Below are 230,686 nucleotides of genomic sequence, written 5' to 3'. Positions count from 1 at the left end.
TGGTAGCATGGCTGAATAGTTATTGAAGTCACCTCAAGGAAGAACATGCGTTATTTCCCAATGTTTTTAGATGTAGAAAATAAGCCGATCTTAGTGGTAGGTGGGGGTGAGGTTGCTTGCCGAAAAGTCGATAGCTTGTTAAGAGCTGGGGCGGATGTCACGTTAGTGTCCCCAAAGGTAGAGCCTTACTTAAAGCAGCTTGTCGATGATAATAAATTACATTGGATTCAAAATTTTTACTCTTCACAACTTATCTCGAAAAACTACTTACAAGTGTGGGCAACAACAGACAACCCAAACCTAAATCATCAAGTATATAATGATGCAAAAAAAATGGGTATTCTTGTCAATGTGGTCGATGACTTACCCTATTGTGACTTCATCACTCCTTCAATGATAAATCGCGGAAGAATCCAAATTGCGATCTCAAGTGGGGGCGCATCACCTGTTTTAGTGAGAAATATTAGAGAAAAACTCGAAACCGTCTTGCCTCAGAATATTGGTTTGATCGCAGACTTTGGTGCATCAAAACGCAATTCGATTAAAGAGTCCTTTCCTACGGTTGATGAACGCCGCAAATTCTGGGAACGCTTTTTGGCATCCAGTTTTATCAACCAAGTGACGGATAGGGAGCAACTTGAATCGTATTATCAACAGTCGCTGACGGAGCAAGTTGATAATGAAGGTCAGGTAACTTGGATTGAATTTGAGCAAGACGTTGAGTTATTACCTATGAAGGCCCTCCGTTTGATGCAAGAAGCTGAGTTAGTGCTTTCACCGAGCGATTGTCCGTTTGAATTTGTTGACCTATGCCGCCGAGACGCAGAAAGAGAAGGTTATGCTGACAGTGGAGAGCTGTCGACCAAGCTTGAGCAAGCGAGGGCCGAGAAATTGCGAGTGTGTGTCTTTATTCCACCAGCGAGTGTTGAGTTCAATTTACTGGCCGGCAAAGACCTTAAACTGTCTGTTGCCAAAGTGCTCAGTTGAGTTGATAGATTTTAGTTGAAGTGAGCGCTTTCTAGTTGTTTGAAATCGGCTAGAGACGCTGAATAAGAATGACCCGATAAATAAAAAGCCACTTCCCAAAGAAGTGGCTTTTTGCTATTTCGAACACGACATTGTGCTGATGAATGAGCAACCCAAATAAGCGGTCGCTCAAACTCAAAAATTAATCACGGAAGTTGTCAAACTGGAAAGGTTGACCAAGTTCACCGCTGCGAACTAGAGCCATAACAGCTTGTAGGTCATCACGCTTCTTACCGGTTACACGAACTTTGTCGCCTTGGATAGAAGCTTGAACTTTAACTTTGTTGTCTTTGATTAGCTTAACGATTTTCTTAGCGACATCCGTTTCGATGCCTTGCTTAAAGATAACCGTTTGGTGCCAAGTGCGACCTGTTTGGTCTGCCGCTTTCGCTTCCATCGCGTTAGGATCAACATTACGCTTTGTTAGGTTGCTACGAAGGATATCGCGCATTTGCTTCAGTTGAAAATCGTCTTGAGCAGTCAATTTTACTGATTCATCTTTGTAATCAAAGCTTGCTTCAACGCCGCGAAAATCGAAACGAGTCGACAGTTCACGGTTTGCGTTGTCTACCGCGTTACGCAGTTCTACTGCTTCTACTTCAGAGATAATGTCAAATGATGGCATTGTGTTATTTCCTTAAGCTAAGTTTCTATCTTTAATTGCTGTTGCAAGCATATCTAGCATTGTTGCAGTATCTTCCCAGCTTAGGCATGGGTCAGTAATAGACTTGCCGTATTCTAGGTTGTTGATATCTGTCATTGGCTGGTTGCCTTCAACAATGAAGCTTTCTGCCATGATGCCTGCAATTTGATTCTTGTTAGATTTGATTTGCTCACAAATGTCTTGTGCAACTTCTAACTGTTTACGGTGTTGTTTCTGACAGTTAGCGTGGCTAAAGTCTACAACCAAACGTTGAGGTAGATCGAATTCAGCCAGTTGCTTACATGCGTTATCTACAGATTCAGCATCAAAGTTAGGGCCTTTATCACCACCACGTAGAATTACGTGACCGTATGGGTTGCCAGAAGTACGGTAAACCGTCATACGGCCGTTCTTATCTGGAGAGTAGAAGTAGTGTGATGCATGCGCAGCACGAATCGCATCAATAGCAATTTTGATGTTGCCGTTAGTTGCGTTCTTGAAACCAACTGGGCAAGACAGTGCAGAAGCCATTTCACGGTGAATCTGAGATTCAGTCGTACGAGCGCCAATTGCGCCCCAAGTGATAAGGTCTGCGATGTACTGACCGGTGATCATATCAAGGAATTCAGTCGCGGTAGCTAGGCCAAGCTTGTTGATATCTAGTAGAAGCTTACGAGCTTTGTTCAAGCCTGTTTCAAGTGCATATGACCCATCAAGGTTAGGATCGGTAATCAAACCCTTCCAACCTACAACAGTACGAGGTTTCTCGAAGTAGGTTCTCATTACAACGAACAGTTCACCTTTGTACTGGTCTTGAATCTGACTTAGACGCTCAGCGTAATCAAGTGCCGCTTCTGTATCGTGAACAGAGCAAGGGCCTACGATAACTAATAGGCGGTTATCACGACCCGTTAGAATATCTTCGATTTGGCGGCGAGAATTTTTAATGCGCTCAGCAACGTCGTCAGTAATAGGATGTGCATTGCCTAGTTCGGCAGGAGTTGGCATAGGACCCAGAGCTTGGGTTCTCAACTCATCAGTTTTTAATGGCATGTGATGGCTTTTTTATTCTATTGCGAAGTGGTTAAGATAACGGAATTGAACAGAGGAATAAACTCTCTTAAGTCAAAGTTATCTCTGTTATTGCTAATATTCTTATTTTTATCAGCAGGCCAGCGCCAAATAAGGGATTTTCACTTGTATTAACAGGCAGCTATCGGTATTTTCGTTTGAACACAACATAAAAATGCTGGAGCAGCAATGACTCAAGAAAATCAAAGCACTTTGCACCCAGAACTAGTCTTAGGTGATGTGCTGCCTTCTTACAACGATAATAATAATTCTAACCACTTATACGTTTCATTATCTGAATTGGTTATGGATCGTATCTTCTATCACCCAAGTATTGAAAGTCATTTAGATACACTGACTGATATCGAAAAAACCTCTTTAGATGCGATCCTTGGCGATAAAACAGTCGATGAGCATTTTGTTTCGACCTTAGTGATTGCCATCCAAGCTGCCGTTCAGCCAAATCATACCTCTGTTCGTATCGCGTTAAGTAATGCTGACAGCTATGGCTTCCGTTCACTACTTGGTGGTAGCTGTGAAGCCGAAGAGATAAACCCGGCACTAGGTGTTCGAGGGGTTGCTCGTTATGCAACATCAGAGTACAGCAAAGCATTCGCTTTAGAGTGTCAGGTAATTAAAGCGTTGCGAGAGCAGGGTATTAACGTTGAAGTGGTTGTACCGTATGTACGAGCATTAAGCGATGCCGCTAAGATTATTGATTTGCTTGCAGAGCAAGGCTTACCGCGAGGCCTTAATGGTTTGAAAGTACTGTTCTCGTGCGATGTGCCGTCTGCAGTGCTACTGAGCGAAAGATTGCTGCATTACTTTGATGGTGTTGTAGTGAACGTTGATAGCTTAGCGTCTTTCACTTTAGGCGTGGACAAGCACAATGAAGCTCAGCAACACGCTTTTGATCCACAAAACGAGGCAGTTATTACCTTGTTGAGTATGATTGTTAAAGCAACGCTGAACGCGAAGAAGCCCATCCTGCTTGTGACTCAAGGCTTGGTGGACTACCCGCGTCTACAAGGCTTCATCGCTGATCTTGACGGTGTAGAGACAGTCGTTACTGCATAGACCAGCTTATTGTCTAAATAAATCAACTTGCTGTATGAGTTTATTTAAAGCAATAAAGCTTTGAGAATGAAAGAGATATCATTATGCGATGACATCTCTTTTTTGTAACATTTTTTTGACATCTCTAGCGCTAATCGATTAACTGGTCTGATGACTTATTTGACTAGGTAACTCGAATGTTGACCCCTCTACAAAAAGCAAATTTCTACTTGAGCATGTTTGGCTTTTTCAAAGTGCCTCTGATCTGGCTATGCCGACCAAAGCTGCTCGCGCTGGATAATCATCATGTTGAAGTGAAAATTCCTCTCAAAAGACGAACTAAGAACCACCTCAATAGCATGTACTTTGGTGTGTTAGCTGTAGGTGCTGATGTGGCGGGAGGCTTTCTTGCAATGAGTAAATCCCAGCAGCAAGGCGAAAAGATCTCGCTGGCATTCAAAGAGGTGACAGGTAACTTCTTGAAGCGCCCGGAAGGTGACGTACACTTCACTTGTAACGATGGTGAGCTGATCAACACTATGCTGGCTGAAACTATGTCTACTGGCGAGCGTGTGAATCAACCCGTGACCATAATCGCGACTTGTCCGTCTTTGCATGGCGACGAACCAATGGCGGAGTTCACGCTGACGCTTTCGATTAAGAAAGTTCCTTCTAGAAAATAGCTCGGAAGTATAAGGTTGGGCGGAATCTGAAGATCATAATTCAACAGAAGGCAATCGTTGAATGAGTGGAAGGGCGGTATGTGAATCTAGTATCCACATACCGTAACAACGCTATGACTCTTGAGTGATTTGCTCGATATCAACGATCTTTGAACGGTTCATTACGATTTTCCAACGGTAATAGGTCGGTTCAGTATCGTGATTGTTCTCTTTAATGATCAGGTTGAGCAGGTGACGCTTTTCGACAGACTCACGGCTTACTTGCCCTTCATTCAGGCGATATACGTTATTTGATCCCTTGTCCATCAAGCGTGTCAGCGCTCTCAGGCTGATCGATAACGTTTCACGAGTCTCCTCGTAACCACTCATGAATGTTGACGTCGACATCTCGGTATGTGAACGATAGTGCAAGACTTGCTCTTCACGCTGAACGACACGTTTCTTACGTATTGATTGAATACGGTCAGCTAACTTGGAAAAGTTCGCATAGTCCAACCATTCAAGCTTGTGGCCGACAGATTTATTGGTTGTTGGGTCAAAGTAGCGACGCTTCCACTTGGGTTTGCCTTTACGAAGCCAACGCCAAAGGATGTCTCTCAAGTCATCTTTAAATATTTCACGCAGTGCGTAGATAAATGACATCGACACGATGAAAGAAGCGGTAATCTCTCCTAGAAAATCACGAGCCAATATGACGGTTGTCGTCACGACCACCATGACTAAGCCTGTCGCAATACCTTTAACTGCACGCTTAACGTTTTTACCCATGGAGGTGGTCTTCTCCTTGAGTACGATAGGGTGTTCTATCAAACGTCGCAGCAGTCGCATCTTGTTACTCAGGCGCGTTACGTCTTCACGAACTTTGGCTGAGTTATAGCGGTTAAGTTTACGATGGGCTGTCTCTTTGTCACACAGCGTCAAGAGTCGCTCTTTTATCGTCGAGTACTCACTGCCACGCGGCATATGAGAGACCAGAGATAAGAATTTTTGCTCTGTGTACCAAGAAAGATAGTTATCAATGTTTGCGTAGTAGCGTTTGAGGTTTTCTTCATAAGGAATACTTCGGCGAAGCTTCTTCAAGATGTCTAACGCGAGCTCAATGACTTCATCAACCTCATCCGCTGTTACGTCGTCACTATCAGTCTTATTTAAGCTGCTCACGGCTTTATCTAAAGCAATAACATATTGATATGCGAACAAACTCAAACTCACACGATACTGTGTCGTTGATAAGCGTCCACGTTTTGCCAAGCGACTGTGTACCAAAGGTAACAGTGTCTTGTCACTGTAGTAGGCGCGCTTTTGAGTAATTGAGCTGTAGAAAAAGGCACTTTCAGAAAGTACTTCGGGAGTGAGTCCGAGTTCACCGGGAATGAATAGATAAACGTCCATGTCGAGCTTTTTGGTCTTCGCCATTGCATGGTTAATTTTGAGTGTTATCGCATCTTGTTTATCAACGGTGATCAACGATGTCTCCTAGAATGTAAAAATATGAATGAAACTAGCGAAAGCATATCAGAGATCACGTATAATCACCGCCAAATTTAAAGTAGAGAAAATCTTGATGATTAATATTGGTCAAATAAACAACTTAGAAGTAGTAAAGCAAGCCGACTTCGGTGTATTCCTTGACGCTAGCGACTATGGAACCGTGTTGCTGCCAAAACGATTTACTCCTGAAGGTGTTGAAATTGGTCAAAAACTGGATGTTTTCTTATACATTGATTCTGACAACCAGATCGCTGCAACGACTGAAAAACCAATTGCTCAAGTAGGGCAGTTTGGCTTGATGACGGTTGAAGGCGTAAACAGCACCGGTGCATTCATGAGCTGGGGCGTGAAAGGTAAAGATCTTCTTGTTCCTTTCAGCGAGCAACGTGGCCGTTTAAACGAAGGTCAGTCAATCTTAGTATATGTGTATATTGATAAAGCATCTAGCCGCATTGTAGGTACAACAAAGTTCAACAAGTGGTTAGACAACACGCCTGCGACTTATAAGCAAAACGAGCAAGTGGATCTCATTATCGCTGAGCGCAGCCAGTTAGGTTACAAAGCTATCGTGAACGGTGAGCACTGGGGCATGATTTTCCCATCAGACATCATCGGTAAGCTGTTCATCGGTAAAGCGCTAAAAGGCTACATTAAAAACGTTCGTGAAGAAGACGGTAAGATTGACTTGTCTCTTCAGAAAATTGGTGTGGCTAAAATGGATGACCTAAGCACTAAGGTTCTCGATCTGCTTGAGAAGAAAGGTGGTTACTTACCTTTGAATGATAAATCTTCTCCGGAAGTTATTTTCTCTGCATTCAGAACCAGCAAAGGTACGTTCAAGAAGACAATTGGTGGTTTGTACAAGTCTGGCAAGATCACTATCGACAAAGAAGGCATCAGCCTAGTTAAATAAGCGAGCTTGTCGGTCAAAAAAAAGCCCAAACCTTCCTGTTTGGGCTTAGGGGAAAGGGCTCCGAAGAGCCTACGCTAATCGTTTTAATTCTTTGACTGTTAGACTGAAGTCTAGTTTAAATTCCCTAATAAGCGATTTTTGTTATTGGAAATAGTGACTTGAATTGATATTTGTGTAACTAAGTGTTGATTTTTCAGTGCTTCCCTTGAAGTGAACTAGCCGACAAGAATAGAAAAAGCCCAAACAATGAAGGTTGTTTGGGCTTTTTGTTTTTCTGAGTACAGTGTGAGCTTTAATCGAACGACTAGAACAGGTTTTTGTCGCGAACTAGCTCTCTTGGTAAGCCGTTCTTCACTCGGTTACCTACCCATTTACCAAGGCCGATAATTGCGCCGTTGTATTTTACTAGCACTTCGCCTTTGCCTGACAAGCCTTCTGGGCGAACATCTCGTCCCATGAACCATTCTCGAGCATCTTCGATGCTGAGGTCGACAATGTTAGCTTCATTACCTGTCGCGAGTGTTGTCGCAACTTGGTGCTGCCAGCGGTAACCTTTTTTATGGGTTTCGGCGATCTTGATGCCCATGCGAGAGAAACGGAACTCACCGATCATAGGTTCTAGCGCTTCCGGGAATAGCCAAACGTCTTTGTCACGAATCCAAACTTGAGTATCTCTTGGTAGTTCGATATCGAGTGCGCCCAGCAGTTGTTCAGCGACTTCTTGCTGAGCTTTCTTTGACGCTTTTTCAAATGGGAACTTACCCATGCGTTTTTTAACTTCTGGTGGAGTCACAGATGCTAGTTTACGGATACGTGCAACAAAGAAACCTTCAGAGTCATACACCTGAGGGAAGATGTGAAGAAAGCCTTCTTCAGTCGTCGTTGCTTTTGCGTTGTCGAACAGTGATTCAAGAGATTCAAACTCAACCGCATCACCAAAGGTTTCTTTTAGGTGATGGCACACTTGTTGGTTCTCTTCAGTGCTTAACGTACATGTTGAGTAAACCAAAACACCATTAGGTTTAAGAGCATGGAATGCACTTTCAATCAGGTCTTTTTGCGTGTCGGCAATATCGACTACAGATTGATACGTCCAGTTCTTCATCGCATCAGCGTCTTTACGAATGGTACCTTCGCCAGAGCAGGGTGCATCCAGCAAGACAGCATCAAACTGTTCTGGCAACCAACCACCGAAAACTCGACCATCGAAGTTACTGAGTGCGGCATTACGAACGCCACAACGTTCGATGTTGGCGTGAAGTACTTTCACACGGCTTGCAGCGTATTCATTGGCAACCAACACGCCGCGATTATTCATTAGCGCAGCGATTTGCGTTGTTTTAGAACCGGGTGCAGCAGCAGTATCTAGCACGGCTTGGTAATCAGCTTCGCCTTGGAAAAGTGCAGAAGGTGGCATCATAGAACTGGCTTCTTGGATGTAGAAAAGACCAGACATGTGTTCTGCCGTATTACCTAGAGGCGCTTCACTTTCATCGGCTGTAATCCAAAAACCTGTTTCACACCAAGGTACAGGTTCCAGTTCCCAGCCTTTCTCTTTTGCTCGTACTAGGAAGTCTTCAACACTGATTTTCAGTGTGTTGACTCGAATACTTTTACGAAGTGGTTTTTGGCATGAGGCAACAAAAGAAGCCATATCTAGGTGACTAGGCATGATCGCTTCGATGTGCGTTAGGAATTCTTCAGGAATATATACGTTAGCGTGCAAAAGAGTATCTCGAATTATTGCATTAATGCGGGGAGTTTAAAGCAAAATGAGGTCGTCCTAAACCATATTTACGGCAAACAACAAAAATGCAGCCGAATGGCTGCATTTTGATGAAGAATTAATCTTCGTTAAGCTGTATTAATTTGCATGGGGCTTCTGAGGATTCACTCTATGGGCGAGGAATCGCTGTTCTCCATGACTTCCACTCATCTTCTGCTTGTGGATATAGGTAGAAAGACTGATCTTCGCTTGCCACAGGCTGAAGTTCACTCGTCGGAGGCGTTGAGAAGGTAATTCCGCCTCTTAATAAACTGTCGACCGTTCCGGCTTTGATGTTTGCACCAGAGAGACCGATAGAGACATCGACACCCGACACGTTCCAGAACACTGTGTTTGCGCGGATCAGATACGCGTAGTCAGGCTCTATTTGAATCGTAGAGATGATGCGGTCAGCAAACTCGCCTAGTTGAACATCGATAACACTACCGATTTCTAGTTCACGGAATAGGATAGGTGTGCCTTCAGACACCGAGCCTCGCGTTTCGCTTTGTAGCTGGAATATCTTGCCTTCAGGCTGCACTGGCCCTTTGCTAAGCTTAAATTTCGTACTTCTGTCACCATTGCCTGGATCTACGTTGATGTGCTTAGAGAGAAGCGCAGAGACGTTTTTGATGCCATTAAGGCCGATCTCAGGTTCTGCTAACCAGAAGTGACTGTTCGCCACGGCAATCTTGTCAACGTACTCCGGTAAGATTCGCGCGGTAATTTCAATGCCGCCTTTATTGAAGTTAGGGATCACCAAAGTGACCTCACCTACAGTGACACCTTGGTATTTGATCGCCATACCCTTGCTGACTTCTTGATCGCCAGAAGAGGTAATCGTAATCGCGCGGCCAAATTTTCGAGCGGATTTAGAATCTTTGTACAGCTTCCACACATCGCCAAGCTTATTGTCTATACCGGGAAGCGAATCAAAAGCAATACCACCCTGAATTAGCGTTTTAACGGGTGCCGCTTTAATACTAATACCCGATAGCGAAGCATCAATTTCAACGCCTGAGCGGTTCCAAAAAACGGTATGTTTATTGAGTAAGTGCGTGTAACGATTTTCGATCGTGACTTTGATTCTTACACCACCATCAGCAAGCTGAAAATCTGAAATGCTACCCACTTGTAGGTTACGGTAGAGCAGTGGGCTGCCTTTAGAAATTGAAGGTAACTCACTAGCAAATAACGAAAGCGTCTTTGAGCCTGACTGATTAAACTTAGCGATTTCTGCTAACGATTTGCTTTGGAAAAGTTGGTAGTCAGTTCGAGCTTCAGGTTTACCTTCACTCACAAAGCTGATCGAGCCAGTAAGAAGCTGTTTTGCCGGTGGAACAGTAACACTTAGACCTGATTCGGTCAGCTCTGCGGTCGCACTGCCTGTCACAAAGAAACGGTTGTGACTTTTGATTAGGTGCGCATATTCGTTATCGATAAGCGCATCCATAAACACTTCGTGCTTGTCAGAGCCAGTGCCAACACCATCAACTAAGCCAACTTGAATGATAGAGCCAACGGCAATGCCTTTGTAGAGCAGTTGTGTACCGACATCCAATCCGAATGAGTTGTTTGATGTTAAGCGAATCGCGACTGACTTTTCTTGTTCCTGACTGAACTCGTTTTTACGAATCGCAGTAAATCGACGTGCCTTTTCACCTTCGCCCGGTACTAAGGTTAAAAAGTTACCTGTCACTAAGTTGGCAATGTTTTTCATACCAGTGAGTGACAATTCAGCTTCTTCTAAAACGAATTTACTCCCGCTATTTAAAAAGTCGCTGAATGCCGGTTGGATAGCGGCAGATGCAACCACGTTTTCGCGACCTTCGCTTAAAGATAAATCAGTGATCTGACCGATTTCTATGCCTCGATACATGATCGGAGCGCCAGTTGCGCTGATCTTGTTGTCATCTGGCACGGCGATTTTGATAGAGATGCCACGACCGGCAGTTTTCAAATCTGGGTAGAGCTTGAACTTGGTGTTCATCTCGACGGGCTGACCTTCTCCGGGAGAGTCAACCGCAATTGAACCGCCAAGCAGCGCGCTTAGGCTTTCTAAGCGCACATCGACGCCTGAAAATCCAATACTGGCACCTAAGCCACTGACATTCCAAAAACGGCTTTGGTCGGTAATGATATGGCTGTATTCATCTTTAATCGACGCTTGGATCGTAACGGACTTCGCGTTGTCGTTTAATTGGTAGTTGTAAACCTCACCAATTGGAATTTTACGATAAACGATTTGAGAGCCAACAGACACACCGCCCAGATCTTTGGTCGTCAGTGAGATATTTAGACCTTCAGAGGCCAATAAATCAGAAGGGGAGGATTCTAGAGCTTGGAAAACGGTTTCTAGTTCTTCTTTGGTTTCGCTAGGATGAATAGCAATGTAGTTACCCGAAACAAGCGCGTCTAACCCTGAGATACCAGACAAACTCGCCGTTGGTTTTACGAGCCAGAAACGTGTGCCCTTTGAAAGTAGCTTCTTCGCTTCTGGGTAGATGTCAGCATCGACATAGATACTCGATAAATCTTTGGACAAGGTGATGTCGCGCACCATACCCACCTCTAAGCCTTGGTAACGAATTGTTGTTCGACCTGCGACTAAACCTGCGGCATCTGAAAAGTATATCTGCACACGTTGCCCTGCATCGTGTATCGATTTCATGACTAACCAACCGGCTAATGCGACGGTTAATATCGGCAGAATCCACAAAGGTGAAATGCCTTTGTTTTTCCTTACTTCTGGTGAATATGACGTTTGTGATTGGTTATCGTTGTTCATTCACTGACTCATCTTTAGAGGTGTAGTTATCCCAAATTAGCCTAGGATCTAAGCTTTCCGCTGCCAGCATCGTGAGAACAACAACGACACCAAAAGCGACTGCACCATAACCTGGTGTAAAGTTTAAAATTTGTCCACGGTCGACCAAGGTCATCATGATCGAAATAACGAACAGATCCATCACCGACCATTTTCCCACCCACTTCACAATGAAATAGATGGTCATGCGCTGCCTATGGTAAACCGCGCGCTTCATCTTGATACAAATTAAGATGTACGTTAGACCAAGTATTTTCGCAACAGGCACGACGATACTGGCAATAAAAATGATCGCTGCGATACCATACATGTCGCTATTGATTAGCGAAGCGACACCAGAAATTATCGTGTCTTCTAGCCTTTGTCCGTTTGTAATAAGGATAGAAATAGGAATAACGTTGGCTGGTACGATAGCCACTGACGCAGCAAACAACAGAGCCCATGTCTTCTGTATAGAGTAAGGCTTACGGTGATATAAGTCATGGTGACAACGTACGCAAGTATGACCGTCAGGTTGAGAAAGATGGCAGTTGTGACAGTGTACGTTCTTACTTTCTACAAAAGAGTAATCAGACTCTTGAGCCCAAGCTTCCCAATAGCGACGCACACTGATACGGCTTACCAGTAATACACTGAAAAGCTGCAGTAAAATCAATCCAACTAAACCAGGGCCGACAAAAATATCTGAGTAATCCTGCAGTTTGAAGCATGAGACAGCCAAACTTACCAGAAATACATCCAACATCATCCAATGCTTTAATGTTTGGATGATGGATAACGCATACCTAAATGGCGTGAAAATCTTAAAGCGCAGTGCTGCATGAGTGACGAGTACAGAGGTACAAACGAGTAACGGGGCGATCGAACTACAGAATAGGATGAGTAGGCCTAGTAGAGGGAAGCCTTCACCCATTAAAGTAAAGACACCTGATGGTAATGTCGCAGGTATCATGACGCCAATCAGACGAATACTGATAAATTCAAAAAAGTGTGAGGGGATAAATAGCAATAAGCAGGTAATCGCGATTGCTAGGTTTCCAGACAGGCTAGGTGTACCGCCTCGGTAAAGCTGAGTGCCACACCTTGGACAATATGCGGATTTCCCTAGAGGGATATCCATTTTATCAACGGGGAGTTCACAGCCCTGACACAGACGTACAGAGCTGCTGTCGCACAGGTGCTTGGTTCTTAACGGAGACTTAGTTGTCAACGAGGACTTAGTTGACAACTGGTGCTGAGTCGATAAAGAGTTGGTTTCGGATGGGGAGGTCACGCGACCTCCCAAGTTGAAACACCAATCAGACTTTTAAGCTGATTTAAATGCCTAGGACTACACTGACTTAAATCTCTAGAACAATAAACATCAGGCGTGCGATTGCACACTGCCATAGAGTGTTTGATATAGTCCTTGTTGTTCAACCAATTCACCATGCGTTCCCGTCTGTGTGACTTGCCCATCTTCTAAAACATAGATTAGATCGGCCTGTTTCACCGCTGATAATCGATGAGCCACTATCAAAGTTGTGCGATCTTTCAAAAACTCGCTTAGTGCTTTATGCAGTGCTGACTCTGTTGCTGTATCCAGGGCAGATGTCGCTTCGTCAAGAATAACAAACTTAGGATTACTCAGCACCATGCGGGCGATCGCTAAGCGTTGTCGTTGACCACCAGACAGTCGAACGCCATTCCTACCAATTTGCGTATCCAAGCCATTACTCAGCTGTTTGATTACATCTTGCATTTGAGAGACTTCAAGCGCCCGCCACAACGACATTTCATCGTATTCAGCACCAAGGGTCAGATTATGCCTTAATGTATCGTTAAAGAGTATAGGTTGTTGTAAAACAACGGCAATTTGACTGCGTATTATGTCAAAACTGATGTCGTCCGTTGTTTCACCATTAAAGCGTATACAACCAGAGTCCGCCTGATAAACCCCAATTAACAACTGGATCAACGTTGATTTACCACCACCGCTAGCACCCACTAGGGCGACTTTTTTTCCTGCTGGAATGTGTAGCGATAGCCTATTTAAAACAGTGTTTTCTAATGTGTAAGAGAATGTAACGTCTTCAATGTCGACTGTCACTTCTTTATGGTCATCAAAAGGGTTTACCTTGCTAACAGGGCGATGTTCTTCTTCTAGTTGCAGTAGGTCGTTAATACGTTGCAGCGCTGCTTTCGCGCTATACCAAGAGAATTGAATCCCTAACAATTCTTGGACAGGGCCTAACATGAACCATAAATAGCCGAACACCGCAAAAATCTGACCTATCGTCAAGTCACTGAATAACACCATCAACATTGCAACAGCACGGAACAGTTCAAAACCTAATAGAAACAATAAAAAGGACACTCGACCTGCAGCTTCCGATTGCCATGCGTATTTATCGGCATCAATTCTTACTTGGTTTGCTTGAACTTTAAGTTCATCAAGAAAGATACGCTCCTTATTAGCGGCGCGGAGTTGATAGATGCCATCCAAGGTTTCCACTAAGCGATTCTGAAAACGCTCAAAAGACTGGTTCTCATATTTTTTGAGGTGTTTAACTCGGCTGCCGAGTTTACGAGAAAAATAAATAACAACAGGATTGACCAGTAAGATAAATAGCCCAAGTCGCCACTCTAACCATAGTAGGACGATAGCGGTTCCGAACACCGTCAAGAAACTGATGATAAATTTAGAAAGGGTCGAGCCAATGAACTTATCAATGGTCTCTATGTCTGTAATTAGGTGGGCATTAATACCGCCGCTGCCCTTGGTCTCATATTGTCGGATGCTAATGCGGCCAAGTTTATCGATCATCTTGCTACGCATCTGGTAGGTGATCGTTTTGGAAACCAAAGTAAATTGGCGACCTTGTAGAATATTCAGCGCTTGGCTGGCCGAGCGCATTAAGATAACCAACAAGAGAGTAAGCGCAATATAACCAGTCGGCGTTTGCAATGAGACTGGAAGTAGCTGATTCATCATCTCTAACCCTGAAGCTGGCTTATCAAGCAAAACTTCATCGACCATGAGTGGCATAAGTAGAGGGATAGGGACGCTAATTAGGGTTGCAATAATGGCAACAAAGTTAGCAAACAGTAATTTGGACTTGTGTTTTTTTACTTGAGTTATCAACCAAGAACGGCTAATAGTGTCTTCTGAATTGTTCATTGTAATGAGAATAAGTCCTATTTAGTTTGATGGCCGCATTTTACTGCGTTCTCTTGATAATGGAAGTCTCAATTTAATTGGAAGTTAATATGAAAATAGAACATTACCAACGCTTAACCAAACAAGCCGTTGCATTAATTGAATCTGAAACCGATCTAATTGCAAATCTTGCAAACATTAGTTCATTATTATTCATGGAATTGGATGAACTGAATTGGGCGGGTTTCTATTTAATCAAGCAAGACCTAGCTAAGGAAAAAGACGAACTAGTTCTGGGTCCATTCCAAGGTCAACCTGCCTGTGTTCGAATTCCGGTAGGGCGCGGTGTGTGTGGAACTGCGGTTGCGACAAATACAGTTCAGCGTATTCATGATGTGCATGAGTTCGAAGGTCACATCGCTTGTGACGCGGCAAGTAACTCAGAAATCGTTATTCCATTCTCTATTGATGGCAAAGTTGTGGGTGTTCTTGATATCGATAGTCCAAATATTGGTCGTTTTTCTCAAATTGATGAAGACGGATTGACATTTTTTATGGCTGAAGTGGAAAAGGTGCTTAATTCGCACGCGAACAAGGCATAAATTATTCTCTTACTGTGGTTTTTCCCAAGCATCTCTCTATAATACGTAAAAATATTTTCTTAATGCTCGCGGAAAACCGCAAAAACCAGGAACCCACATGGAAAACACTGAAAAGTTAAAAAACAGCAAAGAAGTTATCGCATATATTGCTGAATGTTTCCCTAAATGCTTTACTCTAGAAGGTGAAGCAAAACCACTTAAAATTGGTATTTTTCAAGATCTTGCTGAACGTCTAAATGAAGACGAAAAAGTAAGTAAGACTCAGCTTCGTGCAGCGTTAAGACAGTACACATCATCATGGCGTTACCTGCACGGCGTAAAAGCTGGTGCAGATCGTGTTGACCTAGACGGCAACGCGTGTGGCACATTAGAAGAAGAGCACGTTGAGCACGCTAAGGCTACACTTGCAGAAAGCAAAGCGAAAGTTCAGGCTCGTCGTAAAGAACAAGCACAGAAAGCTCGTGAAGAAGGCAAGGCGAAAGCTAAGGCGAAGAAAGCTCAACAGCCTCGTCGTCAAGCGCCTAAAGCACCGAAAGTAGAAAAGCCTGTAGAAACACGCGCTTTGAACGCTGACGAATTCATCGCTGGCAAAGAAGTAAATGTGAACATGGGTACAGGAAACATGGCTGCGACCATTGTTGAAATCAATAAGGAAGATGTGCGTGTTCAGTTAGCAAACGGCCTACAAATGGTTGTTAAAGCGGAGCACTTGCGCGCTTAAAGGAGATACTCCTACGCATGAAATGCCGTTCAAAATTGACACTGATTGCTGCTAGCTTTTGTCTAGCAGCTTCAGCTCAGGCTCTTGAAGCCAAATTAGATCAGGACGATTTACCTTTACTCGTTCCTGAGGCCCAACACGAAACTGCTAGTAAACGTGTTACTTCTCGATTTACTCGTTCTCACTATAAACACTTCAATCTCAACGATGATTTCTCTCAAGCTATCTTTAATCGTTATTTAGAGATGCTGGATTATAATCGTAATATCTTCACTCAAGCTGATATTGACTCTTTCTCCTCATCATCTGTTCAAATTGATGATCAGCTGAAAGCGGGTAATAACCAGATTGCTTTCGATGTTTATAATCTTTCTATGCAGAAGCGTTTTGAACGTTTTCAGTATGCGCTGTCTTTGCTAGACACTGAGATTAAGTTTGATACCGATGAAAGTATTGAGCTCAATCGCAATGAAGCGAAATGGCCAAAAGATATCGCCGAAGTGAATGAGCTTTGGAGGAAGCGTGTTAAATACGATGCGTTGAACCTAAAACTTACTGGTAAAGAATGGCCAGAGATTCAAGAAGTTTTGGAAAAGCGTTACAACAATGCGATGAAGCGTATCACGCAGTCGCATAATGAAGATGCTTTCCAAATCTACATGAACGCATTTGCGCGTGAAGTTGATCCTCACACCAGCTACCTTTCTCCAAGAAATGCAGAGCAATTCCAATCAGAGATGAATCTATCTCTAGAAGGTATTGGTGCTGTACTTCAGATGACTGACGACTACACCGTTATTCGATCTCTCGTTGCTGGTGGCCCTGCGTCAAACAGCAAACAATTGAGCGACGGCGATCGTATTGTTGGTGTTGGTCAAGATGGCGAAGAGATTGTTGATGTTATCGGCTGGCGTCTAGACGATGTAGTGCAATTAATCAAAGGACCGAAAGGGACCAAAGTTAAGCTACAGATCTTGCCAGATGGTAAAGATGCAAAAAGTCACGTTGTCACAATTGTACGCGATAAGATTCGTTTAGAAGACCGCGCTGTTAAATCAGAAGTTATCGAGAAAGATGGCAAGAAGATTGGTGTACTCGAAGTACCAAGTTTCTATGTTGGTCTTTCTAAAGATACAGACAAACTGATCACTGAGCTTAAAGGGCAAGGTGTTGAAGGTATTATTGTTGATCTGAGAAACAACGGTGGTGGTGCACTCACTGAAGCAACTGAACTCTCTGGTTTGTTTATCAAAGAGGGACCCGTTGTTCAGGTGCGTGATAGCTACGGTCGTGTCAAAGTGAACAGTGATACTGATGGCGAAATTAGTTACCAAGGCCCACTAACGGTATTGGTCAATCGCTACAGTGCTTCAGCCTCTGAGATCTTTGCGGCAGCGATGCAAGATTACGGTCGTGCAATCATTCTTGGCGAAAACTCTTTCGGTAAAGGAACGGTGCAACAACATCGCTCTTTGAATCATATCTATGATTTATTCGATAAAGAATTGGGCTATGTTCAATACACAATCCAGAAATTCTATCGAATCAATGGTGGCAGTACGCAAAACAAAGGTGTAGTGCCTGATATTGCTTACCCAACGCCAATTGATCCTGCTGATACTGGTGAAAGTGTTGAAGATAATGCTCTGCCTTGGGACAGTATTGATAAAGCAAATTATTCAGTGTTACAGCGTAACGATGAAGAAATAATTGCTTTGACTGCCCAACATCAAGCTCGCATTGCTACTGACATGGAATTCGGCTTTATTGCGCAAGATATTGAAAAATATAAGGCAGATAAAGACGATAACGACCTTTCTTTGAATGAAAAGGTACGTCAGCAAGAGAGCGATGATGCGGATACGCTTCGTCTAGATCGTATTAACCAACGTCAAAAGGCCGCTAAATTAGAGGCATTTAAAACGTTAGATGATATTCCTAAAGACTATGAAGCCCCGGATGCTTATCTTGATGAGTCTGTTGCTATCATGCTGGATATGATCAAGAAATAGAGCAAATATCTGTTAAAGGTGATTGTTTAAAGATGCACAATTTAAAAAGCGAGCCTAGGCTCGCTTTTTTTGTGTCTATGATTTGACAGGAATACCTGATTGTAACCGTTGAGATTGTCGCAAAGAACACTCAATACTCAGGGTCATTTAGCTCTATTTTGCATCGAATAATGACATTTAAGTTACTTTGCACTTAAAATTTAGTGACTTGGATCATATTTTTTCGCTTTCTATTCATTACGTGCCTAAGCTTAAAGAAAACGAGGGGGCGCGTATGAAATGGATTCTACTATTTTTATCTTGTTTAAGTTTTGTTGCTTTTGGGAGTGAGGTTGCTGCTTCGAGCGATCAACAATCAAAAAGTGATAGCAATCTATCTCATTTTGACCTACCTCTGTTGCTTGGTGATTGGTATTTGATGAACCCAGATCCTGAGCAAGGTACTGAAAACTTTAGAGCAATCAAACTGACTCTCGATTCAAACTACTCTTTCTCTATTGATATTCAGAAGAAAGACTATAGTGTCGACCATTGGGAAGGTTTGTATAATGCCAATGAAGACACGATTATTTTGGGTTTAAATACTTCTGAGCCTCAGGTTTACGCTTACAGCAGTAATCACAATATGCTGAATCTTAACGGTGTGATGTTCACCAAAGCCTTGCCCAACGCCCTGGCGGGAATATGGTCAAGCGCAGAACTTTCCGGGAGCGATTTGCGTGCCAGTAACATTCAAACAATGGATTTAGTGCTTCAGCCTGACTTTATCTTCATGTTCCGAGTGTCCGATGAAGAAGGGGGGGAAGTCATTCGTCGCGGAGTGTATTACACCGAAGGCGACCAGTTAGTACTGCTGTATGAAAATGGCGAACACGGTACTCGTTACACACTGAACAGTGATGTGTTGACGCTTCAAGGTGAAGAAGGAGACATGTTTGCGGTGCTCAATCGCATTCGTTAAGCACTATATCTCGCTGTAAAGTCGGGCTCGTTGATAATATGGTTCACAGTTCATTTCTTAGCCGTTCCTGTCTGATTTGATTGATAAAATAGCAAAACATGGAGGCATTTTCCTACAATGCCTCCTTTTTTTAATATTCCCCTTGTTTTATTGGCGCTCAACCTTTAGATATATACAGTTAAAAAATAATTACGTATAACGATCAAAAGGAACCCGTCATGGCACATACACCTCAAGCCAAGTATCGTAAAGATTATCAATCACCATCTCACACTATTTCTGAAATCGATCTTACTTTCGATTTGTACGATTCAGCATCCATCATTACCGCTGTTTCTAGTGTTAAGCAGGAGAAAGAAAGCTCGACATTAGTACTTGATGGTGAAGGCTTGAAGTTGGTGTCTGTTTTGGTTGAAGGTAAGGAGTGGGCGCAGTTCGAACAGTCTGAAACTCTACTTACTTTGAATGATCTTCCGAAAGATTTTACATTAACGATCGTTACGGAAGTTGACCCTGAAGGGAACAGCGCACTTGAAGGCCTGTACAAATCGGGTGGTGCGTTCTGTACTCAATGTGAAGCTGAAGGTTTCCGCCGCATTACTTACTATATGGATCGCCCAGATGTGTTGGCGAAATTCACGACAACAGTCATCGCAGACAAAGCTGAAAACCCATTCTTATTAAGTAATGGTAACCGTGTAGATGAAGGCGAAGCTGAAAACGGTCGTCACTGGGTGAAATGGCAAGACCCACATCCAAAACCTGCGTACCTGTTTGCTTTAGTTGCAGGTGACTTCGATGTACTTCGTGACGCATACACAACACAATCTGGTCGTAATGTTGACCTCGAAATCTTTGTCGACAAAGGCAATCTAGACCGCGCAAACCACGCGATGGTTTCTTTGATTAACTCAATGAAGTGGGACGAAGAGCGTTTCAATCTTGAGTATGACTTAGACATCTACATGATCGTAGCCGTTGATTTCTTCAACATGGGTGCGATGGAAAACAAAGGCCTGAACGTATTCAACTCTAAGTTCGTTTTAGCAAATGACCAAACAGCAACTGATACAGATTACCTAGGTATAGAAGCGGTTATCGGTCACGAATATTTCCATAACTGGACTGGCAACCGAGTAACGTGTCGCGATTGGTTCCAGTTAAGCTTGAAAGAAGGTTTAACTGTATTCCGTGATCAGGAGTTCTCATCTGATCTTGGCTCTCGCGCAGTTAACCGTATCAACAATGTTCGCATTATCCGCGGGCCACAATTCGCTGAAGATGCGAGCCCAATGTCTCACCCAATTCGCCCTGAAAAAGTGATAGAAATGAACAACTTTTACACATTGACGGTATACGAAAAGGGCAGTGAAGTGATCCGAATGATCCACACATTGTTGGGTGAGGAAGGTTTCCAAAAAGGCATGAAGCTGTACTTTGAACGTCACGATGGCACGGCTGCAACGTGTGAAGACTTCGTAGCGGCAATGGAGGATGCATCGGGTGTTGACCTGTCTCAGTTCCGTTTATGGTATAGACAATCAGGTACCCCGACACTTTCTGTTGAAAGCCATTACGACGCAGAGAAAAAAGAGTACACGTTAACGACTCGCCAAGTAACAGCGCCAACTCATGAGCAAACTGAAAAGCAGGCTCTGCATATTCCTCTAGATATCGAGCTATACACAGCGTCAGGTGAAGTGATTGAGTTACAATGTAACGGTCAACCAGTTCACAATGTATTAGACGTGAAAGAAGCGGAACAAACGTTCGTGTTTGAAAACGTTTCAGAGCAACCAGTTCCATCTCTGCTGCGTGAGTTTTCTGCGCCAGTGAAACTTGAATACAATTATTCAGACGAAGAGCTGATCTTCTTGATGGTGAATGCTCGTAACGAATTCTCTCGTTGGGATGCAGGGCAAATGCTGCTAGCGAAATACATCCGTAGCAACGTAGATAACGTTCAACAAGGTCAAAAGTTTGCACTTTCTTCTGAAGTCGTTGATGCATTCCGTGGTGTATTACTCAGCGATTCGTTAGAACCTGCGTTTATTGCAGAGATGCTTTCTCTACCAAGTCATAATGAAGTGTCTGGTTGGTATGAGCGTGTCGATATCGATGCGGTTGCATCTGTATTGAAAGCGATGAAAGTGACGCTAGCGAAAGAGCTCGAAGATGAACTTGCTGCGGTTTACCACAGTCACGCATTAACAGAATACACGATTGACCATGATTCAATTGGTAAGCGAACTCTGCGTAAAGTTTGTCTAAGTTACTTGGCTCATACTGAAAAGGGTGATGACTTGGTTGTCGCTATGTACCAGCAAGCAAACAACATGACAGACACAATGGCAGCAATGGGCGCGGCGAACATTGCACAACTCCCATGTCGTGAAACTTTAATGGCGGATTACAGCGACAAGTGGAAACATGATGGTCTTGTCATGGACAAATGGTTTGCTCTTCAAGGAACAAACCCAAGTTCAAATGCACTTGAGGTGATCAAGGCGTCTATGTCACACCAAGCATTCAGTTTGAAGAACCCGAACCGTACTCGCAACTTGGTTGGTTCGTTCTTAAATATGAACCCGGTCCAATTCCACAACAAGTCAGGACAAGGTTATGCGTTTGCTGGCGAGATCCTACGTGAGCTGAATAGCAGCAACCCGCAAGTGGCTTCGCGCTTGATTGACCCGCTGCTTAAGTTCCGTAAATATGATGATGAACGCCAAGCTCTAATCAAGAAAGAACTTGAGACGCTGAAGAACATGGACAACCTAGCGAATGACTTATTCGAGAAAGTGGCAAAAGCACTAGAGGCTTAAGCTCGCGCTCATTCACGTAACTGTTTGTTAATAAGCGGCTTGCTAACAAACGGTTTACTAATAACAAAAAGTCATCAGTGGTAGATAATATCTGCCACTGATTTTTTTGTTTCTGGGTTATCGAATTTTCGATAAGCTAGAGCAGTTTCAAGCTCAGTTGTACAGTCAGACATCGTTAAGTGCCAAAAAGCACTGGTACTGTATATTTACACAGGTATTGTATGAATCGCTATATTTTCCAACTTAACATCTCATATCAGCAGTTTTTGGCCAGCTATTCTGGTGCGGCAAGTAAAGTCCAAGTGATAACGACTACTGGATTACGCCTACAGTTACCTGCAACTCGGTTCAGACCTTTTCTTACACAAATAGGGGTTAGAGGGCAGTTTAGACTGACAACTGACCAAAAAAATAAGTTTATTAAGTTGGAAGCTCTGTAAACCTTGGCGTGCCTAGTGAGTTAAAAGGAATCTTAATCACATAATCAAACATTTCACCTCTTACCACCTCCAAAACAATTAACTATTTATCAATAATGCTTTTACAATAAATGAATGCATTACCTTTGCTTAACTCGTTAGTAGGAAAGAGCTCAACGGCTCAATTCAAACACTAGCTTAAGTAAGCCCCCTAATAATAAAATATAATTCTAATTGTGGAGTGTGACTATGACCGCACGTGAAACTGTGGTTCCAGTTTTACTTGAAAAAGTGTACAAACTGATTCAAGACAAACTTGACCTTGCTCATCGACCTCTCGTAACTCAACTTGCTCAACACTTGTTTAGTAACGTTTCTCACGACGACCTGACTCAGAGAAACGAATCCGATTTATACGGTGCTGTAGTTAGTTTATGGCATCACATCAATGAAAAGAAAGCCGACGAAATCTCTGTCCGTGTTTTTAACCCGACAGTAAGTCGCCAAGGCTGGCAATCTACTCACACTATCGTCGAGATAGTGGTACCAGATAGCCCATTCCTCGTTGATTCTGTAAAAATGGCATTAACTCGCCTCGACCTCTCTTCTCATCTTATGCTTCACAACCCAACACAAATCTCCCGTTCAGATAAGGGAAGTGTTGTTGGTGTCAGTAACAATGAAGGTGCATTCCAATCGCTTTTCCATATTGAGGTTGACCGTCTTAGTAGCAAAGCTGAAATGACAGCGCTTAAAACCGAGCTGCTGGATATCTTTACCGATACTGGCCTTGTTGTTAATGACTGGCTACAAATGGTAGAAAGACTTGAAGAAGTAACCAATCAAGTTGAACAGCAAAAAGAGACGATCCCAGTTGATAGCCAGCGTTTTGATGAAACTCTGGCGTTCCTTCGTTGGTTAGGCGAGCACAACTTTACGTTTATGGGCTACAAGGAATATGACCTTGTTTCTGTAAATGGCGACACGGAACTACAACCTACCAAGGAGCAAGGCCTTGGTTTGTTCGCAAATTCAGATCGTGTACGCAACGTTAAGCTGTCTGAGTTTTCTGACTCGGCACGCTTAGAAGCAAAAAAACCGTATGTATTGATCGTAACCAAGGGCAACACGGCTTCACGCATTCACCGCCCAGCTTACAATGATTACATCGGTATCAAGAAGTTTGATAAAAACGGCAAGGTTATTGGTGAGCACCGCTTTACGGGTCTTTACACTTCTGCCGTTTATAACCAAACCGTTGAAACCATCCCTCTAGTTCGCGAGAAAGTTGAGCGTATCTTAGATGCAAGTGGTTACCGTAAGGGTTCATACTCTTACAAAGCTCTGCACAACATTCTTGAAAACTACCCACGTGATGAACTGCTTCAAGCTCGAGAAGAGGAGTTACTCGAAGTGGGTACGGGTGTAGTACAAATGCAAGATCGCGACCTTCTGCGTTTGTTCGTTCGAAAAGACCCGTTTGGCCGTTTCTTCAGCTGTATGGTTTACGTAACAAAAGATCGTTACAACACCGAGCTTCGTCGTCAAACCCAGCGCATCTTGAAGCAATACTTCGGTTGTGAAGAAGAAGTCGAATTCACGACATACTTCTCTGAAAGCCCACTGGCAAGAACGCACTATATTGTTCGTGTTGATAACAACAACATGGATGTGGACGTGAAAACAATTGAGCAAAATTTAATGGAAGTATCGTCTACGTGGGATGACCGCCTGTCTGAATCAATCGTTGCTAACTTCGGTGAGAGCAAAGGTCTTCCGTTATCTAAAGAGTACATGCGTGCATTCCCACGTTCGTACAAAGAAGACATGATGCCTGGTTCTGCGGTTGCAGACATCGAGCGTCTAGAAGCACTAAGTGAAGACAACAAACTTGGCATGCTTTTCTACCGTCCTCAAGAAGAGGCGGCAGATTCTAAAGCTGTTCGTTTGAAACTGTTCTACCACAGTGATGAGCCAATTCACCTGTCTGATGTTATGCCAATGCTTGAAAACTTTGGCCTGCGCGTTATTGGTGAATCACCTTATGAAGTGCGCAAGACCAATGGGGTGACTTATTGGATCCTTGATTTCTCGATGCTTCATAAGAGTGACAAGACGATTGATCTTCGTGAAGCTCGCGATCTATTCCAACAAGCTTTTGCTGCGATTTGGGCGGGTGAGTTAGACAGTGATGGTTTCAACCGCTTGGTATTGGGTGCAGGTCTTTCTGGCCGTGAAATCTCAATCTTACGTGCATATGCGCGTTACATGCGCCAAGTTGGTTTCCCATTCAGCCAACAATACATTGAAGACACATTGTCTCATTACCCAGATCTAGCGAAAGGGTTAGTGAGCTTATTCGGCAAGCGTTTTGACCCTAAATTGAAAGGCAGCGCGAAAGGCCAACAAGATCTTATTAAGAAGATCACTGAACAGTTGGATCATGTGGAAAGCTTGGATGATGATCGTATCATTCGTCGTTACATGGAAATGATCACAGCAACGCTTCGTACTAACTACTATCAGTTAGACGACAACAAACAATCTAAACCTTGGTTGGCTCTGAAAATGAGACCAAGCGAGATCCCAGATATCCCAGCGCCGGTTCCTGCGTTTGAGATTTTCGTTTACGCACCAGACATTGAAGGTGTGCATCTACGTGGCGGTAAAGTCGCTCGTGGTGGTTTGCGTTGGTCAGACCGTCAAGAGGATTTCCGTACTGAGATTCTAGGCCTAGTTAAAGCACAGCAAGTTAAGAACACAGTCATTGTACCGGTTGGTGCAAAAGGTGGTTTCGTTTGTAAGCGTCAGCACACGATGTCTGGCCGAGACGAGATCTTCGCTGAAGGTCAACGTTGTTACAAGCGCTTCATCCGTGCACTACTAGATGTATCAGACAACATCATTGAAGGTGAGGTTATCCCACCGAAGAGCGTTGTTCGTCATGATGAAGATGATCCGTATTTGGTTGTTGCCGCCGATAAAGGTACCGCAACGTTCTCAGATCTAGCAAACTCAGTATCTGCTGAATACAACTTCTGGTTAGGCGATGCATTTGCCTCTGGTGGTTCTAACGGTTACGACCACAAAGCCATGGGTATCACCGCGAAAGGTGGTTGGGAATCTGTTAAGCGTCACTTCCGTGAAATGGGCATCAACTGTCAAACAACGGACTTTACCGCTATCGGTGTCGGTGATATGGCGGGCGATGTATTTGGTAACGGCATGCTGTTGTCTAAGCATATTCGTATGCAAGCCGCGTTTAACCACATGCATATCTTCATCGATCCGAATCCAGAGTCAGCATCAAGCTGGGTAGAGCGTGAGCGATTGTTTAATCTGCCTCGCTCAAGCTGGGAAGATTACAACAAAGACCTGATTTCTCAAGGTGGTGGCATCTTCTCTCGTCGAGCGAAGTCTATCTCTCTGACGCCTGAAATTCAGAAAATGCTAGGTACTAAGAAAGCATCAATGGCACCGAATGACTTGATCAAAGCGATCTTGTCTATGCAGGTTGATCTTCTTTGGAATGGCGGTATCGGTACTTACGTGAAGTCTTCAAACGAGACTCACACAGATGTAGGTGACCGTGCAAATGACGTGCTTCGTATCGATGGCCGTGACCTGAAAGCTAAGGTTGTTGGTGAAGGCGGTAACTTAGGTATGACTCAACTGGGTCGTATCGAATACGCACTAACGGGGGGCCGTGTTAATACCGACTTCGTTGATAACGTTGGTGGTGTTGACTGTTCGGATAATGAAGTAAACATTAAGATCTTCTTGAATGGTTTAGTTTCTAACGGTGATCTAACCGTTAAGCAACGTAACCAAGTGCTTGAATCGATGGAAGATGAAGTTGGTGAAATCGTACTAGACGACGCATATTGCCAAGCTGAGTCTATTTCGGTTACTGAGCATCAAGGTGTTGGCTTAGTAAAAGAGCAAATCCGCTTCATCCACACTATGGAAAAAGCAGGGTACTTGGATCGTGGTTTGGAATACATCCCAGATGACGAAACATTGCTTGAGCGTGAAAAGCAAGGCCAAGGTCTAACAAGACCAGAGCTTTCTGTACTTGTCGCTTACGGTAAAATGGTACTTAAAGAAGATCTTGTTAGTGATGATATCGCTAATGATGAATTCCATGCCCAACAGCTTATGCAATACTTCCCAACAGCGTTACGCCGTAACTATTCTCAGCATATGGATAACCATCCACTACGCTCTGAAATCATTGCGACGGCACTGGCTAACCAAATGGTTAACGAGATGGGTTGTAACTTCGTTACTCGTCTGCAAGAAGAGACGGGCGCAAATATCGTTGATATTGCCAATGCATACGCGGCATCACGTGAAATCTACGGTCTTGGCAAAGTTCTGAAGAGCATCCGTGAACTGGACAATGTTTCAAGTTCTGAAGCTCAATACGAATTGATCTACCATGTTCGCCGTACACTTCGTCGCTTGGCTCGTTGGCTGCTAAGAAACCGTACCGGTAAACAGTCAGTGAAAGCATTGATTGAACTTTACCAAGGTGATGTTCTTACTATCACAGAGAAACTGGATGAAAACCTGGTGGCTTCTGAAGTAGAAGAGCATAACGCAATGGCACAGCTATGGATTGACCAAGGCGTTAACGCTGAGTTGGCTAATTCAGTCGCGCGTTTGTCTAGCTTGTATTCAGCACTGGATATATCCACAGTGGCTCGTGAAACAGGTAAAACGGTACAACAAGCGTCTAAGCTTTACTTCAACCTTGGCGACCGTTTGTCTCTGCACTGGTTCTTGAAACAAATCAATGGCCAAGCAGTCGACAACAACTGGCAAGCGCTGGCACGTGCAGCATTCAGAGAAGATCTGGATTGGCAGCAACGTCAGCTAACTGGCCAAGTGCTTAACTGCGGTTGTGCTTCAGATCTTGATGTGATTAAAGCGCTTGATGATTGGATGGAAAGTAACTCGGTTTCTTTACATCGTTGGGAAAGCATCTTGAACGAATTCAAAGTAGGTTCGGTTCATGAGTTTGCCAAGTTCTCAGTAGCACTGCGTGAATTGATGCTATTGAATCTAAACTGCATGTCGACAGACTAGCGATTAGATAAAACGAAAGACACAAGGGCAGGCCATAAGGTCTGCCTTTTTCGTTTCTATAAAGTGGCATCAATAGGTCTAACGATTTTTGACGGACCCACTTCGACGGACACCTTGTTTGTTGTTAAAAGAGCGGATGGCTGTAATATGTTAGAGACTAGAGACTAGAGACTAGAGACTAGAGACTAGAGACTAGAGACTAGAGACTAGAAATGAGTAAACTGACTGCAGAAACGATAACGTTTGCTTAATAAAGAACCTCATTCGCTAACAAACTCGATTATCTTACCCTTACAGACAGTAATAGATTGAATAGTTGGGTAAATAAGTAAATAATATCGCCCCGTTTACACGGGGCTTTTTTCTATCGGAGGCACAATGCTCTACCGTCTAGCCAGAACTGGCTTTTTCCAACTTGATGCCGAAAAGGCACATGATCTTGCAATTCAAAATTTCAAACGCTTCACAGGCACTCCTATTGATCTTTTGTATCGCCAACAATTACCTAATCGACCTGTAGAATGCATGGGTCTTACTTTTAAAAACCCAGTTGGCCTAGCTGCCGGCCTAGATAAAAACGGCGAATGTATTGATGCATTTGGCGCAATGGGTTTTGGTTTCGTAGAAGTAGGAACGGTGACTCCTCGTCCACAAGCGGGTAACGATAAACCTCGTTTATTCCGTCTTGTTGAAGCTGAAGGTATCATCAACCGCATGGGGTTCAATAACCTAGGCGTCGACAACCTTATTGAGAACGTTAAGAAGTCGAACTACGACGGCATCTTAGGTATCAACATCGGTAAGAACAAAGACACACCAATTGAAAAGGGCGCTGAAGATTACTTGATCTGTATGGAGAAGGTATATCAATACGCTGGTTATATTGCTGTGAACATCTCTTCACCAAATACTCCTGGACTTCGTTCTCTACAATACGGCGAAGCTCTAGACGATCTATTGTCTGAACTTAAAGCGAAACAATCTGAATTAGAAGAGAAGCATGGTAAATATGTTCCTCTTGCTCTTAAGATCGCGCCGGATCTAAGTGATGACGAAATTAGCCAAATTTGTGAATCATTGATCAAAAATAAGATCGATGGTGTGATCGCAACAAACACAACATTGGATCGTTCAATCGTTGAAGGCATGAAACATTGCGATGAAGCGGGTGGCCTAAGTGGACGCCCAGTTCAATCTCGTAGTACGGAAGTAGTTCGTAAACTTCACGAAGAACTTGGTGACGCATTACCGATCATCGGGGTAGGTGGTGTTGATTCGTATGTTGCTGCAAAAGAGAAAATGATGGCAGGCGCGAAGCTTGTACAAGTTTACTCTGGTTTTATCTACAAAGGCCCTGGTCTGGTAGGCGACATCGTTAAAAATTTATAGCCCCCCGAAAACCAGAGCTTTTATAAACCCAGTACTTATAAACCCAGAGCTTATATAAACAGAGTTATCAAAAAGATTTGGTTATCTTAGGAAAGTTATAATTTGGCATCGTCTTACTAAAAGAGACACTGTAACTCACTGAGTTGTAGAGAAAAGCAATAAGAAAGAGGAATTCATTTCCTCTTTTTTTTTGCCTATCGCACAGTAAAATTACTGTAATTGAAGGTAATTTTGCGTTTTACCTAATGGAATGGTTCAACAGTGTGAGACGAAATGATGCTTAAACCTAGCGATACATGGAGTTGGTATTACGATGAGCAGCAATGTTCATTGATGCTAAACCTCGGAGAGGATATGATTTTTAAAACGAATCTGGTCCGCAATAAGCTGGTGGACTGCGCTTTTAAAGATAATGAATTCACTGTTGATGATGCATCTTCCTACCAAACCTTCAAAGAACAAATTTCTGGCTTAGAACTGTCTGAGCCACGACAAGCTGAGCTTGCACTTTATTGTGTGGCTGCAAAGCGTTTCCATAAGCCTGTGCAGCCTAAAAGCTGGTTCTTCGACTCACAAGGCGCTGGCCATGAATATCCTCAAGAAGGGGATATTGTACAAATGAATAACGAGCATAGTCTTGGTTACTTCATTGTATTAGAAGTAGGAGAGTGTGCGAGCTTATGTGCATTTGTAGACTTAGAAGAGTTCCTGTTAACGCCTTCAAAAGGGTTACGCTTTGGAGACTCGATTAAAGTCATGCACGATAGAATGACTGACGCAAATGCCATCCTTCATCAAACGCATATTGCGATGGTGGGTTAATCTCTAATCTCTAACCTAGAGCATCACTAGAGCATCACTAGAGCATTATTTCACCCAACCATCGCTACGAATAAACCTGTAATACCTTCCCCATAATCGGCTTAATAGCCGATTTTTTTGTGCCTAAAAAAGCCTATCTCAATAAATACGACGTAGTTCATTCATTTGAATGACGTTGTTCACTTATTTAATTTGTAAAAAACGTATCTTTTTTAACCTCAATTTCGACCGATTCTCTTATTATCGATGGTGGATTTCCTCTGTTTATTCCCTGTTTGGGGTCTTTTGTTGCTAAATTTCAACCTAAATTTACCTCTGGTATATACCAGCTTTAGGATGAATATAAATGCACTTAATGATTTAAGCCTATCGATGAGTGTTATTTCTGTGAGATTGAGAGTTGTTGTGTTGTAAGGGGATGCGAGTAAGCGATCGCTTCATGACTGACCATTTGCTAAGCAGTTAGTAGAAAGATTCAATGAAAAGACGAGTTTAGTGTGATGCTCTAATAGCAAATTCAGGTATAATCGAGCTCATTTTTATCAATAAAAGAACACTATGAATCAATATCTAGCGGTTACCTCAAATGGCCTTGAGAATTTATTAGTTGAAGAACTAACCCAACTAGGGATTACAAACGCAAAACCTGTTCAAGCAGGTGTTAAATTCAAAGCCACCAATGAGCAAATTTATCGTTGTTGTTTGTGGAGCCGTTTGGCTTCTCGATTTGTACGTGTCCTTTCAGAATTCACTTGTATGGATGACATGGATCTTTACCTATCGACCACTGCGGTTAACTGGGTAAATCAATTCCATAGCACCAAGCGTTTCGTTGTTGACTTCAATGGTACGAACAACGAAATCCGTAATAGCCAATACGGTGCGATGAAAGTAAAAGATGCCGTTGTAGATTGCTTCGAGAAGAAGTCTTTACCGCGCCCATCTATTAGCAAAGAAAATCCAGATATTCGTATTCACGTTCGTCTGCATCGTGACAAGGCGATCCTTGGTGTAGATATGGTAGGCAGTGGCCTTCATCAACGTGGCTACCGTCCAGAATCCGGTCGCGCACCATTGCGTGAAACTCTTGCTGCAGCGATTCTTCTTCGTAGTGGCTGGGATGCAACCAAACCTTTCCTAGATCCTATGTGTGGTTCAGGTACGTTAGTAATTGAAGCTGCGATGATGGCTGCAAACATGGCACCTGGTGTGAAACGTCAGAAATGGTGTTTTGAATCACTAGAAGATTTCGAACCTGAGCTTTGGGCTGAAGTTAAAGCTGAAGCGAACGTTCAAGGCCGTCGTGGCGTTAAGAAAGTAGAATGTAAGTTCTTCGGTTATGATAATGACGAACGCATGATCAAAACGGCGCGTGACAATGCACGTCGTGCTGGCGTTGAAGAGTTGATTGAATTCGAAGTAGGTGATGCTGCAAAGCTTAAACGTCCTACAGAGTTCAATGATGGTGTGATTGTGTCAAACCCGCCTTATGGTGAGCGTTTAGGTACAGAGCCTGGCTTAATTGCACTGTACACAGCATTTGGTGCTCAACTGAAGGCTGAGTTTGGCGGTTGCAACGCTTCTATCTTCTCAAGTTCTGATGAATTACTTAGCTGCTTGCGTATGCGTGCAGATAAACAGTTCAAATTGAATAACGGTGCGTTACCGTGTCACCAGAAGAACTACTCAATTTCAGACCGTCCTATGTCTGAGCGTCCTACTGGCGAGCAAGAGCAGCTGATTGCTCCTGATTTCGCGAACCGTCTTAAAAAGAACATCGGCAAAATCGGTAAGTGGGCTAAGAAAGAGCAGCTAGATTGCTACCGTATCTACGATGCTGACTTACCAGAATACAATGTAGCGATTGACGTATATCCGGGTCACCTTGTGATTCAAGAATACGCAGCACCTAAAGATGTGCCGGAAGACAAAGCTAAGCGTCGCTTAACCGATATCATCCGTGCTTCTATCCAAGTGACTGGCGTTGAAGCGAACAACGTCGTGCTTAAGGTTCGTCAGAAGCAGAAGGGCCGTTCTCAATACCAGAAGATGGCTCAAGACTCTTCGAACCTAGAAGTAAACGAATATGGCGTTAAGCTGATTGTTAACCTTCATGACTACCTAGATACAGGCTTGTTCTTAGATCATAAGATCACTCGTCGTCGTATTGGTGAGATGGCTGGTGGTAAAGACTTCTTGAACCTGTTTGCTTACACAGGCAGTGCTTCTGTTCATGCTGCAGTCGGTGGCGCTCGCTCTACAACGACTGTAGATATGTCGAACACGTATCTTGAGTGGGCAAAAGAGAACATGGAGCTGAACGGCCGTGTTGGTCGTCAACATCAATTCGTTCAAGCTGATTGCTTACAATGGTTGGCGAAAGAGCAAGGATCTTACGACTTGATCTTTATTGATCCACCGACGTTCTCAAACTCTAAGCGTATGGATCAATCTTTTGATGTTCAACGTGACCACATCCAGTTGATGGAAGATTTAAAGCGTCTTCTAAGAGAAGAAGGCACGATTGTGTTCTCTAACAACAAGCGTCATTTCAAGATGGATATGGAAGGTCTGGAAGAGCTGGGTCTTAAAGCTCAGAATATCTCGTCTAAGACGTTACCTCTGGATTTCTCTCGCAACAAGCACATTCATAACTGTTGGTTGATTACTCATAAGTAATTAAGAGATTGTATAAGGATATATAGTGCTGACTCTCTACAGTACAGAAGGGTGCCATCTATGTGAGATGGCATTCAAACTCACGGAACAGCTGAATATAAGTCATCAGATCAATGTGGTGGATATCGCATTGGATGATGAGCTCTTCTCCCGTTACGGGGTCACTATTCCGGTACTCAAATTTGAAAGCTCTGACTTGTCTAAACACTCAGAGCTTAACTGGCCTTTTGGCTTGTTAGAACTTAACGATTGGTTAAAGAAGAATGGCATTACTTACAATTCATAATGGGCAATTAGCGTTTGGCGATCACCCATTATTAGACGGTGCGGATTTCGCACTGCAAGAAAACGAACGTGTGTGTTTGGTTGGCCGTAATGGTGCAGGTAAATCAACGTTGATGAAGATTTTGTCTGGCAACATCATCATGGATGACGGCAAGATGCAGATCACACAAGACGTGGTTGTATCTCGTTTAGAACAAGATCCACCGCGTAATGAGCAAGGTTCTGTTTACGAATACGTCTCGGGTGGTTTAGCTGAGGTAGGTGAGTTGCTTAAGGAATACCACAACTTACTTGATGTGATTGCAGAAGATCCTAGCGAAAAGAATTTAAACCGCCTGACTCGCGTTCAAGAAAAGTTGGATCATGCGAATGCTTGGCGTTTTGAAGATCGCGTAAGTAATGTTCTTGCTGCACTTAAACTAACAGCAAATACCAAACTGACGGAACTGTCAGGTGGTTGGCAACGTAAAGCTGCACTTGCACGTGCGCTTGTATGTGACCCTGACGTATTACTGCTTGATGAGCCTACCAACCACTTAGATGTAGCAACGATCGAATGGTTAGAAGCTTTCCTAAAAGACTTCCGTGGTTCAATCATCTTTATCTCGCACGACCGTGCTTTCATCAAATCAATGGCTACACGCATTGTCGACCTTGACCGTGGCAAGCTAAGTTCTTTCCCTGGTGACTATGACAACTACTTGCTAGAGAAAGAAGAAGCACTACGTGTTGAAGAGATGCAAAACGCAGAATTTGACAAAAAGCTAGCGCAAGAAGAAGTTTGGATTCGTCAAGGCATCAAAGCGCGTCGTACGCGTAATGAAGGCCGTGTTCGTGCTCTTAAAAAGCTTCGTGAAGAGCGTCAAGACCGTCGTGAAGTACAAGGTAAAGCGAATATCCAAATCGATACGTCTGCACGTTCAGGTAAAATCGTATTTGAAGCAGAGAACCTTAACTTTGCATTTGAAGGCAAAGAGATCGTTACAGACTTTAGCTTCAACATCATGCGCGGCGATCGTATCGCACTTATCGGGCCAAATGGTTGTGGTAAGAGTACGGTTCTTAAACTGCTTCTTGATCAACTTAAACCTGATTCGGGTCGCTTGCATTGTGGTACTAAGCTGGAAGTGGCTTACTTCGACCAATACCGTGAAATTCTAGACCCTGAGAAGTCGGTGATTGATAACCTGGCTGATGGTAAGCAAGAAGTAACCGTAGGCGGACGTGAGCGTCATGCACTGAGCTACTTACAAGATTTCTTGTTCTCTCCTAAACGTGCTCGTACCCCTGTTAAAGCACTGTCTGGTGGCGAGAAAAACCGATTGTTATTAGCTCGTATTTTCCTTAAATCGAATAACTTGTTGATTCTCGATGAACCTACCAATGATTTAGATATCGAAACATTGGAACTTTTAGAAGATTTGCTTGCCAACTATGAGGGTACGTTGCTTCTCGTGAGCCACGATCGTCAATTCGTTGATAATACGGTAATGACGAGTTGGATATTTGAAGGTAACGGTGTAGTTGAAGAGTTTGTTGGTGGTTACCACGATGCTCAGAAACAAAGAGCACAAGCACTTGAGTATCGTCAGGTTGAAAAGCCAGCAAAGACTGACAAAGTTGTTGAGGAAACTCCCAAAACTGCGCCAGTTAAAGCTAAACCTAAGAAGTTATCGTATAAGCTACAAAGAGAACTAGAAGCGCTACCAATGCGTTTAGAAGAATTGGAAACTCAAATTGAAACTCTTCAGGAAGAAGTCAACGATCCAAGCTTCTTTTCAAAATCTGTAGAGCAGACACAACCAGTATTAGATAAGCTATCTGCAGCAGAGCAGGAGCTTGAAGTTGCTTTTGAGCGCTGGGAAGAGCTCGAGGCACTACAACAGGAAAGTTAAGACGTAATAATGACTTGTACTAAATTTAAATTAACAACAGTTGCAGCATTAGTTTTTGTTGCAACTAATGCCAACGCTGCGCTTTATGACGTAGTTGAAGTCAAAACTTCGATTACTGGTGCATCTGAAATCTTTGGTGTTGCGATAGAGCCAGCAGCGTTTCCTACAGTAGCTCAAGATCTCACAGCTACCTTAGGTTGTTTTGGTGGGGATAGCATTGATGGCAAGGCATGTTCATCATATGTATTAGCTGGTGAAACTCGCGATACTCTTGAAGCTGTAAGTTATCGTGAAGAAGTTCCTTTCGCAATGGACGCACCGTTCCAATATATTCAAGAGTTCGATGATTTTGAAAACTATTGTTACCGAGAGTTAAGATATTCTACCTGTGAGAGTTGGGCTCAAAATCGTTGGAATGATACATGGAGTAAGGAAAGAAACGACCTTACTTACGTTAATGCGAAAGCCTTTGTTGAAGGTGGGGATACATTCACGGATCGAAATACGGTCATTAACTCACTTTTTGTGAACGATGCATTAACTGTCGAGCCTTTGGGTGTTAAATCAAAAGACGGTATCCGTAACAATGCTCTTCATACTGCTTCAGTAGCTCCTGAGGGTTCTTCGGAAACTCGAGCATGGCGTGCGATAAAAGCGAGTAACGGCAAAGTTTACAATGTAGGTAGTGTATCTGAGGAGTTTAAGCCGACAGATACTTCTGAACCAGATAAGGCCTTTGCCTCTAAAGCCGCGATTTGGGATGGCACCACAACAAAACCAATCGCTTGGATAAGAAGTGGCAATGCTCAACAAGGAGACTATTTTGCTCAAGGCAGTATGCGCTCAATTGTTGAGTCGAACTCTGTTTTTTACGGTGTAGGCTATAACACCGCAGATGGTAATGGTGACCTACAAGACATGAATGCAAGTGTTTTTGTGAGTAGCTCATTAGATCTTGATACTGCAACATGGACTACTACACAGATTAGTGGTGCAGAAGTTAAATCTGGTTCATCGAATGACGATGCAAGATACAGTAACTCTGTAGCGACCGATATTAACGACAACTTGTTTGCTGTTGGTTATTCCAAACGTAACGGCTATGTACCTGAGAGCGGTAGTGCAGGTAACAAGATTTTCGTTGTAACGGATGCTAAAAACCCGACTGCAACATACTTGTCTGGTGGTATCTTCTTTGGTGGTGCTAGTGGTGAAGCTAAAGCCGTCAATAACTTCAATGAGTTTGTGGGTCAAATTGATGCCGAAACAACTCGTGAAGTAGATGGTAGTGAGCGTCGTCATCGAGGTTTTATTTATCCGTATCAGACGACTGGTACTGATGCATCAAGAATAGCGTTGTTTGAGAGCAAAGCTTGGTGGTTAGATGATCTAACGAATGATGGCAACGCTTCTGGAGAAAACAACAAGTTTCGAATTATTGACGCTTCAGGTATCAACGATGCAGGTGTGATCTCAGCAACAGCTATCAAGTGTACCGTTGGTGGAACAACACAACCATACGATACAACGTCACATAACTCATATTGTGGTGGCGCTGCATCTAATGCAGTCGAAGAGGTTGTTGCTGTTAAGTTGATTCCGATTGCTGGAGCTAGCAAAGCAGATATTCAAACTCGTAGCGCTGACTCAGAGAAAGTTGATCGTCAAGGCGGTAGTCTAGGTTGGTTAGGTTTGACTGTACTTGGTCTGTTAGGGTTCCGTAGAAAATTTAAATAATTTTATCTCTTGAGCCCGAGTTCACAATTCTGAACTCGGGCTTTTTTTCGCCTTGAGAAAAGTTCAAAAGTGATCGATTCTTAAAATTGGAGTCAACAAAACTCCACGAAGTTGTAATCATTGTATGTTAGTAAACGAACACCCGTATGAGGACTGCACTATGAAGAGACAAAAGCGTGATCGCCTAGAACGAGCACAATCTCAAGGTTACAAAGCTGGTTTAAATGGCAGGTCACAAGAAGCTTGCCCATATAGCCAAATGGATTCTAAATCGTATTGGTTAGGTGGTTGGCGTGATGCCAAAGATGATAAGCATTCAGGTCTCTATAAGTAGATAGGGCGAACATATTCAAAGGTCAAGGCTCCATGTTGTATAACAGCTGGAGCCTTGTTAGTTTCTGAGAACCATACAAGGCTTATAAACCGAGAACTGGCTGATTAGAAAGTGATTTAAGGTTGTTTCGCTGGTGGACATATAATTGATGAAATTTACTTAGTTACACCTTAGTGCACTATAACTAAATGTGTTGGAATGAAAATAAAGCAACCATTGGCTGCTTTATTAAAAATCTAACTATTAGACTAGAATGCTGATGTGTCTTGGAAAAGACCAACTTTCAAATCTTTAGCAACATAGATCTCTTTACCATCAACAAGAACGCGACCGTCTGCAAGGCCCATTACTAGGCGACGGTTAACAACACGCTTCATGTGAATTTCGTAAGTTACTTTTTTAGCCGTAGGTAAGATTTGGCCAGTGAACTTAACTTCACCAACACCTAGAGCACGGCCTTTGCCTTTGCCGCCAACCCAACCAAGGTAGAAGCCAACAAGCTGCCACATTGCATCAAGGCCTAGACAACCAGGCATTACTGGGTCGCCAGGGAAGTGACAGTCGAAGAACCATAGGTCAGGAGTAATATCCAGTTCAGCAAGAATCAAACCTTTACCGAAATCACCTTCAGTCTCAGACATTTTAGTGATGCGATCCATCATCAACATGTTCGGTGCTGGTAGTTGAGGACCTTCTGGCCATAGTTCGCCTTGGCTTGATGCTAGAAGATCTTCGCGAGTGTAAGAATCACGTTTGTTTTGCATTATCAATTACTCCGATTTTTGATAGGTGCATATTAGTGAACAGGTGTACGCTAAACAAGTCCGATCAGTACTAGACAAACCAGTTTTTAATGCGTCCAACGATTCCAATAGGGTGCTCATGTCTTTCAAAGTTTTCAATACGTTCCGCGATTTTACTCAGAACGCTTTCTTGTTCTTCGTCCCTAAATGGTGCGTTCATAATAAGAGGAATCGCTTCATCTACATTAGACACAGACCAGATATGGAACTCTTTGTTTTTGATGCTTTCAATTAGGTCTGGCTTCAGAGCAAGGTGTCTTAAGTTAGATCTAGGAAGGATCACACCTTGTTCGCCAGTTAGCCCGTTGTGTTTACATACATGGTAGAAGCCTTCGATTTTCTCGTTTAGCCCACCAACGGCTTGTACACGACCGAATTGGTCGACAGCACCGGTTACCGCTATCTGTTGATTGATAGGGTATTCCGACAAAGCACTTACCAGAGAGCAAAGCTCAGCAAGGGAAGCGCTATCGCCATCAACTTCGCAGTATGATTGCTCAAACACAACAGAAGCAGCATATGGCAACGGATCTTCAAGGTTTAGCGCGCTGCTTACGAACGCTTGCATGATCATCATGCCTTTAGCGTGAAGGTTGCCACCAAGCTCTGCTTTTCTTTCTACATCGGTAATGTCACCATCGCCAAAGTGAATAACACAGGAAATACGAGCTGGTTCACCATAAGAAATAGGGTGTCCAGGAACGTCAATAACCGTCAGGCCGTTAACTTGTCCTACTTGCTCACCCTCTGTTTCGATGATGACTTGGCCATCTCGAATATCATCGAGAGCACGTTCAGGAAGGTAAGACTCGCGGTTGTATTTGTGTTGTTGAGCTTGCTGAATATGGTGAATATCAATGTCACCATTGTCCGCTTCAACTAAAGCTTCGCTCAATAGCGCATTGTGCCAAATAGGACATAAAGGGATATAGCTCTGATCTTCAGTCTCACGCGCGCCAGCGGTAAGAATCCCAATTAGTGCCTGTTGCGTAATATATGGGAGGTTATAACGTTGCTGAAGCCATCTTAGATACCCAAGATATTGGGTTAAAGTATCGTGTGAAAGCTTAATATCTTGTTCTATTTCACTGAATAGACAAAACCCTGTTTGAATATCGCCATCTAGATAATCCAGATCACCAAGTTGAGCGCGGTCTCCGACAACAATCAACTTAATGTTGTATGTCAGTGCAGCGATAGGCGTTTGATTTAGATGCTCTGGAAAACTGCTAATTGGTTCGACTGCTTCACCGAGAAGTGCGGATTTCAATAACAACCAACTTCCTGGATTTGCAAGGATCAGATTCGCTGAGACAACGAGGTAACCATTGTTCGATCTAGAAAGTAGACCAGGCTTTGTTGCTACAATTTCACCATTTTTAGACTGAACTTGGTCAAATAAAGCGGCTGCATTTAAAGATTCGGTTTTTATAACAGGCTGAACATCGTCATTTAACTCTGTCGTCAAAGATTCAACGATAAGTTGACGATAGATTGAGTTGTCAGGCGCATTAACAAGTAGAACTCGTGAAAGATTGGATAGGCGTACAAAACGGGTTAGCGCATCTCTAAATCTATGTTGAATGTCTGAGAATGTGGAAGGAGAGATGTCAGGAAATTGCTCTAGTTGAGCGCTATATTCATCGTACTGAGGCGTTACATGTCGCCAATCTACTTGAGTCATTTAAATGTCTGATTATGATAATAAGGTAGGGAGTATATAGAAAAACCGAGGAGGCATATAGGTCTATGTTGTAGTTACTAAACACTAAGCTAATATAAGTATGATCTTGGTCTATTCTTTCAAGACAATAATTGTTAAGTGACCTATTATGGGTTACGCTGTCACTAGGTTAACTCTCGAGATTAGACATGAAATATCAGCAGCTTGAAAATTTAGAATGTGGTTGGAAATGGAACTACTTGGTAAAAAAATGGAAAGAAGGTGATTCGATCACTTGCCACATTGATTCAAGTGAAGCTGATGTTGCCGTGAAAGCTTTGTTGGAGCTAGAACACCAACCTACAGGGGTTCTTGAGTGGATCTCAAATAACATGTCGCCTGAGCTTGATAACAAACTCAAGCAAGCGATCAGAGCCAAACGTAAGCGCCATTTCAACGCTGAACAAGTTCATACTAAAAAGAAGTCTATCGACCTTGATTATCGAGTCTGGGAGAAGTTATCTCAACGAGCAAACGAACTCGGTTGTACGTTATCTGATGCGATAGAGTATTTGGTTAGCGAAGCGTCTCGAAGTGAGCAAGCCAGCAAGACAGTTACTAGCCTTAAAGAAGATTTGAGTAAGCTCCTTTCTGACGATAAATAGCCGTCAACAGTAGTGGTGACATTATGATGTATGTAATCTTAATTGGTGCAGTGTTGGTTTTCTGGTTAGTCGCAGTTGATCGGCCGGTATTGAAAATCAAATTTAGTGACGGGGCGATCGAACAAGTTAAAGGTCATCTTCCACCGAGCTTTAAGCACAACCTTCAAGAAATTGGCCACAACAACGCCTTTAAAGGTGAGTTAAAAGTGTATGCTAAACGCTCTGGTTACAATCTCAAATTTACTAAAGATGTACCTAAAAGCGTTCAACAACGTATTCGTAACGTATTTCCGCATAATGGATTTAAATCCAAAGGTTCAAAGAAAGCGTAATTGTCGAGAATTACGCGTTATCTAGTAAAACGTCATACTTAGTTAATTCTTCAGCCCCCTTAACTGTAAGCATACTGTTCTCACCCCCAATAAAGAGAGAGCAGTATGAGATATCTAATATTCTTGTCGTTTTTTTTATCCCCATTTGTTTTTGCCGACGATGCATTGGTTAACCCCGTAGCCAAAAAAATCAAAGCCACAGTACTGAAAGGGCTCAACAAGAATAATATTGATTTTGATGGTTATTGCGACCTGATGATAGAAATGAAGCACTCTAAAGGTTATGCAAGAATTAAAAAGGTTAGGGCATCTGGCGATAGCAAAGCATGCAAACAAGCTAAAAAGCACTTACCGAGGAAGAAAAAGTTCAAATACAGCTTTCCTGAAAAGTACATCCGCCTCCATATCACATAATAAGCCGATCTAATGCACTATAACTAAATAACCTTAATTTTATTGAAACAATTACGTGAACCAATCTCTAATTTCTATTAATATTAGTTTTATTATAAAGGCAGGATATGCCGACAAAAGAGCATTTAGGGCAAAGGAAAGTCACGGTTGTTGTTAGCACATAAAAATTACCCCCCAGAAGTGATTGAGATATCTAGAAAAGTCTCAATCAATGTTGAGGCTCGCTTTAATCGGTGGCTGATCTCTCCGGAGTATAAACTCGAACAATCTACGGTAGATACATTACTGAGTTTGGAAAATAGATACTGTGATAGCGTTATATTTGATGAATCTGACCGCATATCTCACAATCAACGTATTTTATTGCGTTGTGAACAAGATAGAGTTAACGCTCATCGTGAGAAAGTCGTCGCGAAGCAACAAACACTGCGTTACGTGGTCGATGATGTAAGTAATGCAGCCTCGGAGCTTATGCTTGAGAAGCTTCAAGGGACCTTAATAAGCACATTGTTTTCAGAGCTACCAGACTACAACCAGTTCGCTAATGTTGGCTATTCGCCATCCTTAAACTTTTCTAAGCTCCATGAAATATCAGCCAAAAGTAGTGCATTGAGTTCAAGCTTAATCGAGTTTGTTTCCAATCGTGAGTTCACTGAAAAGTACGGTAAAAAGTCCAAGGTAATTCTCGATCCTAAAGTTGCAGCGCGCCAAATCGGTATCGAGAACTGTCGTTTGTTGTTTCCATTACTGATGAGCCAGCAGCTTATTAAATGGAGTGATGGCAACATCAAACACATCTCGCCTAAGGTTTGGCAGCATCTGGTAGTGACTTCAAATGCGACTCGAATTCGACTTCAAGAAACGTCGGTAAAAGATCCTAACGTCGGTATTCTACTTGGTGTTTTGAGAGTTCTGCCTTTATTCTTGATTTGTAACCACTTTTCTTCAATTTTTGAAGATGCATTGGTAAAAACGATGCTTGGCTATCGTGAAGCAAGTGACAAGCATGATGAATATTATGCTTGTACAGAGGTGATACCAAACACACAATTTCTCGAAGTAATGGTAGAGAAATTGGAGCTTAAGCTACTAAAAAATCTCGTTGAATTTGTAGATTGGAGCCCAAGTAATCTGTTCATTAAGAGGGCGCTTCTAGAGGAAGTGAATGATATCCCCGTGCTTGAGCGAACAGTTTATGGCGCGGCTCTCGCCCAAGGTCGAAAGTTTTCTATTTTCGAAGCGTTGGATAACAGCGAATTGTTTAACGTTAAGCATCGTCCTTATTGGTTTTCCACAGTTCAAATGTCTATAACGACAATTGAACAAATGCAGGGTAGAGTGCCTGGACAACTGACGACGAACATGTAAATAAAAAGGGAGCTACATTAAATGTGGCTCCCTTTTTGTTACGCAGTAACCTTTGGGCGGTTACTGGATCAGTTGGTGTGTTATTTTAACTGACCACTTCGAATGTAAACGACTCTTGTTTGGCTGTTGCGTGTTTAACGGGAATACCAAGGCGTTGGCAAGTCATCAGAACTTTAAGCTTCCTGTCGGCAGGAGCGTGTTCAGAGAGGATCACAGAGCTTAGGCATTCTCTATTAAGGTACAGCTTATTGCCGAGCATCTCCTGATTAGGCAACACCCAGCGATATTCCTTTTCGTAACGCCAATTAGAATGCTTGATCTTAAATATTTCTGCTTCCAATTCAGATGTTTGGAATTCATTCAACGATTCTAATTGGAACATGTTTGGGTCGTCTTCATACTGTACTTCAAAGCAATTGAGCTTGGCCTCACCATTATAACAATTGAGATCATACTCGATGCACATGCCTTTAAAGTTGTCGCCATACTGAGACCATAGTATTGGGTGGTCACTTGACTGAGAAAAACACACAACCTTGAAATCGTTCTGAAGTTCTTTGTCGAGCAGATGGTTAGACTCAAATGGGTTATTAAAGGTCTTAGCGTAATCAAACCATAACGAACATTCGGCAATAGATTGTATGTTTCTGTCGTGGAGCGATCTGAACTTATAAAGTTTAGGCAACATATCAAACACCTAGTTTACAACATTTCTTGATGTTAACACTTTAATTCATAACTCATACCCGAATGCATAGCATTTGATTGCTCAATCACCAAATTTATTGGCACAACTGTTTGATAGAACAAAATTTAAACACGAAATAGTGACCGGTTTAAGTGGTTTGTTTTGCAGTTAAGCAATAGCGAACTAAAGTAGGTTAGTTGAAGATAAGATACAACGTAACTTTTTTGTTTGGACTAAATGGCTTAGAGCCTGTATTTGAGAATCGTAAGGTTAATTTAATAAAGGAAGTGTTCTAGTTGACTCTTGAGGGTTTCTTGCACTTGAAAATATCGTCGAGTTCTTGCTTGGACTCTCGAACCGGACGATGCATGTTTTTCGGGTATTGTGCGGGTTTAGCAAAGCGGTGGTTAAAATCGGCGATGAAGTAGGGAAGCCAGGCGTTGGCTTGTTCTATGGTGTCGATGCCTTGTAAGCGCATCTCTTTAACCAGTCGGTCTTGCAGCGTGAGGTTGGCCAACTTGTTTGTGTTTCTCCTGATTCACTCGAAAAATCGAGTGCTTGTCACTGTAAAATGCGATGGGTTTACCGTGCTCATTAAGGTATTCACGTGTGGTCAGCATGTAGTCAAACGCGGATTCGGTCTCACTGAATCTTAGGTTCATCAAGCGGCCAGTTGCATCATCAATGAACACCAATAGGCAGCATTTGTCGCTGCGGCCCTCAAACCAGTCATGATGTGAGCCATCTATCTTAATCAATTCTCCAAGACAGTCTCGACGGTAACGAGGTTGATAGACCCGAGATTTGCGTTGTGAATGTGGAAGCCACAGTCCGTCGGCGATCATCCATTGACGTAAAGTTTCGTTTGATATGGGCAAGTTGTGCAGCTCAGATAACTTTTCTTGAGCGAGTGTTGGTGAGAAGTCGCTGTAGTTTTCACGGACAAGGCTTAGCACCGAGTTTCGATAACCACTTGAATAACGATGATTGCTAGGCTTACCGCGAGCGCGATGAGCCAATCCGCTCGCACCGTATTTACGAAGTCGGTTCATCAGGCGTTGGATGTGACGGACACTCAAGCTGAGGATCTCGGCAGCATCGGCCCGACGTATCCGTCGCTGACACACATCTTCAATTACTTTAAAACGATTGATCTCTGAATCACTCATAGTCACCAGCATGTTGTTATGTCCATAGCGTTTACCAATATCAATTAAGCCTAGTGGTGATGAGCTAAAGGGACATTTTAACTTTGGAAAATAGTGACATTACAACTTTGCGCTTACAATCTCAGTGCGTATTATGGGTCTAAATTATGTTGAGTGGTTTGCTTTGCTTAACTGAATAAGAACGTGGGTGAGTAACATGCTCAATGAGGAGGTCAGCTTGTCTGGCCTTTTTGATGCCCGTTAGGAAAATCGTTGTTAGAAGTTAACCCGTAACATAATTTGCACAATGCGCACTAACATTCTGAGTTTGTTATTGCATGACATACCAGTATGTTAAAAAATGACATACCACTAGTTTTTAAAATCTCTCCTTGCTTACGTTCCTAGCTTCATTAGATTCAGTTTCTCTTTTTATCTAACAGCTGTGCGCGTTTTGGGAGGGGCCCGTTTCGTCGGGAGGGACCCAAAACGCGCACAGCGTTTTGGATGGAGAGTACACTATCTTTAATAGTGTACTCTTGTACCATTTCGGTATTAACGCTTTGCATTCCTTTTATTATCAATAAGTTAGATTTCTTCGTTTTTGCCTGAAAAAAGCATTTGCGAATCTCTTGTAATTGCAAATGTCGTCTGTTATTCTTTTTGTGATTTCAATGCAATTGCAATAGGGTGCTTTATGTCAGATATACCTAGTCCTTGGGACACCAAGAAAGTGCGCCAAATTAATGAGGATAGAAACAAGTCTTACTCTGATGATTTGGATTCGAATTTTAACTTTCGTTGTAACTCTGAGCTTAAGGAGGATTTTAAAAAGCTATGTAAGCGCGATCAGTCTTCTCCGACAGTTGCTTTGAAGAGATATATGCTGTCTTGCCTAAGGAAAGGTCGTATAGATTGATTTTTTTGCTGTGAGCATTCAGGGACGTTACAGCGTCCCTGAATGTATGAAACCCCAACCACGAAAATTAGGAATAAACATATGAATACAATTATTGTAAACACTGAAAGCAATAGCAATAGCTCGGATATTTTAGAGCTATCTATGGATAAGAAAAAATCATGCGATAAATTCACTCTGGATGATATTTCAGACCAGGTTAACCGTCTGCATAGTATTTCTATGTTTTTGGAGTCTGGGGCTTATACAGATGATATTCGTGCAGGGATTACGGAGCATTTGCTTAATGAAATAGAAAGCCTGCAAGGCGTTCTTATGCATGCTCGCGTATTTTCGTTGGCTTCTGGTACTCATGATAGTTAGATTAAGCTCGCTTTCTGCTGCTATAAGCTTGCTTGTAGAGCATAAAGGAGCAACAAACGTAGTTTGTACTGTCTCACTTAATAACACGCTTAGTGCGTATTATGTATATTATGTTAAATTGGTTTTGGTGTTTATAAGGCAGGTATCTTTGTGTGATGCCCTGCCTCTTGTTTATCTACCAAATTGGCGTTCTATTTAACAGTAAAGCTATTTACCATAAAATACCTAATAAACATATATCCTAATCTTCGATTAAGAATACGTTTATTAGATTTCAAGCATTAATCGATCGATAGCCTCTGTGATCTCTTTGGTTCTTACTGGTTTGGTGACGAAATCATCCATGCCTACATCTAAGCACGAATATTTATCTTCTAGTGATGTGTGTGCTGTTAGCGCGACGATTGGCGTTTTGATGTTCGCGTCTCTCATGTATTTAGTTGTCGTTAGGCCATCCATTACGGGCATCGACACATCCATCAAGATAATATCTATCGAGTCGTTTCCTCTTTCAACAAATCCAATTGCTTCTTCACCGTTACTTGCGATAAAAACTTCGTGGCCTTGTCGCGTTAGAATCAATTTAATCACCATTTGATTTGTAGGATTGTCTTCGACAACTAAAACTGAATAGCGACTTCTGAGTTCTCTTGAAGATTTGTCCTCTTCACTGTGAGCTAGATTGTTCGTGACTCTGGTAAGCACTGGTAACTGCACTTCGAATTTAGAACCTTTTCCGGGTTCACTCTCTACAGATATGCGTCCTCGCATCAGTTCTACCAGTCGCTTGGTTATCGCAAGGCCTAAACCGGTGCCACCAAATCTGCGTGTGATTGTACTATCAGCTTGCACGAATGGGCTGAATAGCGACGAAAGTTGTTGTGAGCTAATGCCAATCCCGGTGTCTTCTACTGTTATATAGAATGAGCTCTGCAGGTATTTGATAGAAACATGAACATGCCCGCGTTCAGTGAATTTTATCGCGTTACCGATCAAATTAAATAGGATTTGTGCCAAGCGACTTGGGTCGATGTAATGAAGTTCACCTTCAGGGATATCGCTAGCTACCGTTAGCGCCAACCCTTTATAGTCTGCTGTCTTCTTTTGTTCAGATAATACAAACGTTACAGTGTCTCTTACGTTGCTCCATTGAGGTGCTAGTGAGAAACATCCAGATTCAATCTTAGAAAAATCCAATACGTCACTGATAATTGCCAATAAAAGCTCTGATGATGTGCTCATATTAAGCAGTATAGACTGTTGCTCTTCGTTCAGTGATGTGGATTTTAGGGCGTCTATCAAGCCAATGATGGCATTTAGCGGTGTTCTTAATTCATGACTCATCATTGCGAGGAATTCAGACTTGGCCTTGTTGGCTCTTTCTGCGTCTTTTCTTGCTGTAACAAGCTCTGCTGTACGCTCTCGAACGGTTGCTTCAAGCTTTTCTTTGTTTTCAATATCGAAAACAGCACGCTCAATTAGTGGTCTAAAGCGGTTTAGGGTTGCTTTTGTTTCAACACTAAAGTGCTTGGTATTGGAGTGGATAAAGATGATTACGGATTGTGTTAGTCCGCTATCGATACCAGTAATTAGAACAGAGTTGATTTGATCGAGGATAATGGGGTGTAAGGAATTGAATTCACCCAGAGACTTGGGTTCAAAAAGGATGGCGCATTCTCCATTGATCACTCGAGATAGCTTGCCACAATCACTCCAATTCATTTGTTCGAAGACTTTGTTATTGGTTAGAAGGGTTTTGAAATTACCTTCGTTCCCTACCCTAGATATTACGATAAAGTCATCAAACTTAATGTATTTTTTGAGCACAAATTCAAGACTATAAAATATCTCAGATATGTTACTTGCCTTACTGATCGCAGAGATGGTTGATAAGATCACCCTGTTCTCTTCAGCCAGTTTTCGCTCACGGGCTTTTAGTTTTTGCAGTTCAATACGTGCTTCTTGCAGCGCTTCTTGACCTTCAGAGCCCATTATTTTTTCAACCTATAAAACGTTGCAGACGATACCATTAAATTTCCGTGCGCACTCTCACCGCCAGATAACCTTCCTTGTTCACCAAAGGTGAATGGGCATATGTATGGGAGTCCGTTAAGTGCTTGATTTATTTGATCGCATACATCGTCCATATCTTGCTTAAGGTTCAACATTGGACCTGCGCAGAAGATATTGATCGCACCTAGTTTCTCTTCTAAATCCATGTCGTTGTAGTAAGAAGAGTGAATAATATTAGCGGCACGGCTTATCAATTGCTGTTTAGACCCCTGCATCAAATAAATGGTGTCGCCTTCACTGATGTCTGTGAATAGCTCGATTCCATTGCACTCTGTTTCTCTGATTGAGTGAGACAATTTGAAATATGGGTAGTCGTATGAAGAGCCAACTTTTCTACCTAGTGGATACACGGACGACTTTTCGAATATATAACCATCATCACTACCACCTAGATGGAAATTGGTCCATTCGTTATAAACGGTGACGGCTGGTCTATGGTCAATCTCCAACAATATTCGGTTTCTTACTTTAGTCACGGTCCCAGAATAGCGAGTGGGCGTATGACCTGCACTAAAAGACGAATAGATGGACTGAGAAGCAAATACCACAGTTAAAGACACGCCATTGATAGAGAGTGACTCTTCGGTAAAGATACTCCAGTTTCCAGAAACCTGATTATCCGCCGCGCTGCCACCAATAATAGGTACCTCAGTACCAAACTTCTTATCGATCGCTGCCATGACCTTCTCTTCATTGCCTGGAGTGGAATGCAATAAGATAAGATCAGGGATTTCACCTTCTCGGTTGGCGTTCTTAAGTGCTTTATCGATGGCGCTGAAGGTACTTTGGTTTATGGAGTCGCTAAAGTGCTCGATACCCGTACCATAGGCGTTGATCCCAGAGTCATAGATGATGAGTACGCCTATCACTGGGCCGGAGTGGAACCCAGTTTCGGTCATAATGCCGTGACAAGTGGTGCAGCCATGTATTGGGGTGTTAGGGAGAGCATCTACGAAATATCTCTGCACAGCGAGTGTTGAGTACTCTTCTGTGCAGTAGCAAATAAGACAGGCAATATCGTCAGGGTTTTCTACTCCACTGAGCAACTCATCTACTGCGATTTTATCGTCTAGGGAATAAGAGACTTTTGATAGAAATTTCATAGATTCCGGGAAACTTTATTAATGTCCTCTTTATAACACTTTAATGCATGGTGTTTCACTGATTTGGTACATATTTCTATCAAAAGAACCGAGGCGTGACTCAGTTTTCCCTCTATTACTCTTTAGAAAGGTTTACGGAAAACGTGCTTATCTGTTGTGGAAATGTAACTGTTATTGAGGAGGTCTTATCATTAGTTTGTAACAGCCAATTCGATGGCCCTTTTTCTTCTAGAATTCCACTCTCATTGTAGCTAATGATAAATTTGCCAGTTTTAGATGTTTCGATTGAATACCCTGATTTATCGCCCGAAATTAAAACATTATGATTATCAATACCAAATTCACACGGTTTTGAAATTATACAGCTTACTGTTTCGTGAGTATCGTATGTTACTGTTCTCCAAGTAAATGCCGCTATTAAAATAACCAACATGACGATAATTTGAACAAGCCTGCCTTTTGTTAGCTTTTGTGCCGCCATTATAATCTTTACTCCTTGTTACAAAGTTCAAAGTTTTTAAATAAAAATCCAATTCCAGACCAAGCGTAAGGTTACTACTCTGTCATTGATTTGTTAATTCAAGTATAGTGTCGCGTTGAAAATGCCACTTTTTTTCAAAATCAGCAAGTGGAAATAAAGCCCTGAATAGGCTGAATTTCCTTTTCTAATTTGGGTGGCATTACGACGTGAGTCGTGTTGGAAGTAAAGTGTAGTAAATAAGAAATTGGAAGCATGCAAATGAGCCAAGAAAAGCAGCTTGAACAAAACTACAACTATACGGTCGTCCGTCAATTTACCCTCGTTACAATTTTGTGGGGTATTGTCGGTATGGGCGTTGGTGTTTTGATTGCCGCTCAATTAGTTTGGCCACAGCTAAACTTTGATACGCCGTGGTTGACGTACAGTCGTTTACGTCCCCTGCATACTAATGCGGTTATTTTTGCGTTCGGTACAAGTGCGCTGTTTGCAACATCATATTATGTTGTGCAACGTACCTGTCAGACGCGTCTCTTTGGTGGCCCTCTCGTAGCCTTTACCTTTTGGGGGTGGCAAGCGATTATCCTGTCCGCTGCAATTACTTTACCGTTAGGTTTAACCTCTGGTAAAGAATATGCAGAACTTGAATGGCCAATCGATATTGCTATTACTCTTGTGTGGGTAGCTTACGCAGTCGTGTTCTTCGGAACCATGATTAAACGTAGGACATCGCACATTTATGTAGCAAACTGGTTCTTCGGAGCCTTCATCATCACGGTTGCCGTGTTGCACATAGTTAACAGCTTAGCTGTTCCTGTATCTGCGTTTAAATCTTACTCGATTTATGCAGGTGCAATTGATGCAATGGTGCAATGGTGGTACGGACACAATGCGGTAGGCTTCCTATTGACAGCTGGTTTCCTAGGTATGATGTATTACTTCGTTCCTAAACAAGCTGGTCGCCCTGTTTACTCTTACCGTTTGTCGATTGTTCACTTCTGGGCTCTTGTGTCACTGTATATCTGGGCTGGTCCACACCACCTACACTACACTGCACTTCCAGACTGGACTCAGTCTCTAGGTATGGTTATGTCATTGGTTCTGTTTGCTCCGTCTTGGGGTGGCATGATCAACGGTATTATGACTCTATCTGGTGCGTGGCATAAGCTTCGCTACGACCCAATCCTACGTTTCCTAATCGTTTCTCTATCATTCTACGGCATGTCGACTTTCGAAGGCCCTATGATGGCAATTAAAACGGTTAACGCACTATCTCACTACACGGACTGGACCATCGGTCACGTTCACTCTGGTGCGTTAGGTTGGGTTGCTATGGTTTCAATTGGTTCGGTTTACCACTTAGTTCCTAAACTATTTGGTCAAGAGCGTATGTACTCTGTATCTCTAATCAATGTTCACTTCTGGTTAGCAACGATTGGTACAGTTTTCTACATTGTTGCAATGTGGATCTCTGGTGTGATGCAAGGTCTGATGTGGCGTGCAGTTAACTCTGACGGTACATTGACTTACAGCTTTGTAGAATCTGTAGAAGCTTCTTACCCGTTCTACTTTGTGCGTTTCTTAGGTGGTCTTATCTTCCTATCTGGTATGTTCTTACTGGCATACAACACGTACAAAACTGTTTCTGCACCTAAAGATAGTCTTAAAGCTATCCCTCAACCGGCTTAAGGAGATTTAGAATGAGCTCAAATTCAAAGAATCGCCATGAGTTGGTCGAGAAAAACGTTGGTCTACTCGCGATCTTAATTGTTATCGCAATCAGCTTTGGTGCTTTAGTAGAAATCACTCCGCTTATTTTCCAAAAGCAGACGACTGAGCCTGTAGAAAACCTACGCGTTTACTCTGCTCTGGAGATGGAAGGTCGTGATATTTACATTCGTGAAGGTTGTAACGTATGTCACAGCCAAATGATTCGTCCTTTCCGCTCTGAAACAGAACGTTACGGTCACTACTCTGTGGCGGGCGAAAGCGTTTGGGAACACCCATTCCTATGGGGTTCTAAGCGTACTGGCCCAGATCTAGCGCGTGTTGGTGATCGTTACTCTGATGAGTGGCACCGTGTTCACCTTCTCGACCCTCGCGAACTTGTTCCTGAATCAAACATGCCTGGTTTCCCATGGCTTGCTGAGAATGTACTTGATGGCAAATTGACTAAGCAGAAGCTTGAAATCTTCCGTAATCAATTTGGTGTTCCTTACACAGACGAACAAATTGCTAACGCTAAACAAGATGTTGAAGGAAAAACAGAGATGGATGCAATCATCGCTTACCTTCAATCGCTTGGCCACGCAATGAAATAAGGAATAATTATGGACATTATTACATTTCAAAGTGTTTGGACTGTTACTGTTTTTGCTTGTTTCATCGGCATCGTTTGGTGGGCTTTCGGTAAAAATCGTAAGTCGCGCTTCGACGAAGATGCAAACCTAGTGTTCTCTGATGAAGCACCTGCGAAAGATAAAAATCAAGGAGTGACGAAGTAATGAGTACATTCTGGAGTATTTGGGTAACAGTCATCACAATCGGTACGCTGATTGGCTGTGCAGCCTTACTTCGTTGGTGTTCCAACGATAAAACAGGTGTAGAAGAAGGTCATGACATGGGCCATGAATACGATGGTATTCGTGAGCTTAATAATCCACTACCTAAATGGTGGACATACCTTTTCGTTAGCACAATTGTGTTTGCAGCTGTTTATCTTGCTCTATACCCGGGCCTTGGCAACTTTAAAGGTCTACTAGGTTGGACGAGTTCAAACCAAACAGTTCGTAGCGTAGAAGAGTCTCGCTCTTCAATTGCGGCAGCTCAAGCTAACAAACAGTTAGATGAGTACGCAAAAGAGCTTGATGACGCGAACACTTACTTTGGCGAAGCATTTAAGAAGCTAGCTCATGATGAGAACGGTCTTCGTTCTGTTCCTGACATTGCATCAGATGCTGACGCAATCAAAGTTGGTCAACGCTTGTTCCTGCAAAACTGTTCTCAGTGTCATGGTTCTGATGCTCGTGGTCAAAAAGGCTTCCCTAACTTGACTGACGATGCATGGCTATATGGCGGTGAACCACAAGCGATCGTTACTACCATCATGCATGGTCGTGTCGGTCAAATGCCAGCGTGGAAAGACGCACTTGGCGAAGAAGGCGTTAAAGAAGTGGTTAGCTACACTCTTAGCCTTTCTGGTCGTAGCGTGAACGTACGTGAAGCAGAAGCTGGTAAAGCACGTTTCGTAGTGTGTGCTGCGTGTCACGGTACAGATGGCAAGGGTAACCCTGCTGTTGGTGCTCCTGACCTAACAGACCGCGATTGGTTGTTTGGCGATTCTCGTGCTGATGTAACTGAAACAGTAATGAACGGTCGTTCTGGTGTAATGCCGGCTTGGAAGGATATCCTCGGTGAGGATAAGGTACAGCTCGTCGCTGCCTACGTCTGGAGCCTCAGCAACTCAGATAAAGAGTAACATAATAATAACAGCCCCTTCTTAAGGGGCTGTCTTTCTTTTACAGTTATAACCTTAAGTGTTTGTAAAAATTAGTTTTATTTCATTGGATATATTGAGAATAATAATATGGTACAACCTTGGTATAAGCAGTTTTGGCCGTGGTTTTTGATTTTCCTAACCGTTGGCGTTTCTATGCTAACATTGGTTCGAGTCGCGATACTTACCAACCATTCAGTTAACGTTGTCACTGAAGATTACTATAAAAAAGGTAAAGGTATTAATGTCGACATTTCAAAAGTAAACGTTGCTAAAGAGCTTGGCCTATCAGCTTCAGTTAGCGAGAAAGGTAACTCAGTTATCATTACCCTAGACAAAGGCAAGCTAGACCACTTTCCAGCTATTAGCGCAATGTTCGTGCACCGAACGCTCCCTGACCGTGATTTTACTCAGCTACTGACCGCTGATGCGAGCGGCAACTACACGTTGACTCTGGACCATGAAATGCAAGGTCCATGGTTTATCGAGCTTTCTCCGCATGATTCTGAATGGTTAGTGCAAGGTCGCATGAACTTCCCAATTGATACTCCTACTCAACTAACGAACTAAAGCTTATGTGTGAATCCTGTTATCACTGCGGTGAAGATGTACCAGCGGAAACGGATTTTAAAGTAGAAATCTTAGGATCGGTTCAACCGATGTGTTGTCCAGGTTGCGAAACCGTAGCCCAGACAATCGTTGATAGCGGTTTGGTCTCTTATTACCAATATCGTACCGCTCCGGCTGAAAAAGCGGATCTCGTGCCAGAGCAACTTCTAGCACTCAGTCATTACGACAACGAAGATGTTCAATTGGAGTTCGTCCGTAACTCTGAAAATACATCTGAAGTGACATTGTCACTCGAAGGTGTCTCTTGTGCTGCTTGTGCATGGCTTATTGAAAAGCAAGTCTCTTCAAAGTTAGGGGTTGTTAGCATTAGTGTTAATACCACGACTAACCGCGCCCTGCTCAGCTGGGACAACACTCAGGCTAAACTGAGCGAGCTGTTGTCTACAATCCATACCTTAGGCTACAAAGCAGCACCATTTGAGGCTGATCAACAAGAAGCCGCCTATCATCGTTCGATGAAGAATTATCTCTATCGTCTTGGTATTGCTGGTTTAGCGACCATGCAAGTCATGATGTTAGCTGTAGCGCTCTACCTCGAAGTATTTGGCAGCCTTGAACCTGAATTCAAAAGTTACTTCCGTTGGGTAAGTCTGATCTTCGCAACCCCTGTTCTCCTATACTCTGCGTTACCTTTCTATATTAATGCGTGGCGCAGTATTAAAGGCCGAACATTGGGTATGGATGTACCCGTTTCGATCGCTCTGCTATTTGCTTACGTTGCGAGTTTAGTGGCAACAGTGACAGAGCAAGGTGAAGTGTTCTTTGAATCTATCTCGATGTTCACCTTCTTCTTGTTGCTTGGTCGTTTCCTTGAGATGCGCGCGCGTCGTAAAGCGGCAGCAGCTAGCGGTAACCTGCTTAAGCTCGTTCCTGCGATGGCGACAACGCTAGACGGTGAGCAAGTTCCGGTGAAAACCTTAAAAGTTGGCGACCAGATTCGCGTTCTACCGGGTGAACATATTCCCGCAGATGGCAAAGTATTGTCTGGCAGAATTCATATCGATGAATCCATGCTGACTGGCGAATCTATCCATGTGGTTAAGAATGAAGGTGATACGGTCTTTGCTGGCACATTGAATGGTGATGAATCGTTTGAATTGGAAGTGATGACCTCTAAAGCGGATTCGGTGATTTCTAATATCGTTCGCCTTCAAGATGAAGCTCAATTGTCTAAACCCCGAATTGCTGAAATCGCCGATGTGGTGGCTCGATACTTTGTCGCGGTTATCTTAATCATTTCATTCGGGACTTGGTTCTACTGGCATCAAACACGACCAGAAGACGCTTTCTGGATCATGCTTTCAGTATTAGTAGCGACCTGCCCTTGCGCTCTGTCTCTTGCGACGCCGACGGCGATTACGTGTTCAACATCTCGTATGGGTAACTTTGGTATTTTGCTGCGCAAAGGCCACGTATTTGAAACCTTGTGCAAGGTAAACCACTTAATCATCGATAAAACGGGCACTCTCACTGAAGGTGATATTCGTATCAGTCAAGTTGAGACGTTTGCTGACCTTGATAAAGACACTTGTTTGCAAGTTGCAGCAAGCCTAGAGCAACACGCTAACCACCCTATCGCTAAAGCGTTCAAAACTTATATTTCTGATGGTATCGAAGTAGAGTCGGTAAACAACGTGATTGGCTCGGGCATTACTGGCGAGTTGAATGGGCAAGAAGTGGCGATTGGTAGCAGCGAGTTCATTCTAGGTGAAGCTCAGCCATCTAAAAGTAACGGTATTTACTTGTCGATGTCTGGTCGTCATATTGCAACATTCACTTATGAAGATCCGATTCGTAAAGAAAGTATCGAGTTCATTAAGCAATTCAAAGAAGCGGGAATCAAAACCACGCTGCTGACTGGCGACTCTTTGATCAATGCGAAGCCTGTTGCAGCAGAGATTGGTATTACTGACATTGTTGCTAACGCGAAGCCGGAAGACAAGCTGGCTTATTTAAACTCTAGAGACGCAAGTGACATCACCATGATGGTTGGTGACGGTATCAATGACGCCCCTATTCTTGCCGGTGCTCACCTGTCTGTTGCTATGGGCGGCGGTACTGATGTGGCGAAAGCCTCTGCGGATATGGTGCTATTGGGTGATAAGCTCGATAGATTACTTAAGTCCCGTACTTTGGCGCTAAAAACGCGTAGGATAATCCGTGAAAACCTAGCTTGGTCACTAGGATATAACTTACTTATTCTTCCGTTGGCTGTTGCAGGTTTGGTTGCTCCATACATTGCCGTTGTTGGCATGTCTGCTAGCTCTATTATTGTAGTATCTAACTCGTTAAGGCTTTTAAAAGAGCAAGGTAAATAATGGAAAGTTTATACATACTCATTCCAATTGCGATCGTACTTGTATGTATCGCGGTTGGAATCTTTCTATGGGCTGTGAAGAGCGAGCAGTTTGAAGACCTTGAACGCCAAGGCCATAACATTCTGTTTGATGAAGATACTAATGTTCATCATCATTCTGATAGTAAACCTGTCAAGAATGAGAAAGCTAACGTAGAAAGCCAAACTAACTTAGACAAAAAGAACGATGACGCCTGATTGGATTGGCGCTTTTGTTGTTGGATTGATCGGAGCAGGCCATTGCATGGGAATGTGTGGTGGTATTGCGTCGCTTCTTTCGATTGGCAACAGTAAACCTTCCCCTGTCATTCCCCTGCTTTATAACTTAGGGCGCTTGCTAAGCTATGCTGTGATTGGCGGTGTTATTGGTGGTGCAATCTCTTCGATAGGTCAGCTGAGCGATTTTAATGCTCTGCTGGGCTGGCTGCGTTTGTTTGCTGCTGGTTTTATGATCGTCTTAGGTTTGTATATTGGTAAATGGTGGTTTGGCTTGTTGTTCTTTGAAAAAGTTGGACAGAAGCTATGGCGTTATATCTCTCCTTTAGGCAAATCATTTCTACCATTGAAGCACCCTAGCCATGCTTTACCTTTTGGTTTTATCTGGGGTTGGCTTCCATGTGGTCTTGTTTACTCAATGCTAACGTGGGCGGCAGTGTCAGGAAGTTGGTATAACGGAGCGGGTATCATGCTTGCTTTCGGTTTAGGTACTCTTCCAGCGATGCTCACGGTTGGAATGGGTGCCAATTTCCTCAAAAAACTGCAACAAGCTGACTTATTTCGCCAGTTTGGCGCAATTTTAATCCTCATTTACGGCTTCTATACCGGTTATATGGCGCTACAGCTCATTATTTATACCGTATAGTGGTGTCTTTAATCCGGTTTTTTTACTACCCTTTAGGATTAAGGAATGCTAAAATATTGACGTATATCAAATAGTGAAAGATTGTTATGATTTCTGAAAAGCCTGTGACGAAACGAGTTCAGTCTGGTGGCTGTGCGATCCACTGCCAAGATTGTAGTATTAGCCAACTCTGTATCCCATTTACGTTGAATGAATCTGAGCTAGATCAACTTGATCAGATCATTGAAAGAAAGAAACCTATTCAAAAAGGCCAAGAGCTATTTAAAGCGGGAGACGAACTTAAGTCTCTTTATGCTATTCGCTCTGGAACGATTAAAAGCTATACGATTACCGAGCAAGGTGATGAGCAGATTACTGCATTCCACTTAGCGGGCGATCTTGTTGGCTTTGACGCGATCACGGGTGATGAACACCCTAGTTTCGCTCAAGCTTTGGAAACTTCTATGGTATGTGAAATTCCATATGAGATTCTCGATGACTTATCAGGAAAAATGCCTAAATTGCGTCAGCAGATTATGCGTTTGATGAGTAATGAGATTAAAGGTGACCAGGAAATGATTCTGCTTCTTTCTAAAAAGAACGCGGAAGAGCGCCTTGCGGCATTCCTTTACAACCTTTCAACTCGCTTCTCTCAGCGTGGCTTCAGCCCTCGTGAGTTCCGCTTAACGATGACTCGTGGCGATATTGGTAACTACCTTGGTTTGACTGTTGAAACAATCAGCCGTCTGTTAGGTCGTTTCCAAAAAGCGGACATCTTGAGCGTTAAAGGCAAATACATCACTATCGAAGATCACGATGCGTTGATGGAACTTGCTGGCGTTTCAAAAGAATAGTCTAGATATCAATGATGTAGTTCAATAATGAGCTACATCATGTTTCTCTCTTAAAACCTCTTATATTTCTCTTATTCTCTCCATAACTACGCTACATTATTTATATGTTCGGTCTGAAAAGTAGGCTTAGTTATGAGTATCTATAACAAAATTTTAGTTGTCGCAGACATTAATCACGATGAGCAACCTGCTCTAGTTCGTGCTATCCAACTTGCCAAGAAAAGCACCTCAACAAGCCACATCACTTTCTTTTTGTCGATCTACGACTTCTCGTATGAAATGACATCTATGCTCTCTGTCGATGAGAGAGACGCAATGCGCAAAGGCGTAATTCATCAGCGTGAAATTTGGATGAATAAGGTTGCTGCTCCTTACCTTGATGATTCTATTGAATTTAACGTACAAGTGGTTTGGCATAATCGCCCGTATGAAGCGATCATTGCTGAGGTTTACAGTGGTGAGCATGACATTTTGATCAAAGGCACGCGTAAGCACGATACCTTAGAATCGGTCATCTTTACTCCAACCGACTGGCACCTATTAAGAAAGTGCCCTAGCCCAGTCCTGTTGGTTAAAAATGATTTCTGGCCAGAACACGCGAAGATCTACGCTTCCGTTCATGTTGGCTCTGAAACAGAAGCTCACTTAGAGCTCAACGATACGATGGTCGACAGATTACTTGAGATCACTGGTCGTTTGGATGCTGAACCGTTCTTGGTGAACGCCTACCCGGTGACACCTGCGAATATCACAATCGAATTGCCAGAGTTTGACCCAACCTCTTATACTGATGCAGTTCGCGGCCATCACTTAACCGCGATGAAAGCACTACGCCAGAAACACGGTATGTGTGAAGAGCAAACCGTGGTTGAGCAAGGCTTGCCTGAAGATGTTATTCCTCGTGTAGCGTCTGAACACAATGCTGCTATGGTTATCCTTGGTACAACAGGTCGTACTGGCTTGTCTGCCGTGTTTATCGGCAATACTGCGGAACATGTCATCGACAAGATTAACTGCGATGTACTGGCTCTTAAACCGTCAGGTTACGTTAGCCCTCTCGATCCGAACCTGTCTAAATAGCTGATTTTTAATTATAAAAAAACGCCTTAAGCAATGCTTGAGGCGTTTTTGTTTATCTAAAGCTTACGCGATTCCAACAACAGAATCGTTTATATCGCGTTATACGTTAGTTACGTCGATGAACATTGACTCATCAATGTTTGAAGACGAGATTTCAGCTTCTTCGAATTCGTATGCTTTGCGATCTTCGCTACGATCCAGTGGAAGGTTAATGAAATCAAACAGCTCGCGGTCTGCCAATTGGCTTGGGCTCACGTTCTGAATTGACTTGAAGACCTTCTCAACACGGCCTGGAGTCTGTTTATCCCAATCAATTAGCATCGCTTTGATGTTTTGACGCTGTAGGTTTTCTTGAGAGCCACATAGGTTACACGGAATGATCGGAAACTCTTTATGCTCTGCGTATTTGATTAGGTCCGTTTCGCGACAGTAAGTCAGTGGACGGATTACAACGTTACGACCATCGTCAGAGCGAAGCTTAGGTGGCATAGCCTTGAGGCGAGCACCGTGGAACATGTTCAGGAACATAGTCTCAACAATGTCGTCTAGGTGGTGACCTAGAGCAATCTTCGTTGCGCCAATCTTCTCTGCAAACGAGTACAAAGTACCGCGACGCAGACGTGAACAAAGGCCACAAGTTGTCTTACCTTCTGGCACTTTTTCTTTTACCACTGAGTACGTATCTTTATCTACGATGTAGTAAGGAATGTTCAGAGTTTCAAAGTACTCAGGAAGAATATGCTCAGGGAACCCCGGTTGTTTTTGGTCTAGGTTTACGGCAACAACATCAAATTTGATGGGTGCTGCTTCACGTAAACGTAGCAAAATGTCTAGCATCGCAAATGAATCTTTACCGCCACTAATACACGCCATTACTACGTCATTCTCTTCGATCATGTTGTAGTCGACGATGGCATTCCCAACATTTCTTCTTAGAAGTTTCTGAAGCTTGTTGAATTCAAGTGTATCTTTTTTATTTTCGTTTTGGTTCATTGCGACTCTCACACCGTCGTATTACCGACTGTAGATTGCTAGTGGGACTGTTTTAGGGCGTGGATTATACGGATTTTTATTTCAGGTTGGAACAGTAATGGCAGGATAAACAAGCCAAGCAGGAGAAAGATTCCGCCTTATCATAAGATCTGTCCTCTAGCGGTGAGAAAAATATGTCGCAATAAGAGGTAAGAATCAAAGATGAAAGGCCGTTGATATATGTGATTTGGCAAGATTTAGAGGTTTAGATTTAAGACTTTAAACGAAAACAGCCTGTTTAAAGAAGAACAGGCTGTTTCGTCAAGATTTTAAGCTGAGCAAACAGCTTCTGGCTGGTCGCTATTATTGCGCTGGTATGTAAGGCAAAACGCGAACGGTGGCTTCTGGTAACGTGATGCTGTCACTTCCGTTCAGTTCGTCCAGCGTGAATTTCGCACGCCCTTCTTCAATTGGGATTTGCTTACCATTAGACAGAGCAATATTGCCTTCAAGTTTACTATCAAACTCTAGCGTCAAACCTTGAATATCAGGAGTAAACCAACTAGAGAACATGCCGCTGACGTCTTCTAGCATCGCTTGCATCTGTGGTAATAGTTTTTCTAACTGTGCAACCTCAACCGTTTCAGCCAAAGGCTCCTGAGTCATTACAACGAGCGAATACGCACATTCTTGTTCTTGGGTTTGTACAAAGATAAGAGGGTTTGCTGAGCGTAGGTTTTTATCTACCGGTAGAAGCAGCTCATTCGCAGGAGACACTTTTAACTCTTCGTAATGCTCTTCTTTCTCCATCCAAGCTTTGCTGATGTGACAGGTTTTCTGTGCTTGTTGGTCAACAAAGAAGACCGCAACTTTGACATCATCGTGCCCTTCTTTGGTGTTGTTTTTCAGCTGAGTATAGAGTTTAGAATACGTGAACATGTATTCTTGCGCCGAAGCAGGAAGAGAAACGCCAAGGCTTAAAGTGGCTAATAGAGCGAGTACTGTCTTTTTCATTATTATAATCTTGTCGAAGTTGAGCGTTTATAAATAGAAAGAGCAGCCAATGAGCTGCTCTTTTTGTGATGTTACTGGTGTAAGCCGACTTTCGAAGGCAACCAAGTTGGTATCAAAATGAGTTACTTTTTCCAGTATACCTCGTTGTGACGGATCATAGCTTGTAAATCAGTCACATAGTCTGAACCTCGCTCAGAATATTTTAGCAAGCCGTTGGTTAGCTCTGTCGCAGATTCAGTAGTTAACAAATCGTCGCCCTGAGTAGCCAGTTTTGCTCGAATCGCTCTTAAATCGGCATAAGCACGATTACGATTCAAGTTCATGAAGTAACGATGAACCGATTCTTGGCTTGAAGAGAATGTAGCCACTTCATGCGAACTACCTTCGTTACGTTGTAGCGGAACAAGTCCACAACCTTTGGTGTAACACCAGTGTCCGAAATAGTTGTTGGCTTTGGTGGCGAAACGCGATGTCCCCCAAGCCGATTCATTAGCAGCCTGTGTCAGTACTAGCGCCTCTGGCAGCACGTTGACACGGCTCAGCATCTCTGTCAGCCATGCCTGTTCTAAACCTTCACTAGGCACTGGTAAGCTGTACAACTTCCCTAGCCTTTTCGCATAAGACGCGTCTTCAGAGTCAATATTGCTCAAACCAGATTCAGATAGCTTAGTTAAAAACGCGCGTTCTTTGGTGATACGTTTGTTTTCAATATTGATGCTTGGGCGAAGGAACGAAAAGAATGTGTCTTTTTTCACGTTCACATCTTCGATAGCAGAAAAATTTGGTCGATCTGAAGCCACAGTCAAATCACCAAACTCACTTGATGTATTTGAACTTTGGTCTGCTGAACGTCGGCGCTCTTCTTCTTGGTAAATGTACGGGCCAACCAGTGAGATAGAACCCACGATCGCCAGTGCAGTTACCTTTAGCGCAAGTGATTTACTTGCGCTGCCTTTGACATTATTACGCATCGAACACCTGAGGGTTTTTGTTTTTGTTACCATCGTTACTGTTGTTGCCGTCGTTGTTACTGTCACCGTTGCTGTTGTCGTCATCACTATTATGTCGATCTGACGCAATAACCTTCAGTTTGATACCAAACATTTCACGGTAGATGATGCCTTTCACATGAAAGAAAAACGGAAGAACGAATATCAAGCCAATGCCGTACATCATTGCCGCCACAATGAACATCAGCATAACCATTAAGTAGATAGATGCGACGACGAAGATTTTCTTATTTACCGCTCTTAGAGAAAGCAGCAACGATTGCATTGGCGGTACTTTCTTATCACAAATCAGCAGAATTGAATTGCTGAATGCTAGTGAGAAGTAGATAGACAAAAATGGCAAAAGCATACCTGCGATGCCTTGAAGCATGAGGCTGAACAAAGTAACGAGAATGACTGGAACCGTGAACTGTAAACCTTTTCCGATATGACGCACTTTGGTTTGTAAGCCTGCGACGTGGCTCATTGCCATTAAACAGATGCCAGCATAGATAGGCGCGCTGATTACTTCGTAGCTAAAGTTAGCAATAAAAATGGATTCAACGACCTGTGGTGTAAATGCCTCTGGGTCGATAACCGCGTCTAAGATAATCGCGGGGTCACCAAGCTGCAGTTTTAGTGCGATATAAAAGATAGCCAATTGCACGAACATCAGCGCAACAATCGCAGGGGAAAACGAAAGAAAGTGACTTATCGTATGTTTCCAAGCTTCTTGGAATACAGCCGTTGCTTTGAGCTCATAATCGCCGGAAAGTGCACGGTCGATACTACCGCCCAAATTAAAATCTTTTTCGATGTCGTTGTTCATATTGATACCTAGGTGCGCCAACTAAACGAAGCCACCTAACTTATTGATAAAAAATTGCCTTCATTATACCCATATGTCGGCTGCAAACTAAAATATGAATCTGTAACAAGGCTTGCTTTTGCGTCTTAATGGTTAATAATTAGACACTTGTTAGGGTGTGAACCCAATAAATAACAGTATGGTAAAGGATGTTTACTTTTACCTGCGAATTTTTTTATCTATGAATGGTAAAAAATGCTTTGAATTCACGTTTTTGGTGATTATGATGCGCGCCTTAAAGGTGTATAGCAACAGGTCTCAAATAGAACCAAGGTGGAGAAAAACAGACGTTGAACGCTAAAAAATCAGTAGGAAAGCCAGTCGTACAGTTAACTGGCATTAGTAAAAGTTTCGATGGTAAGGAAGTCATCGGCAATCTTGATCTAAACGTAAATCATGGTGAGTTTCTCACGATATTAGGCCCGTCCGGTTGCGGTAAAACCACGGTACTAAGGATGATTGCAGGGTTTGAAACGGCAGATAGTGGTGAAATACTATTAGCTCAACAGAATGTAACCCAAGTTCCTGCTGAACAAAGGCATGTTAACACTGTATTCCAAAGCTATGCCCTATTCCCACATATGACCGTTTTCGACAATGTGGCATTTGGTTTACGCATGCAAAAAGTGCCAAACACCGAGATTGAACCTCGTGTCATGGATGCTTTAAAAATGGTGCGCCTAGAACAAATGGCACAACGAAAGCCACACCAGCTATCCGGTGGCCAACAGCAACGTATCGCAATCGCTCGTGCTGTCGTTAATAAGCCTAAAGTTCTTTTGTTGGATGAGTCTCTCTCTGCTCTAGATTACAAACTACGTAAACAGATGCAAATCGAGCTTAAACAACTGCAACGCCAACTTGGTATCACGTTCATTTTTGTAACGCATGACCAAGAAGAAGCATTGTCCATGTCTGATCGTATTATTGTTATGCGTGATGGCGTGATTGAACAAGACGGAACACCAAGAGAAATCTACGAAGAGCCTAAGAACTTATTTGTTGCTCGTTTCATTGGTGAAATTAACGTATTCGAAGCGACAGCGAAATCTCGTCAAGATGAAAAGCGCATTGTTGCGACAATCGAAGGTGAAGAGTCAATTATCTATCATGATAAAGACGTGGCACCGGGCCAAAAACTGCAAGTACTACTTCGCCCTGAAGATCTTCGTATCGAAGAAATTAAGGAGTCGGACCAAAGCGGTATTGTCGGCCACATTGTCGAGCGAACCTACAAAGGCATGACATTAGATTCAGTCGTAGAACTTGAATCAGGTATGCGTGTCATGGTTAGCGAATTCTTCAACGAAGATGACCCTGATGTTGATCACTCACTGGGCCAAAAAGTTGCAGTAACTTGGGTTGAGAGCTGGGAAGTGGTGTTAGAAGATGAGCAAGAAGTTTAATTTACAAAACGCGATTGTTGCTTTAATCACAGGTTGGTTAGTGCTGTTCGTGATGATTCCAAACATCATGATCATCGGCACTAGCTTTCTAACTCGTGATGAAGCGAACTTGATCGAGATGACCTTCACTCTCGATAACTACTTGCGTTTGGCTGATCCGCTGTATTTTAAAGTGCTGATGCACTCTTTCTATATGGCGATTGTCGCAACCCTACTTTGTTTAATTATTGGTTACCCATTTGCCTATATCGTGGCAAAAATGCCTACGAAATGGCGCCCAATCATGTTGTTCTTAGTGATTGTGCCATTCTGGACCAACTCTTTGATTCGTACTTACGGGTTAAAAGTGGTTTTAGGTACACAAGGTGTGTTGAACAAAGGTTTGTTGGCGTTAGACATTATCGATAAACCACTTCGTATTATGTATTCAGAAACGGCAGTAATGATCGGGTTAGTGTATATCCTATTGCCTTTCATGATTTTACCGTTGTACTCAGCGATTGAAAAGCTAGACTATACTTATTTAGAAGCGGCTAAAGACTTAGGTGCAAACAAACTTCAAACGCTATTGAAGGTTGTTTTACCCCTAACGATGCCAGGCATTATCGGTGGTTGTTTACTTGTATTGCTCCCTGCGCTTGGAATGTTCTACATTTCAGACTTGTTGGGCGGTGCTAAGAACCTGTTGATCGGTAACGTCATTAAGAGCCAAGTGCTGAATGCCCGTGATTGGCCGTTTGGCGCCGCAACCAGTATTGCACTGACTACCGCTATGGCCGTGATGCTTTATGCCTACTACCGTGCAGGCAAGTTATTGAATAAGAAAGTGGAGCTAGACTAATGGGTCGCACAGTTAAGTTCAGCTTTATGGCGCTGGTATACGCTTTTCTATACCTACCTATTATCGTATTAATTGCCAACTCTTTTAATGCCAATAAGTTTGGTATGAAATGGGGTGGCTTTACCACCAAGTGGTATGACGCGCTGATTAACAACGATAGCCTAATGCAGGCTGCGTGGCACTCGATCAACGTCGCGGTGTTCTCAGCAACTGCCGCAACGATTGTTGGCAGCCTGACAGCAGTAGCCTTATTCCGTTACCAATTTAAAGGTAAAGGCATAGTCAATGGCATGTTGTTCATCGTGATGATGTCTCCAGATATCGTAATGGCGATTTCGCTTCTTGCGCTATTCTTAGTTATGGGTGTACAACTTGGGTTCTTTACCCTACTTGCAGCGCACATTACTTTCTGTCTGCCGTTCGTTGTTGTTACGGTTTACAGTCGCTTGAATGGCTTTGATGTGAAGATGCTAGAAGCTGCAAAAGATTTAGGGGCAAGTGAATGGACGATTCTAAAACAGATCATCTTGCCTCTTGCTAAGCCAGCTGTTGCTGCGGGTTGGTTATTGAGCTTCACTCTGTCTTTGGACGATGTGATCATCAGCTCTTTCGTAACGGGCCCAACGTATGAAATATTGCCACTGAAGATTTACTCGATGGTTAAAGTCGGTATATCTCCAGAGGTCAACGCCCTAGCAACAGTGATGTTAGTGGTGTCGTTAGTACTGGTGATTATTTCCCAGTTGTTAGCGAGAGAGAAAATCAAGTAAGTCTCCTACTCTTTACTGAGACTGACTTGATAAGAAGTTAAAATACTTCAAGTTTAAAAAAATGTTAATCATAAACAGAATGGTAAATTGCCATTCTGTTTTTCTATCTACTGCCTTCGGGCAACGTTTAGTTTGGAGCTAACGTCAATGAAAAAATGGGCTACTCTATTAGCTGGTAGTGCATGTGCGCTTTCAATGTTATCTGCACCATCATTTGCAAAAGATAATAAAGAATTGGTATTCATGAACTGGGGACCTTACATCAATAGTGAGATCTTAGAACAGTTCACTGATGAAACTGGCATCAAAGTGATTTACTCGACTTACGAATCGAATGAAACTTTGTACGCAAAATTGAAAACGCACAATAAAGGTTACGACCTTGTGGTTCCTTCGACCTACTTCGTGTCTAAAATGCGCGACGAAGGCATGCTTCAAAAGATCGACAAAACCAAGCTAAACAATTTTGCGAATCTAGATACGAACTACCTAGATAAGCCATATGATCCGAACAACGACTACTCGATTCCACATGTTGTTGCTATTACGGGCCTAGCTGTTAACACAGACATGTACGATCCAGAAGATTTCCAAAGCTGGGCTGACCTATGGAGCCCTGAGCTTGAAGGTCAGCTGATGATGATGGATGACACGCGTGAAGTGTTCCACATCGCACTGCGTAAGTTAGGTTACTCAGGTAACACGACTAACGAAAAAGAAATCGACGAAGCCTACGCTGAACTGCGTAAGTTGATGCCGAACGTTCTTGTGTTTAACTCAGATAACCCTGGCGCGCCATACATGTCTGGTGAAGTGGGTCTTGGTATGCTTTGGAACGGTTCTGCTGCTGCAGCGCAAAATGAAGGTCTGCCGATCAAACTGGTTTTCCCTAAAGAAGGTGGCATCGGTTGGGTTGATAACTTTGCTATCAGTTCTGGCGCAATCAACGTAGAAGCGGCTCATAAGATGATCGACTTTCTACTTCGCCCAGAAATCGCAGAGCAAATCTCTCGTGACACCGGTTACCTAACGGCAGTTAAAGCGTCTAATGAGAAGTTCAAAGACAGCCCTGCTCTGTTCCCGTCGCAAGAAGATCTTGACCGTGTTGAATGGCAAGCCGCGGTTGGCGATAAGACAGTGAAGTACGAAGATTACTTCATGAAGCTTAAAGCGGATCAGTAAGCGAGTTCGTTATCTCATTGCTCCGGTCAACAGACGCTGATAAGTAACTGGTTTACTTAACAACCTGAGTTAGGTAATCAACACGTTAAAAATAAGAATATCAATGAATAGGCAGCTTAGGCTGCCTATTTTGTTATATCACTGCTATAATCTAGCGCGATTTTTAGAAATCCATTTACTTTGGGTTCACTACCCAGCTCCAAATCAAACAAATGAACGGAACAGTAATGAAAAAAACACTGTATACCGGCGCATTGTGTGCTGCTACTTTACTTTCTACACCCTCTTTCGCAGCTGACCAAGAACTGTATTTTTACAACTGGTCTGAATATATTCCAAATGAAGTACTAGAAGACTTCACAGAAGAAACTGGCATTAAAGTCTATTACTCAACTTATGAGTCTAACGAAAGCATGTACGCTAAGTTAAAAACTCAAGGTACGGGTTACGACTTAGTGGTTCCTTCTACTTACTTCGTTTCTAAGATGCGTAAAGAAGGCATGCTTCAAGAGCTTGATAAAGCTAAGCTAAGCCACTTTGCAGATTTGGATCCAAATTACTTAGATAAGCCATTTGACCCAAACAACAACTACTCGATCCCATACATCTGGGGCGCAACGGGTATTGGTATCAACTCAGATATGCTAGACAAGTCTTCAGTTAAAAACTGGGGCGATCTGTGGGATACACAGTGGGAAGGTCAACTGATGATGATGGATGACTCTCGTGAGGTTTTCCATATCGCACTGTCTAAACTGGGTTACTCTCCAAACACAACGAACCCTGAAGAAATCAAAGAAGCGTACGAAGAACTTCGTAAGCTGATGCCAAACGTATTGGTATTTAACTCAGATTTCCCAGCAAACCCTTATCTAGCGGGCGAAGTGTCTCTTGGTATGCTTTGGAATGGCTCTGCTTACATGGCACGCCAAGAAGGCGCGACAATTGACATCATCTGGCCAGAGAAAGGCGCTATCTTCTGGATGGACAGCTTAGCGATCCCATCAGGTGCTAAAAATGTTGAAGCGGCACATAAGATGATCGACTTCCTTCTTCGCCCTGAAAACGCAGCGAAAATTGCTCTAGAGATCGGTTACCCGACGCCAGTTAAAACGGCTTACCCTCTTCTTCCTAAAGAATTTGCTGAAGATAAGAACGTTTTCCCACCGCAATCAGTGATGGATAACGGCGTTTGGCAAGATGAAGTTGGCGAAGCGAGCGTCATTTATGACGAGTACTTCCAAAAACTTAAAGTAAACAACTAGATTGTTACTGATAGGTTAATAAAGCGGCGTAAGCCGCTTTATTTTTATCTACACTTTATATAGGATTGCACCAAACAATATAGAGTGCGATTTAATATGCCAGCAAACCCTATTTTATTGGTTGTGACACTGATGCTTCTCGCGTCATTCTTGATGCTTGGCCTCAGCTCGTTTATTCATATCGACTCAAATTACGACCTGTTTTTCGAAACAAACACGCTCGTGATTACCATGTATATCTACTACGTTTCTCGCCACGCCATTCGTCCCCATAAAACCCTTCGCTACGGCGCTCTGCTGCTTATTTTTGGTTCATCGCGGATTAGCGGGAACTAAAAACAAAAACGGTAGTAAGTGATATGGTTTAGTCGCCAAACAAAAATCATACACAAACTACCGTTTCTATGCCGAATCATACTTTCCTATCTTCATTCTGGGAAGGCTTTCAAATAGTAAAGTCTCTCCAGACAGCATCACTTATTACCCTGACTCTTAAACCTAGCTCTGAGGCTAAATGCCTTTGTGGTCTTGAGGCCGAGGCTATCCATGAGTATCAATGGCGTCACGTAAAGGATGCCATGTTGCTCGGTGTGCCTGTTGAACTTTCCGTTCAAACTCGAAGGATTAAGTGTCGTGACTGCGGCATAAAAACAGAATCTCTCTCTTGGTTAGAGCCTTATGCTCGTATAACAAAGCGCCTAAAAAGCTATATAGAACAACTGCTACCCCTGCTTCCCATTAAGCATATATCCCAAATTACGGGCGTTCATTGGCACACCATTAAAGAAATAGATAAACGCCGACTTCGACAAGTGGTGCCGCCAGTGAAATGGGGTGAGCTAAAGCAGCTCGTGATGGATGAGTTCGCCATCTTTAAAGGGCATCGATATGCCACCGTCATCGCTGATGCGAAGACTCATCAAGTCATTTGGGTTGGATTAGGCCGCAGCCGCAAGGACATACGGCCGTTCTTCGAGCAGCTAGGCGAGAATGGGGTAAATATCGAAGCAGTAGCGATGGACATGAATACGGCTTTTGACCTTGAAGTTCAAGCGCACTGCCCGAACGCAAAAATCGTTTACGACTTATTCCATGTTGTTGCTAAGTTCGGTCGCGAGGTGATGGATAGAGTCAGAGTCGACCAAGCCAACAAACTCAAGCAAGATAAAAAAGCGAGGCAATGGGTGAAGCGCTCACGGTGGGTACTGCTGAAAAATAGAGGCAACTTAAATACACGTCAAGATAGCTATCTTACTGAAATATTGAATATCAATAAGGACTTAATGACCACTTATATACTCGGAGCCCAACTCAAAGAGCTTTGGTATTGTGAATCCGAAGGGCACGCGAAGGGGCTCTGGGACACGTGGTGGGAACAAGTGCAAGAGAGTGGAATTAAGCCATTGAAAGAGTTCGCACGAAAACTGAGTCCTTATCTTCACGGCATTATCGCATCGGCAAGTTATCCGTTGAACACCTGCACACTGGAAGGGATAAACAACAAGATAAAGTTAATCAAGCGAATGGGGTATGGGTATCGAGATACAGACTACTTCTTCTTGAAGATAAAAGCGGCTTTCCCCGGAAAGCCGCGATGAACCTTATTTTTAATCTATTCTATGACGTGACCACAGAGCTTAAACATCTCGACGAATGGGCAGACAGAAACGAATTGCTCGACACTTTCCTAGAAGATGGTTTATTGCAGATCGCCTTCCTACTTATCGCCTACGGCATTACGGAACTGACAACCAAGTTGAAAGATCAGGGTAAACAAGATGAGCTGACAGGTTTATACAATCGCAAGAAGTTCGACGCGATTCAGCTTAAGGAATTCGAGTTGATCTATTTTGATTTGGATGGGTTAAAGCAGGTTAATGACCGTAAAGGTCATCAAGTTGGCGATCTAATGATTGTTCGCTTCTCTCAGGCTTTAAGCCAAGCGGTATTGGAAGATGAAATGGTGTTTCGAGTTGGCGGCGATGAGTTTGTCGCGACTGCACAACTTGGCCGTGGTGGCGAGTTTGTAAGCCAAGTGACGAATCTATTACATGGAGAGAACATCGGCTTCTCTTACGGTATTGAAGTAACGAGTCGAGAGAACTTTAAACAGGCGCTTGATGAGTCAGATAAAGCGATGTACGAAATGAAAAAAGCGCAGCGAACAGATCAACGAGCCTAATTACTCCATTATTTAGTGGCTGATTTGGCCGTAAGGCAGGTAAAAAATAGAGACAAAAAAGCAAACATACATACGACTCTAATTCTCTTTAGGTCAATGTATATTTGCTTATATATAGTGGATAAAGATTAGTTAAGCCGTTAAAGAGCCTTTCTCTAAAGACAACAGCTCACCGACTAATTTCGGCACTTCAATACTGGCTTTACCGTAACGTTTCTCTTCAAATTCGCTCTCAACCGCACTTGGCTCGAGGTTGATTTCAATTGTATGTGCGCCATGCATTCTTGCGTCATGTACAAAACCAGCCGCTGGATAAACCACACCTGATGTGCCGATCGAGATAAACAGATCAGCTTCTTCTAACGCTGAATAGATGTCGCCCATTCTTAATGGCATTTCGCCAAACCAAACAATATGAGGACGCATTTGAGCTGGTATTTGGCAACAATGGCACAATTCACCAGTATGGATGTCGTCTTTGTGCTCTAGAACTTGATTTGATTCGCTGCAACGTGCCTTAAGAAGTTCACCATGCATGTGAATAATATTGTTGCTACCGCCTCTCTCGTGCAGGTTGTCGATGTTTTGAGTGATTATCGTTACTTTGCCGTCTAGCTTCTCTTCGAGCTCACCTAGCGCCTTATGGGCAGAGTTTGGCAGAATACTTTCGTTCTGTAAGCCATGGCGACGCTTATTGTAGAACTCTTGCACCAAGTCTGGATCTTTTGCAAAACCCTCTGGTGTCGCGACATCTTCGATTTTATGGTTTTCCCATAATCCGTCTTGTGCTCGGAATGTTTGAATCCCCGACTCCGCAGAGATGCCGGCGCCAGTAAGAATTACGATATTTCGATATGGGAAATGCATATAACGTCCTTTTCAATATGTCACTTTGTAACAGCTTAGCACTGTTCAAATTCCAACAATAGTTTTAGGGATTAGACCATAGTCTTAGCCAACTGAATTCATTGATTATTTGTGACATAACTCGCTTGTTCTCCTTCGTTCTTTCTCAATCTCCTTTCTGACTGACTCGTATTGCTTTCTATTTCCCATAAACGCAAAAAAGCGGCCGAAGCCGCTTAGTTATAATTTAATTTGTGTCTAGCAAGGGCTTAACACTCATCAAGATTGATGACGTTAGTCTTCGTTAATCGAAGAGATCTTATGGATTGAAAGATCCGCACCGTTGAACTCGTCTTCTTCACTTAACCTTAGGCCAGTTACTTTGCTCAACACACCGTAGACAACCAATGCACCGATTAAAGCTACTGTAATGCCCGCTAGCGTACCAATCACCTGAGCACCAAAGCTCACGCCACCTAGTCCCCAGAGTGCTTGCTGGCCGAAGATGCCAGCTGCAATGCCACCCCAAGCGCCACACACGCCGTGCAATGGCCATACACCCAGCACATCGTCAATCAGTGTTTTGTTCTGCATGTAAGTAAACAGGTAAACGAACAATGCGCCCGCTACACCACCTGTAACGAGAGCGCCAAGTGGGTGCATTAAGTCTGAACCTGCACAAATCGCTACGAGACCAGCCAAAGGACCATTGTGGATGAAGCCTGGGTCATTTTTACCTGCGACTAAAGCCGCTAGAATACCGCCGACCATCGCCATAAGTGAGTTCATGGCTACTAGGCCGCTGATGCCATTGATAGCTTGAGCTGACATCACGTTGAAGCCAAACCAACCCACACATAGGATCCAAGACCCCAGTGCTAAGAATGGGATGTTAGATGGTGCGAAGTTCGTGTGTTTACCTGCACGAATACGACCTTTACGCATACCTAAGAAGTAAACCGCGACCAAAGCAATCCAACCGCCAACGCCGTGAACTACTACAGAGCCTGCGAAGTCATGGAAGCCATAACCGAATTGTGCTTCAAGCCAATCTTGGAAACCAAAATTACCATTCCAAATGATGCCTTCAAAGAATGGATAAACAAACCCAACGGTGAAAAGTGTTGCGATGAGTATTGGATAGAAACGTGCACGCTCAGCGATACCACCAGAAACGATCGCTGGAATCGCCGCTGCAAACGTCATCAAGAAGAAAAACTTCACCAGCTCGTAACCATTACCTTGCGATAAGGTTTCTGCATCTGCAAAGAAATGCGCACCGTAAGCCACCCAGTAACCGATAAAGAAATAGGCAATGGCAGAAACACCGAAATCCGAGAGGATCTTAACCAGCGCGTTCACTTGGTTTTTCTTTCTTACTGTACCGACTTCCAAAAATGCAAAGCCTGCGTGCATTAAGAAGACCATGATGGCGCCTAATAATAGAAATAGAGTGTCTGAACTCTGCGTCAAGCTCTCTACTGCGTTATGAACTTGGGTAACCGTTTGACTCATTAAAGCTCTCTCCCTTAGCTTTGTCTCAATTGCACTAGAACCGTGCGAATTGATGTCGTAATTAATTAAAGACTCAACAGTAAACGCAAGATGCGTTCCAACTTGGTTACGCAAAAAACGTGCAACAGATTTTGATTTTAAGTTATTGATTCTTTGTGGTTAATTTCTAAAGTGGACTTTGTTGGTTCTCAAGGAGAGAAAATGTTCGATAATTGATTGCACCAATTGAGGGAGTTGCACCATATTGATGCGGTTAATATAGAGCATTAGATCAGTTACCTAGCGACCAAGCGACAAAAAGCCCAGTGAAATGAATCACTAGGCTTTTAATGTCTTTCGCTGATTAGAGTTAACTCATCGACAAAGGAGCTATTATCGAGTTTGGTAACCCAAACGACTTACATATAAACGCTTAAAGGTTTGGGCCTGTTGTCGGGTTTTGCGGTAGGTTTTGACTTAAACGCTGCATGCCTTGATACATACGAATAAACCACACCACAATCGCCACACCACCAAACAACATACCGACATAGGGAATGTAGTAAGCGATATCATCGATTATATGGTTTTGATACCAGTAATCGTTCACACCGATCAACACGCCATTAGAGGTCGCTACCGTGACGATAAGCACAACAAAGAACGTCAGGTTCAAGAAGAACGAGCGAATTAAGCCGTAATAATGCGTATCCACGACTTCGCCGTCTTCCCCTTTATCTAAACGATAGCCTGCGTAGATAATCGCGACCACACCAGAGAGAAGACAAGTAAATGGTGTAAAGCAGCTTAGGATGTAAGCGACCCAAATACCTTTATGAGGTTTGTTCATTCTTATTCACCTCTTCTGTTTTCTCTGTTGCTGCGTTTGCGCTTTGTTCAGCGCCGTTTTTCTCTTGTTCCATCACTTCTTTGTACCAAAGGTCATGGTGTTCTTTAGCCCAAGTTTCATCAACTTCGCCTGTTACCATACCCTCAAGTGCACCTTCCATACCGAACAAGCCGATGTAGATGTGGAACACAAAGCCGCAGATAAGGATCAGAGCAGCCAACATGTGGACTAGGTTTGAAAGCTCCATATCACGACGGGTTTGGCCGAAGATTGGGAAGTCTAAAACCAAGCCACTGATCGCAGCTACACTACCCATAACAATTAATAGCCAGAATAGCGCTTTCTCACCCGCGTTCGAAAACTCTGCAGATGGATGAGAACCTTTATGTTTCCCGACCATACCACCCAGTTTTATAAACCACTGGATATCGACCATTTTGAAGATCGACTTGCGCCACCACTTGATGAGAACAGCCATCAACAGCACATAGAAAATCGGGCCGATGTAGTTGTGGTATTGCTTCGCCAATAGAACGATGAAGCCCCATAAATCGGTTGGGATATAAGGTTTCAAGAAGTGTTTACCGTAAACCAACATCAAACCACTGAACGCCAGTGTTAAGAAGGTAAACGCCATGCTCCAGTGCAGTGCGCGGTCCAGTCGCGACCAACGTTTGATCTTACGGCCCGTTCTTGGTGCACTCAGCATTAATGGGCCAATTACAACGTACATTAGAGTAACGAAAGCAATACTGCCAAAGATAGCGACAGCACCGGCTGGTGACATCCACTTCTCTTTCAATATGTACCACGTTTGACCTGGGGTACTGATCAACACACCGTGCTCAGCCGATTGAGATGTGGTGTAACCTTCTTCACCGTTTCTTACTTGTCGCCAAAAATCAGCGCCAGCAAGTTGTGTGATTTCTCTTTCAGCAGAGCTCGATTGAGTTTGTGATGAGTTCGTCTCAGATGCATGACTCAAAGGAGACAGCATTGTTAGTGCTGCCAACATTGGCAGCACAACAAGGAAGAGACGCTTAAACATTGTAAGCATATGTCTCTCCTAACTAGCTCTTCATCGCATCGTAAGAAAGGTCATTGCCGTCTGTCCAGCCTGCACCCTTCGCACCACGCTCAACAACACGCTGACGGAATACATCAGAGACTTTCTCTGCATCACCCGCTAGCAGTGCTTTGGTTGAACATAAAGAAGCACACATTGGTAGCTTGCCTTCAGCAATACGGTTCGCACCGTACTTCTGGCGTTCTTCCACAGAACCTGGCTCTGTTTCTGGGCCGCCAGCACAGAAGGTACATTTATCCATTTTACCGCGCTCACCAAAGGCTTCCTGTTTAGGGAATTGAGGTGCGCCAAACGGACAAGCAAACAGGCAGTAACCACAACCGATACATAGATCTTTATTGTGAAGTACGATGCCGTCTTCTGTATGTTCAAAACAATCTGCTGGGCAAACTGCCATACAAGGTGCATCAGTACAGTGCATACACGCTACTGAGATAGAGTTTTCACCCGGTTCACCGTCGTTCAGTGTTACAACGCGACGACGTTGAATACCCCACTCCAGAGCATCATCATTTTCGTTCTTACATGCAGTGACACAACCGTTACATTCGATACAACGTTTGGTGTCACAAAGAAATTTCATTCTAGCCATTTTAAGACTCCTTACGCTTTACGAATATTACAAAGGGTTACTTTCGTTTCCTGCATCAACGTGACAGGGTCGTAACCATATGTGGTTGCTGTATTGGCTGCTTCGCCAATAACGTAAGGATCAGTGCCTTCTGGGTACTTAGAACGCAAATCTTCGCCTTCGAACTTACCACCGAAGTGGAACGGCAAGAACGCTAAACCCGGTTTAACACGACGAGTAACCATCGCTTTTACCTTGATACGGCCTTTCTCAGCACCTTCAACCCAAACATCATCGCCATCTTTGAAGCCAATGTCGTTTGCGTCTTTCGGGTTCACTTCAACAAACATCTCTTGTTGAAGTTCTGCTAGCCATGGGTTTGAACGTGTTTCTTCACCACCACCTTCGTACTCAACCAGACGACCAGACGTAAGAATAATCGGGTATTCACCAGACTTATCTTGGTCTTGAATGGATTTGTACAGCGTAGGAACACGGAAGATTGCTTCCTTGTCATCCCACGTTGGGTAGTCAGCGACTAGATCACGACGTGGTGTGTAAAGTGGCTCACGGTGCAGTGGTACGCGGTCTGGGAATGTCCAAACAATCGCACGCGCTTTCGCGTTACCAAAAGGAATACAACCATGCTTGATAGCAACACGTTGGATGCCACCAGAAACGTCGGTTTTCCAGTTTTTACCTTCAGCAGAGGCTTTCTCTTCTGCTGTTAGGTCGTCCCACCAACCCAGTTGTTTCAGCAGTTTGTCACTGAACTCTGGGTAGCCATCTTTAATTTCGCTGCCTTTTGAGTAGCTGTCTTCAGCCAATAGGCTTTGACCTTCAAATTCGACACCGAAACGAGTACGGAAGTTACCGCCACCCTCAGCAACAGGTTTAGACGTATCGTAAAGGATATGCGTACCTGGGTGTTTCATTTCTGGGTTGCCCCAACATGGCCAAGGCAGACCGTAAGTCTCGCCATTCGCTGGACCACCTTCTGCAGCAAGCGTTGTTTTGTGGAACGTGTGCCAGTTTTGTTGGTGTTCTTTCAAACGCTCTGGGCTTTGACCTGTATAGCCGATCGTCCACATACCTTTGTTGAATTCACGAGTGATGTCTTCAATCAATGGTTGGTTGTTCTCAACACGGATGTTTTTGAACAGTTGATCAGAGAAACCAAGCTTCTTAGAAAGAAGGTACATGATTTCGTGGTCAGGCTTAGATTCGAACAGAGGATCAACAACCTTGTCACGCCACTGTAGAGAACGGTTTGACGCCGTTACACTGCCGTAGGTTTCAAATTGAGTGGTTGCTGGAAGCAAGTAAACGCCGTCGGTGCGATCGTTCATTACTGCCGCGACTGTTGGGTATGGGTCAACGATAACCATCATATCCAGCTTCTGCATCGCCTTCTTCATCTCTGGACCACGAGTCTGAGAGTTCACCGCGTGACCCCAGTAGAACATGGCGCGGATGTTTTCGCGTTGGCGAATCTTGTCTTTGTCTTCAAGCACGCCATCAACCCAACGAGAGACAGGAATACCTGCACTGTTCATTGGTTTTTGACCACCGTATGCGTTGTCGTCAAATCGTCCCTTAACCCAGTCAAAGTCGATATCCCAAACTTTAGACCAATGGCGCCACGAACCTTCAGACAAGCCGTAGTAACCCGGTAGCGTGTCTGATAGTACGCCAAGGTCAGTTGCGCCTTGTACGTTATCGTGACCACGGAAAATGTTTGCACCGCCACCTGATTTACCTATGTTACCTAGCGCAAGCTCAAGGACACAGTAAGCACGTGTGTTGTTGTTACCCGTAGTATGTTGAGTTCCACCCATACACCAAACGATACAACCCGGACGGTTCTCTGAAAGCAGTTTTGCTGTGTGGTAAACGTCTTCTTCGCTAACGCCTGTTACACGCTCAACTTCTGCAGGGCTCCACTTTGCGACTTCTTCACGGATCTCGTCCATGCCGAATACACGTTGGCGGATGAATTCTTGGTCTTCCCATTTGTTAGCAAAGACATGCCATAACACCCCCCAGATAAACGCAACATCTGAACCTGGGCGAAGGGATACATAGTGATCAGATTTCGCAGCAGTACGAGTACGACGAGGATCCGCAACAACGATCTTACAGTTGTTCTTCTCTTTCGCGATCAGGATGTGTTGCATCGCAACCGGGTGAGCTTCTGCAGGGTTTGAACCAATGAACAGCATCGATTTACAGTTGTGCATGTCATTGAACGAGTTTGTCATTGCACCGTAACCCCAAGTGTTCGCAACACCGGCTACTGTGGTTGAGTGACAAATACGAGCTTGGTGGTCAACGTTGTTGGTGCCCCAAAGCGACGCCATCTTACGGAATGCGTAAGCTTGTTCATTACTGTGTTTTGCACTACCCAAGAAGTAAACTGAATCAGGCCCAGACTCTTTACGAAGTTCTAGCGCTTTGTTACCGATTTCTTCAATCGCTTGTTCCCAAGAAAGCTTCTTCCACTTACCGCCTTCCAATTTCATTGGGTACTTAAGACGACGTTCACCGTGGCCGTGCTCACGAAGTGCTGCACCTTTCGCACAGTGTCCACCAGCGTTGAATGGGTGATCGAATGCAGGCTCTTGACCTGTCCAAACACCGTTTTGAACTTCAGCGTAAATACCACAACCCACAGAACAGTGAGAACAGATAGTACGTTTCACTTCTGTTTTCGCTTCTGGATCGACTGATTTAGCCTGTGCTTTCTTCATCATGCCCGGTGCGAATAGACTTGCGCCTACTACCGCGCCACCAGCCGCTAATGAAGTGTTTTTCATGAAGGCGCGACGAGACACACCTAGCTGATTAGTTTCTTTGCTCACACTATCGGAGCGTTTGACAAGTTTCATCCGTTATCTCCTAAAGTGTGTCGTAGTAATCGCGAATATGTTGCGTTTCACGATAGCCTGTCTTCTTCACGTCTTCTTTCGAAATTTCAACCGTTTCTGAAGCAGTTGCCACTTTGGTTGTACCAGCGACAACGGCACCAGCAACGGCTGCAGTTGTTAAGCCTTTGAGTAAGTCCCTACGGCTTGTATTTATTTCTTTATTATCTTTCATCATTGCTTCCTTACCTTACGGTAGATCTTTTTGGAGGCTTAATGCCCCTCTATCGATATAATCGCGTACTGCTCGATTACTCGTAATCAGTGACGTTTTTCACATCAATCTTTAATTTGTGCTTACTGCTTTTTGTATTCACGCTAAAACGTACTTGTTCTAACGTTAAGAATGCTTCACACAGCTGGGCTGCTGATTTGTAGAAGTTGGCGCTTTCTGCTGCTTCAAGCTGACGCGTGAAAGAGTTAAACCAAGGGCCAAGGTGCTTATTGAAAACCGCTTGTTGTAGCGCTTCTTCTTCATTGCTTAACATTGCCATGACTTCACAAAGTGCAGCGATATGATCTTCTGGCTCTTTCACTTGATCATCACGCTCAATGCCTAAAAGCTCTAGGTCATGACGAATTTCTGCTAATGGCTTTTCCATCATGGCGCCAGTGCGATGCCAAGAACCAAATGGAACTATTTCTCCACGGCCAATGCCAATGAACAGATCTTGATACTCGTCTTCTAATGCTGCGCGGTTCGATTCAGTGGCAGCTTGTTGAATGGCAATCCAAGCCTTTTGCATGGCACTTTCAGATGCTTCAATATCTAGCGTCTTTAGAAAATCAATCACCTCTTCAGAGGGTGCGCTGCGAAACAATGCTGAAAGAACCAAATAGATTTCGGTTCTTAGTGTTTGTTCTTGTTCTTGATTGTTTTGCGCTTGTTTTGGCGCTTGTGCTTGACCTAAATTAGTATCCAATGCCAACTCCTAGTATTTCAATTGATTCAATGGGTTTTGAGCCATTGAGTCGAACATGTCCACCACACGACAGTCTTCACACATCGCAATACGATTAATCGCAGTTTCATCTGAAAAATGAGAGTGACCGCGTAACTTGTTCTGCAACATATCAATCATAGATTGTGGTGCGAATGGCTTATGACAACGCAAACATTCCGCGGCTTTCTCTTCATGAATCACAACCGCTTGTTGACGTTCTTCTTTCACCCAATTCATACGAGGTGTCAGAGTAAGAACATTCTCAGGACATGCCTTTTCACACAGACCACATTGAATACAGTCTTGTTCTACAAACTTAAGTGATGGAGAAGCACCGTCGGTATGAAGAGCGCGTGTAGGACAAACCGCAACACAACTCATGCATAACGTACAATCTTTGCTTTCACACGAAACCGTGCCGTATGGTGCATTCGAAGGAAGTTCAACGATATTCTCGACAGGAATGCGAGATGAAGACATCGCATCGAGTGCAGTGAATAGACGTTGACGTTTGTTGCCTTGAAGATCGCCAAGTGCAAGGTCGAAAGAATCAACGCACAGTGTTGGAGGCCCTTCACGGAGAGATTCTAAATACAGGATATCGATGGTTTCTTTTGGAACACCGATTTGGTCTAGTAGCTCTTGTGCAATCCCTACTTCGTTATTCAGAACACGAATGATCGTCTCTGGCATAAAACGAGAAGCAGCAAACAGAACCTGAGTCGCCCCATTTACCAGCGCGGCAAACCAAGTATCAATACCAATAGAAGGCAGTTCTTCAACAACGATTGGAATAACGTTATCTGGTAGTGCTTTTAGCGCGATTACATTGTAAGTCTCATGACGAGAGCTACAGATAAGTACGATTGGATCCAGACCGCCCGCATGTTCATAGTTAGCTAGCGTACGTTCAATGAACTTTTGAGTATCGTCAGGGTTTGGAAGCGCATAGGTAATCGCTTCTGTAGGACAGCTTGTTGCACAAGTTCCGACGCCTTGACATAGATAAGGGTTAATCTCGATCTTGTGACCTGTTTTGTCTGAGCCTTCACTTGATAGCGCGCCAGCAGGACAAGCATCAACACAACGTTCACACCCTTTTACGCCACGAGAACTGTGCGCACAAAGGTCAGTGTCTAAACGGAAGAACTTAGGCTTATCAAATGTACCCATTAGCGTTGGAATCTCTTCCAGTGCTTCGGCCAGTTTTGGATAGCCTCGGCCCACTGGGTAATAACCCGGTACAGGCACTTCTTCTGTCATGCAGCTATTCAGACATAGGTCTAGAACAACATCGAAACAATCGTGATTAATCGCGATTTTCGCTAAGTTGCTTGATGTGCCTTTACTCTCAATCACAACTTCAAACGTACCAAGGAAACCGGATACTTGAACCGAATTCGCGAAGTACAGTTCTGGGTTTTTGCCCTTTTCGCCGTCTGTCGACAATAAGGTTAAGCTCGTCAATTGAGGTAATTGAGCCGCAGCACTTTCAATGATCGCAGTTGGACCAATAACAAGAGTATTACCGCCGCTTTCGTAGCTAACAGTAGGTGGAATCAGATTTGTTAACTCAACTGTATTTTCAAATGCATACAGTCTTGCTTTAGCGTTATTTGAAGTTGCTTGTTCTAATAATTGTTTAAGCATTGCTCAGTTCCATCTTTGGACATGGATAATCTGTTCAACCTTCATTGTAGTAAGCGATAGAGAACTTGCTGAGTAATCCGTTAACAACTAACCCTTTAGCCAGTGTCTCGCTCGTCAGACTATGAATTCGTCTATCTACAAAAAAGTTGATAATAAACGTTATTTAGCAAATGCCATGCCAATTTAATAAACCTTATATATCAGTAATTTAATTCTTTATAGCGTTTATTGTGCGTATAAAAAAACCGCTTGGGACATTTTGTCGCAAGCGGTTCATTGAGTATTTAGTCAAAATGTACCTATTCTTTGTGTGGTATATTTTGTCCCATCTCTTTCAGGTCATCTTCGTCTGATGTGGTAGCGCTTTTATCTGATGCTGTGTTTTTATACAGTTCATTTTCTTGTTCGGTTATTTCGGCACTTTCTGAAGTTTCAAGTTCATTATCAGATGCCTCAAGATCGCTTTCAGAAGTTTCTAAAACTGAGCCTTCATCTTTATTATCAATGACTTGGTCTTCTTCTGGCGTAGTGTCTTCTTCCGTTTTATCTTTAACCCAATCACGCAGGGTTTCCGCAACCCCTTCAGAAAGAGACTTTAAATTACTGTAATCGTCGTCGTAATCATCTAAACCATCACGAACATTGAATTCTTCTGAGAGGAATAATTTACGCAATGCGGCTTTTTTTACGCTTTCTGAGGCTTCTGATACCAATAATTGAGCAACAGACAAGTCTTCAGTGGCTTCTGGTGCGGGATCTTGAACGTCAGCAGCATGAACTTCTTCATTGGTTTCTAAAGGATCACTATCTAAAGACTGAGGCGCTGCTGCTTCCATTTCAGAAGAAAGATCAGCAGACGAAATCTCAGAAGATGAAGAATCAGAGGAAGTGAGTTCCGGTGCTGCCAGTGTTTGCTCTACTTCCAAAGCTTCGTCAGTGGATTCGTCAAGCTTTCGTTGAGACCAACGGCTAAAGAAGTTAGTTGCCATTTGATCTACCCGCACCTTTACGCTTCTTACGTCTTGCTTCTAGCAACTCACCATGACGGCCTATGAATGCTTCCATCCAAGCCTGTACGGGCAAAGGAATGTCGTATGAAAGGACTTGATTGTCACCGTCCATGTATTGCCCTGCAACGGTTTGTGATGCTGTAAGTAACTGAATAACTGGCTTAACACCAGAATCGACATTATCCATCACTAAGAAAAGCTTAGGTTGCTGAGAGCTTAGGTTGAAACGATAGTCTGTACGCTCGTCTTTATGTAATTGGAGTAAACAAACGTCTTGGGCATCGTCTTCTGGCGACAGTTCAAACCCCTTCAATTCCCATTGTGTCGTTACCCAGATACCTGTTTTGATCTCTTTCTCTATTCTTTGGACACCGATTGGCCAAGCTGCTTCTGTTTTTTCATATTGTTCTTTGAATTCTTTTATCTCAGACATACTTCACCCAATTGATTTTCTTTGGTCTGAATGCACTTAGGACATTTTGTACTGTGCGCAATCATATACACCCCATAAAGCAATAAACACGCCAATACGGATTAACTGCGAGAGCGTATCTATAGCGTTCGCTATCAAGTTGTCACTATAACGTTAGTCGATACTGGTTATTTCAGACAACTCCACTCGGTGAACTCTCATATTTTGCGCTATTTTAATCGAATGCTTCATGTTTTCCTGAATACCCGTTATTTTGGAATAAGATTTGCTTTAAGCATGAGTTAAAGAATCGATGAACAAGAACGGCGTTAGACCCTCTTGTTACAACCCTATCTCATTAAGTAGGAAGTGATTGTGGTAAAACCAAACATAATAAAAACTAGCGAAAACCCACTTCAAACAATCGAAGTTGAAGTGTTTGATGAATATGGTGAGAAGCTAACCAAACAGATCGCTTGTGAACGCCCTCTTACCGTTATGTTGAACTGGAAAGAGATCGTAACCCTGATGACGCTTGGCTCGCGCCCTGAATCTTTAGTCTTGGGTTATTTGAAGAACCAAAGCTTCCTTTCTGACCCTGAAGCGGTTGAATCTATCATCATCGATTGGGAAACCAGCTCTGCAGCGGTTATCACCAAAGAAGATACGAGCCAGCTTGAGCAAGCGCTTAAGAAGAAGACGGTGACCTCTGGCTGTGGTCAGGGCACCATGTTTGGTAACGTGATGAAGCAGTTGGAAGATTACCAAGTGCCTCAGACCAAAATTAAGCAATCTGAAATTTACACGGCTTTAGAAGCACTGACTCATTACAACGACACGTACAAGAAAGCTGGCGCGGTACATGGTTGCGCTGTTTGCAAAGACGACAAGGTTCTATCGTTTGTTGAAGATGTTGGCCGACATAACGCGGTTGATACTTTGGCCGGTGAGATGTGGCTTAACAAAGAAGACGGTACAGACAAGATTTTCTACACCACAGGTCGCCTTACCTCGGAAATGGTCATCAAAGTAGCGCAGATGGGTATTCCTGTTCTGTTATCACGTTCAGGCGTAACGCAAATGGGTTTAGATTTGGCTCAGCAATTTGGTATCACAACCATTGCTCGCGCTAAAGGCCTGCGTTTCCAAGTGTTCACTGGCGCAGAGAAGATCGACTTTGATGTGAAAGGCGAACAGGCTTCGTCTGAAAGCTAGATTCAAAAGCCCAGCTCATGCCTAATTAAAGTTGATTTTAGGCGAACGATATAGCTAAACAACAATGCCGCTCACAACCTTGATGAGTGGCATTTTTTATTTGTTCAAAGTTTATTTCAAGATATGCCTAGTAAGCTATATAGCTTGGAGGTTTCTCTCAACGGTGCCCACTGATTTTCGCTTGTAGATAAATAACGGCTCCCTCGACCTTAGTTGTAAACGAATCTTGCTTTAACAACCTGATAGGCTATCAGTCACACATCCATCATTTTAATGAATCTATTAATTACAAAACAAAGATGAATATTAACGTCACTGGCTTAAAGGGAATTAACCATGAGTAATCCGTCGGAACCTCAGCGTCGTTCGCTGTCTCTTTCAATACGCAGTAAATTTATTCTAATCAACCTCACCTTGTTTGTTTCAGTTTTCATATACGCCATTTACGAACAGTTTAGCTTAGACAAGCTTGAATCCTTGGAGCGCGCTGCGACTGAAAACCTCAGGAGTTCAGTTGACTTGCTAACGCTCAGGAGACACGAGAAAGATTTCTTGTCTCGCCACGATCAAAAATACGCAGAACGCTTCGACAAAACCGCCAACACCCTGAATCAACGATTGGTGACTTTGAACCAAACTCTAGCTTCACACGAGCTTCATTTGTCCGACCAAATGACGCGGATTTCGGACACTCTTCATCAATATCAAAAGCAGTTTCATCGAATTGTCGAACAAGTAAATAACATTGAACGTACGACCACGCCTTTAGGTTTTGTCGCTGCGTTAGATGGCAAAAGAACCGCGTTAAAATCAGCGATCGAATCTGAATCAAGTTTGGCTTTAGAGCTTGCGTTGTTGGAGTTGATTGAAAAAGACTTCCACTATCTCGCTCATATCAATGACCAAACACATATGGCGTTAGCTGATGCTCTTAAAGAGTTTGAACCCTATTCTCAAACGTCGGTTGCGACAGAGCAAGCCTATTCGGACTACAAAGTTGCGGTTGAAACGCTTCTGCTGGCTAACACCAATTTAGGCTTGTCGGCAGAGATCAGCCTTAGAGGCGCCTTACGTAGCAACGTCCACCAAACAGAACAAGCCATTGAAGCGGTACAAACCGAGATAAGCCAAGCTATCTCAGCGGCGAGTACACATACCAAAAACACACTACATCTTTTTGGTGCGGCTATCGTAGCTCTGCTCTCTCTGTTGTTAGTGTTCATTGGGCGCAACATACTTGCGCGAATCAAAGCGATAAACGTGATGATGGAGTCAATTGCGAATGGAGATGGTGACTTAACCGTGCGCATGAATGCCAAAGGCAACGATGAACTTGCTCAGTTGGCGCATTCCTTCGATACCTTCATCAATAAACTGCATGGCAATATTAAAGAGTTGTCTGGCGTGATGACGGTGTTGACCGATAGTTCGTGTAGCTCTGAAGAAGCGGCAATCAAAAGTATGAGTAATGCTGAAAAGCAGAAGCAACAATCTGAATCAGTAGCGACGGCAGTTAATGAGCTGGTGATGACCAGTAATGAAGTGACGGCGAACATAGAAAACGCAGCGACGAACGCTGAGAAGATCAAAGACAATGCACATCAGGCGTTACAAGAAACCCACGCAACCAATGACAGCATTAATGTGCTGGCCGAGAATATTGCAGAGTCTCAAAACCTAATTGTTCAGCTTGAAGACCAGAGTCGTGAAATCAATCAAGTCGTCACTACCATTCAAGGTATTGCGGAACAAACTAATCTACTCGCGCTAAATGCAGCGATAGAAGCTGCGCGCGCTGGCGATCACGGACGTGGGTTTGCAGTCGTGGCGTCTGAAGTAAGAGAGCTTTCGCTAATGACCAATGATTCAACCCATCAAATTGAATCGACCATTCATGGCCTAACGTCTGGAATAGCAAAAACGGTCGCTAAGATGTCGGTAAGCCTAGAACAAACGGGATTAGTTAAACACCAAACCAAAGACGTGGTGAATGCGATTGAAGGTATACACTTTCAGGTTGGAGATATGTTCGACTTAAACAGCCAGATTGCCACGGCGTCTGAAGAGCAATCCATGGTTTCAGCGGACATCGATCGGAATATTACCGATATCGCTCATTTAGCCAATGATACTCATACCGTGATTTCAGGTTCAGTTCGTTGTAGTGAACAAGTATCGAGCGTGAGTGTGAAGCTTGAGAAGATTGTCGCGCAGTTTAAGTATTGATGAGCATAGGTATTTTCGACCAACCACTCGACGTTTTTTAACACAAAGAGACTGATATAAAAAACTGATATGAAAAACAAAAGGCCTCTATCTTATTCATAAAGATAGAGGCCTTTTTAATCAGGGGTACGTACTAACGTTGTATTACGTATTCATGTTTAATGCGTACTAAGCGCGTGCTTTCAAGAACTCAGCGTAAGTACCGCGGAAGTCGTTGATCTTGCCGTCTTTGATTTCAAGAACACGAGTCGCTAGAGAGTCTACGAATACACGGTCGTGAGAAACGAAGAACAATGTGCCTTTGTAGTTCTCAAGAGCCAAGTTAAGTGCTTCGATAGATTCCATATCCATGTGGTTCGTTGGTTCATCCATTAGCAGGATGTTTGGTTTGTGCATCATGATCTTGCCAAGAAGCATACGACCTTGCTCACCACCAGAGATAACCTTTACCGACTTTTTGATGTCGTCTTGGCCAAACAGCATACGACCTAGGAAGCTACGAACAACTTGCTCGTCTTCGCCTTCTTGACGCCATTGGCTCATCCAATCAAACAGGTTTAGATCTTCTTCAAAATCATGTGCGTGATCTTGAGCGTAGTAACCGATGTTTGAGTTTTCAGACCACTTATATTCACCAGTACGCGCTTCTAGAGCACCCGCTAGTGTGTTAAGTAGTGTTGTTTTACCCACACCGTTCTCACCGATGATAGCAACACGCTCACCAACTTCGAAAATCGCATCGAACTTGTTGTATAGGTCTTCTTCAAAACCTTGAGATAGGTTTTCAACCACAAGTGCGTTACGGAATAGCTCTTTAGACTGTTCGAAACGGATGAATGGGTTTTGACGGCTAGACGCTTTTACTTCATCTAGTTGAATCTTGTCGATCTGTTTAGCACGAGACGTTGCCTGTTTCGCTTTAGATGCGTTAGCAGAGAAACGAGAAACGAACGTTTGAAGTTCAGCAATTTGTGCTTTCTTCTTCGCATTATCAGAAAGTAGACGTTCACGAGCTTGTGTCGCTGCTGTCATGTACTCATCGTAGTTACCAGGGAACAGACGAAGTGCGCCGTAATCAAGGTCAGCCATATGTGTACAAACTGAGTTTAGGAAGTGACGGTCATGCGAAATGATGATCATTGTGCAGTTACGTTGGTTTAGCGTATCTTCCAACCACTTGATGGTGTCCATGTCCAGGTTGTTCGTTGGTTCGTCAAGAAGCATGATATGCGGGTCTGCAAACAGTACTTGAGACAATAGAACACGAAGTTTCCAACCCGGTGCCACTTCGCTCATTAGACCGAAGTGCAGTGATTCTTCAATACCTACCGCAAGAAGAAGCTCACCTGCTTTCGCTTCTGCCATGTAACCGTCCATTTCAGCGAACTGAACTTCAAGATCAGCCACTTTCATGCCGTCTTCTTCGCTCATTTCAGGCAAAGAGTAAATGCGGTCACGCTCTTGCTTGATCGCCCAAAGCTCTTTGTGACCCATGATAACCGTGTCGATTACCGTGAATTCTTCATAAGCAAACTGGTCTTGGTTTAGCTTAGCAACGCGCTCATTTGGATCGTAGCTTACGTTACCAGCACTTGGCTCAAGTTCACCAGAAAGGATCTTCATGAACGTCGATTTACCACAGCCATTCGCGCCGATTAAACCGTAGCGGTTGCCTTCGCCGAACTTAACTGAAATATTTTCGAAAAGTGGCTTAGCGCCGAATTGTTGGGTGATATTTGCTGTGGAGATCAATGCCGTTACCTTTTTAATGTGAAAAACGCCGCAACGTTACTTCTTCGGGGCTTTAACTGCAAGTCTTGATTGCAATTACTCGCCATTAAGTGAGTGATAACCTAGCCGAATCATAGTTTGAGCTGACTCACATTTTTGATTTTCTATTTGTCGTTAAAAAACCATCTACTTTCAGGAAAAACAAAATATCGAACAGCACCCCATAATGGGCGGTATATAACGTCCCAAATCATGCCAACCATTGAATATATCGTATGCTGATTGGTCACAGTAAAACTAACCCGATCAAAGCAACAACAGACATAGGCAAGACTAGCCTAATCTCTGACAAAATCAGCCAAAACGGGAATAAAGTACTCGCCCCCGATACGGGGTTTGATTTCACAAAGTAAGATTAACTAACTATAGTAATCCTAACCTCATAATTCTAAGAGACTTTTATGCGTTCACTTTCGCGCTTCTTAATCTTCACTTTGGCCATTCTCTCTTGGCCGAGTCATGCCAACTTGGAATATGACTTACAATCTCAGCCTCAGGTCTCTAATACTGCTGTAGATCTGGATAAGCGTATTGATTCCCTACCTGATCCCCTCTTTATGGAGCAGTCGGATAGACGCCAAGTCAACATTTTACTTGCCGAAGTTCTGCGAGTTCAAAAGCTGGAAATCAAAACCTTCGAGCAACAGATAAAAGCCTATAGAGATAACAACGACGCCGAACAATGGTTTTCCGTGCAAACGAGCTACGTCACATTGAATAGCTTGAACGTAAGTAAACAGAATCTTTTAGAGCAGACAAACTCCGCAAATAAAGAACGCTTAACTGGTTTTGGCCCATACGGCGTGACTCAATTTAAACAAGAGTGGGAATTAACCAAGCTCAATATTGAGTATCTTGTTTACTTCCAAATTCGTAGCTTTAAAGCATTAGTTAAAGACATTTTTATTTCTCCAGTGCCTGTCATTTGGGCTTCTCTAAAGGTGCTGTTCATTTACTTCGGTTTAGTATGGTGGCTTGCCAACAGCACTCGCTTGATTGAGTTGTTTAGAGTTAACTTTCTCGAAGCGAAAACGAACCCTCCTTTTCTGGTTCGTGTGATTTGGTATATCAGCCGCGCTGAGCGTGCGATTGCTTGGTTAATCGCTATCACACTTTCTTTGAGAGTGCTTTCTAGCATCCCTAGCCTGCAGCACCTGATTTTCCTAGAAATATTCACGTGGTGGATTCTAGGTGGTTCGATTGCTATCAGCTTTATTCTTGAATTTGCGTATCGCTTGGGTCGCACATCAAATCAAGAAGTCATCGCGCTGAGACTATCGACTATTCGTCGCTATGTTTGGAGTATTATTGTTGCAGGTCTGACTTTGCAGATATCGAGCATCACACTGGGTAAAGGCACCATTTACAGCTGGATCTACAGTGCGCTGTTTTTCTGGTTCGTGCTGGTCACGATATCGGTACTTAGATTATGGAGAGCGAAAGTCTTCGATACGCTGCAACACATCTCTGATCGTCCGGTGTGGGTTAACTGGGCGGTAAACCGCAAGGAAACCTTCTTACTTAATATACTCGCGACGGCAATTGGAATCGTGTGGTTGAGTGTTTACAACTTCCAACATCGAATCATGGCATTGCTTTCTAGTTACACGTTGTTTAGTCAGGCCTTAGCCTATCTCTTTCGAATCGAAGTGGCTAAGCAGTCGGATCTTGATAAAAACCAACAAAACTTGGTTCGAATCAAAGGAGACAAAACCTATGAGTACATTCTGCCGGGTAATATCGATAGCACCTTAATTGATTACGCGGGCGATGAGGTTAAGCAACTCTCTCGTTACTTAATGTCTGACAGCCCTGCTATTTGTATTGTTTCAGGCGAACGTGGTGTGGGTGCGACAACGCTGCTTTATACCTTGCTGCATAAAGTATCCAACGCAGAGCCTGTTTACGTGAGTTGCCCTTACGCGGGTTACCAAGAGCTCTTAGCGCATCTAGCCGTGAGCATCGGCTTGGAAGAAGAAGCGACTGAGATTCAGATATTGGCGCACCTACGTAAAAGTAACACCACGTACCTAATTGCGATTGATAATGCCCAACGATTAGTTAAGCCAATGGTCGGTGGCCTGTCTGATTTGATTCGTTTAACCAACCTTCTCCGTCGTTCTAAAAAGAATCACCGTGTCGTAATATCGATTGCCAAATCAAGCTGGCGATTTGTTGATAGAGCGCGTGGCGAGCGTCTGCTGTTTGACTTGGTGTGTTTCCTACCACGTTGGACAGAGAAACAAGTTGGTGAGCTACTGACTAGCCGCATCAATACCGATCTTGAAAAGCCGTTATCGTTTGATGGTTTAGTTGTCCCTAAGCAGTGGGATCAAGATGACATGAGTGAAGAAGAACGTGCACGCCAAGGCTTCTATCGAATCTTGTGGCACTACTCTGATGGCAACCCTACCGTTGCGCTGCGATTCTTTAGGCTCTCTTTGAACCGCAATAAAGAGACAGATCAAGCCGTGGTGCGTCTGTTCCATGTTCCTGAAGCGCAGGAACTAGAGAATATGCCAAAACCTATGCTGGCTGTACTTCGCTCTATCGTACAACTGGAGATAGCGTCTCCGGAAGTGTTGTCTGAATGTACTCAGCTGAGCATTGCAGAGATAACCGGGATTCTACGTTATTTTGAAAGCCGTGGTTATATTGGTTGGCATGAAGAAAAGGCTCGAATTTCTGAGCACTGGTTCCGCCACATTACTAATGTTCTCGACCGTCAACATCTACTGGTGAAGTAAAATGAAGAAGTTATTTATCCTACTATTTGTTGGCTTGGCAAGTGTTGTCAGTTTCCCGACCTTCGCGACGGAAGAGTTAGCTAACGTAGAAAACATCTCAAAGATTGCGAGTTTAGTGCGTTGGAGCGGCGTGTTCTTCTCCATGATCGTTATTGCCGCAATGTGGTTGTTACTTAAGTTCATCAATTCGTTGGTGACCAGCTTTGGTAGTCAGTTCGTGCAATATCGAATGCTGCTACAGAAACTGCAGTCGTTTACTCAGTTCTTTATTTACGTGAGCACCGGTCTTATCGTGTTTATGATGAGCTTTAGAATCAACGATCAAATCTTAGCTTTGATTGGTGGTACCCTCGCCGTGTCGGTCGGCTTTGCGCTTAAAGACTTGGCAGCATCGTTCATCGCGGGCATCACGGTGATGATTGACAGACCTTTTCAAGTTGGTGACCGCGTCACGTTCGAAGGTAACTATGGCGACATCATTACCATCGGTTTGCGTTCTGTTCGAATGAGAACCCTGAACGATGACATTATCACGATCCCAAACAACAAGTTCTTAAACGAAGTAACGACCAGCGGTAACTATGGCGCGCTGGATATGCAGGTGGTGATTCCATTTTATGTCGGTATGAATGAAGACATCACCCTAGCCCGTGACTTGATTCAAGAAGCGGCGTCTTCAAGTCGTTACATCCATTTGCCGAAGCCTGTTACGGTTCTGGTCAAACAGACCATCACGGATAATTACTTGGCGATACAGCTAACTTGTAAGGCCTATGTGGTCGACACGGCGTATGAGAAGCTGTTTGAAACCGATATTACCTTGCGTGTGATGAAAGAGTTTAGAAAACACAATATCAACCCTCCGAAGATTTCAGTGACTGCACATTAACAAGATTGGCTTAACGCTCTTCTTTTTCTTAACGCTCTTTTTTTGTTGAGCGAGTTAGCAATCCAGTCATCTACAAACGAAAACACCTCCGAACTTATCTCAAGTACGGAGGTGTTTTGTTATGGGCTTCTTGGATTCATCTCTTGAAGATAAGAAACCTGTGACCGGCATAGTCCGTTATAAAAAAACTTAGCGGTTAAACCTTAAAGTACTTCAACTGATCAGTAAGGTGTTCTGTGGTATTGGCCATTTTCTGGCTATCCTCAGCTAACGACTGTGAAGCTTGCAGTACTTCGTTAGCCGCCAGATGAATCCCAGTAACACTTTCGCTCATTTCAGTTGCTACCGTACTCTGTTGCTCCGAGGCGGCGGCGATCTGCGCGACCATGTCGTTAGCGTTGTGCAGCTCATTCACAATCACATCGAGTTGTTGGCGAGTTTCGTTAGACGCGACAACACTGTGATCGACTTTCTCGTTACTGCTTTGCATTGCCTTGAAGGTGCGCTCTGCTTGTTGAGTCAGTTTTTCAATCGTCGATTGCACTTCATTGGTTGAGTTTTGAGTGCGGCTTGCGAGATTACGTACTTCATCTGCGACTACCGCGAACCCTCTTCCTTGCTCACCCGCTCGCGCTGCTTCTATCGCGGCGTTAAGTGCTAACAAGTTAGTTTGTTCAGAGACATCACGTATCACGCTCACCACTTGGCTTATCTCTGTGACACCAGATTGCAAGTCTCTGACGAGATCGTTCGCGGTCGAAATGTTTTCTGAAACCTGAGATATGGTTTTAGACGTTACTTGCATGTTTTGGTCGTTCTGGTTTGCGTGCTCGACAACCTTATTGGTGCTTGCGGCAGTGTTTTCAGCATTGACCGCGACATCAGAAATCGTGGCACTCATTTCTGTCATCGCTGTCGACAACAACTCAAGTTGCGCATGTTGTGAGTTAACACTGGTCGCCGCCTCTTCACTGGCTTGTGCGATGTGACTCGCCATGTTGCTGGATAAACCTGCTGATTCATTAGCTGTACGAAGCGTGCTTTGTAACTTGTTGAGCATGGTGTCAATTTGATTACTCATATCGCCCAGTTCATCTTTGCGTGTCATGTTCATGCGCACACGAAGATCCCCATCTGCAATCTTATGGGTGTTGTCGATAAGCTTGTTAAGTGGCACAAGGATATTGTTAGAAATCGCGTAGCCCATAGCAAACAACAGGCCTGATAATACAACCGCGACCAGTCCTTCTTTGAGCGCTAATGCATAGAAAGCGTCTTGAATATCCGCAACTAAGATTCCCGAGCCAACAATCCAATTCCACTCAGGGAATAGCTGTACATATGAGATCTTGTCTTTGAGTTCACCTTGCGGGCTCATCCATTGATAATCAAGAAACCCTTTCTCCTCTGGGGTACGTGAAATGTTGACCATCTCACGCCAGTGGTGTTTACCTGCACCATCTTTAAAGTTACCTGCGTTTTTGCCATTGAGTTCAGGTTTTAATGGATGGATAACAACGTTGAGTTGTTGGTTTAAGATCCAGAAATAATTGGTGGTGTCGTAACGAAGCGTTTCAATTGCTTGCAGCGCTTGTTTCTTTGCTACTTCTTCACCGAGTACGTTACGTTGGCTGTAATAGTAGCTCGCTAAGCTGACCGCGGTTTCGACTTGAGCACTGAGTTTATCTTGGCGCTCTTGCATTGAGCTTTCACGTTGTTGCATTAGGTTGAAAGATGACGCCATTACCAATAGAACAACCGATAAAATGACGATGGAGATAAGTTTTGATTTAATAGAGAGATTACTTAATTTCATAGCTGACTGACTTTATTATATTTTTTGATTATGAATTTGGGGTCAATGTATCAAAAATCCGTACAGTTCAGATGATATGCATCAAGATCAAAAGATATACACTGTGTTACATATTCAAAAAGAGGTGCTCGTCAAACAGTCAGAGGTTGAGATTTAGTTGGCGATAGTTTAGTAGTGCAGGATTTTCGTGCTTGGGCTGAAACGTTCATGTAACCGCCCAAGCGCAGTAGAGATATTATCGGGTGATAATATGGTTGGATTCGAGCTTAAAGCTAAAAAACTTATAGGTTTGAGACCAACAACTGTGGTGTCGCTTTTTGCTGAAGGTAGATACTAAAGCGGCTTCCCTTGCCTACTTCTGATTCGACACGTATCTCGCCACCTGTTTGACTCAAGATACTTTGAGATACTGACAAACCTAAACCTGTACCGTCTCGTTTGGTGGTATAGAAAGGCGAGAAAATACGTTTCAGTTGCTCTTCTTTGATACCACAGCCTTCGTCTTCAACATGAACAATAGCCCCATGAGACACGCCATTTTCAACCCAGTCTTCACTTGAAATAGTTAATGTGCCCTTTCCGTCCATAGCGTGAATCGCGTTCATCTGTAGGTTAACCAAAATCTGCAAAAGTTGGTTTCGGTTAACTTCCACAGACGTTTTCGCATGCAGTTGTGATATGTAGACAATGCCTTTCTTTTTCGCGCCTGTTTTTACGAGCGTAATACTTTCATCCACTATTGGATTGATATGTTGCCACGTAATTTCGTCTTGTACACCGCCGTGTCGGCTGTATTGAAGCAAGCTTCGTGTGATGTTTCGGATTCGGTCAATCTGCTCCATGATGGCGTGGACTTCTTCGTCTACACGAGCGACTTCGTCACCGAGTTCAAACTTCATTAATTCGACATTGCCAAGAATCACCGCTGTAGGGTTATTAATCTCATGGGCAATGCCCGCGGTTAATTCTCCTAGCGCGGCTAACTTTTCATTGACCACCAGCTTGTCTCGAGCTTGATTCAACAGCTTGATATGCAGTTCTAATTCTTCGGTTTTCTCTTTCAAGCTAGCAGTTCGAGAATGAACCTTACATTCGAGTTCTGAAGCAGCTTGTTGGATCTCTTGATTACGTTCGTGCAGCAAATCTAACATCTTGTCGAATTGTTTAGCGAGCAAAGTCAGCTCGTGTTGATCGTTCAAACCAAGAGTACCAATTCGCTTGTCTTGCCCCATCTGCACTAGCTTGACGACTTTATGAATGCGTTCAATAGGATTGAAAAGATCACGCGCACCACGGTGAACGATCAAACCAGAAGCCAGTAATAACAACACAATCGTAATACTGATTTCACCAAGGTTGGTTAAGTAAGTTTCCACCAATGGCCAAATCAGATAACCGGTATAGAGCATGCCGATGACGTTATCGAATTGGTCATGAATCGGTTGATACGCAGTAATGTACCAAGCGTCGTAAACATACGCTCGATCTAGCCACTCTTTGCCTTCATTCAATACTTTAGAATGAACCTCGTGAGAAACACGAGTACCAATTGCGCGCCCTGTACTTTCTTCGCTGCTTAACGGTACATTAGTGCTGACACGTAGGTCATCAAGAAACACAGTGACGGTACCTATGCGGCGATTAAAGCCCTCGCGTTGCGGATAAATGAGACTGCTGATCTGATCAACCAACTGTGTGCTGTTATTAAGGAGGATCCCGCCATCAAGAAAACCAATTACGTGATCATTCTTGTCACGAATCGATACAACGGTGCGACTAACCAAACCCCGAGTTTCAACATTTCGACTATTGAGCATTGGGACTTCGGCTTGCCTGGCAAGGTTTTGGTCTAAATCGTTGAGTTCGTTTTGGCTCAATACACTAAAGAACGACTCTTTGTGTGTCATGTTGAGGTATTCAAGCTTTTTCTCCATGCTCTCGACGCTACGCCAGCGCAGGAAATCGAGTTCATAGCGAGATTTGTTTTCAGAAACCCAACGTGTGAGCTCTTCTTTCGAAATATCACTCGTGAGTTTGATTCGGAAGTTGTAAGACTCAGCAAATGCTTGAACGTTATAGGCCTGTTGGTTCTGAATTAGATGGATACTGTTGTCGGCAACATCCAAGCGCTCATCGACATCAATCAGAGCACCCTGCCACGTGTAATGTACTGACCAATACAGTGTTATAGCGACAAGCGCACACAAGGTAAGAATGATGGGGGCTGATGTTAGAAATAGCAGGCGATAACGCACCATGGTTTTGAACCGGAACGCCCACTTTGTCCACCAATGACGTCTAATCGGCATATTCAGAGCCCTCTGTGTTCCACTCTTTGTACTTACGCTCTAGTGTTTTACGTGCCACACCGAGATCTCTCGCAGCTGCAGATTTATTGCCATCATGGAAACTCACCAGTTGTTCTATGTGAGATTTTTCTACTTCTTTGAGTGTCCAAGTGTTCGGGTAACCCTCAGCTGCGTCTACATTATTCAAGTTTGGTATTTCTGCGCCATGTGACACCGTCACTGAAATGCTAGTTGGGGCTGGATCGCCATTCACTTCGCGCCAATAGTGTGCTGGTGGCTTGTCTAAAAGAATGCATCTTTCGACTAAGTTCTTAAGTTCGCGAATATTTCCCGGCCATTCGTATTCATTCATTGCCAAGATATCTTCATGTGCCCAGTTTGGAACCGGCATACCCAGTTCACTTGATAAAAGACGAGTGAAGTATGGAACAAGCTCTATCAGATCAGACGGTCGTTCTCTCAACGGCACAACATCAATCTTAAGCACATTGAGTCGGTAGAACAGATCGCGACGGAAGTGGCCTTTATCGACTTCTTCTTGAAGGTTTCGGTTAGTCGCCGCCACTACACGTACGTCAACGGCAATTTCTTTCTCACTGCCAACTGGACGAATAGTACGTTGCTCTAGTACGCGTAACAGCGCTGCTTGCATTGGCAGTGGCATTTCACCTATTTCATCAAGGAACAAGGTGCCACCACTTGCGACTCTGAATAGACCTTCACGGTTTTTCTTCGCGCCGGTAAATGCGCCAGAGGTATGCCCGAATAGCTCACTTTCTAGAAGTTCAGGCGCAATTGCACCACAGTTGATTGGCACAAATGGGCCACTACGCTTGCTGGCTTCATGTACACCACGAGCAACCAGCTCTTTACCCGTACCTGACTCACCTTCTATAAGAACTGATGCTCTCGACGGTGCAAATTGACTGATCAGCAATTTGAGCTGTTTAGTCTTGTCTGAATTGCCGATCAATTCGGTCTTGATATGACGGCTAACATCACGCTTCAACGCATACTGCATTCTTTGGTCAAGGCGCTTGTCCATACAACGCAGAACCGCTTGTATCATTTGTTCGAGGTTGAACGGCTTAAGAATAAAATCTGAAGCACCAAGCTTAAGCGCAGATATCGTCATCTCTAAATCAGCATAACCTGTCATGAAAATCACATCGGCACGTTTGTCGTTGTCGTTAAACGCCTCTTCCCACTCAATACCAGACCGACCTGGCAGGTTGATATCAAGAACAATCAGATCAAAATGCTCGCTAGAACGCAGTATTTCGGCTTCTTCAACCGACCCCGCACTCGATACCTTGCCAAAGAACTTACCCAGTGCTTTCTTTAAAATAGCTTGCATACCTATTTCATCATCCACAACCAAGACGGAAAACGCTTGATATTGAGTCAATGTATTCGGGTTGAGGTTGGGTGCAGATGAACTAGGTAAAGACATAATGATTAGCCGGTGGGGAAAGTTGGGACAGAGTGTACCAATTAACCTTTTGTGCAACAGGGACAATGTGCGACATTTTGTCCTAGCTCATGTTTTGATTCATTTTAGAGGGCTAAATGACGCAGTTTTGTCCGAAATAACAGCAATTTAATGAGATCTGATGCATGATTTATTGGCATTAAGATTGCTTATAAGGTGTAGATTTCTAATTACAACAATTAGCGTCTTATGCACATGCCCTTTTTTGAGCCCTTTAAAACTGAAGGCATGTCATTCATTTATAACAGAATGGACATAATAATAATGAAAGCAATTCCCCTAACTATTGCAGCTCTATCTATCGTCAGTTACACGGCTAGCAGCGCGGAAGACACCACCCATATCAAATTGGCGACCACCACAAGTACCTACCACTCAGGTCTACTTGACTACTTATTACCTGAGTTCGAAAAAGATTCTGGTATCAAAGTTGATGTTTTAGCGGCGGGTACAGGTAAATCACTTCGCATGGGTGAGAATGGCGATGTAGACCTAGTGATGACTCACGCACCAAAGGCTGAAGCGAATTTCGTTGAACAAGGTTACGGGGTTCTACCTCGCAAGCTGATGTACAACGACTTTGTCATTGTTGGTCCTCAAAGCGATCCGGCGAAGATTGAATCTCAAAAAGCAGTGACTGATGTGTTCAAAGCAATCGCGAACAATAACGTGACCTTCGTTTCTCGTGGTGACGACTCTGGTACTCATAAGAAAGAGATGGGTATTTGGGCACAAACTAAAATGGAACCAAACTTCGGTGGTTATCGCAGTGTTGGTCAAGGCATGGGCCCTACTCTGAACATGGCGTCAGAGATGCAAGGCTACACCATGACAGACCGTGGTACTTGGTTGGCTTACCAAAACAAATTGGATCTTAAAATCCTTTTCCAAGGTGACAAGAACCTGTTTAACCCTTACCAAGTGATTCTTGTTAACCCAGAACGCTACCCGAGCATCAACTACCAAGCTGCGAAAGTATTCAGTGACTGGCTGGTTAACCCTAAAGGTCAGAAACTGATTAACGACTTTAAACTGCACGGCAAACAGCTGTTTGTTGCGAGCGCAGAATAGTTGGTTGTAAGTAAAGCGTAGCGTTGAAGGTCTAGCCAAAACTAACAAGCACTACACTTAGCTAAACAGTTAACGAAACACTCTTAAAAACAATAGCTGGCCAATTCAAGCTCAAATAGTTTGTGTCAGCTATGATTAACATCAGTCATTACCGATAAAGACCTATTATCGATTCACACGAGATACTTCATGACCCTATGGCAAACAACGATTGATGCAATGAACCTACTAGTGAGTTTTGACCACGAATTGTGGAAAATCGTCGCGGTATCTTTCAGCGTATCTTTGTCCGCCATCTCATTAGTGATTGTTCCTGCAATCCTTATGGCTTTCTTATTGGCTTATACCGAGTTCCCCGGGAAGTGGGCATTGTTATCGGTGATCAACACCCTGCAAGCTATCCCAACCGTGGTTATCGGTTTGTTGATGTACATGATGCTCTCTCGTTCTGGCCCGCTCGGTGATTGGCAATTACTGTTCACCCAAAAGGCGATGATTCTAGGTCAGATGCTGATCTGTTTTCCAATCCTAGTCGCGATGATGCATGGCGCTCTCCAAGCCAGTGACCGCCGAGCGGTTGAAACGGCGCGCACGCTTGGCGTATCAACGACTCGTGTGGCGTGTACGTTAATTTGGGAAACGCGCTTCCCTCTTTTAGCTGCAACTATCGCTGCCTTCTCTCGCATCGTCACTGAGGTTGGTTGTTCAATGATGGTCGGTGGCAACATTATGGGGATGACAAGAAACATCCCAACAGCTATCGCTATGGAAAGCCACAAAGGCGCATTCGCTCAAGGCGTCGCCCTCGGTATGGTGTTATTAGCATTGGCATTAGCCCTTAACTTTTTCCTTTCCAGTGTGAGAGGAAAAGGCTATTTAAGAACTTAGGAACGCTGTCATGAGTATAAAAATAACAACGCAGCAAATTTCAATGCGCTACAAAGAGCGTGTTTTGTTCCATATTCCCGAATTGTCGATCGGCCCCAACGATGCCATTTATCTCAAAGGAGATAATGGTGTGGGTAAAACGACCCTACTTAAAATATTGTCTGGATTGATTCAGCCAAGCTCCGGCCGCATTCAGTCTCCGACACAAAGCTGGCAGCAGATCTTATTCCCTAGGCTCAAGTTCAAAGACATTATCTACCTGCATCAAACCCCCTATCTTTTTGATGGTTCGGTGTACCAAAATGTCGCTTATGGCATTCGCTTTAACAAAGAGAGCCAAAAAGATAAGCGAGCTCAAATAATTAATGCGCTGAGAATGGTAGGTTTAGAAACCTTGGCAGATGAACACATTTCTGTGTTGTCTGGTGGTGAGCGTCAACGCGTTGCAATGGCACGAGCTTGGATTCTTAAGCCGTCAATCTTGCTTATGGATGAACCAAGTGCTTCTTTAGACAAAGAATCTATTGAAAGATTGGTGATAATGGCCGAAGATCTTCTTCAAAGAGGCGCGAGTTTAGTCATCACTAGTCACCAAACTAACGCGTTAACCGACTTATGTAAGAAGCAATGGTGGATCAAAGACAATACTTTGACCGAATCGCCGCTTCTGCAAGTTATTCAGAAAGATAAAGCACAAGAGAATATTTATGCTGCTTCCAACGCAAACTAGTTGGGTTATTTTGGCTGGCGGACAGGCCAGCCGCATGGGCGGAAAAGATAAAGGACTTGTTGAGCTCAACGGTTCTCCGCTTATTCAATACGTTATAAACAAGCTGTCACAACAAGATGTCAGCATCACCATCAATGCCAACCGTAACTTAGACAGTTACCAAGCATTTGCCCCGGTTGTCTCCGATTCTTTCCCTGACTATCCAGGTCCATTGGGCGGTATTCATGCTGGCCTTAAAAACGCGAGCACAGACTGGGTCGGCTTTGTCCCTTGCGATAGCCCACAAATCAGTGACGACCTTGTTGAGCGTTTTTGTTCTGCAGTTAAAGAAGACAGTGACATTCTTGTCGCGCATGATGGCGAATTTAAGCAACCTGTATTCACCCTATTCCACAAACGTGTTCTGCCAAAGCTAGAAGCGTTTTTGGAACGTGGTGATCGTAAAATCATCTTGCTATACAAAGAATGTGTTACCGAATACGTTGATTTCAGCGATTCTCCTAACTGCTTTGTTAATCTGAACACGCCAGAAGAACTCACCCAATTCGGAACGCTTCAATAATGAAAGATTCTAAACAACGCCCTAACCTTCCTCTATTGGGCTTTGCAGCTTATAGCGGTACAGGCAAAACAACGGTACTTGAAGCTCTGCTTCCGTTATTGACTGAATCGGGTTTAAAAGTGGGTGTGTTAAAACATGCTCACCACGATTTTGATGTCGATAAGCCGGGTAAAGACAGCTACCGCTTACGTAAAGCGGGCGCGAATCAAATGTTGATCGCTTCTCGTAACCGTCACGTGATGATGACAGAAACGCCAGAAGCCGAAGCTGATTTTGATTACCTTCTGACACGTTTCGATACCAACAAGCTGGACTTGATTCTGGTAGAAGGATGCAAGAACATTGCTTTCCCTAAAATTGAATTGCACAGAGATGAAGTCGGTAAACCTTGGTTATACCCGAACGATGACAACATTATTGCCATTGCTGCAGACAGCCAAGTGGAATCCGAACTGCCACAAATGGCGATCAGTGACTTAGAAGCGATTCGTGATTTCATTATTGAATATGCTCAGTCGTTTGACGGTTCCTCGAAAATAAGCGAAACCGCTTCTTGTTCGTCTTCCAGAGACAACACGCCCGCAGTGTGTTGTGATTCGTTCTCTCCTGCTGGTTTAACCGTTACTCAAGGCCAACAAAAGATTGTTGATAGCATTGACGCGCTCGATCTCACAGAGAGTGTTGAACTATTGCAGGGCTACGGTCGTGTTTTGGCTGAAGATATAATCTCGCCAATCAATGTGCCTCAAAACACCAACTCAGCAATGGACGGCTACGCAATTCGTAGTGAAGATTTAGAACTGGATAGTTACCAACTGGTTGCTGAAGTTATGGCTGGTCACAGCTACGAGCAAACTGTTCAACAAGGTGAAGCCGTTAAGATCATGACGGGTGCACCAATGCCTGAAGGCGTTGATGTTGTTGTGATGCGCGAACAAGCCGTCCAAGATGGCGATAAGGTTAGCTTCCCAGGTGCGAAAATCTCAATTGGACAAAATGTCCGTATGGCTGGTGAAGATTTAGAAATCGGCCAACCTGTCTTTACTCGTGGTACACGCATCGAAGCACCTGAAATGGGCATGATGGCGTCGTTAGGTTTTGGTAGCTGCCCTGTTCTACGTAAGGTAAAAGTCGGTGTGTTCTCTACGGGTGATGAAGTTCAAGCACCGGGTAGCGAGCAGAAGCCGAACTCTATCTACGACTCGAACCGTTTTACGATCATCGGCATGCTTCAAAAGCTAGGTTGTGACATTGTTGACTACGGCATCATTGAAGATGACGAACAAAAGATGATGGATGTACTTCACGCTGCGTCGTTAGAGACCGATATGGTTCTGACTTCTGGTGGTGTGTCTGTCGGTGATGCTGATTACATCAAACTCGCATTAGATAAGCTGGGTGAGATTAACTTCTGGCGCATCAACATGCGTCCGGGTCGCCCTCTTGCTTACGGCAAAATTGAAGACAAACCTTTCTTCGGTTTACCGGGCAACCCAGTTGCCGTGATGGTGTCGTTCATTAACTTTGTAGAGCCAGCGATCCGTAAGCTACAAGGTCAAACCAACTGGACACCAGTTAAAGCGAACGCGGTAGCGACTGAACAATTGCGTTCACGCCAAGGTCGTACTGAGTTCAGCCGTGGTGTGTTTTCGATGAATGAATCGGGTGTGCTTGAAGTAAAAACGACGGGCAAGCAAGGTTCAGGTATCCTGCGTTCAATGAGCGAAGCAAACTGTTTAATCGAAATCTCACCAGCGGTTGATACCGTGAAAGTTGGTGAGACGGTAACGATCATTCCTCTTCAAGGGCGTGTTTAATTCAAAGCTTAATCAGCTAAGTTGACTTACCAGATCTTTAATTCACTTAGAAGTTCTTCGCCAAGACATAGATGAAGCCCCTTCTATCGAGCTTTCGATGTTATGGGGCTTTCTTTTCTGTTCGTTTTGTAAAAGACAATCTGTTCGTTCCTTTAAATGCAAAAAGCTTAAAAAGCCTTAAGCGTGAGAGCGTTAATCTTAAGATTTTTTATCATAACCTTGAGCCACGTACTGTTTTTATGTAGAGTGCGCGCAAAGTAATAATTCTATTGGAGAGCACCATGGCTCGTACCATTCTGTACACTTACAAAGACGAAGACAAAGAGTTACTGTTTTCGAAACAAGAACACCGCACGATCCAAGAAGCTGTCGCTGCAGCTGAAGGTATCGACATCACTGAGTATCTAAAAACTGAGCAACAGCTTGAGTTTATTTCTGATACTAAAGCGGTTCGTAACTACCAAGACAACTATTTCCGTAAGCTAGGCTTCACTAAGCTTACGTTGAAGCAAAAAGACAACCTTGGTGTTGGTAAAAAGAAGAAGTAAGTCCTCTGGCTTCTTTTTCTCCATCTGTAGTTTCTAGCTTTTCGTTTTCACTTGAAAACTAAGAAGTTAAGAAGTTAAGAGCTAAAGAAACGGAAACACCGAACAATAAAAAATGCCGCAACCTCTTTTGAGATTGCGGCATTTTTATTTATGCTTTTAACTATCTAACCTTAATTAGCTTAACGGTAAGTAATGATTACTTAATGTTAAGGAATGCTGCGCCACGAACGCCGCCTGAATCACCGTGCTTCGCTTTGATGATCTTCGGACATTTCGCTACAGACAATAGGTATTTAGGAACACGCTTTGGCATCTCTTCGTAGATAAGTTCGAAGTTTGAAAGTCCACCACCCAGTGCTACAACATGCGGGTCAAGTGCAGTAAATAGGTTTGCGAAACAGATAGCCAATAGCTCCATGAAACGGTCAACGTGCTCAGCTGCTTTTGCTTCGCCTTCGTTGTACGCTTGGATGATTTCAATCGCTTTCTTTTTCTCACCGAAGTAGTGCTCATAAATCAGTTCAAAGCCGCGACCAGATAGGTAGCTGTCTAAACAACCTTTCTTGCCACAACCACAGCCTAGTAACGGTGCGTTGTCGCCAAGGTGGAACCATGCATCAATAGGAAGACGCATATGGCCGAGCTCGCCAGCAACGTGGTTACGTCCTGAGAATACTTTGCCATCAAAAACCAAACCACCACCAAAACCAGTACCTAGAATTAGGCCAGCTACTGATGGTTCATCTTTCAATTCATCATCCCACGCTTCAGACAGCGCAAAACAGTTCGCATCGTTCTCGATTTTAACACTACGACCAATCAGCGCTTCTAAGTCTTTGCGTAATGGCTTACCTGTTGAAGCCGGTACGTTAACAACAAGCATAGTGCCGTCGTCCGCATCTTCCATACCAGGAAGACCAAGGCCAATTTTGCCTTCGCAAGAGAATTCGCTATCGTATTTTTTTACCAAACCGGCAATCGTATCAAGTAGCAGTTGATAATCTTCAGTAGGCGTTGGTACGCGTTCGGTTGCTACTCGCTCAAGTTTTTCATTGAACGCACCAAACTCAATTTTTGTGCCGCCAACATCAAAGCCGTAATACATGAAATCTCTCCAATTTTTCCCTAAATTCGGGCAAATAAAATTTTAAAATTAAACAACTAGGAAGCATTATCCATAACACTCCCCCTACAAACCGTGATAGATAACAAACTTATCTCGTGTTCGAATCTGTTTGAACAACAAGTCAGCACAAAGCGGTTAAAGGTTAGAGTGACGTCTCACTTTTAGTATGCTCTATGAAAGCATTCAGGCTTGGTTTGGTTGGATCCGATTTATAACGTGTCTTACTCAACATGTAGCTTTCACGAAATGCTTCAAACCATAGCTGTAAAGTCTTAGCGCCCTGTTCTTCACCGGCTTGTTTCAAAACTAAGCTCGCGACTTCGGCCGTTGATAGATGTTGTTCGTTGTCTGACTTACGCATCATGTATTGAGAAACCGATTCCGGTTCAATCGACAACACCGGTAAATCTTGCAGATACTCTGAACGACGGAAGATACGTCGTGCTTCGCGCCAACTGCCATCAATGAAAATCAGCAACAGTGTTTTGTTTGGGTCGCGCATTTGTGGCAGATCTTGAACAACACGCTTTTTGTCGTCGGTATAGTCTTCAGGAAATACGATCACAGGTTGGTATTTGTCATCTTTGAGGACATCCAACATCTCTTGATTTGGCTCAGTACGATGCCAAAGGTAGGCGTAACTGTCTTTAACCGTATCAACAATCAAACGACCAGTGTTACTTGGCTTTAAGATTTCGTTGTCTGACAAGATCAACATAGTCGCGACGTTCGTATCAACGTTAGGTTGATGTTCACAGATACAGCTGTCTTGTTTGATTTTACAGAATTCACATCGCACGACTTTACACCCGCGCGCATTAAACGGTTTGGTAGCAATGGACAAACGATGTTGATATAAACGGTGAAAAGCGTGGATTCTCATGGACAATAACGATAACTCTAGAAAAGTGGCACGATTGTACTTACAGTGTCCTTAGAATGATAGAAGGAATTCCCATGCAAGACCCATCACTGCTTCGCCTTGTTTGTTTTATTGTCGTTTTTGGATTGTGTGCGCTTTGGGAATACCGTTTTCCGCGTAAAACGCTGACTCAAAGCAAATGGTTTCGTTGGGGAAACAACTTTGCGTTGGTTGCTTTGAACAGCTTTCTATTAGCCACTCTGATTCCTATCGCAGCATTCCAAGCGGCGGTTATCGCACAAGAAAACCAATGGGGTCTGTTCAATACCCTTTCACTTCCGAAAGAGCTCACCATTCTGGTCTGCGTATTACTGTTAGATTGCGCCATTTACCTGCAGCACTTGGTGTTTCACCGAGTTCCTTGGTTATGGAAGCTACATCGAGTTCACCACGCAGACCTAGATATCGATGTCACAACCGGAACGCGCTTTCACCCTATTGAGATGATTCTTTCAATGCTCATCAAAGTGAGTTTGGTAATCGCACTTGGTGTCCCTGTCATTGCGGTCGTGATATTTGAAATTGTTCTTAATTCGAGTGCGATGTTTAACCACAGCAATGCGCGTCTACCGCTGTGGATTGATAAGCGGTTGAGAAAAGTGATTGTGACACCAGACATGCACCGCGTTCATCACTCGGTCATTGTGAAAGAAACCCACTCAAACTTCGGCTTCTTTTTATCTGTGTGGGACATCTGGTTTAAGACTTACCGCGCTCAGCCCAAGCTTGGCCACGATAAGGTGCATATTGGCGTTCCAGAGATTCAAGATGGTAAAGAACAACGGTTAGATCTGATGCTACGTCAGCCATTTACTCAATTCCCGACGACGAAAAACTAGGTTCTAATACACCTGAGTTTCAAGCTTGTATTGAGATCGAACTTACTTAATTCCCAAAAAACGCCCTTAAATTCTTACAAGAATCTAAGGGCGTTTCTGTATCAATAGAACTAAAAGCGGCGGTAGATTAGTGCTTCAACTATTGTACTGTTTGGCTAACTCGGCAGAATCGTTTACTTTATTTCAGCACGCTCGTTTACCTCAGCACGTACTTGTGAAGCATAGCTTGTTGGTGTCCTGCTATCTCACCAACTTGCTCTGAACTCTCGATCATAGATTCAAGTTGCAGCTTAGTATTCTCACCCTGCTCAGACACACGAGTGATTGAATGCGTTACATCGGCAGTCGCACGGGCTTGTTGTTCGGTTGCAACCATGATTTGCTCAACACGGCCTTTGATCTGGCTAACCGCGAATTCGATTTTCTCGAAGGCCTGCTTTACATCGCCACTGGTTTCCAGTGCATTCGCCATTTCGCTTCTCGATTCCGTTACAGAAGCACGTGAGCGATCAGCCGCCGCCACCAATTCGTTCATCATATTACGAATATTAGTAGTTTGCTGGGAGGTACCACTCGCCAGTTTTCGTACTTCATCGGCAACCACTGCAAACCCGCGGCCTTGATCTCCTGCTCGCGCTGCTTCTATTGCGGCATTCAATGCGAGTAAGTTGGTGTTTTCAGCAATACCACTGATCACGTCGACCATTTCACGAATCTGTTTAACGCGAATATCCAAGTCCGTCATCGATTCTTGATTCAGGCTAAGAGATTGCTCAAGTGCTTGTAATCGCTTCTGATTAAGGCCGATCACTTGGCTACCATTGACTGATTCGTTTTTTGCTATCTGCGCGTCGTCATTCGATGCGTTAGAGATACGAGCAATCTCACCAATGGACGCTTCAAGTTCTGTAATTGTGGCGATCATATTCTGTAGTGATTCGTTCTGCTCATTCAAGCTTGAATTAGTTTGCTCGGCAGCATCATGACTTACTTCAGCGGTTTGATAGAGCGTTTCACAATTACGCGTTACCAAACGAACCGAGTCAGCGGTGGAATCTACGACCGTATTGAGTTTCGAAGTAATAACCTGTAACTCTAGCGGCCCGAGTAGTTCACTTTGTTTAGAGAAATCATGATCTGCAAGTGAACTCAACTGGTGAGTAATATTTTTAAGCCCTTTATTCATCCAGCGGCGTAACACGAACCATGAGATCACAATAATAAAGGCAATCACTAGCCCGCTGATAAACAACACACGATCAATATTGGTGATGGTTTGATTTACAACGAGTTCACTTTCATCAATCAGTTGGGAGGCTGTAGAAGACAACTGATTCAGTGTGCTGATGACGGTATTCGCTAGGGTGATGACTTGCGTTAAGTTTTGCTCTTGCTGCTGAACCAGTTCGAGTTTCAAGAGGATTTGTTTGATTATCCCTTGCTCGGTGAAGCCTTCTTTCACCATTTCGTAAGGCGCCGTCAAGCTTGCGAATTCAGCGATGTCTGGGTGCCAATCGGCAAAATCGCTGTAAGCCAAGTTAAGGCCTGCGATTCGGTTTCTCAATTGACGATATTCGTCTTGTGCTTTATCAATGTCAGATTGCATCATCAACATCAAGAAGGTATTGGCCATAGCGGATGCACTGGATGTAAATCGGTTCGCTGCATCGCTCGCTTCTGGGTTGTCTTCAACCAAGAATGAGCTGATTCGGTTCATTTCAGGCCCGATCGAGCCAACACCATAACGAAACTCGCCCATTTTACTGTCGATTAGGTTTTGCTTACTTTGAATCTCAATCTGTGCCAGCAATACCGTATTAGTCATGGTTTGCAGTTGCGTCATATCATCAATAAGGTTTTGTTGTTGCTCTAAAGAGATCGCATCAGGAAAAGATTGGGAGATAAAAAGGAGTTCCTCAAGCGTGGTATTACTCTCTGTTGCGAGTTGGTCAATTGAAACCCTTGTCGAATTCAGCGCATCTAAGTCGGTTGACTGGGTGCTATAAGTGAGAAGTTTCACTTGCTCTAATACGCTTTGCGTTAATTCGGCGTTGTGCAAGGCAAGGGGTAATGCTTGTTCTGAAAGTGCGTCAAAATGTCCCCCGACCCGTTCAACTCCCCGAATGCTAACCATTGATAAAAAACTAACGAGTAAAAGTATGGAAATAAATACAGCAGTGACGGTTTGAATGAGCGAAAATGTATAACGTGAGGGTTTTATTGATAAATTTGTGTCGGGCATGTGAAATCCAGTTTGACTACGAAAAGAGATATCCTTAAGTTAGTTCGTATACTAGAAGTCCTTGATGACGTTTTTATTTCAGTTTTTTGTCAGAAGAGTTACATATGAAATTCAGAAAAATGGCTGTAGTTACAATAACTTTAGCAACATTGGCTGCTTGTAGCTCGACGCCATCCCCTTCTCAGCTTAGTCAAACCGCACAGAAACCCCTATCAAAGTCAGAACAATTGACTACCAATGCGTATATGAGTGTGTATGAGCAGTGGAAAGGTGTGCCATACCATTTTGGTGGAACATCATTTCGAGGCGTAGATTGCTCCGCTTTTGTTCAAATTGCCGTGCAAAATGCCACTCAACAAGCCTTACCAAGAACCACAAAAGATCAGAGTAAAAAGGGAAAAGAAATAGCGTATGGGCAAGCAACAAGCGGAGATTTGGTATTTTTCAAAACGTCGATGACGGTACGACACGTAGGTGTGTATTTAGGAAATAATCAATTCCTACATGCTTCGACATCGAAAGGTGTCATCATATCGAGGTTGGATAACCCTTATTGGGCTTCTAAGTTTTGGCACTTTAGGCGTTTATAGCGGTTTAAAGACTTAACCGCTAAACGAGGTGACTTTTAAAGCTACGACGTAAACGCCTATCATCGTGAACATAATCATCGTGAAAAAATGACTAACGAGGAAATGGACAAATAGTTAGTCGTATTTAGCGACAGCAGAATCAAATAGATTCTTCACTAGCGCGATGTATTCATCTAGAAATACAATTTGCTCGTTGGTCGCTTTCTTAGCCCATACACCCGCTAATACTTCGCCTAAATCCGCTACCACAGCATCGGCTTCTTTCAAAAGTTGAAAACGAACACTCGAATGCAACTCTGGATTTTGCTCAAAAATAGCCATGATGTTTGTTGAAATCATGTCTGTGATGATGTCTTCAACACTCTCATTGCCTGTATCGCCATTACTATTTGTAAAGACATCCAGATTAAACGATAAGTGCTCGATCAGAGCCAAATAGCCATCGGTTTCTACAACCACAATAAATCTCCGTTTTAAGCTCAAGAGCAGATTAATACGTACTTGCTTAATACTATGTAAATGAAGCGATTTGTCATCACTTTATTACCAAAAACCGTATTAAAATGATCCTAGTTAGTATTTCAGCTTAAATATTAAACCAATAGCTGAATATATACGTGTCGCTAGATGTCTGTTGGTCAAGATACTTGCAGACTCAGCACGCCATCATTACTCGGCTATTAAAGAGTCATAAAGAGCTAGCTAGCAAGCTGAGATGGTCACGTGCCCTATCGTTAACTATAGTCGTTTCCACCTACTCTAATAGCACATTTAAGTTGATGCGTAGACAATAACAAGCTCCAACTACTTTTCCAGTTTGTTTCGACCAAAAACGTTTCGATTGTGAGACCAGTTCCAAACAATTATATAACGTCGCATTGCCGATTTCTGTTTGTATTTCAAAGAGCTTGAATCAGGCCGAGTTCACAAATCAGCCAATTGCTTCTACATAAGATCAAGAACAGATAAGAACATTGACGAGTACGTCTATAAATTGCTCAAATTTATCCTAAACTATGGCTAACAAACAGTATTTCTAACCTTCAATTTTTTAACTTTCAGTCTTTGAGGATTTCCTATGTGGCAGGCCATTTCTCAACAACTTTCAGATACTCTTCTATTCAACTTTCAGATTACTGAACGTACCAAGGTTTCTGGTGGTGACATTAACGATTGCTATATGATTAGCGATGGTAATGAACGCTACTTCGTAAAAGTGAACCAGCGAGAATTTTTACCTAAGTTTGAAATCGAAGCTGAGAACTTACGCTTGTTAAGAGAAACTTCCACCGTTTATGTGCCTGAGTTGGTACTGATTGGTAAAACCAAAGAATGCTCATTCATTATTCTCAATTACTTGCCAACTAAGCCGCTTGATACGGGTAATAACAGCTTTGATTTCGGCGTGCAGCTTGCTCAGCTTCATAAATGGGGCGAGCAAAAAGAGTTTGGTTGTGACCAAGATAATTATATCGGTAGTACGCTTCAGCCTAACCCTTGGCATAAGAAATGGGGTCGCTTTTTCTCTGAACAACGCATCGGCTTCCAACTGCAATTGCTAAAAGAGAAAGGCATTGAATTCGGTGATATTGATGACATCGTTGATGTGGTGAATATGCGTCTTGCTGGCCACAATCCTCGCCCTTCTTTACTTCATGGTGACCTCTGGAACGGCAACGTGGCAAATTCAGCCTTTGGGCCAATCTGTTATGACCCCGCTTGTTATTGGGGCGATCATGAATGTGACTTAGCGTTAACGGAATTGTTTGAAGGGTTTCCAAAAGAGTTTTATGAAGGTTATCAGAGCGTCAATCCACTCGACGTTGGCTATACTGATCGGAAAGACATTTACAACTTGTACCATCTTCTTAACCACTGCAATCAATTTGGCGGCGAGTATTTAGCACAAACTGAAGCATGCATTCAGAAGATACAGGCCGTTTAATACCAATCACTGCTAGCTAAGTCGTTCTATAAAGCTACTACGATCTATACAAGCTACTGCGATCTTTAAAGCTAATACGATTTGGACAAGATACAGTGAGGAGAATTAGCCATGCATAAATACACAGAGAAACATGTCTCGTGCCCCCACTGTAGGCATGCAATCAGCATAACGCTCGATGCTTCTAATGGGAGCCAAGATTTTTATGACGATTGCCCTGCGTGTTGCAATGCCATTCACCTCGATATGCAGGTGGATGAAGTCAGAGACAAAATTAATCTCTCGATTGATGCAGACGACGAACAAGTCTTCTAACACCTACTCTCTTGTCGAGTTGGAGCTACGCTTCGATTTAGAGCTTCCCCTCGATTTTGAGGCTAGCCTAGAAAAACAAAAATACACAAAAATAGAAAAGAGCACCTAATGTGCTCTTTTTTAATATCTTCGACTTTTACTTAGTGTCGCTTTTTGGGCAAATGCTATTGATAAACCGTCACTACAACTTCTGGTTTGCTAATACGCGCTCAACAGTATCAACAATCGCCTGTGTTTGAGGGTCGAACTCAATATTTACTTGATCGCCTACTTCACGGCCGCCAAACAGAGTACGATTCAGTGTTTCTGGGATCAGGTGAACAGAGAAACGGTTCTCTTCCACTTCACCGATTGTCAATGAACAACCATCAACGCCAATGTAGCCCTTGCTCAACACATACTTCATTGATTCTTGCGGCAGCTCAAACCAAAGCGTACGGTTATTTTCTGTCTTAATCACATCAACGAGGTTACCCATTAGAGTAATGTGGCCAGACATGCTATGTCCGCCAATTTCGTCACCAAACTTTGCAGCACGCTCAACATTCACTTTGTCACCAACATTCAGTTGGCCCAAGTTCGTCAATCGCAATGTGGCTTGCATTAAATCAAAAGCAATATGATTGCCCGAAATTTCCGTTACCGTTAAGCAACAACCGTTATGAGCTACTGAGGCACCAATCGCTAATCCCTCAACCATTTCATCTGTTAACTCAATGGTATGAGTCTGAAACAGCTCTTTTTTGTTTATTGCAACCAGTGTTGCCATGCCTTGAACGATACCTGTAAACATAAGATTCCTATTTAGCATTCTAATAACAGTTTTTCATAGCAGTTATTGTGACATTTCTTTATGATTCGTCCAGTGGAAGCTTAAGATCATTGCCTCTGATTCCTTCAGAATGTCCTTTCCTACACTATTATTCTAATTTTCCCTCTTATTTGGAGTTGTTTGTGCATCGTTACAAAGAAGAATCCTCGAATCTAATCAAACTTGCGACCCCAGTTTTGATTGCATCTGTTGCACAAACCGGAATGGGTTTTGTTGATACCGTGATGGCCGGTGGCGTAAGTGCTATCGATATGGCAGCGGTTTCGATTGCAGCAAGTATCTGGCTACCATCAATATTATTTGGTGTAGGTCTTTTGATGGCGTTGGTTCCTGTTGTTGCACAACTGAACGGTTCAGGCCGCCAAGTCAAAATTCCATTTGAGATTCAGCAAGGTGCATTTTTAGCGCTCGTCATCTCGTTACCTATCATTGGCGTGCTGTTCCAAACGCAGCTGATATTGGAATGGATGGACATTGAGCAACTCATGGCAGACAAGACCATCGGTTATATGAACGCGGTGATGTTTGCTGTGCCTGCGTTTTTGCTGTTCCAAACATTGAGAAGTTTTACTGATGGCATGTCTTTAACTAAGCCTGCCATGGTGATCGGTTTTATCGGCTTACTATTAAACATTCCGCTAAACTGGATGTTCGTATACGGGAAACTTGGAGCCCCTGCTTTGGGTGGTGTTGGCTGTGGCGTTGCAACGGCTATCGTCTATTGGGTGATGTTTGCTCTGCTGTTCGCTTACGTTTTAACATCAAAGCGTTTGGCTAAAATCAACATCTTCGGGACGTTCCACAAGCCGCAACTTAAAGCTCAAATTCGTTTGTTTAGACTTGGTTTTCCAGTTGCTGCCGCTATCTTCTTCGAGGTCACGCTGTTCGCAGTGGTTTCCCTATTGGTTGCCCCATTAGGTTCATTGGTTGTTGCCGCACACCAAGTCGCGATTAATTTCTCTTCTCTCGTGTTTATGATTCCAATGAGTATCGGTGCCGCCGTGAGTATTCGTGTTGGCCATAAGCTTGGTGAAAACAACACTGAAGGCGCGAAGATCGCAACACACGTGGGTATCATCGTCGGTTTGGTAACCGCCTTTATGACAGCGGCATTAACAGTATTGTTTAGAGAGCAGGTTTCGTTACTTTACACGGAGAACACGGCAGTAGTTACCGTTGCAATGCAATTGCTGTTGTTCGCTGCGGTTTATCAATGTACCGATGCAATCCAAGTTATCGCTGCAGGTGCTTTGCGTGGATACAAAGACATGCGTTCGATCTTCAACATTACCTTCGTAGCGTATTGGTTACTTGGTCTTCCTATCGGCTACATCTTAGGAATGAAAGATTGGATTGTTGAACCTATGGGCGCACATGGCTTCTGGATTGGTTTCATTGTCGGCCTAACATCAGCTGCCATTATGCTGGGTATGCGTTTGCATTGGATGCATAAACAAGACGATGATGTTCAGCTAGAATTTAGCTCTCGTTAGATTCGTACTCGCTAAACCGATATCGCCGTTATCACATACAAAAAGAGCTCTGATTTTCAGGGCTCTTTTCGCTTACGTCTGTAAATGATTTAGGGGCGATTAGTTTATATTCAGGAGATTAGTACTCACTCTTTTCTCGAACAAAACGCGCAAACTTGGGCTTTCCGTTTTGCGTAAAGCCGTTATACCGGAAGGTGATTTGACTGCCAATTTCAGGCGGTGCAAGTCTCATCTGGTCACTGAACCCGCTTCCAATATAAAATTCAACACCCTCTTCTGTGTGAACCAAAATCGACCCCATCATCCCTTTATACTTCCCTGTTCCACCTTTGTAACCAATAACCGTGGCTTCCGCATCGTGATGCCTTTTAAGCTTTAAAAGGTCATTACTTCGGCCTGCTTGATAGCGACTGGTGATCTTACGAAGCATCAAACCTTCACCATTACTCTCATCGACATTATCGAGTTGATGGAAAAGAGCTTCTTCATTGTGAATCGGTACATGTTCGATGTAGCTGACATGAGGTTCTCCAATCGTGCTTACCCAATGCAAGATGTTGTAATAGCGCTTTTGATAATCACCAGCTGCCCCTGGCATATCAAACAACATGAAATCTATTTGGCGCCACGCTACGTCACTAGGCGTATGATCAAGGACGGTAGATTGGACTAAGTGGAATTGACCTCTTCCTGCCCACAACTCCCCTTCGAGATGTACCTTAGGCAAGTTTTTTGTAAACCACTTCGGTGAGTAAATGCGATTCCCGTTTCGAGTATAAAGGTGTTGTCCGTCCCAAAGAGCCCGAATCCCATCAAGCTTTTCACTCTTCCAGTATTCAGAAACATCAATGCCTTGCTGGTATGTATTGGCGAGTACCAAATGGTCGGGAGGTAAATAGGATGAATGAGAAGAAAGCGAACACGCCCATAGAGTTGCTATCGCCAATTTAGTTAATCTCATCATCTGCTCCGTATTGATATCTGTAGTGGTCAACAAACGCCTTTAATCCTAAGCGTTCTGACACGTAGGTAGACAACCTTTGCTAGAAGATGCGATCCACACATCAACCTTATTTAACTTTCAATTTCATTCATATAATTAATGACTTATGGGTCTCAAATGTTCACCCATTTTTAGTTCTCATATTGAGAAACCGACTTTCTCAATATGAGATAGAGATTAGCGCTTTATTTAAGTTATTGAAAAATATAAACATAAAAGTTGGCACATTCAGTGCAATTGTCCATACATACTCAAAAGGAGATATCGCTATGGAACTACGTAAGATTGATTTAAATACAACGACACTGACTCTTTCTATCTTCGGTGATTTAGATGCAGCAGGTAGCCGTGATGCTCAGACCGATATTGACGATGTAATCTCAAATGATGGCCACCCTGAAATCGAAGTTGATTTTAGCCAAGTTGAGTTTTTAGATTCATCTGGTGTTGGCGCGATTGTTTACATGTTCAAACGCCTAACTGAGCGTGAGCGCAACATGCGACTTGAAAATGTGACTGGCCAGCCTCTTGAAATTATGAACTTGCTACGCATTGGCCACGCTATTCCAGTAAATTCAAAAAATCCTACAAATTCATGAAGATCCACTAAGCTAGAAGTAACAAAACATAATAATAAAAAGTAAAAACATAGGACGTTGGCATGAAAATACTGAAAAACTATATAGCCCTTTCTCTGTCTGCTTTGGTTCTAGGTGGCTGTACTAGCTACCCTGAACAAGGCACCGGCGGTTTGGCTGAAAGTTATGACTCTATTAACTACCAAAATTCCGACTTTTCTCCTGTCATGCCAGACGAACCTCTTGGTCCTGAACACGGACTACGTTTTGATTGGCAACTGGCTAAATTACATCTTGATGCCTTGATTCAAGAAGGCGCACGTTGGTGCTTCCCCGCTGCTGTTGTGCAAGCGATAGAGAAGCAAAATCGTATCGCTCGTGAACTGCAAGGTGGCCTGCTTCTAGATGCGGCCAACGACCTAGTCATTCAAAGAAAACGCTTAAATGAACTTGAAGTCCAACTCGACTATGTGACCTCACAAGCCCGCTGTGAACCACCAAAAAATGAAAACCAATTTAGAATGCAATTGTCGGTTATCGAACAGTTGCACGACCTGCTTAACGTTGACAACCAATTCGCGGAAAACTCTACTGAAGTCAATCCAAAGTACATGGGACGACTTGCCGAGGCGACCACACTACTGAAAGAGCATAAATCTCTAGACCTTGTAGTTACGGGTCATGCCGATGCCACGGGTACCGAAAAATTTAACGATGATTTGGCACTTGGACGTGCTAAACAAGTCGAACGCTACCTGACTATTTTTGGCTTAGGTGCTCAGCGAATTAAAGCCGTGTCTGTTGGTGAAACGGTTCCTCTTTTTGAAGGCGAATCAGACGGTACGCGTTTAACTAACCGCCGAGTGAGTATCGAAATTATTTCCCCTAAAAATGCCGAGAAAATGGGAGGTGGATTATGAAATTATTGATCACTTTTATCATCACCCTATCGTTAAGCTTTACGAGTGTCGTGAATGCGAGCGAAGAGTTTTCAGACGCGGTTCAAGTCGGTGACCTTATCCAAGTTAACGTACCCGGTGAAAGTACGTTGAACACAGGGTTCCAAGTGGATAAACGTGGCCGCATTACCCTTCCTGAAGTTGGCGCCGTATTTGTTGCCGGTTATGACAGTGAGCAACTTAACAAAGTCGTTCTAGAATCACTGGCTACCGCTTATAAAGATCTTTCGAACGCTTCGGTGTACGTCAAAGAACAACAAATCATTATTTACGTTCAGGGTTATGTCGAACAGCCTGGCGAATACACACTGGCATTGGGTTCTAGCATCCAAATGGCGCTTTACGCAGCCGGTGGATTACGTCCAGGAGCACAACTGGACAAATTGATTCTTAAGCGAGGCGCGGACAAGAAAGAGTTTAACTACAAACGTTTCCTTGATTCAGGTGACGAATCAACGCTACCTACTCTGCAATCACTGGATTCGCTTTTTGTTCCAGCATCGCCATTAGTAGGCAATATTGAACAAGAGTTCGATGCAGCAAAGCTTGCTAACTCTGGTGACAGTGCCGACTCTCGCAATTCAATTAAAGTATTTGGCGAGGTAAATGCACCGGGTTCGTTTACTTATAAAGAGAGCACTGATCTTGTCGACGTACTAATGCGCTCGGGCGGTGTGACTCGTTATGCCAGTGTTGAGCAAATCCGAGTAATTTCAAACAACACGCCTACGCTGTTCAACCTCAAACGTTATTTAGATTCTGGTGACGAAAGCCTACTTCCGATCTTACGCCCGGGTGCAACCATTTTTGTGCCGAAGCAAGAAGAAGAGATCAAATCCGGCGCCAACATGGTTTACGTCATGGGTGAAGTTGCCGCTCCCGGCGCTTTTGAAGGAAAAAGAGACGCCACCTTCATGGATATCCTTGCGAATGCTGGCGGTCCGACTCGATTTGCAGAATCGCGCCAAATACGTGTGATCAAAGCGGATGGCAGAGTACTTAAATTCGATTTAGCGGCTTACACAGAAGGTCTACCTAACTCTAATCCACCAAGCATTAAAGCCGGTGACGCTATTTTCGTTCCAGAGAAAACCGACATGAACGAGAAGTCTTGGTTGAAGATTGCGCCAGACAGAGCGGTTAACGTTATCGGTGAAGTCAACCGACCTGGTCGTATTGAATGGTCAGATGAAATGAACTTCATGGGATTACTGGCTCATGTTGGCGGCCCTACGCTACGCGCTGACACATCAAAAATTGAAGTTGTGACGGGTAGAAAGATGGTTGTGTTTAATCTTGATGATTTCATCAGAAATGGCGCGCCACGAGATCTGATGCCGCAAATTCGTGCCGGCTCTATCGTCCGTGTCCACGACCTACCACAAGATCCTTCAGACAATAAATCTCAATGGGTACGTCAAAGCTCTGATGCTTCGATCTACATTTTTGGACAAGTGAATGCGCCGGGTCGTTACCGCTTCACCAAAGACATGCACTTTCTAGACATTTTGTCTGCGGCTGACGGCCCTACCAAGGATGCTGATATACACAACGTTCGTGTCACGCATCGTGATAAAACCTACTCTAAAGTAAGCAAACTCAATCTTTCACTGTACTTTGAAACCGGTGACGAATCATTACTGCCCAATGTAACCACCGGTGACACCATTTATATCCCAGAGAAAGGTAAAAACTGGTTAGACACACCGAAAGAAGAAACCGTTCGCGTGCTTGGTGCGATTAACAACCCAGGTCGCTATGTGTTTAACGACAACATGACCATTCTAGATATATTGGCAGAAGCGGCAGGCCCTACCGACAATGCTTACGTAGAGAAAATTACCATTGTGAATATGTCTTGTTGCCAAGGTCAAGCTCGTACCTTCGACCTTGTTGAATTCAGCAAAACAGCCAATATTTACAACCTACCTGTGCTACGCGCTGGTGACACTATCTACATCCCCGATCGCCGTGAGAGCTTTATGGAAAAAGCTCGTGTAGGTCTAGAAGACATATTACGTCTAACAACAATGATCGTCTTAATAGGAGCTTTATAATGACAATTTCAGCGACCCATGCCGAAGTCGAGCAACTGTATTTAGCTTCTGAACTTAACGGACAGAAATCGATTTGTGTGACTGCCTGTCATTCAGGTGACGGGGTAACCTCTGTTGCTACTGCATTAGCAGAACGTTTTCTTCTTGCTGGTCATTCCACGCTTTATGTTGACCTCAACTTATACAACCCCGCTTTCAAAGATTTGAACATGTTAGAAGACAGTCAACAGGGGCAGTTAATAGAACATGTTGAGTCTCACCGGATGTTCATTGGTGTCCCGGCACCTCAAGTGGCATTAACACAGCTTGCTTATAAAGACCCGACAACGTTACAAAAAGTAGTCAACAAATGGCTAGAGAAATACGACAGAGTCATCATCGACACCTCACCGCTTCTCAACATTAACAAAGGGAATATCCCTGCACAGTCTGTTGCGAGTGCCTGTGACAGCACATTGATGGTTGTCGCCTATGGTGAAACGTCAACTCACCACCTAGAACAAGCGAAAAAGCTGCTTGATGCTCAGAGTATCAATCTAATGGGTAGTGTGATGAACATGAAACAAACACCTAGCTTTGCACAAGAGTTGGTAAGACAAATCAATCGAATGAAATTCCTTCCAACTAAACTTCGCGATAGCTTGGCAAACAAGCTGTATCAAAATGAGTTTTTAAACCTGCCGATGTAAGTTTTTCGCGCCACTGTAACTTTCTTGTACAACTATAGCTTTCTTGTACAACTGTATGGCTGTCATTGATACGATGACAGCCGCCTATCCTATTAAATTTCAAGCAGCGACAGCTCTAAACACCCCAAAACCAAATTGGGTGTTTTTGGCGAAATTATTATTGAAAATAAGATTTTAAAAACCATTCAACGCATTTCACACACGTCAACCATGGTCTTACCACCTTTAAATCCCTTCAAAAATCAACAGCCCCATGCCTAACTTTAGCGGTAATGTGACACAGACGGTTAAAGTGCCATGTAAATCGCATCAAAGATGGAATTCGTACGATTATTCCCTAAGATTATAAATAGAGGTGGTTTTTGACGAATTTGTAATAGTTTGACAAAGTTATCCGATGGCTGTTGAAACACAGTGGATGAATTGGCAAATCACACTTCACTGACTTTGCACGTTTATCTATTCAAACTTCACCCATCCCTCCTTCTGCTCAAATGGTTCAAATACACGGAAAGGATCACCATCGAGCAATTTAGATAATCAATTTACCTTGGTTACCTTAGTTGTATTATTAAAGAGAAAGGAAACTCAATATGAAATACAAGTTAAGCTCCGTATTTTTGTTAGTAGCAGCAGCCAGCGGTAATGCTAACGCTGGAGAATGTGGCAGCGTAACAATCGCAGATATGAACTGGAACTCTGCAACACTGATCGCCAATATCGACCAATTCATCCTAGAACATGGTTATGGGTGTGATGCCGAACTTATCCCTGGCGACACCATGCCAACAGGCACATCCATGATTGAAAAAGGCCAGCCTGACGTTGCACCTGAGCTTTGGAGCAACAGCTTAAAAGATGCATTGGACAAAGGTGTCCAAGAAAAACGTCTTCGCTACGCAGGTAAAGCACTTGTGAATGGTGGTGAAGAAGGCTTTTGGGTTCCAGCTTACTTAGTTAAACAATACCCAGAGATGGCAACCATCGAAGGTGTACGTAAAAACGCTAGCTTGTTTAAGCACCCTGAAGACCCAGATACATCAGCATTCTACAGTTGCCCAGCAGGCTGGAACTGTCAGATCAGCGCCGGAAACTTGTTTAACGCTCTTGAGCTGGAAGACAGTGGTTTCACGATTGTTGATCCAGGCTCGAGTGCTGGCTTATCTGGCTCTATCGCAAAAGCTTATGAGCGCGAAGAAGCTTGGTTTGGTTATTACTGGGCGCCAACTGCCGTTCTAGGTAAATACGACATGGTTAAAGTTGACTTTGGCAGTGGTGTTAATGAGCAAGAGTTCCTAAATTGTACCACTAAAGAAGACTGTGATTCACCTAAAGCGACCATGTACCCGCCTTCACCAGTGCACACAGTTACTACAGAAGACTTCGCATCGAGAGCACCAGAGGCTTACGACTACTTCACTAAACGTGGTTTCACTAACGACAAAATGAACTCACTTCTCGCTTGGATGGAAGACAACCAAGCGGATGGCGAAGAAGCGAGTATCCATTTCTTGAGTGAGTTCCCAGAAATATGGCACCCATGGGTTTCTCAAGAAGTGGCTAAGAAAGTTGAAGCAGAGCTGTAAGAGCTTGGTTTAATAACAAGCAATTACGCTTCAATAATACGGAAATAACGTCGCTATACTTGATGTTATTCATGATTCGGAGCCCTTTTCACAGGCGATACCTCATCGCATGAACAAGTGGCTCCGAACTATAAGGATATAAAATGGCTGACACCAATTGGTTATCAAGCTTTCCAGAGATGGAACGCGCTGATTTACGAACCATAAAAAAGACGCTAGATGGCGCATACCGTGAATTCTCTCGTGAATACGGTGAAATGATTGAATCTCTATTTGACCCTCTTCTTTCATTCCTTGTTTGGTTTGAAAAACTTCTTATCTCAACCCCTTGGATTATAGTCCTCGCCGTTTGTACCAGCCTTGTCTACGCCGCAAGTCGTTCTTGGAAACTGGCTTTAGGTTGTGTCGTTTCTTTGCTCCTTATTGGTTACTTTGGAATGTGGGAAGACACCATGCGGACGCTCAGTATCATTACTGTTTGTACCTTGGTTTCGATATTCTTAGGCATTCCGATTGGTATTGCGATGGCTCGTTCAAATCGAGCTCAATCTATCGTTACACCGATGCTTGATATCATGCAAACCATGCCAGCATTCGTTTACTTGATCCCAGTGGTGATGTTACTCGGCATCGGTAAAATTCCAGGTCTAATCGCCGTGGTTATCTACGCTATCCCACCCGTGATTCGTTTAACCAACCTAGGCATACGCTTGGTCGACAAAGAAGTTCTTGAAGCCGCTACCGCATTTGGTGCGAGCAAAAAACAACGCTTATGGGGTGTTCAACTTCCCCTAGCAATGCCAACGATCATGGCGGGTATCAACCAAACCATCATGATGGCACTGTCTATGGTTGTTATCGCATCCATGATTGGCGTGAAAGGCCTAGGACAACCAGTTCTTAAATCCATCACCAACCAATATTTCACATTAGGCTTGATGAACGGTTTTGCCATTGTTGCCCTCGCAATTCTTTTTGACCGCGCTTCACAGGCATACGCAAGAAGAACCAATGCGCATTTAGGAGGACTCAAGCATGACTAAACCATTGATTGAAATTAGTGGTCTATACAAAGTGTTTGGACCGAAGCCGATGTCTGTTATGAACCGAGTTCAGGACGGTGAACACAAAGATCAGATTCTTGCGGACACAGGTCATACCGTCGGTTTAAAAGAGATTAATCTCGAGATTAACCGCGGTGAAATCTTCGTTATCATGGGGCTTTCTGGCTCGGGTAAATCGACTCTAATTCGCCACTTCAACCGTTTAATTGACCCAACGCAGGGTAAAATCATGGTTGAAGGCATTGATGTAATGAGCCTTAACACCAAGCAATTAGAAGAGTTCCGCCGTCATAAAATGTCGATGGTATTCCAACGCTTTGGCTTAATGCCTCATCGCACTGTGGTAGAAAACGTTGCGTACGGGTTGGAAGTACAAGGCATCAAAAAAGAAGACCGTTTAGCGAAAGCCAATGAATGGTTAGAAACGGTGGGTTTGAAAGGTTACGGCAAGCAGTACCCTGCCCAGCTTTCTGGTGGTCAGCAACAACGTGTTGGCCTTTCTCGCGCTCTGTGTACTAACGCTGAAATCTTGTTAATGGATGAAGCCTTTTCGGCACTCGACCCTTTGATTCGAAGTGAAATGCAAGATCAGCTTATCGAACTTCAACAGAAGCTTCATAAGACGATTGTTTTCATCACCCACGATTTGGATGAAGCACTCCGTCTCGGCGATCGAATCGCAATTTTGAAAGATGGCGAGTTGGTACAACAAGGCACACCACATGAGATTCTGCTGAATCCAGCCGATGACTATGTAGAGGCGTTCGTTAAAGACGTAAACCGTGCTCGTGCATTGACGGTTGAAACGGTTATGCAGCCCCCTCTCTATCGAATCACTTCAGAAACGATTGAAGGTGCTCTGGCACAAATGAAGATGCTGAAAAACGATTACGCTTATCACGTAACGGATGACGGCTATCAAGGCCTAGTCACACAAGAGAGCCTACAAGACGCCGTTGAAGATGCCTCTGTTCATGACTTCAGTGATGAGATTTACGAAGAGGTTCCTGCTGTTTTACCTGATGCTGTCATTGAAGAAGTTCTACCAGACACCATGTCTTGTGACTACTCCCTTCCAGTTGTCGACGAAGATGGAAATCTGAAGGGTGAATTAGAGAGAAGCGCCGTTGCTGATATCTTCTCTGAAAGTAGCGAGGAAGAAGTAGAAGCTGACCCAAAGCCAAAGATTGATAAAGCTTCGTAGCCTAAACTACTTAACCCCTCTAAGACCACTGTTGTTAATTCACTGCAGTGGTCTTTTTATTTGTATCGGCCTCGTTTTCTCCTGAGCTCTACCCGCCCTTTACGTTTATAGGCACCTAAGTTTATATTTCATAAGAGAAAACAAATTTAAATCAGTCCGTTAGGCTTGTCACAAACCCTGTAGCAATATGAGTGAGATAGTAATTAATTGCTCTGTTTATACGGCAAGCAGTTGAAATTATTCTAGAAAATGACTAGAACTTATTAGTACTCATGGATATTAGGCTCAATAGAAGGACTTAGTTTGATGAATTCCACTTTAGCGTCAGACACAGCTGCACATCTAAACTCACAAGAAGTTAGCGAGCTTGTTGATGAAAGCGTTCTAGAGCAAATGATTCGAGATACAAGTGCGGATATTATCCCGATCTTGATCGACCATTATGTCGAAGAATCACAAACACGCTTGGTCGCCATAAAAGAGGCTGTCGCTCAGAAAGACGCTCAAACACTTGAGTTCGAGGTCCACACTCTTGGCAGCACCGCGCTCTCATTAGGTAATCGCCCCTTGGGTGAGTTAGCTCGCGCTCTAGAGAAGCAATGTTTAGAACATAATCATGATGCGGCATTTCGACAAGTTGACGAATTATTAGAACTAGCAGAGTGTTCAATCAAAGCCTTGCTTGAAAGAAAAGAGGCTGGTTTCAGTTAACTTTGGATGTTCATCATAAGTATCAGACAAAAACTCAACATAGTCGTTATCAATATAGTTACCATTAACATGTACTCCGGCGTGACCAACAACGCGAGAAGTACATCTATAGTTTGTTAAGAGATTGCATGCGGTAGATAACAAATAAACAAGACTCGTATTGATGGATGCATACCACTATGTTATTGATTGGTTAGGATAAAGTTTCAAAAGGAATACACAATGCGCCCTAAGGTATTGTTAGTTGAAGACTCAACCTCACTCGCCGTACTCTACAAGCAGTACGTAAAAGACGAACCCTACGATATTTTCCACGTCGAAACCGGCGCAGAAGCTAAGATCTTCATTGAAAGGCACTCTCCACAGCTCGTTATTCTCGATCTTAAGTTGCCCGACATGCCAGGTGAAGAAGTACTAGATTGGATTAGCGAAAATGAAATACCGACCGCCGTCATTATCGCGACAGCACATGGCTCAGTTAATATTGCTGTAGACCTTATCCAACGCGGTGCGGAAGATTTCTTGGAAAAGCCAATTCAAGCCGATCGACTTAAGACCTCTGTCCGCTTGCATTTGAAACGAACTAAGCTAGAGAACCTCGTTGATGACATGCAAAGCAAGTTTGATCGTGACCGCTTTCATAATTTCATTGGCTCTTGCCTACCTATGCAGGCTGTCTACAAGATCATTGATTCGGTAGCGCCAACCACTGCTAGCGTGTTTATTAACGGCGAAAGTGGTACGGGTAAAGAAGTGTGCGCGGAGGCTATTCATCAGGAGAGTCAGCGTAACGGCAAGCCCTTCGTTGCCATTAACTGTGGCGCTATCCCTCGAGACCTAATGGAGAGTGAAATCTTCGGTCACGTCAAAGGTGCGTTTACCGGTGCGACAACCGACCGTAAAGGTGCTGCAATGCAAGCACACGGCGGTACCCTATTTCTCGATGAGCTTTGCGAAATGGAACTGGAGATGCAGAAGAAGCTCCTACGATTTTTGCAAACAGGTACGTTTACTCCACTCGGTGGTAATCGCGAGATTAAAGTAGATGTCAGAATTATCTGTGCAACCAACCGCGACCCATTGGTTGAGGTCGAAGAAGGACGTTTTAGAGAAGACCTTTACTATCGTGTTCACGTTGTGCCTATCGAGATGCCACCACTTCGTGAACGAGGAAGTGACATTGTGACTTTGGCTAATCACTTTTTGAAATTGTATGCGAAGCAAGACAAGAAGAAGTTCAAATCCATAGACAAAGAAACGCAGAATCTACTTAAACGTTATGTGTGGCCAGGCAACGTGCGTCAGTTGCAAAACATCATCCGTAACATCGTGGTGTTGAACAATGAAACGAGCGTGACCAAAGACATGTTACCGCCTCCGATTAATAAAGTAGACGCAGCTCCAACTTCGAAATCAGTGACACCGATTCGAGTAGCGGCGCCCCAAGCTGCTGTTGTGGAAGCACCAGAAGCTAAGTTGCCACCGATTACTCCTGAAGAGTTGGAGCAATCGTCAGTTGTTCCCGCTAACAACGACCCGATGACGCCCGCATTTACAACAAACGAAGGTGCTATTCGTCCAATGTGGCAAATAGAGCGCGAAGCCATTCAACACGCGATCAATCATTGCGATGGGAATGTGCTAAACGCTGCTGTGTTGTTAGAACTTAGCCCTTCTACCGTTTACCGTAAGAAGCAGGCTTGGGAATCGGAAGATGAGTACAATCAAGCCTAGCCAAGGTGTACTCAACGTAAACCTTCATGAGATCTGGCTGTTGATCGACAGCCAAACTTTTGGAGGTATAGAAACGCATGTTTTAGAATTAGCACAAGGCCTGATATCTGAAAGCGCTCAGTATTCAGATGCTGTTCGAATCGTCCTTTTGACTAAGTTTAAGCCTGAAGCGATAATCGTTGAAAAGTTGAATACGCTGAACATCCCTTTTAGTTACCTCTCCGACTTAGCCTTATGCTGTTCAGATTCGAGCGACAATAGCGCGACTCAGCTTAAACGTGCAGTTCAACATTATCAGCCAAGGCTTATCCATGCTCATGGTTACAAAGCCAGTTTGGTCAGCAAGCTCATAAAACTCTCACCTCGTTTAAGCAATACCAAACAAATCACTACTTATCACGCAGGTGAAACCCCAACAGGCAAAGTATGGCTTTATGACTGGCTCGACCGTTACAGCAGCTTTCTTTCTGATCAGTCGCTCGTGGTCAGTGAGAAGATCAAAGCGAAAGTGCCGAGTAAAACCCATCAATTGAATAACTTTGTTAAAGTGCCAACCGGGTTAACAAATTCCGCTTCGTCAAGCCCATTCCATGTTGGTTTTGTGGGCCGATTAAGCCACGAAAAAGCGCCTGATCGATTTATCGCATTAGCTAAACAGTTTCCTGATGTTCGGTTTGAGCTTTTTGGTGATGGACCAGAAATGGAGGATTTAGTTAAATCGCAGCCTGATAATGTTACCTTTCATGGGCATCAAACCAATATGGACGACGTCTGGAGCCAAATCGATTTGTTAATCATCCCTTCCCGCTTTGAAGGCTTACCTATGGCGGCATTAGAAGCCATGATTCGCGGCATTCCCGTTCTCGCCACCTCAGTTGGTAACTTGCCTAAGCTCATCGTGCACCAAGTTAATGGTTACCTCGCCAATTCAGAATCTGATTCAGAAACCGCGTTAGTTCTAGAGCAGAATTTATCCTCATGGATGTCATTGACTCGCGAACAACGTGACTCCCTCAAGAATAACGCGATAGAAACCGTCAAACACCAATACTCGCCACAAGCCGTTGTCCCGCAGTTGTTGGAAATCTATCAACTCGACCGTTAATACTCGTCTTAGTAGATAACTGGTTATTTGGACTTGATGATTTAAGTACTTTAGTCAGTTTTATACTGATTCTCAAAATGACAAAACTCAACTCAAGGTTAAGCCCTATCCTAATAATCTAAAGCTAAATCAGTTGGTTAAACAAAATGCATAACTGGCACTCGCTTTGCAATATTTAACATCATGTGTAACTACGTCTCAAAAGATTGCGAGCCGAGTCATTAAGAGTTTATTTGCGAATAGAGGTCACAATGGTCAATCCTGAAGCCAATAGATTGCCTGTCATCATCACGATCAGCGCATTGTGTGTCGGGCTCGGTATTGTCTGGTACTTCGTGCCGCATCCCGCTGTTATTGTTGCGCTAGCCCTTGTTCCTTTGGCTGGAATGTTTGTTATTAACAAAACCTTTTGGATGGTGATACTGTTCGTTGTCTTTTCATTTTTTCGAATCCACGAAGCGATACCTCAACTCTATTCGTTAAAGATACCGCTATTACTCTCGCTAGGCGCGCTTTCCGCTTTGCTCTGGCATGCTTTCATCAGCAAAGAACTTAAAATATTCTGGCACCCTACATTGAGCTGGCTTGCTGTTTTTTGGGCTCTCGTCTTTATCGGCCTGATCTTCGCGTCTAACCGTCCAATAGCGTTAGCTGAATTTAAAGGCGTGTATTGGAAAATAATGGTGATGACACTCGCTATCGTGTGGCTGGTAAACAGCGTCGAAAACTTAGCAAAGACATCGACAATCATCATGATGGCCGGTTCGTTAGTCGCACTTATTGCAATTAACAACTCAATCAATGGTATCGGATTAGTCGAAGGGTCACGTGTCACTATTGGCCGCGATTTTGGTTCGATGTTAGGAGATCCTAATGATTTAGCACTGGTTCTTTTGTTTCCACTTGCGTTTGCGCTCAGTCAGACGACCACCCATGGCATTCATGCTTTTAAGCGTGTATTGAGTATTGGTGTCGCTGTATTGTTACTTGCCGCTATCGTTGCAACCCAAAGCCGTGGTGGATTACTTGGTGCGCTAGCAGTCGTCGGGATTTTTGCGTTCAAAGTAATACGATCAAAATCACTGTTGATCACTTTGGGCGCGATCGGAGCGATTGGCCTTTACTTTGTTGCTGGAATTTCAGACAGAGCATCAGGCGGTGCTGCTGAACAAGGGGTTGATGAATCTGCAATGGGGCGAATCTATGCATGGGAAGCCGCGTTCAAAATGGCATTGGATAACCCTTTAACCGGAGTCGGCCTAAACAATTTCTTTTCTAATTACTTCTTTTATAGTTCGCACTGGGACGGACTGAATCATGCGGTTCACAGTACTTGGTTTGGCGTGCTCGCTGAAACTGGCTTTCTAGGGTTGATTATCTTTCTGATATTGATTGGCTCACTGATCAAAACAATACGCTCGACACTCAAACAGCTTTCAGAGACGACCAACGTAATCGACCCAAATCTCAATGCCGCGGCTTACGCCGTATATGCTGGGTTAATTGGCACCATCGTCTCGGGTACCTTCCTAACACAAGGCTTCAACTGGCCTATCTATATCCTTTCCGCATTGATTGTTGCTGTTGCGAACGTATCTCATACTGCCTGTCAAAATGAGAAAATCTAAAAGCCAACTTGTAACACATTGAAAATAATAAACTTATTAAATGGCACAATATATGAAAGTACTTCTATATAACAAAAAAGAGGATTTTCATTATGACGTCAGTATCTATACATCAATTCAAACATTGGCTTAAGTTTCACCCTAATTCTCGAATTAGAAATGTGTTTATCATTTTGAAAAACATCAGAAGCGCAGAGCTACCTACCCCCCAACTACTTAATCGTTGCCTATACCAAGCACACAAGCTTGTGGTGAATTTGGTTTCTGGTTTTACTCGATTCTTCTACTGGACACCAGCTTTCAAAGGTCGTGTCGCTCAATGTGGGAAACGCCTGTATTTATACGGTGGCCTCCCTTTCGTGAGCGGTCCGGTACAAATTACGATTGGCGATAACTGCCGTATCTCTGGCCACACGACATTCTCTGGTTGTACCCAACCACTTGAAGGCTTGGAACACCCACTACTGTCGATTGGCAACAATGTAGACATCGGTTGGCAATCGACTATCGCAGTTGGAGGTAAAGTCGTTATCTCCGACAACGTACGCATCGCTGGCGGCGCGTTCCTATTTGGATACTCTGGACACCCGCTTGATGCAAAGCGTCGAGCATTAGGTGAAGGCGATGACCCTCAGCAAATCGGCGACATCATTCTTGAACAAGATGTATGGCTAGGCACCAATGTTACCGTTAAAGGTGGCGTAACCATCGGCGAAGGTGCCGTAATAGCCGCAGGCAGCGTGGTAACAAAGAACATCCCTGCCTTCGCAATCGCAGGCGGCAACCCTGCTCGAGTTGTCGGTCAGATTAAATCCGTTGAAGTGACCGAATCCGATGTATTCGATTCGTTAGAGACTCATGGAGGCGACCATGCGTGATTTAATCGTATTTGGTGAAGACTTTGGTGGCCTACCTTCATCGACTCAACACTTGGTTCGCCACTTGGCTAAACAACATAAAGTCTTATGGGTAAACTCTATTGGTCTTAGACAGCCAAGACTGTCAGTTAAAGACATCACTCGTGCGTTCAATAAACTGACAGGGCGAAGCAACGCAATAACTCAAAACATGCTGGATCCACAAAACGTCGCTGATTCAAACGACCAAGGCAACATAACGGTCGTGAACTTGAAAACCATTCCTGCGCCTTCTTCTAAGTTGTCTAGAAAACTGGCTCAGCAAATGATGTTACGCCAGTTGAAGCCAGTTATTGCCGAGCTGAAGCTTCATGCTCCTATCTTATGGACTTCCCTTCCTACCGCTGTTGATTTGTGCGGACACTTAGGCGAGTCAGCGGTTGTTTATTACTGCGGAGATGACTTTAGTGCACTCGCGGGCGTTGACCACAAAACTGTCGCACAGCATGAATTGGAATTGATTGAAAAATCAGATCTGATCTTCGCTGCTAGTGAAAAGCTGATGGGCAAATTCCCTAGTGAGAAAGCTCAACTCTTACCACATGGTGTCGATGTCGGGCTATTTTCTACACCAGCTCCAAGAGCACACGACTTGCCAAGCCACCACCGCCCGATTGCAGGTTTTTACGGAAGCTTATCTCAATGGCTGGATTACGACATGGTCAAACATGTGGCGACAGCAATGCCGGAATGGGACTTTGTATTCATCGGCCCTAATGAGCTTGATACATTGTCGTTGCCTAACCTCGATAATGTTCATTACTTGGGGCCTCGCCCACATCACACGTTGCCAAGCTATTCACAACACTGGGATGTGAGTCTATTACCTTTCATTGATAACGAACAAATCAGAGCATGCAGTCCATTAAAGTTGATGGAATACCTAGCCGCGGGAACTCCTATCGTGACCACTCCTTTTCCTGCAATGGTTCCTTATAAGAATCACGTTACGTCCGTTGATAATGGACAACAGATGGTCGAAGCTCTCGAGCAAAGCCGTCACCTTGAAAACTCGCCAGTATCTGTTGTCTCCAGAGACAGTTGGCAGAACCGCGGTAACTTCGTACATTGGATGTTGGAGCTATTATGAATAATCTGAAATTGCGGTTATTAGTCATCATCAATGCCATGTGGCGCCAACGCTACGTTATTGTTCTACCAATCCTTATTTTGCCCTTTGTAGGCTTTGGTGTGAGCAAGTTGGCTCCGACTAAATATGACGCGCATACCAGTATGTTGATTCAAGAAACGGCCAAGATGAATCCATTCTTGGAAGACATCGCCGTTTCTACCATGCTCAAAGACCGCCTTAACGCGTTGAGAACACTACTTCATAGTCGACATGTGCTTTACTCGGTCGCTGATGAACTGCAATTAACCACGCCCGATATGCCTGAAATTGAGAAACAAGAGATCATTACTGACTTGTCTCAGCGTTTATCAGTTACTCAACTTGGAAAAGACTTTCTAAAGATAAGCTTAACGTCAAACACACCAAATGGAATGGAACAAACGCTTCGTTCGGTGAGTGAACATTTTATTGAACAATTGTTAGCACCAGAACGTTCTTCGATTGAAGACTCAAGCAACTTCTTGAAAATTCATATAGATAAGCGCAGTGCTGAACTTGAAGTTGCAGAAGAAGCCCTTGCCTTATACATGAATGAGAATGTTCATTCGACGCCTGAAGTGCAAAGCCAAAGCTTGAATCGCTTAGCGTCACTCAAACAAACACTGGCGGAAAAAGAGGCGGAATTATCGGGTGTCGAAAAAAGTTTAGGGTCAATCGATCAACAGCTTTCAAAAACCAACCCCGTGATAGGTCGAATAGAAGATCAGATCATCGACATTCGTAGTGAACTGGCTCTACTTCAAGCAAAATACACAAACAAACACAGTGCCGTACAAGCTAAAGTTCGTGAGCTAGACAGACTTGAAAACGAGAGAAAGAGTTTGCTCGATATAACCCAACCAACGATGAACAGCGACCAGCTTTGGGACATCGCGAGTAGTACGACACTGAACAAGCTTTCTGATACCCAACCTCTTTTGGTCACCCAGCTACACAGCTTACAACTGGTTCGAGCTCGCTTTGAATCTTTGACAGAAGAGACTAAAAGCCTTCGTACTATGATCTTTGAATTAGAACACAAGGCGAATAACTTCGGTGAGAATGCAAAAGAGATGTATCGCCTTAAACGTCAGGTAGACATCAAGCGCCAGCTATCCGATGAACTCACAGAGCGTTATGAAATGGCTCAACTAACGGGTTCACTTGGTGTGTTCGAGCAAAACAAACGTGTGAAGATTATCGATTTGCCCTTCACGCCTAGTATCAAATCTAACATACCTTCTTTTGTATTTGTTCTGGCTGGTTTCGTTGCCGGTATCGGCCTTGGCATTGGGTTGGCGATATTGTTTGAGCTGTTTGACTCTTCAATCAAGCGTAAAGATGAAATTGAAGAAATCTTAGGTGTCCCTGTGATTACTGTTATCCCTAAAATGAGTTGATTAGCCTTAAAGCCATTTTTTAACTTGCTAGCTTCCTAGCTTCCTAGCTTCGTGTTTCCTAGAGCAAAACGCCAACACTCGGTTGGCGTTTTTCTTTTATAAAGCCCCAATTATTAATCCCACTTTCGACTTCCCAAAGCGCCACGATTCAAATAGTCATTCACTCGTATCTTGTTTTGATTCCCATTTTGAGAAACGAAAATCCCCCTAGAACCATTCACCATAAACCACTGAAATATAATAATTATTTAATTGGCACAACTCCTGCAACCTCCTTGTGCAGTCAAACGTTTTAAAGAAGTTACTTCAAGAGAAACGTCAGAAAGGCGAAACAAGAATTATAAAGGCAGGGTCCAAATTATGAATAACCAGATAACAAAGCATGGCAAGAAGATCATACACGTTGTTCAACACCTTGCCCCAGGCGGATTAGAAACCTTAACGTTAGATTTGCTTCGCCTTGCTAAACCAACAGACCAAGTGTTGATCGTCAGTCTTGAAGGCACGAAAGCAGAATCCATCGCAAACTGGCCGAAGCTGAAGCCTTACCACAACCAAATCGTGTTTTTAGACAAAGAGCCCGGTGTTCAATTCAACATCATCATAAAACTCATCAAAGCATTTAGAGGAATTAGCCCTGATGTTGTTCACACGCATCACATAGGCCCACTGCTCTACGCGGGTTACGCTGCCCGCGTATCAGGGGTTCCTACACGAATTCATACTGAGCATGATGCATGGCATTTGAAAAATAACAAACGTCGTCGCTTACAAGCATTAGCACTTAAAGCCGCTCAGCCAACTTTGGTGGCCGATGCAACCCGTGTTTACAACCAACTTTGCTCTGCCTTTTCATACAACAATATCATCACGATCAAAAACGGTGTGGATTGCGAGAAGTTCAAACCGATGTCAAAAGCAAACGCGAGAGCAACACTCGATCTACCAACCGATAAACACATCGTAGGTTGTGCGGGACGTTTAGAACACGTGAAAGGTCAAGACCAACTGATTAAAGCGCTTACCTTACTTCCTACTAACACCGTTGTCGCATTGGCTGGTGATGGTTCAAAACGCAAGCAACTGGAACAACTTACTGACCGCTTGAATTTGAGCGACCGTGTGATATTCCTTGGCCTTATTGAAGACATGACCACCTTTTACGGCGCTTTGGATACCTTCTGTTTACCTTCTCGTCATGAGGGGTTGCCACTTTCTACACTCGAAGCTCAGGCGTGCAACATCCCTACCGTCGCGATGAATGTAGGAGCTGTCGATGAAACCTTATGTCCAGTCAGCGGCGCCCTCGTCAAAAGCGGCAGCATTGTGGGGTTAGCTAGTGCGCTATTAGAAAAGCAAAATGAACGCTTTTTGTCACCTCGTCGTTACGTACTCGACAACTTTGACATTGTAAAAATGGTTGCCTCTTACAACGATATCTCAGAAGGAGTTTGCGCATGATCGACTGGTCGCTTGCAGGACTTTGCTTATTCTCTGGTGCGCTGATTGTCTACCATCACGCTGCCTATCCACTGTTACTGCGTTGGTATGCGAAAAGTCACCCGGCGCGTCAAATTGAAGAGAGCCATCGTTGTTATAAAGACGAACAACAAGATTGCACACTACCCACCATTACCATTCTTGTGCCGGCATTTAACGAAGAGCAATGGATCGCAGATAAAGTTCGCAACCTTGCTTCATTAGATTACCCAAAAAAGAAGCTACAAGTGATTATTGCTTGTGATGGCTGCACTGATAACACGGTAGAAATCGCCGAAATGACGATTCAAGAAGCGATGTGCAGCGATATCTATTTCGAGATACATGACCACAAGACCAACCGAGGAAAAGTTGCGGTTATCAATGAAGAAGTGACAAGTATAAAAAGCGATATTACGGCGCTAAGTGACGTATCAGCCCTTATTTCATTGGATGCATTGCTTATTGCAGCGGCTCATTTTGAAAGTGACAAGGTTGGTGTGGTAAACGCAACGTATCAACTATGCCCTACAGGCAATGAAGGCGAAAACGCCTACTGGCAGTATCAAACAGCCGTTAAAGAGTCTGAGGCATCATTAGGTTCTAGCTTAGGTTCTCATGGCGCTTTCTACTTGTTTAGAACACACCTGTTTGAACTGCTTCCACTCAACACTATTAATGACGATTTCATCTTACCGATGCAAATCGTTAAACAAGGTTACATCGCAGAATACGAAACCCAAATGGTTGCATTAGAGCTAGAAGAATCAAATTTAGAAACAGACTTCAAAAGAAGACTTCGTATATCAGCGGGCAACATGCAACAAGCGATTCGATTGTTTGGCTTATTCAGCCCTAAGTTCAAGGGCATCGCGTTTGCGTTCTTCTCAGGAAAAGGACTTCGCCTCCTAACACCATATTTAATGATCGTGTGTTTAGTGTGTTCCATCTTGCTTAGCAACTACTTGGTGTTTGAAGCACTGTTATGGGCTCAAGTTACCGTTTATACCATTGGCGTACTTGGTTGTATCTTGCCAAAGCGTCTAGTAAACAAACCTATTTCATTAATCTCTTATTTGATAGTTGGACACTATGCCAACTTCATTGGTGGCATTCGTTACCTAATCGGACTAGAAAACTCACCTTGGACACGAGCGAATCATTAAGGACTTATTATGATGAACATTGAACAGCTATCTACTCAAAACTTATACCAATACAAAATCTCACGTGCTAAACGTACGTTCGATTTCGTTAGCTCATTGATTGCGGTGATTTTGTTAGCGCCAGTATTTCCATTGATAGCGATGGCAATTGCACTTACTTCTCGCGGTCCTATTTTCTACCGCCAATTGCGTGTCGGTAAATCTACGCCGGAGAAAATGGAAATCTTTGAAATCATGAAGTTCCGTAGCATGTACGAAGATGCAGAAACGCGTTCTGGCGCAGTCTGGGCTACCGCGAATGACCCACGAATTACGCCCGTTGGACGCTTTTTGAGAAAGACACGTCTTGATGAGCTCCCACAGCTGTTCAATGTATTGAAAGGTGAAATGTCTCTAATTGGTCCACGCCCGGAACGCCCTACTTTTTACACCAAACTAGAGAACGAAATCCCTTACTTTGCTGACCGTACATACGGCGTAATGCCTGGTATTACGGGGCTTGCACAAGTAAATCAAGGTTATGATACCTGTATTGATGATGTACGTCGTAAAGTGGGCTTTGACCATAGTTACGCATTAAGCCTATGTTCTGTTAAGTCTTGGATTGCCGCTGACCTCTCCATCATTTCTAAAACAATCATTGTGATGGTCGACGGTCGAGGTCGCTAAACTGATATGGTGTGAGGAGAAAGAACAAGTTGCCAAGTCCAAGGTAAAAAATAGAGCAGTCTTGTCCGATGTGAACACAAAGCCAGCTTTGATAATGGTTGATCAGCTGGCTTTTTACTGTCTTAAAATAAGCCAAAACCAAGAACGCTTCGATTTTAAAATCCAATTGGTATACGATGCCAACATACTGTTCTAAAAACGATTAAATGCCGTTGTTATGAAAGTCGAAGATCTTAAGCTATTTACCACTGTAGTCGAACTGGGTAGTTTTACTGCCGCAGCCAATGCACTTGACCTTCCCCGAGCTAACGTTAGCCGTAGAATTAACGACCTTGAGAAGTCTCTCGGCATTCAACTGTTTTTTAGAACTACACGAAGCCTCTCCTTAACCAAATCTGGCGAGCTCTATTACAAAGAACTACTCAATGCATTAAGTGCGCTCGACAAAGCGAACCATGTCGCTTCCAACCTTTCAGAAGTTGCACACGGGCAAATAAAGATTGGTCTATTGCCTGAAACCAGCGACATCATGCAGTCGACTCTGTTTAAATTCCAAGATATGTACCCCAAGGTTGAGCTTGATATTCGCAACATTAGTAACGGCTTTGTCGACATGTACCGTCAAGGATTAGACCTTGCTATGCATGGTGGTACGTTGAGCGACGCTAACGTGGTTGCTCGTAAAGTGATGGTTCTCCAACGTATTTTTGTCGCAAGCCCTGAATTTCTAGAGAAACAAGGTACGCCCTCAAACCTAAGAGAGCTCACCAATTACCCATTTGTTTGCTTCAGGTGGCCAAGTGGCGACATCGATAAACAATGGGACATCAAAGATCACACCATCAAAGTTGAACCTTCGGTCGTCAGCGACAGCATTGGGTTCGTGAAAGGCGGTGTAATTCGACATAGAGGCATCGCGTTGTTACCAGAACTCTTGGTACGACAACAACTCAAAGACGGCACCTTGATTAACCTGTTCCCCGACGAGAATCTTCAAAGAGAAGAAGCATGGCTGCTCTATCCTCAGCGCAAAGCGTTGAGCCATTCAGCACAGCTTTTGATTGATTATTTATTACAAGAACTTCCAAAACTATAGTTATTGTAACGAATGATGTGACAGTGTTTCACGTGCAGACTAGATTATCTAAACAAGACTGAAAGATAGAATTACTCCATAAATTGACAGGAGTAATCCATGAAGCCTATATCTCAACATTCATCTGTTTTGCAGCGTTCGTCTATCTTTCAGCAGACACCTACCTTCAAATACACAGTCATTGCACTAAGCCTAACCGCTCTGTTTGGTTGTAATGACTCTGAGGCAACGATAACTCAAAAACAAACGCGACCGATTCAAGTTATCCAACTTGAACCTCTTTCTCATCAAGTTGAAAAATCCTTCACGGGTAAATTGCAATCATCAGAAACGGCTGGCGTCGCATTTCGTGTGCCTGGCACTATTCAAAAAATATGGTCTCGGTTGGTGATTCAGTTAAGAAAGGCCAACCGTTGGCACAACTCGACCCGCACGATTACCAAGTGGCATTGGAAGAGTTACAAGCACGAGCACTCGAAGCGAAATCTGCACACAAATTAGCGAAATCCGAACTTGTACGAGTAAAACAAGCCATCGCTGATAATGCGATTGCCGATGTTAACCTAGACCGTGCAATCAGCGGTTATGAACGAAGTGAAGCGGCGGTTAAAGTCGTAGAACAGAACATACGCCGCGCGAAAGATTCGATTCGTTATACCCAACTGCTCGCACCCTTCGACGGCGTGGTAGCAGCATCGAACTTCGATCAGTTTGAGCAAGTTCTGCCGGGCATTTCGGTTTTCACCACCCACAACCCAGATCAGCTTGAAGTTAAAATCCAAGTCCCAGAAAACTTGATCCATGAGTTCGAACCAAATCAAACCGCTGTTATTAATTGGTATGGCTCAGAGGAAAAGTTGATTGGGTACGCCGCTGAAATTGCAACTTCACCTCACCTGATCAAGCAAACCTACGCGGTAACTTACCATGTAGAAACAACCAACAAGTCAGTATTGCCAGGAAAAGCCGTCACACTGACAACTCAACTTGGCGAAGCTAGCAGTAATTTTTGTTTACCGTATTCAGCGTTGGTGAATCAATCTGGCATCGAGCAAGTGTTCACGGTTAAGAACGAGCAAGCTCATGGCGTGACTGTGGACGTGGTTTCGATGTCCCAAAATACCGTATGTGTTGAATCAACGCTCAACGATGGTGATTTCGTCGTGGTGAGTGGTGCTCAGTACGTCATGGAAGGCCAACACTTCTCCGATATTCAAGTTAAGAGTCTGTAGGTAAATCATGATGAATCTAGCTGATTTTGCGATCAAACAACGCACCTTCATCCTGTTTTTCACTGCATTGAGTGTTATCGCAGGCCTGTTTTCTTACTTTGATCTTGGCAAGCTCGAAGATCCAAGCTTCACCATCAAAACGGCCGTCGTAGTAACGCTCTACCCCGGTGCTTCTGCGGAAGAAGTGGAACAGCAAGTTACTGATACCGTCGAAACTAAACTGCAAGAGATGGGATCATTAAACCGACTTCGTTCACTCTCTCGCCCTGGCATGTCGATGGTGTTTGTCGATCTCAAAGAGTCTCTTAATTCAAAGGCACTTCCTCAAGAGTGGGACTTATTGCGTCGCAAAGTCTCTGACATGAAGCTGTTACTGCCTTCGACTGCACAGATCAGTGTCGTACAAGACGAGTTTTCTGAAGTCTACGGCATGCTTTTCTCTATCCACAGTAAAGATGCATCGCCAGCTGAACTAAGACTTTACGCAGAAGAGTTGCAACGTCGAATTAAAACCGTCGATGGTATTAAGAAGATCGAATTACACGGCGTTCAACCACGCGTTGTTCATATCGACATCCCAGATGAAAGGTTAGCGCAATACGGCCTATCTATCACACAAGTTTGGTCGCAGCTGAATACGCAAAACATGGCGTTCGATGCCGGTAAGTTTTCAGCAGGAACTGAACGAATCCGAGTTCAACAGTCGAGTGAGTTTGGCTCATTAGAAGACATCAAAAACCTGATGATCAAAGGCGGCGTGAGTGAATTAGGAACCAGCTTAATCCGCTTAGGCGATATTGCAGACGTCACCATGGGCTACCAAGAGCCAATGATGACTGAGAACCGCTACAACGGCGTACCTGCAGTCACATTAGCGATGAGCCCAGTCACCGGCGTAAACGTGGTATCACTTGGTGATGAAATCAATCAAATCGTCAGCGATTTTCAAGCAACCCTGCCGTTAGGTGTTGATATCGCGACAGTTGCTAACCAGCCGGAAGAAGTTCAGAAATCGATCGACAACTTCGTAAGTAACTTGCTAGAGAGTGTCGCGATTGTATTCATCGTCCTGTCTATATTCATGGGGCTAAAAAGCGCAACCATTGTCGGCTCAAGCTTACTGCTGACTATCTTGCTGACGCTTATCTACATGAACATCGCGTCAATCGATTTACACCGAGTTTCGCTAGGTACCTTCATTCTTGCGCTCGGCATGTTGGTGGATAACGCCATTGTCATCACCGATATGATGATTGTGAAAATCAACAAAGGCATCGACCGAACCAAAGCCGCAATTGATTCTGTTAAAGAGACCGCTACACCACTCTTTGGCGCGACAGTCATTGCTATCATGGGTGCGAGCCCTGTTATCTTTTCAAAAACTGATGCCGCTGAGTTCGCAAGCTCAGTATTCCTAATTATCGCCTCTTCATTGTTGTTGTCATGGTTTGTCGCAATGACCTTCACAGCTTTGATGTGTTGGTTCTTCATCAAGCCAACTAAGCAAGCTGACAACACCAAAGTGAGCTTATACCGTAAGAGCGTAAACTGGACGGTAGATAACCCACTCAAAGCACTGACGGGGCTTATTCCGCTGATCTTGGTTACTGCATTAGCTATCCCGAATATTGCGGTTAACTTTATTCCACAGGCCGACAGACCCATTCTGTTCTTAGATTACTGGCTGCCCAATGGCGCCAAGGTTGAACAGACCTCAGAAGACATGAAGCGTATCGAACAATGGTTGTTAGAGCAGCCGGAAGTCGAGAGTATTTCATCGTACATTGGTGCTGGCGCTCCTCGTTTCTCAGTGACGATTGAACCAGAGCCGTTTGACTCTGCTTACGGTCAGATCTTGATTAACGCGACCGATTTCCCTTCACTCAGCCCCTTGATTGCGCGTGGCGACAAATGGTTAATGGAAGAGTTTCCAAACGCCGATCCTCGCTTTAGAAGCTTAAAGCTTGCGACTTCGGATAAATTCAGTGTTGAAGCGCGTTTTTCAGGCCCAGATATCGAGGTACTGCACGGCTTATCTGAACAAGCGAAAGCTATCTTTGCTCGACACCCAGACACCAAGTACGTGCGTGACGACTGGCGTCAAAAGAGCAAAGTGCTAGAACCTGTCATCAACCAAGACAAGATGCGTCTTGCAGGCATTAACCGTGCAGATATTGCATTCGCGATGAAACGCGCGTCAGAAGGCATGCCGCTAGGTCGTATGAACTTAAACGACGAACTGGTGACGATTCAACTGCGTGGTACAGACAGCTCTATTCAATCGCTAGAAACTTTGCCGGTACGTTCTTTACTGGGCATCCACAGCGTTCCACTAGGTCAAGTCATTGACGGGTTTGAGCTTACAAGCGAAGAGACCATGATTTGGCGTCGCGACCGAGTAAAAACCATCACAGCACAAGCTGGCGTTGGTCGCTACACCACACCTGCAGCAGTGAGAGACTCAGTTAAAGAACAAATAGAATCCATTCACCTTCCACACGGTTACCACTTGGAATGGGGTGGCGAATATTACGACGAGCATAAAGCGGTCAGCGATATTCTTAAACAGCTACCTAAAGCGATGTTGTTGATGGTGATCATCCTAGTTGCGATGTTTAACGGCTTCAAACAGCCAGTGATCATCTTCACCACCCTACCGCTTGCGGCGACGGGTGCAACATTCAGCTTGTTGCTGTTGGACAAACCGTTCGGCTTCATGGCGTTGATTGGCGCGGTAACGTTGACAGGTATGATCATCAAGAACGGCATCGTGTTGATGGACCAGATCGAGCTTGAACGTAAAGACGGTCGTTCACTGTCAGACGCAATTAAAGAAGCAACCGTGAACCGTACTATGGCGATCTCGATGGGAGCACTCACCACAGCACTTGGCATGATCCCGTTGCTTAGTGACCTGCTGTTTGATCAGATGGCGGCGACCATTATCGGTGGCTTGGCGGCGGCAACCGTGTTGTCTCTGTTTGTAATGCCTGCGCTGTACAAGCTCTTCTATCGAACTGAAGAAAAAAAGACAGTGGCTGAAGCCATTAAAGATGCTGTAGTTGTGCTCGATGCGACGCCTCAGTCTACAAACAGCGGCACTACAACCTCATTCAACAAGGAGAAATAAACATGTATCCATTAACTAAGTTTAAAGTGGCTCCTATTGCTCTTGCCTTGTTGCTAACAGGTTGTGCGGTTGGCCCTGATTACGATGAACCGCAAACGACTATGGCTGAGACCTTCTTATATAGCCAAGGTGATGTGAACCAAGAAGGCGCGAGCCAAAACGAACAACACAACCATTGGTGGACACAGTTCAATGACCCGACGCTCAATCAGTTAGTGGCCGATGTTCAAAACCAGAACATCCCACTTAAACTGGCCGCTGAGCGAATCAACATGGCGAACTCATACAAAAGCGTGGTCGAATCATTCAAAGTCCCGACCATCAATGTCGGTGGCGGTTATTACAACTACCAACTGAGTGAGAACGACTCCCTACTCGGCCCGGTATTTGGCGCCTCTGATGCGGTTGAAGCAGCAACGGGGATGTCGTTGCTGGAAGCGCAACACGATGGCGGATTCTTAGGTGCAAGCATCGCATGGGAAATGGACTTGTTTGGACGTATCGATAAGCAATCCAACGCGGCGACGATTCGAGTTGAACAAGCCGAGATATTCCAATCCGGTTTGAACACCTTGATCACCGCCGATGTCATTCACAACTACCTGCAATATCGTGGCGCTCAAGAGCGAAAAGCGATCGCACTAGAGAACATTTCCGACCAAAAGCAGACTTTAGAACTGGTCACCAAAGTGGTTCGCAGCGGCTATGGCTCGGAGTTAGATCTTGCTCAAGCCAAAGCCATGCTTGCCGCGACTGAATCCATTGTTCCTCAACTTGAAATCGCAGAGCAAGTACACAAACAACGGATGGCAGTGTTGTTAGGCGAATCACTTACGAGCGTGAACCAACGTTTAGCGGGTGAATTTACGTTACCGAGAATGAAGGATGTGATTCCTACAGGCTTACCTTCTGACTTGTTAGAACAACGCCCAGACATCCGAATTGCAGAACGCGAAATGGCAGCCATTAACGAAGAACTCGGCGCAAGCATTGCCAATCGCTATCCAAAAGTCTTCCTAACGGGTACGCCAGGAGTAACTGCAGGAAGTTTTGATGACCTATTCAGTAGCGATTCATTCGGTTGGGCGGCATCTGCAGGCATCAGTTGGAATGTATTCGATGGTGGTCGAGGCGAAGCCATGGTGGAAATGAACGAAGCAAGGTTCAGTTCTGCAGCGCTTAACTACCAACACTCGGTAGACAGCGCCTTTGCAGAAGTCGATTCAAGCTTGTTTGCCTATGGCCGAAGCCAAGAAAACCAAAAGCGCATCGATGAAGCTACCCTTGCCGTTGATAATGCGGTGAACAAAGCAAAGTCGCTATACAAAGCGGGCCTAGTCGATTACTTGTCGGTGTTAGACGCACAAAGACAACAAAAAGCGATGCAAGATCGCCAAGTAGCCGCCAAGCTTCAAACCGCCAACACCACGATTGCGGTGTATAAAGCCTTAGGTGGCGATTGGAAAGTAGCTAATGAAACGCAGAGTGTTGAATTAGCCCACTTTAACTAGGCTCTTTGTTCTCTACTTAATGATGTAATAAGCGTAAAAAAATACCGCCGTTGATTACGGCGGTATTTTTGTGTAAGCACGTTATGCGTTTCGAGGGCCGAACATAATAATCGCCATACCGAGTAGTGCAACTGAGCCACCGACCAGGTCCCACGTTGTCGGCTTTTCGCCATCAACAAGCCACAGCCATATCAGGGCAACAGAAATATACACACCGCCATATGCTGCATAAACACGACCTGTCGCGGTTGGATGAAGCGTCAATAACCAAGCAAACAATGCGAGGCTTATCGCAGCAGGAATCAATAACCAAATGCTCTTGTCTTCTCTCAACCAAAGATAAGGTAGATAACATCCTACAATCTCGGCGACCGCTGTAAGTACAAAAAGACCGACCGTTTTAAATTCAATCACAACTTACCTTTATCAATTTAAATGCAGAAAACACTATCGATGATCCATCCAACAACAACTCCCACACACCACAGATGCCCCTCTTTTAGTTTCAATGGAACATAACGTTGGTTGGACGAACGCTATTTTGGCGCTTCTGATGCTGTAAAGTTGGTTTTAAAAGTGAAGGCATACGGCGAATCACCAATTTTTCTGAGGTGTTCAAGCCGCTCTATCGCTTCTTCGAGTGTGGGAATATGGTCTGCTTCAATCCACCAAAGCACATAGGTATCTTCAGGTAAACGATGAAACCAGTCACCCTTTCGGCGCATAAAATCACGGTGATGTGTGCGGAACATGAAGTTCTTTAACGAATCCACAGAGTCCCACACCGACATGTTCACAATCATATTAGGATCATCGAAAGCTTGGACGTTGGTGGCGTCACCAGATTCATCTTTCAGACGCCAAACGAACCCTTCACTGCTTTCTGCGATTCCATTAACCAACTCTAAGTTATCGACAAACTCTTTTATTTCTGGCGCATCTAACGGGTATTTAGCCAGAGCGATATTTAACTGAGCTAATTTCATAATGTTTCTTCCTTGATAAATTATGAGTAAAACACTTCGGATACACTTAACCTTCTAAGCCCCCGATTTTATAACGAATCGAAATACTCACGCCTAGAAGTAATCTGGTATTCGTCCATCAAACTCAGAAGAGTCGTTTGAAATATACATACAATCAGAACCTACTATGCCCACAAAGCCAAGCCTATTATAAAATTGATGCTCAATGTCGCTGTGTAGGTATAAAGCCTTACAATTATGATGAATGAATAACTCCGTTTTTAGCAAGTTGATCAACTCAGACGCATAGCCTTGGTGTCGTAATTTTTGTGGCGTAGCCACGGAGCCAATACCGAAACATCCTTTTGCAAGGTCAAACATGTAACGGTAAACGATAAGAGATGAGACGACTCTACCCTTCTCGACTAACACATACCAAGTACCAGATAAGTACTTTTTACTGTTACGACAACCGATTAAGTAATCGTCTAACGTCAAGCCATCACCCCAAACATCGAAGCCCATTGTATAAATGGTATCTAGCTCATGAAGCTGTGCTTTTCTTAAGTGCATTACTCTAAATATCCTGAATCAACTAACCCATGTAATGCGGCATTACCTAGACAACTACGGCAACTCACAAACTCACAAACTCACAAGTACTAAGCAAACTAAAGAACAGCGACGCCTTCAACTTCAATTACTGAGTTAACATTAGCGCGCTCGATTATCTTGAGCAGCGTCGTTTGGATTAGCTCATTATCTCGGATTTCGGTTTCACAAGAAAAACGCTCTTCTTGAACACCATCGCCCTCACCCAGCATAAATTGAACTGCGACTTCCGTTGCAAGATTTTTGGTCGCCCCGTAATACGCTAACGTGATTTTTGGGTATCCGTTGTCGCCTTTTTTAACCTGCTTTGCGATACGTTTCTTGGCTTTATCTAAATTCATACAACTTCCTTTTAAGGCTAAAACTAAAATGAACAAACGTCTGATATTTCTTAGCTTTACTATAAAGCATTACCACAGTCACTACATGATTTAATGGATGACAATCCGCTTTTTCTTACGTTAGTTTTTCCACAAGAACCACAAAATTTCAAAGAGTGGATATTGTAAATAGACATTAAAGTGACCAGCGGAATCCAAACCAATAATTCTGGCCCATTACCACCAGTCCAATAGATAAAACCAATCGAGAAGATACCAAAAACAACAGACTGCAAAGTCCACAATGTTTGTTTGTACTTTGCATCTTTGATAATAAAAAACGTAAAAAGGCCGATTAAACTACTGATAGCCCCATAAACAGCAAACCCTATAAAGGCTTCTTGTTGATTCATAACTTTCCCTGTCCACATACCACTTTACGGCCCGAGCAACGCCATTAACCTAAACCATAAGACGTTAAACACTAACCTAACATTAAACGAGAAGTGCCAAGCCTTGTAAATCAGTGGCTGGCATACTTTTCAAATTCTAACCACATTCAGTTAAGAAGCTGACAACACGTAAAAATCACGCGCCCAGAAGCGGCAGATGTTTTCGTTGCTGATAGGTTAAGGCCAGCTCCAAGCACTGCTTGATTGGTGCTTTGGGAAGTGGTTCAGTTAGGTTCAAGACGATTGCCCTATTACCTTGAAACGCCAATGTGCCGTCGTGCAACTCCCTGAATGTGTCGATTAGCTTCGTTTTACAGTTAAAGAACAAGTAATAGTTGTTTGGTGATTTTAATTTCCAGTCAATTCGAATTGGGCTGCCCGTCTTAACGCTGTAACTCGGCTCGCCCCATTTCAGAGACTCTTCGAGTTCACCTAAATCCAAATCAGAGCAAAGCTCTAAGATTAATGAACGCAACTCTTCAAGCCGAGCTCGAACATCATCGGGATACTCGTCAAAATGTGTTTTGATTGTTTTGTCCATTGAACCTCCGATTCACTTGTTGCGATATTAAGGATCTGCTAACTCAAACTAGGCTTGGCTATATAACTTGTTAAGTGTCTTGTTGGACCCAAACAACATTTTCGTTTGAAGTGGGAACCTCAAACCAAGACCAAAACAGATCTAACATTTCAGGTGTCATTTCATAAGACTTACCATTCAGTTCCGAGTTACGGCTAAATGCTCTCTGCTTGCAAGTCTCAAAGGGAACATCAAGGTAGTGAACTTCGCTGTCCACACCTAGGTTTGATGTCCAGCTTTTAAAAGAATCTCGGTCAGACTCACGCCAAAAACCAAAGTCAAAAATCACAGGAACACCTAAGGAAAACAGCTGCATTGCAGACTCCTTAAATAACCCTTGAAGCGTAGCCAGCCGGCGATCAAAAACTTCACGCTCCATATGCTCGCCATACAAAGGAATCATCCACTCATCGATCGAGAAACGAAAGGCGCCATGCTTTTCTGCAAGCGCTTTAGAGTAAGTCGTTTTACCCGAACCGATAAAGCCACATACGAAGTAGATTTTAGTCATGATTCCTCTTTTGCTCATAGTTAGAGTTGCAGTGTGAACACGCTGACACCAAGCCTAAGCACTACCATAAAACTGTGGATGCCAAGCGTCAAAATTCACTCTTCAAAGCGTTCTTGTCCGCAAATTCTCGTGCATAGTGTCATCATTGTTTCAGACACAGACTGTCCTTCTATAAGATAACAACCTGGGACTTCTCCAATCACTTCGAAACCACATTTCAAATACAAATTTTTTGCAGGAAGATTATTCGAGAGAACATTGAGATCTAACCAATCGATACTTGGGCTCTCGTTACAAAACTCAGTCACGCACTTAATCAGCTCTACACCTAACCCCTGCTTTCTTAAGCTCGAATCAACACCCATGCCGAGAAGCACACGATGAAACTTATACTCTTCACTGTAATGACGTAAGTCTATATGACCAAACACTCGTTCATTAGAGTCTTTGATTACCCAGAGCTTTCTCCAGCCATGTTCACCAAGGCTTGCCTCAAAACCATTTCGAAACTTATCTTTAAATCGTTCTGAAACTACACAATTCTCTTTAGAGATCGGTTGGAAAAGTGGAGAATCATCATCCGCATTTTCAAGAAGCTGCGCTCCTATGTATTCGAAAAAGGATTCTAAATCCGACAGAACGGCTTCCGATATTCTCATGTAATCTCCTTCTTGCGCATGATTCTTTCTTTTAGAAGTGTACCAATACTGCTAACGACAAACGTAAAAGCAAACGCCACAAGTGGCTGATAGAAATCAAACGCACCATCCGTCATAAAAAAGTACTGATGAATGGCAACACCAAAACCAACACCTAATGCCAACTTGAGATTCTTGAAAATTCCTTGTTTCATGTTCATTCCCTCGCAGTAAAAATTTGGTGTATAGATATGAGCAGTGCCAACTAATTTGAACTTAATCCAATGAAAACTCTAGGTTTGAGCCGCCCCATTGATAATTCAATTTATCTGAATCGATCCAACAAATAAGTAGGCCATAGTCTTCCTTTTCAAATGATCTAAGTCCCATATCTCCCTCTTAGGTTATAGCGCTAAGTTCGTTGCTGATGGTCACGCAACGCGTTTTTAATTTTTTTCATTGCTACGTAAGTGATTGGAGTGCACTTTTCTGGCAATTCGTCGAGGTTGAACCAACGCAACTCTCGACACAAGTTAGGTTCTGCGTTCTCTATTTTGCCAACCCAATCAAAACATAGGTAAAAGTAATGACGAATCGGCAAACTAGGGTCAACCAATTCAGCCGCTAAATTCAATTCTTTAGTGCTAACCGAAGTTTCCTCCAAAGCTTCGCGTTCTGCTGCGTCTAGAGGAGATTCACCGTCCTCTATGCGCCCAGAAGGAAAGCCCCAATACTGGTCAAACGCTTCAGTATTTTGGCGGAAGGCGAGCAATAACTGATTTCTAGAGACAAAGACAAGTTGAACTACATTTTTCATTTATATGAATCTTCCTTTGGAAAACAATACTCACGTTGAGGGGGCTACAAACGCTTGCAATACTGTAAGCTAAACCGGCAAGCATTAAAGTCTCCCTTAAACCGGTTGCTATGCCTATAGTTATACCTTGTCTGCAAAGTAGGCCATGATTTCTTCGGTGGTCATTTCCTTAGTTTCATTGGAAAAGCAATAGTAACCAGGTCGCATGTCACTAAAATATTGCATGTCCATTTCCAACCCTTCCAAATTTGGAAACAAGCCCACTGGCATATTGTACTCGCCTGTTTCTTTGAATTTACAAAATAGGTGGGTTCCACATTCTCTGCAGAAACCTCGTGAAGCCCAAGAAGAAGATTTGTACATCTTTACTTTATCTTCACCTTCCAGTTTCACTTGAGTACCACATTTCAAAGCAAAGAACGGAGCACCACCCCAAGTTCGACATGACTGACAATGGCAAACTGTAAACTTAGGATCGATGTTTTTAGCCGTAATTTTAACAGAACCACAAAGGCAATTAGCCTCAGAATAATACATTGAAAGAGCTCCTAGATTGATGAAACATACACGCTGCCCTATTGGTGAGCAACGCAATAACTAAGCCGCTAAAAGGAACCTTAATAACTAAGACCAATGCACAGTGAAAATGCCAAGCATTGAGAATCACTTTTAAAGTTCTTGTATGTGGTTAGTTGACCTATGCGATCACGCAATAAGCTAAAGGGAATAAACTAGCGAGTAAAAAACGACCACCTAACCCAGTACTTTCAAGCTTAGTTACAACAGTATGTTTAGAAGAGTTATTTTCAATCAAACTACTTGCAGCTACACCCGCCACATTACTTGGATCGCTGTAACCTACTTTGTGCCCCGAAAAAGAGAAGATGCTGCCGAGCCCAATAAGTAGGAGCATTGAGTAAAAGGCGTAGTCACTCAAGAACTGGATTGCTAAAGAACCTGTCAACCGTTCGAACAAATAAACAAAACCAAGAGATAGAAAGTTTGACGTAACTACAAATGACATTAACTTGTTCATTATATTTATCTTTTCCTCATTGTTACAAAACGCAAAGCTAAGGTGTGATCAAGGTAATACTGAATCTTGAGTGGACAACCTTAAACACAAACGTAACGCAAAGCTAAAATGCTAAGTGTTAGCTGCTTGCTTTAGCAACTTTCGATATGAATTTATACAGCGCACAGATGATTTAAAGGAGCCCAAGCTAATTCTTCCGAATTACCTAATTTATAACTCCAGATCTAGCCGTTTAATTCATGTTCTTTTACTAGAATGTCACCAACTATCAAACGGTGTTCCTTAGCAAAATAGTCCTCAAGTACGGTTACTTCACTGTTATTTACAGCTAATATGTGTTTTGGAACCCAGCCTTCTTTATTTTTTCCTCGGCAAAAAATCCAATTTTCCCAATCACCTTCTGGGTTGGATTCTTCTACAAACTGCAATTTTTCACCTTTTACGATTCGAATAGGTAATTCTGGATCATCCTTATAATTTTTAACGACGTTGTATTCCATAGCTTATTTCTGCTCCATTTAAATAACGTTAAGCTGTGAGTGAACGTGTGCCCAAATTGGACCGAAGCGAGAATAGTATGCTTTCACGAATCATACTTAAGCGCCTTGTTAAGTTTTCACCAACATAGTTCATATGAACCGTTTCTGTTTTCAATTGCCAGATCTGAAAAGCTATTAACAATTAGATCAGCTAAAGCTAATTCAGATTCTTTATGACTAGTTAATATAGCAACAGTAAAACACCCTGCTTCTTTAGCCGATTTGACACCCGCTGGCGAATCTTCAAAGGCAACACAGCTCATCGCATTCAAACCTAGATTTTCAGCGGCAAGCACAAATGGTTCTGGGTGTGGCTTACCGATGCTAACATCTTCACCACATATCATAATCTCAGGTAACTCAAACCCGGATGCACGTAAACTTGTCTCAGCCACATTTCTTGGACCACTCGTTGCGATTGCCCATGAACACTTCGGTATGGTTTTTACAAAACTCAGTGCTCCATCAATTTCAGTAGCTGATTCCATTGCTTTTATTGCGATTTTTTTAACTACGTTTTCTTCACTCGCATTTGCATATTGAAAACCTACTAATTCTAAAGTTTCGCTAATTTTTCTGCCGTGAACGTGTGGATGTACTATTGAAAAATCAACTCCTTTTTGCACTGCCCACTCTTTCCAAATATTATTTATAACCAGTGTGGTGTTTACAAGAGTTGCATCTACATCAAATATAAAACCATTGCATGAATATCTATTTATCAAACCTATTCCTTAAATGTGCAAATACGAACGTGGAAATGAAACATAACGCCTTTAGGTACATCCAACAACCAACGCCTAGCCGAGAGAGTTAGCACACGCTGTTTGGACAATCTTTTGAAACTCTCGGACCGTTACCTTGCCTTTAATTTTTGGCTCAAACTCTTCTTCATCGAAATAAACGATCAGGTCGACTACATCTTCGTCTTTAAGATCAACTCCAATAGCCTCTTCCATATCAACAACTACAGTTATGAGATCTAAAACATCAATATCAAAGTTTTGACCATAAAATGTACCATCAATAGCAATTTCATCCACACGAACATCGAAAGCCTTAGCCATTGCATTTAATACTTTATCGTCTATTGCATCACAGCCATTAGCCCAAACGAAATTTGAATACGTGATTGCTAACACTGAACAGAACACAAGTTTGGGATGTTTCATATTTTCCTCTTTGATGCCTAACACCCAATTGAGTAGCTAACAACCCCGCCAATACGCAGAATTGACAAGTAGAGCTAACACCTTGTTAAGGGGTGAACAACGAAACACAAAATTACCACGTGCCATGCGTTGAAAGTTATCATGAAGCAGCTTGCATTTATAATAAGCACTCCAATCGGGTAAGGTGAGACCAAGACTTGCTATACGTTACTTCCAAGCTCTGAATTTGGCCTCAACTTATTGCTAAAAACGAACAGACAACTAACCAAAATGCCTATCTCGAAAAGCTGACATAGAAAAGATGCTGTCTTAAACACCAGACCAGATTCCATCCAGGGCATCGCTATTTCGATTAGCGCAGCGGCAAAAACCAAAGTATACCCAACCCATTGATGCCATTTACCTAACATTGGCGAGAAATGATAGAAAGCTAACAAATAGAGCACCGAAAAAAAAGGCATTATAAACCAAGTGAAATACTCAAGAATTTCAACTAACGAGCGACCACCTTCGCCCAAAGTCGCCATTAGAATCGGGATAATAAAATTGAGTATCATGTAAAGAAACGGATAGATAAGAATACCCAAGGCAAGATACCGAACTGACTTTTTAACTCTAGTTTCCACTTGTACTACCTTCTCAAGTTGGAGTAGCGCATAACGCTTAACTCCCAATTAACTTGTGCAGCAACGCAATGCAAAGATTCTGCATTGCGCCTTAAACACTAAACCTGACTAGAAGTAATACTGCTACGCGTTGCGAGTCAGGTTAAATTGTTTGTTATAATTTCGTAACAAGTTCTATATTTGATTTATCTATTTTTAACTGGCGATGCACAACCAAACATTAGTAGTCCTGAGATAATTACTGAAGAGATCTTTAACGCATTCACCTTTAAATCACTGATTTAATTACAAAAGAGAGCTCAATATACATATAGTGGATTGTAAATCCAATAACATAAATCTAATTTTTCAATATTACATCGATAAATCATTGATAAGGAATATGAAAGTTATAACACCAAGCGTTGTGAATCACTCTTAAATTTATTGTTATATGCGTGGTGACATCGGCGCGAAAGGCATTTCGCATATTTTTAAGTAAGGCTTCTCACCAAAAGGAGACTCTGGTAATTCAATCTCTCCATGCGATGTATAAACGTCAAACAGAGCATTACTTTTCACTAAGTCACTTTCAAGTTCAGTGACTCTATCATTAGCACTACTGCACCCTCCGCGCTGCCCACCTTTAAAGGCTAAATAAATTTCATGCATCGACTTAACTGCAAGAGCACAATGAATCTGCTCATGCCGATAGAGCTTTTCTAGATATAGGCGAAACTCCTCCGCCGATTCAACTGAAATCTTAGACATTTCGAACTTCGGAAGTGTATAGGTAACTTCCAGCTTAAATTCATTAATTTCGCAAGTATCATCATTAGTATTGAAGTCATATTTCCATGCGGTGTACCCGTCAAAGCCTTCATTTACGAGAAACTCAGGTCTAGCGTTAAATGAGCGTTCAATTTCTTCAACACTATTACCGCTAATCTCATACACTTCAAACTTTTTCTCGAAGGTAAAGTCTAGCTTAACGTCAGCATTTGCCAGACAGGATGTCATTAAACAAACTATTGAAAGTACTATTTTTTTCATCATCTTCCTTGAAGCATATAGCGAATGACATGGATTCCCCTCCCGAGGATCTGCCACACTTATGTGGTACTTAAATGCACCGGAGGCACCATGTCTGATTATTCTTATTTCTGCGGTATCGACCTAGCCAAAAAACACTTCAGTGTTCATGCTGTAGACCAAAATGGTAAGGTCATACTTCATAAGACAGTAACCTCTGATTCAAAGCGACTTATGCTCGACTTTTAGCTGCCGGAAAGCCTAAAAAAGTCGCAATAATCGCGTGTGTCCGAAAGATGGTTGTGACCCTTAACTCTATGCTGAGAGATGGCGCCATGTGGGATGGAAATACAGCCAAAAACTAATCATTGACGCCATAGTCGTTTGTTAGTTGCCTATTCCAGCTCAGGCTCTACATATCGTTCTCTGAAATCGTAGACCTCAGAGTTTTCTGTAAACAATGTAACACTGCTTTCTGCTATTTCTATGCGGTTTAATCTGTAATAACGCAACTCATATTCTTTATCATTGAGTATGTGTGTCAACTCGATGAGAAAATCACTATTTTGAAACCTTGCACCAAAAGTTCGAAGTTCTGCAATAAACTCTGAGACTGTTTTGTGTGACAAATATGGCTCTCGTTCACCAAGTACAATGCCTGGAACATCTGTTTGTACCTGCCCAACAACATAAACCTCTGTCATAACATCCATAAATGGAATCGAACAATAGACTAGTTCACTCCCACTGATTTGCTCTAGACTTTCTAAGATATTCGCTATTTCCATGATTTACCTTTGAGCAACTAACGCCCTGTTAAGGTGTGAGCAACGCATTACCGAAGCTACCGCATACTACCTTAAACACAAAACGCAACGCATAGTAAAAATGCCACGCGTTGCGAATCACTCTTAAACAGATTGTTATGCCTATTTACTTGCCATTTTTGTCATTAGGATTTTCTTGAATGACTTCTTAGCCCTTGCTACAAACTCTTCTTCGGATTCATTTGATAGTGGTGCTCCCACCTCTTCACTCAACTCTGACATCACGTCTTCGCTGCCCGCTAATTTTGTTACTTCTTGTCCAAATTTTTCAGCTTTACTTTTAGTACTGACCACACCACTTTGTAATACTGTACTTGCTACTCCAGTAGATACATTTTTAAGAGCCAACTCTTTAGAGTTCGAGCTATCTTCAGTTGCACTCAGAAATTCTTTCAAATTTTTCATCTACTCCTCCGATTGCTTTGATGAGCGATAAAATGCTTTGAATATATGTGTAAAAGAATCCACTATCATATCTACAATCTTTTCCTTATCTTCGTCAGATAAATTACTCCATAAGCTCAAAAGCCAACTAAAAAAACTAAGAATTTTACCAAACATAATTCATCCTTTTTGTATTCTCCCAGATAGGCATAACGCCGCACTAAGCGGACTAAAATTGTGGGTTAAAATGTGTAGCGAAGCGAAACGTAACCCACTGTTTTAGTTCCGTTTAAGTGACTTGTTAGCAGTGCACTACACAACTGCTAGAACCCTCATTTATATAGCCGTAGCCTTCAATGATTACTGACTTAGGTTTTAACCCATAAACTGGGGTTGAAGTTGCTACAATTGGAAAATTAAGCTTAGTTAAGTCAGCTTTACTTGGTTTAGAAATACCAAACCAAAAACCTACAACCTCATCTTTTACGAACATACATGGTTGAGAATATTCAATCTCAGTTAAACCGTAATTTATAAAACCAACAAACTCAAAGCCTTCTGAATCGAGAAATTTAGCTCTGACGATAATGTTTGAATTAGGATCTAAAGCATCACTTTCACTTGCAGGAACAATAACGGTTTCATCAAAACTATCGTCTTTCCACATAGGAAACTGCCAGACACTATGATCCGATAAGTCTTGAACTGTGATTTCCCAAATTTGCTTGCTCATAACTTCCTTGTACTGCTAACAGTTCTTAGACAGAAAAATTCTGCATTTAAATACAGAAGTATTCTATCTAGTTTCATATGAGCGGAACTCTACCACAATTAATCACAGTATTTCAGTGACTTAAAACATAGATAGGCTCATTGAATGACAAAATGCAGAATATTTCCATATAGTATGAATTTCGCAAAAAAACCGAACAACTGGATATAACAACAGTACCCGTGCGCATACCCCAAATACAAAAAAGCCTGCCATCTATGCGAACATAAATGGCAGGCTTTATACGTTAGTTAACCTTTGGAGTGGCTAGATTACGCGGCTTCGAATGCGAGGGCCTTCTTCTCAACCTGACGGAAGATCAGCGTTAGCACGCCATTCACAGCTAAGTAGAATGCGCCTGCAATACCGAACACGGTTAACGTGTCGTAGGTTTGGCCGTTGATACGCTGAGCGTAGCCCATCAAGTCCATGATGGTGATGGTGCTTGCCAGTGACGTGCCTTTGAAGACTAGAATCACTTCGTTCGAGTATGCTGGAACGGCGCGGCGTAGTGCGTATGGCAGTAACACTTTAAGCGTTGCGATTTTGTCCATGCCTAATGCGCGACATGCTTCCCACTGCCCTGCAGGTATCGCGTTGAATGCGCCTCTAAACAGTAGCGTGCTGTATGCCGCCGTGTTCAAAGCCAATGCCAACATCGCACAGAACCAAGGTTGACTTAACCATGTCCATAGGAAGCTTTCACGAATCCAATCGAACTGACCCGGGCCGTAATACACCAAGAAGATTTGCACCAATAATGGTGTGCCGGTGAACAGCGTAATAAGGCCACGAGTGAACCAATGTATTACTGGTAATCTAAGGATCAGCGTTACTGTCATTAACAACGATAAGATACAACCAACCAGCAATGAAGCGCCTGTGAGTTGAAGGCTAGTCGCTAAGCCTTCAAGCATTTGAGAGAGGTATTGTTGATTCATGCCATTGCCCCTTTGTTACCCAAACCTTGAATAGAGAACTTACTATCAATCACTTTTACCAATCTTTGTGTGATTAAAGTGATGACCAAGTAGATTGCTGCTGCTGTCGCGTACCAAGTGAATGCTTCGTGCGTTGCAGCTGATGTTAGTTGTGCTTGTTTCAGCAAATCCGTTACGCCAATTAGCGATACTAATGCGGTGTCTTTCAGTAACACTAACCATTGGTTGGTTAACCCAGGTAGCGCGTGTCTTACCGCTTGAGGTAACACGATACGAAAGAATGAACGAGACTGAGAAATACCAAGCGCGCTTGCTGCTTCTCTCTGCCCTTTGCTAACTGCTTTCAAAGCACCACGGATGGTTTGTGAAGCGTAAGAAGCAAAGATAAGTGACAGTGCAACAACACCAGATAAGAACGGGCTCACTTCTATGAAGTCGCCAGTGATCATAAACAGAACTTGTGTCGAACCAAAGTAGATAAACAGCACGACCAGAATTTCTGGTAAACCACGAACAATCGTCACAAATGCAGTCGTTGGCCATTTGATTGCAATACGACGAGACATCTCACCACTTGCAAATAAAACTGCTAGAACCAATCCAACCAATAGGCTTACGAATGCAAGCTGAACAGTCATCCAGCTTGCTTCGACGAGCCCTAAAGAGTAACCCGTTAATTCCATAAATTACTTACCGAAGTACTTGTTGAAGATCTTGTCGTATTCGCCGTTCGCTTTCACTGCTGCAAGTGCAACGTTAAGCTGGTCTACAAGTTCTTGGTTGCTCTTGTTTACTGCGATACCAAAGCCGTTACCGAAGTACTCTTGGTTTGTTACTTGGTCGCCAACGTACGTTAGGTTGTCTTCTTTCTTGAACCATTCAGCTACAACGGCTGTGTCACCGAATACAGAATCGATACGACCGTTTTTCATGTCGATGAATGCATCTTGGTAGCTTGAGTAAGGTACCGCTGTTACGCCAGTCATTTGCTCAAGTAGGAAGCTCTGGTGAGTAGAACCGTTTTGAACACCAACACGCTTACCTTCTAGTGCTGCTTGGTCTGCTACTTTGCCTTCGAAAGAGATGAATGCTGCAGAGTTATCGTAGTAAGCGTTAGAGAAGTTCACTTGTTGAAGACGCGCTTCTGTGATGTCCATTGCCGAGATAGCTGCATCGTAACGTTTGAATTTAAGTGCAGGGATCAAGCTATCGAATGCTTGGTTGTGGAAAGTACACGTTGCTTTCAGCTCTTCACAAAGTGCGTTTGCTAAGTCTACGTCAAAACCTTGAATTTGGTTGTTCTCATCCATGTATTCGAATGGTGCGTAAGTTGCTTCCATTGCGAATTTGATTTCTTCTTGAGCAGCTGCGTTAAAAGAAGCAAGGCCGATAAGTGAAGCTAGTAGAATCTTTTTCATTTTGTTACTCCGAATACTGTGTAATAGCGGCCTGTGGCCATTCTTATAATTTGATTGTTTTAATTGATGTTGTGTTTAGCTAAATCTAGTGAGTCAACTTTCTTTAAATACGTGACTTACTTAATGAGTCAAATACTCGGCAAACTCAGGTGTCTGCGGATTAACGAATGAATCACTGGTGCCGTGTTCAACGATGTACCCTTTCTCTAGGTACAGAACGTGGCTAGCAATCTTCTTCGCGAAGTCGACTTCGTGCGTCACGACCACTTGGGTAATGCCCGTTCCGCTCAATTCTTTAATAATGCTCACGACTTGGTTGGTGATCTCAGGATCAAGCGCCGCTGTTGGCTCATCAAACAACAACACATCCGGTTTCATCATCAGCGCACGTGCAATCGCAACACGCTGTTGTTGACCGCCAGACAGTTGAAGTGGCCAAGCGTCGGCTTTGTCGGCAAGTTGAAGTGTCTTTAGCACTTCTTGAGCTTGCTTGATCGCCTCTTGCTTATCCAAACCCGCAACTTTCGTTGGTGCTTCAATCAAGTTTTCCATCACCGTCATGTGTGGCCATAAGTTGTATTGCTGGAACACCATGCCGACTTTACGACGAAGTTTAAGCCCTTGCTTCTCTTGGATCTGACCAGCAAAGTCGAATCGCTCGTTAGCAATATCTAATTCGCCGTTGTCCGCGATTTCTAGCAGGTTCAAAACACGCAGTAGTGAACTCTTGCCCGCGCCGCTTGGGCCAAGCAATACCAAGGTTTCGCCACTCTCACAGTCGAAGCTGATGTCATGAAGAACTTGGGTATCACCGTATGATTTGTTGATGCTCTTTACTTGAATACTCATGCCACAATACTGCATTAATTGTCATTTGTTGGTTATTCTATTCAATCCGAGGTTTTATGCAAGAAAAATGTATAAAAAACTACTTTGTTGAATTTTTGTAACAAATATTGCACAAAAAACAGTCGCTATAACTGGTCTTACAACCAAAAATTGCAAGCTATTGATAAGGTTAGTATCGAGATAAAAAGCAAACGTTTTTCTATCAATTTATAAATCATAACTCGATTACTAGTTTATGAACGCACTCCCCTATTAACGCTAATTTACTTGCATAAAAATTAGGGTTAAACCCCCTACTTTCCTATCGAACCGACTGGATCAGAATGCTTAGTTTTCCTTTAATGTCGTTTCGAACTATTCACTTGGTGATGATCAAATATCGGAAATTGAGTTTCCTAGGGAGCGTCACAGCGCAATAAATGCTTTAATGGGTTCTATTCTCAACAACAAGTACTTCCCAGCGAAAAAAGCGCAGTACAGGCAATAAGTCATAAACCATAAGCAATTAGCCATAAGCAATAAGCAACAAGCAACAAGCCATCTATTTTTAAAGCGACAACACATTAAGGCAGTCATATGCAAAACGATGTCTCTTCTACGCTCGACTCAACTCAGCGATCGACTCAAAAAGCGCCAGAACCCAAACCTGAGAAAAAAAGCCTCAGTATTCTGTTCGAGCTCAGCAAATTTATTCAGCCTTATAAAGGTCGTGTTATTGCTGCGTTGATCGCGTTGATCTTCACGGCGAGCTTAACCCTTTCAGTCGGACACGGTATTCGCCTTCTTATCGACCAAGGTTTTAGCCAACAATCACTCTCAGATTTAGGCAGCGCGATTCAATTCATCATGGTCGTGGTCGTGTTGATCTCGATTGGTACTTTCTTCCGCTTCTATTTGGTTTCTTCTGTTGGGGAACGCGTGAGTGCGGATATTCGGTTATCGGTTTTCAATCATGTCGTGACGCTGCACCCGAGTTATTTCGAGACCAATGGCAGTGGTGACATCATGTCGCGTATCACAACGGATACCACTCTACTTCAAAGCATCATTGGTTCATCGTTCTCTATGGCGATGCGCAGCGCGTTGATGTGTATTGGTGCAATCATCATGCTGTTTGCGACCAATATTAAGCTGACGTTGATTGTATTGGCGTCGGTGCCGTTTATCTTGATTCCGATCCTTGTCTATGGGCGCCGTGTAAGAGCTTTATCTCGCCAAAGCCAAGATTCGATGTCTGATGTCGGGTCTTACGCAGGTGAAGCGATTGAGCATATTAAAACGGTGCAAAGCTACAGCCGAGAAGCGCAAGAGAAAGCTTCATTCGCGGTAGAAGTGGAAAAGGCTTATGAGATTGGACGCCAGCGCGTTAAACAGCGCGCGATTCTTATCTCTGGTGTAATTGTTATCGTGTTCAGCGCAATATCAGGGATGCTGTGGGTTGGTGGTAGTGATGTCATCAATGGCACCATGTCGGCGGGTGACTTAGCGGCGTTTGTGTTCTATGCGATTATGGTCGCTTCGTCATTAGGTACCATTTCTGAAGTGATGGGTGAACTGCAACGCGCGGCAGGTGCGACAGAGCGTTTGATTGAAATTCTACAAGTTGAAAGCCACATTGTGGCGCCTGTAGAAAACCCAACATCACTGGATAACGTGACACCAGAAGTTGCTTTTGATGATGTGACCTTCTGTTACCCATCAAGACCAGACCAGCCCGCAACAAGCAACCTCACGCTAACGGCTCATGAAGGTAAAGTGTTGGCATTGGTTGGCCCGTCAGGTGCAGGTAAAACCACCCTATTTGAACTGCTGCAACGTTTCTACGACCCACAAGTAGGTAAAGTAACATTAGGCGGTGTTGAACTGAATCAGTTTGATCCGAATGAACTGAGAAAGCAGATGGCTCTGGTTCCACAACAACCCGCTCTGTTTAGTAACGATGTGTTCCATAACATTCGATACGGAAATCCAGATGCTACTGATGAACAAGTTATTGAGGCAGCTAAAAAAGCGCACGCTCACGAATTCATACAGAACTTACCCGACGGATATAACAGCTTCCTTGGCGAACGTGGCGTAAGGCTGTCTGGTGGCCAGAGACAACGTATTGCGATTGCTCGTGCCATCCTAAAAGATCCAAACATTCTATTGTTGGACGAAGCAACCAGCGCACTAGACAGCGAAAGTGAACATCACGTTCAACAAGCTTTAGAAGAGTTAATGCGTGGCAGAACGACAATCATTATCGCTCATCGTTTATCAACAATTAAACACGCCGACCAGATTGCGGTGCTCGATAAAGGCCAGCTAGTAGACATCGGCGACCACCAGTCTCTCATCAATAGCTGCGAATTGTACCAACGCCTAGTTGAACTGCAATTCAAACACCTTAATGCGTAATCATTGAATGGATGTGCGTAAGTCGTTTGTTTAGTGAGACACTAATCAATAAGTAACTGAAAGTTAAGTCACTGACATTGTGTGGTTTCAAGCTTCAAAAACTTAAATCACACGTGTTGCAGTTTTGTTAATTTAGCGGTAGGGTTTTTATTCCAATAACAACTTATCCCGATGAAGGATAAGCCAATAACGTTAATTACCCAGATAACATTAACGACACAGATAACAATAAGAGAGTTCGCATGGAAGCACTATTATCTGACTACCCGGTAGTAACAGAAATCCCTGTCGCTTGGGGAGAAATGGACGCACTCAATCACGTTAACAACGCCGTATATTTTCGCTATTTCGAAACCGCTCGCTTAGATTTTTTCAAGCACGTTGAGCTGATGGAAGAGATGGCGATTACCAAAGTAGGCCCTGTTCTTGGTGACACTTACTGTAAGTATTTCCGCCCAGTCACGTATCCAGATACGTTGATGATTGGCTCTCGTGTCACTGATATTCAAGATGACCGATTCACCATGGAATACGCGATTGTCAGTAAAACTCAACAGAAGCTAACGAGCATAGGCACCGCGACTATCGTGATGTTTGATTTTGCTTCGAATCAAAAAGCCCTGCTCTCGCTGCGCTTAACCAATGAAATCGAAAAGATGAACACGTTGAAAAGCCCATGCTTCAAACAAGAAGCCGTGACGGAATAACGTATTCGCTGATTCAAAACGACTCAGACATTAAAAAGGCCACTCGATTGAGTGGCCTTTTGTTTATTGGTTCAGAGTACTTATAAGCGGCTATAAACGGTTATAAGCGGTTAATACTTTAGACCTTGAATGCTGAACGCTCTTTGCTTTAGAAGCTATAAGCCGTGCAGCCTATAAATCTATAGACCTACAAACCTTGAACCCTATAGACCTTGCACCCTATAAACCTTGAACGTACTGAGCATTAGTTCGAACTTCAACCATCTGCTCTAGGTTCTGTTGTGAGCCATCAACGCCGTCAATCAAACCTTGGAAGTGCTTAATCAGCTCTACTTTGTCTTGTACTTCTTTCGAGCCCGCGCCGATGTTGGTTAGGTCGATGAAGAACTCGTCGAACAGACCCGAGAAATCTGTTACAGCGTCATGGTTTAAGAACTGCTCGTGGTTGTAAATGCTTGGGTAGCCACCCTTCTGTTTATCCACCGCGAAAGAGATGCCTTTCACGTTGGTAATCGTGGTCGCTTTCTCACACTTCAACATACAACCGGCTTCAATGCTTGGCTTGTTACAACCCACAGTTCTTTGGAAGAAACACTGGCGGCTGGTCATCATCAAGATTGGGTGATAGATGCTGTAGAACAGTTTGAAGTTCTCTGGGCGGCGAATATGACGAATCTGACCTTTGTTGATCTCGTTCGAAATGAAAGCACCAGCACAGTTCAGCTCTTCTTTCAGCGTAACCAGTGCGTGAGAGTTGGTCGTGTTCATGAACGGGCCAGCAACCCACTCAATACCCATTTCGTAAGCTTTGTAAGCAATACCCGTGTTGTTGGTCACGATGCGAGCTGGCTTGATCTCTTCAAGAATACGAACCGCTTCGTCGTAATCTTTGCCGATCAATACTGCTGGGAACCAAGGAATCAAACGTGGGTTTGCTGCCAAGATGTCAATGTACTTGTTACAACGCTTCTTGAAGCTTTCAGGCAATTTGAAGTAAACATCCGCGTCAGTTACGTCACACAGGTGCAAGTCTTCCACATCAGCGATAAGCATCGACATGGTTGGCTTCTCGTTAACCTTTGGTTGCTGAGGCAGTGCTGGCACTTCAACGTGCTTAATCACTTTCACAGAACCGTTTAAGATGAAATCGATTTCGTCTTTTAAGACCGACACTTCTTTCAAAGGAAGAATCAGACCTTCATCTAAGTTGTCGTAGTTACAGTTTTCAAGCGTATGAACAGCACTCTTCACTGATTTGAAACGCTTCTCAAGTAACGCCTGAGTAATCGCAGTCTCTTTAGCTGTTGCCAATAATGATTGAGATTGAACTGTAAAGTTTTCTTTTGGTGTGTTCACTGTCACCGTAAATGGTTGACCCACCTTAGCGCTAAACGACAATGACACGGGTGTTTTACGAATATCAAGGAACTCGATCTTGTCGCGCATTTCACTGCCTAGGGCATTTTTCGCTTCATAAAGATCGCTGGTCACTTCTTGAATTTGTACCACTGAGATTTCATTGTTCTCTTTCGTCGCTTTATCAACGGCGTAGTTCATGCTGTTGTCACGAGGATTATCAATGAACATGTCTTTCGTTAGGTTGCCCTTAAGGAAAGAGTTAGTGAAATCACGGTTGAATACTTTGTGCAGGTTTGAATCGTCTTCGATCAACAAACCACTTTCTACAAAGCTATCAATTTGTTTGCGCCACGTATCAACCACTGTGTATACGTAGTGTGCGCCTTTGATACGGCCTTCAACTTTCAATGAGTCGACTTTCGCGTCAACCAATTCAGGTAGGTCGTAGTACGCTGAATTATCTTTCAGATTCAGTGGGAACTTGTTTCCTGCATCAGTGATTTCGTATTCATCACGACATGCTTGGCTACAACGGCCACGGTTACCTGAGTTACCCACACTTACTGAGCTTGAGTAACATTGGCCAGAGAATGCGATACACAAAGCGCCATGTACAAACACTTCGGTTAGAACATCGTGGTCGTGTGCCACTTCCGTCAGCATTTTGATTTCTGGCAGGTTCAATTCACGAGACAAGTTAACGCGTGTTGCGCCAATTTTAGACAAGAACTTAATCTGGCCTTCGTTGTGTGTCGTTAACTGAGTCGATGCGTGAACATCTAACGATGGGAAATGCTTTTTCACCAAATCGAACAAACCAAGATCTTGGACGATGATGCCATCAAGCTTAGTGTTCACAAGCTGGTTCAACAGTTTAGTGATGCTCTTAATTTCATGCTCCAGCAGCACAACGTTAAGAGTCAGAAACACTTCACAACCGTATTCATGAGCAAGGCGAATCACACCATTCAACTCATCTAACGATAGGTTAGAGGCTCTGTTACGAGCGTTGAAGGTGTCTAAACCGCAATAAACCGCATTAGCACCCGCTACGATAGCTGCTTTAATCGCCTCTACATCGCCACCTGGGGCTAATAACTCAATCTTTCTGCTCATTTTTGAAGTCGCTCACTTACTTATAATTTTTAAGCCGCGTATTCTACCTACATCACGATCTCTTTACCACCTAACAACACTTTTCAAACTAAATGACCTCAATAATGCCAAACGAATCCGATTTACCTATCCTTTATTCTTTACGTCGCTGCCCTTACGCCATGCGCGGACGAATGGGCATCGCACTATCACAGCAAAAAGTGTTACTTCGAGAAATCGTTACCAAAGACAAGCCTAGCGAACTATTGGCCAGTTCGCCAAAAGGTACCGTTCCGGTATTGGTGTTGCCAAATGGACAAATCATTGAGCAGAGCTTGGATGTGATGAACTGGGCACTTCAGCAAAACGATCCTCAAGATCTTCTTCGTTCAAGTAATCCAACACTGAGCCAACAAGTCCAGCAGCTCATCAAAATCAACGATGAAGATTTTATTGGCCACTTAGAAAAGTACAGAGCGTCTGTTCGTTACCGAAACATCGATGTTGAACTACGTCGACAAGCCTGCGAAGCGTTCATTAGTCAGCTAGAAACGCTACTCACCGAACAGCCCTACTTTTTCGGAGAAATCCCAAGCTTAGCCGACTTTGCCGTGATGCCTTTTGTCAGCCAGTTTGTACGAGTCGAAAAGAAGTGGTTTGTACAATCTGAGTACCAAAACGTAGGACGTTGGTTAAGAGCGCACTTGGAAAGTAAGCTCTACACCCAAGTCATGAAGCAATACCCTTTGTGGAATGAAACCAAGCAAGATTGTGTTTTTGGGTGACTTAAGGGAGTTTGGGGTGAGCTAGGGAAATTCAGGGTTAGATAAGGCGTGGGTATTAAGGTAATTACGTGACACTGTATCTTATTTGTAATAAACAGATATTCAAAGGCTTAACTGGTTTTTCGCAGTCTCTTTACCGGTAACTACTGTCTCTTAACTGGATACTGCAGTCCTTTAACCGGATGTTAGAGTCTAAGTTAAGCCTTTTGTTTATTTTAAACTGATCACTGAATCGCTATCGAAATCTCGACTTCGGTTTCGCCTTTGTAGAATTCAAAATCTGTCGTGTAAGTTCGAACATGTGGGCAATCCACTGCGTTGAAATACGCCCACACTTCACCCCATAGGTCGATCACTGCTTGAGGGAGTTCACCTTCAGCAGAAAACGTTAAGTATTTGCCTGCTTGTATTTCGGTTTCGACAAGCGCATCTAAATTGTTATCGGTGAGTGCGCTAGTACAAGCGATCACATCAAATTCACCCGTAAAGTCAGACTCGTAGTTTGTGTAGACACCATACACCTTTGAATCTGGTGTCAGTTTAGGAAACGCTTGGTCAAAAAAGCCCTGCCACAATTGCCCTATCTTGGCTTTGGCTGAGTCAATCTCATCGGTATTAGTGGTTCTTACTGAAAAACCATACGCCTTTACGGCTTCAATCGTTTCTACTCTCATTCGTTTTATTCCTAAGCCAATTGACGATCTAACTGTATTGAATCCAATGTTTTGTAAAATAACGCGACTAATCTTGTATCTCTTTATGGCCACACTTTTCACAGACAAGGTGACGAGAAAACTCATCCATTGACGCGATAAACGGGCCAAGGAACCAACCTTTTATCATGCCTGCCCAAAACTCGCTTCGCTTTTGGTTAGGTTTGTCTGCAAACGCACTCGTCTTTCTGACCAACACAACAACGTGTTGTGTGTCTTCTCTGCACGCGGTGCAATAGCATTGTTCTATGGTGTTATTCATTTGAAAGCCTATGACGTTTTGAATGAAATCTGCTGAAAATGAGGATTGTCGACACAGACTTCTAGTGTGGAAAGATCAGTGAGTACGACAAGTTGTTCTACACCTTGAATACTGACCTTAATGCACTCTTCACGGCTATCATTGCGTTGAGTATCTAATCCGACACATTCAATCTGCTCGCCAGACTTCAGCGTTAATTTGATTGGGTATCGGTGCATACACACAATCTCAATATAATCGTAATCGTTGCAACTAATCATAATACCCCTCCAATTCATCCACCACGCTAATGCGACACGCCATACTATGCAATATGCATATAATCAATCGTTTACCTACATCACATTGATGTTCGTCCGCAACTAAACTTGTTTCTAATCCTATTTCTAAACTTGCTTCTAAACCTACTTCTAAACTTAGCTTAATCTCGCTTTACCCATTCACGTTTCTTCTACTCACATCTGCTTATTCTTTCATTGTTAAATAATAATTGAGAACAAAACAATGAAAACCATGAACCATTTACACGTGTTAGCTTTCTTAGGTTTAGTCGCTTCAATGATGACGTGTAATGCAAGTGCCGCCTCAGAAATCGATGCGAGGCACTTCGCCAACGGTAAAGCCAAATACACGCAGCTTTGTCAGGTGTGTCATGGCGACAAAGGACACGGTGATGGCCCCACTGCCGCTTCATTGCCACACAAGCCCGCCAATATCGCTAATAAACTAGGCGGCTTTTTTACCAGTCCAAGTTCTTTGGCAGATGACGTTTTAGAAGGTAACGTAGAACAAGGTATGCCAGTGTGGAAAGGTACAATTACCAAGCAAGATGCTCTGGATATTCTGACGTACGTTGAAACCATCCAATAGTAAACGCTGTTCCATTCGCCTTTTGAACCGATATACCGGTTAATACTCCTCGTTCTATTGCGCTATCTATTTGATTGATTACACTCAATTTAATGGATAGTGAATAATACGGAATGTTATGACCTTTAAGCCTTTAGCACTAAGTAGCCTGATATTTTTTTCTACGGCGACACACGCCGTCAGCTTTATCGATGAGATCGATGGCCAACTCGATATGGGAGAATACCTCGCAGAAAATGCCTACGGTTTTCTTCCTGTGCCAATTCTCATTACAGAGCCTGCGGTAGGATACGGTGGCGGCTTCACCGGTATCTTCATGCACGAATCTGAAGAGCAAAAAAACACGCGTAAAGAACTCGCTGAAAAATCCATCGATGGTGGTGCTCAACTTCTCACCCCTGCAATCACTGCGATTGGCGGCTTTGCGACAGAAAATGGTACTTGGATGGCGTTTGTTGGTCACAAGCGCAGTTGGAATGAAGACTCAATACGCTACCTTGGTGGATTAGGTTATGGCGATATCAACATGACCTTCTATCGACAAAGCTCTCCGAACGCCTTGTCTCCACTCGATCCAAACGAAGGTGTTGAGCTTGGACTCAAAGGCATGGGCGGGATACAGAAACTCCAATTTAGAGTACCCGACTCCAAATGGTTACTGGGGTTTTCTCAACAGTTCTTCGCACCAACACTCTCACTTAATAATCATCCTAAAGCGCAAGAAATCTTAAACAACATTGGCAACACGTCACCGACCTCTTCCGGTTTGGGTCTAATCGCTGAATACGACAGCAAGAACAGCTTCTTGAATCCGACGCAAGGATACAACTATGTCGCGGAATACCTTTGGTTTGGTGATGCGATTGGCAGTGACTACACCTACCAAACGTTTAATGTGGAAGGGCTGAACTATTGGGAGTTAAACAAGGTGTGGAACCTAGCATTGCGAGGACAGTACAAATCATTGTCGACCAATGAACGAGTGCTTTCTCCTCAATATTACCCAGACATTGAACTGAGAGGTATCGCCCGCAATCGCTATCAAGGTGAACACACGGTCGCGGCAGAAGTTCAAGTAAGCAAACAATGGACACCACGTTGGTCAACCGCGGTGTTTACGGGAATTGGCTATGCGGGTGACAGCGATAAAGACATGTTTGATCAAAGCTCTCACGCTGCTTACGGCGTCGGTTTCCGTTACCTGATCGCAAGACGCTATGGTTTAATTTCGGGAATTGACCTCGCGATACCGCGCTCTATTTTCAAGTTGGCGCAGGTATCTAGCTCACGTGCGTTTATTTAGGCGCACTTGTAATTTCAGCGAGCCTGAATTTAAGATTGCGCGAACACTTTCCAATATTGATAAAGCCCATCGATATCTGAAGAACAGATCAACGACATTGCGCCTTTGATCTGTTCTTCGCTCCACTCCCACCATTTCATTTCTAGCAACTGAGCGATTTCAGTCTCATTGAAACGATAACGGATGTGACGCGCTGGGTTTGAACCAACAATCGAGTATGGTGCAACGTCTTTAGTCACAACTGCTCGACTTGCGATGATTGCTCCGTCACCGACCTTAACACCACTCATTATCATGGCTTCGGTGCCAATCCACACATCGTTACCAATCAAGGTATCACCAGAGCGTTCGAAGCCGTCTATCGCATCTTCAAATTTCTCGTCGTCTTGATAGAAGAACGGGAAGGTACTCACCCATTGATTTTGGTGGCCTTGGTTGCCCGCCATCATAAATACAGCGCCAGAACCAATCGAACAATAGCTACCGATGATCAGCTTATCGATGTCGGTTCTATCCGGTAATAGGTAACGCGCACAGTCATCAAAACTGTGGTTATGGTAGTAACCCGAGTAATAGCTGTGCTCGCCCACGATGATGTTTGGGTTGGTCACTTGTTCTTTGAGTGACTTTCCGACAAACGGACTCTCAAAATAGTTTTTCATGTTTATACTCTTAGTTTCGTTCTTTTAGTTAGGTACTTTTGTTGCGTGTTTATGGTTTTTACTGATCTATCTTAGTGTAAAAGCTAACGAGCCCTATCGCCCGCCCGCAATATCAATGAATGATCCAGTGACATAAGAAGCTTCGTCTGACAGTAACCACGCGATAGAGTTAGCGACTTCTTCTGGCGTGCCACCTCGTTGTAATGGTAACTGCGAAGCTAGTCTGTCTACGCGATCAGGCTCTCCGCCGTCTGCGTGCATTTCGGTGTAGATACAACCCGGTCTGACACCATTAACTCGGATATTACGCGCAGCCAATTCAAGCGATAAGCCTTTGGTTAGTGAATCCATCGCGCCTTTCGATGCTGCATAATCGACATATTCAAACGGCGCTCCTGTGCGAGAAGCAGCAGATGAGACATTCACAATAGAACCTGCACCGTCCGCTTGTTTGATAAAGGCTTTACTGCACAGGAAACAGCTTGATACATTCGATTTCATCACCTTCTCAAAGCGATCCAATTCGATATCAACCAATGGTGACTGGGTAAACAAGATCCCGGCATTATTGACCAAGTGAGTCACTGGACCTAGCTTGTTACGAGCAATCTCGAATAAGGATTTCACGTCCGATTCAACAGACACATCCGCACGCACGCTTATGGCGGTTCCGCCTTGTTCGCGAATCTCGTTCACTAGATCTTCAGCTCGCGACTCATTGTGTATAAAGTTAACGCATACGGCATAGCCTTTACTGGCCAACAATTTAGACGTCGCTGCGCCAATGCCTCGGCTTCCGCCTGTTACAATCACTACCTTGCTCAATGAAACCTCCTAATGCCACTTGTTTGTTATAATCTGATTGTTAGATGCACCTGATTGTTCGTTACAAACTGATCGTATCGATACAAACTAATTGCTCGATACAACCTCAACCCACTGCGATCGCCACGCCGGTGCTTCAAATGGGTCTGGCCAAAACTCAGTTTGCTTTTGAATAAAACCATCAACCACCGTGTGAAAGGTAATCACTCGGTCTTTCAATACACTGTCAGTAACCGAAACGTCTGTTACTACGGAATCTCCTTCACAGACAATCGAATTGAGGGTGAATTCCCAAACACCATTGGCTGGGTATTCGGCGTTGATTGCAGTGAAGTTGTGGCGGCCTACCGTCAATTCAGACGACTGAGGCCAATAGCCTTCAAAATCTGCGGCTAGCCATTCACTCGCCTTTGCAAAATCATTACTGCGCATTGCATCCCAAAAACCTAATACCACTTGTTTTGGTGTCATTATTCTTCCTTAAAATCGTTCAGTTATAACGAATTTTTTACATAGCTATTTAGGCACCTGAAGACATCGCTTTAAGCGTACTTAAGCTGTATACCTCTATGCGTACTTACCGATAATCGTTAAAAGATCATCGACATGGTTGGCAATATAATCGGGCTTGGTTTGCCAGTTTTCAGGCTCAGATCGGCTATAACCGGCGGCCACGGCAATCACTTTTGCGTTCTTACCCAATGCTGCTTCAATATTGCGAGCAAACTGTGTGTCCGCTTCATGGTCACCGATGTACATCAAACAAAGCTCGTTAGCCTGATCGACGCCAAATATGTTCTCAACACATTTCACGCCACCAAACGGGTGTGGCTTTTGGTGGCCGTTCGAGACATCGTCATAGCCCACTACCGATTTAAACAAATCGCCAATGCCATAACTGTCGAGTACACCACGAATATTCAATTGAGAGTTTTGAGAACAAATCCCATGAGGAAGATGAGCAAACTGACTTACCACAGTGTTCATCCCGTCAAACAAGGTGACAGCAGTTTGATTTTTCTCTTGATGCTCTGCCCACATTCCACCGGCGATCAGCATTTCGTCATGTGATAGGCCATAATAATCGACATATAAAGCTTGCCAGTTTTTAGCACCGTGGTTGGCTTCGTGATAAAGCGTTTCGCTGAGCAGATATTTAGGTAAGTTCTCACCGGATAAGTGTGGCGCGACCACAGAGATAATATCTTTAGTAATTGCGATATTCTTTGGAACTGAATTCACTAAGGTTCCATCGTAATCCCACAGGATGGCATCTAACTTCATGGGGTATCTCGTTGTTTAAATTGACGATTTAAATTTATCACTTGAAGCCCTGTTAAGGGAAACCTTATTGTCTTGAGTTTCAAAATTAGTCTAATTAGAACAAAGCAATAAAACAAATAATTGCTAGCAAACAAAAACCAACAATCTTTACTCACATCACTGCTTTATCAATTGGAATATATGCGTATAATCCCCCGCTCTATAACGCTACCTAGCATAGGAATAGCGTCATCCCAAATTTTGTGAGTACCCAATGTCGAAACTATTTTTCAAAGGCCGTATCGAAACAAGACAGAACCACGTTCTTGCTGGCTACAATGTAAACCGCGATGTTAAAGTGGGTACTGAAGAGTCACCAGTTGCGGTAATGGTTCAAACTGAAGCTCGTAAAGCAGAAGTTGAAGCAATCGCGGCTGAGCATTCAATCTTTGTTACTGTATCTGTTGATGCAACTAAAGAAGAAAACACGCTTGAGTTCGACACGTTGCTAAACAAGCCAAAAACAATGACATTCGAAAAGACACCTAACCGTAACGACCCATGTTCTTGCGGCAGCGGTAAGAAATACAAGAAGTGTTGTGCATAAGGCTTCTCACTCAAACTGCCAATAGCACGATGAGTTCAGTAATACCTAACGGGAAGATCATTGAGGTCTTCCCGTTTTTATTTGCCTAAGCCAAACTCACAAACTCAGTCTAGGTTGTCTGGTGTATTCAGATATGTTCCACATTGGGTACATTTGTAATCACCTGTCGCGCCCGAACCTGTTACACCAAAAGATAGAAGCTCCGATAAAATTCGTTGGAGTAAGCTCGGTTCTTTATCTTCAGCTTGTGGTGCCTTTTGCACTTGGCTACTGAACATCGTGTACCTATGCAGTGTAAGTTCCTTACAGTTACAGCAGAACGCTCTCGTCTTCTCACTTCCATACATAATATCTATCGCCTTAACTCAAAGCACAAATTCAACACATGGCAAATATGCCACATGTTGAATTAAATCTAAATATTTTCATGAAGTTATGAGCAAATTAAAGCGTTTCAAAGAAAGGTAAGCTCTCACCTGTTAAGTGACGTGTTGGCGGACAAAGTTATTCAATTCACTCACGCTTCTGATGATGTGAACCTCTTTCTCTTTTGCGCGTAATTCTAACCGTAGTCTAAAGTCGTCATTCCAAAACTTAGGGCACAGTTTTAGTGTCTTGTAACTTTGTATCGTGCCTTTTATCACTGAGCTTCCATCAGGCCAGCCTTCAGGTTTAACGAACAACCCTTTGAGCATTCGCTTGGTAACAAACCAGTAGCTAATTGGATAAGGAAGGTCGATATAAACCAAAGTATCTGCGGCTTCTAAACGTGTGTTGAATGAGCCTAGAGGGCCAAAACCATCGATGATCCAGCTTTCAGAATTGATTATGTTGTCGTGTGCTAGGTCGAACACTTCACGTTCAACAAACTCTCCGTTGGCCTTATAAACAATAGAGTCCAACTGGTGAAGCTCTATCTCTGTAGCTAGAGCTAAAGCTTTGCTGATTGTGGACTTTCCGCTCCCAGGCTTACCAAAAACCGCGATCTTTTTCATATGACTTCCTCTATTCAGATAAAACCCATAAGACAGCGACAAAAAACCCACCTTACGGGTGGGTTCGATAAACAAAGCGCATCAACAATCCCACCACTCCTATGGAGTGATGATAATTCGTTGGTTAGATGGCGCTAAATTCAGTTTCATAACACTACTTTTATATATTGTTGCTTAGTTGTCAATGCAGCCAACATTGATTGGGAAGCTATATCATCGTCAAGTCGCACCCATTAATGGTCTAAATGAGTGCTTGTTGGCTCGGCTATTCAGCTTTCGCCACTGTCGCTTCTGAAAGCTTGCTTAGTACACCCGATATCTTCTTAACCACTTCGTCACAGCCATTGATTGCGTGACGCTCTACCAAGTAATTAGGATCGTTGTAAGATAGCCATACTTCTTTATTAGAATCCTCAGTGACTAACACCTTCTGCGGTAAGTCTATCGCGACATCTTGAGCGCATTGCATTAATGGTGTCCCTACTTTTGGGTTACCAAAGATGATGACTTCCGTTGGTCTCAATTCAAGATCGACCTTACTCGCATTTTTCTGATGGTCGATTCTCGCAAACAAGGTCAAACCTTTGCTTTTGGCGATTTCTTCAAAGCGGTCAGCAGTCTCTTTCACTGAGTAATTACTTTGGTATTTAATCAAACCATCAGAAGCCGCAGCTGAAAATGATGCCGAGAGTAAAATGGCGCATAGTGGTAGTAATTTTTTCATCGTCACCTCTGAGATTTAACCTAATCAAACTTACATTCATAGCGCCACTTCCAAAATCAGCGACGTAACCCATGTCAGTATAGACGCGTTTCCATTCTCAGTTTGCAGAGAGGATCACTTTTCTAATGCGTCTTATTATCATCAGTTTAGGCTAACTCGACGCTAACCATTGGCTTTGAAGCTTGAATGTCTGGTCATCAAAATCAATAGTGCCTTGCACACCTAGTGGCGTGACTAGCATAGGATGGGTGTGGCAACTGTCGAAGCCATACAGGATCGGGACATTTTTACCGTTCAACACTTCAAGAAGTACATCGAGGGGTGTTCGCCCTGTCCCTTTGTCATCAAAGAGCTCATGTTTGCCGAGTACAATAGCGCCTACTTTATCGAATACTCCGCAAGCCAATAAGTGTGCGAATGAACGCTCTACCGCTTCAATGCCTTTTAGTGAATCTTCAATAAGGAGAATATCGCCAGGCTGAATTTCTGGCATGTATTCACTGCCCCAAATCCCCGCCATGGTACTCAGATTGCCACCAATCACGCGACCGCTTACTTGACCTATTCCCATGAAGTGCCATTCGTTATTGTAAACTGGCTTTGCCGAATCTTGAGTTTCCCAGTCGTGTTTGATGTCCGTCCAACTCTCAGGCATCGTGTACTGATGTTGGCTTGAATCCGAACATAAGATGTCAGTAAATGATTGGAAGGTTTCGTCGACTAACGGCGGGAACTCACCAAATGACGCGACGAGTGCTGGACCATAGAAAGTCACCAATCCAGTTTTGGCGTAGATGCCTAACAGTAATGCGGTGGCATCTGAATAGCCGACGATGATCTTAGGGTCGTTTCTAAGGGCATCATAATCGATGTATGGCAACAGTGAGTTGCTGTTGTTACCACCAATGGTCGACATAATGCAGCGCACGTCAGGATCTCGAATGAGCTGATTGAGTTCTTCGGCTCGCGCTGAATATAACCAGAACGATACCCTTCTGACTCTCCAGTTAACGAACCTTCAACTAGAATAAAGCCCTGCTTTTCCAAATAATGTTTAGCACGAGCAAATCGATTAGGTGCAAAGACAGTTGCTGGCGATGACGGTGAGAAAAATCCGACTTTGTCACCGATATTTAAAGCGTTTGGGTATATCACTCGTTTGTCCTCCATAACAAAATAGGAATAATACGCCTGATTGAAACTCACTAATTCTTAAAGCTAACGAATTCTTTAATAGAGTTGATTTCGGGATTAGAGCTCAAAAGTTAAGGTTGAATCAAATTTTCATCCCCAATTAATGCCATGATTTAGTTCCACATTTCTCACATTGGTATTCGTAATCACTGTCGACATAAAAACCGGGAACATTATGGTCACCTCTAAACAATAACGTCATCAGGTATTCCATCAACACGCCTAATTTCCATTGTTTCTTTTCAGATTCAGCGTCCGCTTTAGATTGAGCATCGGAAGGGTTAACAGCAAGGTGCGGGGTAAGCGCGTTACACTGTTCACAGTGATAAGGGTGTTTAATATACTTATTATCAAGCATTTATATAAGCCAACTAACATTTATAAAGTTGATGCATACTAACAACTTATCACTCGGTTCTCGAACTTATTGTCGTCCATTAGAGTTTTATTAGAAAGAAATGAGACACAAGATAATACCATGCGTCATGCATCTACTTTAATTGGCATTGCGGTGTTCAATAACAGAACAAAAAGAGTAACCGTGTATCGTTTGAAATTTAGTTAAGCGCTTTAATTAGAACCGTGTATTTCCACAGGTTTGCTTCATCTTCTCCAAGCTCGATACTTGCTTCTCCACCCTCTTTATCAAGAATAAAAACAGGCATCTCACGACTAGACTCACCATTTTCATAATCGCATGACATTTTGGCCTCTAATAGAATAGCGTTAGCTTCATGCTTAGAAAGAACACCCGAATAAATGCATTCTTCAGTTTGAGATGAGACTTCCTGTCCGAAAGAGTCGAACTTAAAGGTTGGGAAGTTGAGTTTTGATTCAGAATCCTCGACAGTGACCGACACTTGGTAATCGATCGCTTCAATATTGGTTGCAAATGCACTACCAGAAACACTAAGCAACAATAAAGCTAAAGCAGTGGTTTTCATGTGGTTCTTATTCCTTTAACAATGGGCTTGCTACGCTGAAGTAACACTATGAATTCTCAAGTTTAATTTAAACGTTGTTAGGTTGAAACTTCTTTGTCATTCCTTGGCAAGATAGTTAATTTTTACTTTAATAGCCCTTTGTCCGCAGCCCCTTCAAGTTGCACTTCTAGCTCTTTCCATAGAGCACGACTGCCTTTAGAAATACGCTCGCCATTAAAGGTCAGTACTTTATCTTTAGATATGTTGTGCTTCTTCCAGCTGTGACCGCCTCCATGGATGTTATGAAGCAAAGGTGGCACTCTATCGATCGCCTTACCAAATCTGGCTTCCGGTGACTCACCCGCTTCGAACTCAAGCCATAGATCCAAGTACTCAGCGCTTAAATGGCTCGGCAATGATTTCAGCAAGCGCTCGACGCAGTTTCTCTCTTTGAGCTTGTTTTCTTCGGTTTCACTGGCATAAATGATGGTGTCTCCGGCATCGATTTCCCCAAGGTCATGAATCAGCAACATCTTCATCACTCGCGTAATATCGATTTCTTCATTGGCATAGTCTTTCAACATGAGCGCGCTCAAACAGACATGCCAACTGTGCTCAGCGGAGTTTTCATATCGAGCCAATCCAACTGGCTTTGTTTGTCGATGAACATCCTTTAATTTTTCAATTTCGACCATGAATTGTAGAATGCCTTTTATTTCTTCCACGATGAGCTTCCTTAACTTAAGTTGATGATTTAGCGGTGCGGAGGGTTAACCTAGCGACAGAGAACCGTTACTCCCAATCAACCGACATTTTGTAATACGCGACACCCGATTTTTCAAATTCAGAGCCTTCTACAGCCATCCCAAACTTTTGATAAAAACCTAAAGCCGTTGTACGTGCATCGCACCAAAAGTATTGGATGTTTAAATCTTTGAGGTTAGAGATCGCATGCTCAATCACGTTGGAACCGATTCCCTGCCCTTGGAATTCAGGCAGCGTAGCAAACTTTCTCAACCTAGCTTCATTGTCTTGAATATAGATAGATGCGACACATACCAGCAGCTCACCAACAAACGCGCCGTAATGCGTTGCTTGTTCGTCATCTGGCACCATGCAAAACGACATCGGTTTATCAGGCCAAAGCACTTGATGCCTAACCGGAAGTACCTCAATCGCTGAAAGCTGTTTTATTTCCATATTCTCTGTTTAAACTCCCGACTTGATTACCCTTGTTGTAATTGCAGGGCTTGTGATTGTTATGATTGTTATTACTAAACTTATTATTACAAAGCTTAGTACGTCATTAAGTGATAATGCTCTAACCCCTCTCCCTCTGTGGACGAGATAACAAAGCCTTGCGACTGATAAAAGCCAATCGCATTTTCATTGGCAGTCAAACACTTCAATGTCAGACCAGAGTAATGTTGTTTGCAGGTATTGAGTAAAGCAGAACCAGCCCCAGAACGTAGCGTTCGCGGGCAAACATAGAGGTGATGGATGAAGCTTTCAGGTATCCAAATAGAGGCAAAACCTAAAACCTTATTGCCAGAAACAGCGACCCATATTTGCTCACCTTCTGTATCTAAGTCGAAATCGGATAACTTAAAAGCGTTAGTATCAGCCCAATGAAAGGTTTTCTGTCTCGATTCTAAATAGATTGCCTGTAAAGCGGTTAAATACTTGGGATGATACTTTGTGACTTCCATGTCGCTCCTGTCAATCCGTATGACTAGAATTAGGGTTGTTGACTAAGCTATTCTACCTATTAGCCATAGGGTGTTCAGGGTTTAACTGAAGCAGATCCCACAAGTTACCGTAAAGATCTTCAAACACAGCAACGGTACCGTAGCCTTGCTCTTTTGGCTCTCGGACAAAGTTAATACCCAAAGATGTCATGCGTTCGTAATCACGCCAGAAGTCATCGGTGTTTAAGAATAGGAATACACGTCCACCAGCTTGGTTGCCGATGAAATCAAGTTGCTCTGGCTTGGAAGCTCTAGCAAGTAACAGGCTCACACCGGTTGAATTTGGTGGAGCAACAACAACCCAGCGCTTATCTTCTTCTGGTAGATACGTGTCTTCGATGAGATCAAACTTAAGCTTGTTTACATAGAAATCAAGCGCTTCATCGTAGTCTTTTACCACGAGTGCAATGTGGACAATATTCTGTTTCATAACATACCTTGTTGGGGTTTTAGCTGTGTGGAATGATGCCATGAAGCCGGCAAAGACACTAGGTGTCGTATCATAAATCGCAGTATCTCGTCCTTCACAATCTAAAGGCTATGTATCACCTATAATTCCCAGAATCCGAGCTCGACGCCACCTTGAATAACAATTGCACACATGCCGTGACGTGGTAACTCTACTGGCGGTACTGCGATTTCGGCGCCTAGTTTCTCGGCTGCATTTACTGCAGACTGAATATCCTCAACCAGCGTGTAATGTCGAACAGTTGGTTCTTCAGTTTCACTAAGCGGTGCTCGAATACCTATTACCCCACCATTAGATAGCTTTGCAGTGCGCGCCCCACCAAGGTTCACATCAGCACCACTAAACTTCACGTTGTAGAGCTGAGCGTATGTTGCACAAACAACATCGACTTCTGGGGTAACCACTTCAAGATATTGAACCTTCATCAAATTTCCTTTTCGTGCTCTTTAAAACTCTCAACCTGCATACAGCTGTGCAGGTGTTTCTCATCAATAATTAGTCGGTATAATATTACTAAGCGATTCGACCGCTCATGATAAATTGCGGGCCTGCTGCACCACCTAAATACTGCTCACTGGTATCTTCGAAGCCGCCTTTCTTATAACAGTTAAATGCTACGGGATTTTTGCAATTCACAGTTAAGTAAATCGACTCATACGCTAAGTAATTCGCTTTTAAATACGGAAACAAAGCCTTCACCGTGCCTGTTCCCAAACCTTTACCTTGCTGGTTTTTATCAACAACAAAGGCTCTTAACCCAATGCTTCCTTCAGGGCAAAACTCATAAGAATCTGCGTAAGCGATATCCAGCTTAAAGAAACCAACAACTTCGTTATTAGACTTAATCACGTGCAAGTGCGTCGTTTCACTGCCGTCTATTAAAAACTCTGCAGCTGTGCCAGCGAACTTGACCTGTTCATCGGCGAGTTGGATGGCCTGAACTAACGTCACATGTGATTCTTCAAGCCTTTCGATAGTTATCATTGTTCTTCCTTTTTATACAAATCACATAGTCCCTTATTGAGAGGCGGGAGAGGTTCTAACCTCGTAAGCCAATTAGGTTACCAAATGGGTCCTCTACTTGGCACATGATTAACCCACCTTCTATGGCCATTGGACCACGATATAACGTTGCCCCAATTGACTGAAAATAAACAAGAGATTCTTCAACGCTGTCGACTGACCAATACAGTACTGTTCCTTTTTTACCTGCATTAACTCTATTGTCAGCTTGCACAACTTCAATAGAGAACCCATTAAGATCCAAAACTGTAAAATCAGAATCTGGATGATAAATGGCAACGGCATGTGGAAATGCTTTCTGGTACCAGTTCAGCCCTTCTTCAATATTTGGGACATGGACAAGGATAGCGATTGGACTCAAATTTACCTCTTCTTCGTTGTTACCGATGATTCAGAATAAAACAAGTTAATATGAACCGACTAAAGCTCATCACTAGTATCTCGAGAACCGTAGTTTGGGAAGTTGATATTAAGAACATTATTGTCCTCAAGAGTGAATAGCACACTTCCATTCTCTACACCGATTTCGTTTCTATCTGAACAGCCGAGAAATAGCTCCCAATCAAACGAATATTGAAGTCGGTATTGATTCGAATTGATGTGTAGAACGTCTTTGATTTTAATACCGTTCACCACATGTGCCATATCATCGATGTATGACAGGTCAGGGATTAACTTTTCTTCGAAGTCACTCTTATGCTCGGTTAAGAAATCGAGCAGCTCAGAACATAACTCGGAGCCATGAACCAATGATTTAGACAGACTAGAAAACAACATTTCTAAATACTCCAAGGATTTTTTGATATTAGACGGATGCGCGCGAACCTGTTGCAAATTCAAGCTCAGCCAACGCTAACTTATAAGGCTAAACGTTACTATTATCCGAGCTATTAAACGAGTACATTCGAACTTCATCTCGGGGAAACCAGCCCAACTGTTCGTAAAACTGTTGAGCATTGATGTTGTCGTTATAAACAAACAAGTGGGTCTTGGGAATACCTAGCCCTGCAAGTGCGTTAACCGCCTCTGCGACAAGCTTACAACCTAATTTTTGCCCTCTGAAGTTGGCCGAGACAGCTAAATGTTGTAAATACCCACGACGCCCATCCGTTCCGACCAACACAGCGCCAATGATCTCGTTGTTGCTTTCAGCCACAAAACTCAGACCGGGGTTACGAGCTAAATAGCTCGCAATGCTTTCTTTCGAATCGGAATCTCGAATACTCATTCCTTCTGTCTGGCACCATAACGCGATCACTGAGTCGTAATCTGAAATTGCCATTTCCCGAATGTTGACCACTCTACTCTCCTTGTTTAAGCAGGTACTTAGTTAGCCATGTTTCTCGTAGTAAGTAACCAATAATATTTATGTGTTAACGAATATCTTGGCTGAACCTAAAGAGATAACCGTCAGGAGTTTGAACGATGAACTGCTTCTGAGTCGCGATCGAATCCCCACATTGATAAGACTTTGACTCTAACGCTAAGTAAATAGAATCAGCGGCGCTTTCGTTAACTCTCTGATATAGAGGTTCGATATCGATAACATCCCATTGGAAGTTAACACCACGCCCTAACGGAAACCCCAGATCACCTGAAAGCCATTTTCGACTTTTTCCCGCAATCCCTTCAAGCATCACATCAACACCATTAAGCGTTAGATAAACAAACTCTTCATCTGGGCGCTCGTATTTCACTTCAAACCCCAACACATCGACAAAGAAGGATTTGCTCACATTAATATCGAAACAATAAAGCTCTGGAACTACTCGTAATGTCATGATTTACCTGTCTCATTATTTTATTGCTGATTAGTCATCTTCTTTTAATGCTAGAGGGCTATTGCGTTACTTTCTTTATTGGCTGACACACTAACAGCACGTAAAACAATGTAAAACTAAGCACCATGGCACCTAAAGTGCTAAACCCTGCATAATTCATTGAAATCGAAACCGTAAAAGGGGCAATAAAAAAGAGTGAATAGTAATAAATAGTAAAAGGCTTCAATACTTGAGCGCATTGTTTACATGGCATGTGCTTGGAAGGATGTAGCTTCGATTTCTCTTTAATAGAAACCGACGCCCCACAATTTGGACACTTGAACATCGAACTTCTCCTTAATACGACCAAATCTACCGTTTCAATACTGCAAGGCGTAGTGAAAGTACCTTGTTAGTTGACTTAGTACGCTGCGCCGTTGATCTTACGAACTGGGATGGCTTGCAAGCACTTCATTTTCGGCCATTCTCATGTTCACAGCCAAGATATCTGCGGAGCATTTCTCTGTCGTTACGTAATGCGTTAAACATCCACACAACTTGCAGCGATGAAATTCGACTTCTTTATCGCCCCAACAATAAAACTCAGTTTTATCGCTCAAGTTGATTTGAACTTGCTCCGGAGAAAAATACGCCCAAACGGCAGCATAACGACGGCAGATAGAACAATTGCACTCCCCGACTTCATCTGGAAGCGAACTCAGTTCTAAACTCACGCTTCCACAGTGACACTTTAGTTCCATTTGATTACTCCCTGTATTCACATAGCAACGGCCTAACAATTTGTTTTACTGCGCTAACTTCCCAAGGATGACCGGATCGTTAAGCAAATTCGTCAGAGGAAGAAACAGTGGTTCAGGTAACTCATCTAGTTTAAACCATTCCCATTGCTTACATTTATCAGGCTCTGTCACCTGCGGTTCGCCGTTAGCATCAGAAGCAACAACAAACAGTGTTATATAGTGCTTGTTCTCTTTCTCAAAAATATCATTGGTAAAAGTGAGCTTCTCAAATGCACTAACGACCAAGCCAGTCTCTTCGAGTGTTTCACGTTTAGCACACTCTTCAATGCTTTCACCCCATTCAAGGTGTCCGCCCGGCGTTGCCCACGTATGAGCCCCGTGGGAACCTATTCGCTCTCCAAGTAACACTCGTCCTTCACGTAGAATAACCGCAGCTACACCTACTCTTACTTCCTGACTCACTTAAAACTCCTTAATTCTTACCAAGTGACAAACGTACAGCTAAGTGATTAACAATGCTGAGATTGCGTTCAAACTTACCACTGACGCCAAGCCGAGTTAAATACCAAATGTTGAGAATAATCTCGTAAAGCTCTATCGTTCAATCCCAAGGGATCACTTTTACTTGCTGCCATCGGGCCTTATAGCCAATGGTCATTTTGTTGTAATTTGCTTCTGTCATTGCTCGCTTATTCGGCTTAATCAGCATATCAAAAGCGTCCTCTACACCGTATGGTGCAAACAACTTGATATCGCCTGAATCATCCAGAGTAAAGCCAATAGCAAACGCAGAGAGCCAAGACTCGATACCTTGCTCCGCACGTACGTATGGTTGAATGAAGCAACCGAACTTCTTAGCGTAATGCTCATGAATGGTCGCTTGGTTCTTTACGTCCACGTCGACACAATGACTTAACCGCGAACGAATGCGGCTTTTGAACTCATCTTCGGTGATAGCTGAGGTACTATTGAAATAGACAACATCGAAGTCTTTGACTTGATCTAGAAGCGGTTTGTTTTCGATATCATTCCAGATGATTTGAGTGATAGCGCCGCCTGCAATATAGAAGTTTGGCAAGCCCACCTCACGACATACGTTGGCTGTTTCGATTAGCTCAGGAACTTGTTGAATGAGGCTCTTTAGTTTTTGTTTATTCATCGTGACCTATTAACACCCAGTAATGGTGCATTTTTACAAAACGTATCGCCACTTCCCATATCGAATAAGATCTTTAGCTTCTCGGTTTCAATATGCAGTGATAGCCCGCGCTCAACGGTTAAGCCTTTCCGATTATCCAGTCGAATATTATCAACCAGCGTCGTTATTTTCATACTTCGTCGCAGTCCTTACGATCACTGTCTTCTCCATCGGTGAATTTATTCGTTGTCGTCTAATGCTTGTTAATCGATGAAAAATGCCACGCGTTACAAATCAACTTGCTGGACCAATTAAGTTTTTTGTTTCGCAGACGTTATTGCTTGGGCTATTTTAGTCCTATGACTCGTTTCCCACTCAGCGAGTGTTAATGAAGCTTCGTCACTTACTTTCTTTGAAGCCATTAGAAACACTTCATCTTTTCTTGATTTAGGAATAACGACAATACCCTCTACATCAGCAACAATGATATCTCCCGTAGAGACCTTTGCTCCCCCACAAGTGATTGGAGCGCCCAATTCAGAATAGACCTCTTTCTTTCCCGGTACTGGATGAACACCTTTCGCAAAAACTGGAAACTTCATATCTGAAATTTCACTCAAATCTCGAATGACACCATCAATAATAAAGCCTTTGATACCTCGACTCTTAGCGACTGCGCATACATTCCCACCGGCTACTGCATATTCGCTATCAACTCCATCCACTACAATGATGGAACCTTCTGGTGCTTCGTATATGGCTGAATGAAGCATTAAATTATCACCAGACGTTAACTGGACAGTAAACGCTTCTCCAAAAATTGGCGGCATTCCCTGCCAAAGAGGACCAATACTAAAATTAATAAAGTGGTCGTTACTTAATATGTTTCCGTACTCGGTTGTCGCAAGTTTTGAAAAATCTGACTTCATATTTTCACTCCATGTTTAAATGAAACCTGCCGGTCTATGTATGTTGCTTGATATGTTGAGGCTACCCGCTTAGTTTCTTAGACATATTGAAACCGGTAACTTCAAAGCCAACTTCTTTATACAACTTAAGCGCCCGCTCATTATGGTATGCGACCCTCAGTTTTATTTGATTGATACCAATAGTGAGTAGTTGGGTCTCTAACGCAGAAATTGATTGAGTACCATAACCTAGACCTCGATGTTCCTTCGAAATGAAAAAGTCATAGATAAACGTAGATTTATCCCCAATATTGACTGAGTGCCATAGGTAACCCACAAGCTTACATTCACCATCGACTTCAGCATCAATGCATAATAGCGAATGCTCATTGCCCTCTAGTCCATTAGGGAAGCTACGATGCAAGTCCTTCTTTGCCAATTCGACTGCAACGTCTAAAGAATGCCCATAGTTTCTAGCTATTTCCTGACTGTAATCGTCAATAAAATACTGACAATAAGCTGGATATTCGTCTTGGAGCATTCCTCTAAGTACTACCATGTTCATCCTTTATAAACGTTGAATTCAATTAGTAACATAACGCCCGCTTGAGCAGATTGCAACGCTACCAATACTCTCAAATTTAACAGCTAACCCACTGAAGTTAAAACGATTGGAAACACCAATACCGCCGCATGCCAAAAATGCCACGCGTACCGAATCGCGCCTAAGTTGTTTGTGATAACGAAACATCTTCGTTTACTCACAGCTTAACTGGTCTACTGACACTTTCTGTGTCTAACGAAGGTCACAACCAAAGCCATCAACGCAAGTAGCTCAAAAAGCCAAAATAGAGGAATAAGCCCGAATGGCTCAACCAACAAACCATTTTCATCTACGTATGAACCTATGGTGTTATAAGCAATGAAACACAAAAGGCCACTAACACAGAAAAGAAAGCTGATTTTATACTTACGGAGAAAATTCATCGGAGCCTCAACATTTGAATATCTAAAATGTCAAACACTTTGTAAGAGAACATGGTTCACTCGGATAACCATAATTGGATAGACGAGTTATCGCCGCTTGAAGTGGCTGACATCGCGACCACCTCACCTCAACCATGTACCGAAAACACTAAAGTTGATTCGATCTAGAAATGCCAATCGTTTAGCATCATCCTGATATGGATATTAATCACTTGTTATGTGCTTTCTATTGAGGCCTATCTTCTGGTTTAACACGATACCAGGCTTCGAGCAGTTCCCGATCATAGATGACTTCTGTCTGCATATGCATGTAAAGAAGGAATGCAGCCAATAGAAAACTAACTCCATTCAACCACCTTAATGCTTGTTTACGCTCTGCATCATAGAAAAACATACTGACACCAACAAGAAAGAAAGGATAACAACCGATAAGAAGTAACAACCAGCCAAGGTAACTTGATATTGCCATATCTGTCATTTCCGCCCCCTAAGAGCCATTAGAAAACTCAGTGTATATTAGAGTAACTATTCAGCTATTCGGAGTTCACACAATCGAGTTTCGAGGCACTTCAAATTGGGGGTTGATGCTGGGACGTTAAGCGTGAGCAACGCTACTACCTAACCAGAACACCGCAAATACAAAACTCGACCGAAACTAAAAATGCCGAGTGTTGGGAATTAGTCTTAAGCTAATAAAAACTAAGTGCTACTCTCCACTTTCAAAGTGAGCAAATACTTCTGCACCAGTCATATTTTGTGTTTCATTTTTAAATTCGTAGTATTCGGGCTTTTCATCGATGAATATTTGATGAGTTAACTTGTAGTCATCCCCAGACATCAATAACCCGACAGGAAGGTGATACTGATTATTTGGCACTAAAAAATAAAACAAGTGCGTACCACATTTACCGCAGAACCCCCTCTCAGCCCAATCGGACGACTTATATCTCACTACATTTGATTCACCTGATATTTTGACGGAATCAGCGCAATCAATGACTAACATCGGACCGCCAGACCAATTTCTACACATACTACAATGACAAGCCCCCAATTCATTACTGGCGTACTCTACTTCCAACTCAACCGAGCCACATAGGCACTTTCCTTTACCTTTCATGAATCCTCCAATCTTTGCAATGTGTGTAAATGAATAGCAGATAACGTTTTTTATACCTATGACTTAATAAGAAAAGGCTATTTTTTGTTTTCCTTATCCAACAGATGCGTTGCATACTTTTTAGAGATACATTGGTGAATATGGAGCCCTGTTTTACGAACAAAATACCAGTCTATAGCAGCTAGAATCACCAAACCGATTACAGTTCCCATTATAAAACCTCGTGTGATGCTTAATGCCGTATTTACGGATGGCAAAAAATGCTAAGTGTTGCGATTCTCTCTTAAACAGATTGTTATGTTAATTTTTCAAGCTTAGTAACACAGGCAGTTCAATTACTTTGGCCTGAACTAACCCGATAAATGCTAACACTAGTGTAAGAGCGATCATAAGCCACTGTTGAACCACTGAAACTTTATGCCGTCTAGCTTCAATTTGAAAGTTTTCTAAGGTAATGATTGCTCTGCCCGTTAAGCGATAAGCACCGTTATTAAATACTAACTCCCCTGTTTGTACGAATGAATCAAGTTGTAGGTCTAGTAATTCCTTAAGCTTATCTTTATCTGGGTGACGAAACATGTGTGCACTGTAAACCTGATGCAACAAAGTTATCAAATGAAACTCTTGTTTCATGCTGCCATAATTCCCTATGAGAAACTTAAGGAGTTCGTGCCGCTTTTTGCTTTCAACTTGGCGCTTATTAAATAGATATTGTGCAAGGTTACTTTTATTTCTTCGATAAAAAGCAAGTAACGCCATTAGTTTGGTATTTTCGAACAGGACGAAATCCCATAAACCTGTGTAGGTTACTGAAAAGTAGCCAATGTATTGCTCAATCTCTAAGCTATCGTTAGTAAGCCAGTCGACGTGGATAGTTACTTCTTCATCATACCTATCAAGCTCTTTGCTATATTGGTAGCCCGTTAAGTTCTCACCATCAAAGTCTTTTACCAATAACTCGTATTGCCCCCCAAGTTTTATGTATGTTGAGTAACACCGAATCTTAGCTCCAGCTTTGCCAGAACGAGGAATACGAGTAGGACAATTGTTTTTGACCACTTTCGCTAGAGTTCGCTTTAGCAGATACTTTTCTAATTTGTCCATGGAACCTCTGAATTAATTTAACAGCTATTAAACCGAAAAACTCTGCACTTAACTCCAGAATAATTTTGTCTAGTTTCTAAGATAGACAAGCAATATACAACCAAGCCATTGCATAACAATGGCTTATGTCACAGCTAATTTCAGGCGTGTGAAAAATCGCTTACTTTAGTTCATCTGGAATGCGGCGATCTTTATGGTAATACTCTCGGTCGTGCTCATTGATTTCACGTACCACTTTGCAAGGGTTTCCAACGGCAACCACATTAGCTGGGATGTCTTTGGTGACTATGCTGCCCGCTCCGATAACCGAGTTTTCACCAATGGTGACACCAGGAAGTACTACGCTGTGTGCGCCAAGCCATACGTTCTTGCAGATACGAACAGGCACATTGAACTGCGCGGCTTTGAGCCTAAGTTCAGGGCTAATGGGATGTGTGCCTGTCGCGATAGTTACGTTAGGCGCAATCATCACGTTATCGCCGATGAATACGTCTGTGTCGTCGACCAGAGTTAGATTGAAGTTAACGTATACGTTGTTGCCTAAGTGGGTGTGACGCCCCCAGTTCGCGCGTAACGGCGGCTCGATGTAACAGCCCTCACCGACTTCGGCGAACAGTTGCTTCATGATTTGTTGTCGTTTATCCCCTTCACTAGGACGAGTGTGGTTAAAATCGTATAGCACTTCTAAGCATTGAGTTTGCTCAGTAACCAAATCAACGTCGTCACAGTAGTAAACGTCTTGGCTGTGCATTTTAGCCTTTATATCCATGTTTGAACCTATTTTATCATTGCCTTATGTCGGCATAAATAAAGAAACAGATGAATAATTTGAAGTTTTCACTGGCCTCAATGCAAGTTGGATGAATTAACGCGGCCTGATGTTTTCAGCCACACGCCACAGCACACCATTTGGGTCAGTGATACAAAACTCAAGCATTCCCCAAGGCTGCTCAACAACCTCGGAAACAGTAACTTCAAATTCCGACACTACATTAGAGTTTTGGATGTGTTGATACCAACTTTTTATGTCTTCAACCAGCAAGTGCATCATGTAATTGTGACAGTGCGCAGGTTCATAAAAGTTTTGCAAAAGGAAGGCACAACTGCCGTATCGTAGATAGGCGATATCGTGAAATTCAGACATCACTTCGAAGCCGATTGACTGGTAAAAACGTTTAGATAAATCGAAGTCTTTCGTGGGTACGAAAGACTTAATTTCTGAGACTTTGAGGTTTTCCATCCTACATCCTTATAGGGTTGATATTCTGCTCCTGCCACGCTTAACGCCTTAAGTGGTTACAGCGTTTATTCAGAGCCCTGCTGAAATGAGTCGACTTCGGCTTGGGTTAAATAACGCCACTGGCCTGCTTCAACATCTAAACGAACATCACCAATCTGTTCACGGTGAAGGCCAACAACTCGATTCCCTACCGCGGCAAACATTCGTTTTACTTGATGAAACTTACCCTCTGTAATAGTCAACAGCACTTCTTTACTGGTAATCACTTCGAGCTCTGCCGGACGCGTCAGTTTTTGCTCGCCTTGCAATTGAATGCCCGCTTTGAACTTGTCAGCGACATCGTCTTTGATATCTCGTGACAATGTCACGCGATAGACCTTCTTACATGACTTGGTTGGCAGCGTGATATTGAATGACCAGCGCCCATCATCGGTAATCAAGACTAAGCCTGTTGTGTCTGCATCTAAGCGCCCTGCGATGTGCAGTTCTGATGCTTTGTCTACCTCGATGTAGTTGAACACCGAAGGATAAACCTCATCGATATTGGAGCAAATAGTACCCGCTGGCTTGTGCATTAAAAGGTATCGAAATTCACGTAACTCAAGCTGCGTCCCATTTAACAAGATGGTGTTGCTTTCATGAACCTGAGTCGATTCATCGGTGACAATCTCGCAGTTTACGTTCACCTCGCCATTATGGATGCGTTCAATCGCTTCAGGCTTGGTTAGTTCAGTGCTTTTGCATAGGTATTTATCAAGGCGCATTAATCGTCAGCGCCACATTTTGCGCATGGCTTGTAGGTACGTTCGCCTTGAGCAATCACCACATAGTCTCGAACGCAGTTATCACATAGCGCCAACTTTGGGTAAGCGTCTTTCTGTTTCTTTGCGTTGATATCGCCTTCGGTGGTGTATACGGTTCTCATTTCTATGCCTTGTTTTAATAACTTACTAGGCGCAAATTGTATCACTGTTTACAGCCTTGTTTGGAGTGGTGTTAGGTAGTTAAAGTAATATTAAGTACTTCTATTTTAGGCTCCTTCCCGAAACAGTTTAACCATGAACAACAAAGTCAACGTGCCACGCCTATCAGTGGTAAAATGATAAAAGCTCACCAACCAATGAAGTCACTAATGAAAAATTGTAATCAATGCGGGAAATGCTGTATCAAATACGGAGATGGTGACCTTGCCGCAACGCAAGAAGAGATTGATTTGTGGGAGTTGTTCAACCCAGACATCTTTGAATATGTTCGAGGAAGCGAGATATGGTTCGACCCTGAATCTGGTGAACGTTTAACTCGCTGCCCTTTTCTGGAGCTAGTTCCGACGAAAGACACCAAGGCTCAAGCCAAGTACACCTGTAGTATTTACTTAGACCGACCAGAAGATTGCAGACACTATCCAAGCCTGATTAATGAGATGGTACGAGATGAGTGTGAAATGATTGAGGTGGTGGATTTACAAGACACGAAGAAAGCTCAAAGAAAACTCGACATTCTGATGAAAGACAGTCGCCCTTCAAGCTTTTCATAAGCACTGATCTATAAAGATCCTGACTAAACAGTCGTTTTGTATTAACGAACCATTATTTACTGATAAGTGGTAAATACTGGTTCGCTTCTAACCAATCAAGCGCAACCAGTGCCGCCAGTGAACATACTGCTCTGTCGTTGCCATCCACAAACTTAAGCTCTTCAATTTCGGCATCTGGAGACAGTTCGCCAGTATAATCAGCAAGATAACAAGTCAATTGCACCGATACGCCTTCTGCTTTACCGTCAGCTTGGCCTGTAAACGTCTCAACGTATTTGATGGAATCAGGCACCAAATCTACCGAGATCTCTTCTTTGATTTCGCGAACCAGTGCTTGCTCATCACTTTCGCCCGCTTCACGCTTACCACCCGGTAGATAGAACAGTTCTTTGCCTTTTGATCTCACCATCAACAACTTGCCGTCTTTGATGAATATCCAAGCCAGCTTATCAATTACCTTATGCATGTCGTTAGACCTTATTTTTGTTTTAATTCTCGTTTTTACTGAATCTGGCCGCGCTACTAGTCACGACCAAACCAAGCCTGCGTATGTTACACGCTGGAATGAATATGCTCTATTGAATCGAATAGGAAATATCATAACCAAAACGAAAAATGACAGCGTTTGAGACAATGCTCATCAACTGTCATTGGCGATGTTTACGAACTACTCTCTAGCTGCCCGCGAATAGTATCAATCGACTAGCCACTGAAGCGCAGAGTCATGCTCTTCGAATGACTTTATCTCACCGGACACAAACCAGCCCCCTACTTTTGAAGCGAATTCTTGCCAGCTTTTATCACCATAAATCGCGATTTTGTCTATCTTCGAATTGAGCTCTAACCCCAATTTGAAATCATCCCAAGCAGCACGCAACTCCCACCCCGTTAAAGTGGAGATGTCGACAAGCATCTTGAGTTCGGATGAATCGAGTTCTTCTAGCGTGGTATTTAGAATTGGCATCATTGCTTGATAGTCATCATGTGTGAGTTTACCTTTCGCTTTAAACACAACAATGGTTTCACCACTAACACGTTCAATTCCAACCGATATTCCGTGACGTTCGATATTCATAGCCTAGCCCTCATAGTGGAAACTAGACTTAGCTTAGAGGATTAAATAACAAAGAGATGAGAAGTTGGTGTCAAAACGGACAAGCGAATTATCTGAACTTAATATCAGGTAGTTAATCGCGCTTCTCCAACAGTGCACTTAGACTTTGAACTTGCACGATACGCGGATGCTCTGACTTAAGCTCAACTCCTTCCGTATTCAACCACACCGCTTGCAAACCCGCTTCAAGTGCTGGGTAAATGTCTTTCTTTAGGGTGTCACCCACCATTGTGATGTGTTGTGGTTCAACACCGAGCTTAGAAATGATGGCGGGATAGAACTCCGGTTCGAACTTAGAAAAGCCAATGCTCGCATTACAAAAATAGCCCAAGATATATTGAGACAGGCCAACACGCTCAAAGGCTCGAATGATGTCGTTTTTACTTGAATCACCGGCATTGGTGGCAACATAGACTTGATGATTTTTGGAGAGTTCAGCCAGTAATACACGAGCACCACTCACTTCTTGTACGGTTTCCCAGCCACACATCTTCCCTTGTGCGTCGGGGAAATCGACCATTAGCGTATTGCCCCAGTCGAATAAGACTATTTCTGTTAATTCGATTAGCTTTGTCATCTTGCCTCCTGCATACGATGAATTATCTAGTATTTAAACGAGCCTATAAAAACTTCTCAATAAGGATCTCATCAAAGTACTGGTCGCCGATCTTACCGTGTTTCTTAGCCGTTCCGACTATTTCAAAACCTTGCTTAAGGTATACCGCTAACGCGCGCTCGTTGTCTGCTCTTACATAGGCGAAAAGCTTTTCATAACCTTTGGCTTTGGCTGCTTTGAATGTGTAATCAAACAACTGTTTTGCAACACCCTGCCCACGGCTATTTGCATCAACATAAGTACCAATAATACCAACATGGTCAAAGGCCTTAGTGTAAGTAGCAAATGGTTCTACATTCTGAAAACCAAGCAGCTGACTTGTCATCTCGTTGACTGCAACGCTAAATACACCACGTTCTGGAAACGACTCAATGAATGCCTTTTCTTCATCAACAGTAAAAGTCTGATCTAAGATCGTATAACGCGCTTCGATAATGATTGGATTCAATACATCAATAATGCCTTGTGCATCTTCTACCGCGACTTCTCTGATTGTTGAGCTCATACTTCTCTACCTCTTTTTTTTTTGCTTTGGGCAGATTCTATCGCTATAGGCCATCTCTTTGATAGGACAGAATGTTGTTGAAAGCGATATCAAAGTAGAGTTCGTAGCTATTTTGTTCAACATAGCCCAAATGTGGAGTCGCTGTGACGTTTGGTAAGGACAATAGCGGTGCGGTATCTAGTTATCTTGCTTTAGTCAAAGACACCTAAAGCGCCAAGCCTTGTGATTCAATAAGACACTCACGGTTACTGTATTACTGATAAACTACTTTGAAGCGCTCTAACACAAGTAACATGTCTTCACTTGGTGAGATCTTGAGTTCTTCACATTCACGAGAGAAGAAGTTCCAGTGAGCTTTTCTCCACCATTCTAGTGTTTTATCACCCTCGCCTTCTGCAGCAGCAAACTCCGCACTCACTTCGTTGTATTTGCACGACGACACCGACGTGATCTCAACAATACAGACAGGCTCACCATCCCAATCGGTGACGACTTGTAAGTGACCTACTATGGGTCTCGTCTCGCCTTCATAGGTATACCAGTGTTCAAGGCCGCAGGACGCCTGTTTTTCACCTTTTAAAATCAACTGCGCGCAAAGGTTGGCGTTGTACTCGTCGGCGCAGTAATAATCAGCACTAAAGGAGGTGTATTGCGAGGCAACGTCCGCTGGCAATGTGTTGAGGTACCTATCAAGATAAGCTTTACTTCTTTCTTCCATGATCTTTCCAAGTTCAATATTAGGTTGAGCCGATAAATACTTATAGATTAAGCATCTGGCTGCATTGGGAGTAACCTATCAAGTCAGGTTATTGCTGTAAACCGAGTGAATATCAAAATGTGGGCTGAGAAAGAAGAGTATGGGTAGGATTTCGAGGCCAGTACAAGAAGAGCCAAAAAGTTAAAAGAGCTAAAAGCGCCTTTAGGCTGTGCTTTTAGCTCTTCGTATCTCGTTACTAGTACCTCGTAACTGAGCAGGAAATTAACGTTTTAAGAAGTCGACCGCTTTGTCCGGAAAGTCGGTAAACACACCATCGACTTTGACTTGGTTGTAGAAGACATCCAACATGCCATCAAAGTTATCAGCATAAGCTGGGATTCTTCCTGGATCAGCACGGAACGTGTACGGGTGAACGTCTAAGCCAGCGTCTTTTGCTGACTTCATCAATGGTTTAATAATGATGTTATCTTTGGTCGATGCATCGTCCACCAGCATAGGTTTCCATGGGCCAATACCATCAGCATAGCTAGCGACTTTTGCCATTCCGCCCTTCTCAAACATCCAGTCATAGCTGTACGGCGTCGCTTTATCGCCCTTGTAAGTCATGGTTTCATTCCAGTCTGTGTAAGCCATCAACTGAACGAGCTTAAGGTCCATTTCCATAGCTGGCATTAACTCATCATTAATGCGTTGCAATTCATTGGCGTCGAAACACTGCAAATACACTTTGTCGTCTTTCGATAGATACCCATATTGTTGCAAGGTGGCAAGCACAGCTTTAGAGATGTCTTTTCCTTCATGACGATGGAACCAAGGTGCTTTAATCTCAGGATAAATGCCCACGTCATAACCTAAGGTCTTGTTTAGGCCTTGGATCAGCTCGATTTCTTCTGCAAATGTAGCGACACGAAAATCAGACTGCCACATTGGGAAGCGTGCTGGGAACCCAGCCACTCGATTACCTTGGTCATCTAGGTTAAAGCCTTCAGTCACTTTTAATGATTTGATCTCGGCAAGCGTAAAATCAATCGCATAGTAACGGCCATCTGCACGAGCGCGTGTTGGAAAACGATCCGCGACATCGGTGACGCGATCTAAATAGTGATCATGCAAAACCACCAATTGGTCATCTTTGGTCATCACTACATCTTGTTCGATATAGTCAGGTTTCATTGCGTAAGCGAGTGCTTTAGCCGGTAATGTGTGCTCGGGCAAATAACCAGAAGCACCACGATGTGCAATCACTAAAGGATCGGCGAACGCATTTGCAGATAAGCTAAGAGCTAATAAAGTCAGAGACAGTGACGTTGTTTTCATTATTGTTTCCCTTGATAAAACAGAAGCAGGATATACCTGCCTCTGTTGTTTATTAGTATGACGTTGTCCAGTTAATGAACTACTGAGTTAATGCTTCTTTCTGTTGTTCGAGTTCTTTTTGTTTGTGGTGTTCACGCTCTCCTAAGAAGGCATAAAGCAGACAAATTATTGAAGCAACACAAGCACCGACCAAGATAATGAAGCCGCCATCCCAGCCGTAATGGTCAACCATAAAACCAAGCACGGCATTGGCAGCAACTGCGCCACCTAAGTAACCAAACAAGCCAGTAAGACCCGCAGCCGTACCTGCCGCTTTCTTAGGTGCAAGTTCAAGTGCATACAAACCAATTAGCATTACTGGTCCATAGATAAGGAAACCAATCGCGATAAGTGCCAGCATATCAACCGTTGGGTTACCTGCCGGATTTAGCCAGTACACTAATACAGCGACAGTAACGAGAACCATGAACAGGATCCCTGCTGGTGCGCGTCGGCCCTTAAACAACTTATCTGAAATCCAACCACACAGTAGCGTTCCAGGAATACCTGCCCACTCATACAGGAAGTAAGCCCAAGACGATTTATCTACTGAGAAGTCTTTTGCTTCTTTTAAGTAAACTGGAGCCCAATCGAGTACGCCATAGCGGATAAGGTAAACAAACGCGTTAGCAATCGCGATTGACCACAGTAACTTGTTAGAGAAAACGTACTTAAAGAAGATCTCTTTCGCCGTCATTTCTTTCTCATGGGACGTGTCGTAGTCGTCTGGGTAATCGTCTTTGTGTTCTTCAATCGGTGGTAAGCCACAAGATTGAGGTGTATCTCTTACGGTGAACCAAACAAAAATAGCAACGAGAGTGGCAAAAAATGCAGGAACATAAAAAGCGGTTCGCCAATCATCGTTAAAAGCCCACAGTCCCAATAAGAACATTGGGCCAATCAAGCCGCCACCCACGTTGTGAGCAACGTTCCATACCGATACGATCTCACCACGTTCTTTACGCGACCACCAGTGAACCATGGTTCGTCCACAAGCCGGCCAGCCCATGCCCTGAAACCAACCATTCAAGAACAATAGAATAAACATTGCAGTGATGCTGCCTGTTGCCCATGGCATGAAACCAAAGCAGAACATGACCAACGCCGACATTAACAAGCCGCCACTGAGGAAATAACGAGGGTTAGAACGGTCAGAAACGCTTCCCATCAAAAACTTAGATAAACCGTAAGCGATGGATACTGCTGCTAAAGCAATCCCTAGCTCTCCTCGACTGTACCCTTGCTCAATCAGGTATGGCATCGCCAAACTGAAGTTTTTGCGGACTAGGTAGTAACCGGCATAGCCAACAAAGATGCCGAGAAAAAGCTGCCATCGTAATCGTGTGTAGGTGCTATCGATCTTATCGGTAGATAAGCGATCGATATGCGCCATAGGTTTGAATATTCCAAACATAGGAACCTCATGTGTATTGGGCGATAGAAATAAAATGCTCGAACGAAAAAATTTAGCGCTCATTCGAAAGCCTGGGAATTGTATGTGCTTCAGGATTATTTTCTGTGATAGAGATAGCCATTAACAATAAATAACCTTAAATACAGCACTTTAGTTTCATTTAATTAGACTGCGCTTCATGTTTTTGTTTGTTGGTTTCTTATTCGAGGAAGGCATTTGTATATAAATCATACTTTCGAGTGAGCAATTTATTATCAATTTCACTTAACAGAATGTTCGGAACTTCAGTGTGGTAGTTATCAGATCAATAGATTGGTACACATAGAGCATGCATAGTGAATGAGTCAGAATATAAGCTTGCGCAATGCATCGCATAAATAACACATAGCAGATCGTGATGTATTGTATTTCTTTTCGTTTATTTATCGAATTACCAAGGTTGTTTATTGTACACCTCAAGCGATGCAGCAATGTCTATACACAAGGTGTATACCCGTCACCTTGTAGTGAGGTTAGTCAGTGAGCATCTTACGAATTCAACAAATGATAGGAAATATCATGAACAAATCACTTATCGCACTCGTTCTTACAGCTGTTTTAGCAGGTTGTTCATCTGGCGGTGGTTCAGAACCAGCACAACCTCAATTTGATGGTGATTATGGTTTCGAAAATATCGATCCAGGTTTTGGACTAGATGATTCAGATAACGATGGCGGTTATGAGAACCCTGAATCCGACCCTGGTTATGGTGCCGATGCCCCAACGTTAAAAGACAGAATAGCTCAAGCAGATTTAGGTTTTGTTCATATTCCTGAGTTGGGAGACATTCCTTTCTTTAATAAAGACAACGGTGATGCTCATATAAGCGCCGTTAAACAACGTTCTAATGATGAAGAAACGCTATACAGCATCTACGTAGATGACAAGCCTGTCGGTGAAATCATCGTTCGTGAAGATTATGTGACAATCAGGTCTGGTGACAAGATGATCTCAGGTGAGAAGGAATCTTATCTTGATACTGAACATACCTTTTGGACAGTTAGAGACACTAGCGGAAATGTAGTTGGCGACTTTAAACGCCTAGACGATGGTGTTTGGGTGTTCCGTGAAGAAATAGAGCGCGAGACATTTGTGGTCAAGTATCACAACGGCCAGTGGAACTTTATCCCAGTTGCGGATATTAAAAATAAGGTTAAAGACAACTTGCCTTCTCAGGCAGAAGTTACCAAAGTTCGTGCAAAGATGCAGGTCAATAAGCTACGTACTTTAAAATAACGATTACCCCCATTCCCATAACAAATAGGCATCCTCAAACCTAAGAGGATGCCGTTCAAAACATCTACGAAGAAAACACTAACAAAAAGCTCAAGGAAGATCCGGACTAGGTGACTAATCTACTGGCGTTCAATACTTTGAATTCGCCGATATTTTGTATACATAAGCGAGAGATCCAATGACCATCAAAAAGCTTCCCATTCTGACATTAGCCGCTGTCTTGTTGTTCACTATGTCTAACGCACAAGCCTATGAACAAAACCAAGAGGAAACCGCGATTACATTTGGTCTATCGGCTGAACGTGGTTGGCGTGATTGGTCTGCTTCTTACATAAAATATCGCGGCCCGGGTAGCATAGGTTATGGTATTGAATTTACTCGTTCGGCTTATAACGAAGACGAAGAATCTTACGAATACAAACAACGTGACAACGAATATCAGTTTCACGCCCCTATTGGAATCACCGAAAACTTGTACATCACTCCCGGTTACGGGATTAAGCGAACACATACAGACGTAACTTTAGATAGCCGCGAGTTCTCTAACAGATCAACCAAACAGGTGGGAGGCTTAGATGCCACCTATATTATGGACAGCGGCTTTGTAGTGACAGCAGGATTCGATAAAGCAGAAGGTGAAGACTTGGAATTCTCAATTGGTGCTGGTATCGCCTGGTAAAGGTAATAAGCCTAATAGATTTAGCAAACAAAAAGGGTCTAGATTTCTCTAGACCCTTTCAAGTAATAACTCTTAGTGACTCTATGTTGGCTAATTAGACAAAACATTTGCTAACTACACGAAGTATTAGCGCGTCACACAAAGCGATTATTCTTCGATGTAAAAAGCTTCTACAGAGCCTTTTAGAGTAATAAGCATTGGCTGACCACGGCGGTCTAGCGCTTTTGGAGAAGGGATCTTAACCCAACCTTCGCTGATGCAGTATTCTTCAACATCAGTACGCTCTTTACCATTTAGACGAATGCCGATTGGGTATTCGAAACACTCAGCCACGTGGTGTGGGCTGCGTGGGTTACCTGCTAGATGATCTGGTAAAGCTGGTTTTGAATTAGTATCGCTCATGTTCATTACCTGTATGTACGTAAATAAAAAAAGTGCGCCATTCTAGTCAATATAGGCTTTGTGCTCAACAACTGCTGCAATAAATCGTAGTGATCGTTTTAATCAACAGCGAGTTGTTTGATTTAAAGGCGATATAGGTATCATTTCAAACGAAAATTTAACAGGATTATACGTTGTTGATAAAGAGATAGGTTCAATACTCGATAGGTAGATAACCTAATAGTCGGCTTTGCTCTAAGCTTATCGAATAAGCTCTATACTCATCACTTTATGGTTTGCTTCTGAGTCGATATCGACGACTGACCAACCTAACCCTTGGTAGAGTTCCATTACATTGGTGTACACGTACAGTTGAGTTTGTACTGTAGAAGAAACCTGTTTTACACCACGATTAATCAATTCACTTGCAATACCTTGGCCTCGCCATTGAGCATCAACACACATCTCTTACTTGATGAGGTTCCTGAAAATGGGAATATGCCAAGCCACCAATGACCACATTATCGCGAAGCACTACTATTACTGGAGGGAGTTGTACGCAGTCTTTATAGGTATCTTTAAACTTAAAATCCGACCATTCACTTTGAAACAAGCGCTCTAAATCACTCCAATATGGCGAACTCTCATCGCAATTTCTAAAGATTACTTTCTGCATGTCTTCCCATCCTTTGAAGGGCTAATACGGCCATCCTAGCCTTGGTTTATATCAGTGTAGATAAAGTTACTCTTCTTCGTCGTAATCGTCTGCAGGGTCTTGATTGATCTCTTCACCACACCCTAAGCATTCGGCTTGCAAACCTGTTGGCATGACAATAATCAAACCACAATGCGGGCATAAATCGCCTTGTTGAAACATCCTGTTATTCCTTCTACTTCACAGCTATTGCTTCGGATACTTTTGCTTACTCGCTTCTAACCAATCATGAATAACTTGGCGAGCAGACTCCGATGGCGGTGCATTTCGTTTCCCGCAAATTTGGTCAATCTCAAACGGAAACGCTTTGCTCGGGACACGACGTAGACCTATGGTTAAACGCTGAGGTTTGAACATGCGGAATACCACATAGCGATCGCTCATGATTCGATTGTGATAAACACCAATGCAGTGTTTTTGCTCCACGCCTTCTTGTTCAAGGTCGTAGTAATCAGTAAGTGGATGAATATTGTCGTTACCTAGCAAAGGAACCGGGTAAGGAATGTCTTTATCCATTGGGCGGTTACCTTCTAAACGACGCAGTTGACGTTGCTCTGTCCATCTATCGTGAAGTTGTTCGAACATCGCAAAAGAGTTCTGACTGGTAATGGCGCGTAATGGATCATCCATCTCCAAATCTAGTCCTAACAATATCGCATCTTGGAACATCGCCATTTTTGAAGGCGCATTAAGCCTACCCTCTTCCACCATCGCAATGCCCAATCGACTGCCGGTTAGAAATGGATGAACTTGGTCCAAACGAAGCGCTGTGTAGCCAACTTTGGAGTAATGCTTGAATTTAAGAACACGTCTTTGCAGGGGTTCGAGAATTCGCACAATGTGGTCAAGCTCATCACCGACGTTGTAATGAAGCTCTAGCTTATCGATAAATTTGAGTGTGGCTTTACTGCCGTCTAAGCCCAGTTTGGTTAAGATTCTCTTCTGCCCTAGACGACTCAGTTCCAATGCTTTCTTGTTATCGACACTGTGTTTCATGCAGATTAACGCCAAGATAACCGGTCTTAACTCAAGCAGTTGAGCAGCTTCATAAGTATTCGCCGCGAGCCACAACATCTGGTATTGATACTCTGGGAAATCATCGGTGATCTCACGATAACGAGCTGGCAATGAATCTAACCAACGACCATTCACATCAAACTGCTCAACGAGGTTTAAGCTCAAGCCAATACCACCATCGAGCGGTCGTCTACCATCTTCAAATACGTGAAAACCGACAAGTTTTTGCGACCAATCGCGGATCTCAATATCGTAGTCAAAGCCTAATGTTCGAGTTGGGATGGTGAGTAATGCTGTCATTGATGCCTCTTGGTTATTGACGAGTTGGACTATCGAGCTTATCTAATAGCAAAAAGCGTAAAGATCGAACTCACTTCACTATAACAACCTTTTGTAAATTTCTTATCAATCAAAGCGATATAAATACGAGAGTACTTAGAAGATCTTTGAATGATAATTTTACGCAATATGAGACCTCTTCGATATCATTTACTTAGAGAGAAACTATGCTTGTAACATCACTAATAACAAGAGGCTTTAATTATGGAATACCGACATATTCTGGTCGCACTTGAAATGTCTGATGACTCAAAAATACTCATTGATAGAGCAACCTTCTTCGCGAACAAACTAGAAACGGAACTTTCATTTGTTTATATCGACGGTACTCACGGAGAAATCTACCCAGAACTCGTTGATATTCAAGAAAATGAGAATGACCTACCTGTCAATGAAGATGCCATAAAACAACTAAGAGAGTTTGAGGCTTACGCTAAACAGCCGGTTCAGCACATCTTTGTGGGTACGGGTGATTTGAATGACAAGCTCAAAGACACCGTAAAAGCGCACAACATTGACCTGATGCTCTGTGGTCACCATCATGATTTTTGGCATAAGATCATCTCGCACTCGAAGCAATTGATAGACTCTTCTCCTGTCGACATACTCGTCGTTCCTATGGACTAGAGCTCGTTCCTAAAGACTGACTGCTTCTATGAACTAGAGTTTCTATGGACTGTCTGCTCCTAAAAACTGTCGCTCTTAACAAATAGCTGTTTTGGCTTATAAAGCCAGACTTGATGAGCCAACCTCTATCGGTATTATTGGTTGGCTTCTATTCTCTCCTCAATCCTCTTCTTTCCCCAAATTCAACCATTACCCATTCGGCGTAATCATTTGTGATCTTGTTTGCTCATCCACTCGTAACCGTCTAATAACTAACAAATCACGAGTGCAAGCAATGAAAAAGATTGGTCTCTATCTTTTCACAAACGACTTAAGAATCAACGATAATCAGTTGCTTCACCACGCCGCGCAGGTGGTCGATGAGCTCATTTGCGTTATTGTCGAACCTACGCTATCTCGCTTCTCTACTGAATTTGCACAAGAGCACAGTTATGGCGCGCATCGCCAAACCTTTATTTCACAATCGATAGCCAATCTAGAAGCCAATTTAGTGAAGTTTGGACAGCAACTGGTTGTGATCCGCAGTAACCATCTAGCACCCGACACTGCCGAACAAACACTCAGCCAAATCATTGCTACACAACACGTCACCCACTTTTTTGCTAACGCACATTGCGGTTACGACGAGCGACAATTGATTCATTCAGTACTCCGTCGTCACGCTGAGTTGATAACACGCTTGCCACACCACGCCACCTTGTTTGACTCACATGAGCTGCCTTTCGAATTATCAAAAGTCCCCAGCTCATTTACCAAGTTTAGAAAGCTAGTCGAACACTTGGGCGTTAATGGCGATGAGACGGTTATTTCACGCCTTCCGCCAGCAGCGACACCAATAGCGATATCAGCACCGACATCGGCAACCTCACTATTCAGTTCACCAACTGACGAAAGCGCAATAACAAGTGATTATTTGGGTGGAGAAGATGCAGGACTAGCGCATTTAGAAAACTACTTTTCACATGATTACGCCCTTAACTACAAACAGACTCGAAACGCATTTGACGGCATCGAAAGCTCAACCAAGTTCTCGCCGTGGTTAGCGCTCGGTTGCGTTTCACCTAAAACGATTTATCGCCATTTGAAACAGTTCGAAACCGAACATGGCAGTAACGATTCAACCTATTGGATCTACTTTGAGTTGTTGTGGCGCGAATTTTTCTATTGGAAGTGTTTGTCACTGGGCTCCTCGTTGTTCGGTGAAACCTCAAACCATGAACTCCACTCTTCAAACTCCTCAGCGACGTCGAACCTGAATTTCGCCAAATGGAAGAGTGGCAATACCAACTATCCGGTTGTCGATGCATGTATGCGTCAGCTTAATGCGACTGGCTACATGTCCAATCGCGGAAGGCAGTTAGCCGCAAGCTGTTTGATTTACGAGTTGGGCGTCGACTGGCGACACGGCGCAGCCTATTTTGAGAGCCAACTTATTGACTATGACTTGGCATCAAACTGGGGTAACTGGGCATATATAGCCGGAGCCCTGAACTCTCAGGTAAACACCCAAGCCAATAAGCAAAATGATGCTAAGCAACCTAAGCCTAAAACCAAACCTAAATCACGACATTTTGATTTGGGTAAGCAAACGGATATGTACGATCCAGACCATGCGTTTATCAACAAGTGGAATGCGAGCAGCAAAGAACCTGTCTTAACTAACAATCAGGATGTGTTATGAACTTCAAAACCGTGCGCCTTGTCTTAGGCGACCAACTCAATATCCAGCACTCTTGGTTTCAACAAGTTGATGACGACGTCATTTATATCATTGCCGAACTTAAGCAAGAGACCGACTACGTTGCATCTCACATTCAAAAAGTGGCCGCGTTTTTCTCTGCGATGGGCTACTTTGCCGACGAGCTAAAACAACAAGATCATCAGGTACTCCACCTAACTCTGGATGACACGACTCAATTTGAAAATCTCGATGCTCTATTGCAACACTATGTACACGAGTTTGCAGCTGAAAAATTTGAATACCAACGGCCAGATGAATATCGACTTCTCCAACAACTGGCAAAGCTGAAGTTAACTGGAGTAACCAAAGGCTGTAGCGATTCCGAGCACTTCCTGTTTCCGTTTGACGAGATTGAAACCCAGTTTCCTAAAGACAAACACATCATGATGGAACACTTCTATCGTCGAATGAGAAAGCGTTTCGACATCCTGCTCGACGATGGTAAACCGGTTGGCGGAAAATGGAATTACGATGCAAACAATCGTAAGAAGCTAAAGAAGCAAGACATCGAGAACTTGCCGCAACCATTAATGTTTGCCAACGACATTTCTGCGATTTTAGAACGCATCGAGCATCATCAAGTTCAAACCATTGGTGAAGTTGGCGAACAGTTATTATGGCCAGTCAATCGAGCGCAAAGCCTGTCTCTGCTTGCTCACTTCTGCCAAGTCTGTTTACCGCTGTTTGGTCAGTTTCAAGATGCAATGACGACCGAGCATGATTCAAAATGGAGTTTGTACCACTGTCGCCTCTCCTTCTCGTTGAACAGCAAACTGCTAAGCCCCCAAGAAGTGATTGATGCGGCACTTTCGGCTTATCAGGCTTCCTCTAAGCTAAATGCACCCACTATCGATATTGCACAAGTCGAAGGGTTCGTACGCCAAATTCTAGGTTGGAGAGAATACATACGCGGTGTTTATTGGGCGAACATGCCTGCTTACGCAAACAAAAACCACTACGCAGCAGACCGTCAGTTGCCTCATTACTTTTGGGATGGACAAACCAAGATGAATTGCATGAAGCACGCGATTGATCAATCCCTCGAGTTTGCTTATGCGCACCACATTCAAAGGCTTATGATCACCGGAAACTTCTGCTTAATTACGGGCATTGCTCCGGAGCAAGTCGACAGTTGGTACCTTGGTATTTATGTTGATGCGGTTGAGTGGGTCGAAATGCCGAATACGCGAGGTATGGCACTTTTTGCCGATGGCGGGATCGTCGGAACCAAACCATACTCTGCCAGCGGTTCTTACATTAATCGCATGAGTGATTACTGCAAAGGCTGTCATTACCAAATTAAAGAGCGCAGTGGAGAGAGTTCTTGTCCATTCAACAGCTTGTACTGGCGCTTCATGAACAAACATCGCGAGGCCTTAAATCGCAACCCTCGAATGGGGATGCTTTATCGTTCTTGGGACAATATGGACGAGCAAGACCAACAAGCGATTCTCGACACCGCAGAACAACGACTGACTAACTTGGAGAACTTATAATGGTGGAACAACTCAGATTACACATATTGGTCATTGGTGGCAGCGGCGGTATTGGTTTCGCCGTGGTTAAGCACCTACTGTCTGAGCTGTCTCGCTTTGATTTTCTCGATGTACATGTCGACGCGACTTATCATTCACAACGACCAAAATTGGAAGATAACCGTTTGAATTGGCACCAAGTCGATGCCACCAACGAAGCTGATATTGAGCGGCTAAGCACTCAGTTCGAGAGATTGGATTGGTTAATAAATTGCGTGGGTATGCTTCATACACCAGATCTAGGGCCTGAAAAGAATTTGTCCTCTATCGACCCAGAATTCTTCCTGAAAAACATCTCGGTGAATACCCTACCCAGCTTATTACTGGCAAAGCACTTCACGCCGATCCTCAAAGCCAGTGACAATCCAAAATTTGCAGTGGTATCGGCCAAAGTCGGCAGTATTTCAGATAACCGCTTAGGTGGTTGGTATAGCTATCGGTCATCGAAAGCGGCACTCAATATGTTTATCAAAACCATGTCGATTGAATGGCAACGTACCATAAAGAAAGGCACCGTGTTAGCGCTACATCCGGGCACAACAGACACGGCTTTATCGAAGCCTTTTCAGACCAATGTCCCTGAAGGTAAGTTGTTTGAGTCGAGCTATGTCGCCCATCAATTGGTCGATATCATTCGCACTGCCACACCGGACAAAAGTGGGCACTTCTACGCTTACGATGGTGAGCAGTTAAACTGGTAGTGAGGAATACCAATCGCTGGCTTTGATGAATGGTAAAATTTGATGAGTGCTAAAAAAGAAAACCCAACGAGTGTTACTCTGTTGGGTTATTTTTAGAACGAATGCATCAATTATTTAGGGATATATGGCTGATGCTTAACTAAAGCTCAAAACGGGTCATTACGACTACTCAGCCCAATTGAACTTGCTGTCGTCGACACCTTCTTTTTCTTCTTTAACACGCTCGCGTCGGTGTTGTTCTTCAATTCGCGCAGCGTCTATCTCTTGCATAATGGCTTCGATGTCTGCCAAATCGTCAGTTTCTGTAAACTCGCCCGTCAGCTTGCTGTCTGGCTTTAAGTCGCCTTTCTCGTATAAAGCCCACATTTCCTTGGCATACTCGGTTTTCGCCAATTCAGGGGCAAACTGAGCGTAATAATCACGGATGTTATTGATGTCACGAGCCAACATCCACTCGGCGTTGTTATTAGCCGAAGCGTCGACCGCTTGCGGTAGATCGATAATCACAGGGCCGTATTCATCAACCAATACGTTGAACTCAGACAAGTCACCATGGATCAAACCAACGCAAAGCATTTTAACCACGTAAGTCATCATCACTGCATGATCTTCAATTGCTTGTTCTGGCGGCATCACAACATCGTTCAATCTTGGAGCAACATAACCGTCATCATCAGTGACTAGCTCCATAAGCAGCACGCCATCAAAACAGCCATAAGGGACTGGCACACGAACACCCGCTTCTGCCAGTTTATACAAGGCATCCACTTCAGCGCTTTGCCACACTTTCTCTTGTTGCTCACGTCCAAATCCTGAGCCTTTTTCCATCGCTCTGGCACGGCGGCTGTTTCGGACTTTTCGTCCTTCACGATACGCCGTTGCTTTTTTAAAGCTGCGCTGGCTTATTTCCTTATATACCTTGGCACAACGGATCGTATCGCCGCAGCGTACGATGTACACTGATGCTTCTTTGCCACTCATTAATTGGCTTGTCACCTCGTCGACTAAACCATCGTCAACTAAGGGCTGTATTCTTTTAGGTATCTTCATGCCGCCTTTATACATTAGTTGTCTTACAGATAGAAATATTAACTTAAGAAATGAATGACGAAACTATTAACGTGTTCTAAAAACGAACAGAAATTACGCCAAAGTTGGCTTATGACGACGACAACGTTCTGAACAGTAGATCACGTCATCCCAACAGCGCTGCCACTTTTTACGCCATGAGAAAGGCTTTTGGCAAATAGGACATGTCTTAGTTGGTAAATGGGGCTTCTTGTGCATGGCCGTATCCTTTTTGATGAGTCCACTCCCTGCGTTTACTAGAGATTCCCTATTACGATCGTCCCTCGCTTTAGGGAATGACGATAATTATTATGTTCGTTCCATGTGTTAGGGAGTACGAGACATGATTGATGACAACTCCCGACTCCTTCATCCTCGAGAAGGAGGAACGACTGAGTCGGGGATCTGCTTGGTCTAGCTCTATTTCTGCGCTAATGAATATGGCTAGGAGTTAAGCGACAACCTTGTACTGCTTCTCCATCTCACTCACACCTAAGCCAGAGTGTTTTGTTACTTTAAGCTGAACAGGCACTCGCTCTTTCAATGCTTCAACGTGACTGATGACGCCAATCATCTTGCCAGATGCATTCAAGTTATCGAGCGCGTTTAGCGCAATGTCTAAAGTGTCGCTATCCAACGTGCCGAAACCTTCATCCAAGAACAAAGAATCAATACTTGTTTTGTAGCTCACAAGATCAGAAAGCGCTAAGGCCAACGCCAAGCTCACTAAGAAGCTTTCGCCACCGGATAAGGTTTTGGTGTCACGCATCACATCGCCCTGCCATGTATCAAGCACTTGCAGTTCTAAGCCATCATCGGCTTTACGTTTTAGCTCGTAACGACCATGCAAACGCTGCAGCTGCTTGTTCGCAAGGTACACCAAATTCTCTAGTGTTAAACCTTGGGCAAACTTACGGAACTTGTCGCCGTTCTTAGAGCCGATAAGTGAATTCAGACGTGAGATGTCATCAAACTCGACCTGATGCTCGTCTATTTGCTTAAACAGATCTTGCTGATTACTGCGGTTCTGGTTATCCGTTTCAAGATTGGCAGAAATCGCGCCGATCTTTGTCGCATGGCTTTGTTGTGCGTTTTGGCATTCAGTTGTCGCGTCTTCAACTTGCTGTTGGTCTTGCTCTTGCCATGCTTTAGCATTTTCGTGGTTTTGTAGCTCCACTTGCGTCGTTTTGGCGGTGTTCAACCTAGCTTGTGCACTGACAATCGCTTCGTCTAAAGACTTCTTCAGGCTTTGAAGTTGAGTTCTAACCTCTTCATCCAACAATGCTGCTTCAAAATCAGCCTCACCTTCGAATGGGCTCGTTTTAAGCGCTTCTAACCAAGCATTCGATACTTGTGTGTAACTTGACTGCTTGCTGGCCAACTCTTCAGAGAAGCTAATGTGTTTGGTTTGCTCAGTTCGATGTTCCAGTTCGCAGCGGTTAAGCACTAACTGCGCTGCATCAAATGCATTCACCGCTTCAGTGACTTTTTGCTTCATCGCATTGCTGGTGGCTTGAATGTCTTTGTCACCAAACAACTCTGCCCTTTCAGCACTAATACGAGTCAGCTCTAACACTAAAGACTCACTCTCTTGCGTCAGTGTCGCGAGCTCTTTCTCTGCGCTACTTAGCTTGTCATCTAAGGTTTTCAATTCGGCATTTTGAGTAATCAGTTGCTTCTCAATATCGGCCTGTTGCTGTTTGGTTTGCTGCCATGTGCTTGATGCTTGTGATTTCGCAGTAAACCAATCATCGATATGTTCAAGTTCAGGTGCTTCGATAGCGGTTTGAACAATGCTCTCTTTCAACGAATGCCATTGCTGATCTTTCGCTTGAGCTATCTTAGCTACTTGTTCGTTTGTAATGTGGTTTTGCTTATTCAGATCCGCTAAGCGTTGCTCGGCCAACTCAAGGTTAGATTGCGCCTTGTCAGCCATAACACTTACAGACAAGCGTTGTTTCTCAGCTTCCGCATAGTGCGCTTTGGCATCAGCCAATGCTTTAAGCTGCTGCGAGATCTGACTTAGTTGAAGTTCACACTGCTGAGCAAAGGTCACGACTGTAGCTTCATTGCCTAAATCGTTAATCGTTAGCAGAGCTAGCTCTGGAGCCGTGCCAGCGAAATCTAATAAGCCCTGTTGAAGCTTGCCGACAACGCCTTGCCAATTCATTTGAGCTTGCTGAATATCCGCTTGCGCACGTTGAATGCCATCGTTAAGTGCTGCAATCATAGGGGCAAGAGAATCTAACTGCTGACGATGCTCTTGGCCTTCTTTTTTGATGGCCGTTAACTCTAGGTTTTCTCTATCTTTTTGAGCAACCAAATTTGCAATATCTTGTGACTGTTCAATCGAATGGTCTGTTGAACCACACAGCGGGCACTCAGAGCCTGATTCTAGAGCTGCACGGTATTTCGCCAACTCGCCTTCTTGATCAATCAAACGCGTTAATCGCTCAAGCGAAGTCTCTTTCTCTTTATATCGCTCCACCAACACTTCACGCTCTTTCGAAAGCTTGTCGACCAACTGAGTGTTAGTTTGATGTGTTTGTGTTTTAACGTACAGCTGTTGTTGGGCATTTAGGAAACCACGATTGATCTCAAGTAATGAGTGCGTATTGCGATTCCAAAACTCCAACAGATCTTTTTGCGCATGCAATACTTGTTCGCTGGTGTTGCCTTGCAATGCTTCCCACTGTTGCTTTGCACTACTCTCTAGCACAACCAATTCACTTAAAGTTTTGTCTTGCGTTGCTTTAGCTTGTTGCGCAGATTTGATGATCGTTTGCTGAGTATCAACCGCAGACAAGGCTTGCTTCGCTGAGTTTAACTGTTCTGCATGCTGACGCTCTAGAGTACGAACTTGCTCTACCTTTGCTTGCCACTGACCTAAGTATTTTTCCAGATATTGGTCAGCTTGATGTGTATTTAAGTACTCAGTGCTGAGTTGATATTGTTGCTTCAGTGCATCAGTGTTTTGAACTAAATCGACCTGTTGATTACGCTGCTGCGTGTGTTGCTCGTTTAGCGTATTCGCTGCATTAACGGCCGCAGTTTGCTTATCTTTGAGTACAGCAATTTGGTTATCTAGAGGACGAACCTGTTCAATGATCTTCTCTTGATCTTGTTGTTCGGTTTTTATCTTCTGAACAGCGTCACTGCTTTGAGTCAGTTGAGTTTGCGCGTCTTGCTTTTCCGCATAACGAACAGCAAGTAACTTGGTGCTGTTATCTAAGTGAGCTTGAGTAGTGTTCACCTCTTGTTCGCAACGCTTTAAATCTTTGTGCATTGGGCGCAGTTTTTCGGCAGGTTCACTGTTTGCCAAACGCTCTAGTGAGGGTTGGTTACGGTCTAGCTCATCTTGAGCTGTTTTAAGATCGTGCTCGCTGGTCGCAATAATTTGCTCAGCTTTGGTCACGTCTTTCCACCAGCTAAGGTGAGCTTGCCACTCTTTTAACTGCTCAGACAAACGCTTCTGCTCGACTTCTAGCGTTTCACGCTCTGCGGTTAGCTCTTGGATTTGCTCTTCAGACAGTAAACTCACACCCTCAGCTTTTGCTTTCAGGTGATTAAGCGACTCTTCACTAGACTTGAAATGATCGTAGATGCGCTCAGAAATCAGGCTATAGACTTCTGTTCCCGTCAGCTCTTCAAGTAGCTCTGCGCGGTCGTTCGCATTGGCATTAAGGAATGCCGCAAACTCACCCTGAGACAACATGATGGATTTGGTGAAACGAGAGAAATCGAGACCTGTTACCTGCTCGACCAACTTGGTCTTCTTGGTCAGCATGGTTTCTAAGACTTTGTCGGTGTCAGCATCGGCAAATTCACACGTTGGCGTTTGTAATGCGCCATCGTGCTTTCCACGCGCTCGCTTTTGATGGAAGTTAGAGCGGTACGTTTTGCCCTGCACTTCAAATTCCAGCTCAGCGAAACACTCACCTGTACCACGTGTCATTAATTCATTGTTGCCTTTAGCGATACTTTTCAAACGTGGCGTGCGGTGGAACAGTGCCAAACAAATCGCATCAAGAATGGTGGTTTTACCTGCCCCTGTCGGGCCAGTAATCGCGAACAGACCATTTTCTGCAAACGGTGATTGGGTAAAATCGAGCTTCCAACGCCCTTTCAAAGAGTTCAGGTTTTCAAATTCTAGGCTTAAAATCTTCATGCTGGTTACTCTTCTACTTTGTTTGGTGTTTGAGCGCTTTCAGACACTTCAACCATCACTTGTTTAAACTTCACCGTCATTCGCTCTAAACGTGCTTTTTCATAATCGGTTTCAAATTCTTCTAAGGCAATACGCTTGCTAAAAACGTCCATCGGGCTCAATTCTGATAGTGTTTCTGCTGACTCTTGCTCTAATGCTTGATTGCGACGTTCTCTTGCTCTGCGCAATTGAAGCACTTCCACATTCAAACCTTCTGTTAGTGCGCGCATACGTTCTTGAAGATCCGACAAGTAATCTTGCGCTTGCACTTCTATCGATAACCAAACGCTTTGTTCGCTATCTAAGCCTACATATTGATTCAGTTGAGATTCGATTTCACTCAAGTCGCCTTTGATTTCAGCTAGGGGTTGGAACGTTGGAACTGGCAATTGAGAAATGGTGCGCACTCCCTCAACAAACTCAACCACACACACTTGTTTCTGAGACTTAAGTTCATCAAAGCTTAATGGGATTGGTGAGCCGCAGTAACGAATGTATTCACGCTTTGCCACCACTTGTGGGCGGTGGATATGACCAAGTGCAATATAATCTGCGTCTGGGAAGCCATCAGCGGCAAAACCATCAAGGTTACCGACATAGATATCGCGTACCGAATCCGATTGTTGAACGCCCATCGCCGTTAAATGACCCGTAGCGATAATCGGCATGTGCTCGCTGTTTTCAAACGTCGCACGTTTTTCTACAGCGGCATCATAAACACTTTGGTAGTGCTGTTTGATTGCATCTCCGAGTTGCTTCTGACGCTCAACGCCAGTGACACCCGCCTGGCTGGTCAACACATCGCGAGGGCGAATAAAAGGAATGGCACAAACCAGCGCTTCTACATCGCCGTTCTTGCCTTTTAGTTCGACAACCTGAGTCGCATGATCTTCATTGGTATTAGGAATCACGTCTGCACCCATGTATTTGAGCAGCTGTTGTGTCTCTTTAAGCACAGACACCGAATCATGGTTACCACCTAACAACACCAATTGGCAGCCGATCTTGTTCGAGTCGACCACGAACTTGTTATACATCTCACGAGCGTAACTCGGCGGTGTGCTGGTATCAAAAATATCGCCAGCAACAATGATCGCGTCGATGTCGTGCTCTGTAACTTGCTCAAGTAACCATTGTAAAAACCGTTCATGTTCATTCTTACGACTTTTATTGTAGAAGTTTTGGCCAAGGTGCCAATCGGACGTGTGAAGAATCTTCATTGCTGCTCACTGGAAGTCTGTAATACCTTTAATCTACCAAAATAGTCGAGATAATTCCCTTTTATAAGCTTGTGAAAACCAACTAATTTCAGGCTTTGGACCAACTCCGCCCACAGCGTGAGCAATCGTTATTTTTGACATAAAAAAACCGCTCAACGTTAGAGCGGTTTTGGGTGTCCATAGCTTTAGCTTTAAGCTATTTAACAGAAGCCATTAGAAATTGTATGAAGCACCCAGAGTTACTGTGCTAAAGGCTACATCACGGCTTTCCAATCGATTACCCGTTGTTCTATCGAAGAATTCGATGTTTACTGCGTCTGCTTGTGATATCAAACGTAATGTTAGGTTTTCTACTGGCGTGTATTCAACACCAATACCGAAATGAAAGCCGGCACCAGAATCATCATCAAAAGAGCTAGCGTTGTTTGAGTTCAAATCTACGTAGCTCAAGCCCGCTAGTACAAATGGACGAATTGAGTTATCGAAGGTGTAGCCAAGGTTTGCTGCAACAGAAAGCGATGTTGGCGAAAACACCTTCGTTCCAAATGATTCATAGTCAGCATAATCCGTGTAACCAAGTTCGATACCTACAATGCGGTTAAATTGGTAACCACCGTAAAGGCTATATCCCATGCTTTCAGCATCTAAATTACCTGCGCCGTCAGTGTCTGAGTCTTGATACACGCCAAGGCCAGCGCCAATGTATGGACCACCCTCGATACCAGCAGCAAATGTAGGAAGTGAAACTAAGCCAACTAGGCCCAATAGAAATGATGATTTAAGCATGAAAATACCCTTTTTTTGTCTGTCCTACAGTAACGTTGATCAACAGCCAATAGTTTCCGACACTATTTCACCTGTTGCGTTACTGTTTAAAATAAATTAAATAACCAGCCCCTAATGAATAATAAAACACTGTTCATTTACGGAGCGAATGAGAAAGTACCACAAGATTTTTAGGTCATCAAACGAACAATCATAGATATTTAGTCCAGTCTTATTTATGAGACAGATGTATTTCCTGAGAAGTAACGAGTACTAAAAAACGTATAAACCTGATAGTAAACCTGAGCATCATCAATATTAAGTTATTTATAATCATGTCGTTACCGTACTAACTAAATTGTTACTCGTTCTCAAAAACAACCTGAATCTTCACGCCTAAATATAAAAATTCATCCTGCTCCTCTCTTTTTCCAATAAAAGATATAAAGAGAAGAATGAGTTTAATTTTGGGAGGGTATTTATTTAGAACGGTCTGCCGTTAAAATATATTTCAATTTAATTAATATTATTAACGAGCTTCAGCGAGACTAGCCAAATAGTTATTCGTTAAATAAAAGCCGCTGAACTTCTCAATAAAGTCCGCAGGAACGGTTTTATCGGTCAAGCCAGATTCAATCAGCGCCGCTTGCCACTTCTGTACTTTCGGAAAGCCTTCAAGCATATCAAAACCTGAGCCTTCTTTAATCACTGACGCTCGGTGTAACAGTGGTAGCCAAGCGATGTCGACGTTAGAGATGTAATCGCCTTTAAACAAGTCGCTGTCACCCAGCTTGTTCTCGGCCTTTTGGAAGGATTTTTGAAGATTCGCTAAACGTATCTCAAAGGTTTCTTTATCTTTACTGCCCATCGTTCCACATTGCGGCATGTAATGTTTGCTTGCCTGATAAGACCAAGCGCGATCTAGTGCTTTTTGCTCTGCAGACACCTCTTCTATCGGCGCATATTTATCGTCTAAGTATTCAACAATTGCATCTGACTCAAACAGAACTGTGTCATTTTCTGTAATCAATACTGGCACTTGTCCGTTTGGCGAAATATCTAGGAACCATTGAGGTTTATTGTTTAGCTCAATGTATTCAATTTCAAATGGGACACTTTTCATTACTAAAGCACCCATTACACGTTGAACGAATGGGCAGTTTTTAAAGCTAACAAGTTTAATCATGGTTGACTCCGAATTAGGTCATTAATTTGTATTTGTACCCCTAAGACGAACGCCAAAACCGAAAGACGAAAAATAATTCCATTTTTGTGGAAATAATTAAATACAAAGGCAACTAAAGACAGTCATTTTAAGTCGTCACTTTAAGTGGGAACTTTAGATAATATATTTGAATGCCTAATTACGAGTAACTAGACGATCAAAGATATTGCAATAGATGCCATGATCACGCCAACGACAAACTCCAACACCTTCCACGATCTCGGGTTCTTAAACATTGGAGCCAAAAAGCGTGCTCCATATCCAAGTGAAAAGAAGAACACAAACGACGCCGATACTGCACCAGCGCCAAACAACATTTGGTTAGGTTGATATTGGGTTGAGATAGAACCCAGCAATACCACAGTATCCAAATACACATGCGGATTAAGCCAAGTGAATGCCAAACACATCGCAATCGCTTTAGTTAGCGAGTCTTTGGTTTCAGCAGTGACTTCTAAGGCGTGGTTTTCAGTAAATGCTGAACGGAAGCTTAAGAATGAATAGACACCCAAAAAGATAGCCCCACCATAACGGGCGAACTGCTCAATTTGTGGGAACTGCTTAACGATTGCGCCAAAGCCCGTCACACCAAAGCTAATGAGTAAGGCATCAGAAATCGCACATACAGCGCAAATTGCCAATACGTGTTGGTTCTTAAGCCCTTGCTTTAAAACAAACGCATTTTGAGAGCCAATCGCAAGAATCAGCGAAAGCCCCAGAGAGAAACCAGCAAAATAAGTCGTCATGGAAAAAGATCTGTAAAAGTAGTGACGGTAATAATTGACACAATACTGCCAATTAATCAGATTGTTAACAAGTGACTCTGTTGCTTATCAATGACACGTTTCGTGTATTTTTGGCCATTAGAGTAACCAAAAGACGAGGAGCAGACGCATACTTCGACTCTACTCGGAACGAGTTACCCTACCCTCCGATACAATAATTAACAATCCAATCAATTGATTTTAAACGCCTTTAATCCTAATCTTTATTTTATAAATATTGGTTTTATTAATAGAATTTAGCTCAAAGTTTGAGAATTAAAAATCGATCACAGTGAGATCTTCCTACCATTTCATTGACCAAGCGAATGATACAAGTCTGATTGCATATTACCTTTTAACTGCGTTTTGAGCGGGCATTTCCCTCTCACTTAACTGACTTATTGCGCGTTGTACACTTCGTTTCGAAGAAGTCAGCGTTAGTCGCACAACTATTTAGTCGCACAATGATAAGGATGCACCACAGATGAATCACGGACAAAGACTTACCACTATAGCCCTAGCTATTATGGCTTCGACCCACGTATCAGCTACGACTCTGAACAAACGTAGCCCAGAGCCACAACCCATCAACTCACCTTTTATTCAAGATGTAAAAGGCACGATTGTTGAGGATTACTCACGAGAAACCATTCAACCTTCGTTCTTCTCTATGAGAATGATGAGTAACGCCGATGAACAACGCGGCGATTGGTTTAACTTATCGGCGAGCTACACAAGACTTCAGGGCGTGGGTTCTGATGTGGTATACGACTACTTGATGCCCCCTCTTCAACCACAACCTGTCATCGTTGCCGTTCTTGATTCGGGTGTCGACGTTGAACACGAAGACCTCAAAAAAAAACTTTGGACCAATGAAGACGAGATCCCAGACAACGGGATTGACGATGATGGCAATGGTTACATCGATGATGTCCACGGCTGGAACTTTCTGGGTAACTCGTTAGGTATTAACGTTGATCAAGATACATTAGAGGTCACCAGAGAATACAAAAAGTACCTCGAGTTAAAAGAAAATGGACATTGGATTCCTCGAAAGAAACGCAAGTACTATCAAGGTGTTGAATCTGATTATTTGTCGTCTCTAAAAGATGACCAAGATGCGTTGAATCGCGTAACATCAGCAACTAATCAAGCTAATGAGTACAAAGAAGAGATTCTTAAATTCGTCGATCAAAAAGACTTTTCTACTAACGGTCTTAAAACACTGTTAGATAGTGAGAATGCTAGCGTCGTTACAGCAGCTGAAGGGCTTTTGAGCGTATTTGATTCATGGTACTCCTTTGAATATCTAGAATCACGTCGTAGCCGTTATCAAGACTCTCTAGATTTCCACCTTAACTTAGATCTTGATACGCGTGGCGATATTGTATGGGATGACATTTCTAACCCTTGGGAAAAAGGCTACGGCAACAACGATGTAAAAGGCCCTGTCGGTTCGCACGGTACACACGTTGCTGGAATCATCGCTGCTGAACGCGGCAATTTTATTGGTATTGAAGGTGTCGCGGATCATGCCCAAATCATGGCGGTACGCATGGTGCCAAATGGCGATGAGCGAGACAAAGACATTGCTAACGCAGTGCGCTATGCCGTCGATAATGGTGCGAAGATCATTAACATGAGCTTCGGAAAAAGCTACTCGCCACGTAAATACATCGTCGACCACGCGTTCCGTTATGCCGCTCGTAAAGGCGTATTGATCGTTCACTCTGCGGGTAACAGCCGCAACGATAACGACATCAAACCAAGCTTTCCAAACCGCTACGCTAAGCACTACCGCTCGAAGCCTATTTCAACGTGGTTAGATGTGGGCGCATCAGCGAAATACGCAGACGAAACCTTGGTCGCAAACTTCAGTAATTTCGGTCAGAAATCGGTTGATGTGTTTGCACCTGGGTACCGCATTTTATCAACCACTCCGGGAAACACCTACGGTTCGAAAAGTGGCACAAGTATGGCTGCACCTGTTGTTTCCGGTGTCGCTGCGTTGGTGTGGGCGCGCTATCCTGATTTATCGGTAAAAGAGCTAAAGGCGATGTTAATGGGTGAATCAAAAATCTACCCAGAGCTGCTTGTTAAAAAGCCATCAAGCCCAGAAGATTTGGTTCCTTTCAGTACCCTTTCTATCTCAGGCAGCATTGTGGATGCAGAAGCGATATTTGCAGAACTAGAAACACGCTAACGCTTTAACTATTAGTCATTGATACAGGATATTCGTCATTCCCTAAAGCGAGGGACGAGCATTATAGGGAATCTCGCTTTGCGGTTAGAGATTCCACATACCTCGTCCCTCGGTTCTGGAATGACGCTGGGGAATCAAGTCAATGTTGTGCACGTCACTTCCTACTGTGAGGCGCTACAACCACCTCACTCTTAACAGCAAGGAACTACAACCGTGTCACTTTCTGCGTAGAGATACACCCCTCCTCGTCATTCCTTACAGTGAGGAACGAACGTGATAGGGAATCTTTCTTTGACTTCGATCTACAATTTCGACCGAATCTAACGCAACTCAATACTCATGAACTGGCTATGCGGATCCAACACATAGTCAGCAAAGGGTTCGCAGTATCCAAAGCCAAACTTTTCATACAGGTTACGCGCTGGCTTAAAGTAATCTTCTGAGCCTGTCTCTAAACTGATTTGTCGATACTGGCGAACGGTTGCTGTGTCTATTACATGCTGTAACAGTTGGCTTGCAACACCTGACTTTCGAGCAAACTGTGAGGTTCTCATCGATTTCAGTTCAGCATGTTGGGTATTTAGCTCTTTAATGGCAACACACCCAAGCAATTGGCTGCCTTTCCAAGCGCTGAAAAAGGTAATTTCTGGCGACTTGAGCCCATCCAGATCCAATGCATGAACGCTCTCAGCCGGTGACGTGGCATACATATCGGCAAGGTGTTCTTCAAGCAATTCAACGACCTCCCCACCCGACAAGTCATCAAGCTTAATTTCTATTGATGTGCAGCTTTCCAATACTGTTCCGTTTCCCATTGAATCCTGTGCTTTTATTTCTGGTTTCATTACCTCAACTCTCCTTGTTTAGTTCGCTTATTTAGCTTGAGTGATTTGGCTTTAATTACTGGCTTGATTTCCTGATTGTTTTCTTTTCAAGAACTCGGTTTGAATCAGTAAAATTACTGATTAATCATGAAATTATAAATGCCATACTGACCTTACCTAGATAGCATATTTTTCTTATCTAGTCTCTTCATAAAAGTGTTCCACAATGCCTGTGTGGTCGCTACGCCGAGGAACAACACCTGTTTCAATTTAACGAATAAGTAGCCAGGTCGATATGAGCATTCAATTAGATTTAACCACCACGACACCCTGCCAGAACTTCGATTCCGCGCAAGGGCGCATGACACTGCAAAATCACCGAATTATTGATGTCGACAACGAAATCGCTCAGATCTTTGGTTACCTAACCCGTGAAGAGCTGTTATTGAACGTTGAATTTGTTTATGCGTTAGTTCCTGACAGTTACCAAGAGTTAGCCAAGAAACGTTACTTAGAGGCCATAAAAGGCAAACTAAAAAAAGGAAAATTGTACACCGATATTCCAGCCAATGGCCGCAACATCTCTATCTTTTGCCTATCACACATTATTGAACTCAATAGTAAACCCGCCCTCCAAGTCACTATCATCGACATCACATCCGTAGTCGAAGCTCAGCGCAAACGTAACGAAACAGATCGCATGTATCGCAAGCTACTTAATACATCGAAACAAGGGATCCTGATCCATAGAAACTTCAAACCTTTAATGGTCAACCAAGCATGGGTAGAACAACAAGGCGCGGACTCAATAGAGCAAGTGCTTGCGATGGACTCCATCCTATCCATCGTACCTGAAGATCAGCGTTCAACGGCCATCAGACGCTGCGAGAACATTCTCAATGGCAATACACCCAACTTTAGTTCCGTGGTGTATAACCAATGCTTTGATGGCACCCACAAATACTTCAACCTCTATGACAACGTGATTAACTGGGAAGGTGAAGACGCCATTCAAGTGATCCTTGAAGAAGTCACCGATAAAGTATTACTAGAACGGGAGTTGCTGCATCGAGCGATGCATGATGACTTAACGCATGTGTTCAATCGCCGTGCTATTTACGGTTGGCTCAAGAAGCCGGTTAATCAGCATATGGCGATGTCATGTCTGTTGATTGATATTGATGACTTCAAATCGATTAACGATCGATTTGGGCATACAGTGGGTGACACGGTGATTAGGCACTTAGCAGACACCATTAAAACTCACATTGAATTGTTAGGTGGCGTAGTTGGACGTTGGGGTGGCGAAGAGTTTATTGTGTTCATTCCAAAAGCGAAATCGGCCCATACCAAAATCATCAGCGAACGAATCTGCCACACCTTTAATCAACATACCTTCTATGGCATTAATCGCCGCGCTTTTACAACGAGCGTGAGTATCGGCGTTACCAACCAGTGCTTGTGCCACTCAGCCAACACCATTGATACACTTATTCGTGTTACCGATGATGCACTATATCGTGCGAAAGCGAATGGTAAAAATCAAGTCTCGATCAACGATGATGTGGTTTGCTATGAAGCACTAGCTTGATCGCAGTTCCCTGCTCTCCTTCATGTTCCTCTGGCTATCCGGCATAACCCACCAACTCTCTTTCATAATCCAACGCCTTTTTAAGCTAACGCTAAATGAGTCGGCTAACCATACAAATTGAGCACAGCCGCACATAATTAAGGTACAGCCACCGAGAATTAAAGCACATAACTTGATCGAATATTTGGTTGCGATTTCGACATTTCAGTATATGATGCGCCACCCTCATTATATCAGCTAACGCTGTAGGCACTTATGTCCGCCAATATGTCAGCTACTATTTCTTCCAACGCACTTTATACCGACCTATCCAGTTACTACGATTTAATGTGTGTTGATATTGACTATCAAGCGCAAAGTAACTGCGTACGTAGGCTACATCAAATTTTCGGAAATGGTGGAAAGACTCACCTCGACTTAGCTTGTGGCACTGGTCCACACGTTCGTCACTTTATCGATTTTGGTTACCAAAGTAATGGACTCGATCTCAACGCGCCAATGCTAGATATCGCTAAGATTCGCTGCCCCGAAGCCAATTTCTCGGTGCAAAACATGAGCAGTTTTGAAGTGGCAGAACCTCTGGATTTGATCACCTGCTTCTTATACTCAATCCATTACAACGATGGTTTCGAGAAGCTAAAAGAATGTGTTGAGAGCGTACATCGCGCTTTAAAACCAGAGGGAATTTTCTGTTTTAATGTGGTGGATAAAGACAAGATCAGCAATGATCTTTTTGTTCGACACACCACCAATCTTGAACAGGATGATTTCACGTTCAGTTCAGGCTGGTATTACTCTGGCAAGGGTGACAAGCAGGCGTTAAAACTCAGTATCGAAAAGACAACATCCGGTGAGACACAAGTTTGGAATGATGAACACCCGATGGTGGCATTCTCGTTTAAGGAGTTGATCGAGATATTGAAGCCCTACTTTGAGGTTCATATTTTTGAGCACGATTATGACAAGCTGTTACCTTGGGATACCAAATCAGGTAATGCTCTGATCGCTTGTGTAAAAATCTAGGTCAGTCGATACAAAACGAATTAGCCAGATTCAAGCACAGACAAAAAAGAACCCGCACTCGCCGTACTCTTTATCGAGCATCCAGCCAGTGTGGGTTCTTTTGTATCAAGCTATCGGTGTTCGAACTCTCGATTAGAAGTCAGCGGTCATACCTAAGTAGTAAGTGCGTGGCTCTTCAACATAACCCATGCTCTCTAGCTCTTGTGATACCGCTTCGTCAGTCAAGTTAGTAATGCCTGCGCGTACTCTAACCGAATCATTAATGTTGTATACCCCACCAATATTTAGCGTAGTGTATGCTTCTTGAGTCAAATCAGTTTCGATATTACGCTCACCTCGGTAACGCGCACTAACAAAGGTGTTCAGGTCGTAAGTTGGGCTCCAGTTCAGTTTAACTAAACCCGAGTGCTTGTAACGCTCAAGCAGTTCTTCACCAGTAGACTTATCTTCAGTGTCTAAGAAAGTGTAGTTACCAGATACGCCCCATTCATCCGTTATTTGGAATTGGCCAGTAAGCTCAGCACCTTGAACCACAGCCTCAGACACATTGGTATAAGTACGTTTGCCTTTCACATAGCCAGTTGAGCTAGAACTATCGGCACACCCTTTACCCGATTCAAACATTCCGCCGTTCTCGCAGTAGGTTTCGTCACGATCAATAAGGTCGTTGATTTCATTGCGGAACAAGGCACCTTCAACGTTCCAACGAGGTTGGCTGTATATCGCTGCAATCTCATAGTTCCAGCTCGTTTCAGGCTTCAGGTCTTCATTACCATATAAATCACAAGCACCTTTACAACTGTTAACTGTGTAGTCGGCTTGGTTTTGAGTCAATGTTGGTGCTTTAAATGCTTTACCCACCCCCCCCTTAATGATCAGGTCATTCGTTGTTTGATGCACCAAATACACACGCGGGCTGAACTCTTCACCGTACAATTCGTGCTTATCTAAACGACCACCGATGGTTGCTGTTAGTTGCTCAGTCATCAGCCATTGATCTTGAACAAATAACGCACCTTGATACGCTTCTGATGTGCCATTGACCAAGTTTTCTTTGTTGGTTAATTCGCTCAACTGATAGTCCATACCAAACGTTACGGTATGATTCTCACCAAGATAAGTCGTCGCTGATGCTTCTGCTATTTGAGTTAACTCTTCTACGTCACTGCTGTAGTTAGTATCAGAATCCGCAGCGTCGTTGTCAGTCACGTTTTCGCGTGAGTAGCGAACTTGTGTATCACCCCAGCTCCAAAAGCCACTGTGCGTAATCGCTTGGCTCTGACGCACTACTCGTGTGTCAGACTCGATCACAGACGATACGTTTTCTGCAGATGATTCACGTTCGTCGTCACTGTAGCCAAAATCTAAATCGATGGTTTGGTTGTCTGTTGCATTCCATGTCAGGCTCGCGAGTAAGCTTAATGTCTCTCTTTCTTCTAACGCAGTAATGTCTGAACGATCGTAACCAGAGCTATGTGTACCAGAATAAGGTTGCCAAGCATCACGGCTAGTTTGGTTCACAGAAACGCGTGCAAACAATTCATCTTCAATTAACGCGCCCGATGTTGTGAAGCCCATCGAGTACTCTTCTCCACCATCACCGTCTAACGGCGATGAAGTGTCCATGCTTAACGTAGAGCTCCAGTCATTTTCAGGAGCCTTGGTGATGATGTTGATTGTGCCGCCCATGCCATCCGAACCGTAAAGTGCAGACATTGGGCCGCGGATAATTTCAACGCGTTCAATTGAATCAGCAGGAATGGTCGATAGGTCGAAGTCGTTACCTCGGATGATGGCACTCGCCGAGCTTAGACGACGGCCATTCACCATGATAAGCGTGTAATCTGAATCCATACCACGAATAGAAATCATCTGACGCCCAGCACGTGTGCTATCAAAGTCAGATTCGACACTGGTTGATTCTGCAACGATGTCAGCCAAAGTAATACCAGGGCTGTCTTCAATGTCTTGAGCGGTGATCACTGACATTGAAGCCGGCGCTTGTTTCAGTGCCATTTCAGTGCGAGTTGCCGTAATAACCATTTGCTCATCTGTTGCTTGCGCTTCTTCTTGCGCCAACACGTTAGCCGAAAGTGAGGTACAAATAACAGCGACTGCGATCGAAAGGCGTTTACGAACCAAAAGAGGTTTGCGAATCAAAAGAGATCTCTCAGACATGATATTTATTCTTATATGTGATTGGTAATGATAATGGTTTGCATTAAACAACCAGTTACCATTCTTATCAACGAAAGTTTCATACCAAAAATTGATTCTCGTTATTCAACTTTCAAATAATAAAACCAATACATATTCATTTTAATAGCATGACCTCAATAGCATTCACCACCTAGATGGATTGGGTATATATCTCTTTAAATAAATCACGAACCCAACGACACATAGGGTCATTATGGAAACGTTTATGCCAATAGAGATAAACATCTTCTGATGGGCTTCTGATCGCTTTGGGAACGCGTTTACAAATTAAATCTCGTTGATTGGCAGCTTGTGTCGCAAATGGTGTCGGCAAGTGAAAGATGATGTCGGTCGTCTCCGCAATATCCGCAGCAATATTGAAGTTGGACAACTGAATTGGGATCGATAGTTGGCGCTGCTTATCAATCAAGCCAAGGTCTTTAAATCGACTTTCAATCGAGAGTTTTTTGTCACCTTGCAGCGAAATCTGGCCAAGCTGGCTATTCAATAAGTCATCAACGGTGATCTCTTTATCCGCCAGAGGATGGTCTTTGCTCATTAATAACCGATAATCGCGACTGATTACGAACATTCGATACAGGTTTTGTTCAGAACTTAATGGCTCATGCGTCGACAACACAAAGTGCGCATCACCGGATAACAGAGGCTCAAAGTGTCGTTTAGGAATTGAGTCGATATCGACAACCATATTCGGCGCTTGCTGGCGAATTTGTGCCACTACTTTTGGCAAAAGGTGTGAGACCTGAGGAACCAAACCAAAAAAACGAACCGTACTATCACTCGTTTGTGGTTCAAACACGTCTCCGTGAACCAGTTTCTCAAGACGAGTAAGCACAGAGTTGAGGTCTTGCTTGATGACCTCTGCTTTCGGGGTCAATTCATAGCCATAAGCAGCTCGCACCAACAAATCATCGTTGAACACAGTGCGAAGTTTTTGTAGAGATCGGCTCACCGTAGGTTGGCTCATATCCAACGCCAACGCCGTGTTGGAAACGTGCTTCTCTTCAAGAAGGTGTTTAAGAATAACGAGTAGGTTTAGGTCAACTTGGGCAAGATTCATTATGCAAATATTCACAACAGAGCAAATTCAGTGTGCGCATAGTGCATCTACCACCTCATTAATACAATTGATAATCACTCTTATTTTGATCTAGAGCAAAATGCAGAACCGAGTTTGAGGCTAGGAAAGGTTTGAAGCTCTAAGTTAGAATTGTTTAAAGCTCTAAGTCAGAAATGTTTGAACATAAAAAAAGAGAGGCACAATGGCCTCTCTTTGATCGTCTACTTTATATTGCTAACGTCGAGCTATCAGACTACAGCTTTGTCCAAGCATCTTGCCAGTATTGGCTTTCTGCTGGTGCGTAAGATGCGCTTGCACACCAAGCCGTGTATGGCCAAGGCTTACATTCGTATAGACCATTGTCGCTGCCTACCACAATGTCACCTGCTGCGTAATTTGTGCCTGCTTCATACGGAGGGTAATCACCTGGAGGTGGAGTCGTTCCGCCACCGTCTTTAACAGCGAACGAATCATTTACCATCACCATTTCACCGTCAGATGCTTTACCGACCACTTCAAGTGCATATTGCCCTTCAGCTACATCGTATAAGTCCATGGTAATAGCGCGGCTGTCCGTTAAGTTAACCTGAGTTTGCTCAACCACAGTCCCTGCACTGTTGATCACCATAGCCGTAACATCTAAAGCTTCATTTGATGTCAGTGTTAGGTCTAAACGAACATTGCCGTTATCTGGCGCATATTCTGACTGAAGGCCTGAAACTGCAAGCTCTAAGTCATCGCCCGGATCTGGGTTACCACCACATGAAGAGTCTGAAACTTTTCTCCAAACGCCCCACTCACCTGTTGTTCCTGGCTCTTCGCCGCGAGTGTACCAACCTGCTCCCCACGTTGAACCATCATGAGAGACTTGATCACCTTCAACATAAACGGTATCGGCATCCCATGCAGCTGCACAGTTAGAACCATCCGTCACAGACACTTTACGGTCAGCGGTTACAGTTTGGTTCGCGCTATCTGTTACACTATACACAAGCGTGTAGTTGCCGATTTCATTTACATCGACACTGCCAGTGTGTGTGATGGTGCTTGTTAGGTCGCCATCTTCAGCATCATTCGCCGTTACGCCTGCCATAGCATCAAATGCAGTTCCCAACACAACAGTAGTGTCAGACACACCATTAAACACAGGCTTCTGGCTGTAAACCTCTACCGTTCTCGCTTTAGTGGTTTCGTTGTTATCGCTGTCTTTCACTCGGTAAGTTAGAACGTAAGTGCCAATCACACTGGTTTCCACGTAACCTTCAACATCGATTGATGACGTTAGATCACCATCTTCTTTATCGATTGCCGTTACGCCTTCCATTGGGTCAAACGTTGTGCCGTGAAGAACACGGGCATTTTCGACACCTTTAAGAACTGGCTCACCCTCTACTGGTGGTGGCGTCACTTGACCGTGGACAAACGGGCCATAATCTTTAATAAACTGCTCGTTGTATTGTTGACCGTTTTTGTTAGTACCCATGTCCCAGTTGATAGACCAAGTCATTACACCACGCAGGGGTTGGCCTTGAGTCGTTAAGGTCTCGAACGCGTCGTATAAATCTTGAGGATCTTGCACAAAGCCGGTTGCTGCAGCATCAATGCTAGAAGGAATACCAAACACCAGCTTGTCATGTGGAATTTTGTGGAAGCCACGCGTTCCGTTGATAAGCGAATCAGAGATGTAGTAGATGAATTCTTCTTTTAATGCATCGTTGTTTTGAGCAATCCAGCCCACACCGTCAACCCAGATACCGTCGCCACCTTGGTTGTAGAACTGTGGGTTAATCCAGTCGTAATAACCTTCTAGATTATCGATATAAGGAACGTACTTACCGCCTGTCGTTAGGTACGGAAACTCAGGCGCCATAGTAATAAGGAAGTTTCTACCTTCGGCACGGTAGTGGTCTTTCACTAGCTTAAGAGCATCAGGAATCACGGTTTGGTTGTTTGCTGCGGTTACAGCTGCTTGTTCAAGGTCGATATCTAGGCCATCGAAACCGTAACGCTCAGTAAGACGGATAATCTCATCAGCAAAGGCTCTTTCATCACCAGTTTCTAGCTCTACGTGTGCATCAGCACCACCTAGCGCTATCAGTACAGAACGGCCTTGTTTGTTGAGTTCAGAAATTTGGTCAATAAATTGTTCTTCTGAAAGCCCAATGGTTGGGTCCAGTTTAAAAGTTGGGATTCGACCATCAGCCACATCGTAAACCTTCATGAATGACACATTCACGATGTTATACATTGGGTTTACTTCATCCAACGTCACGCATGGCGCATTACCACCTTGGTAGCCACCACCGTCACACCAGTTGTGCCAATACCCGACCACGACACCAGAATCTGGATTCGTCATATCTGAACCATTCGCATAAACAGCGCCAGACATTGCGGCCATGCCGACCGATACAGCTAATTGTAGAGCTTTACGTTTCAACATTAGTCCCACTTCCTTACTTAACAGCTGTGCCAATCACAACCGAACCAATTCATTGTAATCATGAATATTTATAGAGAAGTAATGGAATTTATAGGAAAAGATGACCTTTGATTTAACTTGTGATTTTAAGTCACAGATTGAATATCAGAATCAATATGATTTTGACTTTTCATTCAAAATGAAATGCTAAAAGCTGTTGTTTTCGGCCGGACACATTGACCATGCAAATATTTAATCAACCTTAATTCACATAGATAATTAACCGAAAATATAAAAAATCACCAATGGGAAAAAACGAACTTTAAATCGACAAAAATCGATTCAAAAACACCGTAATTACTGACCTCAGACCAGATACCATTGCGAGTGATATCACTAAAATAGCTTGGATTTAGTCGTCATACATGTGCTAGAGATACACACGTATAACGGAATATAGGAGTGAAAATTTGTGGAATTTTGTATGATCACCCCGACTATTTTTCAGTTAGCCTTTAACATCAGGCGAATAATAAGTATCAATTAATGAAATTAAATTCATCTTATTTTCTTCATTGAGTTGATTGATACCCGCTGCTGCTTTTCTTCCACCACCCGTATCAAAACTAGAACAAATTTCGTCTGCGCCCGTTCTGTTTGATAATGGCGCCCGTAAGCTCACCGTGTAAGACAAGCCATCTTGGTTTTTCGTTAATACTGCTTGCGCTCGGTTTGGATCTTGATTAACGATTTCATTACCAAATACACCACTGATGCGCCTTGCCCACGTCTCACCTGGCAGTTCAAACACACGTGCGACTTCACTTTCATAAACAGGAGCAAGGTTTGATAGCTGTTGGCGATCATTTTGATAGGCAGTTAGTAGTCGATAAAATACAGAGTTTTTATCATCCAAAAGATCAAGCGGATTTGGGTATTGATAAAGAATTTTGTAGAGCTCAGCTGGCGTGAAATGCAAATCACTGAGTGACGAACCGTAACCGTTGTAGTTCACCAAGGTACCTAGCTCTTCCAAAAACTCTGTTTGAGATTCATCGAATCCATTTTCATCCGCTAGCCGCGCGGCCACTGTTTTTAGATTATCACCAAAAGCAGCCGCGATTGCCCAAGCCACATGCGCACCATTCAATTTCTGGTTAATTAGTAAGCTCGTGCAGCTCTCTGGCGCGGTATCAATCAGAGTATCCAAATAGCTAGAGTCAGGTACCTCACCAGTTCGATGATGATCGCAATAAAATACATGGATGTTGGCGTCTAGCAGTGAATGCAATGCTGTTAGATTTTTCTCCATCGACACATCTAAAACGGTAACGGAAGAAATGTCACCTTGCTTACCCGGCTCCATAATTTGAGTAACAACTTGAGTGACCAACTTAATATCACGCTTTACACCAGTGATCAGTACACTTTCTTTCGGCTCATTTAAGCGCAGTTGCAGTAAAGCAATGATGCCGTCTGCATCTCCATTGAATACGTCGTAGTGCATGTTGTTCCTCTTCCTATAGATTTAACCGTTTGCCAGAAACGCGCCAATACTTTCGTTTATTCGATAGTCTGTCATTATTTTAGTTATATTTCACAGATACTTAAGTCTATTTTGGAATGCCTTATTCTCATTAGATTCAAAAGATAAACACATTAATAATATTGTATGACTTATATCACAGTAAAAGAACCTGAAAAGATTATAAAATAAGCGCCTCCCACTTAATGATAAAGAGACGAATGAACACTACCACCACTCTTGTTTATGACACTTTGAAAAGCCTTGCTGCTCACGCTCCTGAGCAACATGCCGAGATTCGCCAGCGTTTATATGAGCAGTTGAGCCTGCCATTTAACAAGCAGCTCTCGTTATACGCTAATGTGCTTGGTCCTATCAGCTCAGGCAAGTTAGCGGGATGCGACAATATTGATAAAGCGGTTGAGCTGGCACTGGATGTGCTGGAAGGCCGAAACAAATAATTCCCCCCTTTTAAATATGTAACATAACGGCCCGAATCTTCCCCCAGATAGGGCCGTTTTTTTGTTCGCGCCTTCGGACTAGTGAATTTCAGGTACAAAAAAGGCGTAGATGATCCACGCCTTTGGTTTAGTTTACTCTAAATGTTTAAGAAGTCTTGAACTGCGCCACCGCTTTATCCATCTCATGGGCTTGCTCTGCGACTTTATCCACTTCAACTAAGCAATGCTGCGCCGAAGCGTTATTGTCGTTCGAGATAGTGTTCAGCTCAGTGATTGAGTCGCTCACTTGTGCCATAACAGCACCCTGCTCTTCAATTGCTGATGCGATACGCTCAGAATTACCTTGGATGCTTTCCATATCGCTTAAGATAAGCTGCAGGCTAGCATCGAGCTCTTCCGAATCTTTAAGAGTCAGTTGGCCTTGTTGGTTACATTCACCAATCTCGGTCATCGAAGCGTTCATTTGGCTTTGAATTGCTGTAACAACGCTGGTGATTTCGGTTGTTGATTGATGCGTTCTGCTTGCAAGAGCTCGAACTTCATCTGCAACCACGGCAAAGCCTCGGCCTTGTTCACCGGCACGAGCTGCCTCAATAGCTGCGTTCAGTGCCAGCAAGTTGGTTTGTTCTGCAATGCCTTGGATGATGTTTACTGCATCGCCGATTTGATCAACATGATGATTCAGCGAGCTTATTGAATCTTGGCTGCTTGAAAGGCGCTCAGATAACTGGGTAATATTGCTGATCGTATCGACCACCACTTCACGGCCTTTATCAGCATTCACTTTTGCTTGATGAACACCTTCAGCGGCAACTGATGTGCTTTCTGATATTTCACCAATGGTGAGTACCATCTCTTGCACTGACGTTGTCATTGTAGAGGTGTGATTTGCTTGAACTTCAAACTGTTTGATGACTGATTCTAGCTCGTCATGCATGTTCGACGTGCTTTGGGTCAGTTGCAGTGACTTAGATTGAGATGCTGCAATAAGCCCTTCAAGTTGATCAAGTAATTGGTTGAAGTATTGACCTAACGTGCTCAGTTCGTCTTTGCCATCAAGGTGCGAACGAATAGACACGTCGTTCGAATCAACGATGTTGCGAATCACTGAGAGTAATGACTCAATCTTGCCGATAATAGAACGGACGATTAACCAACTGAACAGAATGATCGACACGAGTAGCGTGACGCAAAGGATGTTGTTGATCAGCGATAGTTTGTCCATCTCTTGTTGGGTTTGTTGGTCTAATACCGCTGAGAACTCTTTAAATTGAGTTTCGATAGCATGAGAACCCGAACGAGCTTGCCCAAGCAGACCTTCGTTGTGCTTCAAGCCAATCACTCGCTTCTGTTCAACCACTTGGCGCGCAGCATCTATCAAAGCAGTTGAGCTTCCAGCACTAGAGGTAATAGAAAGAACACTCGGATCAAACTCACCCTTTTCAATTAAGTCATTGAACAGGTAAAGCTCGATTTTTTGTTCAGCACTGGCTGTCGCGCTGATGTTATCGAGCAAAGTATGAAACTCGCCTAGCAAGCCTTTGTCACGTGCTAACCCATACACTTCACTCGCTTTTACTAAGTTAACAAAGCTTGTGTGGTAGGTTTCAATATCTTCACGTAGGTGTGCGCTGTTGGCTAAACCTAAATCACTGAGCGCTGCATTGAGCTCAGATTCAGACGCTAAGAATTTATTGTAGTTTACGTCGAACTTGGCGAGGTACTTCATATCACTACGTAATAGGAAATCTTTCTCGTTACGGCGAAGATTAAGTAGTCGCACTTCAAGTTCTTTGGTGATTTGTTTGGCTTGGCTCATTTGAGCGGTGGTGTCTGCAAATTGCGATGTGGTAAACAACAGTGAAATCATGCCGAAGATGGAGAACATCCCCAACGAATAGAGCTTTTTCTTTATATTCATATACGTGGCTCGTCTTTACTAAATTAACTATGAGTATCTAATTGATCGCATCGAAGCATGGAATACAACTCGTGCGACCTGGTTATTGTTATGGTATTTGTATCAGTAATGAGCACCAAATCTAGCGACTGTTCAGCCCACCAGCAGTGACATTCTCAATGGTATTCAAACAGAGAATAAATCTTTTCACTAAAGATAAAAGCATCAATAACACAAATTGAATACATGTACATTAGTTGAATGATAAAAGTGAGAGACAGCTATTTGACGGAACATAAATAGCTTGAACGCCATGGTATACAAGACATTGAATTAAAAGACTTTGACGCACATTCGGACGCATTATTTATGATGACATTTTTTTGGCTCTCCAGAAGAGCACGAGCGAAGCACAATATTGGAGGTTTTGACTTGGTTTTTAAACAGTGAATCCGTCTATTGATGATTGTACAGTCGAGCGTAAACGGCAAAAAAATGGACCTACTCAATTCGAGTCAGGTCCATTTTTTTTATTTTCTAGTCAATCGCTTTGCAGCTAAAGAGTTAGGGTGCGAACTCAAGGCTGACTAAAACGCTTTTACCATCTTGGTTAGGCACTTCAATAACACCGCTTTCTCATCTTCTTCGATGTCTTGTGTTAGTCCATTAACCAAATTCAAGTGAAGCTGGTTGTGGTGAACGTGTATCTTCTGCCCTTCATCCGTCAAGGCAACCACAATCGCACGACGATCGGTTGGGTGTTCATGGCGCTCAATCAATTCAGCTTTAACCAACTTTTCGATTTGAACGGTAAGCGTACCCGTGGTGATACCCAACTTTTCAGCGAGCTCTTTCATTCTTAACGCGCCATGCATACCAAGCACTTCAATGGTATGTACTTGAGCAAGGGAATAACCTGTCTCTTTGACAACAGACTGCTCCCACGAAGACATTTTATCGTAGAACTCAGTCAGTATTTGGTTAAGCTGTTCTATATTTCGCATGGTCGTTTGAATGCACTTCAAGAGTAAGATGATTAATCTTATCAAACTTGGCGAGCATTTGTTTATATTCAGAGACGGTTTTATCACTGTTTGATTCAAGAGTAATCGCTGCTGAATAGTGATGCCCACTCACCTTCCACATGTGTAAGTCGGTTACGGTCGCATAAGGCGTTAAGGTTTTGGTCACTGAGTCACGATAATCTTGGTCGATATTCTCATCCAGCAGGATTGGGCTGGTTTGTTTCATAAGGTTCATCGTCCACTTGGCAATGACAAATGCACCAACCATTCCCATTGCTGCATCTAACCAGTTCCAGCCGTAAAACTTACCAAATAGCAGCGCAACAATCGCAAGCAGAGATGTCAGAGTATCCGCCAACACATGCATGTAGGCTGCGCGTAGGTTGTGGTCATGATTGTGCTCACCATGTTTATGACCATGGTCGCTGTCGTGATCATGGCTATGTGAATGACCGTGCGAACGGCCATGGTTCTTACTTTGATCATGGCCATGCTCGTGTCCGTGGTCATGATGGTGATCGCCGAGTAAAAACATACTCACCACATTCACGGTTAAACCAATACAGGCAACGATGATCGCTTCATTGAACTGAATCGCTTGTGGGTTAAATAAACGATGCACTGATTCCACCAGCATCAATAATGCCACAATCCCCAATGCAATCGCGCTGGTGTAGCCCCCTAGCACACTAACTTTGCCAGTACCGAAAGAGAAACGTTCGCTCTCGGCATGTTTCTTCGCATATCGGTATGCAAATAAGGTGATACCAAACGCTGCAGCGTGCGTCCCCATGTGCCAACCATCGGCAAGTAACGCCATAGAGCCGTAAATAGTACCGGCAACGATCTCGACAACCATGGTGATGATAGTTAACAAGAGAACGTAGAAAGTACGCTTTTCACCTTGGCTGTTATGTGAAGAAAAGTTGTGTTGGTGACGTGTTGGAAAACTCAAAATGGCGTCCTTAGCTCGTGTGTTCAATGTTAGGAGTCGTTACTGATTAATTTTAGTCAAAAAAGTGCTTTGACTCACAAGTAGTTTGATTATCAAATCAATAAATGGAATTTAGTTTGATTATCAAACATTGTCAACGATGAATTTTGAGACTCTGATTTGCCGATGTAATAGTTGATGGCGAACTCCAGGTCGTTCCAGAGCCAATAGATGCGGTAAAAACTGCGCTTTGCAGACACAAAAAAGCCCACACGAGGTGGGCTACTAAGATCAGAAGGAGTTATTGGTTTTGCAACAGAGTAATCTCATCATTCACCCAACCTAACAATTGCTTGGTGGCTTTCGACAACACTTGGTTCTGCCGAACAATATAACCAAGACTGGTGCTAGAAAAGTTCATCAACGGTGTCACTTTCGAATGCAGATGCTGCTTGGTGGATACCGCAAATTCAGGAACAATCGCCACACCAAATCCCGCTTCTGCCCAGTCGATTTGAGCGTCGACACTCCCTACTTCCATCACCCTATAATTAGGCAGATTAAGGCTTGGTAAACCTTCATCAATGAAGTCACGCGTTCTCGTATCATGGCCTAGTAGAATTAAGGTGAGTTCAGAATCATCTTCTGAGCCTTTAACCTGATGTTTTATCTTTCTATCTGACCCTTGAGAATCAAACCCATCGCCAAGCGCACACCAAGAAAGCTCTTGTAGCTTAGTGAAATACAATGACTCGTTGTGCTGTTCTTTAGCTATAACAAACCCAAGATCCGCCTGAGCGTTCTTAACTAAACTCGATGCCTGAGATGACGTGGTATTCAGCAACGTGAGATCGATACCCGGATACTGCGCTTTGAACTTTTGGAAAGGACGAATCAACAAGAATCGGGAAATAATGTCACTTACGGCAATAGTTAACGTCCCTATTTTTAGATCGTTAATGGCGTTGAGATCGGCCTGACAAATCTGCAGTTCGAGTAGCGTTCTTTGGCTCGTTTCTAATAGCCTTTCGCCTGCTTGAGTCAGTTGAAACGGACTTCGCTCTATCAACTTAATGCGTGTTTGTTTTTCCAGTTGTTTTAGGTGCAAACTCACATTGGGTTGTGTCATGTGCAGTGCATTGGCCGCTTTCCCAAAATGCTTATATTCCGCTAGCGTCACAAACGTCTTCAACAAATTAATATCGAGCATCATGTCCTCTCTCTCGTGTCACTTACATCATTCCCTAAAGTAAAGAATGCCCCATCGTCATTCCCTACAGTGAGGAACGAACATGATAGGGAATCTCGCTTGTAGGTTAAGACTTTAGGGATATATGGAATCCTTATCAAGATAATAAAGATAATTAATTTCTCTTATCCACTTTGTAGGCCTAACATGATTTCTCAATCAGTTAGGAGAAAAATTATGCCATCTATCGTTGTTGTGGGCGCAAACTGGGGTGATGAAGGCAAAGGCCGCATCGTCGATTTTTTAGCAGACCAAGCTTCTGCTAGCATTCGTTTTCAAGGCGGAAACAATGCCGGCCATACCGTAGTAAACGACTTCGGTACGTTTAAACTGCACCAACTACCAAGTGGTATTTTTAATCCTGATTGTACGGCGGTTCTTGGCCCTGGCATGGTGATCAGCCCTGCTGCGCTAACTCAAGAGATTGCAGAAGTACAAGCGGCTGGCATCACAGTGAAAATGGCGATCTCAGATCGTGCGACACTATGTCTGCCTTTACATGCCCTTGAAGATACGCTTGAAGAAGAACGTTTAGGTGACGGCGCTTATGGCTCAACACGTCAAGGTATTGCACCAGCATACGGTGATCGCGTGATGAAGAAAGGCATTCTTGTCGGTTGGTTGAATCAACCTGAGATTTTAGAGCAACGCATTCAATTCCTGCTTGATTGGAAGATGCCTCAACTGAAGGCTCTATACCCTCAATGTGATTTCACTCAGACAGCTTCTGAAATGACAGAATGGCTACTTGAAGTAACTAAAGCGTGGCGCCCGTTCATCTGCAACGTAACTGAGCCGCTAAAAGCACTGCAATCGCAAGACGCGAACCTACTGTTTGAAGCTCAGCTAGGTGCAGGTCGTGACCTTGTCTACGGTGAATACCCTTGGACAACGTCTTCGAATGTAACCGCAGCTTATGCAGGCATTGGTAGCGGTTTACCTGCCCTTCGCCCTGAGCGTATTATTGCCGTTGCTAAATCGTTCAGTTCGTCTGTGGGTACTGGCACGCTCGTTACAGCAATGGAAGAGCAAGACAGCTTCCGCGAAAGCTCTAACGAATATGGTGCAACGACGGGTCGCCCACGTGATATGGGTTACTTTGATGCTGTAGCTACTCGCAACGGCGTTGACCTACAAGCCGCGACTGAAATCGCACTAACTAAGATTGACTGCCTATCTGGTTTGTCTGAACTTAAGATCTGTACCGCTTACTCAGGTGAACATACTGAGAACCCGATTTGGCCACAAACGGCCGAGCTAAAACCTGTATATGAAGATATGGCAGGTTGGGATGAAGATATCACGGGTTGCCGCACGTTTGAGAGCCTTCCTCAAGCCGCACAAGATTACGTAACTCGCATCGAAGAGTTGATGGGGGTGCCAATCGTGATGGTATCGGTAGGTCCAGAGCGCGAGCAAATGATCATTCGAGCTTAGTTTAGAAGACTACTACATCTACATCTACATCTACATCTAAGCCCACACTAGTGGGCTTTTTTACGCCTGTCACGAACATCTAAATCTTGTTCTTCTTATTGAGGTACATGTTTTCATCGGAAGACTTTATTAGATTTATGATGTTGAAACTTCGGGAATCCGCGATACCACAACCATATGAAAAACCGAGTGGCACCTCATCATCACAACGAAAGCTTTCAATGAAGTCATGAAATTCAGCGTGAATGTTATTGACCAACTCAGAAGCATAACCAGCCTCTTCTGAATGTATGACGACAATGAACTCATCACCACCGACCCTAGCCGATATGATGTTGTACTTTGCATTGTTTTTTATGCATGACGCAAAGCCAGAGATATAGTCATCACCTTTGAAGTGGCCATAGGTATCATTGATATACTTCAAATTATCCAAGTCGAAATACAAACAAACGATCGCACCATCGCTTATATTTGCTTTGTTGAATTCATGGAAGAATCCCCTTCGATTAAGCAGCGTTGTCATGATATCAAAATGACTATTCTTGTATAAAATCCGGCTCTCTTCTTTCATTAGAATTTCAGAACGCAATAGAGTCGATATGTTTTCAATCAAGCTAACTTGGCTCTCGGTATACGCTGTTGGGCTTAAATCAAACACCAAGAGCACCGCAAACACTTCGCCATCGATATCTCTTACCGGGACGCCGCAAAACGACTTATAGGCATCCGCCCCATTCGCAGAAACGGAATCACCACCAGCATGACCACTCAAATAGACCGTGCGATTTTCGTTATGCACATACTCACAAAAGAGGCTAATTTTGCTCTTATGTTGGTTACACGATATGTTTGAGGAGCTCCAAACACTCTCAGAACCAGAGCAACTCAAATCAGAGATCATGATGATGCCCGCATTCGATGCGTCCATTATGTCTCGTATGTTATCCAATATAGATACCCAAGTATCGACATCGATATTTTTTTGCATCCCTTCATAAGAGAACTTATCAAAAAGCATTAATATTTCTTTAGTATCAGATAGTTAAACTTAATCGAACATTCATTAGTATACGTTGTAACAAAAATCCCAAGAGCGACAATCTAGGGCGGTTATTACCTAGTACTAAGCAACAACCAAGCACTAAGCAGAACCAAGCAACAACCAAACCCTAAATCTTAATTTTCTACTTTAGCGGCATCGTTCGCAGAGGCCCAAATTTCTGAGCGTCTATTCTTGGCTCTACCTTCTGCCGTTGCGTTGGACGCAATAGGTTTACTTTCACCAAATGAGCGTATAACAAGGCGATTCTTCTCTACACCATCCGCGATTAAACCATCCGACGTCGTCAGTGCTCTTTGTAGACCCAATGCTTGGTTGTAACCTTCTGCGCCGGTGCTGTCAGTGTGTCCATCCACCGTAACCGCACTGCCGTTAGCCTTTAGCTCGCCTGCAAGTTGGCTCAGTGCTTTGCTGCCCATCGGCGATAAGTTGTGTTGGTCAAAACCAAAATGAAGTCGTGCTAGTAGCCCTTGGCGATCTTGGTTACTGATCCAAGTCTTACATCCTGACTGGTTCATACCTAGATTGGATTGACCTGCTAACGCTTGTTTTAGCTCACGGCTGTCAGACGGCTGCTCTATTTGTAATAAGCCCTGTCTGTGCTGTGCAATGCCAACGACATCATCAACCGTGACACTGTGTTGATACTCACTGAACGCGGTATCGCAATAAACACTGATGCCTTCTGCATTGGCGATAAGGCTAAATTGCAATGTCGATATGACGATTGAACCGATCATTAACTTTTTCATATTTTCCTCTAGTACAACTTAGTTATTCCGCTTGTTTTTGAGCCTTTACGGATGAGTTCTTCTATCTTTTCAATCAATTCATCTAGGTTAGATACGTCGATGATGTCTTCATTTGGGTCGACAACGCAGTCTTGAAAACCACTTTGTTGAGATGCTCGAAAATCGATACCAATAACACCTATGTATAAGCCCGGTATTTCCTCTCTTGCTTTGTTACACATTCCTCTGTCGACTAACCCTTTAAGGATGCCGTTATTCGGACTCTCCTGCCCATCGCTTAAGATCAGCAGCATCTTGATTTTCTTGTTGTAGATTTGCTGCTCTTCTTGATCGGAACTGTTCGGGTCACCGTCATGAAGAACCTGAGAGCCTCTCAAAATACCTTGAAAAGCCGCAGTGCCACCGTCTGCCCACATCGAATTAATCGGGTCTAAATCTGAGAGCTTGTTCGATAGGCGAATGTTCGAAAGCTGCGATGAATTGGAAGAACCATGCGCGTTAAATAAACTTGTTCCACTCACACTATAGAAATCGGGCTGTAACCCCGACTTGTCAGTAAACATCGTCGACACTGATGTCGATAAATCTACATAGTTGTATACGTCTGCAACCAAGTAGTTATCTTGATAAATCACATCCTTAATACGTTTGGCGTACTTTTGATTCTCCGATTTTGGATATGAGCAACGTGACTG

At 43.4% G+C, this 230,686-nt stretch carries 217 protein-coding genes and 13 pseudogenes (1 of these 230 only partly in view); 97 read left to right on the top strand and 133 right to left on the bottom strand.

The window, feature by feature from the left end:
- Positions 1–45: 45 nt before the first annotated feature.
- Positions 46–987, top strand: a complete 942-nt coding sequence (locus AC3CHU_RS08730; RefSeq protein WP_488524370.1) for a precorrin-2 dehydrogenase/sirohydrochlorin ferrochelatase family protein — start codon at positions 46–48, stop codon at positions 985–987.
- A gap of 181 nt (positions 988–1,168) precedes the next feature.
- Here AC3CHU_RS08730 and AC3CHU_RS08725 read toward each other — a convergent pair whose 3' ends face one another.
- Together AC3CHU_RS08725 and AC3CHU_RS08720 are read right to left on the bottom strand one after the other, a co-directional pair.
- Positions 1,169–1,651, bottom strand: a complete 483-nt coding sequence (locus AC3CHU_RS08725) for a YajQ family cyclic di-GMP-binding protein (protein WP_004733632.1) — start codon at positions 1,649–1,651, stop codon at positions 1,169–1,171.
- Positions 1,652–1,663: 12 nt separating this feature from the next.
- A complete protein-coding gene (locus AC3CHU_RS08720) occupies positions 1,664–2,722 on the bottom strand; it encodes a 3-deoxy-7-phosphoheptulonate synthase (RefSeq protein ID WP_171312407.1) in 1,059 nt (352 codons plus the stop codon).
- A gap of 207 nt (positions 2,723–2,929) precedes the next feature.
- On the opposite strand from AC3CHU_RS08720, the gene AC3CHU_RS08715 reads away from it, so the two are divergent.
- Both AC3CHU_RS08715 and AC3CHU_RS08710 read left to right on the top strand, forming a co-directional pair.
- On the top strand, positions 2,930–3,817 hold the full coding sequence (locus AC3CHU_RS08715; RefSeq protein WP_488524369.1) for a putative PEP-binding protein: 888 nt from the start codon (positions 2,930–2,932) through the stop codon (positions 3,815–3,817).
- 176 nt (positions 3,818–3,993) lie between these two features.
- Positions 3,994–4,479 (top strand): PaaI family thioesterase, encoded by a 486-nt coding sequence (locus tag AC3CHU_RS08710; RefSeq protein ID WP_488524368.1) that lies wholly within the window; start codon positions 3,994–3,996, stop codon positions 4,477–4,479.
- 111 nt (positions 4,480–4,590) lie between these two features.
- Here AC3CHU_RS08710 and AC3CHU_RS08705 read toward each other — a convergent pair whose 3' ends face one another.
- Positions 4,591–5,946, bottom strand: a complete 1,356-nt coding sequence (locus tag AC3CHU_RS08705) for a hypothetical protein (RefSeq protein WP_004733628.1) — start codon at positions 5,944–5,946, stop codon at positions 4,591–4,593.
- Positions 5,947–5,974: 28 nt separating this feature from the next.
- Between AC3CHU_RS08705 and AC3CHU_RS08700 the strand changes: the two genes are divergently transcribed.
- On the top strand, positions 5,975–6,883 hold the full coding sequence (locus tag AC3CHU_RS08700; RefSeq protein WP_004733627.1) for a CvfB family protein: 909 nt from the start codon (positions 5,975–5,977) through the stop codon (positions 6,881–6,883).
- A gap of 304 nt (positions 6,884–7,187) precedes the next feature.
- On the opposite strand, the gene rsmF is transcribed toward AC3CHU_RS08700, so the two are convergent.
- From rsmF to AC3CHU_RS08680, 4 genes are all read right to left on the bottom strand, one after another.
- Entirely contained in the window at positions 7,188–8,609 is a 1,422-nt protein-coding gene (rsmF, locus tag AC3CHU_RS08695) for a 16S rRNA (cytosine(1407)-C(5))-methyltransferase RsmF (RefSeq protein WP_171308302.1), read from the bottom strand.
- A gap of 169 nt (positions 8,610–8,778) precedes the next feature.
- Positions 8,779–11,436: an MlaD family protein gene (locus AC3CHU_RS08690; protein ID WP_488524367.1), complete on the bottom strand. Its 2,658-nt coding sequence runs from the start codon at positions 11,434–11,436 to the stop codon at positions 8,779–8,781.
- Positions 11,423–12,760: a paraquat-inducible protein A gene (locus AC3CHU_RS08685; RefSeq protein ID WP_171308300.1), complete on the bottom strand. Its 1,338-nt coding sequence runs from the start codon at positions 12,758–12,760 to the stop codon at positions 11,423–11,425. Before AC3CHU_RS08685 ends, AC3CHU_RS08690 begins: the two co-directional genes overlap by 14 nt.
- Positions 12,761–12,838: 78 nt before the next feature.
- A complete protein-coding gene (locus tag AC3CHU_RS08680) occupies positions 12,839–14,635 on the bottom strand; it encodes an ABC transporter ATP-binding protein (protein ID WP_114633583.1) in 1,797 nt (598 codons plus the stop codon).
- An 89-nt stretch (positions 14,636–14,724) separates the two neighbouring features.
- On the opposite strand from AC3CHU_RS08680, the gene AC3CHU_RS08675 reads away from it, so the two are divergent.
- From AC3CHU_RS08675 to rmf, 14 genes are all read left to right on the top strand, one after another.
- Positions 14,725–15,216 (top strand): GAF domain-containing protein, encoded by a 492-nt coding sequence (locus AC3CHU_RS08675; protein WP_017077212.1) that lies wholly within the window; start codon positions 14,725–14,727, stop codon positions 15,214–15,216.
- A gap of 97 nt (positions 15,217–15,313) precedes the next feature.
- Complete coding sequence (gene proQ, locus AC3CHU_RS08670; RefSeq protein ID WP_054547712.1) at positions 15,314–15,937, top strand: RNA chaperone ProQ; 624 nt, start codon at positions 15,314–15,316, stop codon at positions 15,935–15,937.
- A 17-nt stretch (positions 15,938–15,954) separates the two neighbouring features.
- Positions 15,955–17,949, top strand: a complete 1,995-nt coding sequence (prc, locus tag AC3CHU_RS08665) for a carboxy terminal-processing peptidase (RefSeq protein WP_065205174.1) — start codon at positions 15,955–15,957, stop codon at positions 17,947–17,949.
- Between the two features lie 274 nt (positions 17,950–18,223).
- Positions 18,224–18,910 carry a hypothetical protein gene (locus tag AC3CHU_RS08660; protein ID WP_488524366.1) on the top strand — a complete coding sequence of 229 codons (687 nt, stop codon included), beginning with the start codon at positions 18,224–18,226 and terminating at the stop codon, positions 18,908–18,910.
- A gap of 218 nt (positions 18,911–19,128) precedes the next feature.
- A complete protein-coding gene (gene pepN / locus AC3CHU_RS08655; RefSeq protein ID WP_488524365.1) occupies positions 19,129–21,735 on the top strand; it encodes an aminopeptidase N in 2,607 nt (868 codons plus the stop codon).
- 221 nt (positions 21,736–21,956) lie between these two features.
- Positions 21,957–22,175, top strand: a complete 219-nt coding sequence (locus tag AC3CHU_RS08650) for a DUF2835 domain-containing protein (protein WP_004733645.1) — start codon at positions 21,957–21,959, stop codon at positions 22,173–22,175.
- Positions 22,176–22,403: 228 nt separating this feature from the next.
- Positions 22,404–27,245 (top strand): NAD-glutamate dehydrogenase, encoded by a 4,842-nt coding sequence (locus tag AC3CHU_RS08645; RefSeq protein WP_488524364.1) that lies wholly within the window; start codon positions 22,404–22,406, stop codon positions 27,243–27,245.
- A gap of 378 nt (positions 27,246–27,623) precedes the next feature.
- Positions 27,624–28,634, top strand: coding sequence for a quinone-dependent dihydroorotate dehydrogenase (gene pyrD, locus AC3CHU_RS08640; RefSeq protein WP_139686079.1), 1,011 nt, complete (start codon positions 27,624–27,626; stop codon positions 28,632–28,634).
- 273 nt (positions 28,635–28,907) lie between these two features.
- Positions 28,908–29,456 carry a cell division protein ZapC gene (locus tag AC3CHU_RS08635; protein ID WP_004733648.1) on the top strand — a complete coding sequence of 183 codons (549 nt, stop codon included), beginning with the start codon at positions 28,908–28,910 and terminating at the stop codon, positions 29,454–29,456.
- A 558-nt stretch (positions 29,457–30,014) separates the two neighbouring features.
- The gene (rlmKL, locus tag AC3CHU_RS08630; protein WP_102483440.1) at positions 30,015–32,135 is read left to right on the top strand and encodes a bifunctional 23S rRNA (guanine(2069)-N(7))-methyltransferase RlmK/23S rRNA (guanine(2445)-N(2))-methyltransferase RlmL; all 2,121 of its coding nucleotides are present in this window, start codon (positions 30,015–30,017) and stop codon (positions 32,133–32,135) included.
- Positions 32,136–32,202: 67 nt separating this feature from the next.
- Positions 32,203–32,421, top strand: coding sequence for a glutaredoxin family protein (locus tag AC3CHU_RS08625; protein ID WP_004733650.1), 219 nt, complete (start codon positions 32,203–32,205; stop codon positions 32,419–32,421).
- Positions 32,399–34,315 carry an ABC transporter ATP-binding protein gene (locus AC3CHU_RS08620; RefSeq protein ID WP_017094071.1) on the top strand — a complete coding sequence of 639 codons (1,917 nt, stop codon included), beginning with the start codon at positions 32,399–32,401 and terminating at the stop codon, positions 34,313–34,315. The genes AC3CHU_RS08625 and AC3CHU_RS08620 overlap by 23 nt, the downstream gene beginning before the upstream one ends.
- Positions 34,316–34,324: 9 nt before the next feature.
- Positions 34,325–36,052 (top strand): DUF3466 family protein, encoded by a 1,728-nt coding sequence (locus AC3CHU_RS08615; protein WP_488524363.1) that lies wholly within the window; start codon positions 34,325–34,327, stop codon positions 36,050–36,052.
- Positions 36,053–36,212: 160 nt separating this feature from the next.
- Positions 36,213–36,386: a ribosome modulation factor gene (rmf, locus tag AC3CHU_RS08610; protein WP_017074275.1), complete on the top strand. Its 174-nt coding sequence runs from the start codon at positions 36,213–36,215 to the stop codon at positions 36,384–36,386.
- Between the two features lie 248 nt (positions 36,387–36,634).
- On the opposite strand, the gene fabA is transcribed toward rmf, so the two are convergent.
- Together fabA and AC3CHU_RS08600 are read right to left on the bottom strand one after the other, a co-directional pair.
- Positions 36,635–37,150 (bottom strand): bifunctional 3-hydroxydecanoyl-ACP dehydratase/trans-2-decenoyl-ACP isomerase, encoded by a 516-nt coding sequence (gene fabA / locus AC3CHU_RS08605; RefSeq protein WP_010440782.1) that lies wholly within the window; start codon positions 37,148–37,150, stop codon positions 36,635–36,637.
- Between the two features lie 70 nt (positions 37,151–37,220).
- On the bottom strand, positions 37,221–38,873 hold the full coding sequence (locus AC3CHU_RS08600; RefSeq protein WP_488524362.1) for a S16 family serine protease: 1,653 nt from the start codon (positions 38,871–38,873) through the stop codon (positions 37,221–37,223).
- Positions 38,874–39,061: 188 nt separating this feature from the next.
- Here AC3CHU_RS08600 and matP point away from each other — a divergent pair, with 188 nt between their 5' ends.
- From matP to AC3CHU_RS08580, 4 genes are all read left to right on the top strand, one after another.
- On the top strand, positions 39,062–39,517 hold the full coding sequence (matP, locus tag AC3CHU_RS08595) for a macrodomain Ter protein MatP (protein ID WP_004733655.1): 456 nt from the start codon (positions 39,062–39,064) through the stop codon (positions 39,515–39,517).
- A gap of 23 nt (positions 39,518–39,540) precedes the next feature.
- Positions 39,541–39,849, top strand: coding sequence for a DUF3634 family protein (locus AC3CHU_RS08590; RefSeq protein ID WP_008221967.1), 309 nt, complete (start codon positions 39,541–39,543; stop codon positions 39,847–39,849).
- A 105-nt stretch (positions 39,850–39,954) separates the two neighbouring features.
- Entirely contained in the window at positions 39,955–40,263 is a 309-nt protein-coding gene (locus AC3CHU_RS08585) for a hypothetical protein (RefSeq protein WP_488524361.1), read from the top strand.
- 147 nt (positions 40,264–40,410) lie between these two features.
- Positions 40,411–41,631: a hypothetical protein gene (locus AC3CHU_RS08580; protein ID WP_065205181.1), complete on the top strand. Its 1,221-nt coding sequence runs from the start codon at positions 40,411–40,413 to the stop codon at positions 41,629–41,631.
- 85 nt (positions 41,632–41,716) lie between these two features.
- On the opposite strand, the gene AC3CHU_RS08575 is transcribed toward AC3CHU_RS08580, so the two are convergent.
- Complete coding sequence (locus AC3CHU_RS08575; protein WP_171316405.1) at positions 41,717–42,319, bottom strand: DUF2971 domain-containing protein; 603 nt, start codon at positions 42,317–42,319, stop codon at positions 41,717–41,719.
- Between the two features lie 322 nt (positions 42,320–42,641).
- Positions 42,642–43,488 (bottom strand): annotated as a pseudogene (locus AC3CHU_RS08570) (ISNCY family transposase); the annotation flags it as partial.
- A 979-nt stretch (positions 43,489–44,467) separates the two neighbouring features.
- Here AC3CHU_RS08570 and AC3CHU_RS08565 point away from each other — a divergent pair.
- Positions 44,468–44,749 carry a hypothetical protein gene (locus AC3CHU_RS08565; protein ID WP_488524360.1) on the top strand — a complete coding sequence of 94 codons (282 nt, stop codon included), beginning with the start codon at positions 44,468–44,470 and terminating at the stop codon, positions 44,747–44,749.
- Positions 44,750–45,016: 267 nt separating this feature from the next.
- Here AC3CHU_RS08565 and AC3CHU_RS08560 read toward each other — a convergent pair whose 3' ends face one another.
- From AC3CHU_RS08560 to AC3CHU_RS08550, 3 genes are all read right to left on the bottom strand, one after another.
- Positions 45,017–46,741: an ATP-binding protein gene (locus AC3CHU_RS08560; protein WP_488524359.1), complete on the bottom strand. Its 1,725-nt coding sequence runs from the start codon at positions 46,739–46,741 to the stop codon at positions 45,017–45,019.
- Positions 46,741–47,925 carry an FIST signal transduction protein gene (locus AC3CHU_RS08555; protein WP_488524358.1) on the bottom strand — a complete coding sequence of 395 codons (1,185 nt, stop codon included), beginning with the start codon at positions 47,923–47,925 and terminating at the stop codon, positions 46,741–46,743. Before AC3CHU_RS08555 ends, AC3CHU_RS08560 begins: the two co-directional genes overlap by 1 nt.
- Positions 47,926–48,040: 115 nt before the next feature.
- Entirely contained in the window at positions 48,041–48,406 is a 366-nt protein-coding gene (locus AC3CHU_RS08550) for a hypothetical protein (protein WP_488524357.1), read from the bottom strand.
- Between the two features lie 258 nt (positions 48,407–48,664).
- Here AC3CHU_RS08550 and ccoN point away from each other — a divergent pair, with 258 nt between their 5' ends.
- The 10 genes from ccoN to uspE all read left to right on the top strand — a co-directional run bounded on the left by ccoN (position 48,665) and on the right by uspE (position 57,660).
- On the top strand, positions 48,665–50,092 hold the full coding sequence (gene ccoN / locus AC3CHU_RS08545; RefSeq protein WP_032497766.1) for a cytochrome-c oxidase, cbb3-type subunit I: 1,428 nt from the start codon (positions 48,665–48,667) through the stop codon (positions 50,090–50,092).
- Between the two features lie 11 nt (positions 50,093–50,103).
- The gene (ccoO, locus tag AC3CHU_RS08540; protein ID WP_017074286.1) at positions 50,104–50,724 is read left to right on the top strand and encodes a cytochrome-c oxidase, cbb3-type subunit II; all 621 of its coding nucleotides are present in this window, start codon (positions 50,104–50,106) and stop codon (positions 50,722–50,724) included.
- A 9-nt stretch (positions 50,725–50,733) separates the two neighbouring features.
- Entirely contained in the window at positions 50,734–50,907 is a 174-nt protein-coding gene (locus AC3CHU_RS08535) for a cbb3-type cytochrome oxidase subunit 3 (RefSeq protein WP_488524356.1), read from the top strand.
- Positions 50,907–51,881 (top strand): cytochrome-c oxidase, cbb3-type subunit III, encoded by a 975-nt coding sequence (ccoP, locus tag AC3CHU_RS08530; RefSeq protein WP_488524355.1) that lies wholly within the window; start codon positions 50,907–50,909, stop codon positions 51,879–51,881. Before AC3CHU_RS08535 ends, ccoP begins: the two co-directional genes overlap by 1 nt.
- A 108-nt stretch (positions 51,882–51,989) precedes the next feature.
- On the top strand, positions 51,990–52,469 hold the full coding sequence (locus AC3CHU_RS08525) for a FixH family protein (protein ID WP_017074288.1): 480 nt from the start codon (positions 51,990–51,992) through the stop codon (positions 52,467–52,469).
- Between the two features lie 5 nt (positions 52,470–52,474).
- Positions 52,475–54,847: a heavy metal translocating P-type ATPase gene (locus AC3CHU_RS08520; protein ID WP_488524354.1), complete on the top strand. Its 2,373-nt coding sequence runs from the start codon at positions 52,475–52,477 to the stop codon at positions 54,845–54,847.
- Positions 54,847–55,083, top strand: coding sequence for a cbb3-type cytochrome oxidase assembly protein CcoS (ccoS, locus tag AC3CHU_RS08515; protein WP_004733686.1), 237 nt, complete (start codon positions 54,847–54,849; stop codon positions 55,081–55,083). Before AC3CHU_RS08520 ends, ccoS begins: the two co-directional genes overlap by 1 nt.
- Entirely contained in the window at positions 55,073–55,747 is a 675-nt protein-coding gene (locus AC3CHU_RS08510; protein ID WP_004733688.1) for a sulfite exporter TauE/SafE family protein, read from the top strand. Before ccoS ends, AC3CHU_RS08510 begins: the two co-directional genes overlap by 11 nt.
- A gap of 86 nt (positions 55,748–55,833) precedes the next feature.
- Positions 55,834–56,580, top strand: a complete 747-nt coding sequence (gene fnr, locus AC3CHU_RS08505) for a fumarate/nitrate reduction transcriptional regulator Fnr (protein WP_004733691.1) — start codon at positions 55,834–55,836, stop codon at positions 56,578–56,580.
- A gap of 132 nt (positions 56,581–56,712) precedes the next feature.
- Positions 56,713–57,660, top strand: coding sequence for a universal stress protein UspE (gene uspE, locus AC3CHU_RS08500; protein WP_004733693.1), 948 nt, complete (start codon positions 56,713–56,715; stop codon positions 57,658–57,660).
- A gap of 99 nt (positions 57,661–57,759) precedes the next feature.
- On the opposite strand, the gene ttcA is transcribed toward uspE, so the two are convergent.
- The 4 genes from ttcA to AC3CHU_RS08480 all read right to left on the bottom strand — a co-directional run bounded on the left by ttcA (position 57,760) and on the right by AC3CHU_RS08480 (position 61,464).
- Complete coding sequence (ttcA, locus tag AC3CHU_RS08495) at positions 57,760–58,653, bottom strand: tRNA 2-thiocytidine(32) synthetase TtcA (RefSeq protein ID WP_004733695.1); 894 nt, start codon at positions 58,651–58,653, stop codon at positions 57,760–57,762.
- 342 nt (positions 58,654–58,995) lie between these two features.
- Complete coding sequence (locus AC3CHU_RS08490; protein ID WP_488524353.1) at positions 58,996–59,646, bottom strand: DUF2987 domain-containing protein; 651 nt, start codon at positions 59,644–59,646, stop codon at positions 58,996–58,998.
- 122 nt (positions 59,647–59,768) lie between these two features.
- On the bottom strand, positions 59,769–60,617 hold the full coding sequence (locus AC3CHU_RS08485) for a glucosaminidase domain-containing protein (protein WP_488524352.1): 849 nt from the start codon (positions 60,615–60,617) through the stop codon (positions 59,769–59,771).
- A complete protein-coding gene (locus AC3CHU_RS08480; protein ID WP_488524351.1) occupies positions 60,610–61,464 on the bottom strand; it encodes a DUF2189 domain-containing protein in 855 nt (284 codons plus the stop codon). Before AC3CHU_RS08480 ends, AC3CHU_RS08485 begins: the two co-directional genes overlap by 8 nt.
- Positions 61,465–61,793: 329 nt before the next feature.
- Between AC3CHU_RS08480 and potA the strand changes: the two genes are divergently transcribed.
- The 8 genes and pseudogenes from potA to AC3CHU_RS08440 all read left to right on the top strand — a co-directional run.
- On the top strand, positions 61,794–62,909 hold the full coding sequence (gene potA / locus AC3CHU_RS08475) for a spermidine/putrescine ABC transporter ATP-binding protein PotA (RefSeq protein ID WP_017077234.1): 1,116 nt from the start codon (positions 61,794–61,796) through the stop codon (positions 62,907–62,909).
- Positions 62,893–63,750 carry a spermidine/putrescine ABC transporter permease PotB gene (gene potB, locus AC3CHU_RS08470; protein WP_488524350.1) on the top strand — a complete coding sequence of 286 codons (858 nt, stop codon included), beginning with the start codon at positions 62,893–62,895 and terminating at the stop codon, positions 63,748–63,750. Before potA ends, potB begins: the two co-directional genes overlap by 17 nt.
- Positions 63,750–64,520 carry a spermidine/putrescine ABC transporter permease PotC gene (potC, locus tag AC3CHU_RS08465; RefSeq protein WP_009846722.1) on the top strand — a complete coding sequence of 257 codons (771 nt, stop codon included), beginning with the start codon at positions 63,750–63,752 and terminating at the stop codon, positions 64,518–64,520. Before potB ends, potC begins: the two co-directional genes overlap by 1 nt.
- Positions 64,521–64,667: 147 nt before the next feature.
- A complete protein-coding gene (locus tag AC3CHU_RS08460) occupies positions 64,668–65,702 on the top strand; it encodes an extracellular solute-binding protein (protein ID WP_488524349.1) in 1,035 nt (344 codons plus the stop codon).
- A gap of 227 nt (positions 65,703–65,929) precedes the next feature.
- Positions 65,930–66,967: an extracellular solute-binding protein gene (locus AC3CHU_RS08455; RefSeq protein ID WP_108161783.1), complete on the top strand. Its 1,038-nt coding sequence runs from the start codon at positions 65,930–65,932 to the stop codon at positions 66,965–66,967.
- A gap of 84 nt (positions 66,968–67,051) precedes the next feature.
- Positions 67,052–67,276 (top strand): annotated as a pseudogene (locus AC3CHU_RS08450) (GGDEF domain-containing protein); the annotation flags it as partial.
- A 95-nt stretch (positions 67,277–67,371) separates the two neighbouring features.
- Positions 67,372–68,565 carry an ISL3 family transposase gene (locus tag AC3CHU_RS08445; RefSeq protein WP_488524348.1) on the top strand — a complete coding sequence of 398 codons (1,194 nt, stop codon included), beginning with the start codon at positions 67,372–67,374 and terminating at the stop codon, positions 68,563–68,565.
- Positions 68,550–69,149 (top strand): annotated as a pseudogene (locus tag AC3CHU_RS08440) (GGDEF domain-containing protein); the annotation flags it as partial. The gene AC3CHU_RS08445 and the pseudogene AC3CHU_RS08440, both read left to right, overlap by 16 nt.
- 132 nt (positions 69,150–69,281) lie before the next feature.
- On the opposite strand, the gene cobB reads toward AC3CHU_RS08440, so the two are convergent.
- The 11 genes from cobB to AC3CHU_RS08385 form a co-directional block, all read right to left on the bottom strand.
- The gene (cobB, locus tag AC3CHU_RS08435) at positions 69,282–70,016 is read right to left on the bottom strand and encodes a Sir2 family NAD+-dependent deacetylase (protein WP_171316393.1); all 735 of its coding nucleotides are present in this window, start codon (positions 70,014–70,016) and stop codon (positions 69,282–69,284) included.
- Positions 70,017–70,289: 273 nt separating this feature from the next.
- The gene (locus AC3CHU_RS08430; RefSeq protein ID WP_488524347.1) at positions 70,290–71,510 is read right to left on the bottom strand and encodes an ammonium transporter; all 1,221 of its coding nucleotides are present in this window, start codon (positions 71,508–71,510) and stop codon (positions 70,290–70,292) included.
- A gap of 412 nt (positions 71,511–71,922) precedes the next feature.
- Positions 71,923–72,339 carry a hypothetical protein gene (locus AC3CHU_RS08425; RefSeq protein ID WP_017059624.1) on the bottom strand — a complete coding sequence of 139 codons (417 nt, stop codon included), beginning with the start codon at positions 72,337–72,339 and terminating at the stop codon, positions 71,923–71,925.
- Positions 72,323–73,396 carry a formate dehydrogenase subunit gamma gene (locus tag AC3CHU_RS08420; RefSeq protein WP_054542113.1) on the bottom strand — a complete coding sequence of 358 codons (1,074 nt, stop codon included), beginning with the start codon at positions 73,394–73,396 and terminating at the stop codon, positions 72,323–72,325. Before AC3CHU_RS08420 ends, AC3CHU_RS08425 begins: the two co-directional genes overlap by 17 nt.
- A 13-nt stretch (positions 73,397–73,409) precedes the next feature.
- Entirely contained in the window at positions 73,410–74,018 is a 609-nt protein-coding gene (fdh3B, locus tag AC3CHU_RS08415; RefSeq protein WP_004733723.1) for a formate dehydrogenase FDH3 subunit beta, read from the bottom strand.
- An 11-nt stretch (positions 74,019–74,029) separates the two neighbouring features.
- The gene (locus AC3CHU_RS08410) at positions 74,030–76,885 is read right to left on the bottom strand and encodes a formate dehydrogenase subunit alpha (protein WP_488524346.1); all 2,856 of its coding nucleotides are present in this window, start codon (positions 76,883–76,885) and stop codon (positions 74,030–74,032) included.
- A 10-nt stretch (positions 76,886–76,895) separates the two neighbouring features.
- Positions 76,896–77,096 carry a twin-arginine translocation signal domain-containing protein gene (locus AC3CHU_RS08405; RefSeq protein ID WP_029224806.1) on the bottom strand — a complete coding sequence of 67 codons (201 nt, stop codon included), beginning with the start codon at positions 77,094–77,096 and terminating at the stop codon, positions 76,896–76,898.
- A gap of 76 nt (positions 77,097–77,172) precedes the next feature.
- On the bottom strand, positions 77,173–77,850 hold the full coding sequence (locus tag AC3CHU_RS08400) for a TorD/DmsD family molecular chaperone (protein WP_488524345.1): 678 nt from the start codon (positions 77,848–77,850) through the stop codon (positions 77,173–77,175).
- A 3-nt stretch (positions 77,851–77,853) separates the two neighbouring features.
- Positions 77,854–79,515: a 4Fe-4S dicluster domain-containing protein gene (locus AC3CHU_RS08395; protein ID WP_488524344.1), complete on the bottom strand. Its 1,662-nt coding sequence runs from the start codon at positions 79,513–79,515 to the stop codon at positions 77,854–77,856.
- Positions 79,516–79,814: 299 nt separating this feature from the next.
- The gene (locus tag AC3CHU_RS08390; RefSeq protein WP_488524343.1) at positions 79,815–80,504 is read right to left on the bottom strand and encodes a DUF3306 domain-containing protein; all 690 of its coding nucleotides are present in this window, start codon (positions 80,502–80,504) and stop codon (positions 79,815–79,817) included.
- Entirely contained in the window at positions 80,494–80,958 is a 465-nt protein-coding gene (locus tag AC3CHU_RS08385; protein WP_016788660.1) for a DUF3305 domain-containing protein, read from the bottom strand. The genes AC3CHU_RS08390 and AC3CHU_RS08385 overlap by 11 nt, the downstream gene beginning before the upstream one ends.
- A gap of 354 nt (positions 80,959–81,312) precedes the next feature.
- On the opposite strand from AC3CHU_RS08385, the gene fdhD reads away from it, so the two are divergent.
- Both fdhD and AC3CHU_RS08375 read left to right on the top strand, forming a co-directional pair.
- Positions 81,313–82,152 (top strand): formate dehydrogenase accessory sulfurtransferase FdhD, encoded by an 840-nt coding sequence (fdhD, locus tag AC3CHU_RS08380; protein WP_146454287.1) that lies wholly within the window; start codon positions 81,313–81,315, stop codon positions 82,150–82,152.
- Positions 82,153–82,488: 336 nt separating this feature from the next.
- Positions 82,489–84,378 (top strand): methyl-accepting chemotaxis protein, encoded by a 1,890-nt coding sequence (locus tag AC3CHU_RS08375; RefSeq protein WP_488524342.1) that lies wholly within the window; start codon positions 82,489–82,491, stop codon positions 84,376–84,378.
- A 168-nt stretch (positions 84,379–84,546) separates the two neighbouring features.
- Here the strand turns inward: AC3CHU_RS08375 and AC3CHU_RS08370 are convergent, their stop codons facing one another.
- Positions 84,547–86,130 carry an ABC-F family ATPase gene (locus AC3CHU_RS08370; RefSeq protein WP_017077249.1) on the bottom strand — a complete coding sequence of 528 codons (1,584 nt, stop codon included), beginning with the start codon at positions 86,128–86,130 and terminating at the stop codon, positions 84,547–84,549.
- A 440-nt stretch (positions 86,131–86,570) separates the two neighbouring features.
- Here AC3CHU_RS08370 and AC3CHU_RS08365 point away from each other — a divergent pair, with 440 nt between their 5' ends.
- On the top strand, positions 86,571–88,916 hold the full coding sequence (locus tag AC3CHU_RS08365; protein WP_488524341.1) for an ATP-binding protein: 2,346 nt from the start codon (positions 86,571–86,573) through the stop codon (positions 88,914–88,916).
- Between the two features lies 1 nt (position 88,917).
- Complete coding sequence (locus AC3CHU_RS08360; protein ID WP_017077251.1) at positions 88,918–89,805, top strand: mechanosensitive ion channel family protein; 888 nt, start codon at positions 88,918–88,920, stop codon at positions 89,803–89,805.
- Positions 89,806–90,001: 196 nt separating this feature from the next.
- Here AC3CHU_RS08360 and AC3CHU_RS08355 read toward each other — a convergent pair whose 3' ends face one another.
- From AC3CHU_RS08355 to AC3CHU_RS08345, 3 genes are all read right to left on the bottom strand, one after another.
- The gene (locus tag AC3CHU_RS08355) at positions 90,002–91,621 is read right to left on the bottom strand and encodes a methyl-accepting chemotaxis protein (protein ID WP_076647118.1); all 1,620 of its coding nucleotides are present in this window, start codon (positions 91,619–91,621) and stop codon (positions 90,002–90,004) included.
- A gap of 281 nt (positions 91,622–91,902) precedes the next feature.
- Positions 91,903–93,930 carry a sensor histidine kinase gene (locus AC3CHU_RS08350; RefSeq protein WP_488524340.1) on the bottom strand — a complete coding sequence of 676 codons (2,028 nt, stop codon included), beginning with the start codon at positions 93,928–93,930 and terminating at the stop codon, positions 91,903–91,905.
- Complete coding sequence (locus AC3CHU_RS08345; protein ID WP_102534254.1) at positions 93,920–95,383, bottom strand: sigma-54-dependent transcriptional regulator; 1,464 nt, start codon at positions 95,381–95,383, stop codon at positions 93,920–93,922. The genes AC3CHU_RS08350 and AC3CHU_RS08345 overlap by 11 nt, the downstream gene beginning before the upstream one ends.
- 303 nt (positions 95,384–95,686) lie before the next feature.
- Between AC3CHU_RS08345 and AC3CHU_RS08340 the strand changes: the two genes are divergently transcribed.
- The 6 genes from AC3CHU_RS08340 to AC3CHU_RS08315 all read left to right on the top strand — a co-directional run bounded on the left by AC3CHU_RS08340 (position 95,687) and on the right by AC3CHU_RS08315 (position 101,038).
- The gene (locus tag AC3CHU_RS08340; protein WP_017077255.1) at positions 95,687–96,493 is read left to right on the top strand and encodes an ABC transporter substrate-binding protein; all 807 of its coding nucleotides are present in this window, start codon (positions 95,687–95,689) and stop codon (positions 96,491–96,493) included.
- Positions 96,494–96,682: 189 nt separating this feature from the next.
- A complete protein-coding gene (locus AC3CHU_RS08335) occupies positions 96,683–97,381 on the top strand; it encodes an ABC transporter permease (RefSeq protein ID WP_004733772.1) in 699 nt (232 codons plus the stop codon).
- Between the two features lie 10 nt (positions 97,382–97,391).
- Positions 97,392–98,111, top strand: a complete 720-nt coding sequence (locus AC3CHU_RS08330) for an energy-coupling factor ABC transporter ATP-binding protein (RefSeq protein ID WP_004733775.1) — start codon at positions 97,392–97,394, stop codon at positions 98,109–98,111.
- On the top strand, positions 98,089–98,673 hold the full coding sequence (mobA, locus tag AC3CHU_RS08325; protein ID WP_004733776.1) for a molybdenum cofactor guanylyltransferase MobA: 585 nt from the start codon (positions 98,089–98,091) through the stop codon (positions 98,671–98,673). Before AC3CHU_RS08330 ends, mobA begins: the two co-directional genes overlap by 23 nt.
- The gene (locus AC3CHU_RS08320; RefSeq protein ID WP_488525460.1) at positions 98,673–100,490 is read left to right on the top strand and encodes a bifunctional molybdopterin-guanine dinucleotide biosynthesis adaptor protein MobB/molybdopterin molybdotransferase MoeA; all 1,818 of its coding nucleotides are present in this window, start codon (positions 98,673–98,675) and stop codon (positions 100,488–100,490) included. The genes mobA and AC3CHU_RS08320 overlap by 1 nt, the downstream gene beginning before the upstream one ends.
- A gap of 281 nt (positions 100,491–100,771) precedes the next feature.
- A complete protein-coding gene (locus AC3CHU_RS08315) occupies positions 100,772–101,038 on the top strand; it encodes a DUF2960 family protein (RefSeq protein ID WP_004733780.1) in 267 nt (88 codons plus the stop codon).
- 196 nt (positions 101,039–101,234) lie between these two features.
- On the opposite strand, the gene nagK is transcribed toward AC3CHU_RS08315, so the two are convergent.
- Both nagK and AC3CHU_RS08305 read right to left on the bottom strand, forming a co-directional pair.
- Complete coding sequence (gene nagK / locus AC3CHU_RS08310; RefSeq protein WP_004733781.1) at positions 101,235–102,143, bottom strand: N-acetylglucosamine kinase; 909 nt, start codon at positions 102,141–102,143, stop codon at positions 101,235–101,237.
- Positions 102,144–102,306: 163 nt separating this feature from the next.
- Complete coding sequence (locus tag AC3CHU_RS08305; protein ID WP_081089997.1) at positions 102,307–103,053, bottom strand: tRNA-uridine aminocarboxypropyltransferase; 747 nt, start codon at positions 103,051–103,053, stop codon at positions 102,307–102,309.
- A gap of 68 nt (positions 103,054–103,121) precedes the next feature.
- On the opposite strand from AC3CHU_RS08305, the gene AC3CHU_RS08300 reads away from it, so the two are divergent.
- Positions 103,122–103,925 (top strand): sterol desaturase family protein, encoded by an 804-nt coding sequence (locus tag AC3CHU_RS08300; protein WP_488525459.1) that lies wholly within the window; start codon positions 103,122–103,124, stop codon positions 103,923–103,925.
- 196 nt (positions 103,926–104,121) lie between these two features.
- Here the strand turns inward: AC3CHU_RS08300 and AC3CHU_RS08295 are convergent, their stop codons facing one another.
- Positions 104,122–106,167 (bottom strand): methyl-accepting chemotaxis protein, encoded by a 2,046-nt coding sequence (locus tag AC3CHU_RS08295; protein ID WP_488525458.1) that lies wholly within the window; start codon positions 106,165–106,167, stop codon positions 104,122–104,124.
- A 104-nt stretch (positions 106,168–106,271) separates the two neighbouring features.
- Here AC3CHU_RS08295 and AC3CHU_RS08290 point away from each other — a divergent pair, with 104 nt between their 5' ends.
- Positions 106,272–106,757 carry a C40 family peptidase gene (locus tag AC3CHU_RS08290; RefSeq protein ID WP_488525457.1) on the top strand — a complete coding sequence of 162 codons (486 nt, stop codon included), beginning with the start codon at positions 106,272–106,274 and terminating at the stop codon, positions 106,755–106,757.
- Positions 106,758–106,871: 114 nt separating this feature from the next.
- On the opposite strand, the gene AC3CHU_RS08285 is transcribed toward AC3CHU_RS08290, so the two are convergent.
- Complete coding sequence (locus AC3CHU_RS08285; protein ID WP_004733787.1) at positions 106,872–107,216, bottom strand: DUF3802 family protein; 345 nt, start codon at positions 107,214–107,216, stop codon at positions 106,872–106,874.
- 619 nt (positions 107,217–107,835) lie between these two features.
- Here AC3CHU_RS08285 and AC3CHU_RS08280 point away from each other — a divergent pair.
- Both AC3CHU_RS08280 and AC3CHU_RS08275 read left to right on the top strand, forming a co-directional pair.
- The gene (locus AC3CHU_RS08280) at positions 107,836–108,702 is read left to right on the top strand and encodes a fructosamine kinase family protein (RefSeq protein WP_004733788.1); all 867 of its coding nucleotides are present in this window, start codon (positions 107,836–107,838) and stop codon (positions 108,700–108,702) included.
- A 111-nt stretch (positions 108,703–108,813) separates the two neighbouring features.
- Positions 108,814–109,017, top strand: coding sequence for a CPXCG motif-containing cysteine-rich protein (locus tag AC3CHU_RS08275; protein WP_488525456.1), 204 nt, complete (start codon positions 108,814–108,816; stop codon positions 109,015–109,017).
- A gap of 181 nt (positions 109,018–109,198) precedes the next feature.
- Here the strand turns inward: AC3CHU_RS08275 and AC3CHU_RS08270 are convergent, their stop codons facing one another.
- The gene (locus tag AC3CHU_RS08270; RefSeq protein WP_488525455.1) at positions 109,199–109,810 is read right to left on the bottom strand and encodes a riboflavin synthase subunit alpha; all 612 of its coding nucleotides are present in this window, start codon (positions 109,808–109,810) and stop codon (positions 109,199–109,201) included.
- 161 nt (positions 109,811–109,971) lie between these two features.
- Here AC3CHU_RS08270 and AC3CHU_RS08265 point away from each other — a divergent pair, with 161 nt between their 5' ends.
- Entirely contained in the window at positions 109,972–111,342 is a 1,371-nt protein-coding gene (locus tag AC3CHU_RS08265) for an MATE family efflux transporter (RefSeq protein ID WP_004733791.1), read from the top strand.
- Between the two features lie 118 nt (positions 111,343–111,460).
- On the opposite strand, the gene AC3CHU_RS08260 is transcribed toward AC3CHU_RS08265, so the two are convergent.
- Positions 111,461–112,303 (bottom strand): DNA ligase, encoded by an 843-nt coding sequence (locus AC3CHU_RS08260; RefSeq protein WP_146454258.1) that lies wholly within the window; start codon positions 112,301–112,303, stop codon positions 111,461–111,463.
- A gap of 311 nt (positions 112,304–112,614) precedes the next feature.
- Here AC3CHU_RS08260 and AC3CHU_RS08255 point away from each other — a divergent pair, with 311 nt between their 5' ends.
- From AC3CHU_RS08255 to AC3CHU_RS08155, 21 genes and pseudogenes are all read left to right on the top strand, one after another.
- A complete protein-coding gene (locus AC3CHU_RS08255; protein WP_004733793.1) occupies positions 112,615–112,944 on the top strand; it encodes an STAS domain-containing protein in 330 nt (109 codons plus the stop codon).
- Positions 112,945–113,006: 62 nt separating this feature from the next.
- Positions 113,007–113,843, top strand: a complete 837-nt coding sequence (locus tag AC3CHU_RS08250; protein WP_488525454.1) for an OmpA family protein — start codon at positions 113,007–113,009, stop codon at positions 113,841–113,843.
- The gene (locus tag AC3CHU_RS08245; protein WP_488525453.1) at positions 113,840–115,939 is read left to right on the top strand and encodes an SLBB domain-containing protein; all 2,100 of its coding nucleotides are present in this window, start codon (positions 113,840–113,842) and stop codon (positions 115,937–115,939) included. Before AC3CHU_RS08250 ends, AC3CHU_RS08245 begins: the two co-directional genes overlap by 4 nt.
- The gene (locus tag AC3CHU_RS08240) at positions 115,939–116,628 is read left to right on the top strand and encodes a P-loop NTPase family protein (protein WP_488525452.1); all 690 of its coding nucleotides are present in this window, start codon (positions 115,939–115,941) and stop codon (positions 116,626–116,628) included. The genes AC3CHU_RS08245 and AC3CHU_RS08240 overlap by 1 nt, the downstream gene beginning before the upstream one ends.
- A gap of 593 nt (positions 116,629–117,221) precedes the next feature.
- A complete protein-coding gene (locus AC3CHU_RS08235) occupies positions 117,222–118,214 on the top strand; it encodes an ABC transporter substrate-binding protein (RefSeq protein WP_488525451.1) in 993 nt (330 codons plus the stop codon).
- A gap of 143 nt (positions 118,215–118,357) precedes the next feature.
- Positions 118,358–119,257, top strand: a complete 900-nt coding sequence (locus AC3CHU_RS08230) for an ABC transporter permease (protein WP_054547760.1) — start codon at positions 118,358–118,360, stop codon at positions 119,255–119,257.
- Positions 119,250–120,482 carry a quaternary amine ABC transporter ATP-binding protein gene (locus AC3CHU_RS08225; protein WP_065205218.1) on the top strand — a complete coding sequence of 411 codons (1,233 nt, stop codon included), beginning with the start codon at positions 119,250–119,252 and terminating at the stop codon, positions 120,480–120,482. The genes AC3CHU_RS08230 and AC3CHU_RS08225 overlap by 8 nt, the downstream gene beginning before the upstream one ends.
- A gap of 306 nt (positions 120,483–120,788) precedes the next feature.
- On the top strand, positions 120,789–121,193 hold the full coding sequence (locus AC3CHU_RS08220) for an Hpt domain-containing protein (protein ID WP_488525450.1): 405 nt from the start codon (positions 120,789–120,791) through the stop codon (positions 121,191–121,193).
- Between the two features lie 222 nt (positions 121,194–121,415).
- Positions 121,416–122,927, top strand: a complete 1,512-nt coding sequence (locus AC3CHU_RS08215) for a sigma-54-dependent transcriptional regulator (RefSeq protein ID WP_488525449.1) — start codon at positions 121,416–121,418, stop codon at positions 122,925–122,927.
- Positions 122,908–124,032, top strand: coding sequence for a glycosyltransferase family 4 protein (locus tag AC3CHU_RS08210; RefSeq protein WP_488525448.1), 1,125 nt, complete (start codon positions 122,908–122,910; stop codon positions 124,030–124,032). The genes AC3CHU_RS08215 and AC3CHU_RS08210 overlap by 20 nt, the downstream gene beginning before the upstream one ends.
- A gap of 251 nt (positions 124,033–124,283) precedes the next feature.
- Positions 124,284–125,660, top strand: a complete 1,377-nt coding sequence (locus tag AC3CHU_RS08205) for an O-antigen ligase family protein (RefSeq protein WP_488525447.1) — start codon at positions 124,284–124,286, stop codon at positions 125,658–125,660.
- Positions 125,661–125,752: 92 nt separating this feature from the next.
- Positions 125,753–126,538 (top strand): acyltransferase, encoded by a 786-nt coding sequence (locus tag AC3CHU_RS08200; RefSeq protein ID WP_054547766.1) that lies wholly within the window; start codon positions 125,753–125,755, stop codon positions 126,536–126,538.
- Positions 126,531–127,667 carry a glycosyltransferase gene (locus tag AC3CHU_RS08195; RefSeq protein ID WP_488525446.1) on the top strand — a complete coding sequence of 379 codons (1,137 nt, stop codon included), beginning with the start codon at positions 126,531–126,533 and terminating at the stop codon, positions 127,665–127,667. The genes AC3CHU_RS08200 and AC3CHU_RS08195 overlap by 8 nt, the downstream gene beginning before the upstream one ends.
- Positions 127,664–129,088: a GumC family protein gene (locus tag AC3CHU_RS08190; protein WP_054547768.1), complete on the top strand. Its 1,425-nt coding sequence runs from the start codon at positions 127,664–127,666 to the stop codon at positions 129,086–129,088. Before AC3CHU_RS08195 ends, AC3CHU_RS08190 begins: the two co-directional genes overlap by 4 nt.
- A gap of 360 nt (positions 129,089–129,448) precedes the next feature.
- A complete protein-coding gene (locus tag AC3CHU_RS08185) occupies positions 129,449–130,549 on the top strand; it encodes a glycosyltransferase (RefSeq protein WP_488525445.1) in 1,101 nt (366 codons plus the stop codon).
- Complete coding sequence (locus AC3CHU_RS08180; protein WP_488525444.1) at positions 130,546–131,733, top strand: glycosyltransferase family 2 protein; 1,188 nt, start codon at positions 130,546–130,548, stop codon at positions 131,731–131,733. The genes AC3CHU_RS08185 and AC3CHU_RS08180 overlap by 4 nt, the downstream gene beginning before the upstream one ends.
- A gap of 9 nt (positions 131,734–131,742) precedes the next feature.
- On the top strand, positions 131,743–132,402 hold the full coding sequence (locus tag AC3CHU_RS08175; RefSeq protein ID WP_171308262.1) for a sugar transferase: 660 nt from the start codon (positions 131,743–131,745) through the stop codon (positions 132,400–132,402).
- 217 nt (positions 132,403–132,619) lie between these two features.
- The gene (locus AC3CHU_RS08170; RefSeq protein ID WP_488525443.1) at positions 132,620–133,498 is read left to right on the top strand and encodes a LysR family transcriptional regulator; all 879 of its coding nucleotides are present in this window, start codon (positions 132,620–132,622) and stop codon (positions 133,496–133,498) included.
- Positions 133,499–133,597: 99 nt separating this feature from the next.
- A pseudogene (locus AC3CHU_RS08165) lies at positions 133,598–134,730 on the top strand (efflux RND transporter periplasmic adaptor subunit).
- Between the two features lie 10 nt (positions 134,731–134,740).
- A complete protein-coding gene (locus AC3CHU_RS08160) occupies positions 134,741–137,860 on the top strand; it encodes an efflux RND transporter permease subunit (RefSeq protein WP_488525483.1) in 3,120 nt (1,039 codons plus the stop codon).
- Between the two features lie 2 nt (positions 137,861–137,862).
- The gene (locus AC3CHU_RS08155; protein WP_488525442.1) at positions 137,863–139,371 is read left to right on the top strand and encodes an efflux transporter outer membrane subunit; all 1,509 of its coding nucleotides are present in this window, start codon (positions 137,863–137,865) and stop codon (positions 139,369–139,371) included.
- A gap of 81 nt (positions 139,372–139,452) precedes the next feature.
- Here the strand turns inward: AC3CHU_RS08155 and AC3CHU_RS08150 are convergent, their stop codons facing one another.
- The 17 genes and pseudogenes from AC3CHU_RS08150 to AC3CHU_RS08070 form a co-directional block, all read right to left on the bottom strand.
- Positions 139,453–139,785 carry a YnfA family protein gene (locus AC3CHU_RS08150; protein WP_004733816.1) on the bottom strand — a complete coding sequence of 111 codons (333 nt, stop codon included), beginning with the start codon at positions 139,783–139,785 and terminating at the stop codon, positions 139,453–139,455.
- A gap of 122 nt (positions 139,786–139,907) precedes the next feature.
- A complete protein-coding gene (locus AC3CHU_RS08145) occupies positions 139,908–140,357 on the bottom strand; it encodes a DUF3291 domain-containing protein (RefSeq protein ID WP_488525441.1) in 450 nt (149 codons plus the stop codon).
- Between the two features lie 93 nt (positions 140,358–140,450).
- Positions 140,451–140,909, bottom strand: coding sequence for a GNAT family N-acetyltransferase (locus AC3CHU_RS08140; RefSeq protein WP_488525440.1), 459 nt, complete (start codon positions 140,907–140,909; stop codon positions 140,451–140,453).
- Between the two features lie 98 nt (positions 140,910–141,007).
- Positions 141,008–141,289 carry a hypothetical protein gene (locus AC3CHU_RS08135; RefSeq protein ID WP_488525439.1) on the bottom strand — a complete coding sequence of 94 codons (282 nt, stop codon included), beginning with the start codon at positions 141,287–141,289 and terminating at the stop codon, positions 141,008–141,010.
- 59 nt (positions 141,290–141,348) lie between these two features.
- Positions 141,349–141,681: a hypothetical protein gene (locus tag AC3CHU_RS08130; protein WP_488525438.1), complete on the bottom strand. Its 333-nt coding sequence runs from the start codon at positions 141,679–141,681 to the stop codon at positions 141,349–141,351.
- A gap of 175 nt (positions 141,682–141,856) precedes the next feature.
- On the bottom strand, positions 141,857–142,261 hold the full coding sequence (locus AC3CHU_RS08125; protein ID WP_488525437.1) for a DUF1801 domain-containing protein: 405 nt from the start codon (positions 142,259–142,261) through the stop codon (positions 141,857–141,859).
- Positions 142,262–142,331: 70 nt separating this feature from the next.
- Entirely contained in the window at positions 142,332–142,811 is a 480-nt protein-coding gene (locus AC3CHU_RS08120; protein ID WP_488525436.1) for a P-loop nucleotide/nucleoside kinase family protein, read from the bottom strand.
- 95 nt (positions 142,812–142,906) lie between these two features.
- The gene (locus AC3CHU_RS08115) at positions 142,907–143,470 is read right to left on the bottom strand and encodes a GNAT family N-acetyltransferase (protein WP_488525435.1); all 564 of its coding nucleotides are present in this window, start codon (positions 143,468–143,470) and stop codon (positions 142,907–142,909) included.
- Positions 143,467–143,664 carry a hypothetical protein gene (locus AC3CHU_RS08110; protein ID WP_017087942.1) on the bottom strand — a complete coding sequence of 66 codons (198 nt, stop codon included), beginning with the start codon at positions 143,662–143,664 and terminating at the stop codon, positions 143,467–143,469. The genes AC3CHU_RS08115 and AC3CHU_RS08110 overlap by 4 nt, the downstream gene beginning before the upstream one ends.
- A 197-nt stretch (positions 143,665–143,861) precedes the next feature.
- Positions 143,862–144,266: an NUDIX domain-containing protein gene (locus tag AC3CHU_RS08105; protein WP_017087944.1), complete on the bottom strand. Its 405-nt coding sequence runs from the start codon at positions 144,264–144,266 to the stop codon at positions 143,862–143,864.
- A 120-nt stretch (positions 144,267–144,386) separates the two neighbouring features.
- The gene (locus tag AC3CHU_RS08100; RefSeq protein WP_065205236.1) at positions 144,387–144,803 is read right to left on the bottom strand and encodes a GFA family protein; all 417 of its coding nucleotides are present in this window, start codon (positions 144,801–144,803) and stop codon (positions 144,387–144,389) included.
- A 160-nt stretch (positions 144,804–144,963) separates the two neighbouring features.
- A complete protein-coding gene (locus tag AC3CHU_RS08095; RefSeq protein ID WP_017083684.1) occupies positions 144,964–145,302 on the bottom strand; it encodes a hypothetical protein in 339 nt (112 codons plus the stop codon).
- Between the two features lie 152 nt (positions 145,303–145,454).
- Positions 145,455–145,802, bottom strand: a pseudogene (locus tag AC3CHU_RS08090) (SH3 domain-containing protein).
- A 116-nt stretch (positions 145,803–145,918) separates the two neighbouring features.
- Positions 145,919–146,563 (bottom strand): HAD-IA family hydrolase, encoded by a 645-nt coding sequence (locus AC3CHU_RS08085; protein WP_065205644.1) that lies wholly within the window; start codon positions 146,561–146,563, stop codon positions 145,919–145,921.
- Positions 146,564–146,641: 78 nt separating this feature from the next.
- Positions 146,642–147,013, bottom strand: a complete 372-nt coding sequence (locus AC3CHU_RS08080; RefSeq protein ID WP_065205238.1) for an acyl carrier protein — start codon at positions 147,011–147,013, stop codon at positions 146,642–146,644.
- Positions 147,014–147,213: 200 nt separating this feature from the next.
- Positions 147,214–147,639: a hypothetical protein gene (locus tag AC3CHU_RS08075; protein ID WP_017083679.1), complete on the bottom strand. Its 426-nt coding sequence runs from the start codon at positions 147,637–147,639 to the stop codon at positions 147,214–147,216.
- 429 nt (positions 147,640–148,068) lie between these two features.
- Positions 148,069–148,671, bottom strand: a complete 603-nt coding sequence (locus tag AC3CHU_RS08070; protein WP_488525434.1) for a DUF922 domain-containing protein — start codon at positions 148,669–148,671, stop codon at positions 148,069–148,071.
- A gap of 90 nt (positions 148,672–148,761) precedes the next feature.
- On the opposite strand from AC3CHU_RS08070, the pseudogene AC3CHU_RS08065 reads away from it, so the two are divergent.
- Together AC3CHU_RS08065 and AC3CHU_RS08060 are read left to right on the top strand one after the other, a co-directional pair.
- A pseudogene (locus AC3CHU_RS08065) lies at positions 148,762–148,866 on the top strand (IS110 family transposase); the annotation flags it as partial.
- A gap of 5 nt (positions 148,867–148,871) precedes the next feature.
- A pseudogene (locus tag AC3CHU_RS08060) lies at positions 148,872–149,015 on the top strand (IS110 family transposase); the annotation flags it as partial.
- 30 nt (positions 149,016–149,045) lie between these two features.
- Here AC3CHU_RS08060 and AC3CHU_RS08055 read toward each other — a convergent pair.
- The 8 genes from AC3CHU_RS08055 to artP all read right to left on the bottom strand — a co-directional run bounded on the left by AC3CHU_RS08055 (position 149,046) and on the right by artP (position 153,841).
- A complete protein-coding gene (locus AC3CHU_RS08055; RefSeq protein WP_065205240.1) occupies positions 149,046–149,438 on the bottom strand; it encodes a hypothetical protein in 393 nt (130 codons plus the stop codon).
- A gap of 141 nt (positions 149,439–149,579) precedes the next feature.
- Complete coding sequence (locus AC3CHU_RS08050; RefSeq protein WP_372112555.1) at positions 149,580–149,882, bottom strand: hypothetical protein; 303 nt, start codon at positions 149,880–149,882, stop codon at positions 149,580–149,582.
- The gene (locus AC3CHU_RS08045; RefSeq protein ID WP_488525433.1) at positions 149,883–150,038 is read right to left on the bottom strand and encodes a hypothetical protein; all 156 of its coding nucleotides are present in this window, start codon (positions 150,036–150,038) and stop codon (positions 149,883–149,885) included.
- Positions 150,039–150,162: 124 nt separating this feature from the next.
- The gene (locus tag AC3CHU_RS08040; protein WP_065205241.1) at positions 150,163–150,594 is read right to left on the bottom strand and encodes a hypothetical protein; all 432 of its coding nucleotides are present in this window, start codon (positions 150,592–150,594) and stop codon (positions 150,163–150,165) included.
- A 311-nt stretch (positions 150,595–150,905) separates the two neighbouring features.
- The gene (artM, locus tag AC3CHU_RS08035; protein WP_017074936.1) at positions 150,906–151,574 is read right to left on the bottom strand and encodes an arginine ABC transporter permease ArtM; all 669 of its coding nucleotides are present in this window, start codon (positions 151,572–151,574) and stop codon (positions 150,906–150,908) included.
- Positions 151,571–152,257, bottom strand: coding sequence for an arginine ABC transporter permease ArtQ (gene artQ / locus AC3CHU_RS08030; RefSeq protein ID WP_065205245.1), 687 nt, complete (start codon positions 152,255–152,257; stop codon positions 151,571–151,573). The genes artM and artQ overlap by 4 nt, the downstream gene beginning before the upstream one ends.
- A 3-nt stretch (positions 152,258–152,260) precedes the next feature.
- Positions 152,261–152,992: a lysine/arginine/ornithine ABC transporter substrate-binding protein gene (locus AC3CHU_RS08025; RefSeq protein ID WP_054546341.1), complete on the bottom strand. Its 732-nt coding sequence runs from the start codon at positions 152,990–152,992 to the stop codon at positions 152,261–152,263.
- A gap of 120 nt (positions 152,993–153,112) precedes the next feature.
- Positions 153,113–153,841 (bottom strand): arginine ABC transporter ATP-binding protein ArtP, encoded by a 729-nt coding sequence (gene artP / locus AC3CHU_RS08020; RefSeq protein WP_306179812.1) that lies wholly within the window; start codon positions 153,839–153,841, stop codon positions 153,113–153,115.
- A 576-nt stretch (positions 153,842–154,417) separates the two neighbouring features.
- On the opposite strand from artP, the gene AC3CHU_RS08015 reads away from it, so the two are divergent.
- Positions 154,418–156,241 carry an ABC transporter ATP-binding protein/permease gene (locus tag AC3CHU_RS08015; protein ID WP_488525432.1) on the top strand — a complete coding sequence of 608 codons (1,824 nt, stop codon included), beginning with the start codon at positions 154,418–154,420 and terminating at the stop codon, positions 156,239–156,241.
- A gap of 242 nt (positions 156,242–156,483) precedes the next feature.
- Positions 156,484–156,948, top strand: a complete 465-nt coding sequence (locus AC3CHU_RS08010) for an acyl-CoA thioesterase (protein ID WP_488525431.1) — start codon at positions 156,484–156,486, stop codon at positions 156,946–156,948.
- Between the two features lie 219 nt (positions 156,949–157,167).
- On the opposite strand, the gene AC3CHU_RS08005 is transcribed toward AC3CHU_RS08010, so the two are convergent.
- Entirely contained in the window at positions 157,168–159,423 is a 2,256-nt protein-coding gene (locus tag AC3CHU_RS08005) for a peptidase U32 family protein (protein WP_054546343.1), read from the bottom strand.
- 173 nt (positions 159,424–159,596) lie between these two features.
- Here AC3CHU_RS08005 and AC3CHU_RS08000 point away from each other — a divergent pair, with 173 nt between their 5' ends.
- A complete protein-coding gene (locus AC3CHU_RS08000) occupies positions 159,597–160,187 on the top strand; it encodes a glutathione S-transferase (RefSeq protein ID WP_488525482.1) in 591 nt (196 codons plus the stop codon).
- Between the two features lie 224 nt (positions 160,188–160,411).
- Here AC3CHU_RS08000 and AC3CHU_RS07995 read toward each other — a convergent pair whose 3' ends face one another.
- The 3 genes from AC3CHU_RS07995 to AC3CHU_RS07985 form a co-directional block, all read right to left on the bottom strand.
- The gene (locus AC3CHU_RS07995) at positions 160,412–160,861 is read right to left on the bottom strand and encodes a GyrI-like domain-containing protein (protein WP_488525430.1); all 450 of its coding nucleotides are present in this window, start codon (positions 160,859–160,861) and stop codon (positions 160,412–160,414) included.
- Between the two features lie 67 nt (positions 160,862–160,928).
- Positions 160,929–161,162 carry a hypothetical protein gene (locus tag AC3CHU_RS07990; RefSeq protein ID WP_004733848.1) on the bottom strand — a complete coding sequence of 78 codons (234 nt, stop codon included), beginning with the start codon at positions 161,160–161,162 and terminating at the stop codon, positions 160,929–160,931.
- Between the two features lie 8 nt (positions 161,163–161,170).
- Positions 161,171–161,422: a Rho-binding antiterminator gene (locus AC3CHU_RS07985; RefSeq protein ID WP_004733849.1), complete on the bottom strand. Its 252-nt coding sequence runs from the start codon at positions 161,420–161,422 to the stop codon at positions 161,171–161,173.
- A gap of 244 nt (positions 161,423–161,666) precedes the next feature.
- On the opposite strand from AC3CHU_RS07985, the gene AC3CHU_RS07980 reads away from it, so the two are divergent.
- Complete coding sequence (locus AC3CHU_RS07980; protein ID WP_488525429.1) at positions 161,667–162,032, top strand: c-type cytochrome; 366 nt, start codon at positions 161,667–161,669, stop codon at positions 162,030–162,032.
- Positions 162,033–162,150: 118 nt separating this feature from the next.
- A pseudogene (locus AC3CHU_RS07975) lies at positions 162,151–163,316 on the top strand (BamA/TamA family outer membrane protein).
- Between the two features lie 48 nt (positions 163,317–163,364).
- On the opposite strand, the gene catB reads toward AC3CHU_RS07975, so the two are convergent.
- The 4 genes from catB to AC3CHU_RS07955 form a co-directional block, all read right to left on the bottom strand.
- Positions 163,365–163,997, bottom strand: a complete 633-nt coding sequence (gene catB, locus AC3CHU_RS07970) for a type B chloramphenicol O-acetyltransferase (protein WP_488525428.1) — start codon at positions 163,995–163,997, stop codon at positions 163,365–163,367.
- Positions 163,998–164,090: 93 nt separating this feature from the next.
- Positions 164,091–164,822, bottom strand: a complete 732-nt coding sequence (locus tag AC3CHU_RS07965) for a glucose 1-dehydrogenase (RefSeq protein ID WP_017090681.1) — start codon at positions 164,820–164,822, stop codon at positions 164,091–164,093.
- An 87-nt stretch (positions 164,823–164,909) separates the two neighbouring features.
- Entirely contained in the window at positions 164,910–165,293 is a 384-nt protein-coding gene (locus AC3CHU_RS07960) for a nuclear transport factor 2 family protein (RefSeq protein WP_488525427.1), read from the bottom strand.
- A 96-nt stretch (positions 165,294–165,389) separates the two neighbouring features.
- Entirely contained in the window at positions 165,390–166,106 is a 717-nt protein-coding gene (locus AC3CHU_RS07955; RefSeq protein WP_488525426.1) for an HAD family hydrolase, read from the bottom strand.
- 253 nt (positions 166,107–166,359) lie between these two features.
- Here AC3CHU_RS07955 and AC3CHU_RS07950 point away from each other — a divergent pair, with 253 nt between their 5' ends.
- Positions 166,360–166,692: a PBPRA1643 family SWIM/SEC-C metal-binding motif protein gene (locus AC3CHU_RS07950; protein WP_004733856.1), complete on the top strand. Its 333-nt coding sequence runs from the start codon at positions 166,360–166,362 to the stop codon at positions 166,690–166,692.
- A 104-nt stretch (positions 166,693–166,796) separates the two neighbouring features.
- Here AC3CHU_RS07950 and AC3CHU_RS07945 read toward each other — a convergent pair whose 3' ends face one another.
- The 30 genes and pseudogenes from AC3CHU_RS07945 to AC3CHU_RS07800 form a co-directional block, all read right to left on the bottom strand.
- Positions 166,797–167,039: a hypothetical protein gene (locus tag AC3CHU_RS07945; protein ID WP_029222243.1), complete on the bottom strand. Its 243-nt coding sequence runs from the start codon at positions 167,037–167,039 to the stop codon at positions 166,797–166,799.
- A gap of 132 nt (positions 167,040–167,171) precedes the next feature.
- The gene (locus AC3CHU_RS07940; RefSeq protein WP_488525425.1) at positions 167,172–167,687 is read right to left on the bottom strand and encodes a P-loop NTPase family protein; all 516 of its coding nucleotides are present in this window, start codon (positions 167,685–167,687) and stop codon (positions 167,172–167,174) included.
- A 265-nt stretch (positions 167,688–167,952) separates the two neighbouring features.
- A complete protein-coding gene (locus AC3CHU_RS07935) occupies positions 167,953–168,411 on the bottom strand; it encodes a DUF302 domain-containing protein (protein ID WP_029222242.1) in 459 nt (152 codons plus the stop codon).
- A gap of 151 nt (positions 168,412–168,562) precedes the next feature.
- A pseudogene (locus tag AC3CHU_RS07930) lies at positions 168,563–169,566 on the bottom strand (S66 family peptidase).
- A gap of 139 nt (positions 169,567–169,705) precedes the next feature.
- On the bottom strand, positions 169,706–169,963 hold the full coding sequence (locus AC3CHU_RS07925; RefSeq protein ID WP_260810933.1) for a hypothetical protein: 258 nt from the start codon (positions 169,961–169,963) through the stop codon (positions 169,706–169,708).
- 199 nt (positions 169,964–170,162) lie between these two features.
- Complete coding sequence (locus AC3CHU_RS07920; protein ID WP_428786243.1) at positions 170,163–170,549, bottom strand: hypothetical protein; 387 nt, start codon at positions 170,547–170,549, stop codon at positions 170,163–170,165.
- A gap of 122 nt (positions 170,550–170,671) precedes the next feature.
- Positions 170,672–171,253: an HD domain-containing protein gene (locus AC3CHU_RS07915; protein WP_428784105.1), complete on the bottom strand. Its 582-nt coding sequence runs from the start codon at positions 171,251–171,253 to the stop codon at positions 170,672–170,674.
- Positions 171,254–171,320: 67 nt separating this feature from the next.
- Positions 171,321–171,728 (bottom strand): GNAT family N-acetyltransferase, encoded by a 408-nt coding sequence (locus AC3CHU_RS07910; RefSeq protein WP_114633507.1) that lies wholly within the window; start codon positions 171,726–171,728, stop codon positions 171,321–171,323.
- Positions 171,729–171,823: 95 nt separating this feature from the next.
- The gene (locus tag AC3CHU_RS07905; protein WP_488525424.1) at positions 171,824–172,237 is read right to left on the bottom strand and encodes a GNAT family N-acetyltransferase; all 414 of its coding nucleotides are present in this window, start codon (positions 172,235–172,237) and stop codon (positions 171,824–171,826) included.
- A 52-nt stretch (positions 172,238–172,289) separates the two neighbouring features.
- Complete coding sequence (locus tag AC3CHU_RS07900; RefSeq protein ID WP_017061801.1) at positions 172,290–172,706, bottom strand: VOC family protein; 417 nt, start codon at positions 172,704–172,706, stop codon at positions 172,290–172,292.
- 119 nt (positions 172,707–172,825) lie between these two features.
- Positions 172,826–173,170, bottom strand: coding sequence for a VOC family protein (locus tag AC3CHU_RS07895; protein WP_054546359.1), 345 nt, complete (start codon positions 173,168–173,170; stop codon positions 172,826–172,828).
- Positions 173,171–173,258: 88 nt separating this feature from the next.
- Positions 173,259–173,729, bottom strand: coding sequence for a GNAT family N-acetyltransferase (locus AC3CHU_RS07890; protein ID WP_171316291.1), 471 nt, complete (start codon positions 173,727–173,729; stop codon positions 173,259–173,261).
- A 55-nt stretch (positions 173,730–173,784) separates the two neighbouring features.
- Entirely contained in the window at positions 173,785–174,129 is a 345-nt protein-coding gene (locus tag AC3CHU_RS07885; protein WP_488525423.1) for a VOC family protein, read from the bottom strand.
- Positions 174,130–174,188: 59 nt separating this feature from the next.
- Complete coding sequence (locus AC3CHU_RS07880) at positions 174,189–174,545, bottom strand: hypothetical protein (RefSeq protein WP_488525422.1); 357 nt, start codon at positions 174,543–174,545, stop codon at positions 174,189–174,191.
- An 88-nt stretch (positions 174,546–174,633) separates the two neighbouring features.
- A complete protein-coding gene (locus AC3CHU_RS07875) occupies positions 174,634–175,068 on the bottom strand; it encodes a GNAT family N-acetyltransferase (RefSeq protein ID WP_488525421.1) in 435 nt (144 codons plus the stop codon).
- Positions 175,069–175,141: 73 nt separating this feature from the next.
- Positions 175,142–175,549 carry a bleomycin resistance protein gene (locus tag AC3CHU_RS07870; RefSeq protein ID WP_237290476.1) on the bottom strand — a complete coding sequence of 136 codons (408 nt, stop codon included), beginning with the start codon at positions 175,547–175,549 and terminating at the stop codon, positions 175,142–175,144.
- A gap of 400 nt (positions 175,550–175,949) precedes the next feature.
- A pseudogene (locus tag AC3CHU_RS07865) lies at positions 175,950–176,289 on the bottom strand (GFA family protein).
- A 45-nt stretch (positions 176,290–176,334) separates the two neighbouring features.
- Positions 176,335–176,751, bottom strand: coding sequence for a nucleotide triphosphate diphosphatase NUDT15 (locus AC3CHU_RS07860; protein ID WP_488525420.1), 417 nt, complete (start codon positions 176,749–176,751; stop codon positions 176,335–176,337).
- Between the two features lie 139 nt (positions 176,752–176,890).
- The gene (locus AC3CHU_RS07855) at positions 176,891–177,448 is read right to left on the bottom strand and encodes a nucleotidyltransferase family protein (RefSeq protein ID WP_488525419.1); all 558 of its coding nucleotides are present in this window, start codon (positions 177,446–177,448) and stop codon (positions 176,891–176,893) included.
- An 8-nt stretch (positions 177,449–177,456) separates the two neighbouring features.
- A pseudogene (locus AC3CHU_RS07850) lies at positions 177,457–177,621 on the bottom strand (MBL fold metallo-hydrolase); the annotation flags it as partial.
- A gap of 117 nt (positions 177,622–177,738) precedes the next feature.
- Positions 177,739–178,356, bottom strand: coding sequence for an RraA family protein (locus AC3CHU_RS07845; RefSeq protein ID WP_488525418.1), 618 nt, complete (start codon positions 178,354–178,356; stop codon positions 177,739–177,741).
- A 61-nt stretch (positions 178,357–178,417) separates the two neighbouring features.
- Positions 178,418–178,894 (bottom strand): GNAT family N-acetyltransferase, encoded by a 477-nt coding sequence (locus tag AC3CHU_RS07840; RefSeq protein ID WP_488525417.1) that lies wholly within the window; start codon positions 178,892–178,894, stop codon positions 178,418–178,420.
- A gap of 218 nt (positions 178,895–179,112) precedes the next feature.
- Complete coding sequence (locus AC3CHU_RS07835; protein WP_065205270.1) at positions 179,113–179,322, bottom strand: DUF3955 domain-containing protein; 210 nt, start codon at positions 179,320–179,322, stop codon at positions 179,113–179,115.
- Between the two features lie 226 nt (positions 179,323–179,548).
- Entirely contained in the window at positions 179,549–179,800 is a 252-nt protein-coding gene (locus tag AC3CHU_RS07830) for a hypothetical protein (protein ID WP_488525416.1), read from the bottom strand.
- 228 nt (positions 179,801–180,028) lie between these two features.
- Positions 180,029–180,442: a GFA family protein gene (locus AC3CHU_RS07825; protein WP_004733889.1), complete on the bottom strand. Its 414-nt coding sequence runs from the start codon at positions 180,440–180,442 to the stop codon at positions 180,029–180,031.
- A gap of 300 nt (positions 180,443–180,742) precedes the next feature.
- On the bottom strand, positions 180,743–181,546 hold the full coding sequence (locus AC3CHU_RS07820; RefSeq protein ID WP_488525415.1) for a hypothetical protein: 804 nt from the start codon (positions 181,544–181,546) through the stop codon (positions 180,743–180,745).
- A gap of 160 nt (positions 181,547–181,706) precedes the next feature.
- Positions 181,707–182,315, bottom strand: coding sequence for a sugar O-acetyltransferase (locus AC3CHU_RS07815; RefSeq protein ID WP_488525414.1), 609 nt, complete (start codon positions 182,313–182,315; stop codon positions 181,707–181,709).
- A 96-nt stretch (positions 182,316–182,411) separates the two neighbouring features.
- Positions 182,412–182,786 carry a VOC family protein gene (locus AC3CHU_RS07810; protein WP_488525413.1) on the bottom strand — a complete coding sequence of 125 codons (375 nt, stop codon included), beginning with the start codon at positions 182,784–182,786 and terminating at the stop codon, positions 182,412–182,414.
- Between the two features lie 65 nt (positions 182,787–182,851).
- Positions 182,852–183,550 carry a pseudouridine synthase gene (locus AC3CHU_RS07805; protein WP_488525412.1) on the bottom strand — a complete coding sequence of 233 codons (699 nt, stop codon included), beginning with the start codon at positions 183,548–183,550 and terminating at the stop codon, positions 182,852–182,854.
- Entirely contained in the window at positions 183,550–183,711 is a 162-nt protein-coding gene (locus tag AC3CHU_RS07800) for a hypothetical protein (RefSeq protein WP_012604036.1), read from the bottom strand. The genes AC3CHU_RS07805 and AC3CHU_RS07800 overlap by 1 nt, the downstream gene beginning before the upstream one ends.
- A 207-nt stretch (positions 183,712–183,918) precedes the next feature.
- Here AC3CHU_RS07800 and AC3CHU_RS07795 point away from each other — a divergent pair, with 207 nt between their 5' ends.
- Positions 183,919–184,320 (top strand): YkgJ family cysteine cluster protein, encoded by a 402-nt coding sequence (locus tag AC3CHU_RS07795; protein ID WP_054546373.1) that lies wholly within the window; start codon positions 183,919–183,921, stop codon positions 184,318–184,320.
- 52 nt (positions 184,321–184,372) lie between these two features.
- Here the strand turns inward: AC3CHU_RS07795 and AC3CHU_RS07790 are convergent, their stop codons facing one another.
- The 8 genes and pseudogenes from AC3CHU_RS07790 to glpT form a co-directional block, all read right to left on the bottom strand.
- Entirely contained in the window at positions 184,373–184,786 is a 414-nt protein-coding gene (locus AC3CHU_RS07790) for an NUDIX hydrolase (RefSeq protein WP_065205277.1), read from the bottom strand.
- Positions 184,787–185,014: 228 nt separating this feature from the next.
- On the bottom strand, positions 185,015–185,395 hold the full coding sequence (locus AC3CHU_RS07785) for a SpoIIAA family protein (RefSeq protein WP_146454522.1): 381 nt from the start codon (positions 185,393–185,395) through the stop codon (positions 185,015–185,017).
- A 112-nt stretch (positions 185,396–185,507) separates the two neighbouring features.
- Positions 185,508–186,011, bottom strand: a complete 504-nt coding sequence (locus tag AC3CHU_RS07780) for an HAD family hydrolase (protein WP_488525411.1) — start codon at positions 186,009–186,011, stop codon at positions 185,508–185,510.
- Positions 186,012–186,054: 43 nt separating this feature from the next.
- Complete coding sequence (locus tag AC3CHU_RS07775) at positions 186,055–186,555, bottom strand: GNAT family N-acetyltransferase (RefSeq protein ID WP_171313092.1); 501 nt, start codon at positions 186,553–186,555, stop codon at positions 186,055–186,057.
- A 43-nt stretch (positions 186,556–186,598) separates the two neighbouring features.
- A pseudogene (locus AC3CHU_RS07770) lies at positions 186,599–186,733 on the bottom strand (D-2-hydroxyacid dehydrogenase family protein); the annotation flags it as partial.
- 75 nt (positions 186,734–186,808) lie between these two features.
- Positions 186,809–187,273, bottom strand: a complete 465-nt coding sequence (locus AC3CHU_RS07765; RefSeq protein ID WP_171316267.1) for an ASCH domain-containing protein — start codon at positions 187,271–187,273, stop codon at positions 186,809–186,811.
- Between the two features lie 261 nt (positions 187,274–187,534).
- Positions 187,535–188,590: a glycerophosphodiester phosphodiesterase gene (gene glpQ / locus AC3CHU_RS07760; protein ID WP_488525410.1), complete on the bottom strand. Its 1,056-nt coding sequence runs from the start codon at positions 188,588–188,590 to the stop codon at positions 187,535–187,537.
- 79 nt (positions 188,591–188,669) lie between these two features.
- Positions 188,670–190,043, bottom strand: a complete 1,374-nt coding sequence (gene glpT, locus AC3CHU_RS07755) for a glycerol-3-phosphate transporter (protein WP_114633484.1) — start codon at positions 190,041–190,043, stop codon at positions 188,670–188,672.
- 558 nt (positions 190,044–190,601) lie between these two features.
- Here glpT and AC3CHU_RS07750 point away from each other — a divergent pair.
- On the top strand, positions 190,602–191,318 hold the full coding sequence (locus tag AC3CHU_RS07750; RefSeq protein ID WP_171308210.1) for a membrane lipoprotein lipid attachment site-containing protein: 717 nt from the start codon (positions 190,602–190,604) through the stop codon (positions 191,316–191,318).
- Positions 191,319–191,496: 178 nt separating this feature from the next.
- Positions 191,497–191,997, top strand: a complete 501-nt coding sequence (locus AC3CHU_RS07745; protein WP_114633482.1) for a hypothetical protein — start codon at positions 191,497–191,499, stop codon at positions 191,995–191,997.
- Positions 191,998–192,144: 147 nt separating this feature from the next.
- Here AC3CHU_RS07745 and AC3CHU_RS07740 read toward each other — a convergent pair whose 3' ends face one another.
- From AC3CHU_RS07740 to AC3CHU_RS07725, 4 genes and pseudogenes are all read right to left on the bottom strand, one after another.
- Positions 192,145–192,399: a DUF3297 family protein gene (locus tag AC3CHU_RS07740; RefSeq protein WP_004733911.1), complete on the bottom strand. Its 255-nt coding sequence runs from the start codon at positions 192,397–192,399 to the stop codon at positions 192,145–192,147.
- A 240-nt stretch (positions 192,400–192,639) separates the two neighbouring features.
- A pseudogene (locus AC3CHU_RS07735) lies at positions 192,640–193,054 on the bottom strand (GNAT family N-acetyltransferase).
- A gap of 66 nt (positions 193,055–193,120) precedes the next feature.
- Positions 193,121–193,255 (bottom strand): hypothetical protein, encoded by a 135-nt coding sequence (locus AC3CHU_RS07730; RefSeq protein WP_372229133.1) that lies wholly within the window; start codon positions 193,253–193,255, stop codon positions 193,121–193,123.
- A gap of 24 nt (positions 193,256–193,279) precedes the next feature.
- Complete coding sequence (locus AC3CHU_RS07725; protein ID WP_488518824.1) at positions 193,280–194,410, bottom strand: PcfJ domain-containing protein; 1,131 nt, start codon at positions 194,408–194,410, stop codon at positions 193,280–193,282.
- A 243-nt stretch (positions 194,411–194,653) separates the two neighbouring features.
- On the opposite strand from AC3CHU_RS07725, the gene AC3CHU_RS07720 reads away from it, so the two are divergent.
- The 4 genes from AC3CHU_RS07720 to AC3CHU_RS07705 all read left to right on the top strand — a co-directional run bounded on the left by AC3CHU_RS07720 (position 194,654) and on the right by AC3CHU_RS07705 (position 199,053).
- Entirely contained in the window at positions 194,654–195,076 is a 423-nt protein-coding gene (locus AC3CHU_RS07720) for a universal stress protein (RefSeq protein ID WP_054546383.1), read from the top strand.
- Between the two features lie 274 nt (positions 195,077–195,350).
- Entirely contained in the window at positions 195,351–196,757 is a 1,407-nt protein-coding gene (locus AC3CHU_RS07715) for a DASH family cryptochrome (protein ID WP_488525409.1), read from the top strand.
- The gene (locus AC3CHU_RS07710) at positions 196,754–198,313 is read left to right on the top strand and encodes a cryptochrome/photolyase family protein (protein ID WP_488525408.1); all 1,560 of its coding nucleotides are present in this window, start codon (positions 196,754–196,756) and stop codon (positions 198,311–198,313) included. The genes AC3CHU_RS07715 and AC3CHU_RS07710 overlap by 4 nt, the downstream gene beginning before the upstream one ends.
- Positions 198,313–199,053, top strand: a complete 741-nt coding sequence (locus AC3CHU_RS07705; protein WP_065205288.1) for an SDR family oxidoreductase — start codon at positions 198,313–198,315, stop codon at positions 199,051–199,053. The genes AC3CHU_RS07710 and AC3CHU_RS07705 overlap by 1 nt, the downstream gene beginning before the upstream one ends.
- 165 nt (positions 199,054–199,218) lie before the next feature.
- Here the strand turns inward: AC3CHU_RS07705 and AC3CHU_RS07700 are convergent, their stop codons facing one another.
- The 7 genes from AC3CHU_RS07700 to AC3CHU_RS07670 all read right to left on the bottom strand — a co-directional run bounded on the left by AC3CHU_RS07700 (position 199,219) and on the right by AC3CHU_RS07670 (position 208,284).
- Complete coding sequence (locus AC3CHU_RS07700) at positions 199,219–200,103, bottom strand: PA4780 family RIO1-like protein kinase (RefSeq protein ID WP_029221996.1); 885 nt, start codon at positions 200,101–200,103, stop codon at positions 199,219–199,221.
- A gap of 93 nt (positions 200,104–200,196) precedes the next feature.
- Positions 200,197–200,340 carry a DUF2256 domain-containing protein gene (locus AC3CHU_RS07695; protein ID WP_017078065.1) on the bottom strand — a complete coding sequence of 48 codons (144 nt, stop codon included), beginning with the start codon at positions 200,338–200,340 and terminating at the stop codon, positions 200,197–200,199.
- A gap of 232 nt (positions 200,341–200,572) precedes the next feature.
- Entirely contained in the window at positions 200,573–204,289 is a 3,717-nt protein-coding gene (locus AC3CHU_RS07690; RefSeq protein ID WP_488525407.1) for an AAA family ATPase, read from the bottom strand.
- Between the two features lie 5 nt (positions 204,290–204,294).
- Positions 204,295–205,548: an exonuclease subunit SbcD gene (gene sbcD / locus AC3CHU_RS07685; RefSeq protein WP_488525406.1), complete on the bottom strand. Its 1,254-nt coding sequence runs from the start codon at positions 205,546–205,548 to the stop codon at positions 204,295–204,297.
- A 213-nt stretch (positions 205,549–205,761) separates the two neighbouring features.
- Complete coding sequence (locus AC3CHU_RS07680; RefSeq protein ID WP_065205291.1) at positions 205,762–206,334, bottom strand: porin family protein; 573 nt, start codon at positions 206,332–206,334, stop codon at positions 205,762–205,764.
- A 508-nt stretch (positions 206,335–206,842) separates the two neighbouring features.
- The gene (locus AC3CHU_RS07675; protein WP_488525405.1) at positions 206,843–207,499 is read right to left on the bottom strand and encodes a glutathione S-transferase family protein; all 657 of its coding nucleotides are present in this window, start codon (positions 207,497–207,499) and stop codon (positions 206,843–206,845) included.
- Between the two features lie 188 nt (positions 207,500–207,687).
- Positions 207,688–208,284 carry a LysE/ArgO family amino acid transporter gene (locus AC3CHU_RS07670; RefSeq protein WP_488525404.1) on the bottom strand — a complete coding sequence of 199 codons (597 nt, stop codon included), beginning with the start codon at positions 208,282–208,284 and terminating at the stop codon, positions 207,688–207,690.
- 502 nt (positions 208,285–208,786) lie between these two features.
- On the opposite strand from AC3CHU_RS07670, the gene AC3CHU_RS07665 reads away from it, so the two are divergent.
- A complete protein-coding gene (locus AC3CHU_RS07665) occupies positions 208,787–210,505 on the top strand; it encodes a S8 family peptidase (RefSeq protein ID WP_488525403.1) in 1,719 nt (572 codons plus the stop codon).
- Between the two features lie 320 nt (positions 210,506–210,825).
- On the opposite strand, the gene AC3CHU_RS07660 is transcribed toward AC3CHU_RS07665, so the two are convergent.
- Positions 210,826–211,350 (bottom strand): GNAT family N-acetyltransferase, encoded by a 525-nt coding sequence (locus tag AC3CHU_RS07660; protein WP_473575278.1) that lies wholly within the window; start codon positions 211,348–211,350, stop codon positions 210,826–210,828.
- A gap of 274 nt (positions 211,351–211,624) precedes the next feature.
- Between AC3CHU_RS07660 and AC3CHU_RS07655 the strand changes: the two genes are divergently transcribed.
- A complete protein-coding gene (locus AC3CHU_RS07655; RefSeq protein WP_488525402.1) occupies positions 211,625–212,920 on the top strand; it encodes a sensor domain-containing diguanylate cyclase in 1,296 nt (431 codons plus the stop codon).
- A 267-nt stretch (positions 212,921–213,187) separates the two neighbouring features.
- Positions 213,188–213,943, top strand: a complete 756-nt coding sequence (locus tag AC3CHU_RS07650; protein WP_488525481.1) for a class I SAM-dependent DNA methyltransferase — start codon at positions 213,188–213,190, stop codon at positions 213,941–213,943.
- Positions 213,944–214,075: 132 nt separating this feature from the next.
- Here AC3CHU_RS07650 and AC3CHU_RS07645 read toward each other — a convergent pair whose 3' ends face one another.
- The 4 genes from AC3CHU_RS07645 to AC3CHU_RS07630 form a co-directional block, all read right to left on the bottom strand.
- Positions 214,076–216,121, bottom strand: a complete 2,046-nt coding sequence (locus tag AC3CHU_RS07645; protein ID WP_488525401.1) for a TonB-dependent receptor domain-containing protein — start codon at positions 216,119–216,121, stop codon at positions 214,076–214,078.
- Between the two features lie 172 nt (positions 216,122–216,293).
- Positions 216,294–217,223 (bottom strand): LysR family transcriptional regulator, encoded by a 930-nt coding sequence (locus AC3CHU_RS07640; RefSeq protein ID WP_004733932.1) that lies wholly within the window; start codon positions 217,221–217,223, stop codon positions 216,294–216,296.
- Positions 217,224–217,476: 253 nt separating this feature from the next.
- The gene (locus tag AC3CHU_RS07635) at positions 217,477–219,666 is read right to left on the bottom strand and encodes an immunoglobulin-like domain-containing protein (RefSeq protein WP_488525400.1); all 2,190 of its coding nucleotides are present in this window, start codon (positions 219,664–219,666) and stop codon (positions 217,477–217,479) included.
- Positions 219,667–220,153: 487 nt separating this feature from the next.
- A complete protein-coding gene (locus AC3CHU_RS07630; RefSeq protein ID WP_488525399.1) occupies positions 220,154–221,152 on the bottom strand; it encodes a DHH family phosphoesterase in 999 nt (332 codons plus the stop codon).
- A 239-nt stretch (positions 221,153–221,391) separates the two neighbouring features.
- On the opposite strand from AC3CHU_RS07630, the gene AC3CHU_RS07625 reads away from it, so the two are divergent.
- On the top strand, positions 221,392–221,631 hold the full coding sequence (locus AC3CHU_RS07625) for a PAS factor family protein (protein WP_004733935.1): 240 nt from the start codon (positions 221,392–221,394) through the stop codon (positions 221,629–221,631).
- Between the two features lie 145 nt (positions 221,632–221,776).
- Here AC3CHU_RS07625 and AC3CHU_RS07620 read toward each other — a convergent pair whose 3' ends face one another.
- The 4 genes from AC3CHU_RS07620 to AC3CHU_RS07605 form a co-directional block, all read right to left on the bottom strand.
- Positions 221,777–223,501, bottom strand: coding sequence for a methyl-accepting chemotaxis protein (locus AC3CHU_RS07620; RefSeq protein WP_488525480.1), 1,725 nt, complete (start codon positions 223,499–223,501; stop codon positions 221,777–221,779).
- Between the two features lie 617 nt (positions 223,502–224,118).
- Positions 224,119–224,535, bottom strand: a complete 417-nt coding sequence (locus tag AC3CHU_RS07615) for a MarR family winged helix-turn-helix transcriptional regulator (RefSeq protein WP_017070724.1) — start codon at positions 224,533–224,535, stop codon at positions 224,119–224,121.
- Entirely contained in the window at positions 224,513–225,511 is a 999-nt protein-coding gene (gene dmeF, locus AC3CHU_RS07610) for a CDF family Co(II)/Ni(II) efflux transporter DmeF (protein WP_488525398.1), read from the bottom strand. Before dmeF ends, AC3CHU_RS07615 begins: the two co-directional genes overlap by 23 nt.
- A 280-nt stretch (positions 225,512–225,791) precedes the next feature.
- Positions 225,792–226,703 carry a LysR substrate-binding domain-containing protein gene (locus tag AC3CHU_RS07605; RefSeq protein ID WP_372209269.1) on the bottom strand — a complete coding sequence of 304 codons (912 nt, stop codon included), beginning with the start codon at positions 226,701–226,703 and terminating at the stop codon, positions 225,792–225,794.
- 213 nt (positions 226,704–226,916) lie between these two features.
- On the opposite strand from AC3CHU_RS07605, the gene AC3CHU_RS07600 reads away from it, so the two are divergent.
- Positions 226,917–228,176: an adenylosuccinate synthase gene (locus AC3CHU_RS07600; protein ID WP_488525397.1), complete on the top strand. Its 1,260-nt coding sequence runs from the start codon at positions 226,917–226,919 to the stop codon at positions 228,174–228,176.
- Between the two features lie 79 nt (positions 228,177–228,255).
- On the opposite strand, the gene AC3CHU_RS07595 is transcribed toward AC3CHU_RS07600, so the two are convergent.
- The 3 genes from AC3CHU_RS07595 to AC3CHU_RS07585 all read right to left on the bottom strand — a co-directional run.
- Positions 228,256–229,197 carry a sensor domain-containing diguanylate cyclase gene (locus tag AC3CHU_RS07595; protein WP_488525396.1) on the bottom strand — a complete coding sequence of 314 codons (942 nt, stop codon included), beginning with the start codon at positions 229,195–229,197 and terminating at the stop codon, positions 228,256–228,258.
- Between the two features lie 158 nt (positions 229,198–229,355).
- Positions 229,356–229,991, bottom strand: coding sequence for an OmpA family protein (locus tag AC3CHU_RS07590; RefSeq protein ID WP_488525395.1), 636 nt, complete (start codon positions 229,989–229,991; stop codon positions 229,356–229,358).
- An 8-nt stretch (positions 229,992–229,999) separates the two neighbouring features.
- Positions 230,000–230,686 carry the end of a TadE/TadG family type IV pilus assembly protein gene (locus AC3CHU_RS07585; RefSeq protein WP_488525479.1) on the bottom strand. 870 nt of this gene lie beyond the right edge of the window, so only the last 687 of its 1,557 coding nucleotides appear in the window; its start codon lies off the right edge, out of view; its stop codon occupies positions 230,000–230,002.

This window comes from Vibrio sp. QJM3NY_39 (assembly GCF_057785895.1).
The sequence above is the reverse complement of the archived record's forward strand: the minus strand, read 5'-3'. Positions and strand labels throughout refer to the sequence as shown.

Excerpts from the sequence above, each read along its gene's own strand:
- AC3CHU_RS08730 (WP_488524370.1), top strand. The coding sequence starts at position 46 with ATGCGTTATTTCCCAATGTTTTTAGATGTAGAAAATAAGCCGATCTTA.
- AC3CHU_RS08725 (WP_004733632.1), bottom strand. The coding sequence starts at position 1,651 with ATGCCATCATTTGACATTATCTCTGAAGTAGAAGCAGTAGAACTGCGT.
- AC3CHU_RS08720 (WP_171312407.1), bottom strand. The coding sequence starts at position 2,722 with ATGCCATTAAAAACTGATGAGTTGAGAACCCAAGCTCTGGGTCCTATG.
- AC3CHU_RS08715 (WP_488524369.1), top strand. The coding sequence starts at position 2,930 with ATGACTCAAGAAAATCAAAGCACTTTGCACCCAGAACTAGTCTTAGGT.
- AC3CHU_RS08710 (WP_488524368.1), top strand. The coding sequence starts at position 3,994 with ATGTTGACCCCTCTACAAAAAGCAAATTTCTACTTGAGCATGTTTGGC.
- AC3CHU_RS08700 (WP_004733627.1), top strand. The coding sequence starts at position 5,975 with ATGAAACTAGCGAAAGCATATCAGAGATCACGTATAATCACCGCCAAA.
- AC3CHU_RS08690 (WP_488524367.1), bottom strand. The coding sequence starts at position 11,436 with ATGAACAACGATAACCAATCACAAACGTCATATTCACCAGAAGTAAGG.
- AC3CHU_RS08680 (WP_114633583.1), bottom strand. The coding sequence starts at position 14,635 with ATGAACAATTCAGAAGACACTATTAGCCGTTCTTGGTTGATAACTCAA.
- AC3CHU_RS08675 (WP_017077212.1), top strand. The coding sequence starts at position 14,725 with ATGAAAATAGAACATTACCAACGCTTAACCAAACAAGCCGTTGCATTA.
- proQ (WP_054547712.1), top strand. The coding sequence starts at position 15,314 with ATGGAAAACACTGAAAAGTTAAAAAACAGCAAAGAAGTTATCGCATAT.
- prc (WP_065205174.1), top strand. The coding sequence starts at position 15,955 with ATGAAATGCCGTTCAAAATTGACACTGATTGCTGCTAGCTTTTGTCTA.
- AC3CHU_RS08660 (WP_488524366.1), top strand. The coding sequence starts at position 18,224 with ATGAAATGGATTCTACTATTTTTATCTTGTTTAAGTTTTGTTGCTTTT.
- pepN (WP_488524365.1), top strand. The coding sequence starts at position 19,129 with ATGGCACATACACCTCAAGCCAAGTATCGTAAAGATTATCAATCACCA.
- AC3CHU_RS08650 (WP_004733645.1), top strand. The coding sequence starts at position 21,957 with ATGAATCGCTATATTTTCCAACTTAACATCTCATATCAGCAGTTTTTG.
- AC3CHU_RS08645 (WP_488524364.1), top strand. The coding sequence starts at position 22,404 with ATGACCGCACGTGAAACTGTGGTTCCAGTTTTACTTGAAAAAGTGTAC.
- pyrD (WP_139686079.1), top strand. The coding sequence starts at position 27,624 with ATGCTCTACCGTCTAGCCAGAACTGGCTTTTTCCAACTTGATGCCGAA.
- AC3CHU_RS08635 (WP_004733648.1), top strand. The coding sequence starts at position 28,908 with ATGATGCTTAAACCTAGCGATACATGGAGTTGGTATTACGATGAGCAG.
- rlmKL (WP_102483440.1), top strand. The coding sequence starts at position 30,015 with ATGAATCAATATCTAGCGGTTACCTCAAATGGCCTTGAGAATTTATTA.
- AC3CHU_RS08625 (WP_004733650.1), top strand. The coding sequence starts at position 32,203 with ATGGCATTCAAACTCACGGAACAGCTGAATATAAGTCATCAGATCAAT.
- AC3CHU_RS08620 (WP_017094071.1), top strand. The coding sequence starts at position 32,399 with ATGGCATTACTTACAATTCATAATGGGCAATTAGCGTTTGGCGATCAC.
- AC3CHU_RS08615 (WP_488524363.1), top strand. The coding sequence starts at position 34,325 with ATGACTTGTACTAAATTTAAATTAACAACAGTTGCAGCATTAGTTTTT.
- rmf (WP_017074275.1), top strand. The coding sequence starts at position 36,213 with ATGAAGAGACAAAAGCGTGATCGCCTAGAACGAGCACAATCTCAAGGT.
- fabA (WP_010440782.1), bottom strand. The coding sequence starts at position 37,150 with ATGCAAAACAAACGTGATTCTTACACTCGCGAAGATCTTCTAGCATCA.
- AC3CHU_RS08600 (WP_488524362.1), bottom strand. The coding sequence starts at position 38,873 with ATGACTCAAGTAGATTGGCGACATGTAACGCCTCAGTACGATGAATAT.
- matP (WP_004733655.1), top strand. The coding sequence starts at position 39,062 with ATGAAATATCAGCAGCTTGAAAATTTAGAATGTGGTTGGAAATGGAAC.
- AC3CHU_RS08590 (WP_008221967.1), top strand. The coding sequence starts at position 39,541 with ATGATGTATGTAATCTTAATTGGTGCAGTGTTGGTTTTCTGGTTAGTC.
- AC3CHU_RS08585 (WP_488524361.1), top strand. The coding sequence starts at position 39,955 with ATGAGATATCTAATATTCTTGTCGTTTTTTTTATCCCCATTTGTTTTT.
- AC3CHU_RS08575 (WP_171316405.1), bottom strand. The coding sequence starts at position 42,319 with ATGTTGCCTAAACTTTATAAGTTCAGATCGCTCCACGACAGAAACATA.
- AC3CHU_RS08565 (WP_488524360.1), top strand. The coding sequence starts at position 44,468 with ATGAATACAATTATTGTAAACACTGAAAGCAATAGCAATAGCTCGGAT.
- AC3CHU_RS08560 (WP_488524359.1), bottom strand. The coding sequence starts at position 46,741 with ATGGGCTCTGAAGGTCAAGAAGCGCTGCAAGAAGCACGTATTGAACTG.
- AC3CHU_RS08555 (WP_488524358.1), bottom strand. The coding sequence starts at position 47,925 with ATGAAATTTCTATCAAAAGTCTCTTATTCCCTAGACGATAAAATCGCA.
- AC3CHU_RS08550 (WP_488524357.1), bottom strand. The coding sequence starts at position 48,406 with ATGGCGGCACAAAAGCTAACAAAAGGCAGGCTTGTTCAAATTATCGTC.
- ccoN (WP_032497766.1), top strand. The coding sequence starts at position 48,665 with ATGAGCCAAGAAAAGCAGCTTGAACAAAACTACAACTATACGGTCGTC.
- ccoO (WP_017074286.1), top strand. The coding sequence starts at position 50,104 with ATGAGCTCAAATTCAAAGAATCGCCATGAGTTGGTCGAGAAAAACGTT.
- AC3CHU_RS08535 (WP_488524356.1), top strand. The coding sequence starts at position 50,734 with ATGGACATTATTACATTTCAAAGTGTTTGGACTGTTACTGTTTTTGCT.
- ccoP (WP_488524355.1), top strand. The coding sequence starts at position 50,907 with ATGAGTACATTCTGGAGTATTTGGGTAACAGTCATCACAATCGGTACG.
- AC3CHU_RS08525 (WP_017074288.1), top strand. The coding sequence starts at position 51,990 with ATGGTACAACCTTGGTATAAGCAGTTTTGGCCGTGGTTTTTGATTTTC.
- AC3CHU_RS08520 (WP_488524354.1), top strand. The coding sequence starts at position 52,475 with ATGTGTGAATCCTGTTATCACTGCGGTGAAGATGTACCAGCGGAAACG.
- ccoS (WP_004733686.1), top strand. The coding sequence starts at position 54,847 with ATGGAAAGTTTATACATACTCATTCCAATTGCGATCGTACTTGTATGT.
- AC3CHU_RS08510 (WP_004733688.1), top strand. The coding sequence starts at position 55,073 with ATGACGCCTGATTGGATTGGCGCTTTTGTTGTTGGATTGATCGGAGCA.
- fnr (WP_004733691.1), top strand. The coding sequence starts at position 55,834 with ATGATTTCTGAAAAGCCTGTGACGAAACGAGTTCAGTCTGGTGGCTGT.
- uspE (WP_004733693.1), top strand. The coding sequence starts at position 56,713 with ATGAGTATCTATAACAAAATTTTAGTTGTCGCAGACATTAATCACGAT.
- ttcA (WP_004733695.1), bottom strand. The coding sequence starts at position 58,653 with ATGAACCAAAACGAAAATAAAAAAGATACACTTGAATTCAACAAGCTT.
- AC3CHU_RS08490 (WP_488524353.1), bottom strand. The coding sequence starts at position 59,646 with ATGAAAAAGACAGTACTCGCTCTATTAGCCACTTTAAGCCTTGGCGTT.
- AC3CHU_RS08485 (WP_488524352.1), bottom strand. The coding sequence starts at position 60,617 with ATGCGTAATAATGTCAAAGGCAGCGCAAGTAAATCACTTGCGCTAAAG.
- AC3CHU_RS08480 (WP_488524351.1), bottom strand. The coding sequence starts at position 61,464 with ATGAACAACGACATCGAAAAAGATTTTAATTTGGGCGGTAGTATCGAC.
- potB (WP_488524350.1), top strand. The coding sequence starts at position 62,893 with ATGAGCAAGAAGTTTAATTTACAAAACGCGATTGTTGCTTTAATCACA.
- potC (WP_009846722.1), top strand. The coding sequence starts at position 63,750 with ATGGGTCGCACAGTTAAGTTCAGCTTTATGGCGCTGGTATACGCTTTT.
- AC3CHU_RS08460 (WP_488524349.1), top strand. The coding sequence starts at position 64,668 with ATGAAAAAATGGGCTACTCTATTAGCTGGTAGTGCATGTGCGCTTTCA.
- AC3CHU_RS08455 (WP_108161783.1), top strand. The coding sequence starts at position 65,930 with ATGAAAAAAACACTGTATACCGGCGCATTGTGTGCTGCTACTTTACTT.
- AC3CHU_RS08445 (WP_488524348.1), top strand. The coding sequence starts at position 67,372 with ATGCCGAATCATACTTTCCTATCTTCATTCTGGGAAGGCTTTCAAATA.
- cobB (WP_171316393.1), bottom strand. The coding sequence starts at position 70,016 with ATGCATTTCCCATATCGAAATATCGTAATTCTTACTGGCGCCGGCATC.
- AC3CHU_RS08430 (WP_488524347.1), bottom strand. The coding sequence starts at position 71,510 with ATGAGTCAAACGGTTACCCAAGTTCATAACGCAGTAGAGAGCTTGACG.
- AC3CHU_RS08425 (WP_017059624.1), bottom strand. The coding sequence starts at position 72,339 with ATGAACAAACCTCATAAAGGTATTTGGGTCGCTTACATCCTAAGCTGC.
- AC3CHU_RS08420 (WP_054542113.1), bottom strand. The coding sequence starts at position 73,396 with ATGCTTACAATGTTTAAGCGTCTCTTCCTTGTTGTGCTGCCAATGTTG.
- fdh3B (WP_004733723.1), bottom strand. The coding sequence starts at position 74,018 with ATGGCTAGAATGAAATTTCTTTGTGACACCAAACGTTGTATCGAATGT.
- AC3CHU_RS08410 (WP_488524346.1), bottom strand. The coding sequence starts at position 76,885 with ATGAAACTTGTCAAACGCTCCGATAGTGTGAGCAAAGAAACTAATCAG.
- AC3CHU_RS08405 (WP_029224806.1), bottom strand. The coding sequence starts at position 77,096 with ATGAAAGATAATAAAGAAATAAATACAAGCCGTAGGGACTTACTCAAA.
- AC3CHU_RS08395 (WP_488524344.1), bottom strand. The coding sequence starts at position 79,515 with ATGCTTAAACAATTATTAGAACAAGCAACTTCAAATAACGCTAAAGCA.
- AC3CHU_RS08390 (WP_488524343.1), bottom strand. The coding sequence starts at position 80,504 with ATGGCAACTAACTTCTTTAGCCGTTGGTCTCAACGAAAGCTTGACGAA.
- AC3CHU_RS08385 (WP_016788660.1), bottom strand. The coding sequence starts at position 80,958 with ATGTCTGAGATAAAAGAATTCAAAGAACAATATGAAAAAACAGAAGCA.
- AC3CHU_RS08375 (WP_488524342.1), top strand. The coding sequence starts at position 82,489 with ATGAGTAATCCGTCGGAACCTCAGCGTCGTTCGCTGTCTCTTTCAATA.
- AC3CHU_RS08365 (WP_488524341.1), top strand. The coding sequence starts at position 86,571 with ATGCGTTCACTTTCGCGCTTCTTAATCTTCACTTTGGCCATTCTCTCT.
- AC3CHU_RS08360 (WP_017077251.1), top strand. The coding sequence starts at position 88,918 with ATGAAGAAGTTATTTATCCTACTATTTGTTGGCTTGGCAAGTGTTGTC.
- AC3CHU_RS08355 (WP_076647118.1), bottom strand. The coding sequence starts at position 91,621 with ATGAAATTAAGTAATCTCTCTATTAAATCAAAACTTATCTCCATCGTC.
- AC3CHU_RS08350 (WP_488524340.1), bottom strand. The coding sequence starts at position 93,930 with ATGCCGATTAGACGTCATTGGTGGACAAAGTGGGCGTTCCGGTTCAAA.
- AC3CHU_RS08345 (WP_102534254.1), bottom strand. The coding sequence starts at position 95,383 with ATGTCTTTACCTAGTTCATCTGCACCCAACCTCAACCCGAATACATTG.
- AC3CHU_RS08340 (WP_017077255.1), top strand. The coding sequence starts at position 95,687 with ATGAAAGCAATTCCCCTAACTATTGCAGCTCTATCTATCGTCAGTTAC.
- AC3CHU_RS08335 (WP_004733772.1), top strand. The coding sequence starts at position 96,683 with ATGACCCTATGGCAAACAACGATTGATGCAATGAACCTACTAGTGAGT.
- AC3CHU_RS08330 (WP_004733775.1), top strand. The coding sequence starts at position 97,392 with ATGAGTATAAAAATAACAACGCAGCAAATTTCAATGCGCTACAAAGAG.
- mobA (WP_004733776.1), top strand. The coding sequence starts at position 98,089 with ATGCTGCTTCCAACGCAAACTAGTTGGGTTATTTTGGCTGGCGGACAG.
- AC3CHU_RS08320 (WP_488525460.1), top strand. The coding sequence starts at position 98,673 with ATGAAAGATTCTAAACAACGCCCTAACCTTCCTCTATTGGGCTTTGCA.
- AC3CHU_RS08315 (WP_004733780.1), top strand. The coding sequence starts at position 100,772 with ATGGCTCGTACCATTCTGTACACTTACAAAGACGAAGACAAAGAGTTA.
- nagK (WP_004733781.1), bottom strand. The coding sequence starts at position 102,143 with ATGTATTACGGCTTTGATGTTGGCGGCACAAAAATTGAGTTTGGTGCG.
- AC3CHU_RS08300 (WP_488525459.1), top strand. The coding sequence starts at position 103,122 with ATGCAAGACCCATCACTGCTTCGCCTTGTTTGTTTTATTGTCGTTTTT.
- AC3CHU_RS08295 (WP_488525458.1), bottom strand. The coding sequence starts at position 106,167 with ATGCCCGACACAAATTTATCAATAAAACCCTCACGTTATACATTTTCG.
- AC3CHU_RS08290 (WP_488525457.1), top strand. The coding sequence starts at position 106,272 with ATGAAATTCAGAAAAATGGCTGTAGTTACAATAACTTTAGCAACATTG.
- AC3CHU_RS08280 (WP_004733788.1), top strand. The coding sequence starts at position 107,836 with ATGTGGCAGGCCATTTCTCAACAACTTTCAGATACTCTTCTATTCAAC.
- AC3CHU_RS08275 (WP_488525456.1), top strand. The coding sequence starts at position 108,814 with ATGCATAAATACACAGAGAAACATGTCTCGTGCCCCCACTGTAGGCAT.
- AC3CHU_RS08270 (WP_488525455.1), bottom strand. The coding sequence starts at position 109,810 with ATGTTTACAGGTATCGTTCAAGGCATGGCAACACTGGTTGCAATAAAC.
- AC3CHU_RS08260 (WP_146454258.1), bottom strand. The coding sequence starts at position 112,303 with ATGAGATTAACTAAATTGGCGATAGCAACTCTATGGGCGTGTTCGCTT.
- AC3CHU_RS08255 (WP_004733793.1), top strand. The coding sequence starts at position 112,615 with ATGGAACTACGTAAGATTGATTTAAATACAACGACACTGACTCTTTCT.
- AC3CHU_RS08250 (WP_488525454.1), top strand. The coding sequence starts at position 113,007 with ATGAAAATACTGAAAAACTATATAGCCCTTTCTCTGTCTGCTTTGGTT.
- AC3CHU_RS08245 (WP_488525453.1), top strand. The coding sequence starts at position 113,840 with ATGAAATTATTGATCACTTTTATCATCACCCTATCGTTAAGCTTTACG.
- AC3CHU_RS08240 (WP_488525452.1), top strand. The coding sequence starts at position 115,939 with ATGACAATTTCAGCGACCCATGCCGAAGTCGAGCAACTGTATTTAGCT.
- AC3CHU_RS08235 (WP_488525451.1), top strand. The coding sequence starts at position 117,222 with ATGAAATACAAGTTAAGCTCCGTATTTTTGTTAGTAGCAGCAGCCAGC.
- AC3CHU_RS08230 (WP_054547760.1), top strand. The coding sequence starts at position 118,358 with ATGGCTGACACCAATTGGTTATCAAGCTTTCCAGAGATGGAACGCGCT.
- AC3CHU_RS08225 (WP_065205218.1), top strand. The coding sequence starts at position 119,250 with ATGACTAAACCATTGATTGAAATTAGTGGTCTATACAAAGTGTTTGGA.
- AC3CHU_RS08220 (WP_488525450.1), top strand. The coding sequence starts at position 120,789 with ATGAATTCCACTTTAGCGTCAGACACAGCTGCACATCTAAACTCACAA.
- AC3CHU_RS08215 (WP_488525449.1), top strand. The coding sequence starts at position 121,416 with ATGCGCCCTAAGGTATTGTTAGTTGAAGACTCAACCTCACTCGCCGTA.
- AC3CHU_RS08210 (WP_488525448.1), top strand. The coding sequence starts at position 122,908 with ATGAGTACAATCAAGCCTAGCCAAGGTGTACTCAACGTAAACCTTCAT.
- AC3CHU_RS08205 (WP_488525447.1), top strand. The coding sequence starts at position 124,284 with ATGGTCAATCCTGAAGCCAATAGATTGCCTGTCATCATCACGATCAGC.
- AC3CHU_RS08200 (WP_054547766.1), top strand. The coding sequence starts at position 125,753 with ATGACGTCAGTATCTATACATCAATTCAAACATTGGCTTAAGTTTCAC.
- AC3CHU_RS08195 (WP_488525446.1), top strand. The coding sequence starts at position 126,531 with ATGCGTGATTTAATCGTATTTGGTGAAGACTTTGGTGGCCTACCTTCA.
- AC3CHU_RS08190 (WP_054547768.1), top strand. The coding sequence starts at position 127,664 with ATGAATAATCTGAAATTGCGGTTATTAGTCATCATCAATGCCATGTGG.
- AC3CHU_RS08185 (WP_488525445.1), top strand. The coding sequence starts at position 129,449 with ATGAATAACCAGATAACAAAGCATGGCAAGAAGATCATACACGTTGTT.
- AC3CHU_RS08180 (WP_488525444.1), top strand. The coding sequence starts at position 130,546 with ATGATCGACTGGTCGCTTGCAGGACTTTGCTTATTCTCTGGTGCGCTG.
- AC3CHU_RS08175 (WP_171308262.1), top strand. The coding sequence starts at position 131,743 with ATGATGAACATTGAACAGCTATCTACTCAAAACTTATACCAATACAAA.
- AC3CHU_RS08170 (WP_488525443.1), top strand. The coding sequence starts at position 132,620 with ATGAAAGTCGAAGATCTTAAGCTATTTACCACTGTAGTCGAACTGGGT.
- AC3CHU_RS08160 (WP_488525483.1), top strand. The coding sequence starts at position 134,741 with ATGAATCTAGCTGATTTTGCGATCAAACAACGCACCTTCATCCTGTTT.
- AC3CHU_RS08155 (WP_488525442.1), top strand. The coding sequence starts at position 137,863 with ATGTATCCATTAACTAAGTTTAAAGTGGCTCCTATTGCTCTTGCCTTG.
- AC3CHU_RS08145 (WP_488525441.1), bottom strand. The coding sequence starts at position 140,357 with ATGAAATTAGCTCAGTTAAATATCGCTCTGGCTAAATACCCGTTAGAT.
- AC3CHU_RS08140 (WP_488525440.1), bottom strand. The coding sequence starts at position 140,909 with ATGCACTTAAGAAAAGCACAGCTTCATGAGCTAGATACCATTTATACA.
- AC3CHU_RS08135 (WP_488525439.1), bottom strand. The coding sequence starts at position 141,289 with ATGAATTTAGATAAAGCCAAGAAACGTATCGCAAAGCAGGTTAAAAAA.
- AC3CHU_RS08130 (WP_488525438.1), bottom strand. The coding sequence starts at position 141,681 with ATGAATCAACAAGAAGCCTTTATAGGGTTTGCTGTTTATGGGGCTATC.
- AC3CHU_RS08125 (WP_488525437.1), bottom strand. The coding sequence starts at position 142,261 with ATGGACAAAACAATCAAAACACATTTTGACGAGTATCCCGATGATGTT.
- AC3CHU_RS08120 (WP_488525436.1), bottom strand. The coding sequence starts at position 142,811 with ATGACTAAAATCTACTTCGTATGTGGCTTTATCGGTTCGGGTAAAACG.
- AC3CHU_RS08115 (WP_488525435.1), bottom strand. The coding sequence starts at position 143,470 with ATGAGAATATCGGAAGCCGTTCTGTCGGATTTAGAATCCTTTTTCGAA.
- AC3CHU_RS08110 (WP_017087942.1), bottom strand. The coding sequence starts at position 143,664 with ATGAAACAAGGAATTTTCAAGAATCTCAAGTTGGCATTAGGTGTTGGT.
- AC3CHU_RS08105 (WP_017087944.1), bottom strand. The coding sequence starts at position 144,266 with ATGAAAAATGTAGTTCAACTTGTCTTTGTCTCTAGAAATCAGTTATTG.
- AC3CHU_RS08100 (WP_065205236.1), bottom strand. The coding sequence starts at position 144,803 with ATGTATTATTCTGAGGCTAATTGCCTTTGTGGTTCTGTTAAAATTACG.
- AC3CHU_RS08095 (WP_017083684.1), bottom strand. The coding sequence starts at position 145,302 with ATGAACAAGTTAATGTCATTTGTAGTTACGTCAAACTTTCTATCTCTT.
- AC3CHU_RS08080 (WP_065205238.1), bottom strand. The coding sequence starts at position 147,013 with ATGAAACATCCCAAACTTGTGTTCTGTTCAGTGTTAGCAATCACGTAT.
- AC3CHU_RS08070 (WP_488525434.1), bottom strand. The coding sequence starts at position 148,671 with ATGAAAAAAATAGTACTTTCAATAGTTTGTTTAATGACATCCTGTCTG.
- AC3CHU_RS08055 (WP_065205240.1), bottom strand. The coding sequence starts at position 149,438 with ATGGAAATAGCGAATATCTTAGAAAGTCTAGAGCAAATCAGTGGGAGT.
- AC3CHU_RS08050 (WP_372112555.1), bottom strand. The coding sequence starts at position 149,882 with ATGAAAAATTTGAAAGAATTTCTGAGTGCAACTGAAGATAGCTCGAAC.
- AC3CHU_RS08045 (WP_488525433.1), bottom strand. The coding sequence starts at position 150,038 with ATGTTTGGTAAAATTCTTAGTTTTTTTAGTTGGCTTTTGAGCTTATGG.
- AC3CHU_RS08040 (WP_065205241.1), bottom strand. The coding sequence starts at position 150,594 with ATGAGCAAGCAAATTTGGGAAATCACAGTTCAAGACTTATCGGATCAT.
- artM (WP_017074936.1), bottom strand. The coding sequence starts at position 151,574 with ATGAATCAACAATACCTCTCTCAAATGCTTGAAGGCTTAGCGACTAGC.
- artQ (WP_065205245.1), bottom strand. The coding sequence starts at position 152,257 with ATGGAATTAACGGGTTACTCTTTAGGGCTCGTCGAAGCAAGCTGGATG.
- AC3CHU_RS08025 (WP_054546341.1), bottom strand. The coding sequence starts at position 152,992 with ATGAAAAAGATTCTACTAGCTTCACTTATCGGCCTTGCTTCTTTTAAC.
- artP (WP_306179812.1), bottom strand. The coding sequence starts at position 153,841 with ATGAGTATTCAAGTAAAGAGCATCAACAAATCATACGGTGATACCCAA.
- AC3CHU_RS08015 (WP_488525432.1), top strand. The coding sequence starts at position 154,418 with ATGCAAAACGATGTCTCTTCTACGCTCGACTCAACTCAGCGATCGACT.
- AC3CHU_RS08010 (WP_488525431.1), top strand. The coding sequence starts at position 156,484 with ATGGAAGCACTATTATCTGACTACCCGGTAGTAACAGAAATCCCTGTC.
- AC3CHU_RS08005 (WP_054546343.1), bottom strand. The coding sequence starts at position 159,423 with ATGAGCAGAAAGATTGAGTTATTAGCCCCAGGTGGCGATGTAGAGGCG.
- AC3CHU_RS08000 (WP_488525482.1), top strand. The coding sequence starts at position 159,597 with ATGGGCATCGCACTATCACAGCAAAAAGTGTTACTTCGAGAAATCGTT.
- AC3CHU_RS07995 (WP_488525430.1), bottom strand. The coding sequence starts at position 160,861 with ATGAGAGTAGAAACGATTGAAGCCGTAAAGGCGTATGGTTTTTCAGTA.
- AC3CHU_RS07990 (WP_004733848.1), bottom strand. The coding sequence starts at position 161,162 with ATGAATAACACCATAGAACAATGCTATTGCACCGCGTGCAGAGAAGAC.
- AC3CHU_RS07985 (WP_004733849.1), bottom strand. The coding sequence starts at position 161,422 with ATGATTAGTTGCAACGATTACGATTATATTGAGATTGTGTGTATGCAC.
- AC3CHU_RS07980 (WP_488525429.1), top strand. The coding sequence starts at position 161,667 with ATGAAAACCATGAACCATTTACACGTGTTAGCTTTCTTAGGTTTAGTC.
- catB (WP_488525428.1), bottom strand. The coding sequence starts at position 163,997 with ATGAAAAACTATTTTGAGAGTCCGTTTGTCGGAAAGTCACTCAAAGAA.
- AC3CHU_RS07960 (WP_488525427.1), bottom strand. The coding sequence starts at position 165,293 with ATGACACCAAAACAAGTGGTATTAGGTTTTTGGGATGCAATGCGCAGT.
- AC3CHU_RS07955 (WP_488525426.1), bottom strand. The coding sequence starts at position 166,106 with ATGAAGTTAGATGCCATCCTGTGGGATTACGATGGAACCTTAGTGAAT.
- AC3CHU_RS07950 (WP_004733856.1), top strand. The coding sequence starts at position 166,360 with ATGTCGAAACTATTTTTCAAAGGCCGTATCGAAACAAGACAGAACCAC.
- AC3CHU_RS07945 (WP_029222243.1), bottom strand. The coding sequence starts at position 167,039 with ATGTATGGAAGTGAGAAGACGAGAGCGTTCTGCTGTAACTGTAAGGAA.
- AC3CHU_RS07940 (WP_488525425.1), bottom strand. The coding sequence starts at position 167,687 with ATGAAAAAGATCGCGGTTTTTGGTAAGCCTGGGAGCGGAAAGTCCACA.
- AC3CHU_RS07935 (WP_029222242.1), bottom strand. The coding sequence starts at position 168,411 with ATGAAAAAATTACTACCACTATGCGCCATTTTACTCTCGGCATCATTT.
- AC3CHU_RS07925 (WP_260810933.1), bottom strand. The coding sequence starts at position 169,963 with ATGCTTGATAATAAGTATATTAAACACCCTTATCACTGTGAACAGTGT.
- AC3CHU_RS07920 (WP_428786243.1), bottom strand. The coding sequence starts at position 170,549 with ATGAAAACCACTGCTTTAGCTTTATTGTTGCTTAGTGTTTCTGGTAGT.
- AC3CHU_RS07910 (WP_114633507.1), bottom strand. The coding sequence starts at position 171,728 with ATGGAAATAAAACAGCTTTCAGCGATTGAGGTACTTCCGGTTAGGCAT.
- AC3CHU_RS07905 (WP_488525424.1), bottom strand. The coding sequence starts at position 172,237 with ATGGAAGTCACAAAGTATCATCCCAAGTATTTAACCGCTTTACAGGCA.
- AC3CHU_RS07900 (WP_017061801.1), bottom strand. The coding sequence starts at position 172,706 with ATGAAACAGAATATTGTCCACATTGCACTCGTGGTAAAAGACTACGAT.
- AC3CHU_RS07895 (WP_054546359.1), bottom strand. The coding sequence starts at position 173,170 with ATGAAGGTTCAATATCTTGAAGTGGTTACCCCAGAAGTCGATGTTGTT.
- AC3CHU_RS07890 (WP_171316291.1), bottom strand. The coding sequence starts at position 173,729 with ATGATAACTATCGAAAGGCTTGAAGAATCACATGTGACGTTAGTTCAG.
- AC3CHU_RS07880 (WP_488525422.1), bottom strand. The coding sequence starts at position 174,545 with ATGTTGTTTTCTAGTCTGTCTAAATCATTGGTTCATGGCTCCGAGTTA.
- AC3CHU_RS07870 (WP_237290476.1), bottom strand. The coding sequence starts at position 175,549 with ATGACATTACGAGTAGTTCCAGAGCTTTATTGTTTCGATATTAATGTG.
- AC3CHU_RS07855 (WP_488525419.1), bottom strand. The coding sequence starts at position 177,448 with ATGAATAAACAAAAACTAAAGAGCCTCATTCAACAAGTTCCTGAGCTA.
- AC3CHU_RS07845 (WP_488525418.1), bottom strand. The coding sequence starts at position 178,356 with ATGAAGTCAGATTTTTCAAAACTTGCGACAACCGAGTACGGAAACATA.
- AC3CHU_RS07840 (WP_488525417.1), bottom strand. The coding sequence starts at position 178,894 with ATGGTAGTACTTAGAGGAATGCTCCAAGACGAATATCCAGCTTATTGT.
- AC3CHU_RS07835 (WP_065205270.1), bottom strand. The coding sequence starts at position 179,322 with ATGAATTTTCTCCGTAAGTATAAAATCAGCTTTCTTTTCTGTGTTAGT.
- AC3CHU_RS07830 (WP_488525416.1), bottom strand. The coding sequence starts at position 179,800 with ATGACAGATATGGCAATATCAAGTTACCTTGGCTGGTTGTTACTTCTT.
- AC3CHU_RS07825 (WP_004733889.1), bottom strand. The coding sequence starts at position 180,442 with ATGAAAGGTAAAGGAAAGTGCCTATGTGGCTCGGTTGAGTTGGAAGTA.
- AC3CHU_RS07820 (WP_488525415.1), bottom strand. The coding sequence starts at position 181,546 with ATGGACAAATTAGAAAAGTATCTGCTAAAGCGAACTCTAGCGAAAGTG.
- AC3CHU_RS07815 (WP_488525414.1), bottom strand. The coding sequence starts at position 182,315 with ATGGATATAAAGGCTAAAATGCACAGCCAAGACGTTTACTACTGTGAC.
- AC3CHU_RS07810 (WP_488525413.1), bottom strand. The coding sequence starts at position 182,786 with ATGGAAAACCTCAAAGTCTCAGAAATTAAGTCTTTCGTACCCACGAAA.
- AC3CHU_RS07805 (WP_488525412.1), bottom strand. The coding sequence starts at position 183,550 with ATGCGCCTTGATAAATACCTATGCAAAAGCACTGAACTAACCAAGCCT.
- AC3CHU_RS07800 (WP_012604036.1), bottom strand. The coding sequence starts at position 183,711 with ATGAGAACCGTATACACCACCGAAGGCGATATCAACGCAAAGAAACAG.
- AC3CHU_RS07795 (WP_054546373.1), top strand. The coding sequence starts at position 183,919 with ATGAAAAATTGTAATCAATGCGGGAAATGCTGTATCAAATACGGAGAT.
- AC3CHU_RS07790 (WP_065205277.1), bottom strand. The coding sequence starts at position 184,786 with ATGCATAAGGTAATTGATAAGCTGGCTTGGATATTCATCAAAGACGGC.
- AC3CHU_RS07785 (WP_146454522.1), bottom strand. The coding sequence starts at position 185,395 with ATGAATATCGAACGTCACGGAATATCGGTTGGAATTGAACGTGTTAGT.
- AC3CHU_RS07780 (WP_488525411.1), bottom strand. The coding sequence starts at position 186,011 with ATGACAAAGCTAATCGAATTAACAGAAATAGTCTTATTCGACTGGGGC.
- AC3CHU_RS07775 (WP_171313092.1), bottom strand. The coding sequence starts at position 186,555 with ATGAGCTCAACAATCAGAGAAGTCGCGGTAGAAGATGCACAAGGCATT.
- AC3CHU_RS07765 (WP_171316267.1), bottom strand. The coding sequence starts at position 187,273 with ATGGAAGAAAGAAGTAAAGCTTATCTTGATAGGTACCTCAACACATTG.
- glpQ (WP_488525410.1), bottom strand. The coding sequence starts at position 188,590 with ATGAAAACAACGTCACTGTCTCTGACTTTATTAGCTCTTAGCTTATCT.
- glpT (WP_114633484.1), bottom strand. The coding sequence starts at position 190,043 with ATGTTTGGAATATTCAAACCTATGGCGCATATCGATCGCTTATCTACC.
- AC3CHU_RS07750 (WP_171308210.1), top strand. The coding sequence starts at position 190,602 with ATGAACAAATCACTTATCGCACTCGTTCTTACAGCTGTTTTAGCAGGT.
- AC3CHU_RS07745 (WP_114633482.1), top strand. The coding sequence starts at position 191,497 with ATGACCATCAAAAAGCTTCCCATTCTGACATTAGCCGCTGTCTTGTTG.
- AC3CHU_RS07740 (WP_004733911.1), bottom strand. The coding sequence starts at position 192,399 with ATGAGCGATACTAATTCAAAACCAGCTTTACCAGATCATCTAGCAGGT.
- AC3CHU_RS07730 (WP_372229133.1), bottom strand. The coding sequence starts at position 193,255 with ATGTTTCAACAAGGCGATTTATGCCCGCATTGTGGTTTGATTATTGTC.
- AC3CHU_RS07725 (WP_488518824.1), bottom strand. The coding sequence starts at position 194,410 with ATGACAGCATTACTCACCATCCCAACTCGAACATTAGGCTTTGACTAC.
- AC3CHU_RS07720 (WP_054546383.1), top strand. The coding sequence starts at position 194,654 with ATGGAATACCGACATATTCTGGTCGCACTTGAAATGTCTGATGACTCA.
- AC3CHU_RS07715 (WP_488525409.1), top strand. The coding sequence starts at position 195,351 with ATGAAAAAGATTGGTCTCTATCTTTTCACAAACGACTTAAGAATCAAC.
- AC3CHU_RS07710 (WP_488525408.1), top strand. The coding sequence starts at position 196,754 with ATGAACTTCAAAACCGTGCGCCTTGTCTTAGGCGACCAACTCAATATC.
- AC3CHU_RS07705 (WP_065205288.1), top strand. The coding sequence starts at position 198,313 with ATGGTGGAACAACTCAGATTACACATATTGGTCATTGGTGGCAGCGGC.
- AC3CHU_RS07700 (WP_029221996.1), bottom strand. The coding sequence starts at position 200,103 with ATGAAGATACCTAAAAGAATACAGCCCTTAGTTGACGATGGTTTAGTC.
- AC3CHU_RS07695 (WP_017078065.1), bottom strand. The coding sequence starts at position 200,340 with ATGCACAAGAAGCCCCATTTACCAACTAAGACATGTCCTATTTGCCAA.
- AC3CHU_RS07690 (WP_488525407.1), bottom strand. The coding sequence starts at position 204,289 with ATGAAGATTTTAAGCCTAGAATTTGAAAACCTGAACTCTTTGAAAGGG.
- sbcD (WP_488525406.1), bottom strand. The coding sequence starts at position 205,548 with ATGAAGATTCTTCACACGTCCGATTGGCACCTTGGCCAAAACTTCTAC.
- AC3CHU_RS07680 (WP_065205291.1), bottom strand. The coding sequence starts at position 206,334 with ATGCTTAAATCATCATTTCTATTGGGCCTAGTTGGCTTAGTTTCACTT.
- AC3CHU_RS07675 (WP_488525405.1), bottom strand. The coding sequence starts at position 207,499 with ATGATTAAACTTGTTAGCTTTAAAAACTGCCCATTCGTTCAACGTGTA.
- AC3CHU_RS07670 (WP_488525404.1), bottom strand. The coding sequence starts at position 208,284 with ATGACGACTTATTTTGCTGGTTTCTCTCTGGGGCTTTCGCTGATTCTT.
- AC3CHU_RS07665 (WP_488525403.1), top strand. The coding sequence starts at position 208,787 with ATGAATCACGGACAAAGACTTACCACTATAGCCCTAGCTATTATGGCT.
- AC3CHU_RS07660 (WP_473575278.1), bottom strand. The coding sequence starts at position 211,350 with ATGAAACCAGAAATAAAAGCACAGGATTCAATGGGAAACGGAACAGTA.
- AC3CHU_RS07655 (WP_488525402.1), top strand. The coding sequence starts at position 211,625 with ATGAGCATTCAATTAGATTTAACCACCACGACACCCTGCCAGAACTTC.
- AC3CHU_RS07650 (WP_488525481.1), top strand. The coding sequence starts at position 213,188 with ATGTCAGCTACTATTTCTTCCAACGCACTTTATACCGACCTATCCAGT.
- AC3CHU_RS07645 (WP_488525401.1), bottom strand. The coding sequence starts at position 216,121 with ATGTCTGAGAGATCTCTTTTGATTCGCAAACCTCTTTTGGTTCGTAAA.
- AC3CHU_RS07640 (WP_004733932.1), bottom strand. The coding sequence starts at position 217,223 with ATGAATCTTGCCCAAGTTGACCTAAACCTACTCGTTATTCTTAAACAC.
- AC3CHU_RS07635 (WP_488525400.1), bottom strand. The coding sequence starts at position 219,666 with ATGTTGAAACGTAAAGCTCTACAATTAGCTGTATCGGTCGGCATGGCC.
- AC3CHU_RS07630 (WP_488525399.1), bottom strand. The coding sequence starts at position 221,152 with ATGCACTACGACGTATTCAATGGAGATGCAGACGGCATCATTGCTTTA.
- AC3CHU_RS07625 (WP_004733935.1), top strand. The coding sequence starts at position 221,392 with ATGAACACTACCACCACTCTTGTTTATGACACTTTGAAAAGCCTTGCT.
- AC3CHU_RS07620 (WP_488525480.1), bottom strand. The coding sequence starts at position 223,501 with ATGATTTCACTGTTGTTTACCACATCGCAATTTGCAGACACCACCGCT.
- AC3CHU_RS07615 (WP_017070724.1), bottom strand. The coding sequence starts at position 224,535 with ATGCGAAATATAGAACAGCTTAACCAAATACTGACTGAGTTCTACGAT.
- AC3CHU_RS07605 (WP_372209269.1), bottom strand. The coding sequence starts at position 226,703 with ATGATGCTCGATATTAATTTGTTGAAGACGTTTGTGACGCTAGCGGAA.
- AC3CHU_RS07600 (WP_488525397.1), top strand. The coding sequence starts at position 226,917 with ATGCCATCTATCGTTGTTGTGGGCGCAAACTGGGGTGATGAAGGCAAA.
- AC3CHU_RS07595 (WP_488525396.1), bottom strand. The coding sequence starts at position 229,197 with ATGCTTTTTGATAAGTTCTCTTATGAAGGGATGCAAAAAAATATCGAT.
- AC3CHU_RS07590 (WP_488525395.1), bottom strand. The coding sequence starts at position 229,991 with ATGAAAAAGTTAATGATCGGTTCAATCGTCATATCGACATTGCAATTT.